The organism is Mycolicibacterium parafortuitum (genome assembly GCF_010725485.1).
Taxonomy (GTDB): domain Bacteria; phylum Actinomycetota; class Actinomycetes; order Mycobacteriales; family Mycobacteriaceae; genus Mycobacterium.
The window spans coordinates 5,260,762-5,491,447 of the sequence record NZ_AP022598.1; the positions used below are offsets into that span (position 1 = coordinate 5,260,762).

General features: G+C 68.7%; 213 protein-coding genes and 2 tRNA genes (2 of these 215 running past the window's edge). 76 read left to right on the plus strand and 139 right to left on the minus strand.

From position 1 onward, the window contains the following. From NTM_RS24875 to NTM_RS24905, 7 genes are all read right to left on the minus strand, one after another. Positions 1-28, minus strand: the start of a protein-coding gene (locus NTM_RS24875) for a cytochrome P450 (protein ID WP_163768768.1). 1,193 nt of this gene lie to the left of the window's left edge; the window shows 28 of its 1,221 coding nt (coding positions 1-28); it begins with the start codon at positions 26-28; the stop codon falls past the left edge of the window. Positions 29-69: 41 nt separating this feature from the next. Then, entirely contained in the window at positions 70-1,545 is a 1,476-nt protein-coding gene (locus NTM_RS24880; protein ID WP_163768769.1) for an aldehyde dehydrogenase family protein, read from the minus strand. Then, positions 1,538-2,554, minus strand: coding sequence for an SDR family oxidoreductase (locus NTM_RS24885; protein WP_179963991.1), 1,017 nt, complete (start codon positions 2,552-2,554; stop codon positions 1,538-1,540). Before NTM_RS24885 ends, NTM_RS24880 begins: the two co-directional genes overlap by 8 nt. Further along, the gene (locus NTM_RS24890; protein ID WP_232079831.1) at positions 2,551-3,678 is read right to left on the minus strand and encodes a spirocyclase AveC family protein; all 1,128 of its coding nucleotides are present in this window, start codon (positions 3,676-3,678) and stop codon (positions 2,551-2,553) included. Before NTM_RS24890 ends, NTM_RS24885 begins: the two co-directional genes overlap by 4 nt. 5 nt (positions 3,679-3,683) lie before the next feature. Beyond that, entirely contained in the window at positions 3,684-4,799 is a 1,116-nt protein-coding gene (locus tag NTM_RS24895; RefSeq protein ID WP_104864740.1) for an ABC transporter substrate-binding protein, read from the minus strand. Positions 4,800-4,891: 92 nt separating this feature from the next. Further along, the gene (locus NTM_RS24900) at positions 4,892-5,752 is read right to left on the minus strand and encodes a CbbQ/NirQ/NorQ/GpvN family protein (RefSeq protein WP_163768776.1); all 861 of its coding nucleotides are present in this window, start codon (positions 5,750-5,752) and stop codon (positions 4,892-4,894) included. Between the two features lie 62 nt (positions 5,753-5,814). Beyond that, positions 5,815-7,500: a nitric oxide reductase activation protein NorD gene (locus NTM_RS24905; protein WP_232079832.1), complete on the minus strand. Its 1,686-nt coding sequence runs from the start codon at positions 7,498-7,500 to the stop codon at positions 5,815-5,817. A gap of 145 nt (positions 7,501-7,645) precedes the next feature. Between NTM_RS24905 and NTM_RS24910 the strand changes: the two genes are divergently transcribed. Together NTM_RS24910 and NTM_RS24915 are read left to right on the plus strand one after the other, a co-directional pair. After that, positions 7,646-8,674, plus strand: a complete 1,029-nt coding sequence (locus tag NTM_RS24910; protein WP_163768778.1) for an SDR family NAD(P)-dependent oxidoreductase — start codon at positions 7,646-7,648, stop codon at positions 8,672-8,674. Between the two features lie 2 nt (positions 8,675-8,676). Next, positions 8,677-10,032: a TetR/AcrR family transcriptional regulator gene (locus NTM_RS24915; protein WP_163768780.1), complete on the plus strand. Its 1,356-nt coding sequence runs from the start codon at positions 8,677-8,679 to the stop codon at positions 10,030-10,032. Between the two features lie 5 nt (positions 10,033-10,037). Here the strand turns inward: NTM_RS24915 and NTM_RS24920 are convergent, their stop codons facing one another. From NTM_RS24920 to rplS, 4 genes are read right to left on the minus strand one after another with little or no spacing between them, the layout of a single operon-like run. Then, on the minus strand, positions 10,038-10,343 hold the full coding sequence (locus tag NTM_RS24920; RefSeq protein ID WP_011895015.1) for a DUF2469 domain-containing protein: 306 nt from the start codon (positions 10,341-10,343) through the stop codon (positions 10,038-10,040). Further along, positions 10,340-11,089 carry a ribonuclease HII gene (locus NTM_RS24925; RefSeq protein ID WP_104864737.1) on the minus strand — a complete coding sequence of 250 codons (750 nt, stop codon included), beginning with the start codon at positions 11,087-11,089 and terminating at the stop codon, positions 10,340-10,342. Before NTM_RS24925 ends, NTM_RS24920 begins: the two co-directional genes overlap by 4 nt. Positions 11,090-11,105: 16 nt before the next feature. Then, entirely contained in the window at positions 11,106-11,951 is an 846-nt protein-coding gene (lepB, locus tag NTM_RS24930; RefSeq protein WP_104864736.1) for a signal peptidase I, read from the minus strand. A 60-nt stretch (positions 11,952-12,011) separates the two neighbouring features. Beyond that, on the minus strand, positions 12,012-12,353 hold the full coding sequence (rplS, locus tag NTM_RS24935) for a 50S ribosomal protein L19 (RefSeq protein ID WP_003928624.1): 342 nt from the start codon (positions 12,351-12,353) through the stop codon (positions 12,012-12,014). A 352-nt stretch (positions 12,354-12,705) separates the two neighbouring features. Here rplS and NTM_RS24940 point away from each other — a divergent pair, with 352 nt between their 5' ends. Continuing rightward, positions 12,706-13,644, plus strand: a complete 939-nt coding sequence (locus tag NTM_RS24940; RefSeq protein WP_104864735.1) for a serine hydrolase — start codon at positions 12,706-12,708, stop codon at positions 13,642-13,644. Here the strand turns inward: NTM_RS24940 and trmD are convergent. The 5 genes from trmD to mgtE all read right to left on the minus strand — a co-directional run bounded on the left by trmD (position 13,641) and on the right by mgtE (position 17,168). Then, positions 13,641-14,357: a tRNA (guanosine(37)-N1)-methyltransferase TrmD gene (trmD, locus tag NTM_RS28680; RefSeq protein WP_104864734.1), complete on the minus strand. Its 717-nt coding sequence runs from the start codon at positions 14,355-14,357 to the stop codon at positions 13,641-13,643. The two genes, NTM_RS24940 and trmD, sit on opposite strands and share 4 nt — an antisense overlap. Before the next feature lie 3 nt (positions 14,358-14,360). Next, on the minus strand, positions 14,361-14,882 hold the full coding sequence (gene rimM / locus NTM_RS28685) for a ribosome maturation factor RimM (RefSeq protein WP_104864733.1): 522 nt from the start codon (positions 14,880-14,882) through the stop codon (positions 14,361-14,363). Between the two features lie 19 nt (positions 14,883-14,901). Continuing rightward, positions 14,902-15,144: an RNA-binding protein gene (locus NTM_RS24950; RefSeq protein WP_003928628.1), complete on the minus strand. Its 243-nt coding sequence runs from the start codon at positions 15,142-15,144 to the stop codon at positions 14,902-14,904. After that, the gene (rpsP, locus tag NTM_RS24955) at positions 15,141-15,629 is read right to left on the minus strand and encodes a 30S ribosomal protein S16 (RefSeq protein WP_104864732.1); all 489 of its coding nucleotides are present in this window, start codon (positions 15,627-15,629) and stop codon (positions 15,141-15,143) included. Before rpsP ends, NTM_RS24950 begins: the two co-directional genes overlap by 4 nt. Positions 15,630-15,809: 180 nt before the next feature. Then, on the minus strand, positions 15,810-17,168 hold the full coding sequence (gene mgtE, locus NTM_RS24960) for a magnesium transporter (RefSeq protein ID WP_104864731.1): 1,359 nt from the start codon (positions 17,166-17,168) through the stop codon (positions 15,810-15,812). Positions 17,169-17,270: 102 nt separating this feature from the next. On the opposite strand from mgtE, the gene NTM_RS24965 reads away from it, so the two are divergent. Further along, complete coding sequence (locus NTM_RS24965) at positions 17,271-17,762, plus strand: nuclear transport factor 2 family protein (protein ID WP_104864730.1); 492 nt, start codon at positions 17,271-17,273, stop codon at positions 17,760-17,762. On the opposite strand, the gene NTM_RS24970 is transcribed toward NTM_RS24965, so the two are convergent. After that, complete coding sequence (locus NTM_RS24970; RefSeq protein ID WP_104864729.1) at positions 17,763-18,188, minus strand: nuclear transport factor 2 family protein; 426 nt, start codon at positions 18,186-18,188, stop codon at positions 17,763-17,765. Positions 18,189-18,233: 45 nt separating this feature from the next. Between NTM_RS24970 and NTM_RS24975 the strand changes: the two genes are divergently transcribed. Next, positions 18,234-19,124, plus strand: coding sequence for a D-alanyl-D-alanine carboxypeptidase family protein (locus tag NTM_RS24975; RefSeq protein ID WP_104864728.1), 891 nt, complete (start codon positions 18,234-18,236; stop codon positions 19,122-19,124). A gap of 139 nt (positions 19,125-19,263) precedes the next feature. Beyond that, a complete protein-coding gene (locus tag NTM_RS24980; RefSeq protein WP_170312031.1) occupies positions 19,264-20,043 on the plus strand; it encodes a D-alanyl-D-alanine carboxypeptidase family protein in 780 nt (259 codons plus the stop codon). Positions 20,044-20,055: 12 nt separating this feature from the next. On the opposite strand, the gene NTM_RS24985 is transcribed toward NTM_RS24980, so the two are convergent. From NTM_RS24985 to ftsY, 6 genes are all read right to left on the minus strand, one after another. Next, positions 20,056-21,141, minus strand: coding sequence for a metal-dependent hydrolase family protein (locus tag NTM_RS24985; protein WP_104864726.1), 1,086 nt, complete (start codon positions 21,139-21,141; stop codon positions 20,056-20,058). A gap of 2 nt (positions 21,142-21,143) precedes the next feature. Continuing rightward, positions 21,144-22,724, minus strand: coding sequence for a signal recognition particle protein (gene ffh / locus NTM_RS24990; RefSeq protein WP_163768782.1), 1,581 nt, complete (start codon positions 22,722-22,724; stop codon positions 21,144-21,146). Positions 22,725-22,771: 47 nt separating this feature from the next. Further along, complete coding sequence (locus NTM_RS24995) at positions 22,772-25,258, minus strand: [protein-PII] uridylyltransferase (protein ID WP_163768784.1); 2,487 nt, start codon at positions 25,256-25,258, stop codon at positions 22,772-22,774. A gap of 81 nt (positions 25,259-25,339) precedes the next feature. Next, positions 25,340-25,678, minus strand: a complete 339-nt coding sequence (locus NTM_RS25000; protein ID WP_011779408.1) for a P-II family nitrogen regulator — start codon at positions 25,676-25,678, stop codon at positions 25,340-25,342. Between the two features lie 33 nt (positions 25,679-25,711). Next, positions 25,712-27,064, minus strand: coding sequence for an ammonium transporter (locus tag NTM_RS25005; RefSeq protein ID WP_163768787.1), 1,353 nt, complete (start codon positions 27,062-27,064; stop codon positions 25,712-25,714). Positions 27,065-27,250: 186 nt separating this feature from the next. After that, positions 27,251-28,681 (minus strand): signal recognition particle-docking protein FtsY, encoded by a 1,431-nt coding sequence (gene ftsY / locus NTM_RS25010; RefSeq protein ID WP_163768789.1) that lies wholly within the window; start codon positions 28,679-28,681, stop codon positions 27,251-27,253. A 28-nt stretch (positions 28,682-28,709) separates the two neighbouring features. On the opposite strand from ftsY, the gene fni reads away from it, so the two are divergent. Further along, entirely contained in the window at positions 28,710-29,738 is a 1,029-nt protein-coding gene (fni, locus tag NTM_RS25015) for a type 2 isopentenyl-diphosphate Delta-isomerase (RefSeq protein WP_163768791.1), read from the plus strand. Positions 29,739-29,743: 5 nt separating this feature from the next. On the opposite strand, the gene smc is transcribed toward fni, so the two are convergent. From smc to NTM_RS25065, 10 genes are all read right to left on the minus strand, one after another. Next, on the minus strand, positions 29,744-33,328 hold the full coding sequence (smc, locus tag NTM_RS25020; protein ID WP_163768793.1) for a chromosome segregation protein SMC: 3,585 nt from the start codon (positions 33,326-33,328) through the stop codon (positions 29,744-29,746). Positions 33,329-33,354: 26 nt separating this feature from the next. After that, entirely contained in the window at positions 33,355-33,636 is a 282-nt protein-coding gene (locus NTM_RS25025) for an acylphosphatase (RefSeq protein ID WP_179963992.1), read from the minus strand. Then, positions 33,623-34,039, minus strand: a complete 417-nt coding sequence (locus NTM_RS25030) for an OsmC family protein (protein ID WP_163768795.1) — start codon at positions 34,037-34,039, stop codon at positions 33,623-33,625. Before NTM_RS25030 ends, NTM_RS25025 begins: the two co-directional genes overlap by 14 nt. 100 nt (positions 34,040-34,139) lie before the next feature. After that, positions 34,140-34,994 (minus strand): bifunctional DNA-formamidopyrimidine glycosylase/DNA-(apurinic or apyrimidinic site) lyase, encoded by an 855-nt coding sequence (gene mutM, locus NTM_RS25035; protein WP_104864717.1) that lies wholly within the window; start codon positions 34,992-34,994, stop codon positions 34,140-34,142. Further along, the gene (gene rnc, locus NTM_RS25040; protein ID WP_104864716.1) at positions 34,987-35,691 is read right to left on the minus strand and encodes a ribonuclease III; all 705 of its coding nucleotides are present in this window, start codon (positions 35,689-35,691) and stop codon (positions 34,987-34,989) included. The genes mutM and rnc overlap by 8 nt, the downstream gene beginning before the upstream one ends. After that, positions 35,688-36,278 (minus strand): YceD family protein, encoded by a 591-nt coding sequence (locus tag NTM_RS25045; RefSeq protein WP_104864715.1) that lies wholly within the window; start codon positions 36,276-36,278, stop codon positions 35,688-35,690. The genes rnc and NTM_RS25045 overlap by 4 nt, the downstream gene beginning before the upstream one ends. Before the next feature lie 32 nt (positions 36,279-36,310). After that, a complete protein-coding gene (gene sepIVA, locus NTM_RS25050; RefSeq protein WP_104864714.1) occupies positions 36,311-37,048 on the minus strand; it encodes a cell division protein SepIVA in 738 nt (245 codons plus the stop codon). A 114-nt stretch (positions 37,049-37,162) separates the two neighbouring features. Next, positions 37,163-37,729 carry a hemerythrin domain-containing protein gene (locus NTM_RS25055; RefSeq protein ID WP_104864803.1) on the minus strand — a complete coding sequence of 189 codons (567 nt, stop codon included), beginning with the start codon at positions 37,727-37,729 and terminating at the stop codon, positions 37,163-37,165. Between the two features lie 88 nt (positions 37,730-37,817). Then, on the minus strand, positions 37,818-38,300 hold the full coding sequence (gene coaD, locus NTM_RS25060) for a pantetheine-phosphate adenylyltransferase (protein WP_104864713.1): 483 nt from the start codon (positions 38,298-38,300) through the stop codon (positions 37,818-37,820). A gap of 40 nt (positions 38,301-38,340) precedes the next feature. Further along, complete coding sequence (locus tag NTM_RS25065) at positions 38,341-39,708, minus strand: cytochrome P450 (RefSeq protein WP_232079833.1); 1,368 nt, start codon at positions 39,706-39,708, stop codon at positions 38,341-38,343. 126 nt (positions 39,709-39,834) lie between these two features. Between NTM_RS25065 and NTM_RS25070 the strand changes: the two genes are divergently transcribed. Next, the gene (locus NTM_RS25070) at positions 39,835-40,926 is read left to right on the plus strand and encodes a helix-turn-helix transcriptional regulator (protein WP_163768797.1); all 1,092 of its coding nucleotides are present in this window, start codon (positions 39,835-39,837) and stop codon (positions 40,924-40,926) included. Between the two features lie 41 nt (positions 40,927-40,967). Here the strand turns inward: NTM_RS25070 and rsmD are convergent, their stop codons facing one another. The 5 genes from rsmD to NTM_RS25095 form a co-directional block, all read right to left on the minus strand. Next, positions 40,968-41,537, minus strand: coding sequence for a 16S rRNA (guanine(966)-N(2))-methyltransferase RsmD (gene rsmD / locus NTM_RS25075; RefSeq protein WP_163769621.1), 570 nt, complete (start codon positions 41,535-41,537; stop codon positions 40,968-40,970). Next, on the minus strand, positions 41,534-44,983 hold the full coding sequence (locus NTM_RS25080) for a pyruvate carboxylase (RefSeq protein ID WP_163768800.1): 3,450 nt from the start codon (positions 44,981-44,983) through the stop codon (positions 41,534-41,536). The genes rsmD and NTM_RS25080 overlap by 4 nt, the downstream gene beginning before the upstream one ends. Before the next feature lie 79 nt (positions 44,984-45,062). Further along, positions 45,063-45,698, minus strand: a complete 636-nt coding sequence (locus tag NTM_RS25085) for a vitamin K epoxide reductase family protein (RefSeq protein WP_163768802.1) — start codon at positions 45,696-45,698, stop codon at positions 45,063-45,065. Beyond that, positions 45,695-46,471, minus strand: coding sequence for a DsbA family protein (locus tag NTM_RS25090; protein ID WP_104864709.1), 777 nt, complete (start codon positions 46,469-46,471; stop codon positions 45,695-45,697). The genes NTM_RS25085 and NTM_RS25090 overlap by 4 nt, the downstream gene beginning before the upstream one ends. A gap of 32 nt (positions 46,472-46,503) precedes the next feature. Next, complete coding sequence (locus tag NTM_RS25095; RefSeq protein WP_163768804.1) at positions 46,504-47,616, minus strand: alpha/beta hydrolase; 1,113 nt, start codon at positions 47,614-47,616, stop codon at positions 46,504-46,506. 124 nt (positions 47,617-47,740) lie between these two features. On the opposite strand from NTM_RS25095, the gene NTM_RS25100 reads away from it, so the two are divergent. The 5 genes from NTM_RS25100 to NTM_RS25120 all read left to right on the plus strand — a co-directional run bounded on the left by NTM_RS25100 (position 47,741) and on the right by NTM_RS25120 (position 52,385). Beyond that, positions 47,741-48,580 (plus strand): aldo/keto reductase, encoded by an 840-nt coding sequence (locus NTM_RS25100; protein WP_104864707.1) that lies wholly within the window; start codon positions 47,741-47,743, stop codon positions 48,578-48,580. An 8-nt stretch (positions 48,581-48,588) separates the two neighbouring features. Then, positions 48,589-49,128, plus strand: coding sequence for a hypothetical protein (locus NTM_RS25105; protein ID WP_163768806.1), 540 nt, complete (start codon positions 48,589-48,591; stop codon positions 49,126-49,128). A 150-nt stretch (positions 49,129-49,278) separates the two neighbouring features. Then, the gene (locus NTM_RS25110; RefSeq protein ID WP_163768807.1) at positions 49,279-50,706 is read left to right on the plus strand and encodes a PepSY-associated TM helix domain-containing protein; all 1,428 of its coding nucleotides are present in this window, start codon (positions 49,279-49,281) and stop codon (positions 50,704-50,706) included. Beyond that, on the plus strand, positions 50,699-51,199 hold the full coding sequence (locus NTM_RS25115; protein ID WP_163768809.1) for a copper chaperone PCu(A)C: 501 nt from the start codon (positions 50,699-50,701) through the stop codon (positions 51,197-51,199). The genes NTM_RS25110 and NTM_RS25115 overlap by 8 nt, the downstream gene beginning before the upstream one ends. Then, positions 51,192-52,385 carry a Dyp-type peroxidase gene (locus NTM_RS25120; protein WP_163768811.1) on the plus strand — a complete coding sequence of 398 codons (1,194 nt, stop codon included), beginning with the start codon at positions 51,192-51,194 and terminating at the stop codon, positions 52,383-52,385. The genes NTM_RS25115 and NTM_RS25120 overlap by 8 nt, the downstream gene beginning before the upstream one ends. A gap of 5 nt (positions 52,386-52,390) precedes the next feature. On the opposite strand, the gene NTM_RS25125 is transcribed toward NTM_RS25120, so the two are convergent. Genes NTM_RS25125 through NTM_RS25135 form a run of 3 tightly spaced genes read right to left on the minus strand, consistent with a single transcriptional unit; the run spans position 52,391 to position 57,028 of the window. Continuing rightward, positions 52,391-53,101 (minus strand): HNH endonuclease family protein, encoded by a 711-nt coding sequence (locus NTM_RS25125; protein WP_104864703.1) that lies wholly within the window; start codon positions 53,099-53,101, stop codon positions 52,391-52,393. Beyond that, positions 53,098-55,368, minus strand: coding sequence for an ATP-dependent DNA helicase RecG (gene recG, locus NTM_RS25130; protein WP_163768813.1), 2,271 nt, complete (start codon positions 55,366-55,368; stop codon positions 53,098-53,100). The genes NTM_RS25125 and recG overlap by 4 nt, the downstream gene beginning before the upstream one ends. 1 nt (position 55,369) lies before the next feature. Next, positions 55,370-57,028 (minus strand): fatty acid kinase ATP-binding subunit FakA, encoded by a 1,659-nt coding sequence (locus NTM_RS25135; RefSeq protein WP_163768815.1) that lies wholly within the window; start codon positions 57,026-57,028, stop codon positions 55,370-55,372. A gap of 247 nt (positions 57,029-57,275) precedes the next feature. Between NTM_RS25135 and rpmB the strand changes: the two genes are divergently transcribed. Then, complete coding sequence (gene rpmB / locus NTM_RS25140) at positions 57,276-57,470, plus strand: 50S ribosomal protein L28 (protein WP_104864700.1); 195 nt, start codon at positions 57,276-57,278, stop codon at positions 57,468-57,470. A 32-nt stretch (positions 57,471-57,502) separates the two neighbouring features. On the opposite strand, the gene NTM_RS25145 is transcribed toward rpmB, so the two are convergent. Then, complete coding sequence (locus tag NTM_RS25145; RefSeq protein ID WP_163768816.1) at positions 57,503-58,180, minus strand: uracil-DNA glycosylase; 678 nt, start codon at positions 58,178-58,180, stop codon at positions 57,503-57,505. A 25-nt stretch (positions 58,181-58,205) separates the two neighbouring features. Further along, the gene (locus NTM_RS25150; protein ID WP_163768818.1) at positions 58,206-59,165 is read right to left on the minus strand and encodes a thiamine-phosphate kinase; all 960 of its coding nucleotides are present in this window, start codon (positions 59,163-59,165) and stop codon (positions 58,206-58,208) included. 75 nt (positions 59,166-59,240) lie between these two features. On the opposite strand from NTM_RS25150, the gene NTM_RS25155 reads away from it, so the two are divergent. Beyond that, positions 59,241-59,483, plus strand: a complete 243-nt coding sequence (locus NTM_RS25155; RefSeq protein WP_104864697.1) for an Lrp/AsnC ligand binding domain-containing protein — start codon at positions 59,241-59,243, stop codon at positions 59,481-59,483. 10 nt (positions 59,484-59,493) lie between these two features. Then, entirely contained in the window at positions 59,494-60,102 is a 609-nt protein-coding gene (locus tag NTM_RS25160) for a DUF3515 domain-containing protein (protein ID WP_163768820.1), read from the plus strand. Here the strand turns inward: NTM_RS25160 and NTM_RS25165 are convergent. The 3 genes from NTM_RS25165 to NTM_RS25175 are packed head-to-tail and all read right to left on the minus strand — an operon-like array spanning position 60,099 to position 63,342. Next, on the minus strand, positions 60,099-61,202 hold the full coding sequence (locus NTM_RS25165; protein ID WP_104864695.1) for a D-alanine--D-alanine ligase family protein: 1,104 nt from the start codon (positions 61,200-61,202) through the stop codon (positions 60,099-60,101). The two genes, NTM_RS25160 and NTM_RS25165, sit on opposite strands and share 4 nt — an antisense overlap. A 12-nt stretch (positions 61,203-61,214) precedes the next feature. Next, the gene (locus NTM_RS25170) at positions 61,215-62,342 is read right to left on the minus strand and encodes a cystathionine gamma-lyase (protein WP_163768822.1); all 1,128 of its coding nucleotides are present in this window, start codon (positions 62,340-62,342) and stop codon (positions 61,215-61,217) included. Positions 62,343-62,346: 4 nt separating this feature from the next. Next, positions 62,347-63,342 carry an NAD(P)H-dependent glycerol-3-phosphate dehydrogenase gene (locus tag NTM_RS25175; protein ID WP_232079834.1) on the minus strand — a complete coding sequence of 332 codons (996 nt, stop codon included), beginning with the start codon at positions 63,340-63,342 and terminating at the stop codon, positions 62,347-62,349. A 53-nt stretch (positions 63,343-63,395) separates the two neighbouring features. On the opposite strand from NTM_RS25175, the gene cofC reads away from it, so the two are divergent. The 3 genes from cofC (at position 63,396) to mutT1 (ending at position 67,233) form a co-directional block, all read left to right on the plus strand. Beyond that, positions 63,396-64,040 carry a 2-phospho-L-lactate guanylyltransferase gene (gene cofC, locus NTM_RS25180; protein WP_163769622.1) on the plus strand — a complete coding sequence of 215 codons (645 nt, stop codon included), beginning with the start codon at positions 63,396-63,398 and terminating at the stop codon, positions 64,038-64,040. A gap of 76 nt (positions 64,041-64,116) precedes the next feature. Then, complete coding sequence (locus NTM_RS25185; RefSeq protein ID WP_104864693.1) at positions 64,117-66,294, plus strand: RNA degradosome polyphosphate kinase; 2,178 nt, start codon at positions 64,117-64,119, stop codon at positions 66,292-66,294. Positions 66,295-66,333: 39 nt separating this feature from the next. Continuing rightward, positions 66,334-67,233: an 8-oxo-(d)GTP phosphatase MutT1 gene (mutT1, locus tag NTM_RS25190; protein WP_163768823.1), complete on the plus strand. Its 900-nt coding sequence runs from the start codon at positions 66,334-66,336 to the stop codon at positions 67,231-67,233. Between the two features lie 136 nt (positions 67,234-67,369). Here the strand turns inward: mutT1 and NTM_RS25195 are convergent, their stop codons facing one another. The 3 genes from NTM_RS25195 to leuC all read right to left on the minus strand — a co-directional run bounded on the left by NTM_RS25195 (position 67,370) and on the right by leuC (position 70,289). Continuing rightward, a complete protein-coding gene (locus NTM_RS25195; RefSeq protein WP_083141535.1) occupies positions 67,370-68,029 on the minus strand; it encodes an HU family DNA-binding protein in 660 nt (219 codons plus the stop codon). 201 nt (positions 68,030-68,230) lie between these two features. Next, positions 68,231-68,824 carry a 3-isopropylmalate dehydratase small subunit gene (leuD, locus tag NTM_RS25200; protein ID WP_104864691.1) on the minus strand — a complete coding sequence of 198 codons (594 nt, stop codon included), beginning with the start codon at positions 68,822-68,824 and terminating at the stop codon, positions 68,231-68,233. Between the two features lie 19 nt (positions 68,825-68,843). Next, entirely contained in the window at positions 68,844-70,289 is a 1,446-nt protein-coding gene (gene leuC / locus NTM_RS25205; protein WP_104864690.1) for a 3-isopropylmalate dehydratase large subunit, read from the minus strand. Between the two features lie 38 nt (positions 70,290-70,327). On the opposite strand from leuC, the gene NTM_RS25210 reads away from it, so the two are divergent. Then, positions 70,328-71,029, plus strand: coding sequence for an IclR family transcriptional regulator (locus tag NTM_RS25210; protein WP_163768825.1), 702 nt, complete (start codon positions 70,328-70,330; stop codon positions 71,027-71,029). An 83-nt stretch (positions 71,030-71,112) separates the two neighbouring features. Here the strand turns inward: NTM_RS25210 and NTM_RS25215 are convergent. From NTM_RS25215 to NTM_RS25230, 4 genes are all read right to left on the minus strand, one after another. After that, positions 71,113-71,185 (minus strand) — tRNA-Glu (locus NTM_RS25215). Positions 71,186-71,247: 62 nt separating this feature from the next. Then, positions 71,248-71,322 (minus strand) — tRNA-Gln (locus NTM_RS25220). A 128-nt stretch (positions 71,323-71,450) separates the two neighbouring features. Further along, positions 71,451-72,926, minus strand: coding sequence for a glutamate--tRNA ligase (gene gltX, locus NTM_RS25225; RefSeq protein ID WP_163768827.1), 1,476 nt, complete (start codon positions 72,924-72,926; stop codon positions 71,451-71,453). Continuing rightward, positions 72,923-73,711, minus strand: coding sequence for a fumarylacetoacetate hydrolase family protein (locus NTM_RS25230; protein ID WP_104864687.1), 789 nt, complete (start codon positions 73,709-73,711; stop codon positions 72,923-72,925). The genes gltX and NTM_RS25230 overlap by 4 nt, the downstream gene beginning before the upstream one ends. A 141-nt stretch (positions 73,712-73,852) precedes the next feature. Between NTM_RS25230 and NTM_RS25235 the strand changes: the two genes are divergently transcribed. Beyond that, positions 73,853-75,052 (plus strand): MFS transporter, encoded by a 1,200-nt coding sequence (locus NTM_RS25235; RefSeq protein ID WP_163769623.1) that lies wholly within the window; start codon positions 73,853-73,855, stop codon positions 75,050-75,052. A 25-nt stretch (positions 75,053-75,077) separates the two neighbouring features. Here NTM_RS25235 and NTM_RS25240 read toward each other — a convergent pair whose 3' ends face one another. The 3 genes from NTM_RS25240 to serA are packed head-to-tail and all read right to left on the minus strand — an operon-like array spanning position 75,078 to position 78,261. Next, positions 75,078-75,629, minus strand: a complete 552-nt coding sequence (locus NTM_RS25240) for a hypothetical protein (RefSeq protein WP_232079835.1) — start codon at positions 75,627-75,629, stop codon at positions 75,078-75,080. Positions 75,630-75,667: 38 nt separating this feature from the next. Then, positions 75,668-76,678 (minus strand): 3-isopropylmalate dehydrogenase, encoded by a 1,011-nt coding sequence (locus NTM_RS25245; RefSeq protein WP_104864685.1) that lies wholly within the window; start codon positions 76,676-76,678, stop codon positions 75,668-75,670. Next, positions 76,675-78,261, minus strand: coding sequence for a phosphoglycerate dehydrogenase (serA, locus tag NTM_RS25250; RefSeq protein ID WP_104864684.1), 1,587 nt, complete (start codon positions 78,259-78,261; stop codon positions 76,675-76,677). Before serA ends, NTM_RS25245 begins: the two co-directional genes overlap by 4 nt. Positions 78,262-78,293: 32 nt before the next feature. Between serA and NTM_RS25255 the strand changes: the two genes are divergently transcribed. Together NTM_RS25255 and wrbA are read left to right on the plus strand one after the other, a co-directional pair. Beyond that, positions 78,294-79,724, plus strand: coding sequence for a phytoene desaturase family protein (locus NTM_RS25255; RefSeq protein ID WP_179963994.1), 1,431 nt, complete (start codon positions 78,294-78,296; stop codon positions 79,722-79,724). Positions 79,725-79,753: 29 nt separating this feature from the next. After that, on the plus strand, positions 79,754-80,350 hold the full coding sequence (gene wrbA / locus NTM_RS25260) for an NAD(P)H:quinone oxidoreductase (protein ID WP_104864682.1): 597 nt from the start codon (positions 79,754-79,756) through the stop codon (positions 80,348-80,350). Here the strand turns inward: wrbA and NTM_RS25265 are convergent. The 4 genes from NTM_RS25265 to NTM_RS25280 all read right to left on the minus strand — a co-directional run bounded on the left by NTM_RS25265 (position 80,347) and on the right by NTM_RS25280 (position 84,477). Beyond that, positions 80,347-80,973, minus strand: coding sequence for a DUF3159 domain-containing protein (locus NTM_RS25265; RefSeq protein ID WP_104864681.1), 627 nt, complete (start codon positions 80,971-80,973; stop codon positions 80,347-80,349). The two genes, wrbA and NTM_RS25265, sit on opposite strands and share 4 nt — an antisense overlap. A 92-nt stretch (positions 80,974-81,065) precedes the next feature. Next, positions 81,066-82,079, minus strand: a complete 1,014-nt coding sequence (ilvC, locus tag NTM_RS25270) for a ketol-acid reductoisomerase (protein WP_104864680.1) — start codon at positions 82,077-82,079, stop codon at positions 81,066-81,068. A gap of 38 nt (positions 82,080-82,117) precedes the next feature. Further along, positions 82,118-82,618: an acetolactate synthase small subunit gene (ilvN, locus tag NTM_RS25275; protein WP_104864679.1), complete on the minus strand. Its 501-nt coding sequence runs from the start codon at positions 82,616-82,618 to the stop codon at positions 82,118-82,120. Then, a complete protein-coding gene (locus NTM_RS25280; protein WP_163768829.1) occupies positions 82,615-84,477 on the minus strand; it encodes an acetolactate synthase large subunit in 1,863 nt (620 codons plus the stop codon). The genes ilvN and NTM_RS25280 overlap by 4 nt, the downstream gene beginning before the upstream one ends. A 275-nt stretch (positions 84,478-84,752) precedes the next feature. On the opposite strand from NTM_RS25280, the gene NTM_RS25285 reads away from it, so the two are divergent. Then, the gene (locus NTM_RS25285; RefSeq protein ID WP_179963995.1) at positions 84,753-85,148 is read left to right on the plus strand and encodes a PH domain-containing protein; all 396 of its coding nucleotides are present in this window, start codon (positions 84,753-84,755) and stop codon (positions 85,146-85,148) included. A 4-nt stretch (positions 85,149-85,152) separates the two neighbouring features. Here NTM_RS25285 and NTM_RS25290 read toward each other — a convergent pair whose 3' ends face one another. Continuing rightward, positions 85,153-86,043 carry a DoxX family protein gene (locus NTM_RS25290; RefSeq protein WP_104864677.1) on the minus strand — a complete coding sequence of 297 codons (891 nt, stop codon included), beginning with the start codon at positions 86,041-86,043 and terminating at the stop codon, positions 85,153-85,155. An 87-nt stretch (positions 86,044-86,130) separates the two neighbouring features. Between NTM_RS25290 and NTM_RS25295 the strand changes: the two genes are divergently transcribed. Further along, the gene (locus NTM_RS25295; RefSeq protein WP_179963996.1) at positions 86,131-87,252 is read left to right on the plus strand and encodes a PQQ-dependent sugar dehydrogenase; all 1,122 of its coding nucleotides are present in this window, start codon (positions 86,131-86,133) and stop codon (positions 87,250-87,252) included. A 5-nt stretch (positions 87,253-87,257) separates the two neighbouring features. On the opposite strand, the gene NTM_RS25300 is transcribed toward NTM_RS25295, so the two are convergent. The 5 genes from NTM_RS25300 to gatC form a co-directional block, all read right to left on the minus strand. Beyond that, positions 87,258-88,628, minus strand: a complete 1,371-nt coding sequence (locus NTM_RS25300; RefSeq protein WP_163768832.1) for a sensor histidine kinase — start codon at positions 88,626-88,628, stop codon at positions 87,258-87,260. Between the two features lie 17 nt (positions 88,629-88,645). Further along, positions 88,646-90,148 carry an Asp-tRNA(Asn)/Glu-tRNA(Gln) amidotransferase subunit GatB gene (gene gatB / locus NTM_RS25305; protein ID WP_163768834.1) on the minus strand — a complete coding sequence of 501 codons (1,503 nt, stop codon included), beginning with the start codon at positions 90,146-90,148 and terminating at the stop codon, positions 88,646-88,648. 116 nt (positions 90,149-90,264) lie between these two features. Then, positions 90,265-91,296 carry an ATP-dependent 6-phosphofructokinase gene (locus NTM_RS25310; RefSeq protein ID WP_104864674.1) on the minus strand — a complete coding sequence of 344 codons (1,032 nt, stop codon included), beginning with the start codon at positions 91,294-91,296 and terminating at the stop codon, positions 90,265-90,267. Between the two features lie 18 nt (positions 91,297-91,314). Then, positions 91,315-92,799: an Asp-tRNA(Asn)/Glu-tRNA(Gln) amidotransferase subunit GatA gene (gene gatA, locus NTM_RS25315; RefSeq protein ID WP_163768836.1), complete on the minus strand. Its 1,485-nt coding sequence runs from the start codon at positions 92,797-92,799 to the stop codon at positions 91,315-91,317. Further along, entirely contained in the window at positions 92,796-93,095 is a 300-nt protein-coding gene (gene gatC, locus NTM_RS25320) for an Asp-tRNA(Asn)/Glu-tRNA(Gln) amidotransferase subunit GatC (RefSeq protein ID WP_104864794.1), read from the minus strand. Before gatC ends, gatA begins: the two co-directional genes overlap by 4 nt. A 123-nt stretch (positions 93,096-93,218) precedes the next feature. On the opposite strand from gatC, the gene NTM_RS25325 reads away from it, so the two are divergent. After that, positions 93,219-93,887, plus strand: a complete 669-nt coding sequence (locus tag NTM_RS25325; protein WP_104864672.1) for an ACT domain-containing protein — start codon at positions 93,219-93,221, stop codon at positions 93,885-93,887. Here the strand turns inward: NTM_RS25325 and ligA are convergent. Next, on the minus strand, positions 93,884-96,007 hold the full coding sequence (gene ligA / locus NTM_RS25330; protein ID WP_163768838.1) for an NAD-dependent DNA ligase LigA: 2,124 nt from the start codon (positions 96,005-96,007) through the stop codon (positions 93,884-93,886). The genes NTM_RS25325 and ligA overlap by 4 nt on opposite strands. 82 nt (positions 96,008-96,089) lie before the next feature. Here ligA and NTM_RS25335 point away from each other — a divergent pair, with 82 nt between their 5' ends. Both NTM_RS25335 and NTM_RS25340 read left to right on the plus strand, forming a co-directional pair. Further along, positions 96,090-96,491 (plus strand): MmcQ/YjbR family DNA-binding protein, encoded by a 402-nt coding sequence (locus NTM_RS25335; protein WP_104864670.1) that lies wholly within the window; start codon positions 96,090-96,092, stop codon positions 96,489-96,491. A gap of 37 nt (positions 96,492-96,528) precedes the next feature. Beyond that, positions 96,529-98,157 carry a 4-coumarate--CoA ligase family protein gene (locus NTM_RS25340; RefSeq protein WP_163768839.1) on the plus strand — a complete coding sequence of 543 codons (1,629 nt, stop codon included), beginning with the start codon at positions 96,529-96,531 and terminating at the stop codon, positions 98,155-98,157. On the opposite strand, the gene NTM_RS25345 is transcribed toward NTM_RS25340, so the two are convergent. Together NTM_RS25345 and NTM_RS25350 are read right to left on the minus strand one after the other, a co-directional pair. Next, a complete protein-coding gene (locus NTM_RS25345; protein ID WP_232079836.1) occupies positions 98,154-99,902 on the minus strand; it encodes a sensor domain-containing diguanylate cyclase in 1,749 nt (582 codons plus the stop codon). The genes NTM_RS25340 and NTM_RS25345 overlap by 4 nt on opposite strands. Before the next feature lie 107 nt (positions 99,903-100,009). Further along, a complete protein-coding gene (locus NTM_RS25350) occupies positions 100,010-101,020 on the minus strand; it encodes a uroporphyrinogen decarboxylase/cobalamine-independent methonine synthase family protein (RefSeq protein ID WP_163768841.1) in 1,011 nt (336 codons plus the stop codon). A 35-nt stretch (positions 101,021-101,055) separates the two neighbouring features. Here NTM_RS25350 and NTM_RS25355 point away from each other — a divergent pair, with 35 nt between their 5' ends. Then, positions 101,056-101,694 carry a sensor domain-containing protein gene (locus NTM_RS25355; RefSeq protein WP_104864667.1) on the plus strand — a complete coding sequence of 213 codons (639 nt, stop codon included), beginning with the start codon at positions 101,056-101,058 and terminating at the stop codon, positions 101,692-101,694. Between the two features lies 1 nt (position 101,695). Here the strand turns inward: NTM_RS25355 and mnmA are convergent, their stop codons facing one another. The 6 genes from mnmA to NTM_RS25385 form a co-directional block, all read right to left on the minus strand. Further along, entirely contained in the window at positions 101,696-102,769 is a 1,074-nt protein-coding gene (mnmA, locus tag NTM_RS25360) for a tRNA 2-thiouridine(34) synthase MnmA (protein ID WP_104864666.1), read from the minus strand. Between the two features lie 2 nt (positions 102,770-102,771). After that, entirely contained in the window at positions 102,772-103,971 is a 1,200-nt protein-coding gene (locus tag NTM_RS25365; protein WP_435405110.1) for a cysteine desulfurase family protein, read from the minus strand. 52 nt (positions 103,972-104,023) lie between these two features. Next, positions 104,024-104,884: a lysophospholipid acyltransferase family protein gene (locus tag NTM_RS25370; RefSeq protein ID WP_163768845.1), complete on the minus strand. Its 861-nt coding sequence runs from the start codon at positions 104,882-104,884 to the stop codon at positions 104,024-104,026. Beyond that, entirely contained in the window at positions 104,881-105,717 is an 837-nt protein-coding gene (locus tag NTM_RS25375; protein WP_163768847.1) for a GNAT family N-acetyltransferase, read from the minus strand. The genes NTM_RS25370 and NTM_RS25375 overlap by 4 nt, the downstream gene beginning before the upstream one ends. Positions 105,718-105,876: 159 nt before the next feature. Next, entirely contained in the window at positions 105,877-106,833 is a 957-nt protein-coding gene (locus NTM_RS25380) for an electron transfer flavoprotein subunit alpha/FixB family protein (RefSeq protein WP_104864662.1), read from the minus strand. Positions 106,834-106,873: 40 nt separating this feature from the next. Further along, positions 106,874-107,665, minus strand: coding sequence for an electron transfer flavoprotein subunit beta/FixA family protein (locus tag NTM_RS25385; RefSeq protein WP_083141505.1), 792 nt, complete (start codon positions 107,663-107,665; stop codon positions 106,874-106,876). A 207-nt stretch (positions 107,666-107,872) separates the two neighbouring features. Here NTM_RS25385 and NTM_RS25390 point away from each other — a divergent pair, with 207 nt between their 5' ends. From NTM_RS25390 to NTM_RS25400, 3 genes are read left to right on the plus strand one after another with little or no spacing between them, the layout of a single operon-like run. Next, complete coding sequence (locus NTM_RS25390; protein ID WP_104864661.1) at positions 107,873-108,649, plus strand: class I SAM-dependent methyltransferase; 777 nt, start codon at positions 107,873-107,875, stop codon at positions 108,647-108,649. After that, positions 108,646-110,223 carry a 1,4-alpha-glucan branching protein domain-containing protein gene (locus NTM_RS25395; protein ID WP_163768848.1) on the plus strand — a complete coding sequence of 526 codons (1,578 nt, stop codon included), beginning with the start codon at positions 108,646-108,648 and terminating at the stop codon, positions 110,221-110,223. Before NTM_RS25390 ends, NTM_RS25395 begins: the two co-directional genes overlap by 4 nt. A gap of 2 nt (positions 110,224-110,225) precedes the next feature. Next, complete coding sequence (locus NTM_RS25400; protein WP_170312032.1) at positions 110,226-111,452, plus strand: glycosyltransferase family 4 protein; 1,227 nt, start codon at positions 110,226-110,228, stop codon at positions 111,450-111,452. 124 nt (positions 111,453-111,576) lie between these two features. Here NTM_RS25400 and NTM_RS25405 read toward each other — a convergent pair whose 3' ends face one another. After that, entirely contained in the window at positions 111,577-112,317 is a 741-nt protein-coding gene (locus NTM_RS25405) for an acyltransferase (protein ID WP_083141501.1), read from the minus strand. Positions 112,318-112,432: 115 nt separating this feature from the next. Between NTM_RS25405 and NTM_RS25410 the strand changes: the two genes are divergently transcribed. Further along, positions 112,433-113,722: a BamB-related PQQ repeat family beta-propellar protein gene (locus NTM_RS25410; RefSeq protein ID WP_163768852.1), complete on the plus strand. Its 1,290-nt coding sequence runs from the start codon at positions 112,433-112,435 to the stop codon at positions 113,720-113,722. Positions 113,723-113,842: 120 nt separating this feature from the next. Continuing rightward, a complete protein-coding gene (locus NTM_RS25415; RefSeq protein WP_104864658.1) occupies positions 113,843-115,390 on the plus strand; it encodes an alanine/glycine:cation symporter family protein in 1,548 nt (515 codons plus the stop codon). Here the strand turns inward: NTM_RS25415 and NTM_RS25420 are convergent. From NTM_RS25420 to NTM_RS25450, 8 genes are all read right to left on the minus strand, one after another. Then, positions 115,380-116,114: an esterase gene (locus NTM_RS25420; protein ID WP_104864657.1), complete on the minus strand. Its 735-nt coding sequence runs from the start codon at positions 116,112-116,114 to the stop codon at positions 115,380-115,382. The two genes, NTM_RS25415 and NTM_RS25420, sit on opposite strands and share 11 nt — an antisense overlap. A gap of 86 nt (positions 116,115-116,200) precedes the next feature. Then, entirely contained in the window at positions 116,201-117,406 is a 1,206-nt protein-coding gene (locus tag NTM_RS25425; RefSeq protein ID WP_435405135.1) for a class I SAM-dependent methyltransferase, read from the minus strand. Continuing rightward, positions 117,364-118,341, minus strand: a complete 978-nt coding sequence (locus NTM_RS25430) for a class I SAM-dependent methyltransferase (RefSeq protein ID WP_104864656.1) — start codon at positions 118,339-118,341, stop codon at positions 117,364-117,366. Before NTM_RS25430 ends, NTM_RS25425 begins: the two co-directional genes overlap by 43 nt. A 9-nt stretch (positions 118,342-118,350) precedes the next feature. Next, on the minus strand, positions 118,351-119,031 hold the full coding sequence (locus NTM_RS25435; RefSeq protein ID WP_232079837.1) for an enoyl-CoA hydratase: 681 nt from the start codon (positions 119,029-119,031) through the stop codon (positions 118,351-118,353). Then, on the minus strand, positions 119,028-119,879 hold the full coding sequence (locus tag NTM_RS28910; protein ID WP_232079838.1) for an NUDIX hydrolase: 852 nt from the start codon (positions 119,877-119,879) through the stop codon (positions 119,028-119,030). Before NTM_RS28910 ends, NTM_RS25435 begins: the two co-directional genes overlap by 4 nt. Further along, the gene (locus NTM_RS25440) at positions 119,876-120,751 is read right to left on the minus strand and encodes an ABC transporter ATP-binding protein (protein ID WP_163768856.1); all 876 of its coding nucleotides are present in this window, start codon (positions 120,749-120,751) and stop codon (positions 119,876-119,878) included. The genes NTM_RS28910 and NTM_RS25440 overlap by 4 nt, the downstream gene beginning before the upstream one ends. Further along, the gene (gene yczE, locus NTM_RS25445; RefSeq protein ID WP_435405136.1) at positions 120,723-121,361 is read right to left on the minus strand and encodes a membrane protein YczE; all 639 of its coding nucleotides are present in this window, start codon (positions 121,359-121,361) and stop codon (positions 120,723-120,725) included. The genes NTM_RS25440 and yczE overlap by 29 nt, the downstream gene beginning before the upstream one ends. A gap of 65 nt (positions 121,362-121,426) precedes the next feature. Beyond that, complete coding sequence (locus NTM_RS25450) at positions 121,427-121,588, minus strand: hypothetical protein (protein ID WP_161499479.1); 162 nt, start codon at positions 121,586-121,588, stop codon at positions 121,427-121,429. 54 nt (positions 121,589-121,642) lie between these two features. On the opposite strand from NTM_RS25450, the gene yczR reads away from it, so the two are divergent. Beyond that, entirely contained in the window at positions 121,643-123,085 is a 1,443-nt protein-coding gene (gene yczR / locus NTM_RS25455) for a MocR-like transcription factor YczR (protein ID WP_163768858.1), read from the plus strand. Positions 123,086-123,102: 17 nt separating this feature from the next. Here yczR and serB read toward each other — a convergent pair whose 3' ends face one another. Beyond that, a complete protein-coding gene (gene serB / locus NTM_RS25460; RefSeq protein ID WP_163769628.1) occupies positions 123,103-124,308 on the minus strand; it encodes a phosphoserine phosphatase SerB in 1,206 nt (401 codons plus the stop codon). Between the two features lie 146 nt (positions 124,309-124,454). Then, positions 124,455-126,200: an aa3-type cytochrome oxidase subunit I gene (gene ctaD / locus NTM_RS25465; RefSeq protein WP_163768860.1), complete on the minus strand. Its 1,746-nt coding sequence runs from the start codon at positions 126,198-126,200 to the stop codon at positions 124,455-124,457. Between the two features lie 205 nt (positions 126,201-126,405). Here ctaD and NTM_RS25470 point away from each other — a divergent pair, with 205 nt between their 5' ends. Both NTM_RS25470 and NTM_RS25475 read left to right on the plus strand, forming a co-directional pair. Continuing rightward, the gene (locus tag NTM_RS25470) at positions 126,406-127,557 is read left to right on the plus strand and encodes an iron-siderophore ABC transporter substrate-binding protein (protein ID WP_232079840.1); all 1,152 of its coding nucleotides are present in this window, start codon (positions 126,406-126,408) and stop codon (positions 127,555-127,557) included. A 173-nt stretch (positions 127,558-127,730) separates the two neighbouring features. Then, positions 127,731-128,777 (plus strand): NAD(P)-dependent alcohol dehydrogenase, encoded by a 1,047-nt coding sequence (locus NTM_RS25475; RefSeq protein WP_163768864.1) that lies wholly within the window; start codon positions 127,731-127,733, stop codon positions 128,775-128,777. Positions 128,778-128,780: 3 nt separating this feature from the next. Here NTM_RS25475 and NTM_RS25480 read toward each other — a convergent pair whose 3' ends face one another. Then, positions 128,781-129,119: a DUF3349 domain-containing protein gene (locus NTM_RS25480; protein ID WP_104863878.1), complete on the minus strand. Its 339-nt coding sequence runs from the start codon at positions 129,117-129,119 to the stop codon at positions 128,781-128,783. 216 nt (positions 129,120-129,335) lie between these two features. On the opposite strand from NTM_RS25480, the gene NTM_RS25485 reads away from it, so the two are divergent. Further along, entirely contained in the window at positions 129,336-130,925 is a 1,590-nt protein-coding gene (locus NTM_RS25485; RefSeq protein ID WP_163768866.1) for an APC family permease, read from the plus strand. Positions 130,926-131,023: 98 nt separating this feature from the next. Further along, positions 131,024-131,677, plus strand: a complete 654-nt coding sequence (locus tag NTM_RS25490; RefSeq protein WP_083141487.1) for a response regulator — start codon at positions 131,024-131,026, stop codon at positions 131,675-131,677. On the opposite strand, the gene NTM_RS25495 is transcribed toward NTM_RS25490, so the two are convergent. Further along, the gene (locus tag NTM_RS25495; RefSeq protein ID WP_104863876.1) at positions 131,655-132,026 is read right to left on the minus strand and encodes a response regulator; all 372 of its coding nucleotides are present in this window, start codon (positions 132,024-132,026) and stop codon (positions 131,655-131,657) included. The genes NTM_RS25490 and NTM_RS25495 overlap by 23 nt on opposite strands. A 72-nt stretch (positions 132,027-132,098) precedes the next feature. Between NTM_RS25495 and NTM_RS25500 the strand changes: the two genes are divergently transcribed. Then, positions 132,099-134,306 carry a PAS domain-containing protein gene (locus tag NTM_RS25500; protein WP_232079841.1) on the plus strand — a complete coding sequence of 736 codons (2,208 nt, stop codon included), beginning with the start codon at positions 132,099-132,101 and terminating at the stop codon, positions 134,304-134,306. Here the strand turns inward: NTM_RS25500 and ulaA are convergent. Next, positions 134,303-135,907 carry a PTS ascorbate transporter subunit IIC gene (ulaA, locus tag NTM_RS25505; protein WP_163768868.1) on the minus strand — a complete coding sequence of 535 codons (1,605 nt, stop codon included), beginning with the start codon at positions 135,905-135,907 and terminating at the stop codon, positions 134,303-134,305. The two genes, NTM_RS25500 and ulaA, sit on opposite strands and share 4 nt — an antisense overlap. A 7-nt stretch (positions 135,908-135,914) precedes the next feature. Next, positions 135,915-136,697 carry a PTS sugar transporter subunit IIAB gene (locus tag NTM_RS25510; protein WP_163768870.1) on the minus strand — a complete coding sequence of 261 codons (783 nt, stop codon included), beginning with the start codon at positions 136,695-136,697 and terminating at the stop codon, positions 135,915-135,917. A gap of 221 nt (positions 136,698-136,918) precedes the next feature. On the opposite strand from NTM_RS25510, the gene NTM_RS25515 reads away from it, so the two are divergent. Next, entirely contained in the window at positions 136,919-139,081 is a 2,163-nt protein-coding gene (locus tag NTM_RS25515) for a glycoside hydrolase family 3 C-terminal domain-containing protein (protein WP_232079974.1), read from the plus strand. 8 nt (positions 139,082-139,089) lie between these two features. On the opposite strand, the gene NTM_RS25520 is transcribed toward NTM_RS25515, so the two are convergent. The 4 genes from NTM_RS25520 to NTM_RS25535 form a co-directional block, all read right to left on the minus strand. Then, positions 139,090-139,566 carry a glucose-6-phosphate dehydrogenase gene (locus NTM_RS25520; protein ID WP_163768872.1) on the minus strand — a complete coding sequence of 159 codons (477 nt, stop codon included), beginning with the start codon at positions 139,564-139,566 and terminating at the stop codon, positions 139,090-139,092. Between the two features lie 107 nt (positions 139,567-139,673). Then, entirely contained in the window at positions 139,674-140,636 is a 963-nt protein-coding gene (gene nrdF, locus NTM_RS25525) for a class 1b ribonucleoside-diphosphate reductase subunit beta (protein WP_163768874.1), read from the minus strand. Positions 140,637-140,779: 143 nt separating this feature from the next. After that, positions 140,780-141,526, minus strand: a complete 747-nt coding sequence (locus NTM_RS28915) for an Atu4866 domain-containing protein (RefSeq protein ID WP_232079842.1) — start codon at positions 141,524-141,526, stop codon at positions 140,780-140,782. A gap of 62 nt (positions 141,527-141,588) precedes the next feature. After that, entirely contained in the window at positions 141,589-142,329 is a 741-nt protein-coding gene (locus NTM_RS25535; RefSeq protein ID WP_104863873.1) for a TetR/AcrR family transcriptional regulator, read from the minus strand. A gap of 153 nt (positions 142,330-142,482) precedes the next feature. Between NTM_RS25535 and NTM_RS25540 the strand changes: the two genes are divergently transcribed. Next, the gene (locus tag NTM_RS25540; protein ID WP_083141480.1) at positions 142,483-143,664 is read left to right on the plus strand and encodes a geranylgeranyl reductase family protein; all 1,182 of its coding nucleotides are present in this window, start codon (positions 142,483-142,485) and stop codon (positions 143,662-143,664) included. A 1-nt stretch (position 143,665) separates the two neighbouring features. Continuing rightward, complete coding sequence (locus tag NTM_RS25545) at positions 143,666-144,220, plus strand: hypothetical protein (RefSeq protein WP_104863872.1); 555 nt, start codon at positions 143,666-143,668, stop codon at positions 144,218-144,220. Here NTM_RS25545 and NTM_RS28645 read toward each other — a convergent pair. Continuing rightward, positions 144,192-144,341: an MFS transporter small subunit gene (locus tag NTM_RS28645; RefSeq protein ID WP_170311999.1), complete on the minus strand. Its 150-nt coding sequence runs from the start codon at positions 144,339-144,341 to the stop codon at positions 144,192-144,194. The genes NTM_RS25545 and NTM_RS28645 overlap by 29 nt on opposite strands. Beyond that, a complete protein-coding gene (locus NTM_RS25550; protein WP_163768876.1) occupies positions 144,338-145,708 on the minus strand; it encodes an OFA family MFS transporter in 1,371 nt (456 codons plus the stop codon). Before NTM_RS25550 ends, NTM_RS28645 begins: the two co-directional genes overlap by 4 nt. 77 nt (positions 145,709-145,785) lie before the next feature. Between NTM_RS25550 and NTM_RS25555 the strand changes: the two genes are divergently transcribed. After that, positions 145,786-146,202 carry a VOC family protein gene (locus NTM_RS25555; RefSeq protein ID WP_163768878.1) on the plus strand — a complete coding sequence of 139 codons (417 nt, stop codon included), beginning with the start codon at positions 145,786-145,788 and terminating at the stop codon, positions 146,200-146,202. Positions 146,203-146,205: 3 nt separating this feature from the next. Here the strand turns inward: NTM_RS25555 and NTM_RS25560 are convergent, their stop codons facing one another. Beyond that, complete coding sequence (locus NTM_RS25560; protein WP_163768880.1) at positions 146,206-146,910, minus strand: LysR substrate-binding domain-containing protein; 705 nt, start codon at positions 146,908-146,910, stop codon at positions 146,206-146,208. A gap of 28 nt (positions 146,911-146,938) precedes the next feature. Here NTM_RS25560 and NTM_RS25565 point away from each other — a divergent pair, with 28 nt between their 5' ends. After that, complete coding sequence (locus NTM_RS25565) at positions 146,939-147,325, plus strand: DUF5997 family protein (protein ID WP_163768883.1); 387 nt, start codon at positions 146,939-146,941, stop codon at positions 147,323-147,325. 25 nt (positions 147,326-147,350) lie between these two features. On the opposite strand, the gene NTM_RS25570 is transcribed toward NTM_RS25565, so the two are convergent. Next, complete coding sequence (locus NTM_RS25570; RefSeq protein ID WP_163768885.1) at positions 147,351-148,970, minus strand: flavin-containing monooxygenase; 1,620 nt, start codon at positions 148,968-148,970, stop codon at positions 147,351-147,353. Positions 148,971-148,990: 20 nt separating this feature from the next. Beyond that, the gene (locus NTM_RS25575) at positions 148,991-149,938 is read right to left on the minus strand and encodes an alpha/beta hydrolase (protein ID WP_163768887.1); all 948 of its coding nucleotides are present in this window, start codon (positions 149,936-149,938) and stop codon (positions 148,991-148,993) included. A gap of 190 nt (positions 149,939-150,128) precedes the next feature. Between NTM_RS25575 and NTM_RS25580 the strand changes: the two genes are divergently transcribed. Further along, positions 150,129-150,860, plus strand: a complete 732-nt coding sequence (locus NTM_RS25580; protein WP_163768889.1) for an SDR family NAD(P)-dependent oxidoreductase — start codon at positions 150,129-150,131, stop codon at positions 150,858-150,860. On the opposite strand, the gene NTM_RS25585 is transcribed toward NTM_RS25580, so the two are convergent. Continuing rightward, on the minus strand, positions 150,854-152,578 hold the full coding sequence (locus tag NTM_RS25585) for a sigma-54-dependent Fis family transcriptional regulator (RefSeq protein ID WP_163768892.1): 1,725 nt from the start codon (positions 152,576-152,578) through the stop codon (positions 150,854-150,856). The two genes, NTM_RS25580 and NTM_RS25585, sit on opposite strands and share 7 nt — an antisense overlap. A 177-nt stretch (positions 152,579-152,755) precedes the next feature. On the opposite strand from NTM_RS25585, the gene NTM_RS25590 reads away from it, so the two are divergent. The 3 genes from NTM_RS25590 to NTM_RS25600 are packed head-to-tail and all read left to right on the plus strand — an operon-like array spanning position 152,756 to position 156,470. Next, positions 152,756-154,249 carry an NAD-dependent succinate-semialdehyde dehydrogenase gene (locus tag NTM_RS25590; protein WP_179963998.1) on the plus strand — a complete coding sequence of 498 codons (1,494 nt, stop codon included), beginning with the start codon at positions 152,756-152,758 and terminating at the stop codon, positions 154,247-154,249. Then, the gene (locus NTM_RS25595; protein ID WP_104863857.1) at positions 154,246-155,517 is read left to right on the plus strand and encodes an iron-containing alcohol dehydrogenase; all 1,272 of its coding nucleotides are present in this window, start codon (positions 154,246-154,248) and stop codon (positions 155,515-155,517) included. Before NTM_RS25590 ends, NTM_RS25595 begins: the two co-directional genes overlap by 4 nt. After that, on the plus strand, positions 155,505-156,470 hold the full coding sequence (locus NTM_RS25600; protein ID WP_179963999.1) for a 3-hydroxyacyl-CoA dehydrogenase: 966 nt from the start codon (positions 155,505-155,507) through the stop codon (positions 156,468-156,470). Before NTM_RS25595 ends, NTM_RS25600 begins: the two co-directional genes overlap by 13 nt. 78 nt (positions 156,471-156,548) lie before the next feature. On the opposite strand, the gene nrdE is transcribed toward NTM_RS25600, so the two are convergent. The 4 genes from nrdE to NTM_RS25620 all read right to left on the minus strand — a co-directional run bounded on the left by nrdE (position 156,549) and on the right by NTM_RS25620 (position 160,563). Then, complete coding sequence (gene nrdE / locus NTM_RS25605; protein ID WP_163768898.1) at positions 156,549-158,717, minus strand: class 1b ribonucleoside-diphosphate reductase subunit alpha; 2,169 nt, start codon at positions 158,715-158,717, stop codon at positions 156,549-156,551. Next, on the minus strand, positions 158,684-159,130 hold the full coding sequence (gene nrdI, locus NTM_RS25610) for a class Ib ribonucleoside-diphosphate reductase assembly flavoprotein NrdI (protein ID WP_104863854.1): 447 nt from the start codon (positions 159,128-159,130) through the stop codon (positions 158,684-158,686). The genes nrdE and nrdI overlap by 34 nt, the downstream gene beginning before the upstream one ends. A 54-nt stretch (positions 159,131-159,184) precedes the next feature. Further along, complete coding sequence (gene nrdH, locus NTM_RS25615) at positions 159,185-159,439, minus strand: glutaredoxin-like protein NrdH (RefSeq protein WP_104863853.1); 255 nt, start codon at positions 159,437-159,439, stop codon at positions 159,185-159,187. A 572-nt stretch (positions 159,440-160,011) separates the two neighbouring features. Continuing rightward, on the minus strand, positions 160,012-160,563 hold the full coding sequence (locus NTM_RS25620) for an NAD(P)H-dependent oxidoreductase (RefSeq protein WP_163768900.1): 552 nt from the start codon (positions 160,561-160,563) through the stop codon (positions 160,012-160,014). A gap of 85 nt (positions 160,564-160,648) precedes the next feature. Between NTM_RS25620 and NTM_RS25625 the strand changes: the two genes are divergently transcribed. From NTM_RS25625 to NTM_RS25640, 4 genes are read left to right on the plus strand one after another with little or no spacing between them, the layout of a single operon-like run. Then, entirely contained in the window at positions 160,649-161,269 is a 621-nt protein-coding gene (locus NTM_RS25625) for a TetR/AcrR family transcriptional regulator (protein ID WP_163768902.1), read from the plus strand. Next, the gene (locus NTM_RS25630; RefSeq protein WP_163768904.1) at positions 161,266-162,339 is read left to right on the plus strand and encodes a DNA polymerase IV; all 1,074 of its coding nucleotides are present in this window, start codon (positions 161,266-161,268) and stop codon (positions 162,337-162,339) included. Before NTM_RS25625 ends, NTM_RS25630 begins: the two co-directional genes overlap by 4 nt. Before the next feature lie 51 nt (positions 162,340-162,390). Continuing rightward, the gene (locus tag NTM_RS25635) at positions 162,391-163,104 is read left to right on the plus strand and encodes a GAF domain-containing protein (RefSeq protein ID WP_163768905.1); all 714 of its coding nucleotides are present in this window, start codon (positions 162,391-162,393) and stop codon (positions 163,102-163,104) included. 4 nt (positions 163,105-163,108) lie between these two features. Further along, entirely contained in the window at positions 163,109-164,275 is a 1,167-nt protein-coding gene (locus tag NTM_RS25640) for an AAA family ATPase (RefSeq protein WP_163768907.1), read from the plus strand. A 3-nt stretch (positions 164,276-164,278) separates the two neighbouring features. On the opposite strand, the gene NTM_RS25645 is transcribed toward NTM_RS25640, so the two are convergent. Together NTM_RS25645 and NTM_RS25650 are read right to left on the minus strand one after the other, a co-directional pair. After that, positions 164,279-165,151: an SDR family oxidoreductase gene (locus NTM_RS25645; protein WP_104863846.1), complete on the minus strand. Its 873-nt coding sequence runs from the start codon at positions 165,149-165,151 to the stop codon at positions 164,279-164,281. Between the two features lie 33 nt (positions 165,152-165,184). Next, positions 165,185-165,805 (minus strand): TetR/AcrR family transcriptional regulator, encoded by a 621-nt coding sequence (locus tag NTM_RS25650; protein WP_179964000.1) that lies wholly within the window; start codon positions 165,803-165,805, stop codon positions 165,185-165,187. Positions 165,806-165,922: 117 nt separating this feature from the next. Here NTM_RS25650 and NTM_RS25655 point away from each other — a divergent pair, with 117 nt between their 5' ends. Next, the gene (locus NTM_RS25655) at positions 165,923-167,404 is read left to right on the plus strand and encodes a cytochrome P450 (RefSeq protein WP_104863844.1); all 1,482 of its coding nucleotides are present in this window, start codon (positions 165,923-165,925) and stop codon (positions 167,402-167,404) included. Positions 167,405-167,480: 76 nt separating this feature from the next. Here NTM_RS25655 and NTM_RS25660 read toward each other — a convergent pair whose 3' ends face one another. Then, positions 167,481-167,981, minus strand: a complete 501-nt coding sequence (locus tag NTM_RS25660; RefSeq protein WP_163768909.1) for a 2-isopropylmalate synthase — start codon at positions 167,979-167,981, stop codon at positions 167,481-167,483. A gap of 217 nt (positions 167,982-168,198) precedes the next feature. On the opposite strand from NTM_RS25660, the gene NTM_RS25665 reads away from it, so the two are divergent. After that, positions 168,199-168,957 (plus strand): sulfite exporter TauE/SafE family protein, encoded by a 759-nt coding sequence (locus tag NTM_RS25665; RefSeq protein ID WP_232079843.1) that lies wholly within the window; start codon positions 168,199-168,201, stop codon positions 168,955-168,957. Here NTM_RS25665 and NTM_RS25670 read toward each other — a convergent pair whose 3' ends face one another. From NTM_RS25670 to NTM_RS25680, 3 genes are all read right to left on the minus strand, one after another. Then, positions 168,958-170,010, minus strand: coding sequence for a phosphotransferase family protein (locus NTM_RS25670; RefSeq protein ID WP_163768911.1), 1,053 nt, complete (start codon positions 170,008-170,010; stop codon positions 168,958-168,960). 88 nt (positions 170,011-170,098) lie between these two features. Continuing rightward, entirely contained in the window at positions 170,099-171,835 is a 1,737-nt protein-coding gene (gene poxB / locus NTM_RS25675) for a ubiquinone-dependent pyruvate dehydrogenase (protein ID WP_163768913.1), read from the minus strand. A gap of 73 nt (positions 171,836-171,908) precedes the next feature. Beyond that, positions 171,909-172,679: an SDR family NAD(P)-dependent oxidoreductase gene (locus NTM_RS25680; protein WP_104863840.1), complete on the minus strand. Its 771-nt coding sequence runs from the start codon at positions 172,677-172,679 to the stop codon at positions 171,909-171,911. A gap of 116 nt (positions 172,680-172,795) precedes the next feature. On the opposite strand from NTM_RS25680, the gene NTM_RS25685 reads away from it, so the two are divergent. The 5 genes from NTM_RS25685 to NTM_RS25705 all read left to right on the plus strand — a co-directional run bounded on the left by NTM_RS25685 (position 172,796) and on the right by NTM_RS25705 (position 180,019). Then, complete coding sequence (locus NTM_RS25685) at positions 172,796-174,325, plus strand: molybdopterin-dependent oxidoreductase (protein WP_163768915.1); 1,530 nt, start codon at positions 172,796-172,798, stop codon at positions 174,323-174,325. Positions 174,326-174,443: 118 nt separating this feature from the next. Next, on the plus strand, positions 174,444-176,006 hold the full coding sequence (locus NTM_RS25690) for an ATP-dependent DNA ligase (protein ID WP_104863838.1): 1,563 nt from the start codon (positions 174,444-174,446) through the stop codon (positions 176,004-176,006). A 99-nt stretch (positions 176,007-176,105) separates the two neighbouring features. Then, entirely contained in the window at positions 176,106-178,412 is a 2,307-nt protein-coding gene (locus tag NTM_RS25695) for a carbon starvation CstA family protein (protein ID WP_163768917.1), read from the plus strand. Next, positions 178,412-178,549 (plus strand): CstA-like transporter-associated (seleno)protein, encoded by a 138-nt coding sequence (locus tag NTM_RS25700; RefSeq protein WP_318268588.1) that lies wholly within the window; start codon positions 178,412-178,414, stop codon positions 178,547-178,549. Before NTM_RS25695 ends, NTM_RS25700 begins: the two co-directional genes overlap by 1 nt. A 63-nt stretch (positions 178,550-178,612) precedes the next feature. Continuing rightward, on the plus strand, positions 178,613-180,019 hold the full coding sequence (locus NTM_RS25705; protein WP_163768919.1) for an MFS transporter: 1,407 nt from the start codon (positions 178,613-178,615) through the stop codon (positions 180,017-180,019). Between the two features lie 73 nt (positions 180,020-180,092). Here the strand turns inward: NTM_RS25705 and NTM_RS25710 are convergent, their stop codons facing one another. Next, positions 180,093-181,331, minus strand: a complete 1,239-nt coding sequence (locus tag NTM_RS25710) for a cytochrome P450 (protein WP_104863836.1) — start codon at positions 181,329-181,331, stop codon at positions 180,093-180,095. After that, a complete protein-coding gene (locus NTM_RS25715) occupies positions 181,328-182,365 on the minus strand; it encodes an LLM class F420-dependent oxidoreductase (RefSeq protein WP_179964002.1) in 1,038 nt (345 codons plus the stop codon). Before NTM_RS25715 ends, NTM_RS25710 begins: the two co-directional genes overlap by 4 nt. A gap of 78 nt (positions 182,366-182,443) precedes the next feature. Between NTM_RS25715 and NTM_RS25720 the strand changes: the two genes are divergently transcribed. Beyond that, positions 182,444-183,940: an acyl-CoA carboxylase subunit beta gene (locus NTM_RS25720; protein ID WP_163768921.1), complete on the plus strand. Its 1,497-nt coding sequence runs from the start codon at positions 182,444-182,446 to the stop codon at positions 183,938-183,940. Between the two features lie 55 nt (positions 183,941-183,995). Here NTM_RS25720 and NTM_RS25725 read toward each other — a convergent pair whose 3' ends face one another. The 5 genes from NTM_RS25725 to NTM_RS25745 are packed head-to-tail and all read right to left on the minus strand — an operon-like array spanning position 183,996 to position 189,226. Then, on the minus strand, positions 183,996-185,054 hold the full coding sequence (locus tag NTM_RS25725; protein WP_163768923.1) for a TIGR03857 family LLM class F420-dependent oxidoreductase: 1,059 nt from the start codon (positions 185,052-185,054) through the stop codon (positions 183,996-183,998). Beyond that, entirely contained in the window at positions 185,051-185,425 is a 375-nt protein-coding gene (locus tag NTM_RS25730) for a nuclear transport factor 2 family protein (RefSeq protein WP_163768925.1), read from the minus strand. Before NTM_RS25730 ends, NTM_RS25725 begins: the two co-directional genes overlap by 4 nt. Continuing rightward, a complete protein-coding gene (locus tag NTM_RS25735; protein WP_163768928.1) occupies positions 185,422-186,474 on the minus strand; it encodes a phosphotransferase in 1,053 nt (350 codons plus the stop codon). Before NTM_RS25735 ends, NTM_RS25730 begins: the two co-directional genes overlap by 4 nt. Beyond that, positions 186,471-187,601: an alpha/beta hydrolase family protein gene (locus NTM_RS25740; protein WP_104863831.1), complete on the minus strand. Its 1,131-nt coding sequence runs from the start codon at positions 187,599-187,601 to the stop codon at positions 186,471-186,473. The genes NTM_RS25735 and NTM_RS25740 overlap by 4 nt, the downstream gene beginning before the upstream one ends. Further along, positions 187,598-189,226 carry a flavin-containing monooxygenase gene (locus tag NTM_RS25745; RefSeq protein ID WP_163768930.1) on the minus strand — a complete coding sequence of 543 codons (1,629 nt, stop codon included), beginning with the start codon at positions 189,224-189,226 and terminating at the stop codon, positions 187,598-187,600. Before NTM_RS25745 ends, NTM_RS25740 begins: the two co-directional genes overlap by 4 nt. Positions 189,227-189,321: 95 nt before the next feature. Between NTM_RS25745 and NTM_RS25750 the strand changes: the two genes are divergently transcribed. Both NTM_RS25750 and NTM_RS25755 read left to right on the plus strand, forming a co-directional pair. Next, positions 189,322-190,371, plus strand: a complete 1,050-nt coding sequence (locus NTM_RS25750) for an aromatic ring-hydroxylating oxygenase subunit alpha (protein ID WP_163768932.1) — start codon at positions 189,322-189,324, stop codon at positions 190,369-190,371. Positions 190,372-190,431: 60 nt separating this feature from the next. Then, positions 190,432-192,084, plus strand: a complete 1,653-nt coding sequence (locus NTM_RS25755; RefSeq protein ID WP_163768935.1) for a medium-chain acyl-CoA ligase Mig — start codon at positions 190,432-190,434, stop codon at positions 192,082-192,084. On the opposite strand, the gene NTM_RS25760 is transcribed toward NTM_RS25755, so the two are convergent. From NTM_RS25760 to NTM_RS25770, 3 genes are read right to left on the minus strand one after another with little or no spacing between them, the layout of a single operon-like run. After that, positions 192,071-193,534, minus strand: a complete 1,464-nt coding sequence (locus NTM_RS25760) for a coniferyl aldehyde dehydrogenase (protein ID WP_163768937.1) — start codon at positions 193,532-193,534, stop codon at positions 192,071-192,073. The two genes, NTM_RS25755 and NTM_RS25760, sit on opposite strands and share 14 nt — an antisense overlap. Further along, positions 193,531-193,893 (minus strand): DUF2834 domain-containing protein, encoded by a 363-nt coding sequence (locus tag NTM_RS25765; RefSeq protein WP_104863826.1) that lies wholly within the window; start codon positions 193,891-193,893, stop codon positions 193,531-193,533. Before NTM_RS25765 ends, NTM_RS25760 begins: the two co-directional genes overlap by 4 nt. Then, the gene (locus NTM_RS25770; RefSeq protein WP_104863825.1) at positions 193,890-194,678 is read right to left on the minus strand and encodes a coniferyl-alcohol dehydrogenase; all 789 of its coding nucleotides are present in this window, start codon (positions 194,676-194,678) and stop codon (positions 193,890-193,892) included. The genes NTM_RS25765 and NTM_RS25770 overlap by 4 nt, the downstream gene beginning before the upstream one ends. Before the next feature lie 148 nt (positions 194,679-194,826). Between NTM_RS25770 and NTM_RS25775 the strand changes: the two genes are divergently transcribed. Continuing rightward, a complete protein-coding gene (locus NTM_RS25775) occupies positions 194,827-196,032 on the plus strand; it encodes a cytochrome P450 (RefSeq protein WP_163768939.1) in 1,206 nt (401 codons plus the stop codon). A gap of 57 nt (positions 196,033-196,089) precedes the next feature. Here the strand turns inward: NTM_RS25775 and NTM_RS25780 are convergent, their stop codons facing one another. Next, on the minus strand, positions 196,090-197,553 hold the full coding sequence (locus tag NTM_RS25780) for an aldehyde dehydrogenase family protein (protein WP_435405137.1): 1,464 nt from the start codon (positions 197,551-197,553) through the stop codon (positions 196,090-196,092). A 193-nt stretch (positions 197,554-197,746) separates the two neighbouring features. On the opposite strand from NTM_RS25780, the gene NTM_RS25785 reads away from it, so the two are divergent. Beyond that, positions 197,747-198,958: a CaiB/BaiF CoA transferase family protein gene (locus NTM_RS25785; protein ID WP_163769634.1), complete on the plus strand. Its 1,212-nt coding sequence runs from the start codon at positions 197,747-197,749 to the stop codon at positions 198,956-198,958. Positions 198,959-199,038: 80 nt separating this feature from the next. Here NTM_RS25785 and NTM_RS25790 read toward each other — a convergent pair whose 3' ends face one another. Then, positions 199,039-201,252 (minus strand): molybdopterin-containing oxidoreductase family protein, encoded by a 2,214-nt coding sequence (locus tag NTM_RS25790; protein ID WP_163768941.1) that lies wholly within the window; start codon positions 201,250-201,252, stop codon positions 199,039-199,041. 46 nt (positions 201,253-201,298) lie between these two features. Between NTM_RS25790 and NTM_RS25795 the strand changes: the two genes are divergently transcribed. Beyond that, on the plus strand, positions 201,299-201,673 hold the full coding sequence (locus NTM_RS25795) for an NYN domain-containing protein (protein WP_163768943.1): 375 nt from the start codon (positions 201,299-201,301) through the stop codon (positions 201,671-201,673). Here NTM_RS25795 and NTM_RS25800 read toward each other — a convergent pair whose 3' ends face one another. Continuing rightward, on the minus strand, positions 201,674-202,900 hold the full coding sequence (locus NTM_RS25800; RefSeq protein ID WP_104863820.1) for a cytochrome P450: 1,227 nt from the start codon (positions 202,898-202,900) through the stop codon (positions 201,674-201,676). 89 nt (positions 202,901-202,989) lie between these two features. On the opposite strand from NTM_RS25800, the gene NTM_RS25805 reads away from it, so the two are divergent. Both NTM_RS25805 and NTM_RS25810 read left to right on the plus strand, forming a co-directional pair. After that, entirely contained in the window at positions 202,990-203,799 is an 810-nt protein-coding gene (locus tag NTM_RS25805; protein WP_104863819.1) for a thioesterase family protein, read from the plus strand. 19 nt (positions 203,800-203,818) lie between these two features. Continuing rightward, complete coding sequence (locus tag NTM_RS25810) at positions 203,819-204,964, plus strand: thiolase family protein (RefSeq protein WP_163768945.1); 1,146 nt, start codon at positions 203,819-203,821, stop codon at positions 204,962-204,964. 58 nt (positions 204,965-205,022) lie between these two features. Here the strand turns inward: NTM_RS25810 and NTM_RS25815 are convergent, their stop codons facing one another. The 9 genes from NTM_RS25815 to NTM_RS25855 all read right to left on the minus strand — a co-directional run bounded on the left by NTM_RS25815 (position 205,023) and on the right by NTM_RS25855 (position 214,483). After that, on the minus strand, positions 205,023-206,192 hold the full coding sequence (locus NTM_RS25815) for an acyl-CoA dehydrogenase family protein (RefSeq protein ID WP_163768947.1): 1,170 nt from the start codon (positions 206,190-206,192) through the stop codon (positions 205,023-205,025). A gap of 3 nt (positions 206,193-206,195) precedes the next feature. Continuing rightward, the gene (locus NTM_RS25820; protein ID WP_104863816.1) at positions 206,196-207,233 is read right to left on the minus strand and encodes an acyl-CoA dehydrogenase family protein; all 1,038 of its coding nucleotides are present in this window, start codon (positions 207,231-207,233) and stop codon (positions 206,196-206,198) included. A 2-nt stretch (positions 207,234-207,235) separates the two neighbouring features. Beyond that, complete coding sequence (locus tag NTM_RS25825) at positions 207,236-208,006, minus strand: amidohydrolase family protein (RefSeq protein ID WP_232079975.1); 771 nt, start codon at positions 208,004-208,006, stop codon at positions 207,236-207,238. Between the two features lie 74 nt (positions 208,007-208,080). Next, the gene (locus tag NTM_RS25830) at positions 208,081-209,706 is read right to left on the minus strand and encodes an acyl-CoA synthetase (protein WP_104863814.1); all 1,626 of its coding nucleotides are present in this window, start codon (positions 209,704-209,706) and stop codon (positions 208,081-208,083) included. A gap of 5 nt (positions 209,707-209,711) precedes the next feature. Further along, the gene (locus tag NTM_RS25835; RefSeq protein WP_104863813.1) at positions 209,712-210,947 is read right to left on the minus strand and encodes an amidohydrolase family protein; all 1,236 of its coding nucleotides are present in this window, start codon (positions 210,945-210,947) and stop codon (positions 209,712-209,714) included. Next, positions 210,944-211,789 carry an enoyl-CoA hydratase gene (locus NTM_RS25840; protein WP_104863812.1) on the minus strand — a complete coding sequence of 282 codons (846 nt, stop codon included), beginning with the start codon at positions 211,787-211,789 and terminating at the stop codon, positions 210,944-210,946. Before NTM_RS25840 ends, NTM_RS25835 begins: the two co-directional genes overlap by 4 nt. Before the next feature lie 76 nt (positions 211,790-211,865). Continuing rightward, on the minus strand, positions 211,866-212,873 hold the full coding sequence (locus tag NTM_RS25845; RefSeq protein ID WP_104863811.1) for a dihydrodipicolinate synthase family protein: 1,008 nt from the start codon (positions 212,871-212,873) through the stop codon (positions 211,866-211,868). Positions 212,874-212,905: 32 nt separating this feature from the next. After that, a complete protein-coding gene (locus NTM_RS25850; RefSeq protein WP_104863810.1) occupies positions 212,906-213,703 on the minus strand; it encodes an SDR family NAD(P)-dependent oxidoreductase in 798 nt (265 codons plus the stop codon). A gap of 18 nt (positions 213,704-213,721) precedes the next feature. Then, positions 213,722-214,483: a crotonase/enoyl-CoA hydratase family protein gene (locus NTM_RS25855; protein ID WP_104863809.1), complete on the minus strand. Its 762-nt coding sequence runs from the start codon at positions 214,481-214,483 to the stop codon at positions 213,722-213,724. Positions 214,484-214,736: 253 nt separating this feature from the next. Between NTM_RS25855 and NTM_RS25860 the strand changes: the two genes are divergently transcribed. Further along, positions 214,737-215,474: a TetR/AcrR family transcriptional regulator gene (locus NTM_RS25860; protein ID WP_104863911.1), complete on the plus strand. Its 738-nt coding sequence runs from the start codon at positions 214,737-214,739 to the stop codon at positions 215,472-215,474. Between the two features lie 81 nt (positions 215,475-215,555). Here NTM_RS25860 and NTM_RS25865 read toward each other — a convergent pair whose 3' ends face one another. From NTM_RS25865 to NTM_RS25875, 3 genes are all read right to left on the minus strand, one after another. Continuing rightward, the gene (locus NTM_RS25865; protein ID WP_163768951.1) at positions 215,556-216,731 is read right to left on the minus strand and encodes a thiolase family protein; all 1,176 of its coding nucleotides are present in this window, start codon (positions 216,729-216,731) and stop codon (positions 215,556-215,558) included. A gap of 78 nt (positions 216,732-216,809) precedes the next feature. Further along, positions 216,810-217,697 carry an enoyl-CoA hydratase/isomerase family protein gene (locus NTM_RS25870; protein WP_163768953.1) on the minus strand — a complete coding sequence of 296 codons (888 nt, stop codon included), beginning with the start codon at positions 217,695-217,697 and terminating at the stop codon, positions 216,810-216,812. An 11-nt stretch (positions 217,698-217,708) separates the two neighbouring features. Next, on the minus strand, positions 217,709-218,434 hold the full coding sequence (locus NTM_RS25875) for a FadR/GntR family transcriptional regulator (protein WP_179964003.1): 726 nt from the start codon (positions 218,432-218,434) through the stop codon (positions 217,709-217,711). Positions 218,435-218,596: 162 nt separating this feature from the next. On the opposite strand from NTM_RS25875, the gene NTM_RS25880 reads away from it, so the two are divergent. From NTM_RS25880 to NTM_RS25910, 7 genes are all read left to right on the plus strand, one after another. Beyond that, positions 218,597-219,418, plus strand: a complete 822-nt coding sequence (locus NTM_RS25880; protein WP_163768955.1) for an enoyl-CoA hydratase/isomerase family protein — start codon at positions 218,597-218,599, stop codon at positions 219,416-219,418. 14 nt (positions 219,419-219,432) lie between these two features. Next, complete coding sequence (locus tag NTM_RS25885) at positions 219,433-220,245, plus strand: enoyl-CoA hydratase/isomerase family protein (protein WP_163768957.1); 813 nt, start codon at positions 219,433-219,435, stop codon at positions 220,243-220,245. An 8-nt stretch (positions 220,246-220,253) separates the two neighbouring features. Continuing rightward, entirely contained in the window at positions 220,254-221,036 is a 783-nt protein-coding gene (locus NTM_RS25890; RefSeq protein WP_163768959.1) for an enoyl-CoA hydratase/isomerase family protein, read from the plus strand. Next, positions 221,033-222,478: a class I adenylate-forming enzyme family protein gene (locus NTM_RS25895; protein WP_179964004.1), complete on the plus strand. Its 1,446-nt coding sequence runs from the start codon at positions 221,033-221,035 to the stop codon at positions 222,476-222,478. The genes NTM_RS25890 and NTM_RS25895 overlap by 4 nt, the downstream gene beginning before the upstream one ends. After that, positions 222,475-224,028, plus strand: coding sequence for a class I adenylate-forming enzyme family protein (locus NTM_RS25900; protein WP_163768962.1), 1,554 nt, complete (start codon positions 222,475-222,477; stop codon positions 224,026-224,028). Before NTM_RS25895 ends, NTM_RS25900 begins: the two co-directional genes overlap by 4 nt. Then, a complete protein-coding gene (locus NTM_RS25905) occupies positions 224,021-225,529 on the plus strand; it encodes a class I adenylate-forming enzyme family protein (RefSeq protein WP_163768964.1) in 1,509 nt (502 codons plus the stop codon). Before NTM_RS25900 ends, NTM_RS25905 begins: the two co-directional genes overlap by 8 nt. 516 nt (positions 225,530-226,045) lie before the next feature. Continuing rightward, positions 226,046-226,597 carry a DUF5994 family protein gene (locus NTM_RS25910; RefSeq protein WP_083141418.1) on the plus strand — a complete coding sequence of 184 codons (552 nt, stop codon included), beginning with the start codon at positions 226,046-226,048 and terminating at the stop codon, positions 226,595-226,597. Between the two features lie 33 nt (positions 226,598-226,630). On the opposite strand, the gene NTM_RS25915 is transcribed toward NTM_RS25910, so the two are convergent. From NTM_RS25915 to NTM_RS25930, 4 genes are all read right to left on the minus strand, one after another. Next, positions 226,631-227,815, minus strand: a complete 1,185-nt coding sequence (locus NTM_RS25915) for a CaiB/BaiF CoA transferase family protein (RefSeq protein WP_083141417.1) — start codon at positions 227,813-227,815, stop codon at positions 226,631-226,633. 79 nt (positions 227,816-227,894) lie between these two features. Continuing rightward, the gene (locus NTM_RS25920) at positions 227,895-228,563 is read right to left on the minus strand and encodes a GntR family transcriptional regulator (RefSeq protein WP_083141416.1); all 669 of its coding nucleotides are present in this window, start codon (positions 228,561-228,563) and stop codon (positions 227,895-227,897) included. Positions 228,564-228,567: 4 nt separating this feature from the next. Further along, positions 228,568-229,761: an acyl-CoA dehydrogenase family protein gene (locus NTM_RS25925; RefSeq protein ID WP_163768967.1), complete on the minus strand. Its 1,194-nt coding sequence runs from the start codon at positions 229,759-229,761 to the stop codon at positions 228,568-228,570. After that, on the minus strand, positions 229,758-230,686 hold the 3' portion of the coding sequence (locus NTM_RS25930; RefSeq protein WP_163768969.1) for an acetyl-CoA C-acetyltransferase. The gene runs 289 nt beyond the window's last position; 929 of the gene's 1,218 nt are visible here — the last part of the coding sequence; its start codon lies beyond the right edge, outside the window; it ends in the stop codon at positions 229,758-229,760. The genes NTM_RS25925 and NTM_RS25930 overlap by 4 nt, the downstream gene beginning before the upstream one ends.

Genomic DNA, 230,686 nt, shown 5'->3' on the forward strand with positions numbered 1-230,686 from the left:
CTTCCAGATCGTCGAACAATTGGGACACTTATACCTCCTGGCCTTCCGCCTGAACTCGCCCTGAGCCGATTACTGGGCCGGGTAGGCGACGGACTTGATCTCGGTGTACTGGCCGAAGCCGACGATTCCGTTCTGGCGGCCGACCCCGCTGTCTTTGTAGCCGCCGAACGGCGTGTCCGCGCCGTAGCCTGCGGTGCCGTTGAGACCGATGAATCCAGCCCTCAACCGGCGCGCGACGCTCAACGAGCGCTCCAGCGAGCCCGACATCACATTGCCCGCCAGGCCGTAGACGCTGTCGTTGGCGATCTGAACCGCGTCGTCCTCGTCGTCGTACGGGATCACCGCCAGCACGGGCCCGAAGATCTCCTCCTGCGCGATGGTCATCGAGTTGTCGACGTCGGTGAACAGCGTCGGGTCCACCCAGAAACCCTTGTCGAACCGGGCCGGCGCCTCGGTGCTGCCGACCAGCAGTGTCGCCCCCTCCTCGACACCCTTGTTGACGTAGCCGAGGATGCGGGCCTGCTGCTTGGCCGAGATGACCGGACCGCACAGGTTGCCGGGATCCTGCGGGTCACCCGCCTTGATGTTCTCGTAGATGCCCGTCAAGATCGCGACGCCCTCGTCATACCGCGAGCGTGGCAACAACATTCGCGTCGGCGCGGCACAACCCTGACCCGCGTGCATCAACGGTCCGATGCCGATCAGGCAGGCGGTGCTGAAGTCTGCGTCTTCCAACACGATCGTCGCTGACTTGCCGCCGAGCTCCAGGAAGAGCCGCTTCATCGTCGCGGCGCCCTTCTCCATGATCCGCTTACCGACGGCGGTCGAACCGGTGAACGAGATCATGTCGACCTTCGGCGACAGCGTGAGCTCCTCGCCGACGAGATGATCCGACGCGGTGACGATATTGACGACACCGGCCGGGATATCGGTCTGCTCGGCGATCAGCCGCCCGATCCTGGTGGCGTTGAACGGGGTATCCGGTGCAGGTTTGAGCACGACGGTGTTCCCCGCGGCCAGCGCCTGGCCGAGCTTGTTGATCGCGACCTCGAACGGGAAATTCCACGGCGTGATCGCGCCGACCACACCGACGGGTTCGTGCCACACCTTCCTGGTGGTGTTCACCCCGGTCACGGAGACCACCATGTCGCCGAGATCGGTTTCCCACGGGAAGGTCTCGATCAGCCGGGCCGGATACCGCAGCCCATCGGCCAGCGGGGCGTCGAGCTGCGGGCCGTGGGTGACCGCCCGCGGCGCGCCGACCTCGCGGATGAGTTCCTCGCGCAGTTCCTCCTTCTCGGCCTCCAGGGCGTCGTGGAGTTGCTCGAGACACCGCTTGCGCAGGCCGTGGTTCGTCGACCAGTCGGTCTCGTCGAACGCCCGCCGCGCGGCGTCGATCGCGCGGAGCATGTCGGCCCTTGACGCGTCGGCGACCTCACCGAGCACCTCCTCGGTCGCGGGATTGATGTTGACGAACGTGCCCGCCTCACCGTCGACGAGCTTTCCGTCGATCAGCATCCTCGACTCGTGGCCGCCCTCAGCCATTGGTCGCACCTTCCTGTCGCGCGGCACCGTTTTGCACGGCCCGCCGAGCGGCAAAGTCGGCCAGCCGTTTCATCGCGGGTTCTGGAATCACCTTGGCCGCCCGCACCATTGCGCGCTGCGCGGTCGTCAGCGGCCACGCCCCGCCCCGCATCGCGCCCTTGCGCGGGATTCCCATCACCAGCCGCGACATGTGGTGCATGCCGGCGGCGGGGAGAATTCTGTTGGCCGCCAACAACATCGCCGCGTCGGGTCCCACCGCACGCCTGCGGAAGGCCGCGTCGTCGTGCAGAGCCCTGAGCAGTCCGTCGGCGAACCGCTCCGGCGGCCGGGCCATCCGCATCGCCATCCGGCCACGAGCGTCCATCGTCTGGTGGATCCGGGCGTACGGCCCGGCGAAGTCGCGGTCGTCGGTGGTGCCCGCGTCGGTGATGATGTCGGTGTCATAGGTGCCGGTGACCAGGATCGTCACCCCGAGACCGAACGGCGAGATCTCGCCGGCCATCGACTCACCCCAGCGCTCCAGCGCGCCTTTGGCCGCCGAGTACGGCGCGATTGCCGGCTGCCCGCGCACACCGCCCGCGCTGGACACCAGCACGATCCGGCCCTCCCCGGCCTGCCGCATCGCCGGCAGCAACGCCTTGGTCAGCTGCACCGGGCCGAGCACGTGGGTGGCGAACATCCGCTCCCACAGTTCGGTGTCGGCCTCCTCGACGGCTCCAGCCGCCGAGATCCCGGCGTTGTGCACGATCGCGTACGGCGCCCCGATGGACTCTTCGATCGTCTTGGCGGCCGCAGCGATCGACGCGGCGTCGGTCAGGTCGAGGGTGACGCCGATCAGCCGGTCGTCGCCGTCGGCCGCGCCGGTCGCCTCACGCAGCAGCGGCATCCCGCGGTCGGGGGTGCGCATCGCGGCGACCACCCGCCAGCCCTCGCGATACAGGCGCACCGCCGACGCGAAGCCCAGCCCACGGGAGGCGCCGGTGATCAGGACCGTGCGATGCCCGGTCATTCGTTGCCCTCGGTCGCGCATTTCATGCTCTTGGACCCCCGTTCCACATCGGGTCGACCGTCGGGCAGCGCGTACTGCCACGTCGACCACTTGCCCACCGAATACGGCCCCTCCGCGCCGTTCTCCTCGAAATAGCCCTGCGGGTCGAAGACCTTCGCCTCGGGATAGGGCCACGGGCACGCGACGGCAGTGGCCAGCCCGCTGGCCTTGATCGCCCAGAACCAGGAGCCGTACGCGAAGTACGACACATTGATGATCGCGAACATCACCAGGAACGTGCCCAGCACCGGCTTCTTCGGGAACAGCCGTGCCCTCGCGGCAAGCTTCTCCGCCACCGATTTGCCGGTGTCGTCGCGGTAGACCAGGATCGCGGCCGGGATCATCACGAAGGTCACCGACAGCGATTCCCACAGCAGCGGGAATTGGAAGGTGGTGCCGGGGAACAGTGTTCCGAACGGGATGGCCTGTGAGTAGATGTACAGGCCGGTGCGGACCAGGCTGATCTCGAGAATCGCGTCGAAGATGAAGCCGATCACCAACACCAGCCCGCCGAGGCTGATCAGCGGGTGCCTGCTGGCGAAGGATTGCGGGCCGTGTTTGGCCTGGAGTTTGCGCAGGATCCATATCGCCGGGAAATACGGGCCGAAGTAGAACGTCACATAGCCGAACACGATGAACGGTTCCACGGTCGGCGACATCATGATCAGCGGCCAGTTCTCCGGCCAGTGCAACAGAATCGGGTTGTACACCGCGTACGGCGCCCAGTTCATGATCGGGTCCTGCCACACGATCAGCGTGGTCACCAGCATCATCAACAGCACCGGGCTGCCGGGGTTCTTGCGCCAGCCCCGAATGAACACGATGGTCAGCACCACGACCATCAGCAGCGCGCCCACCTGCGGGATGATCTGCCAGTGGTCGAACCCGGTCAGGAACTCCACCGGCCGGGGCCGTCCCTCGACGTTCGGGTTGGCCACCCGCGGGTCGACCTCGGTACGTCCGACCGCGGCGAACAATCCGAGGAAGCCGAGCCAGGCGAACAGCGAGATCCAGCGCCCCCAGTTGGGTCCCTTCCGTGGCGCGGACTCGGTGGTTCCCGTGTCGAGCTCGTCCTGGGTCGTCACCGCCCTTACGCCTCCCCGAACCGGTCGACCAGATGCGAGTTCACCCCGTCGGCGTCGAGCTTGCGGGCCACCAGATACCCGGCGCCCATCCATGCGCGACGGGTCCATTTGCCCAGGGAGACACGGGTTCCCGGCGCTCCCGATGCAGCCGGTAGCATCTTGACCCGCTCGAGGGCCTCCTTGACCCCGCGAGGACTGAGTGGATGGGCATCGGTGAACGCCCGCACCAGGGTCGCGGCGACGTCACGGTTCACGACGGTCACGCAGTACTCGGGCCGGCTGCCGTCGTAGGCCTCGGCGTACTGGTCCAGGAATGCCTGCCCGATCGGGTTCTGCTCGTCGTACTGGTCGACGCCGACCCACCCCATGAACGCGTTCCACATGATCGGGTTGACCCAGGCGTTCTGGAACGCTGTCGTGGTGAACCGAGGCGGATCCCAGCCCAGACTGTCCAGTGCGGGGTTGACGAACACGATGCCGAATCCGAAGCCCAGGTGGATGATCGCCTCGGCCTTGGCTTCGTGCAGCGTCTGTACGGCGGCGTCGGTGTCCTGCGCGGTCTGCGCGATCTCCACCTCGGCGACGATGCGAATTCCTTTGCGGCGACACGCGGTTCTCAGATTCTTCAGGTAGCTCTCGCCGATCAGGCTCTGTTCGACGAGCACACCGATCTCGGTGAGGCCACGCTTGGCGACCAGGTCGACCAGGAAAATCGGCTCGTCGGTCATCGACCCCTGCGGGAACGCGAACGTCCACTCACCCAGCCAGTCGTCGGTTCCGGTCACGCTGATCGCGGGCACCTTGAACCGCTCCTCGATCGCCTCGCGCAGCGGCACGCAGTTGTCGGTGATGTTCGGCCCGAACACCACCAGGCAGCCCTCGTCGACGAGTTCGCCGTAGGCGTCGATCACCGCCTTCACCGAACCCTTCGGCAGCCCTTCGACCTCGCGGTAGATCATCTGCACCGAGCGGTCCATCAGGCCCTGTTCGACCGCCTCGGCGAACACCAACTCGAATGTCCGGGTGAACGACGCGAACAACTCGTCGGGAAAACCGGGCGGGAGCTTGAAGTCCATCAGGTAGCCGACCTTGATGGGCTCCGCGGTGCTCTCGTAGGACATCTGGCCTCCTCGGCAGACGCGCATTCGGTCAGGGTCGGCGGACTGCCAAAACCTAATATTTGTTCAGACCCTAGCGGCGCCGTCCGGCAGCGTCAATCACCGCCGCCCGTCGCGGTATTGAGATAGACATCGATCATCTCGGCCAGGCCGCGGCCCACCGTCGCGTCGTCGGTCAGTGGCCCCGCGATCGCGGCGAGCGCCGCTTCGCCGAGGCTCAGTCCCTCGACGGTCAGCCGGCCGGCCGCGATCAGGACACGGGTGGAGGCCACCTCGCGCAGTCCTCCGGTCTCCAGCCTGCGGATGGCCTGGCCGAACCGCACCAGCGCAGCGGCGGTCTCGTGATCGACACCGGCCTCGTGGGCGATGATGGACTCCTCGATTTCCGGTGCGGGGAAACCGAACTCGATGGCCACCATGCGTTGGCGCGTGGAGTCCTTGAGATCCTTGAGCACGCTCTGGTAGCCCGGGTTGTAGGAGACCACCAGACCGAACCCCGGCGCGGCGTCCAGCGTGACGCCGAGCCGTTCGATCGGCAGCTGGCGGCGGTGGTCGGCCAGTGGATGCAGCACCACGGTGGTGTCCTGGCGGGCCTCGACGACCTCGTCGAGATAACAGATCGCACCCTCGCGCACGGCACGGGTCAGCGGGCCGTCCACCCACACGGTTTCGTCGCCGCTCAGCAGATAGCGCCCGACCAGGTCCGCGGTGGTCAGGTCATCGTGACACGCGACGGTGATCAGCGGCCTGCCGAGATCATGGGCCATCGCCTCGACGAAGCGGGTTTTGCCGCAGCCCGTCGGGCCCTTCAGCACGATCGACAGGCCCTGCCGGTAGGCGGCCCGGAACACGGCCTCCTCGTTGCCGACCGGCGTGTAGTACGGCCGGTTCCGCGCGTGTGTGGACGCCCCGTTCTGGTTGGCGGTCGCGGGTTCGTACGCTGTCTCGCTGCCCATTGTCTTCCTTCCCTCGTCCGCACCCTCATCCGCTTGGCTGCGGCGTACTGAATCCGTCGTCGTCACGCGATGCGACGCCGCACCTCGGCGGCGCGCAGCGCGGACCGGAAGATCGGACCGATCACCCCGGCGAGCTGGTCGGGGTGGCCGATCATCGCGTGCGCCGCGCTGCCGAAGACCGAGCGCAGCGATGCGGCGTCGGTGCTCGCGCCGACGGTCAGGCACACACAGCCCGTACCGCGCCTGCGCGCCTCGGTCAATGCCCGGCGCGCGTCGGCGGCGCCGTAGGCCCGCTCGTATCCGTGGTCGTAGGCCAGCCCGTCCGAGAGCACCACCAGCAGCCGCCTGGCGGTGCCACCGCGCGCCTCGAGTACCGCAGACCCGTGCCGGATAGCCGCCCCGAGACGTGAAAACGCCGCGGGTTCAAGGCTGTTCAGACGCCTGCTGACCGCGGCATCGAGATGCTCGTCAAATCGCTTGACCGGCACGACCGTGACGTCCTTGCGGCCCTGCGAGTAGTACGCATACAGCGCCACCCGGTCACCGAGGTCGTGCAGCGCGACGGCGAGATGGGCGACCACCTCGCGCTGCTGCTGGTGTACGGTGCGGCCCGCCGAGCCGGCCTCGGCGGTGGATCCGGAGATGTCGAGCAACAGCAGGACCGACAGGTCACGGCGGCGCCGCAGACTGTCGAGGTACACGGCTTCCTCGGGCGTCGACCCGGCCCTGACCTCCACCCGCGCCTCGACCGCCGCGTCGATGTCGATGTCGTCGCCCTGCGGCTGCCGGTGACGGCGATGCAGTCCCATCCCGAGCCGCGCGAGGGGTCTGCGCACCCCGATCACTGTGTCGATATCTTGGGCCGCAACGGGTTTCATCCGAGGCGATACCTCACGCACCGTGCACCAGCCCGGCCGGTACGCCCTGCGTCCGACATCCCATTCCGGATAGGTGAAGCCGGCGCCCTGGACGTCGGCGCCCGCTTCGGCCGGCGCCGAGGCCAACGAGGCCACCGCGTTCGCCCCGCGCCGCGCCGAGTTGACCCGGTGGGTCGGCGAATCGGCGCCGGGCGGACCATCGCCGCTGCCGGTCTTACGCGATGAGGACAGCATTTTCTTCAGCCACTTTCCGATGAACCCGCCGCCGCCGACCGGGCTGCTGAACAGGTCGGGATCATCGGTGTCGTCGACCTCGCCGTCGTCGAGTTCCTCGAGCGCGCCCTTGTCGTCGCGGTTGCGGGGCACGTGTCCGGCGCTCTCGTGATCGACCTGGCTGCCCGCGCGCCCTGCGGTCAGCACCTTCTTGGGCTGCAGCACGCCGAAAACCGCGGGCGGCTCGTCGACGGGGTCTTTACCCGATGCGATCGCCAGCGATCCGGCCGCCGAATCGCTGCGGCCCGCGATGCGGTGGTCGACGAGTCCGCCGAGGATGTCCGGCAGCAGATCCTCGTTGGCCACGAGTGCGCGGTGACCCTCGATCGCCAGATAGCGCGTCGCCGTCTTGGGCCGCCGCGTCAGCGCACCGAGTACGTCGGGGTCGAGGCTGCCCGCCGCGATCAGCGAGGCCTGCACCGCGACGGTGCGCAGCGTGTCCCGTGGCGCCGCGGACGGATCGACGAAGACCGTCTGACCGTCGGTCCACGGGGGTTGGCCGGGTGCGTCGGCGGCCACCGACAACGGTCGCCCGGCCAGCGCGGAGCCCAGCATCGTCAGACCGGGATACCGGTCGTGATCCGCCTCGTCGGCCACCCGCGCCTCCGCGTCCGCCTCGTCACCGTTGACCACATATTCGGCCGTTGACCAAATATTCGTTCCACCGTAAGGTTCGGGTCCATTGGAGTCAATCAGCGGTGACGCCCGCACGGGTGCCGCGGACGACGGTGGAGGCCCATAGATGATCGACTTCACCGGACAGGTCGCGGTGGTCACCGGCGCCGGGCGTGGGCTGGGACGGCTCTACGCTCTCGACCTGGCGAGGCGGGGCGCCGCGGTGGTGGTCAACGATCTCGGCGGCACCATGTACGGCGACGGTTCGGACACCGCCGTGGCCGATCAGGTGGTCGACGAGATCACCGAGGCCGGTGGCCGGGCCGTCGCGTCCTACGATTCGGTGGACAACCCTGATGGTGGCCAGGCGATCGTGGACTGTGCGGTCGGTGCTTTCGGCAGGCTCGACGTAGTCATCAGTAATGCCGGTATCTTCAATTCAGTTCCTTTCGAACAACTCTCGACCGACGCCTGGCGCCGGATGCTGGCTGTGCACCTCGACGGCGGGTTCTTCCTGAGCCGGCCGGCCTACACCGTGATGAGGGAGCAGGGGTACGGCCGGTTCGTGTTCATCTCCTCGTCCGCGGGCAACTTCGGCCAGCCGATGGAGGCCCACTACGCAGCCGCTAAAACCGGTTTGGTCGGCCTCTCCAACGTCATCGCCATCGAGGGCGCAGCGCACGGCATCGCATCCAATACGGTTTTGCCGACTGGTTTTTCGCGAATGGTCACCGAGACGGTCGGCGACGAGAGGTTTCTCGCCGAGTCCGGCTTCATGCGGGCGATCCGCCCCGAACTGGTCGTCCCGCTGGTGACCTTCCTGGCCAGCCACAGCTGCAGGTTCAGTCACCGCAACTACTCGGCCTGCGCGGGCCGGTACGCCCGGGTGTTTGTCGGACTCGGCGACGGATGGCTGGCCGACGACAGCGCCGATCCGACGGCCGAGGACATCGAAGCCAACCTGGATGCGGTGTCGTCGACAGAACAGTTCATCGTGCCTGACTCGATTGTCGACGAGGTGCTGCACGTGTGCGACCGGCGGGGCATCAGTGCCATGCCCGACAATGCCGACGTCGCGTTCCCCGAACCGGCGAAAATGACCGTGGACTCGGTAGGATCAGAGACCGTGCAGCAATCATCGGGCAGCGTCCGCTAGGCATGGCCGATGCCGACGCCGCAGGGCGTGACGCCAAGCGGGCGCGTTCCGCTCACAGGAAGCGGGGATCCGCTGCCCACCTGGCCGCGGTGTCCGATTCACCGGCTGCAGATGTGCCCCGGCGCACAGAGATCCTCAAGACGGCGAACACCGTCTTCGCCACCACCGGGCTGCGCAGTTCCGTGCAGCAGATCGCCGATGCCGCAGGCATTCTCGCCGGCAGCCTGTACCACCACTTCGATTCCAAAGAAGCCATTCTCATCGAGTTGATCCGGCTCTACCACGAAGATCTGGACCGGATCGGGGATCTCGCACTGGAGCGGATCGATGACGCCGATGCCCGGACCGTGACCGACCGGATCACCGAGTTGGGGTGTGCGATCGCCCGATGCGCGGTCGAACATCGTGCAGCGCTGCAGATGTCGTTCTATGAGGCGCCGAGCAACGATCCCGAGTTGATCGAACTGACCGCGCGCCGGCCGTCGAAGATCCAGGCCGCCATGCTGCAGACGTTGCGGGCAGGCCGCTGGAGCGGCGACATCCGCTCCGACGTCGACCTGCCCACCCTGGCCGACCGACTGTGCCAGAGCATGCTGCACGTCGGCCTCGATGTCATCCGGCATAACGCCCCCGTCGACCAGCTGGCCACCCTGAAGTGCCGGATCGCGTTGCAGGGGCTCGCCGCCGAACCGCCCACCGACGCGGACCTGGACCGATCGGCAGCGTTCGCGGTCGCCGAGAGGGTCATCGCGAGCTGGGACGACACCGAGGACGACATCGATCTCAAGGCCGCGCATGTGCGTGCGGTGGCCCGCTCCGAGTTCGGCCGTCGGGGCTACGAGATGACGACGATCCGTGATATCGCCTCGGCCGCGGGGCTGGGCACCGGCACCGTCTATCGGGTGATCGGTTCCAAGGACGAACTGCTGATGTCGATCATGCTCGAGTTCGGCCACAAGGTCGGCGGCGGGTGGACCGACATCGTCCGGTCGGAGTCGAGCACCTTGGAGAAACTCGACGCGCTGAGCTGGCTCAACATCAACGCGCTCGATCATTTCCCCGACGAGTTCCGCATCCAGCTGGCATGGTTGCGGCAGTCGCCGCCGGACTCGGCGAACCCCGCGTGGTCGTTCACCACCCGGATCCGTCAGATGAAAACGCTTCTTTCCGAGGGGATACGCAGCGGCGAGATCCACGTCGACGGCGCCCGGTTGAACGCCGGGACCGACATGCTGACCCGGTGCATCATCGGTGAGCAGTGGATACCGGAGAACATCCTGCAGCAGATCGGCGTGCGGAGCGCGCTGATCCTGGCGCGCGACACCGTGCTCCGCGGGGTCGCCGTCCGGGGGTCCTGACCCCGCTACTCGGGGAGCCGCAACTCGGGCTTCTCCACCTCTTCGATGTTGACGTCCTTGAACGTGATCACCCGCACCTGCTTGACGAACCGCGCCGGCCGGTACATGTCCCACACCCAGGCGTCGCCGAGACGCAGCTCGAAGTAGACCTCGCCGTCGGCGTTGCGCGGGATCATCTCCACGCTGTTGGCCAGGTAGAACCGCCGTTCGGTCTCCACCACATAGCTGAACTGACCGACGATGTCCTTGTACTCGCGGTACAGCGACAGCTCCATCTCGGTTTCATACTTTTCGAGATCTTCGGCACTCATCGGCTCAGCTGTCCTTCACGTAGTCCGCCGTCTCCCTGGACGTCATCGAATATTTTCCCGCACTCGAGTTCGGCATGCTCCCCGGGTTCCCCGTCGACGACCAAACGTCGCACATTGATGAAAGAGAACCGGTGTTGGGTCGACGGACCAAGGCGGTTCAGCGCCGCGGAATGCGCCCGGGTGCTGTAACCCTTGTGGTCGGCGAAGCCGTAGCCGGGATGGTCGTCGTCCATCGCGACCATCAGCCGGTCGCGGCTCACCTTGGCCAGCACGCTGGCGGCCGCGATGCAGGCCGCCGCCGCGTCACCCCCGATCACCGGCAGCGACGGCATCGGCAGGCCGGGCACCCGGAAGCCGTCGGAGAGCACATAGCCCGGCCGCACCGACAGGCCCGCCACCGCACGGCGCATGCCCTCGATGTTGGCGACGTGCACCCCGCGACGGTCGACCTCCTCCGACGGGATGAACACCACGTGATACGCCAGTGCATAGCGCCGGATCAGCGGGAACAGCCGCTCGCGCTCACTGGCGTTGAGCTTCTTGGAATCGTCGAGCGCGGACAGACTCTCCAATCGGTTCGGTCCGAGCACGCACGCCGCGACCACCAATGGTCCCGCGCACGCGCCGCGGCCGACCTCGTCGACACCGGCGACGGGTCCCAGACCGGCGCGGTACAGCGCCGATTCCAGGGTGCGCAGGCCCGACGATCTGCGGATGACCGTTCGCGGGGGCCAAGCAGCCGGCAAGTGTGCGCGCCTCCTGTCAGCTCTGCGGGTTCACCGAGTTCACACCGCCCCAGCGACCGGGCGGCCACGCGATGAACTGGGCCTTACCGATGACATTCTCCACCGGGATCGTCCCGGCCGTCGGGTCGCCGGTGCACAGCAGACCCTTCTGCACGTCGGCGGGTTCGTTGGTGCAGTGCGTGCGGGAATCCGCCGAATGGGTGCGGTTGTCACCCATCACCCACAGCCGGCCTTCCGGCACGGTGACGGGCCCGAACTCGTTGCCGAGGCACGGATACACGGCCGGGTCGGCCATCATCGTCTCGGGATCGAGGTAGGGCTCGTTGAGCGGTTTGCCGTCGACGGTCAGCCCGGTGTCGACACGGCACTGGACCGTCTGGCCGCCGGTGGCGATGATCCGTTTGACCAGATCGTTCTCGTCGGGCGGGACGAAGCCGACGACCGAGAGCGCGTCCTGGACCCAGCGGACCGCGGCATTGTCGGACCGGATCGACTTGTAGCCGATGCTCCAGTTCGGCGGGCCCTTGAACACGACGACATCACCGGGCTGCGGCGATCCCCAGCGGTAGGACAGCTTGTCGACCATGATCCGGTCGCCGACGCAACCGTTGCATCCGTGCAGCGTCGGCTCCATCGACTCCGACGGAATCAGGTAAGGCCGCGCGATGAACGTCAGCATCACGTAGTAGATCACCAACGCGATGGTGATGAGGATCGCGGCTTCGCGAAGCGCGCCCCGCTTCTTGCCGGCCTTCTTGTCGTCCGCGCGTTCGCCGGGGTCTTCGACGGTGGGATCGGCGGATTGATCGTCCGGAAGCTGGGGTTGGCCAGGGGCCCCTGCGGGCTCAGAGGGCGACGTCACGTGATCAGACTAGTCAGCGCGACGCCGCGCCTGTGCGACCACCAAGGGCCGGCGCCTGGGTCAGCGCTTCTCCTTGATCTTGGCCTTCTTGCCGCGCAGCTCGCGCAGGTAGTACAACTTCGCGCGACGCACGTCACCACGGGTGAGCACGTCGATGTGGTCGATGTTGGGCGAGTGCACGGGGAAGGTGCGCTCGACACCGACGCCGTAGCTCTCCTTGCGCACCGTGAAGGTCTCGCGGACGCCACCGCCTTGGCGACGGAGCACGACGCCCTTGAAGACCTGAATGCGCTCCTTGGAGCCCTCGATGACCTTGACGTGGACATTGACGGTGTCGCCGGGGCCGAAAGCCGGCACATCGTCGCGCAACGATGCCTGGTCGACGAAATCCAGCGTGTTCATCGGTGACACTTCCTTGCTGTTCGCGGCGTCGCACCCGCGTCCTGATGACGTGGCGGAGCCGATGTGTTATTCGGGCGTCTTAGGCTTGTCGTGCGCCTGATACCGGGGCATGCCACCCCAGCCGTGCACAGACAACTGCCCAATTGTGCCAGACGGAGTGCTGATCCCCGAAATCGGCGGATCGGGCCGTGGGACTGGTGGGGTTCGTGAGCAACGCGCCGGGTATTCAGGGGCTACCCTTGTCTGACCGGGCGGCGTGCTGCGCGTGCCTGGATTCGGGGACAGGTTCCTGCACGCCACCTTCATCACGCCACGTTCTTCACGGGCCCATACGACTTGGAGGATGCCAGCGATGCGACGGCCGGCACGGCTGTTCACCACCAAGGCGGCGATGTCTGCTCTGGTCGCCGTCGCGGCAGGCTGCGCCGCGACGGGCAGCAGCGCTCCCCCGGTCTCCGAAGGTCCGCATAGGGCGGTGGTCGCACCACTGGGAGCGACGGCCCCGGTTCCGGAGGTGCCGCCTGACGAGCCGCCGGCATCGTTCCTCGGCCTGTCCGATCGTGAGGCACTGGCGACCGCGCGCGCCGCTGATGCCGGAGCCGATATCACCACCGCCGTACTCGACCGCAACACCGGCGTGCTGGTTACCAACGGCAACGACCGCCCGTTCGCGATCGCGTCGGTGGTCAAGCTGTTCATCGCCGACGACCTGCTGCTGCAGGTGACCCAGGGGCGCACCACGCTGTCACCCGAGGATCGGGAGGCGCTCGACGTGATGCTGCGGGCCTCCGACGACAGCGCCGCCGAGGTGTTCTGGAACCGCGGCGGCGGCACCGACATCATCGACCGGGTGGTGCGGCGCTACGGGCTGACGTCGACCGGCAAACCCGGCAACGGCCGGTGGTTCAACACCACCAGCACGGCCGCCGATCTGGTCCGCTACTACGACATGCTGCTCTCGGGCGCAGGCGGGTTGCCGGCCGAGCAGGTCGACATCATCGTGTCCAACCTCGCCGCGTCGACCCCCACCGCACCGGACGGCATGGCGCCGGGAGGGGTGTACCCGCAGCGGTTCGGCATCCCCGAGGGCCTCTACGCCGAACCGGTGGCGGTCAAACAGGGCTGGATGTGCTGCGTCGGCGCCGACTGGATGCACGTGTCCACCGGCGTCGTCGGCACCGATCGCCGGTACGTGGTGGTGATCGCCTCGATGCAGGCCTCCGGTGACGACGCCGCCCGCCGGACCATCACCGACGCGGTGCGGACGATGTTCCCGGACGGGGCGATCTAGCCTTCCTCGGGCGAGGACCGGAGCTCATCGGGCAGCAGGTCCGGGCGGCGTTCCCGGGTGCGTTCGAGCCCCTGCTGACGCCGCCACGCGGCGATGCGCGCGTGGTCACCGGACCGCAGCACCTCGGGGACGTCGAGCCCCCGCCAGGTCGCCGGCCGCGTATAGCTCGGGCCTTCGAGCAGGCCGCCGACGTAAGCGGAATGTGAGTCGTCCTGGTGCGACTCCGGGTTGCCCAGCACGTCGGGAAGCAACCGCGCGACGGCCTCGATCATCACCACCGCGGCCGATTCGCCGCCCGGGAGCACGTAATCTCCGATGGAGACCTCCTCCACCCGCATCCGGGTGGCCGCGTCGTCGATCACCCGCTGATCGATGCCCTCGTAGCGCCCGCACGCGAACACCAGATGCTTCTCCTGTGTCCAGCGCTGGGCAACGCTCTGGGTGAACAAACGGCCCGCGGGCGTGGGTACTACGAGAAGCGTTTCCGGCGTACAGATCTCGTCGAGCGCGGGTCCCCACACCGGCGCCTTCATCACCATTCCCGGTCCCCCGCCGTAGGGCGCGTCGTCGACGGAGCGATGCACGTCGTGGGTCCACCGGCGCAGGTCGTGCACGGCGAACTCGATGATCCCCGCCTCGATGGCCTTGCCCGGCAACGACTGCCGCAGCGCATCGAGGAACGCGGGGAAGATCGTCACCACGTCTATGCGCATGTGTCAGCCCAGCTCGAGAAGACCCTCGGGCGGGTCGATGGTCACGAGCTGGTCCTGCAGCGACACCGAGACCACGATCGCCGATACGAACGGCACCAGGACCTCGGCGTTGTCCGCGTCCCGGACGGCGAGCAATTCGCCTGCGGCGGTGTGCAACACCTCGGCGATCGTGCCGACGTCATGCCCGGCGGTCGTGACGACCTTGAGCCCTTCGAGCTGATGGTCGTAGAACTCGTCGGGATCCTCGATCGGCGGCAGGCTGCCGGAGTCGACCAGGAAGAGAGTGCCGCGCAGCGCCTCGGCGGCATCGCGACTACCGACACCCTCCAGCCGCAGCAGCAGCCGATCACCGTGCGGGCGAACGGATTCCACGACGAAATTGCGTTCGGAGCCACCGCGCGGCGCACGCGCGCGCAGTGTTGCGCCGGGAACGAACCGTCCGCCGGGGTCGTCGGTACGAACCTCGACGGACAGTTCTCCGGTGACGCCGTGTGCTTTCGCGACTCGCCCGACGACGAGATCCATCAGGCCGGCCTCGGATCCGCTACTGGTCGGTGTCCACCACGTCGACGCGGATCCCTCGGCCGCCGATGCCGGCGACGAGGGTGCGCAGCGCGGTCGCGGTGCGGCCACCGCGCCCGATGACCTTGCCCAGGTCGTCGGGGTGAACGTGCACCTCGACGGTGCGGCCGCGGCGGTTGGTCACCATGTCGACGCGGACGTCGTCAGGATTGTCGACGATTCCGCGGACCAGGTGCTCCACGGCGTCGACGACGACCGAGCTCATTCGGCAGCGGGAGCGTCGGACTCGGCGGCGGCCTCGGCCGGAGCGTCGGAGGCCTGCTCGGCCGCAGCCTCGGCGGGGGCCTCTTCCTTCTTGGCCGGGGCCTTCTTCTTCTTGGGCGTGGTGGCCTCGGTCGAGGGGCCACCCTCGGCCTCGGCGAGCGCGGCGTTGAACAGATCCAGCTTGCTGGGCTTGGGCTCCTTGACCTTCAGGGTGCCCTCGGCACCCGGCAGGCCCTTGAACTTCTGCCAGTCGCCGGTGATCTTCAGCAGCTGCAGCACGGGTTCGGTGGGCTGGGCGCCGACGCCGAGCCAGTACTGCGCGCGCTCCGAGTCGATCTCGATGAGGCTGGGCTCTTCCTTCGGGTGGTACCGGCCGATGACCTCGATCGAGCGGCCGTCGCGGCGGGTGCGCGAATCGGCGACGGCGATGCGGTACTGCGGGTTGCGGATCTTCCCGAGGCGGGTGAGCTTGATCTTGACAGCCATGTTGAGCGTTCTCTCCTGTGATTGCCACGCTGCAATTCGGCGATCGCGGCGGGATGCCGGGACCCGGTTTTGCCTTACGTGTGTGACCGCGTCACGGCGCATCCGTCGAGTGATCGAGGAAGCCGTACGCGGACAGCCGCTTATTGTGCCAGAACTCGTTCTCCGGGCGGAAATCGCGGATCAGATGCCGAGGACGGCTTTGGCGATCATGAAGTAGATCAGCAAACCGGTGGCATCGACGAACGTGGAGATGAACGGGTTCGAGAACACCGCGGGATCGACGCGGATCGCCCGGGCGATCAACGGCATCGCCCCACCGACCGTGGCCGCCATCGTGCACAGGCTCACCAGGGTCAACCCGATCACGATCCCGATGGAGCGGTCGTACACCAGGCTCGTCACGACGAACGCCAGGCTGCCGAGCAGCAGACCCAGCGATAGCCCGACCCGGAGTTCGCGGAACAGCACCCTGCCCAGATCCCGGGGTCCCACGTCGCCGAGCGCCAGAGCGCGGGTGACGGTCGTCGCGGCCTGGTTGCCGGTGTTGCCACCGGTGCCGATCAGCAGCGGGACGAACAACGCCAAGGTCACCACCTCGGCCAGAGTCGCCTCGAAGACTTCGAGCACCTGCACCGTCAGCGTGGCGCCGATGGCGAGCACCAGCAGCCAGACGACGCGTGACCGGACGAGGTCGGCCACCGGCGCGGTCAGATAGGGCCGGCGGAGCGGTTCGGTGCCGCTGATGCGCGCCTGGTCCTCGGACTCGGCGGTTTCCAAGATCTGCAGTGCGTCGTCGACGGTGAGGATGCCGACCAGCCGTGTCTCGCTGTCGACGACCGGAAGCGCCAGCATCCTCAGATCGGCGCACCGCCGGGCAGCCTTCTCCGCGTCTTCGGTGGCGCGCGCCCAGTGCGGCGGGCGCATCACCTCGGCGACCGTCGTTCCCGGCTCGGCGGCAAGGAGCCGCCGCAGGCTGACCACCCCGATCAGCACGCGTCCGTCGTCGACCACCGGCAGCGTGTAGATGGTCTCGGCGTCGCCCAAGCCCGCGGTGACCCGGGTGAGCGCCTCGGCCGTCGTCATCGCCGGACGCACCGACACGAACTCCGGACTCATCCGACGTCCGATCGACCGCTGCGGATAGCCCAGCACCGCGGCGGTCAGCTCGCGTTCGTCAGCCGGCAGGCCACGCATCAGCCGGCCGGCCACCGTCGCGGGCAACTCGTCGAGGAGTTCGACCCGGTCGTCGGGATCCAGGTCGGCGAACAGCGCGGCGACGGCGTCGTCCTGCAGCGCGCCGACCAGGTCACCCTGCAGGCTGGGGGCGAGGATCTCGAAGACCTCCAGCGCCTGATCCTTGGGCAGGACGCGGTAGAGCACCGCCCGGTCCTGACGGTCGAGACGTTCCAGCACGTCGACGATCTGGATCGACGACAACGGCCGCAGCAAGGCGGTCACTGCCGGCAGGTCGAGGTTGTCGAGGGCCCGCAGGATCTCCTTGAGCTGGGCTTCGGAGGGCGGGGCGGTGATATCGGCCATGTTGAGGGATACGTCTACACCATCACGGTGAACTCTTGGTGCCGACGACGCACCCCTCCGCACAGGCTTTACAAAACCCGCCCTCAATGTCACTTTCTAGGCATGGACGACGCTGCCGTGCTGCTGGAGATCGAGGCGATCAAACAGCTCAAGGCGCGCTACTGCCGCCATCTCGACACCAAGGACTGGCAGTCGTGGCGGACGTTGTTCAGCGACGACTTCCGCAGCGACACCTCGCAGGCGGGCGGCAAGATCATCGTCGGCGCCGACGACTTCGTCTCCTTCACCCGGCGCAGCCTGCGCGACAACGCCACGGTGCATCAGGTGCACGCGCCGGAGATCACCCTGACGTCGGCGACCACCGCGGACGGGATCTGGGCGCTCGAGGACGTCGTGCGCCTGGCGCCCGGTGTGAACCTGCGCGGCTACGGGCACTACCGCGAGACCTACCAGAAGCTCGACGGACGCTGGCTGATCACCGAGTCCACGTTGACCCGGCTGCGCGAGGACATCTTCAACGTGGCGTTCTCGCTGTATCTGTCCGACCGGATCAAACGCGCCGCGGGCCGGTTGGCCCGGCGGGCGGTGCGGTAGTCAGACGAGCTTGTCGAACGCCTTCTCCTCGACCCGTTTGCTCATCCGCCAGCCCGCCTCGGTGCGGACGAACTCGTCGACGTACCAGATCCCGACGAAATAGATCTGCCCGGCATCGCCGCCCATCACCATCGGGTTGAAGCAGACCGCCCGTGAGGTCGCGGTGTTCCCGTCGGCGCCGATGCGCACGTCGACGTTGCCGAGCATGTGGTAGTACGCCGGGAAGTTCGGCAGCACCTCCTTCAGCCACGCCTTGACCTCAGGGAACGGGCCGTCGACGCCGCCGCTGACGCGGTAGTCGATGTAGGCGTCCGGCGTGAACACCGCATCGAGGTCGTCGAACCGCTTACCGTCGATCGCCGTCGAATAGTCGATCAGCAGTTGCTGGATCTCCAGCCGGTCGGAGATCTCTTCGAGGCTGAGCATGACATCGATTGAACACGATCAACCCCGCCGATAGGCTCACCCGACATGACACGGCTTCTCGCGTGCCTGGGCACCGCGCTGTGCCTGCTGGCCGGCGGTGCCCTCACCGGGCCGACGGCGACCGCCGTGCCGGTGCCGGGCGTGGTGCAACCCGCCGGCTCGGTGCCCGCGCCCGACGGGCCCGCGCAGGCGTGGATCGTCGCCGATATGGACACCGGCGCGGTGCTGGCGGCCCGTAACGAGCACGGGCGCTACGCGCCGGCGAGCACGATCAAGATCCTGCTCGCGATGGTGGTGCTCGACGAACTGCCGCTGGACGCGACGATCGTCGCGAACGACGCCGATACGTTGGTCGAGTGCAACTGCGCAGGCGTCTCGCCCGGCCTGACGTACAGCACCCGCCAGCTGCTGGAGGGGTTGCTGCTGGTGTCGGGCAACGACGCCGCCAACACCCTGGCCACCATGCTCGGCGGGCGCGATGTCGCGGTGGCGAAGATGAACGCCAAGGCCGCGGCGGTGGGCGCCCACAACACCCGGGCCGGCTCGCCGTCCGGGATCGACGGTCCGGGCATCGACATCTGGTCCACCCCACACGATCTCGCGGTGCTGTTCCGCGCGGCGATGGGCTACCCGGTGTTCGCGCAGATCACCGCGCAGCCCACCGCGGTGTTCCCGACCCGGGCCGGGGATCGGGTGCTGGTGAACCAGGACGAGATGCTGCACCGCTACCCCGGCGCGTTCGGCGGCAAGACCGGCTACACCGATCTGGCGCGCAAGACGTTCGTCGCCGGCGCCGAGCGGGGCGGCAGACATCTCGTGGTCGCGATGATGTACGGCCTGGTCACCGAAGGCGGCCCGACGTATTGGGATCAGGCGTCGGCGCTGCTGGACTGGGGGTTCGCGCTGGGACCCAACCCGGGGATCAGCCCGCTCTGAGTCGGTCAACACGCCGAATTCGCCCGAAGTCGATACCGGACGGAGACCTGGCCGAGTCCTGGCGCGACTAGCGTCGCCCCTCGTGCGAATACGACTCGCGGGGCTGGCGCTCGCCCTGAGTGCGCTGCTGCCCGCGTCGATGTCGGTCGCACCGGCGACGGCCCAGCCCGGACAGCCCGTGGAAGCCGCTGCCGCCCAACCGATTCCGGACGGACCGGCGAAGGCGTGGCTGGTCGCCGACCTGGACACCGGCCGGGTGCTCGCCAGCCGCGATCCGTACGGCACCTACGCCCCCGCCAGCACGATCAAGGTGCTGCTGGCGATGACGGTGCTCGACCACCTGCGACCGGACAACTTCGCCAGGGCCAACGAATCGCACACCCGGGTCGAATGTTCCTGCGTAGGGCTCAAACCCGGCCAGGCCTACACGACCACCGAACTGCTCTCCGCGATCCTGATGGTGTCGGGCAACGACGCGGCGAACATGCTGGGCGACATGCTCGGCGGGCAACAGATGGCCGTGGCGAAGATGAACCGTAAGGCCGCGCTCGTCGGCGCGCGCAGCACCAAGGCGTCCTCGCCGTCCGGGCTCGACGGGCCGGGCTGGGAATCGGTGACCACGCCGCACGACCTCGCGGTGATCATGCGGGCGGCGCTGAAGTATCCGCTGATCGCCCAGATCATGCGCTCACCGACCGCACCGTTTCCCGGTAAGACGCTGCACAACCAGAACGAGTTGTTGTCCCGCTACCCCGGGGACCTCGGTGGTAAGACGGGCTTCACCAACCTGGCTCGCAAGACCTACGTGGGGGCCGCCCAGCGCGGCAACCGTCGCCTCGTCGTGGTGCAGATGTACGGCACCGGCGATCTCTACGGGCAGGCGATCCGCTTGCTGGACTACGGATTCAGCCAGCCGTAGCGCGCCGGCCGATCAGTGGACGATGCCGCGCAGGATCACCACGGTCGGGTGAGCCAGCACCTCGGGGCCGGAGCGCGGATCGTCGGCGAAGCACACCAGATCCGCTGACGCGCCGTGCCGTAACGCCGGGCGCCGCAGCCACTCGCGGGCATCCCAGCACGCCGCGCCGAGCGCCTCGGTCGGCGTCATACCGATCCCCTTGAGCGCCTCGACCTCGTCGGCGATCCGGCCGTGCGCGACGGCGCTGCCCGCATCGGTGCCCGCGAAGATCGGCACACCGGCTTCGCGCGCCGCCCCGATGCGGGCCGGGCAGCTCTCGTACAGCGCGCGCATGTGCTTCTGGTAGGCCGGGAAGCGGTCGGCCCCGTCGGCGATTCCGGGAAAGTTCTCGATGTTGATCAGCGTCGGGACCAGCGCCGTTCCGTGTTCGACCATCAGGTCGATGGTGTCCTCGGTCAGCCCGGTGCCGTGCTCGATGCAGTCGATACCCGCCTTGATCAGACCGGGCAACGCGTCCTCGCTGAACACATGCGCGGTGACCCGGGCGCCGTTGGCGTGGGCGGCGTCGATTGCCGCCTCCAGCACGTCATCCGGCCACAGCGGCGCCAGGTCGCCGGAGTCGCGGTCGATCCAGTCCCCGACCAGCTTCACCCAGCCGTCGCCCCAGCGGGCCTGCTGGGCGACGGCGTCGGGCAACTGCCACGGGTCCTCGAGTTCGGCGGCGAAACCGCGCGAGTACCGCTTCGGACGGGCCAGATGGCGGCCCGCCCGGATGATCCGCGGCAGGTCGGCGCGGTCGTCGAAGCTGCGGGTGTCGGTCGGCGATCCGGCGTCGCGCAACAACAGCGCACCGGCATCCCGGTCTGTCTCGGCCTGCGCGGCCGCCTCGTCCAGCGGGATCTCTCCGTGCGCACCCAGACCCACGTGGCAGTGCGCGTCGACCAGGCCGGGCAGCACCCAGCCGCCATCGGTGTCCGCTCCGAACACCGTCTCGGCATCGGCGACCGGTTCGGCGGACAGCCGCCCGTCGACGATCCACCAGTCGACGGGTTCGCCGTCCGGCAGGCCACGACCGCGCACATGCAGACGCGCGCTCATCGCTAGTTCTTCGGGAACTTCAGCTTCGACAGGTCGATGTCGGCGAGGCCGGGCGGCAGCTCGTCAAGGCCCTTGGGCATGTTGGACAGATCGGGGAAGCCGGCGGGCATGCCGGGCATGCCGGGGCCGAACGGGCTGCGGGTCTTCGGCTGGGTCGGGCCTGCCCCTGATTTGCGCCCTTTCTTGCCGGCTTTCTGCTTGTTCTTCCCCTTGGCCGCCTTGCGGGAATTCTTCCGGCCGAACGGCATCCCCATCTGGCCGGCCATCTGCGACATCATCTTGCGGGCTTCGAAGAACCGGTCGACGAGCTGGTTGACCTCGGCGACCGTGACGCCCGAGCCGTTGGCGATGCGCAGCCGGCGCGACGCGTTGATGATCTTCGGATCAGCGCGTTCCTGCGGCGTCATGCCGCGGATGATCGCCTGCACGCGGTCGAGCTGACTGTCGTCGACGGCGGCCAGCGCGTCCTTCATCTGGCCGGCGCCGGGAAGCATGCCGAGCAGGTTGCCGATCGGACCCATCTTGCGGATCGCGAGCATCTGCTCGAGGAAGTCCTCGAGGGTGAGCTCTCCGCTGCCGATCTTGGCTGCGGTCGCCTCCGCCTGTTCGGCGTCGAAGACCTGCTCGGCCTGCTCGATGAGGGTGAGCACGTCGCCCATGCCGAGGATGCGGCTGGCCATCCGGTCGGGATGGAAGACGTCGAAGTCCTCCAGCTTCTCCCCCGCCGACGCGAACAGGATGGGCTGGCCGGTGACCTCGCGCACCGACAGCGCGGCGCCACCGCGGGCGTCGCCGTCGAGCTTGGTCAGCACGACACCGGTGAACCCGACGCCCTCGCGGAACGCGTCGGCGGTGGTGACGGCGTCCTGACCGATCATCGCGTCGAGGACGAACAGCACCTCGTCGGGGTTGACGGCGTCGCGGATCGCCGCGGCCTGCGCCATCAGCTCCTCGTCGATGCCGAGGCGGCCGGCGGTGTCGACGATCACCACGTCGTAGAGCTTGGCCTTGGCCTCCGCGAGACCTGCCGCGGCCACGGCGACCGGGTCGCCCGCGGTCATCTGCTCGATGGTCGCGCCGTCCGGCGAGACGCCCGGGTGCGGCGCGAAGACGTGCACGCCCGCCCGTTCGCCGACGATCTGGAGCTGGTTGACCGCGCCGGGGCGCTGCAGGTCACACGCGACCAGCAGCGGGGTGTGGCCCTGCGCCTTCAGCCATTTCGCGAGCTTGCCCGCCAGGGTCGTCTTACCGGATCCCTGCAGACCGGCGAGCATGATGACCGTCGGTGGGTTCCGCGCGAACGCGAGCTGGCGGGTCTCACCGCCGAGGATCGCGACGAGCTCCTCGTTGACGATCTTGACGACCTGCTGCGCCGGATTCAGCGCGGCCGATACCTCGGCGCCCTTGGCGCGATCCTTGATGCGCGAGATGAACGCGCGGACGACGGGCAGCGAGACGTCGGCCTCAAGCAGCGCCAGCCGGATCTCACGCGCGGTGGCATCGATGTCGGCGTCGGTCAGCCGACCCTTGCCCCGCAGGCCCGTCAGGGCACCGGTCAACCGATCGGACAGGGATTCAAACACGCGGCCCAGCCTATCGTGGGTCGGCGGGCACGTTCGGCCAGCGCCGGTCAGCTGGCCTCGTCGTGAACCTGCTTGGGCGCGGGCGGGGCAGGCAGCACCGCGAACAGTTCGCGTTCGAGCCTCTCACGGATACCGTCCTCCACACCCTCGTCATGGGCGGGCAGCACGATCCCGAACGCGTCGATCACCGAGGACCCCATCGTGGTGACCTTGGCCCAGGCGATGTCCACCCCGGCCCGTTCGAAGACCCGGGTCAGCACCGCCAGCAGTCCGGTCCGGTCGGTGGCCCGGATCTCGGCGACGAGCTGGCCGGAATTGGATCCCTCGTGCCACAGCACTCTCGGCGGCGCGGTCGGGGGGTTGATCGGGACGGCGGCCTTGATCTCACCGGCGCGGCCGAGCGCGTTGCTCTCGGCTTCCTTCTTCTCCAGCGCGGCCATCACGTCGAGTTCGCCGTCGATGGCCAGGATCAGCTGCTGGCGCAGCAGCTCGGCCGCGGGCGGTGACCCGAAGTGCGGCGCCACCACGAAACTGTTGATCGCCGAACCCTCATGGCCGTTGACCGACGCGGAGTACACCCGCAGCGAGTTCAGCGCCAGCACCCCGGCGGCCTTCGACAGCACGCCGCGGCGGTCCGGCGCGATCATCGTGACCTGGTAGATGTGTGCGGTGTCGGCCGGCGTCAGCTCGACGTGCACGCCCACCTCGCCCGCCAGCGCGATGAACCGGGCGTCGACGGGATCGGGATGCGGAAGCGGCTCACCGGCCATCACCAGCCGGCAGCGCCGCACCAGTTCGCCGATCAGCGAGGCCTTCCAGTCGCCCCACACCCCGGGCCCGGTGGCCAGCGAGTCGGCCTCGGCGAGCACGTGCAGCAGCTCGAGCACCACGAGATCACCGTCGAGCGCTTCGGCGACCGCGGCGATGGTGTCGGGATCCTGTAGATCGCGGCGGGTGGCGGTGTGCGGCAGCAACAGGTGGTGGCGCACCACCTGGGCAAGGATCTTGATGTCCGAAGGCCACAGGCCGAGCCGGCTGCCGATCTGGTGGGCCAGTTCGGCGCCGATGACGCTGTGGTCACCACCGCGGCCCTTGCCGATGTCGTGCACCAGAGCGCCGAGCAGAAGCAGGTCGGGACGTGACACCCGGGTGGTGAAAGCGCTTGCCCGGGAGACGGTCTCGACCAGGTGGCGGTCGACGGTCCAGATGTGCACGACGTCGCGGGGCGGCAGGTCACGCACCGCACCCCATTCCGGGAACAGCCTGCCCCACAGCCCGGTGCGGTCCAGCGCCTCGATGGTGCCGACCGCCGACGGCCCGGCCGCGAGCATCACCAGCAGATCCTTGAGCGCCTGCCGGGGCCACGGGGTGCGCAGTTCGGGGGCCGCCTCGACGAGCCGGCTGAGTGTGGATCCCGCGATCGGCAGCCCGGTGGTGGCCGACGCCGCGGCCACCCGCAGGATCAGCCCGGGGTCGCGTTCGGGGCGGGCGTCACGGGCCAGGATCACCTCGCCGTTGAACTCGATGACGCCTTCGTCGAGCGGGCGCCGCACCGGCCTGCGCAGCGCGGCCAGCCCTCGGCGCGGCAAAGCGTTTGCCGCCGTTCGGATTCCGGCGTCGACGTAGTAGCTGACGGTGCGCGCCGCATCGGACAGGGTGCGGGCGAGGTCGAAGCGGTCACCGATCCGCAGCGACGAACCGATCTCGTCGGCGTGCTGGGCCAGCAGCAGTTCCCGTCCACGGCCGGCCACCCGGTGCAGTTCGGTGCGGACGTTGAGCAGCGCAAGGTTCGCCTCGCCGAGCGTCTCGGTCGGCGAGGCCAGCGAGCGGCTGGGGTACACGTCGGCGAGCTGGGCGATCGCGAGCGCGTTGAGCAGCTGGACGTCGCGCAGTCCGCCCCTGCCGCACTTGAGATCCGGTTCGGCGCGGTGGGCGATCTGGCCGCTGCGCTCCCAGCGCGCCCTGGTGTGCTCGACGAGTTCGTCGAAGCGCGAGGCGATCCCGATGCGCCACTGCCTGCGCGCACCGCCGATCAGCAACGACGACAGGTCGGCGTCGCCTGCGATGTGCCTGGCCTCCAGCATGGCCAACCCGGCGGAGATGTCCTCGCCCGCCACCCGCAACGCCTCGGGCACCGTGCGCACACTGTGGTCGAGTCGAATGTTGGCGTCCCACAACGGATACCACAAAAGTTCGGCGACCTCGCCGACGACGTCGGCAGGCATGTTGTCGTGCAACAACATCAGATCGAGGTCGGAGTACGGCAGCAGCTCACCACGGCCGAGGCCGCCGGTCGCGACGATCGCGAAGCCGCTGGTCGCGGTGATCCCGATCTCGGTGGCCTTGGTGGTCAGCCAGAAGTCGTGCAGGTCGAGCAGGGCGTCACGTAACGCCGCGGAGTCGAGCTGGCGACCGCTGCCGGACAGCAGCTGTTCGGCGGCGGCCACGAGATCGGTTGCGGGGCGGGAAGACACCGCCGCCGGACGCTCCCAACGGGAAGCGCCGGCGGCGGGCTTCGATGTCGAATCCTTCATGAGTTGTCCTCCCGGCACTTGACGATCCAGTACTCACACGACGCAACCGCCGGGAGACGACCTCTCATTCCTCGATACGGATCAAAGGGCGTCTGCCCCACGTTCACCGGTGCGCACCCGGACCACGGTCTCGACCGGGCTCACCCAGACCTTGCCGTCACCGATCTTGCCGGTGCGAGCCGCCTGGACGATGACGTCCACCACCTTGTCGACGGCGGCATCGTCCACGACGACCTCGACACGCACCTTCGGCACGAAGTCGACCGAGTACTCCGCGCCGCGGTAGACCTCGGTGTGACCCTTCTGCCTGCCGTAGCCCTGGACCTCACTGACGGTCATTCCCAGGATGCCCGTCTGCTCCAGGCCGGTCTTGACATCTTCGAGCGTGAACGGCTTGACGATCGCGGTTATCAGCTTCATGTAGTTGATCCCTTCCGATGAAATTGTCGCCGGTCAGGCGAGCTCGTAAGCCGTTTCGGCGTGTTCGGTCTCATCGATGCCAGTGTCCTCGTCCTCCTTGGACACCCGCCAACCCAGCGGCTTGACGATGAAGGCGATGATGGCGGTCATGACTGCGGTGAACACTACGGCAACCACCGCGATGACGATCTGGACCACCAGCTGCTCGAAGCCACCGCCGTAGAACAGGCCGGTCTCCAGAGCCAGGAAGCCGATGCCCACGGTGCCCCACAGACCGGCGACCAAGTGCACGCCGACGACGTCGAGCGAATCGTCGTAACCGAACTTGTACTTCAGCGCGATGGCGAGCGCGGACAGCACACCCGCGACCGCACCGAGGATCAACGAGCCGATCGCACTGAGCGACCCACAGGCCGGGGTGATCGCGACCAGGCCGGCGACGATACCGGAGGCGGCACCGACGCTGGTGGCGTGACCGTCGCGGATGCGCTCCACCAGAAGCCAGCCGAGCATCGCGGCGGCCGTCGCGGCGGTGGTGTTGACCCAGACCGAACCGGCGAGCATGTCCGCGGCGCCCTCGGAGCCGACGTTGAAGCCGAACCAGCCGAACCACAGCAGCGCGGCACCCAGCATCACGAACGGGATGTTGTGCGGGCGGTACGGGGTCTTGCCGAAGCCGGCGCGCTTGCCGAGCAGGATCGCCAGCACCAGCGCGGCCATACCGGCGTTGATGTGGACCACGGTGCCACCGGCGAAGTCGATCGGCGACACGTTCGCCACACCCTCATCGTCGACACCGAAAATCTTTGCCGCGATTCCACTCTCGGAACCCGACAGCAGGCCGCCACCCCAAACCATGTGTGCCAGGGGGAAGTACACCAGCGTGACCCAGATGCCGCCGAAAACCAGCCAGGTGCCGAACTTCATGCGCTCGGCCACCGCACCGCTGATCAGCGCGACGGTGATGACCGCGAAGGTCAGCTGGAAGGCCACCCAGACGATGGCCGGCACCGTGCCGAACCCGCCGGAGACGAAGGTGTCGACCCCGTCGACCTCGCGAACCTCGGTCAGTTGACTGAGCCCGAACAGCGAGAACGGGTTGTCGAAGACTCCGAAGAAGTCGCTCTCACCGGTGTGACCGGAGGCGAACGACATCGAGTAACCCCAGAGCACGTAGATGACGCTGACGACACCCATCGTGCCGAACGACATCATCATCATGTTGAGGACGGACTTCTGACGGGACAAACCACCGTAGAAGAACGCCAGGCCCGGTGTCATGAGCAACACCAGCGCCGCCGACGTGAGCACCCACGCCGTATCCCCCGCGCTCAGGCCATCAGGCCCGAACGGCAGAAACGCTTCGTCTGGCAAGGCTAAAAGCACTTTGTGTGAACCTCCTTGGGATGGCGGCCGATCATGATCGGCCTCCCGAAGAGACTCTTTTGCGAGCGTTTCACCTGTGATTCTGTTGTGTTTCGCCGGTGTGAACGGACACGCGGATGTCGTTACGCTCGTGTTTCGCCGGCGCCGACCAGCAAAAACACCGTGCCGTTCACCGCAATTCGGGCCTCAGCCGAGCAGTGCGTCGACGAACGCGGCGGGCTCGAACGGGGCCAGATCGTCGGGGCCCTCACCGAGCCCGACCAACTTGACGGGCACCCCGAGTTCCTGTTGGACGCGGAACACGATGCCGCCCTTGGCCGTCCCGTCGAGCTTCGTCAGAACCACGCCGGTGATGTGGACCGCCTCGGCGAACACCCGGGCCTGCGGGAGGCTGTTCTGTCCGATCGTCGCGTCCAGCACCAGCAGCACCTCGTCGACCTCGGCGCGCTTACCCACCACGCGCTTGACCTTGCCGAGTTCGTCCATCAGGCCGGTCTTGGTGTGCAGCCGGCCCGCGGTGTCGATGACCACCACGTCGGCACCGTCGGCGATGCCCTTGTCGACCGCGTCGAACGCCACCGACGCGGGGTCGGCGCCCTCGGGTCCGCGCACCACCTGCGCGCCGACGCGCGACGCCCACGACTGCAACTGATCGGCCGCCGCCGCGCGGAAGGTGTCCGCCGCGCCGAGCACCACGCGCCGTCCGTCGGCGACGAGTACGCGGGCCAGCTTGCCGACGGTGGTCGTCTTGCCGGTGCCGTTGACGCCGACCACCAGCAGCACCGACGGTTTGTCGGCGTGCGGCAGCGCCCTGATCGAGCGGTCGAGGTCGGGGTGCAGCTCGGAGATCAGCACCTCGCGCAGCACGGCGCGGGCATCGGCTTCGGTGCGCACCCGGCTGCTGGCCATCTTCTCGCGCAGCGCCGCGATCACCGATTCGGTGACGACGGGGCCGAGGTCGGAGATCAGCAGTGTGTCCTCGACCTCCTCCCAGGAATCCTCGTCGAGGTCGCCACCGCCGATGAGGCCCAGCATGCTGCGCCCGAGGGTGTTCTGGGATTTGGCCAGCCGCCCGCGCAGCCGGTCCAGGCGCCCCTCGGTCGGCGCGATGGAATCGAGGTCGGGCGCCGCGGGTGCCTCGGCGACGGGTTCGGCGGCAGGTTCGGCCTCAGGGGCCGGTTCGGGTGCGGGCGCCTCGGTGACGGGTTCTGGCGCCGGTTCGGCCGGCGGGGCCGGGCGCTCGACGGGCGGCACCGGGGTGCGGTCCTCGACAGGGGGCTCGGGGAGCCTGACGTCGGCGATCGGACGTTTCGGCGCATCGCGCGGAATGGTGGCATCATCGCCGACGGCGGGTAAGCCGGTGGTGTCGATACGTTCGGGGGCCTTCGGCGGGGCCGGCGCCTTGGGCGGGACTTTGGGCGTGGTTTCCGCCGGAGCCGACTGCGAGAACGTGATACTTGACGAGGCGGTATAGCCGCCCGACCGATCGACGGGAGTGGCAGTGTCTGGAGCCGACAGCTTGATCTGGCGGCGGCGGTACCGCACCAGCCCGACGACAAGCGCGACTACCAGCAGAACGGCGATGACCGCGATCGCGATCCAGAGACCTTCACTCACCGTGCCATTGTCTCAGGGGACATAACCGGTGACGCCCGACCCCGCATCAGCGCTGCAGCACCGCAAGCGCCGCCACATCGACGTCTGCCTGACCGAACCCGTCGACTACCAGACGGTGACGACCGGGCTGGAGCGCTACCGACTGCCTTACAACGCGCTGACCCAGACCGACCTCGGCACCGTCGACCTCGGCACCGAGTTCTTCGGCACCCGACTACACGCACCGGTGCTGATCGGCGCGATGACCGGGGGCGCCGAACTGTCGGGAACCATCAACCGCAACCTCGCGGCGGCCGCGCAGCGGCTCGGCGTCGGGATGATGCTGGGGTCGCAGCGGGTGATGATCGACGACGCGGTCGCGGCGAAGAGCTTCGACGTGCGTGGGGTCGCGCCCGACATCCTGGTGATCGGCAACATCGGGCTGGCCCAGGTGCAGACGTCGATGCTGCCGGCGCTGGCGGCGGTGCTGGACCGCGTCGGCGCCAACGGGCTCGCCGTGCACACCAACCCGCTGCAGGAGGCGATGCAGCACAACGGTGACACCGATTTCTCGGGGTCGATGGCCCGGCTGCGCGAGGTGGCCGGATCGATCGGGTATCCGGTCATGCTCAAAGAGGTCGGCCACGGCATCGGTGCGGCCGCCGCCGCACAGCTCGTCGACTGCCCCGTCGCCGCCGTCGACGTCGCCGGTGCCGGCGGGACGTCGTGGGCGCGCATCGAACAGTTCGTCCGCTACGGCGAGGTGCGCTACCCGGCGCTCGCCGAGTGGGGCATCCCGACCGCGCAGGCGCTGACCGAGGTGCGCCGGGTGCTGCCCGGTGTGCCGCTGGTCGCCTCGGGCGGCATCCGCACCGGGATGGACGCCGCGAAGGCCCTCGCGATGGGCGCCGAGGTGGTCGCCGTCGCCCGGCCGCTGCTCGCTCCCGCCGTGGAATCCGTTCACGCGGTGGTGGATTGGCTGCAACGGTTCATCGACGAGCTGCTCGTATGCCTGCACGGGTCCGGAGCCGCCGACCTGGCCGCGTTGCGCGAGCGCGGTGTCACCGAGCTCGGCTGAGACTGTCAGGACGAGCTGGCGACCAGTTCCTGACCCCGCATCCGCTGCGAGATCACCGTGGTGATGCCGTCGCCCTGCATCGTGACGCCGTACAGCGCGTCGGCGACCTCCATCGTCGGCTTCTGGTGGGTGATCACGATCAGCTGGGAGCGTTCGCGAAGTTGCTCGAACAAGCTGATCAACCGGCGCAGGTTCACATCGTCGAGCGCCGCCTCGACCTCGTCCATCACGTAGAACGGGGACGGGCGGGCCCGGAAGATCGCGACCAGCATGGCCACCGCGGTCAGCGACTTCTCACCGCCCGAGAGCAGTGAGAGCCGTTTGATCTTCTTGCCCGGCGGCCGGGCTTCCACCTCGATGCCGGTGGTCAGCATGTCGGCGGGGTTGGTCAGCAGCAGCCGGCCCTCGCCGCCGGGGAACAACGTGGCGAACACCTGGGTGAACTCGCGCTCCACGTCCATGTATGCCTCGGTGAACACCTGCAGGATCCGGGTGTCGACGTCGGCGATCACGTCGAGCAGATCCTTGCGGGCGGCCTTGACGTCCTCGAGCTGGGTCGACAGGAAGTTGTAGCGCTCCTCCAGCGCGGCGAACTCTTCCAGCGCAAGCGGATTCACCCGGCCGAGTTCCTTGAGCTCCTTCTCCGCACGTTTGGCCCGGCGCTCCTGGGTGGGCCGGTCATACGGCATCGGCGCCGGTGCGGTGACCTGCTCGCCGCGCTCCTTGGCCTGCTCGTACTCGGCCATCTCCAGCTCCGACGGAGGCAGCGCGACGCCGGGACCGTACTCGGCGACCAGATCGTCGGCGGCCATGCCGAACTGCTCGAGCACCTGTTCTTCGAGCTGCTCGATACGAAGGGCCGCTTGCGCTTTGGCCACCTCGTCACGGTGCAGCGCGTCGGTCAGCGCGGCGATCCGCGTGGTGAGTTCGTTGACCTCTTCGCGTGCCGTCGTCAGCGCACCGGCGCGAACCTGCCGCTCGGCGGCGACTTCGTCACGCACCCGCGATGCGACCTCGACCGCCGCGGCGAGGCGCCGGGCGACCAGCCGGCCGGCGTCGGCGACCGCGTCGGCGACCGCGGCGGCGTGCACGCGCGCCTCCCGGGCGCGCAGCGCCCTGGCCCGTGCCTCGCGTTCGGCCACCGCGGCGCGGCGTAGCGAATCAGCGCGTCCGCGAACAGCATTGGCGCGTTCCTCGGCGGTGCGCACCGCCAGCCGGGCTTCCACCTCCGCGGCCCGCGCCGCCTCGGCGGCGGCGGTCGACTCCGAACGGTCGACGACCTCGGCGTCGAACATCGGCTCCTGCTGGGCCTGATGCAGCCGCTGTTCGAGTTCGGCGAGCTCGGCGACCGTGCGGTTGCGCGCGGCCTCCATCTCGTCGCGCTGCCGGATCAGTCGCTGCCATTCGTCGTCGGCGGCGCGCGCATCCTGGCCGAGCCGGCCGAGCTGCTCATAGATCGACGAGATCGCGGCATCGGATTCGTTGAGTGCGGCCAGCGCCTGTTCGGCGGCGTCCTGACGGGCGGACTGTTCGTCGAGTGCACCGGACAGCGCCGCGGACAGTTCGCCGACCTGACGTTCGGCGCGGGTGAGCTCGGCACGGGCCTTGTCGACCTCGGACTGGATCTCCAGCGTGCTGGGTTTACGATCGGACCCGCCGCTGACCCAGCCGGCGCCGACCAGGTCGCCGTCGGCGGTCACCGCACGCAGATGGGGTTGTGCGGCAACAAGATCCAGCGCGGCAGCGAGGTCGCCGACCACTGCGACGCCCGCGAGCATGGCTGTCACCGCACCCCGTACCGGAGCGGCGGGTTCGGCCAGGTCCACCGCCCACACCGCACCGGCGGGGAGCTGTCCGGCGACCGGCTCCTGGGCCGGCCAGTCGCCGAGCACCAGCGCCGCGCGGCCACCGTCGGATTCCTTGAGCGCGGCGACGGCGGCGCGGGCCGCGGTCGAGTCCTCGGCGGCCAGCGCGTCGGCGGCCGCCCCCAGCACCGCGGCGATCGCCGCCTCGTGGCCGGGCCGTACCTTCACCAGATTCGCGATGGAACCCAGAAGTCCTGCGCCACTGTGGTTCTGCTGCAGCCATGCGGCACCGTCGCGGCGGTCCAGGCCGACCGACAGGGCATCGATGCGGGCCTGCAGCGATGCAACCTGCCGCTCGGCGGCGCGCTCGGCGGCCTGCAGTTCGGCGACGCGCTCGTCGGCCAGCCGCAGTGCGGTCACGCTGCGGTCGTGCTGCTCGTCGAGGCCGACCTCACCGGCGTCGAGTTCGGCCACCCGGCCCTGCACGGTCTCGAACTCGGCCTGGGTCTGCTGCGCGCGGGCCGCGGCCTCGTCGATGCCCGCGGTCAGCCGGGCCAGGGTCTCGTCGGCGGACTCGACCCGGGTGCGCATCGTGTCGACCTGGCCGGACAACCGGGCCAGCCCCTCGCGCCGGTCGGCTTCGGCGCGGGCCGCGGCCATGTGCGCGCGTTCGGCCTCGGCGGCCACCTGCTCGCGTTCGGAGAGCTCGGCGCGGGCGGACTCCAGCCGCGCCTGGGATTCGGCGAGCTCTTCGAGCAGCTGCTGTTCCTGTTCTGCGACCGCGTCGGCCTGGGCTTCGAGCTCGTCGGGATCGGGTCCGGCAGAGAAATCCGGCTCGGCGTCGAGGTGCTGGGCGCGCTCGGTCGCGATGCGCACCGTCGCACCGACGCGTTCGGCCAGCGCCGACAGCCGGAACCAGCGCTGCTGGGCGGCGTCGGCACGCAGGCTGAGCTCCCCGACCGCGCGCTCGTGTTCGCCGAGTTCGGCGGCCCTGATCTCCAGCCGCTCGGTGAGCTCCTCGTGTTCCTTGCGCAGCGTCGTCTCGGCGTGGTTGGTGTTGTCGAACTCGGCCTTGCGGGTGACCAGGTCGTCGGCGGCCAGCCGCAGCCGGGCGTCGCGCAGGTCGGCCTGGATGGTCTGGGCGCGCCTGGCCATCTCCGCCTGGCGGCCCAGCGGTTTGAGCTGGCGGCGCAGCTCGGTGGTCAGGTCGGTCAGCCGGGCCAGATTGGCGGCCATCGAGTCGAGCTTGCGGACGGCCTTCTCTTTGCGCTTGCGGTGTTTGAGAACGCCCGCGGCCTCCTCGATGAACGCCCGCCGGTCCTCGGGCCGCGATTCCAGGATCTCCGACAGCTTGCCCTGGCCGACGATCACATGCATCTCACGGCCGATGCCGGAGTCGCTGAGCAGTTCCTGGACATCGGCCAAACGGCAACGGCTGCCGTTGATCTCGTACTCACCGGCACCGTCACGGAACATCCGGCGGGTGATCGACACCTCGGAGTACTCGATCGGCAGCGCGTTGTCGGAGTTGTCGATGGTCAGCGTCACCTCGGCGCGGCCCAGCGGGGCTCGCGAGGACGTCCCGGCGAAGATGACGTCCTCCATCTTGCCGCCGCGCAGGGTCTTGGCGCCCTGTTCGCCCATCACCCAGGTGAGCGCGTCGACGACGTTGGACTTCCCCGACCCGTTCGGGCCGACGACGCAGGTGATGCCCGGCTCGAAGCGCAGAGTCGTCGGCGAGGCGAAGGACTTGAAGCCCTTCAGCGTCAGACTCTTCAGATGCATGACGCGTTACCCTACCGCCGCGGGGGTCAGCGCTCGGTGAAGCCCGAGAGCGCGTCGGACGGTTCGGACCAGTCGGAGATCACCTTGTCGACGTGACCGGGCGTCTCACCGCCGGTGAGCAGCGCCAGAAGGCGTTCACAGGCCGCCCGCGGACCCTGCGCGACGACCTGCACCCGGCCGTCGGGTTTGTTGGCCGCATAGCCGGTCAGGCCCAGTTCCAGCGCCCGCGACCGGGTCCACCAGCGGAAACCGACGCCCTGGACGTAACCGTGCACCCAGGCGGTCAGGCGGATGTCAGTTTCCCCCAAGATCTTTCACCTCAAACGTCACTTTGGTTCCCTGCTTCAACGTGCGTCCCACTGTGCACACCTGGTCGATCGCCCGCTCGACGACGGTGAGCAGCCGGGCCTTCTCGTCGTCGGACAGCGCCGACAGGTCGGCCTCCAGCACCTCGTCGAGTAGCGGGTAGACCTCCTGCTCGCGGTCGGCAGCCCCGGACACCCGGATCGTGGCGTCATAGTCGTCGCCAAGGCGCCGGCGCATCGGCTGATCGCTGGCCATCCCGCTGCACGCGGCCAGCGCGATCTTGAGCAGCTCACCCGGCGTGAAGACGCCCTCGACGTCCTCCGAGCCCACCAGCACTTCGGCGCCGCGCGAGCTGCGCCCCGTATAGCGACGCACCCCGGTGCGCTCCACCCACAGTTCGGTCACGCCCTATTTCTACAGCGTTGCCGACGACGCCCTGCCGAACTGAGATTCCCGGTCGTGGTTTCGGCGCCGATCACAGCCAGGAATCCCAGTTCGGCGAGAACTAGGCGCGGGGGCGGGGTTGGCAGCGCGGGCAGTAGAAGGACGAGCGGTTCATGAACTTGTCGCGCCGCATGATCGCACCGCAGCGCCGGCACGGCTCACCCTCGCGGCCGTACGCGTCCAGCGAGCGGTCGAAGTACCCGGACTCGCCGTTGACGTTGACATAGAGCGAGTCGAACGACGTGCCACCCTGGCCGAGCGCGTCGGTCATCACCGCGGTCGCGGCGTCGAGCAGCTCGGCGAGCTTGGCCTTCGAGATCCCCGACGCGAGCCGGGCGCCGTTGATCTTCGCCCGCCACAGCGCCTCGTCGGCGTAGATGTTGCCGATCCCCGACACCACGGTCTGGTCCAGCAACTGCCGTTTGATCTCGGAATGCTTGCGGCGCAACACCTTCACCACGGCGTCGCGGTCGAACAACGGGTCCAGCGGGTCGCGGGCGATATGCGCGACGGGCGCGGGCACATCGGTGCCGTCCACCGTCACCAGATCGGCGATCATCCAGCCACCGAACGTGCGCTGGTCGACGAAGCTCACCGTGGTGCCGTCGTCGAGCAACGCCGCGATGCGCAGATGGTTCTCGTTGGGCACCGGTCCGAGCAGCATCTGCCCGCTCATGCCGAGGTGAACCACCAAGGCCTCAGCGGTCTCGCCGCCGAGCGTGAGCCACAGATACTTCCCCCGCCGCCCGGTCCCGGTGATCGTCATGTCGAGCAGTCGGGCCGTCAGATCAGCCGGGCCGGCCTCGTGCCGGCGTACCGCACGCGGGTGGTGCACCCGGACCGCGGTGATGGTCCTGCCGACGACATGGGCGGCCAGGCCCCGGCGGACGACCTCGACCTCGGGGAGCTCAGGCATCCGGATGCGCGGACTTCAGCGCGTTCCACGCGGCCGAGGCGGCCTTGAGCTCGGCTTCCTTCTTGGTGCGGCCGACGCCCGTGCCGTAGACCTTCTCCCCGACCACCACGACGGCGGTGAACTCCTTGTCGTGATCGGGTCCGGTCGAGGTGACCTGATAGGACGGCGCGCCCAGGCCGAGGGACGCGGTCAGTTCCTGCAGGCTGCTCTTCCAGTCCAGCCCGGCCCCGAGTGTCGGCGCGGTGTCCAGCAGACCACTGAACAGACGCAGGATGACTTCGCGCGCCGCGGCCCCGCCGTGTTCGAGATAGATTGCGCCGAGCAGGGATTCGACACCGTCGGCGAGGATGCTGGACTTGTCCGCGCCGCCGGAGTTCTCCTCGCCTTTGCCCAATAACAGATAGGCGCCGAGCCCGTCTGGGGACAGGTTCCGGCCGACGTCGGCCAGCGCCTGGGTGTTGACGATGCTCGCACGCAGCTTGGCCAGATCGCCCTCGGAGCGGTCGGGATGGCGATGATAGAGCTCTTCGGTGATCGTCAGACCGAGTACCGAATCGCCGAGGAACTCCAGCCGCTCGTTGGTCGGCACTCCGCCGTTCTCGTAGGAGTAACTGCGATGGGTCAGCGCGATGGTGAGCAGGTCCTCGGACAGGTCGATCCCCAGCGCTTTGAGCAGGGGCGCCCGGTCCGTCGTCACTTGTCGTCCTCGCCGCCGTCGCGGAAATCGGCCAGTTTGGCCCAGCGCGGGTCGATCTTCTCGTGATGGTGCCCGGGCTCGGCGTCCTCCAGGGCGATCCCGCAGTCGGGGCACAACCCCTGGCAATCCGGGCCGCACACCGGTGAGAACGGCAGCACCAGCCCGATCGCGTCGATCACCGTCTGCTCCAGGTCGACGGTCTCGGCACCACCGTCACGGCCGACGCGGGGAACCTCGTCGGCCTCGGTGGTCTCGTCGGTGGCGCTGTCCGGGTAGGCGAACAGCTCGGTCAGATCGATCTCGACCTCACCGGAGATCGGTTTGAGGCAGCGTGCGCACTCCCCCGACGTGGGGGCCGATACCGTCCCGGTGACGAGCACGCCTTCGGACACCGATTCCAGCCGCAGGTCCATCGTCAACGGTGCGCCCTCTTCGACGGCGATGAGTTCGACGCCGATCCGCAGAGGGCTCGGCACGGTGGTGTCCACGGTGATCATCGAGCCGGGACGCCGGCCGAGCCGAGAGATGTCGATCACGAGCGGCGACCGTGACGACCGGTGCGCCGCCGCGCTAACGTGCGTCGCCATGTCCGTATCGTACGGTCAGCTCCGCGAGGGGTTTACCGCGCGGCGTAGTCGTGGGTCCCGGCCGAGGTCCGCAGCTGGTGACGGCCCCGCCCGACCGACCGCAGCGTGCCGTTGAGGAAGTCCTCGAACTCGGCGAGCTTGCTGTCGACGTAGATGTCGCATTCACCGCGCAACCGGTCGGCCTCGGCGTGCGCCGAGTCGATCATGCGGGTGGCCTCGGCCGTCGCAGTCGCGACGACCTCGGTCTGCGACACCAGGCGCTGCTGTTCCTTGATGCCCTCCTGGACGGCCTTCTCGTAGGCGAGGTTGCCGCTCTCGATCAACCGGTCGGCCTCGGACTTGGCGCGTCCGGTGCTGGCCTCGTACTCCCGCTTCGCCGTCGCGGCGATGCGCGCGGCCTCCTCGCGGGCCTCACCGACCATCCGCTCGCTGTGCTGGCGCGCCTCGGCGACCATGCGGTCGGCCTGGGCCTTCGCATCGGCGAGCAGCCGGTCGGCCTCGGACCTGGCGTGGTTGACCATCGAGTCGGCCTCGGCGTTGGCCGTCGACACGGTCGATTCGGCGTGGTCCTTGGCCTCGCGCAGCAGCGTGTCGCGCGCGTCCAGCACGTCCTGGGCGTCGTCGAGCTCGCCCGGGATCGCGTCCTTGATGTCGTCGATCAATTCCAGAACGTCGCCGCGCGGCACCACGCATCCGGCCGTCATCGGCACGCCGCGCGCTTCTTCGACGATCGCACCCAACTCATCGAGAGCTTCGAACACTCGGTACACGGCGACACCCTCCAGGCGTAGTTGTTAGTGACCAGTGTGCCTGGTGTTACGCCTGTGACTGGTGTTTCGTCGACGGTGTGTCGCGTCGAAAATCGTCGAATGCGGTGCGCGGGGTCAGCGCAGGGCGGCGCCGATCGCGTCGCGGGCGCGGTCCAACATGGACGCGAACGGGCCGACGGCGAAGTTCAGCGTCGCCGACTCGACACCGGGATGCGGTCTCGTGGGGGCGATCGCCTCGGCCGCCTGCACCGCGCCGGCCATCCGTTTGAGATCCGCGGCGTCGACCTCACGGGCCAGCTTGGTGAACTCCTCGATCTCCTCGTGCTCGGCGTGGGCCAGCACGACGTCGCGGAACTTGCTCAACTCGGTGATGAACTCGTCGGAGGCGATGTCGAGATCCTCCAGCGCGGCCAGCTGTTCCTTGGCGGTGTGCTCCTCGTGCAGCAGCGCGTCGGCGATGTCGCCGCCCTCGTCGACCTCGCGCCGGATGCGGGGATGTACCACCATCTCCTCGGCGGTCTCGTGCACGGCGAGCAGCTGACGCAGTTCGGTGAACGCCTTCTCCCGCGCCTTCGGATCGGTCGCGTAGAGCACGTCGTCGAACATGTCCTTGATCAGGTTGTGCTGATCCTTGAGGAACGAGACGACGTCGTCGGTGGACTGGACAAAGGTTTTCGGCACGGTCGGCACCTCCGGGTAGGGAGTCGTGGACGGGCGGCGCGAAGGGGCTGTGCGCCGGTCGTCCCCCGGATACCCCGGCGGGTCCTGCTCAACCGCGTTCGGCCAGCTTGTCCTTCAGCCGCGCGTTGACCACCGGTGGCAGAAGCGCCGTCACGTCGCCGCCGAGCATCGCGACCTCCTTGGCCAACGATGACGACACGAACGAGTACTGCGGGGTGGTCGCGACGAAGAACGTGTCGACGCCGGCGACGTGCTTGTTCATCTGCGCCATCTGCAGCTCGTACTCGAAGTCGGTGCCGGTCCGCAACCCCTTGACGATCGCGGTCAGGTCGCGCTCCTTGACGAAGTCGACGATCAGGCCCCGGCCCGATTCCACGCGCAGGTTGGACAGGTGGGTGGTCGACTCCTCGATCAGCGCGATCCGCTCGTCGAGGGTGAACATGCCCTTCTTGTTCGGGTTGACCATCACCGCGACGACGACCTCGTCGAACTGGGCGGCCGCCCGTTCGAAGACGTCGATGTGACCGAGGGTCACCGGATCGAAGGATCCCGGGCACACGGCTCCGCTCATGAGAGCTGACCGTAGCAGGGCCGGTCGCGGCCCAGGGGGATCAGCGGTGCCGCACCCGTGCGGTGATCGGGGCCGCCGCGACCGCGGTGAACGGCACTTGGACCGGGAACTCGGCTGTCGTGGAGACGATTTCGACCTTCCTGACGATGGTCGCCAGCGCCAGGGTGGCCTCGAGCATCGCGAAGTGGTCTCCGATGCACGACCGCGGGCCCGCGCCGAACGGCAGATACTGCCAGCGATCCGGGCGCTCGCCTCCGGTGAAGCGGTCCGGATCGAAGGTCAGCGGATCGGCCCACAACCGCGGATCGCGGTGCAGCGCATAGATGCCGACGACGAGCATGCTGCCGGCCTCCACGAGATGACCGCCGACATCGATGTCGCACACCGCTTCCCGGCTGGTGGCGGGCGCCGGCGGGCACAACCTCAACGCCTCGTGCAGCACCGCCACCGTGTAGCCGAGCGCGGGCACGTCCGCCGGCCCGAGACTTTCACGCTCCCCCACCGCGACGACCTCGGCCAGCACCCTGTCCTGCAGGTCGGGGCGACGGCCCAGCTGCCACAGCGCATAGGCCAGCGTCGTCGCCGTGGTGTCGTGCCCGGCGATCAGGAACGCGATCAGATCGTCGGCGATCTCGCGATCGGTCAGCGGCGCCCCGGTCTGCGGGTCGACGGCTGCCATCATCGCGCGCACCAGCGGCGCGTCTCGCCCGGCATCGGCCCGGCAGGCACGCACGATGCCGTCGGCGATGCTGTGGAGTTCGGCGGCCGCCGCACCGGCCCGGCGCCGCGCAGGCGTCGGGAACCACCGCGGCGCCTTGACCGGGGACCCGGTGCGATCCGCGATGTGCGACAACGCGATGTGCATCGGCGCACCGATCGACGACACCTGCTCGGTGAGGTCGATGCCGAGCACAGCCCGCCCGAGGGCACACAGTGTGAGACGGCGGCTCTGGGTGTCGAGGTCGATCTCTGCGCCGTCGGCCCAGCTGTCGGCGACCGACTGCGCGGCGGCGGCCATGTGCCCGGAGAACTCCTCCACCCGCCTCTTCGTGAACACCGGCTGCAGTGCGCGGCGCCTCGGCGTCCAGTCATCGTGTTGGAGGTCGAAGAGGTTGCGCCCCATGAGGTGTCGCATCTCCGCGTGTACGACGGTCTTGTCCACCAACGTGCCGTGCCGGCACAGCACGTCATGCACGGCCCCTGGCGAAGTCGCCACGACCACCGGTGGCATCAGCCAGCGCGGCGCCAGTTGCAGGCGCGTCACCGGACCGCCGGCATCGCGCAGCGTCTCACATCCGGTGTGGAACTGGCGCAGAGCACGGATCTGCTCTCGCCGGGGCAGCGGGTTAAGCGGCGCGGGTGGGAGGGAGCTCACCTCCGGCATCGCCCCCGTACGCAGGGTGGTCATGGCCTCTACCCAACCCCCGGAACGGCCCCCGATCCTCATCCGTTCGGCTGAGATCGCGCTTTCGGCACCCAAGCGGCCGAGACGTTTTAGAGTCGAGTCACTATCAGCAGTCCCGGGGGTTCTGCGATGGGCACGATCGAGGACTTCTCCCGCATGGTGTCGCGGGTGTACGGCGCAGCCACCGCACCCGACGCCTGGGGTGAGGCGATGGCCGACATCCGAAAGGTGTTCGGCAGTCTCACCGCGGCGCTGATCGAGATCGACGGCGGCACCCGTGCTGTCAAGAGCGCCAATCTGTCCGGTGACGCGGCCTCCGAGTACGTGGGCTACTACCGAAAGATCGACTACGTCCTGGCCGCCGTGGAGCACAGCCCGGTCGGTCTGGTTCGCGGTGGCCGTGAGCTCATCGCGCTGCAGCCTCGCTCGGAGTTCGACGCCGACTGGATGCGCCCGCACCGGCTCAACGACGGGTTGTTCGTCCGGCTCTGCGGGGCGGACCGCACGACGAGCTTCCTCGTCGCCGGGGATTGCGCAGCCGAGGAATTCGACTCGCCCGACCGCGCGAGGCTGCTCACCAACCTGATCCCGCACCTGCAACAGGCGCTGCGCACCGAGCGATCCCTGCGTGCGCACTCCGTCAGCCACGAAACCCTGCACATGATGATCGACTGCGTCGAGCACGGCATCGTCACCCTCGACGCGAATTCGGCGGTGATGCAGATGAATCGCGCCGCGGCGGCGATGTTGAGCGCGCGCGACGGACTGGAGATGTGCGCCGGCGCCGTCGTCGCCACCGACGCGGCCACCGGCAGACGGTTGACAAGGGCGCTCGCCCAGGCCCTCGGCCTGACGGCCGCTGCCGCCCCCGGCGGCACATCGCTGCTGTGCCCCCGGCCGTCGGGTCGCCGCCCCTATGTGGTGCACATCGTGCCGTGCGCCTGTGACGACGACAGGGCGCCGTGCGCACTGATGGTGATCCTCGACCCCGAACGTGTCCCGGAACCGCCGATGTCGGTGCTGTGCCGGCTGTTCGGGCTCACCCGCGCCGAGGCACTGGTGGCCGCCCGGGTTCTGCGCGGCGAAGGGGTGCGCGCGATCGCCGACGAGATGGCGTTGTCGGTGTCGACGGTGAAGACCCATCTGCAGCACGTCTTCGACAAGACCGGCACGCACCGGCAGGCCGAACTGGTGCGGTTGTTGCTGTCGGTCAGTCGCTGACCCCGCCGTCTTCGGTCAGTCGCTGACCCCGCCGTCTTCGGTCAGTCGCTGACCGAAGCCATCTCCAGCCGGGTGTCCCCGTACCGGCGCGGCTTCCACGCCGCCCAGGTGTCCGGCCACGCGATCTCGGGGGCGGACGCGGGGCGTTCCACCACCGCGACGGTGCCCGCCGTGGTCCAACCCGCGGCGCCCAGCGTGTCGATCAACTCGGCGATCTGGGCCGAATCGACCTCGTAGGGCGGGTCGGCGAGCACCAGGTCCACCGGCCGCGACGCACCCCCGGCCAGCACCGTGGCGACGCTGCCGCGACGCACCGTGGCACCGCGCGCACCCAATTCCGCGACGTTGCGTTCGATCGTCGCGACCGCACGTGGATCGGATTCGACGAACAGCACCGACCGGGCGCCGCGGGACAGCGCCTCGAGGCCGAGCGCACCGGAGCCGGCGAACAGGTCGACGACGCTGATGCCGGTGAAGTCGATACGGGCGGCCAACAGGTTGAACAGTGCCTCGCGCACCCGATCGGTGGTCGGGCGGGTGCCGCGGCCGGACTTCTGCTGGGGCACGGTGATCCGGCGGCCCCCGAAGGAGCCCGCGACAATCCGGGTCAGGACGACTCCCCGGACGTGTCGCCGGAGACGGCGGCGCCGCCCGAACCGATCACCACCAGTAGGTCTCCACCCTCGACCTGGGCGGTGGCGCTGACCGCGACACGGCCGACGGTGCCGGCCTTCGGCGCGGTGATCGCCGCCTCCATCTTCATCGCCTCGATCGTCGCGATGGCCTGCCCGGATTCGACCTTGTCGCCCTCGGCGACGTTGACGGTGACCACGCCCGCGAACGGTGCGGCGACGTGGTCGGGGTTGGTGCGATCGGCCTTCTCGGCGGCGGGGACATCGCTGGCCACGCTGCGGTCCCGGACCACCACCGGGCGAAGCTGGCCGTTGAGGATGCACATCACGGTACGCATCCCGCGTTCGTCGGCGTCGGAGATCGCCTCCAGCCCGATCAGCAACTCGACTCCGCGTTCGAGGGTGACCCGGTGTTCGTCGCCGTGCCGCAACCCGTAGAAGAACTGGTTGGCCGACAGGCTCGAGGTGTCCCCGTACTGCTCTCGATGCGCCTCGAATTCCTTTGTGGGACCCGGGAAAAGGAGCCGATTCAGCGTCGCCTGCCGTTTCGGGCCCGGTTCGGCGAGTGCCTCGGCGTCCTCGGCGGACACGTCGGCCTGCCGCTTGGCCGGTGCGCGGCCGGCGAGCGCCTTGGACCGCAACGGTTCCGGCCAGCCGCCGGGCGGGTCGCCGAGTTCTCCGCGCAGGAACCCGATCACCGAATCGGGGATGTCGAATCGCTCGGGGTCGGCCGCGAATTCGTCGGCGGACACGCCGGCACCGACCAGCGCCAGCGCGAGGTCACCGACCACCTTCGACGACGGCGTGACCTTGACCAACCTGCCCAGGATCCGGTCGGCGGCCGCGTAGCTGGCCTCGATCTGCTCGAAGCGGTCCCCGAGCCCCAGCGCGATCGCCTGCTGGCGAAGATTCGACAGCTGGCCGCCCGGAATCTCGTGGTGGTACACCCGTCCCGTCGGCGTGGTCGGGCCCGCCGCCGCAACATCGAAGGGGGCGTAGACCTTTCGCAGCGCCTCCCAGTACGGCTCCAGGTCGCAGACCGCCCCGAGGGACAGCCCGGTGTCGAATTCGGTGTGCGCGGTCGCGGCGACGATCGAACTCAGCGCGGGCTGGCTGGTGGTGCCGGCCAGCGGTGCGGAGGCTCCGTCGACCGCACTGGCGCCGGCCTGCCAGGCCGTCAGGTAGGTCGCGAGCTGCCCGCCGGGGGTGTCGTGGGTGTGCACGTGCACCGGCAGGTCGAAACGGCTGCGCAGCGCCCCGACGAGGGTGGCCGCCGCCTGCGGGCGCAGCAGGCCCGCCATGTCCTTGATGCCGAGCACGTGCGCACCGGCCTCGACGATCTGCTCGGCCAGCTTCAGGTAGTAGTCGAGCGTGTAGAGGTTCTCCGCCGGGTCCGACAGGTCCCCGGTGTAGGACATCGCGACTTCGGCGACGGCCGTACCGGTTTCCCGCACCGCGTCGATGGCGGGGCGCATCGAGTCGACGTTGTTGAGCGCGTCGAAGATCCGGTAGATGTCGATCCCGGTGGCCGTCGCCTCCTGCACGAACGCATGGGTCACCGACTCCGGGTACGGCGTGTAGCCGACGGTGTTGCGACCGCGCAGCAGCATCTGCAGGCAGATGTTGGGCACCGCCTCGCGCAGCGCGGCCAGCCGCTCCCACGGATCCTCCTTGAGGAACCGCAGCGCGACGTCATACGTTGCGCCGCCCCAACATTCGATGGACAGCAGCTGCGGGGTCATCCGGGCGACGTACGGCGCGACCATCAACATCCCGGACGTCCTGATCCGGGTCGCCAGCAGCGACTGATGCGCGTCGCGGAAGGTGGTGTCGGTCACGCCGACCGACTTCGACTCCCGCATCCACCGGGCGAACGCCTCCGGCCCGACCTCGGAGAGCAGATGCTTGCTCCCGCGCGGCGGCATCGTGTTGAGGTCGATCTGGGGCAGCTTGTCCTGCGGATACACCGTCGACGGGCGCGGGCCGTGCGGCTGATTCACGGTGACGTCGGCGAGGTAGTTCAGGATCTTGGTGCCGCGGTCGGCGGGGGTGTGCGAGGTGAGCAGGTGGGGCCGCTGGTCGATGAACGACGTGGTCACCTTCCCGGCCCGGAAATCGGGGTCATCGATGACGGCCTGCAGGAACGGGATGTTCGTCGTGACCCCGCGGACACGGAACTCGGCCAGCGCCCGGTGCGCCCGGGCCGCCGCCGTGGCGAAATCGCGGCCGCGGCAGGTCAGTTTGACCAGCATCGAGTCGAAATGCGCGCCGATCTCGCCGCCGAGCACGGCACCGCCGTCGAGCCGGATCCCGGCGCCGCCGGGCGAGCGGTAGGCGGTGATCCGCCCGGTGTCGGGGCGGAAGCCGTTGGCGGGATCCTCGGTGGTGATGCGGCACTGCAACGCGAATCCTCGTGGCGCCGTCAACATGTCCTGGCTCAGTCCCAGATCGGCCAGCGTCTCCCCGGACGCGATGCGCAGCTGGCTGGCCACCAGGTCGACGTCGGTGATCTCCTCGGTGACCGTGTGCTCGACCTGGATGCGCGGGTTGCACTCGATGAACACGTGGTGGCCGCGCTCGTCGAGCAGGAACTCCACCGTGCCCGCGCAGGTGTAGTCGATCTCGCGGGCGAACGCGACCGCGTCGGCGCAGATCCGCTGCCGCAGATCCTCGGAGAGGTTCGGGGCCGGGGCGAGCTCGATGACCTTCTGGTGCCGTCTCTGCACGCTGCAGTCACGCTCGAACAGGTGCATCACGTTGCCGGTGGAGTCGGCGAGGATCTGCACCTCGATGTGGCGCGGGTTCAGGACGGCCTGCTCGAGGTAGACGGTCGGGTCGCCGAAGGCCGACTCGGCCTCGCGGCTGGCCGCTTCCACGGACTCGGCCAGCCCGTCGCGCTCCTCCACCCGCCGCATCCCGCGCCCGCCGCCGCCGGAGACGGCCTTGACGAACAGCGGGAACTCCATGTCACGCGCGGCTTCGACGAGTTCGTCGACCGACGCCGACGGTGCGGAGGACGCCAGCACGGGCAGGCCCGCCGAACGGGCCGCCGCGATCGCGCGCGCCTTGTTGCCGGTCAGCTCGAGGACGTGGGCGCTGGGCCCGACGAACGTGATGCCCGCCGACGCGCACGCGGCCGCCAGCTCGGGGTTCTCCGACAGGAAGCCGTACCCGGGATACACCGCGTCGGCACCGGCCTCCAGCGCGACCCGCATGATCTCGTCGACCGACAGGTAGGCGCGCACAGGATGACCGACGTCGCCGATCTGGTACGACTCGTCGGCCTTGAGACGGTGCAGCGAGTTGCGGTCCTCGTACGGGTAGACCGCCACCGTCGCGATGTCCATCTCGTAGGCCGCGCGGAACGCGCGGATCGCGATCTCACCGCGGTTGGCGACAAGGACTTTGGTTATCCGACCGGCCACGGTTCACCTTAACCTTGCTGGTCTTTCTCACACCGCCGGACTCAACGCTGTGATTGCGCGTGCCGCCAGGCGGTGTTGATCACAGAAGTGTCGACCAGTAGTTCCAGAACCGTTCGAGGATCAGCAACACCACCGCGGTGAACCACAGCGTCACCAGCGACCAGCGCCAGGTGTGCAGGGTGCGCAGCACCGCGCTGCCGCTGCGCTGCGGGGCCGCCACGATCGAGGTCGTGACCACCAACAGCGGTATCGTCACGGCCCACACCACCATGCAGTACGGGCACAGCGCGCCGATGCGGTACAGGCTCTGGAAGATCAGCCAGTGCACGAACACCGCGCCGAGCAGTGTCCCGGCCGCCAGGCCGGCCCAGTACCACCGCGGCAGGTTCACCCGGGCCAGGGCCAGCACGCCGGTCACCACCACGACGGTGAACGCGACGATGCCGATCAGCGGGTTCGGGAACCCGAACAGCGACGCCTGCGGGGTGATCATCACCGAGCCGCAGGACAGCACCGGGTTGATGCTGCAGGACGGCACGTAGTCCGGGTTGATCAGCAGTTCGATCTTCTCGATCGTCAGCGTCAACGCGGCGGCGAGCCCGGCGATCCCGGCGATGAGCACCCACAGCGCACTGCTGCGGGCGACCGCGGCCTCCGTCGGCTCACCGTCCGACGGACCGGTGTGCTGGATCGAGTCGGCCGCGGTGGCGGTCATGATGCGGGCGCGGGTTGGGGCGCGGGTGCGGGCGGCGCGGCCTCGAGGCCGGGCACGTCGCCGACGATCTCCTTGATCTTGGCGACCAGCGCGTCCGGTGTGGAGTACTGGTAGTCCTCACCGTTGATCCGCACCGACGGGGTGGACTGGATGCCCGTGGCCTTGGCCAATCCGCCGACCATGTCGACGTAGGTGCCCTTGTTGATGCACTCGGAGACCTGGTCGCCGGCCACGCCGGACTGGCGGGCGATCTCGATCAGCCGGGCGTTGTCCGGGTAGGCCGAGCCGGTCTCGCTGGGCTGCTGTGCGTACAGCGCCGCGTGGAATCGGCGGAACGCGTCGACGGAGGAATCGGCCACGCAGTACGCCGCGCCGCCGGCGCGGGCCGGGTAGTTCTGGTTCTGCGGGCGGTCCAGGATGCCGACCATGTAGTAGTCGGCGGCGATGGCGCCCGAGTCGATCATCTTGGAGATGGTGGGGCCGAACTGTTGCTCGAACGCGCCGCAGTGCGGGCACAGGAAGTCCTCGTACATGCTCAGGACCGCCTTGGGCTCGTCGGTGCCCTCTTTCTTGATCACACTGGCCGCCTCGACCCGGATCCCGCGGGACTCCCCGGCGGTGGGCTTGTCGTCAGCCGAGGCCACGATGTAGAGCACCAACGCGACCGCGAACAGCACGACGACCGCGGTCAGACCGATCTGGATGAGCAGGTTGCGCTTACGGTCCGCTGCTTTCAGGTCGTAACGCGCGTTCTTCTTGGGTTTGGTGGCCACGGGTGACACATTACCGGCGCGGCCGGGACGGCTTAGCCGGTGCGGGTCAGATGCGCGCGGATCGCGGAGATGAAGTCGGCGGTGGCGGTCGCGCTGTCCCCGCCGAGCGGGAAGAAGTTCGCGAAACCGTGCACGACGCTGCCGTACTCGCGGTAGTCGACGGGAGTGCCCGCCGCGCGCAGGGCCTCGGCATAGAGCCGGCCTTCGTCGCGCAGCGGGTCGAAGCCCGCCGTGACCACCAGCGCCGGCGCCAGCCCGGACAGATCGGGGGCGCGCAACGGCGATACCCGCGGGTCGGTCGCCTCGACGCCGCTGTCGTCGAGGAACTGCGACATGAACCAGTCCATATCGCGCGCGGTCAGGAAGAAGCCGTCGGCGAACAGCGTCTGCGACCGGGTCTCGATGCCGACCTCGGTGGCCGGGTAGAGCAGCACCTGCAGCGCCGGTTGCGGCACGCCCTCGTCGCGGGCGCGCTGCGTCAGCACCGCCGACAGGTTGCCGCCCGCGCTGTCCCCGCCCACCGCGATGCGGTCCGGGTCGGCGCCGAGCTCGGCGGCGTGTTCCCGCGCCCACAGGTAGGCGGCGTAGGCGTCCTGCGCACCGGCGGGAGCCTTGTGTTCGGGGGCCAGCCGGTAGTCCACGGACAGCACGTGGATGCGCGCGGACCGGCAGATCTCGCGGCACAGGTCGTCGTGGCTGTCGATGCTGCCGATCACGTGACCGCCGCCGTGGAAGAACACGAGCAGCGCGGCGTCCTCGGCGTCGGTGCGGTAGTGCCGGGCGTTGATCGGCCCGTCCGCACCGGCGACGGTGAGGTTGGTCACCGACGCGACCGGGATGTGTTTTTTGAAACCGGCCGCCAGCACGTCCAGCTGGGCGCGGGCGACGACGGGGTCGTCGTCGGCGACGAGCCCGTCGAGGCCGAACATCTGCTGGCCGGTCAGCATCAGCTGCAGCGTGGTGTCGAGGGTGTTGCCGTCGACAGTGGTCGTACGACCGCCCAGCATCAGGCGTTTCACCCGGTCAGGGATGCGCGGTAGCGCGCGCAGCGTGACCCCCGAGATCGTGGTGAGCGCTCGCTCGGCCGCCCGGCCGCCGCGCCGTCGCGACGTTCTGGAGGCGGGACTCGCAGTCACCTGGGTCATCGGGAACTCCTGTCGGTGGTCGGCGTGCCGGGTGGCGTATCGGCCGGGGGTGGGTGCAACCTGTAATCGAAAGAGCCAACGGATATGGTCTTCGCCAGCATTCCACTTCAGAAAAGAAGGTGACATGACGTCGGCGGCAGCTATCCCCACCGTCACACTCAACGACGACAACACCATGCCGGTCATCGGCCTCGGTGTGGGTGAGTTGTCTGAGACAGAAACCGAACAGGCCGTCTCCGCGGCGCTGGAGACCGGTTATCGGCTGATCGACACCGCGTCGGCGTACGGCAACGAGGCCGCGGTCGGGCGCGCCGTCGCCGCATCGGGTATCCCCCGCGACGAACTGTTCATCACCACCAAGCTGGCGCCCGAAGACCTGGGTTTCCAGTCCGCCCAGGACGCGATCCGGGTCAGCCTGGAGCGGCTGGGGCTGGACTACGTGGACCTGTTCCTGATCCACTGGCCCGCCGGCGAGCAGGGCAAGTACGTCGACAGCTGGGGCGGGATGATGAAGCTCAAGGAGATCGGCCTCGCCCGCTCGATCGGTGTGGCCAACTTCCACGAGCACCACCTCGACGACCTGATCGGGCTGTCGTTCTTCACCCCCGCGGTGAACCAGATCGAGTTGCACCCGCTGCTGAACCAGGCCGCGCTGCGAGCCGTCAATGCCGAACACGGCATCGCCACCGAGGCCTACGGCCCGCTCGGCGTCGGCAACCTGCTCAGCCACCCCGCGGTCACCCCGATCGCCGAAGCGCACGGCAGGACGCCCGCGCAGGTGCTGATCCGGTGGAGCCTGCAGCTGGGCAACATCGTCATCCCGCGGTCGTCGTCGCCGGAACGCATCGCGTCGAACTTCGACGTGTTCGGCTTCGAACTGACCGACGCGGAGATGGCGACGCTCAACGGGCTCGACGACGGCACCCGGTTCCGTCCGGACCCCGAGACCTACACCGGCGCCTGACCCGATCCATGCCCACGCCGCCGAAGACCCGCGCACGGTGGGTGCGCGGCACCCTGGTCGGGGTGTCTTCGGCGGTCACCACCCTGGGTGCGCACGCCGCGGCGGGAGGCATGCTCCCGCAGGGCAGCGCGCTGGTGCTGGCCCTGCTGCTGTGCGCGACGGTCGGTGCGGTGTCATGCCGGCCCCGCACCGACGGACACGTGGCGCGCTGGGCCGCGCCCACCGCGGCGCTGTTCGCCGCCCAATACCTCGGCCACCTGGCGCTTTCGGTCACGGGCCATCACCATGCGTCCGTCGACCTGACCCCCGGCGCAGCGATGCTGGCTGCCCATCTCGGCGCCGCGGTGCTGCTCGGGGCCGCAATCGCGGCCGTGGAGTACCTGTACGCGGTCTGCGCGTCGGTGCTGTGCTGGCTGCGCCTGTTCGCACTGCGCGGGGGCCGGCCCACCGTACGGGTACGCCGCCACGTCACGAAAGTCGTTGTCGCCCGGCCCGTTCTGACCACCGGGCTCGGTATGCGGGCTCCCCCGGCGCCTGCCGCCGTCTGACGGACCTACCCGTCACCACACTCTCACCGGACCACGACGTGCCGTCGTGGCCGTCGTGCCTGCGCCGCCGCGCCCTCGCGCGCTGACGGCATCCCCTGTCGGCCTGTGTCGCCGACCCCGTCTTTCTCGTCCCCAAAGGCTCATTCCCCCATGACCATTCCCGATGACATCCATCAAACCCACGCTGCCGCAGTACCTGCGCGGCACGCGCCACCCCCACCGCACCATCGGCGGGCGCTGCTGGTGCGCCTGCACTTCTACGCCGGCATCCTGATCGGGCCGTTCCTCGCGGTCGCCGCGGTCACCGGAGCGCTGTACGCGGCGGCGCCGACGATCGAGCGAGTGGTGTACCGCGACCTGCTGTCGGTGCCACCCGCACCCGCGGCGCTGCCTCTGCAGGAGCAGGTGGCCGCGGCCCGGGCGGCGTTCCCGCAGCTGACGATGACCGGTCTGCGGCCCCCCGCCGAGCCCGCGGACTCCACCCGTGTCTATTTCGCCGACCCCGCCCTCGGTGACGACCTGCTGCGCGCGGTGTTCGTCGATCCGTACACCGGCCGGGTGCTCGGCGACGAGCAGACCTGGCTGGGATACCTGCCGGTGAGCACCTGGCTCGACGGGTTGCACCGCCATCTCAACCTCGGTGAGCCGGGCCGCCTCTACAGCGAACTCGCGGCGTCGTGGCTGTGGGTGGTGGCGCTGGGCGGGCTGTGGTTGTGGCTGATCAGGTCCGCCCGAGACCACCGCGACGGACGCATGCACCGCGTGGTGATGCCGGATCGCACTGCCCGCGGCCGCTCCAGGACGCTGAGTTGGCACGGCGCGACCGGGGTCTGGCTGCTGGCCGGGTTGCTGTTCCTGTCGGCGACCGGGATCACCTGGTCGACCTACGCCGGCGCACATGTCAGCGACCTCAGAGCCGCCATGAATTGGCAGCGGCCACAACTGGATACCGTGATCGCCGGAGCCGGTGGGCACGCCGGACACGGTGGCCCGGTGACGCAGCCGGGCGTCGATGCGGCGTCGGTCGACTACTCGGGCGTGCTGGCTGCAGCCGCCGATGCCGGGGTACGCAGTCCGGTCGAGCTCACCCTGCCCGCCGCCCACGGCGAGGCCGTCACCGTCACCGAGATCGACAGGCCGTACCGGTGGACCACCAACGCCGCGGCAGTGGATCCCGGCGATCTCGGCGTCACCTCGGTGGTCGACTACCGCCGTGATTACTCGACGATGGCCAAGCTCGCCGACTGGGGCATCCGTGCGCACATGGGCTTCCTGTTCGGCTGGCTGAACCAGGCGTTGCTGCTCGCCGTCGCGGTCGGACTCCTCACGGTGATCGTGCGCGGCTATCGGATGTGGTGGCAGCGCAGGCCCACTCGTGGATCCGACTGGGCGGTGGGCAGAGCACCGCTGCGCGGCGGATTCGGGCGTCTGTCCGTCCCTGCGCGGGCCGGGATCGTCGCCGCGGCCGTCGCGGTCGGATGGTTCCTGCCGCTGCTGGGAGTGTCGCTGGTGGCGTTCCTCGTCGTCGATCTCACGCTGGCCGCGGCCAAGCGGAGGAAGGAGAACAATGATGCGTGACAACAGGATCACAGCCCTGATCGTGGCAGCCGCGGTGATGCTCACCGGGTGCGCCGCGGGCGGCGACGGCGGATCCCCGACCCCGGCGGCCGTGACCGTCGAGGATCCGTGGGCAGCCGCGGCCGATACCGGCATGACGGCGATGTTCGGCAGGCTGACGAATGGCGGAGATCGGGATGCGGTCGTGATCGGCGGGGATTCACCTGCCGCAGGCCGGGTCGAGGTCCACGAGGTGGCCGCCGGTCCGGACGGAGTTGCGACGATGCGTCCCAAACTCGGCGGCATCACGATCCCGGCCGGCGGTTCGCACGAGTTGTCCCCCGGCGGCGATCATCTGATGCTGATGGATCTGACGGCGCCGCTTCGACCCGGCGACGACGTGTCCGTCACGGTGATCTTCGCCGACGGCACGCGGCTTCCGGTCACCGCTCAGGTACGGGACTTCGTCGGCGCCGACGAAGAGTACGCGCCCGGCGGGCACGGCCATGGCTGACGACCGCTGGACGGTCAACCGGCGGCGCCTCTTCACCGGAGGCGCCGCCGTGGCGGCCGCATCCGTGCTCACCCAGTGCGGCTCCGCGCAATCCGCTTCGCCGGCAACGGAGTTCGGGGCAGACACGGTGCCGTTCCACGGCGCGAACCAGGCGGGTGTCGCGACGGCTCCCCAGGCGCACGCGCTGTTCGTCGCACTGGACCTGGTGCCGGACGAGGCCCGGTCGGCCCGGGACACGCTGGCGGCGGTCCTGAAGTTGTGGAGCACCGACGCGGCGAGGCTGACGCGCGGCGAGCCGGCGCTGGCCGACACCGAACCCGAACTCGCCCACCGGCCGGCGCGTCTGACCGTGACCGTCGGGATCGGGCCCAGTGGATTCGACCGGATCGGGCTGCGGCATCGGTGCCCGGTCGACGAACTGCCCGGGTTCCGCACCGACCGGTTGGAGCCGCGCTGGTGCGGTGGCGACATCCTGCTGCAGATCTGCGCCGACGACCCGATGGTCGTCGCGCACGCCGCACGGGTGCTGCTCAAGAACGTCCGCGCGATGACGGCGGTGCGGTGGCGGCAGACCGGATTCCGGACCGCACGGGGCGCCGCTGCCGACGGTGCGACGATGCGCAACCTGATGGGTCAGGTCGACGGCACCGTGAACCTGCGCGAACCCGGGCAGTTCGAGCGTCACGTCTGGGATGACGGGTCGGTGCACCCGTGGTTCGCCGGGGGCACCGTGCTCGTGCTTCGGCGGATCCGAGCGGAACTCGACGCGTGGGACGAACTCGACCGCGACAGCAAGGAACTGACCGTCGGACGGCGCCTGGACAACGGCGCGCCGTTGACCGGCCGCGACGAGTTCGACGAACCGGACCTCGACGCATCGGAGAACGGCATCCCGGTCATTCCGCCGAATTCCCATGTGGCGCTGGCCCGGCACCGCGACGAGGGCGAGCAGTTCCTGCGGCGCGCGTACAACTACGACGATCCACCCGAGCACGGCACGACCGACTCAGGGTTGATCTTCGCCGTCTACCAGCGCGACCCCGCACGCCAGTTCGTGCCCGTGCAACGGCGACTGGCGCAAGCCGACGCGCTCAACCCGTGGATCACCACCATCGGGTCGGCGGTGTTCGCGATCCTGCCCGGGGTGTCCGAGGGCCGATACCTCGGGCAGTCGCTTCTCGAATAGCCGGCTCAGCCGGGTGGGCACGTCTCAGCGGCCTGGCGAAGCACGGGCGCCGACGGCGCGTCGACCGGCAGGCCGTAACCGCGGAGCACCTCGATGAACTGCATCGCGTACTGGCAATGGAACGCCCCGTTCGGCGGCATCCACAACGCCGGGGGCTTGTCTCCCTTGTCCTGGTTCGCCCCGCCCGCGACGGCGAGCAGGTTGGCCGGATCGTTGGCGAACCGCACCCGCATCTCCTGAGTCCAGTTGCGGGCGCCCAGATCCCACGCCAGCGCCAACGGCACGATGTGGTCGATCTGGACCGAGGCGCCGACCTGCGCACCACGGGTGAATGCCACTGCGGCGTTGGTGTACGGGTCGAGCAGCACACCGGTCGCCACCGCGACCGGACATCGCGAGATCGCGACATAGGTCTTGTCGATCAGGTCCCGGTCGAGGATGTCGTTGCGGGTGTCGCAGCCGTTGCGCCCGCCCGGGGCGGTGGTGTCATCGGTCCACGCATCCCCGAACGCGTCCCGCCGGTAGTCGCCCGCGCGGATCCGCGCGGGCACCTCTGCGATGCCCGCCAGCACGTCGGCCCCGGGAACGACGGTGGGCACGTCGGCGTCGGCCACGTACTGCGCGGACCGCTGGGCGGAGTGCTCGACGGTCTGGTAGGCGACGATGACCGCGAGCAGCGCCGCGAGCGCCAGCCACAGGGTGTGCTTGCGGCTCACGACATGTCCAGGAACTGCACTTTGTCGCCTTCGGTGAACGGCGCCGACAGCGCCGCCATCCCGGAGTCCAGCGGATCGGATTCGTAGACCGTCTCGCACAGTTCCCGCGCGGCCAGGATGACCTCGAGATGCCGGGCCAGCGACAGGAACTTCAGGGTGATCGGGCGCCCGGACTGGTACAGCCCCAACACGTCTCCCTCGCTGCGCTCCCGCAGGTCCAGATCGGCGAGCTCGAAGCCGTCCTGGGTGCCGGCGACCGCCGTCAACCGCTGCCCCGCCTTCGACTCCTCGGGCAGCCTGGTGACCAGCAGGCACAGGCTGGGGTGCTCTCCACGGCCGATCCGGCCGCGCAGCTGGTGCAACTGGCTGATCCCGAAGCGGTCGGCGTCCATCACCACCATCACGGTCGCGTTCGGCACGTCGACGCCGACCTCGATCACCGTGGTGCACACCAGCACGTCGATCTGCCCGGCGCGGAACGCGCTCATCACGGCGTCCTTCTCGTCGCCGGAGAGCCGGCCGTGCATCAGCCCGAGCCGCAGATCCTTCAGCGGGCCGCGCTGCAGTCCGGCGAGGAGCTCCACCACCGTGACCGGTGGCGGCAGCCGGTCGTCGTCATCGCTGTCGCGCCCTTTCGCGGCGGACTTCTTGGCTTTGGCCTTGCCCGACTTCTCGTCCTCGTCGTCCTCGTCGATGCGCGACGCGACGATATAGGCCTGCCGCCCGGCCGCGACCTCCTCGTTGATGCGTTCCCACGCCCTGGCCAACCAGGTCGGCTTCTGGGTCTGGAAGATCGTGCTCGTCTTGATGGGCTGGCGCCCGCGCGGAAGTTCGCGCAGCGTCGAGGTCTCCAGGTCTCCGTAGGCGGTCAGCGCCAGCGTCCTCGGGATCGGGGTCGCCGTCATCACCAGCAGATGCGGCGTGATGCCCTCCGGGGCCTTGGCCCGCAACCGGTCTCGCTGCTCGACGCCGAACCGGTGCTGCTCGTCGACGACCACCATGCCGAGGTTGTCGAATTCGACGGCGTCCTGCAGCAGCGCATGCGTGCCGATCACGATGCCGGCCGCCCCTGAGGTGATCTCCCGGCGGGCATCACGCTTCTGCGCCGCCGACATCGATCCGGTCAGCAACGCCACCCGGGTCGCGTTCTCGGCCCCGCCGAGCTCACCGGCGCCCGCGAGCGCACCGAGCATCGCCCGCATCGACGAAGCATGCTGCACCGCAAGCACTTCGGTCGGTGCGAGCAGCGCGCACTGATAGCCCGCGTCGATCATCTGCAGCATCGCCAGCAGCGACACGACGGTCTTGCCCGAGCCGACCTCACCCTGCAGCATCCGGTTCATCGGCCGGGTGGCGCCGAGCTCCTCGGAGATCACCGCGAGGACCTCGCGCTGCCCCGCGGTCAGTTCGAACGGCAGCTGGGCCGTCATCTGGGTGACCAGCCCGCCGTCGCGGCGGGCGGCGGGCGGCCCCGACGCCGCGAGCTCACTGTGTCTGCGGCTCACCAGCCCCCACTGCAGACCGACCGCCTCGTCGAACGTCAACCGCTCGATCGCGCGGTTGCGTTCGGCTTCGTCGGCGCTGAGGTGGACCGCCCTGAGCGCCTGGTCCTCGGACATCAGATCGTGTTCGCGCACAAACCATTCGGGCAGCGTCTCGGGAACCGGATCGAGCACCGCGAGGGCCTGCCGGATGCAGGCGTAGATGTCCCAGGTCTGCACCTTCGAGTTCGCCGGGTAGATCGGGAAGAAGTCTTTCTCGAACTCGGCGAGCAGGTCGTCGCCGGTGGCGTCGGTGGTGGATGCGATCGACGTCAGCGATTTCGTGCCGAACGTCTTACCGGACGGCGAATCGAGCACCATGAACGCCGGATGCGTCAGCTGCATCGTGCCGCGGAAGTATCCGACCTCTCCCGACAACATCACCTTGGTGCCTTCGACGAGGGTCTTCTTCAGATACTTCGGGTTGAAGAACGTCGCGGTGACCTTCGGCCGCCGGTCGCGCAGCGTGACCACGAGGTACTCGCGGGACCGCTGATTCTTGGCCCACTTGAGCTCGGCTTTGGCGATCACATCGACGAACGTGACGTGTTCACCCTCGTCGAGGTCGAGTTCCTCGCCCTCACCGCGGACCGTCATCGCATCGCTGTACTTGCGCGGGAAGTACCGCAGCAGGTCACCTACGGTGCGCAGGCCGAACTGCTCCTCCAAGGGGTCGGCGGCCTTCTTGCCGAGCACGTAGTCCAGACGGTCGTCGATCGTGGCCATCTCATTCCACCCCGATGAGCAGCGCGTCGCCGCGGTGTCCGGTGTGGAACGTGACCAGTTCGGCGCCGAGGTGCTTGTGATGCACATGGTCGGCCAGCCTCGCGGCGACGTCTTCGCCGGCGGCCTCCCCGGTCAGCACGGTGACCAGTTCCCCACCGGCGGCGAGCAGCAGATCGATCAGGCCGGCCGCGGCGGTGACGACGTCGCCGCCGACGATCACCACCTCGTCGCCTGCGATGGCCAGGCCGTCGCCGGGTTTACAGGCGCCTGCCCAGGTCAGCGCCTCCTCGGCGGCGATCCGCACCGAGCCGAAGCGGGCCGCAGCCGCCGCCCGGGCCATGGTGTAGCCGTCGTCGACGAGACGGCGCTGCGCGTCGTGTACCGCGAGCGCGGCGAGGCCCTGCACCATCGAGCCGGTGGGCACCGGCACCATGTCGATGCCCCAGTCGGAGGCCACCGCGCACCCGGCGACGATCTCCTCGGCCGCGACGTAGCCGTTGGGCAACACCATCACCTGCCCGGCACCGGTCTTGACCAGCGCGTGCAGCAGCTGTTGGGCGCTGATCGGCACGTCGGGTTCGGGGCGCAGCACCTCGGCGCCCTCTCCGACGAACAGGTCCTCGGCGCCGTCACCGTCGACCACGGCCAGCACGGCCCGTTCGCGGCTCCAGCTGCGTGGCCCGTGCCGGTCGGAGTCACCGGTGAGCGACGTGATCTGAATCTGGCTCAGGGTGCCTACCGCCAGGCCGGCCTCGACCGCGGCGCCGGCGTCATCGGCATGCACATGCACCGAGTAGTGGCCGCCGTCGCCGGAGCCGCTCTGGCCGAAGCCCGACGCGGCGATCGCGATCGAGTCACCGAGCTCGTCGAGCCGTGCGCGCAGAGTCTCGATGTGCTCGGCGGCGCAGTCGCTGAGCAGATACATCACCTCGAAGCGCGGCGGCGGCGGTTGCTCCGGCCCGCTCCGCGCCGGCACCCCCGGTTTCGGGGCGGGCGTGTACACCGGGCGGTGGGTGCTGTGGCCGGTGATCGTCAGGGTCAGCGCATCCAACAGCACCAGCAGACCGCGCCCGCCCGCGTCGACGACACCGGCGTCGGCCAGCACCTCGAGTTCGGTGACGGTGCGGTCCAGGGCGGTCGCGGCGGCCTGGGTGCTCGCGTCGACGGCCCCGGCCAGGTCGGCTCCGGCTGCCACGGCGTCCTCGGCCGCGGCGGCCGCATCGTGCAGCACCGACACGATCGTGCCCGGCACCGGCTCGCCCATCGACGCGACCACCAGGGTGACGGCGTGCCGCAGTGCGGTGCTGAACAGCGCCGGGCCGATGTCTCCCGGCGCGCCACCCTGTTCGTCGGCGGCCGCGGCGGTGACCTCCGCGAACGCGCGCAGGATCTGCGACAGGATCACCCCGGAGTTGCCGCGCGCCCCGCGCAGGGCGCCCGCGGCCAGCGCGGCGGCGACCGCGGTGACGTCGTCCCCGGTCACGGCGTCGGCCTGGGCCCACGCCGCGCGCATCGTGAACAGCATGTTCGTCCCGGTGTCGGCATCGGCCACCGGGAACACGTTGAGCTGGTTGATCTCGTCGGTGTGGCTGATCAGCGCCGCCACCGCGTCATGGGCCCAGCGGCGCAGGGTGGACGCATCCAGCTGTCCAGCCGACATCTCACCTCCACACGCCGCCGCCGTCGGCGTCAGCCTAGCCACTGCCGCCGACAGTGCCGAAGACCGTACGGCGAGGTTGTGGACACCCCGGCCACCGCGTTCGGGCGGTTTTGGCGATCGATGCCGCGGCCGGTATTCTGATCAGGTTGTCGGGTCGGTCCGCGTCACCTGCCGAGTAAGTAGGGTGGCCGAACGGGCCCAGACCCCGACCAAAGACCTTCAAGTACCGATTCGAGGAGTTTCAACTATGGCTGCCGTGTGCGAGATCTGCGGGAAAGGCCCCGGCTTCGGAAAGTCGGTGTCGCACTCCCATCGCCGGACCAGCCGTCGGTGGAACCCGAACATCCAGTCGGTGCGCGCCGTGTCCGGCCCCGGTGGCAACAAGCACCGCGTCAACGTGTGCACGTCGTGCCTGAAGGCCGGCAAGGTCTCGCGCGGCTAGTTCGCGGCCAGACCAGCACCACTTCACTTCCGCTACGGCAGGCGCCAGTCGACAGGCTCGGCGCCTGCCGTCGTCAGCAGGTCATTGGCCCGGCTGAACGGCCGGGAGCCGAAGAAGCCCCGCGACGCCGATAGCGGCGACGGATGGGGCGATTCGATCGTCGCCGTGTCCCCGAGCATCGGCTTCAGCGTCGACGCGTCGCGGCCCCACAGCACGGCCACCATCGGCGTGCCGCGCGCCACCAGTGCCCGGATCGCGCATTCGGTGACCGCTTCCCAACCCTTTCCGCGGTGTGACGCCGGCGTACCCGGCCGCACCGTCAGCACCCGGTTCAGCAGCATCACGCCCTGCTCGCACCACGGCGTGAGGTCCCCGGTGGACGGCTTCGGGTAACCGAGGTCCTCGCAGTACTCCTTGAAGATGTTGTCCAGGCTGCGCGGCAGCGGCCGCACCTCGGGGGCCACCGAGAAGCTCAGCCCGACCGCGTGTCCCGGTGTCGGGTACGGATCCTGCCCCACGATCAGCACCCTGACCTTCTGCAGCGGGAAACCGAAGGCCCGCAGGATGTTCGGGCCCGCAGGCAGATACGTGTGCCCCGCTGCCAGTTCTTCGCGCAGGAACTCCCCCATCTGCGTCACCTGGGACTCGACCGGCGCGAGGGCGCGAGCCCACCCCGGCTCCACCAACTCGTTGAGAGGACGTGCTGTCACGAGAGGCCAACTTAGCCCAGCCGGTTCAATACGACTGCCAGCCCGGGTCTCCGCGCCAGTGCGCGCCGTCGACGGTGACCCGCGCCGCACCGTCGGCCGCGACGGTGCCGATGACGCGCCAGCCCGGCGGCACAGGGCCGGGGAACGTGGCCACGAGGGCATGGTCCTCACCGCCGCCGAACACGCACTGGCCTGCATCGACGCCGGCCGCGGCGGCCGCGTCGGCGACCGCGGCGACGTCCGCGCCCAGTGCCTCGGCGGCCAGGTCGATGTGCACGCCGGAGGCCGTCGCGATGTGACCGAGATCGGCAAGCAGCCCGTCCGAGACATCGGTCATCGCGCTCGCCCCGGCCCGCGCCGCAGCGGCGCCCTGCCCGTATGGCGGCTCGGGCACCAGATGTCCGCGCCTGATCTCGTCGAATCCACCGATACCTTTGCGCCACAACGCATATCCCGCGGCAGAGCGACCCAGCACCCCGGCGACGGCAACGGTGTCCCCGCGCCGCGCGCCGCCACGCCGCACCGGCTCGCGGCCACCGAGATCACCGAGCGCGGCCACCGAGATCACCCATTGCGGTGCCGCGACCATGTCACCGCCGACGATGCCCGCACCCATCAGGCCGGCCTCGTGCCACATGCCGTCGGCCAACTCGACCGCGCCCGCGACAGCGCTGTCGGCCGGGGCGCCGAACCCGACCACGAAGGCCGTCGACCGCGCACCCATCGCCTCGATGTCGGCGGCGTTCTGTGCGATCGCTTTTCGGCCGATGTCGTACGGCGACGACCAGTCCAGCCGGAAGTGCCGCTTCTCGACCAGCATGTCGGTGCACACCACGGTCCTTCCGTCGGCGGCAGCCACCACGGCGGCGTCGTCACCGGGTCCGACGCTGACGCCCGCCGGTTGCCTTCGGCCGGCGACCAGCCGGTCGATGACGGCGAACTCCCCCAGCTCCGACAGTGTCGCGCCGGCGTCATCGGCCGCCATGTCAGTTCCTTTCACCTGCGGTACGTTTGGTCCCTGCGGCGTGGAGTCTATGCAGCCAGATGGAGGGGTTACGGCGTGGTGGAGGCTTTCGTTCTGATCCAGACCGAGGTCGGCCGCGCCGAGGTGATCGCCAAGCAGCTCGCCGGGCTGTCCGGTGTGCTGTCCGCCGAGTACGTCACCGGACCCTATGACGTCGTGGTTCGCGCCGAAGCGCCGTCGCTGGAGGAACTTCGTTCCACGGTGGTGCCCAGCGTGCAACAGGTCGCCGGTATCACCCGGACGCTGACCTGCCCGATCGCCCGGGAAGCCGCGTCCTAGAGTCTGGCGTGTGGACGACAGCCAGACCGGAGACGGACCGCCGCGCGCCGCACTGATCGCCGCGCTCGTGGTCGCCGTCGTCGCGGTGCTCGCGGTGCTGGTCGTCGCGGCGGTGTCTCAGCGCACACCGGCACAGCAGGCCGTCGCGATCACCGGAGTGCCTGCGCCGCAGGCCGAAAGCCCGGACTGCCGGGCGCTGGTGAAGGCGTTGCCCGAGCAACTGGGCGACTACGGACGCGCGCCGCTCGTCGACCCGGCGCCGGCCGGGACCGCCGCATGGCGCACCGACGGCGGCGAGGCGGTGATCCTGCGGTGCGGGCTGGACCGGCCCGCGGAGTTCGTCACCGGAGCGCCGCTGCAGGTGGTGGACGCGGTCTCGTGGTTCCGGGTGGGCGAAGCAGGGGTGGGAAATGACCGGGTGGGCGAAGCAGGGGTGGGAAATGACCGGGTGGGCGATGTCACGGAGCCTGATCGCAGCACGTGGTTCGCGGTGGACCGGCCCGTCTACGTCGCGCTGACGTTGCCCCCTGGCGCGGGTCCGGCGCCGATCCAGGCGTTGTCGAAGGCGATCGCGGACACCCTGGAGCCCCGCCGTCCGGAGCCGGCGCCGATCGGTTAGCGCAGACCGGTGCCGCGGGCGACGGCGGTCTCGACCATCGTCGCCAGCAGCGTCGGGTAGTCGACCCCGGTGGCCGCCCACATCTGCGGATACATCGAGATCGTGGTGAACCCGGGCATCGTGTTGATCTCGTTGATCACCGGCCCGTTCTCGGTCAGGAAGAAGTCGACGCGGGCGAGCCCCTGGCAATCGATCGCGGTGAACGCGCGGATGGCCAGTGCCCGGATCTCGTCGGCGACGGCATCGTCGACCTTGGCCGGCACGTCGAGTTCGGCGGCATCGTCGAGGTATTTCGTCTCGAAGTCGTAGAAGCCGTCCTCGCGCCCGCGCACCCCGGCGACCCGGATCTCGCCGACGGTGCTGGCTTCGAGGTGCCCGTCCGGGAATTCCAGCACGCCGCATTCGAGTTCCCGGCCGGGGATCGCGGCTTCGACGATCACCTTCGGGTCGTGGCGGCGGGCCAGCTCGACCGCGGCGGGCAGCTGATCCCAGCTGGTGACGCGGCTGACGCCGATCGACGAGCCGCCGCGCGACGGTTTGACGAACACCGGCAGCCCGAGGCGCTCGCGGTCCTCCAGCGCCACCGTGGTGTCGCGGGCCCGCAGCACGACGTGATCGCCGACGGGCAGGCCCGCGGCGGTCAACAGCTTCTTGGTGAACTCCTTGTCCATGCCCGCCGCGCTGGCCAGCACGCCGGCCCCGACGTACGGGATGCCCGCGAGTTCCAGAAGTCCCTGGATGGTGCCGTCCTCCCCGTAGGGGCCGTGCAGCACCGGGAAGACGACATCGACGGCCGCGAGGATGTCGCCGGCGGCCTCGCCGAGCGACAGCAGCTGGCCGCGGCGTGCGGGGTCGGCGGTCAGGGCGAGTTCGGTGCCCGACTCGCCTGTCACGCCGGGCAGCCTGCCGTCGGTGATCGCCAGCGTCTCCGGCCTGCCGTCGGTGAGCACCCAGGACCCGCCCGGGGTGATGCCGACCGCGGTCACCTCGAAGCGTTCCGGGTCGAGGTTGCGCAGGATGCTGCCTGCGGAAACACACGAGATCGCGTGTTCGGAGCTACGTCCGCCGTAGATCACGGCGACGCGGATGCGGGGACTCACAAGCTGGAGACGTTACCGGCTCGGCGTTGTTGCGCCCGGTCCGAGTGCCCGCTGCAGGTCCTTGATGAGGTCGTCGGTGTCCTCGATGCCCAGCGAGATCCGCGCGAAGCCGTCGGCCACCCGGTCACCCCAGCGCGCGCGCCGATCCACCGAGGTGTGGATCCCGCCGAAGCTCGTCGAGGCCACCAGCAGCTCGCTGCGCGCGACGAGGTCGTGGACCGCGTCGGCGTCGGCCAGTTCCACCGATACGATGCCGCCGAAGCGGCGCATCTGCTTGGCGGCGACCCCGTGGGAGGGATCGTCGGCGAGGCCGGGATAGCGCACCGACCGCACGGCGGGATGGTCGCGCATCATCAACGCCACCGCCGCGGCGTTCTGGCACTGCCGCTCGAATCGCAGCCCCGCGCTACCGAGGCTGCGCAGCACCAGCCACGCTTCGAACGCGCCGAGGATCGGGCCCGTGTGCAGACGTTCCCGTTCCACCCGCGCCATCAGCTCGGGGTGGCTGCCGGCGACATAACCGGCGAGGACGTCACTGTGCCCGGACAGCGCCTTGGTGGCGCTGGCCACCACCAGGTCGGCGCCGAGGGACAGCGGCTGCTGCCCCAGCGGGGTGGCGGTGGTGTTGTCGACGACGAGGACGGTGCCGCGCGCCCGGCAATCCATCGCCAGCCGGTGCAGATCCACCACGTCGAGTTCCGGATTCGACGGTGTCTCGGCCAGTACCACGTCCGCGCGCGCGGCGGCTTCGATCATCTCGGCGCACCGCGCCTCGACCACCGTCACCCCGCGCGGCGCGAGGAACTCCTCGGCGTACGCGCGCACCTGGTAGTAGCCGTCGGCGGGCACCACCAGTGTGCGGCCGGGTTCGGCGAGCACCCGCAGCACCGCTGTCAGTGCCGCCATCCCGGAGCCGAAACACAGTGCGGTAGCGGACCCTTCCAGAGCGGCGAGCGCCGATTCGAGCCTGCGCCACGTCGGATTCGACTTGCGGCCGTAGCTGTCCAGCGCGTCGCCCTCGTCGGCGGACAGGTGGTAGGTGGCGGCCGGAACCGGCGGGGCGACCACCGGCTCGCCCGGAATCTCCTCGGAGGCAACGGCTTTGACGCTGCGGGTGGAGTCGCCGTAGGTGCCGGACACGGAGCTACTCGGGCTTGGTGGTGCGGCCGAGCAGCAGCACGACCGCCTCGTCGACGGACAGGCCCTTGTGACACACCCGGTGCACCGCCTCGGTCAGCGGCATCTCGACGTCGTAGCTCGACGCGAGCGCGAGCACCGACTGACACGACGTCACCCCTTCGGCGACGTGACCGCCGGTGGCGTCGAGCGCAGCCTCCATGGTGCCCCCTTTGCCCAGACGTTCCCCGAACGAGCGATTCCGCGACTGCGGCGACGTGCACGTCGCGACGAGGTCGCCGATGCCGGCCAGACCCGCGAGGGTGGTGGGCTTGGCGCCCAAGGCGATTCCGAGACGCATGATCTCGGCCAGGCCGCGGGTGATGATCGCCGCGGCGGTGTTCTCCCCCAGCCCGACCCCGGCTGCCATACCGCAGGCCAGCGCGATGACGTTCTTGCACGCACCACCGATCTCGGCGCCGATGAGATCGGAGTTGGTGTAGGGCCGGAAGTATTTGGTGGACAGCGCGCGCTGCAGCGCCACCGCCCGGCCGGAGTCGGTGCAGGCGACCACGGTGGCCGCGGGTTGCTCGTCGCCGATCTCACTGGCCAGGTTCGGTCCGGTGATCGCCGCGATGCGTCCCTGGTCGGCGCCGGTGACCTGGGCGATGACCTGGCTCATGCGCATCAGCGTGTCCAGTTCGATGCCTTTGGCCAGGCTCACCAACGTGCTGTCGGGACCTAGATGTCCTTTCCACCGCTCCAGATTGGTACGCAGAGTCTGCGACGGCACCGCGAGCAACACGGTGCAGGCACCGGCGAGTGCCTCGGCGGCGTCACTGGTGGCGCGGATCGACTCGGGCAGCGGGGCCTCGAGGTAGTTCTCGTTGCGGTGGGTGCGATTGATCGTGTCGGCCAGTTCCGGCCTGCGCGCCCACAGCGTGACGTTGTTCCCGGCGTCTGCCAATACCTTCGCCAGTGCCGTTCCCCATGCCCCGGCCCCCATCACCGCCGCGTCAACCACGGCTTCAGACTAGCCGGGAATAATCGACTGGCAGGATGGCGCTCGTGAGCGGCATGAGGAACAGCGCTCCGGACGCCGACATCGGACTGGTGATCGCGGTCAAGCGGCTCACCGCCGCCAAGACACGGCTGGCTCCGGTGCTTTCGGCGACCGCCCGCGAGAACGTCGTGCTGGCGATGCTCGTCGACACGATCCGCGCCGCGATGGCGGTGCCCGCGCTGCGGTCGGTGCTCATCGTCACCCCCGACGACGCCGCGGCGTCGGCCGCCCGCGGCCTCGGCGCCGAGGTGCTCGCCGATCCGACGCCGCCCGGACATCACGACCCGCTCAACAACGCGTTGACCGCCGCCGAGGCGGTCAGCCGCAGGGAGAACACCAATGTCGTTGTGCTGCAGGGTGATCTCCCGGCGCTCAAGACCGAGGAGTTCGCCGCGGCCCTGGCGGCCGCTCGCGCGCACCCGCGCAGCTTCGTCACCGATCGGCACGGCACCGGCACTGCGGCGCTGTTCGGGTTCGGCGCCCCGCTGCGGCCGCACTTCGGGACCGATTCCGCCCGACGCCACCGCGACTCCGGGGCGGTTGAGTTGACCGGCGACTGGCCCGGGTTGCGGTCCGACATCGACACCCCCGACGACCTCGCCGCGGCACACCGGCTCGGCATCGGCCCGGCGACCCTGCGGGCCATCTCGGCGACGTGAGAAGGACGTCGGCATTTCGCCCGACGTTGGTCGCCACGGTGGCATGACGGCCCGCCGATAGGGAATCATCGGGACCATGACCGAAGCGCAGGCCCGCACCGACCAACAGGACTCCTCGGCGGCGTCGGTGCTGCCTGCGGTCGCGGGCCCGGATTCGGCGCCGGAAGCGCCACCGGCGACCACCGCGCCCACCGTCGAGAACCCACTGCCCGACAACCGTTACCTCAACCGCGAGCTGAGCTGGCTGGATTTCAACGCGCGCGTGCTGGCCCTGGCCGCCGATCCGTCGCTGCCGCTGCTGGAACGCCTGAAATTCCTTGCCATCTTCGCGTCGAACCTCGACGAGTTCTACATGGTGCGCGTGGCCGGGCTGAAGCGTCGCGACGAGATGGGTCTGTCGGTGCGTTCCGCCGACGGCCTGTCGCCGCGTGAGCAGCTGCGCCGGATCAGCGAACGTACTCAGCAGATTGCCAGCAGGCACGCACACGTGTTCCTTTCTGCGGTCCGCCCCGCGCTCGCCGACGAGGGCATCGTGATCGTGACGTGGGCCGAACTCGACGATGCCGAGCGGCTGAAGCTCTCGACCTACTTCCACGAGCAGGTCTTCCCGGTGCTCACCCCGCTGGCCGTCGACCCGGCCCACCCGTTCCCGTTCGTCAGCGGGCTGAGCCTGAACCTCGCGATCACCGTCAAGCATCCCGACGGCGGTCAGCACTTCGCGCGAATCAAGGTGCCCGACAACGTCGACCGGTTCGTGGAACTGGCCCCGCGCGAAGACCTGCCCGGCGTGGTGCGTTTCCTGCCGATGGAGGAGCTGATCGCGGCGTTCCTGCCGGTGCTGTTCCCGGGCCTGGAGATCGTGGAACACCACGCGTTCCGGATCACCCGCAACGCCGACTTCGAAGTCGAGGAGGACCGCGACGAGGATCTGCTGCAGGCACTGGAGCGGGAGTTGGCCCGCCGGCGTTTCGGATCGCCGGTGCGGCTGGAGGTCTCCGACGACATGACCGAGAGCATGCTGGAGCTGCTGCTGCGTGAGCTCGACGTCGCTCCCGGTGATGTGGTCGAAGTGCCGGGACTGCTGGATCTCTCGTCGCTGTGGCAGGTCTACGGGGTGGACCGGCCCGCACTCAAGGATCCGCCGTTCGTACCCGCGACCCCATCGGCGTTCGGTGAGCGCGAGACCCCGAAGAGCATCTTCGCCGCACTGCGCGACGGCGACGTGCTGGTGCACCACCCGTACGACTCGTTCTCCACGACGGTGCAGCGCTTCATCGAGCAGGCGGCCGCCGACCCCAACGTGCTGGCCATCAAGCAGACGCTGTACCGCACCTCCGGTGACTCGCCGATCGTCAACGCGCTGATTGATGCCGCCGAGGCCGGCAAGCAGGTGGTGGCACTGGTCGAGATCAAGGCGAGGTTCGACGAACAGGCCAACATCAAATGGGCCCGAGCCCTCGAACAAGCCGGTGTGCACGTGGTTTACGGGCTCATCGGATTGAAGACACATTGCAAGACGTGTCTTGTGGTGCGCCGCGAGGGTTCGACGATCCGGCGCTACTGCCACATCGGCACCGGCAACTACAACCCGAAGACCGCCCGCCTCTACGAGGACATCGGGCTGCTGACGGCCGCCCCCGACATCGGCGCCGACCTGACCGACCTGTTCAACTCGCTGACCGGCTACTCCCGCAAGGAGTCCTACCGCAATCTGCTGGTCGCGCCGTACGGAGTGCGCAAGGGCATCATCGAGCGGATCGAACGCGAGATCGCCGCCACCCTCGACGGCGCGGAGGGCCGGATCCGGTTGAAGGCCAATGCTTTGGTCGACGAGCAGGTGATCGACGCGCTGTACCGCGCATCCCAGGCTGGGGTGAACGTGGAGGTGGTCGTGCGCGGCATCTGCGCGCTGAAGCCGGGTGTGCCCGGCTTCAGTGAGAACATCGTGGTCCGGTCGATCCTCGGCCGGTTCCTGGAACACTCGCGGATCATCCATTTCCGAGCCATCGACGAGTACTGGATCGGCAGCGCGGACATGATGCACCGCAACCTCGACCGCCGCGTCGAAGTGATGGCGCAGGTTAAGGATCCGCGGCTGACCGGACAGTTGAACGACATCTTCGAATCCGCGGCCGATCCCCGGACCCGGTGCTGGCAGCTCAACAACGACGGCCACTGGACCGCCCTACCCCAGGAGGGGCACTCCGTGCTGGATCACCAGATCACCCTCATGCAGCGCCATCGGCACCCGTGACGGCGTGCGATACCGGCTTTGTGAGACACAGGAGTTGAGGTGACGAAGTCCCCTATCCTGGCCGCCGGCGCCGTGCTGTGGCGCCCGCAGGACGGCACAGGCGCCCCGGAGATCGCGGTGATCCACCGCCCCCGCTACGACGACTGGTCTCTGCCGAAGGGAAAGGTGGATGCGGGCGAGACCGAACCGGTCACCGCGGTCCGTGAAATCGAGGAGGAGACGGGCTTTCGGGCCCAGCTCGGCCGGCGGTTGCCCAGTGTCTCGTATCCGACCGAACAGGGCCCGAAGAAGGTGCGGTACTGGGCGGCCCGGGTGGTCGGCGGTGACTTTGCCGCCAACGACGAAGTCGACGAACTGAAGTGGCTGCCGCCCGATCAGGCGATGGCGCAGCTTGGCTACCCCCACGACCGCAAGGTGCTGCGCCGGTTCCTCAAGCTTCCCGCGGACACCCAGACGGTCCTGATCGTGCGGCACGCCGTCGCGGGTAACAAGAAGCGCTACCGGGGTGATGACCGAAAGCGCCCGCTGGACATGCGCGGCCGCGCACAGGCCGAGTCACTGGTGGCTCAACTGCTGGCGTTCGGCGCGGGGGAACTGTTCGCCGCCGACCGCGTGCGATGCCATCAGACGCTGGAACCGTTGGCCGAGGAACTCGCAGCGGCGATCACCACCGAGCCGGCACTGACCGAAGAGGCGTATGCCGAAGACCACAAGGCCGCGCGCCGGCGTGTGCTCGAGATCGCCGCGAGCGCCCGCACCCCGGTGATCTGCACCCAGGGCAAGGTGATCCCCGATCTGATCGCCTGGTGGTGCGAACGCGACGGTGTGCGGCCCGACAAGTCGCGCAACCGCAAGGGAAGCACCTGGGTGCTGTCGCTGGCCGACGGGCGGCTGGTCGCCGCCGATCACATGGCCAGTGCGCTGCCGCCGCAGAAGTGACTCCCGAATAGCCGACCCCGCAATTGAATTCAAAACGAATTCAGAACAGCCGCAGGACCGCCTGGTATCCGGTGGGGACCACGCACGAAATACGCCGCGGATCCCGAGGGATCCGCGGCGTACTCGCGTGAACTGACTACTTGCGTCCGCGCTTGGCCGGAGCCTTCTTCGCGGGTGCCTTCTTGGCGGGCGCTGCCTTCTTGGCGGCGGCCTTGGCGGGCGCTGCCTTCTTGGCCGGAGCCTTCTTGGCGGGCGCTGCCTTCTTGGCGGCGGTGGCCTTCTTGGCCGGCGCTGCCTTCTTGGCCGGTGCCGCCTTCTTGGCGGCGGTCTTGGTCGCGGCCTTCTTGGCCGGCGCCGCCTTCTTGGCCGGCGCTGCCTTCTTGGCGGCGGTCGCCTTCTTGGCGGGAGCCGCCTTCTTCGCCGCGGCCTTCTTGGCCGGGGCCTTCTTGGCAGCCTTACGAGCCGTGCTCGCAGCCGTCACGCCACGCTTGACCGCCGGCCCCTCGGCCGGAAGCTTCTGCGCGCCAGACACAACGGCCTTGAACTGAGCGCCGGGACGGAACGCCGGGACGGAGGTGGGCTTGACCTTCACCGTCTCGCCAGTGCGGGGATTGCGCGCCACGCGGGCGGCACGGCGGCGCTGCTCGAAAACACCGAAGCCGGTGATCGTGACGCTCTCACCCTTGTGCACCGCGCGAACGATGGTGTCAACGACATTCTCCACCGCCGCAGTCGCTTGCCGACGATCCGAGCCCAATTTCTCCGTGAGTACGTCGATGAGCTCTGCTTTGTTCATGCAAAACCTCCGAAACCAGTGGTCCTCCTTGGACCGACTAGTGCACACGGTAAACCCATTTGCTCCTGATTTCCAAGAGCCACGCGCAATTTCAGGCCAGCTCAGCGAACTTTTTTCAATCCGGTTGGCCCACTTGCCGTCCTGCGCCGGTGCGTGAAAAGGGGGTTACCGGGGCGGGATTTCGGTGATTTCGACCGCCTTTCAGGCGGGCAATGTGCGCGGTTTCCAGGCCGGGCGACGCTCTTCGAAAGCCTTGATTTCATCCTGTTTGCGCAGCGTAAGGCCTATATCGTCGAGTCCTTCGAGAAGCCGCCAGGCGGTGTAGTCGTCAATGTTGAACGGCACCATGATGGTTCCGGCGACGATCGACCGATCTTGAAGATTTACAGTGATTTCCGTCCCGGGATGCTGCTCGATGGCCTTCCACAACAATTCGACGTCGTCCTGCGCCACTTGCGCCGCGAGCAGACCCGCCTTGCCCGCATTCCCGCGGAAGATATCGGCGAAACGCGACGAGATGACTACCCGGAATCCGAAGTCCATCAGCGCCCAGACCGCATGCTCGCGCGAGGATCCGGTGCCGAAATCGGGTCCGGCGACCAACACTGAGCCTTTGTCGAACGGCGGCTGATTGAGCACGAACGACGGATCGTTGCGCCAGGCGGCGAAGAGCCCGTCCTCGAATCCGGTTCGGGTCACCCTTTTCAGGTACACCGCCGGGATGATCTGGTCGGTGTCGACGTTCGAGCGGCGCAGCGGGACGCCGATCCCGGTGTGGGTCGTAAAGGCTTCCATCACAAGTCTCCTGTCGGGTTTAGTGAGCGGCCACGGGGGCCAGATCGGCGGGTGAGGACAGCGTCCCCCGCACGGCCGTCGCGGCGGCGACCGCCGGCGAGACCAGGTGCGTGCGACCGCCCTTGCCCTGCCTGCCCTCGAAGTTGCGGTTCGACGTCGAGGCGCACCGCTCCCCCGGCGCCAACTGATCTGGATTCATTCCAAGGCACATCGAGCATCCCGCCTGTCGCCATTCAGCGCCCGCGGCGGTGAAGATCTCACCGAGGCCTTCGGATTCGGCCTGTGCGCGCACGCGCATCGAACCCGGCACGATCAGCATCCGGACGTTGTCGGCCACCTTGCGGCCCCGCAGCACCTCGGCGACGACCCGCAGATCCTCGATCCTGCCGTTGGTGCACGAGCCGACGAACACGGCGTCGACCGGAATCTCCCGCATCGGGGTGCCCGGCCGAAGGTCCATGTACGTCAACGCCTTTTCGACGGCCTGGCGCTCCCCCTCGTCGAAGACCATCTCCGGGTCCGGAACGGAGTCCGACAGCGGCACACCCTGGCCGGGGTTGGTTCCCCAGGTGACGAACGGGCTCAGCGTCGCCGCGTCGATGTAGACCTCGGCGTCGAACGTCGCGCCCTCGTCGGTGCGCAGTTGCTTCCACGCCTCGACGGCGGCGTCCCAGTCGGCGCCCTTCGGCGCATGCGGGCGGCCGCGCAGGAACTCGAACGTGGTCTCGTCCGGCGCGATCATGCCGGCGCGCGCCCCGGCCTCGATGCTCATGTTGCAGATCGTCATCCGGCCCTCCATCGACAGCGATTCGATGGCACTGCCCCGGTATTCGATGACGTAGCCCTGGCCGCCACCGGTACCGATCTTCGCGATCACCGCCAGGATGATGTCCTTGGCGCTGACACCGGGCGGCAGCTCGCCGTCGACGTTGACCGCCATCGTCTTGAACGGTCGCAGCGGCAGCGTCTGGGTGGCCATCACGTGCTCCACCTCAGAGGTGCCGATGCCCATCGCCAGCGCGCCGAACGCACCGTGGGTGGAGGTGTGGCTGTCGCCGCACACCACCGTCATACCGGGCTGGGTCAGTCCCAGCTGCGGTCCGATGATGTGCACGATGCCCTGCTCGGCGTCCCCCATCGGGTGCAACCGGATGCCGAATTCCTCACAGTTGCGCCGCAACGTCTCCACCTGTGTCCGCGAGACGGGATCGGCGATCGGCTTGTCGATGTCGACGGTCGGGACGTTGTGGTCCTCGGTCGCGATCGTCAGATCGGGCCTGCGCACCGGGCGCCCGGCCAGGCGCAGCCCGTCGAACGCCTGCGGACTGGTCACCTCGTGGACGAGGTGCAAGTCGATGTAGATGAGGTCGGGCTCGCGCGCCGCGCCCTCTCCGGTCCCGGCAACGACCACGTGATCGCTCCAGACCTTCTCGGCGAGCGTGCGGGGCTGATTCGCAACGGCCATCTTGACTGTCTCACATTCTGGAAAGCTAGTATCTCCTTGTGAGACAGAATAGCGGCATCGGCGTTCTGGACAAAGCGATCACCGTGTTGCACGCGGTGGCCGAGACCCCGTGTGGGCTGGCCGATCTCTGCGAGCGCACCGGGCTGCCGCGCGCGACCGCGCACCGTCTGGCGGTGGGCCTGGAGGTGCACCGGATGCTGGCCCGCGACGGCGACGGGCAGTGGCTGCTCGGCCCCGCGCTCACCGAACTGGCCGGTCAGGTCAACGACCCGCTGCTCGCCGCGGGTGCGGTGGTGCTGCCGCGGCTGCGCGAACTGACCGGCGAGAGCGTCCAGCTCTACCGCCGCGAGGGCACCAGCCGGATCTGCGTGGCAGCCCTGGAACCCCCAGCCGGACTGCGGGATACCGTGCCCATCGGCACTCGTCTGCCGATGACCGCCGGATCCGGGGCCAAGGTGCTGCTGGCCTTCGCCGACGCGAGCACCCAGCAGGCGGTGCTGCCCGCGGCGAAGTTCACCGACCGCACGCTGGCCGAGGTACGCAAGCGCGGATGGGCGCAGAGCGCCGCCGAACGCGAACCTGGGGTGGCCAGCGTGTCGGCTCCGGTGCGCGACGGGCGCGGTGCGGTGATCGCCGCGGTGTCGGTGTCCGGTCCGATCGACCGGATGGGCCGGCGTCCCGGCGCGCGCTGGGCAGCCGATCTCGTCGCCGCCGCCGACGCGTTGACCCGGCGCCTCTGACAAGACGCCCGGGGCGCGGCGGCCCCGACAGGATGCCGATGAAAAAACTCCGGGCCTCGACGAGGCCCGGAGTTTTCGATATGTACCCCCGATGGGATTCGAACCCACGCTACCGCCGTGAGAGGGCGGCGTCCTAGGCCGCTAGACGACGGGGGCTAGAACTGCTTTCCGGTTGGTCAGCATAGCTCAGTTGAGATTGCTGACCTAATCGGCCGCGTTGGCTGGGGTACCAGGACTCGAACCTAGAATGGCTGAACCAGAATCAGCTGTGTTGCCAATTACACCATACCCCATTAGCTGCCTGTAACCGCAGGTCACAGACCGCTTTTCGACCCTTCGCGCCTCAGTCGCATCTCTGCGGGCCGCTGCGCGATATCTCGTGGGCCGACGAGCAGACTACCAAAGATTTCGGAGTGGTTTTTCACGCCTCCGGTCCGGCGGCGGTTGCGGCGTGGTCGCGACCGGCGCGCAGCCGCTCCAGGCTGCGTTCACGGCCGAGAAGTTCGAGGGACTCGAACAGCGGCGGGCTGACCGAGGAGCCGGTGGCCGCGACCCGGACCGGACCGAACGCCTTGCGGGGTTTGAGCTCGAGGCGCTCGATCAGCGCCACCTTCAGCGCCTCCTCGATGTCGGCGGTCCGCCACTGCGTGACGCCTTCAAGGGCCTCCAGAGCCGCTGTGAGCACCGGAACGGCCGCGGCCTTGAGTTCCTTGCCCGCGGACTTCTCATCGAGCGTGAACGACGACTCGTCGAGGAACTTCAACAGGTCCCATGCGTCGCCGAGCACCACGATGCGGGTCTGCACCAGCGCGGCCGCCTCGGCGAAGCGCGCATCGTCCAGGCCGGTGTGGTGGCCGTGCGCATCGAAGTACGCGGCGAGCCGGCGCGCGAACTCCGCGGGCTCGAGCAGCCGGATGTGCTCGGCGTTGAGTGCGTCGGCCTTCTTCTGGTCGAACCGGGCCGGGTTGGAGTTGACGTCGGCCACGTCGAACGCGGCGACCATCTCGTCGAGGCTGAAGATGTCCCGGTCGTCGGCGATCGACCAGCCCAGCAGGGCAAGGTAGTTCAGCAGACCCTCGGGGATGAAGCCGCGGTCGCGATGCAGGAACAGGTTGGACTGCGGATCGCGCTTGGACAGCTTCTTGTTGCCCTCGCCGAGCACCGGCGGCAGGTGCGCGAACGCCGGTGTCATATCCGTCACACCGATGCGGATCAGCGCGGCGTAGAGGGCCAGCTGACGGGGCGTGGACGGCAGCAGGTCCTCACCGCGCAGCACATGTGTGATCTTCATCAACGCGTCGTCGACCGGATTGACCAACGTGTACAACGGATCTCCGCTACCGCGGGTCAGCGCGAAATCGGGCACCGATCCGGCCGGGAACGTCGTCTCGCCACGGACCAGGTCGACCCAGGTCAGGTCGGTGTCGGGCATGCGCAGCCGCACCACCGGCTTGCGGCCCTCGGCCAGAAACGCCGCGCGCTGCTCCTCGGTCAGCTCGCGGTCGTAGTTGTCATAGCCCAGCTTCGGGTTGCGCCCGGCGGCGAGATGGCGCGCCTCGACCTCCTCGGCGGTCGAGAAGGCCTCGTAGGCCTCACCGGCGTCCAGCAGGCGGTGGATCACGTCCAGGTAGATGTCCCGGCGCTCGGACTGGCGGTACGGCGCGTAGGGTCCGCCGACCTCGGGGCCCTCGTCCCAGTCCATGCCGAGCCAGCGCAGCGCGTCCAGCAGCGCCAGGTAGCTCTCCTCGCTGTCGCGCTGGGAGTCGGTGTCCTCGATGCGGAACACGAAATCGCCGCCGGTGTGGCGGGCGTAGGCCCAGTTGAACAGCGCCGTCCGGATCAACCCGACGTGCGGCGTGCCCGTCGGCGACGGACAGAACCTGACCCGAACTTTCACGACTTACCCTTCCGCACAACAGGATTCGATAATGTCCCGATGCCTTCGACGGTGATGCTGACGTTGTCCCCGTGCTCCAGTGGGCCCACCCCCTCCGGGGTGCCGGTCAAGATCAGATCGCCGGGCAGCAGCGTCATCACCGACGAGATCCACTCGATGATCGCCCCGATGTCGTGGATCATCAACGACGTTCGGCTGCGCTGTTTGACCTCGCCGTTGACCTCCGTGCGGATCTCCAGATCCGACGGGTCCACGTCGGTGACGATCCACGGGCCGACCGGACAGAAGGTGTCGTGCCCCTTGGCCCGCATCCACTGTCCGTCCTTCTTCTGCTGATCGCGGGCGGACACGTCGTTGGCGATGGTGTAGCCGAGGATGTTCTCGGCGGCACGCGATGCGGGAACGTCCTTGCAGGGCCTGCCGATCACGGCGGCGAGTTCACCCTCGAAGTGCACCGGGTTGGCGTCGGCGGGCAGCTGGATCGGCGTGTACGGGCCGATGATCGCGGTGTTGGGCTTGAGGAAGATGATCGGATCCTCGAACGTGCCGCCACCCATCTCCTCGATGTGGGCGAGATAGTTCTTCCCCATGCACACAACCTTGCTGGCCAGGATCGGCGCGAGCAGACGGACGTCGGCGAGCGGCCACTGCCTGCCGGTGAACGTCGGGGTGCCGAACGGGTGCTCGGCGATCTCGCGCGCGACCGCTGCCGCCGGGTCGTCGGGCGGGCCCTCGATGGAGACGAAGGCAACCCCGTCGGGACTGGCGATTCGACCGAGACGCATGCCCTCAGCCTAGTGCCCGCCCCATCGGCGCCGGTCACCGCCGCTGCAGCTTCCCGGGTGTCTTAGATAATGAGATAGTTGTTCGGCATTTTGGGATGCCTGTGGAAGCATGGCGGCGTGGGCACCCGGTCGATAACCCCGATGCGACGCTGGTCGATGCTGGTGATCGGCCTCGGGGCGACGCTGTGCGCCAACGTGTTCATCAACGGCGTGGCCTTCCTGATCCCGACGCTGCACGACGAGCGCGGTCTGGATCTCGCGTCCGCGGCCCTGATGTCGTCGCTGCCCAGCCTCGGCATGGTGGTGACGCTGATCGCATGGGGTTATGTGGTGGATCGGTTCGGCGAGCGGGTGGTGCTCACGCTGGGATCGGCCCTGACGGCCGCCGCGGCGTTCGCGGCGGCGTCGGTGGACTCGCTGATGGTCACCGGCGTCTTCCTGTTTCTCGGTGGGATGGCGGCGGCGAGCAGCAACACCGCCAGCGGCCGGCTGGTGGTCGGGTGGTTCGACGCCGAGCAGCGGGGGCTGGTGATGGGCATCCGCCAGACCGCCCAGCCGCTCGGGGTCGGAGTCGGCGCGTTGGTGATCCCGCGTCTGGCCGAATCCCACGGTGCGGCAGCGGCGTTGCTGTTCCCCGCGATCGTGTGCGCGGTCGCCGCGTTGGTGTGCCTGGTCGCGGTGATCGATCCGCCGCGTCCGCCCCGCGCCGAAGCCGACAGCGCCGCGCTGGCCAATCCGTACCGCGGTTCGGCGATGCTGTGGCGCATCCACCTGACGTCGGTGCTGCTGGTCGTCCCCCAGGTGGTGGTGTGGACGTTCACGCTGGTCTGGTTGATCAGCGAGCGCCACTGGTCACCCGAGTCGGCCGGAATCCTCGTGATGATCGCCCAGATCGGTGGTGCCGCAGGCCGCATCGCTGCGGGCCGCTGGTCGGACGCGTACGTCAAACGCTCCGGAGAGGTGATCGCGGCGCGGCTGCGCCCGATCCGGATGATCGCGGCGTCCGCCGCCGCGGCGATGGCACTGCTCGCCGTCACCGACTGGCTGGATTCCCCGCTGAGCATCGCGGTGATGCTCGCCGCATCGGTGATCACGGTGTCGGACAACGGTTTGGCCTTCACGCTGATCGCCGAGTACGCGGGACCCTTCTGGAGCGGCCGGGCGCTGGGTACCCAGAACACCAGCCAGCTGTTCGCCCAGGGTGTCGCCCCACCGCTGTTCGGCGGGCTCATCGCTGCCGTCGGCTATCCGGTCGCGTTCGCGGTGTGCGCGCTGTTCCCGCTGCTGGCGATCCCGGCGGTGCCGAAGGCCGCAGATCCTGGGCCCCGGGTAGATCGCTAGGCCCCAGCCCGGCCGGCGAATGGCACTACGCGCGTGCCCGTCTGGCGAACCGCGGCAACACGATCAGCGCGGCGGCCAGGAAGCACAGCGCGCCGACGAACGTGCCGAAGTTGGCGAGCCACTCGTCGGCCGTCACCCCGTCGGGGCGGACGAACGCGGCCAGCGCAGAGATGCCGAACGCGACACAGCCGGCCAGGTTGATCGCCCCGGCACACCAATCCCGCGAGCGCAGATCCGGCATACCCACCGCGAGCATCCCCAGCACGCCGCTGATCAGGAACAGCGCCGAGCCGGTCGCGTCGGGAGTCCACACGTAGTCACGCTGCTCGGTCACCGCGTGGGCCCACACCGCCGCGCCGGTGCTGAGGTTGAACAGCAGAGTGCCCGCGAACTGAGTCGTTGCGGCCGCCCGGTCGAACCACCGGGTCCGGTCGCTGAGCACCAGCTGAATCCACGCCGCGGTCGTGAAGAACCACGAGCCGGCGAAGCACAGTGAGTCCGCCGTCGCCGCGCCGGCCCAGCCGGGAAAGCCCGGGGCGGTGGCCAGCGCGAACAACGTCGAGCCGATCGCGAACAACCAACACTGCCGTGTCAGTGACGCGAAACCGGAAATGGCTACAGCTTCCCGAGAATCCGCTCGCCGACCTCGGTGGTCGACAGCTTCTCGTCGCCGCGGGTGGCCAGATGCTCGGCGACCGCCCGGTCGACGCGCGCCGCGGCGTCGATCTCGGCCATGTGCGCCAGCAGCAGCGACACCGACATGATCGCGGCGGTCGGGTCGGCGATGCCCTGGCCGGCGATGTCGGGCGCACTGCCGTGGACCGGTTCGAACATCGACGGATTCGTCAGCGTCGCATCGATGTTGCCGCTGGCGGCCAGGCCGATACCGCCGCACACCGCGGCGGCCAGGTCGGTGATGATGTCGCCGAACAGGTTGTCGGTCACGATGACGTCGAACCGGCCGGGATCGGTGACCATGTGGATCGTCGCGGCGTCGACGTGCTGGTAGGCGACCTCGACGTCCGGGTATTCGGCGGCGACGGCCTGCACGGTGCGCCACCACAGCGAGCCGGCGTTGGTCAGCACATTGTTCTTGTGCACCAACGTCAGATGCTTGCGCCGCTGCTGGGCCCGCTTGAACGCGTCCTGGACCACCCGGCGCACACCGAAGGCGGTGTTGACGCTGACCTCGGTGGCGATCTCGTGTGGCGTACCGACGCGGATCGCGCCGCCGTTGCCGGTGTACGGGCCCTCGGTGCCCTCGCGCACGACGACGAAATCGATCTCCGGGTCACCGGCCAGCGGGCTCTGCACACCCGGGTAGAGCCGACCGGGACGCAGGTTGATGTGGTGGTCGAGTTCGAACCGGATGCGCAGCAGCAGTCCGCGTTCGAGGACACCGCTGGGCATCGACGGATCGCCGATCGCGCCGAGCAGGATCGCGTCATGGCCCTTCAGCTCGTCGAGCACCGAGTCCGGCAGCACCTCGCCGGTGCGGTGGTAGAGCCGTGCCCCGAGGTCGTATTCGGTCGTCTCGACACCGGGCAGGACGGCGTCGAGCACCTTGAGCGCCTCGCCGATGACTTCCGGTCCGATGCCGTCGCCGGCGATAACCGCGAGTTTCATGTCAGGTCCACCACTTCCAGGGTCACAGCGTTGACGTCACGTCCGATGTTGGCGAGCACGTCGGCGGGGACCTCGCGGTCGAGCCGGAGCATGATCGTCGCCCCGTCGCCGTCGGCGTCCTGGCTGAGCTGGGCGGCCAGGATGTTGACGCTCGCGGCCCCCAGCAGCGTGCCGATCTTGCCGAGCGCGCCGGGCTGGTCGTCGTAGTTGATGATCAGGTTCACGCCCTCGGCCCGCAGATCCAGGTTGCGGCCGTTGATCTGGACGATCTTCTCCACCAGCTGCGGACCCGCCAGCGCACCGGCGACGTTGACCGTCGACCCGTCGGCCGCCACCGCGCGCACGTCGACGACGCTGCGGTGCGTCGGGCTCTCCGGTTCGGTGTCGATGGTGGCCTCAACGCCCCGCTCGGCGGCCAGCGCCGGGGCGTTGACGAACGTGACCTGGTCTTCGATGACGGCGGAGAACAGGCCTCGCAGCGCCGAGAGACGCAGCACCTCGACCTCTTCGGCGGCCAGTTCACCGCGCACCTGCACGCACAGATTGGTGGGCAGTTCGGCCGACAGCACGCCGACCAGAAGGCCGAGCTTGCGCACCAGGTCCAGCCACGGGGCGACCTCTTCGCCGACGGTTCCGCCGCCGACGTTGACCGCGTCCGGGACGAACTCGCCGGCCAGCGCGAGCTTCACGCTCGCGGCGACATCGGTGCCCGCCCGGTCCTGCGCCTCGGCGGTCGAGGCGCCCAGGTGCGGCGTCACCACGACCTGAGGCAACTCGAACAGCGGGCTGTCGGTGCACGGTTCGGTGGAGAACACGTCGAGGCCGGCACCGCGGACGTGACCGCTGGTGATCGCGTCGGCCAGCGCCTGCTCGTCGATCAGCCCGCCGCGCGCGGCGTTGACGATGATGACGCCCGGCTTGGTCTTCGCCAGCGCTTCCCCGTTGATCAGCCCGGCGGTCTCCTTGGTCTTGGGCAGGTGCACCGAGATGAAGTCCGCGCGGGACAGCAGTTCGTCGAGGGTCAGCAGCTCGATACCCAGCTGCGCGGCCCGCGCCTGCGACACGTACGGGTCGTAGGCGGTGATGTGCGCGCCGAACGCGGCCAGCCGCTGCGCGACCAGCTGCCCGATGCGGCCCAGCCCGACCACACCCACGGTCTTGCCGAAGATCTCGGTGCCCGAGAACGACGACCGCTTCCAGGTGTGCTCGCGCAGCGTGGCGTCGGCGGCCGGGATCTGGCGCGCCGCGGCCAGCATCAGCGCGAGCGCGTGCTCGGCGGCGCTGTGGATGTTCGACGTCGGCGCGTTGACCACGAGGACGCCGCGTGCGGTGGCGGCGTCGACGTCGACGTTGTCGAGCCCGACGCCGGCACGGGCGACGATCTTCAGTTTCGGCGCCGCAGCCAGCACCTCGGCGTCGACCGTGGTGGCCGAGCGTACGAGCAGCGCGTCGGCGTCGGCGACGGCGGCCAGCAACTTCTCGCGGTCCGGGCCGTCCACCCAGCGGACCTCGACCTGGTCGCCCAGGGCCTCCACGGTGGATTGGGCCAGCTTGTCGGCGATCAGTACAACAGGAAGACTCACGAGGCCTCAGCCTAATGGGCTGTAATGGCCAGGTGGAATTGACCGTCGTCGGGAGTGGCCCCAACGGGTTGGCCGCAGCCGTGATCTGCGCCCGAGCAGGAGTTTCGGTGCGCGTCGTCGAAGCGCAGGACACCGCGGGCGGCGGCGCGCGCACGCTGGCGGACCCGGAGTTCGCCGATGTGAGCCACGACATCTGCTCGGCGGTGCACCCGCTGGCACTGGCCTCGCCGTTCTTCGCGGCGTTCGATCTGCCCGCCCGCGGGGTGCGGCTGGCGGTGCCCGAGGTGTCGTATGCCAACCCGCTGCCGGACCGCCCCGCCGCGCTGGGCTACCACGACATCGACCGCACCTGCGCCGAGCTGGAAAACGGGGCGTCGTGGCGACGGCTGCTGGGCCCGCTGTCTGCGGGCAGTGAAGGGGTGGTCGGGCTGCTGCTCGGCGACAAGCGCTCGATCCCGCCCAGCCTGCCCGCCGCGCTGCGCGTCGCCCCACGGCTGCTGGCCCAGGGCAGCCCGGCGTGGAACACGTTGGCCGGCGAGGACGCCCGGGCGTTGTTCACCGGCGTTGCCGCACACACGATTTCGCAGATGCCGTCGTTGGTGGCGGCAGGCGCGGGGCTGATGCTGGCGACGCTGGCCCACTCGGTCGGCTGGCCGATCCCGGTCGGCGGGTCGCAGGCGATCCCGGACGCGCTGATCGCCGATCTGCGCGCCCACGGCGGTGAACTCGTGCTCGGCGAGGAGGTCACCGGTCCCCCGTCGGGCGTCGTGCTCTACGACACCGCACCGACGGCGTTGCTGCGCATCTACGGCAATCGGCTGCCGCCGCGCTACGCGCGCACGCTGCGCCGCTACCGCTACGGTCCTGGCGTCGCGAAGGTCGACTTTGTGCTCTCGGGCGAGATCCCCTGGCGCGACAAGCGTCTGGCCGACGCCCCGACGCTGCACATGGGTGGCGATCGGGCCACGATGGCGCTCGCGGAGAAACAGATCGCGCGCGGCAGGCACGCCGAATGGCCGATGGTGCTGGCCTCGCTGCCCCACCTCGCCGACCCGGCCCGCATCGACGCGCAGGGCCGCCGCCCGCTGTGGACGTATGCGCACGTACCCGCCGGGTCGACCGTCGACATGGCCGAGACGATCACCGCGCTGTTCGAACGGTTCGCACCCGGTTTCCGCGACCTCGTCGTCGGCGTGCGCAGCGTGCCCGCGGCGCGGTTGGCCGACCACAACGCCAACCTGGTCGGCGGGGACATCGGCGTCGGCGGCAACAACATGTTCAGCGCACTGACGGGCCCGGCGCTGCAGTGGAATCCGTGGGCCACCCCGATCCCGGGCGCGTATCTGTGTTCGTCGGCGACCCCGCCCGGCGGCGGTGTGCACGGTATGGCCGGCTACTACGCGGCGCGCACGGTGCTGCGACGCGAGTTCGGGATCAAGGAGTTGCCGCCGCTTTCCCCGTGACCCACCGCCGCGGCGGTTAAGGTGCCTCCATGACGAAGCTGGCGGTCATCTACTACTCGGCGACCGGGCACGGGACCCAGATGGCCCGCCGCATCGCCGCGACAGGCGAAGCCGCCGGCGCCGAGGTCCGGCTGCGCCACATCGCCGAGACCCGTGACCCCGAATCGTTCGCCAAGAACCCGGCGTGGACAGCGAATTACGAAGCGACGAAAGACCTTCCGGCCGCCACCGGCGACGACATCGTATGGGCGGACGCGGTGATCTTCGGCTCCCCCACCCGCTTCGGGAACATGGCCTCGCAATTCCGCACCTTCATCGACTCGCTCGGCGGGCTGTGGGCCAAAGGCCGGCTGGCCGACAAGGTCTACGCCGGCTTCACGTCGTCGCAGACCGCGCACGGCGGACAGGAGAGCACGCTGTTGACGCTGTACGTGACCCTCATGCACTTCGGCGGCATCATCGTGGCGCCCGGATACACCGACGGCGTCAAGTTCGCGGACGGAAACCCGTACGGCGTCAGCCACATCACCGGTCCGAACAACCAGAACGACCTCGACGACGCGACGCTCGACGCCCTCGACCACCTCGCGCGCCGTGTGGTGGGCGTGGCCGGCCGGCTCCGTTAGACCGGCCCGCCGCCCTTGGGCAGCGCGCGCATCGCGCTGCGGATCGCGAGGTAGATCAGCGTCGAGGTGACCAGGAAGACGGGCCACCCCATCGCGATCCGCGCGAGGGCGAGCATGCCCTCCTGGTCGGTGTCGTACAGGTGGAACTGCACGGCGAACCGCGTCGCGGACACCGCCGCCATCATCAGCGTCACCAGATCGAACGCCCGGCGCACCCGCGGTGTGCGGCGCCAGGTGTCGTCGCGGCCGGTCATCCACGCCCAGATGACACCGATCAACGGACGCCGGGCCAGCACCGAGGCGGTGAACACCACCGTGAGCGCCAGATACATCCAGATGCCGGGCAGATAGAAGTCCTTGGCCTGACCGGTGACCAGTGCCAGACCCGCCCCGGCGGCGACACCGACGAAGCCGAACAGCGCGGGCCGAGTCGATTCCCGTCGCACCAGCTGCACGGTCAGCACCAGCGCGCCGGCCGCCATCGCCGCGATCAGCGCGGGCATCAGACCCGCGATCGCGTTCAGTGCCGCGAACGTCGTCACCGGCAAAGCGGTGTACACCAGCCCCCGGATGCCGCCTGCCCGCGCGAGCAGCGCGGAGGCCGGGGTGGAACTGCCCGTCATGCTCGCCGAGGGTACCCAAACGCCGAACTGGGGTTCCCGGTCGTGATCGCTGCGCGATCCACGACCGGGAACCCCAGTTCGGCGAAAAAGAGTTAGGCCGTTTCGGTGATCGGCCGGTCCACCCAGCTCATCAGATCGCGCAGCTTCTTGCCGGTGACCTCGATCGGGTGCTCGGCGTTCTGCTTGCGCAGGGCTTCGAGTTCCTTGTTGCCGCCCTCGACGTTGGCGACCAGGCGCTTGACGAACGTGCCGTCCTGGATGTCCTTGAGGATGTCCTGCATCCGCTTCTTGGTGTCGGCGTCGATGACGCGCGGACCGGACAGGTAGCCGCCGAACTCGGCGGTGTCGGACACCGAGTAGTTCATCCGGGCGATGCCACCCTCGTACATCAGGTCGACGATGAGCTTGAGCTCGTGCAGGACCTCGAAGTAGGCCATCTCGGGGGCGTAGCCCGCCTCGACCATGACCTCGAAACCGGTCTTGACGAGTTCCTCGGTGCCGCCGCACAACACGGCCTGCTCACCGAACAGGTCGGTCTCGGTCTCTTCCTTGAACGTGGTCTTGATGACGCCGGCGCGCGCACCGCCGATCGCGGCGGCGTAGGACAGCGCCAGCGCCTGGCCCTCACCCTTGGGGTCCTGGTCGATGGCGATCAGGCAGGGCACACCCTTGCCGTCGACGAACTGGCGACGCACCAGGTGGCCGGGGCCCTTCGGGGCGACCATGCCGATGGTGACGTTGGCGGGCGGCTTGATCAGACCGAAGTGGATGTTGAGACCGTGACCGAAGAACAGCGCGTTGCCGTCTTCGAGGTTGGGCTCGATGTCGTTGGTGAAGATCTCGGCCTGCGCGGTATCGGGCGCCAGCAGCATGATCACGTCGGCCCACTTGGCGACCTCGGCCGGGGTGTCGACCTCGAGGCCCTGCTCGGTGACCTTCTCGCGGGACTTCGAGCCCTCCTTGAGACCGACCTTGACCTGTACGCCGGAGTCGCGCAGGCTCAGCGAGTGGGCGTGGCCCTGGCTGCCATAGCCGATGACGGCGACCTTGCGACCCTGGATGATCGACAGGTCCGCGTCGGCGTCGTAGAACATCTCAACTGCCATTGTCGTGAATCTTCTTTCTATTCTTTGCTTTTGGATAACTACTTGGTACTGATACCGCGCGGCCCGCGGGACAGCGACACCACACCGGACTGGACGATCTCCCGGACCCCGTAGGGCTCGAGCACCCGCAGCAGCGCCTCGATCTTCTCAGGCGTGCCGGTAGCCTCGACAGTCAGTGACTCGGTGGAGACGTCGACGACCTTGGCGCGGAAAAGATTGACCGCCTCGATGACCTGGCCGCGGGTGTTGGCATCCGTGCGGACCTTGATCAGCGCGAGCTCACGGGAGACGGAGTGCTCCTCGTCCTGCTCGACGATCTTGATCACGTTGATCAGCTTGTTGAGCTGCTTGGTGATCTGCTCCAGCGGAGATTCCTCGACGTCGACCACGATGGTCATCCGCGAGAGATCCTTGTGTTCGGTGGCGCCGACGGCCAGCGACTGGATGTTGTAGCCGCGCCGCGAGAACAGCGACGCGACGCGGGCCAGGACGCCGGGCTTGTCCTCGACCAGCACCGACAACGTATGCGTGGTGGTCATGCGTGTCCCTCTTCGTTGTCGAACAGCGGACGGATCCCGCGTGCCGCCTGAATCTCATCATTGCTGGTGCCTGCGGCGACCATCGGCCACACCTGGGCGTCGGCGCCGACGACGAACTCGACCACCACCGGCCGGTCGTTGATCGCCCGGGCCTGGGCGATCACGTCGGCGACGTCTTCTTCACGCTCACAACGCAATCCGACGCAACCCAGCGCCTCGGCCAGCTTCACGAAATCCGGGATGCGGCGGGTGTGGGTGGCGAGATCGGTCTGGCTGTACCGCTCTTCGTAGAACAGCGTCTGCCACTGGCGCACCATGCCGAGGTTGCCGTTGTTGATCAGCGCGACCTTGATCGGCACGCCTTCGATCGCACAGGTCGCCAGCTCCTGATTGGTCATCTGGAAGCAGCCGTCACCGTCGATCGCCCACACCTCGGCCTCCGGGCGGCCCATCTTGGCGCCCATCGCGGCCGGAACCGCGAAGCCCATGGTGCCCAGACCGCCGGAGTTGATCCACGTCTTCGGGTTCTCGTAGGAGATGAACTGCGCCGCCCACATCTGGTGCTGACCCACACCTGCCACGTAGACCGCATCCGCCCCGGCAGTCTTGCCGAGGGTCTCGATGACGAATTCCGGGGACAGGCTGCCGTCGCTCTGCGGTCCGTAGCTCAGCGGGTACGTCGACTGGATCCCGCGCAGCGACTCCCACCACGCGTCGAGATCGACCGCACCGGAGCCGTCCCGGCGCAGCACCTCGATCAGATCGGTGATCACGTTCTTGACGTCACCGACGATCGGCACGTCCGCATGCCGGTTCTTGCCGATCTCGGCCGGGTCGATGTCGGCGTGGATGACCTTGGCCTCGGGGGCGAACGAATCCAGCTTCCCGGTGACCCGGTCGTCGAAGCGGGTGCCCAGGGCAATCAGCAGGTCGCTGCGCTGCAGCGCCGCCACCGCCGCCACGGTGCCGTGCATGCCGGGCATGCCCAGGTTCTGCGGGTGGCTGTCGGGGAACGCACCGCGGGCCATCAGCGTGGTGACCACCGGGATACCGGTCAGCTCGGCCAGGTCGAGCAGCTGCTCGGAGGCCTCGCCGCGGATCACGCCGCCGCCGACGTAGAGCACCGGCTTGCGCGCCTCGGCGATCAGCTTGGCCGCCTCACGGATCTGGCGGCTGTGCGGCTTGGTGTTCGGCTTGTATCCGGGCAGCTCGAACTGCGGCGGCCACGCGAACGTGCACTCGCCCTGCAGCACGTCCTTGGGGATGTCGACCAGCACCGGCCCCGGCCGTCCGCTGGCGGCGATGTGGAATGCCTCGGCGATGATGCGCGGGATGTCGTCACCCTTGCGCACCAGGAAGTTGTGCTTGGTGACCGGCATCGTGATGCCGGAGATGTCGGCTTCCTGGAACGCGTCTGTGCCGATCAGGGCGCGCCCGACCTGCCCGGTGATCGCGACCATCGGAATCGAGTCCATGTAGGCGTCGGCCAGCGGCGTGACCAGGTTGGTCGCACCCGGACCCGAGGTCGCCATGCAGACGCCGACCCGGCCGGTGGCGTGCGCGTAGCCGCTGGCGGCGTGGCCGCCGCCCTGCTCGTGACGCACCAGCACGTGGCGCAGCTTCTGCGAATCGAACAGTGGGTCGTACACCGGAAGCACCGCCCCGCCCGGGATGCCGAAGATGACGTCGACGCCGAGCTCCTCGAGCGAGCGGACAACCGCCTGCGCTCCGGTGAGTTGTTGCGGGGCAATGATATTCGGTTGCGCCTGGGTCGTCGCGGAGTTGTGCTTCGCGGCGGCCGCTGTCCCGTTCGTCGGGGTCTCCGACGACTCGGGCGGTCGCTTGGTGGGTGCGCTCACGGTGTCCTCTGGTCTTTCTCGCTCGGCTGATCTTCTCAAATCGGTGTTCTGGCAACAAAAAACCCCCGTCAGCCGGCGGCTGTACGAGGGTGCGCGTTGATGCGGTTGTGCTATGCCCGAATCAGGGCCAGCGCGGCATCAACGCGCGAGCCAATTACTACGAGCAGGGTCTGCATAGCACACGACGGTAGCCGCCGGACTGGTCAAAGGTCAAATCTGGCCGTATGACCGCTCGCGCCCGGAGCCCGCAGACCCGGCGATGCGATGATGGCGGCATGCGAACCCCGTCCGCGCCGAAGTCCTCCCAGGTCGTCATCAGGATCTCGCCGATGGCCCACGTGGCGATCGGCTTCATGTTCATCGGGCTGATGGCGGTGGTGTTCGCCGGGCCGGCGTGGTTCGTCGTGCTGTTCCTCATCCCGGTGGCGCTGTCGTATGTGGTGATGCGCTACCGGACGACCGCCGACTACGAGAAGGTCGTCGCGCGGACGCTGTTCGGGAGCCACACCGTGCGCTGGGAGGACATCGACGGGCTGCGATTCGGGCGGCGGGCGTGGGCGGTCGCGCGTCTGCACGACGGCTCCGAGGTGCCGCTGCCCGCGGTGACGTTCGCGACGCTGCCGCAGCTGACCGCCGCCAGCGGCGGACGGGTGCCCAACCCGTACGAGTAGCGCGCTATCCCAGCGGGTTGGTGCCGTTGAGCAGAACCCAGATCGCCACGCCGGCGCCCGCGCCGAGGATCAGCGCGGCAGCCGAACCGACGAACGGCCGCCTGGCCCAGCCGCGGCCGGCGTCGAGGCCGTACTTGCCCGGGCCCACCAGCACGATCGCGGCGACTGCGACGAGCAGCACGATCTGGTATTCGTGGCCGTCGGTCAGGAACGACGACAGCCTGGCTTCGTTGTGGGCGAGCGTGGCCTCGGCCAGCGTCGCGGTGACCAGGTAGCCGAGCGCGCCTGCCGCCGCGATCGGGGTGAACAGCCCGAGCACCAGCAGGATGCCCGCGGCGATCTGCCCGCCCGCCGCGACGTAGGTCAGGATGTCGGCATTGCGGAACCCGACGTCGGTCAGCTGGTCACGGAAACCGTCGAGGCCCGGGCCACCCCACCAGCCGAACACCTTCTGCAGACCATGACCGATGAGCAGGACGCCGACCGCGACACGCAGCAGCAGCAGGCCGAGGTCCTGGGTGCCCCTGCGGTGTTCGACGTTGCGCTCGGGGTCCACACCGATCTCGGTGGGCGCCGCCGCCGGCGTGCCGTAGGCGCCCGGAGCCAGGCCGGTGCTCGGCTGCACATACGGCAACGGCTCCGGATCGTTGAGCAACGCGAACGGTTGCTGTTGGTCGGCCGGTTTCGCCGAGTCGTAGCGCGGGATCGCGGTGGTCTCGAAGTCGCCGCTGTAATTGGCCGACGGGAGATCGTCTTCGGGGTCCACCAGGCTCGCCGAGGCTGGCCGCCCAGCCGAGTCGTCGGGCCGCTGCCAAGGATCTTGGGGACTCGTCACGACAGCCAGGGTAAGTGCAAGTCCTTTGGACGCCGGGAATTCGTCCGGCGCGTTGAGCACGGGTTTTCCCGAAGCGGCGCAGGTCGGGAGCGGTCGTCCCCGGGGAGCCGTGGCGAGTACCTCCGCGGCATCCGTAATCTGGCCTGCATGAGCGAGCGTGTGTCCTCCGGTGCTTTGGTCGCGCTGTTGTGCGCGACGGTGCTCGCCGGCGCGGGCTGCGCCCGGTTCGATTCCGCTCAGTCGCAGCCGTTCACCACCGAACCGCAGCTGGCGCCCGGACCGAAGACCACGCCCCCACCTCCGCCGCCGTTGCCCGCCAAACCGTTCCCGAAGGAATGCCCCGCCCCCGGGGTGATGCAGGGCTGCCTGGGCAGCACCAGCGGGCTGATCATGCTGCCCGACAGCCAGTCGGCGCTGGTCGCCGAACGGCTCACCGGCGTGATCAAGAGGGTCGCGGTGCGCGCCGAGCCGATCGAGAAGATGTCGATCCCGGTCGATCCCAGCGGCGACGGCGGACTGATGGACATCGTGCTGTCCCCCACCTACGCCCAGGACCGGTTGATGTACGCCTACATCAGCACCCCGACGGACAACCGGGTGGTGCGGGTGGCCGAGGGCGATCCGCCCAAGCCGATCCTGACCGGCATCCCGAAGGGTGCGACCGGCAACACCGGATCGCTGATCTTCACCAGCCCGACCACGCTGGTGGTGCAGACCGGGGACGCCGGCGACCCGGCGCAGGCCTCCGACCCGGGGTCACTGGCCGGCAAGCTGCTGCGCATCGAGCAGCCGACGACGGTCAACCAGGCGCCGCTGACCACGGCGCTGTCGGGGCTGGGTCCCGGTGGCGGGATGTGCATCGACCCGTCCGACGAGTCGCTGTACGTCACCGACCGCACCCCCACCGCCGACCGGTTGCAGCGGATCACCAAGGATTCCCAGGTGTCGACGGTGTGGACGTGGCCGGACCGGCCCGGGGTCGCCGGATGCGCCGCGCTCGACGGCACCGTGTTGGTGAATCTGGTGAACACCAAGCAGACGGTCGCGGTGCGGATGGCGCCCGAGACCGGCGCGGTGACCGGTGACCCGGAGGTGGTCCGTCAGGACAATCACGGCCACGCGTGGGCGCTGCAGACGTCCCCGGACGGCAACGTGTGGGGCGCGACGGTCAACAAGACCACCGGCGATGCGATGAACCTCGACGACGTCGTCTTCCCGCTGTTCCCGAACGGCGGCGGATTCCCGCGCAGCAACAACGACCTCACGTAGCGGCGTCAGCCCGGTCCCGGCCCCGGTCCGGGCAGCCGCAGCATCAGGCGGGTCCCGCCCTGCGGGCTGACCTCCAATGAGGCCGTCCCGCCGTGGATCTCGGCCTGCTGGGCGACCAGCGCCAGGCCGAGGCCTGATCCCGAGCGGGACGCGGTGGTGCCGCGGTGGAACCGCTCGAACACCTCGGTGCGCTCCTCCTCGGGCACCCCGGAGCCGTTGTCGTCGACCGCTATCTCGACGCCGTTCTGCGAACTGACCACGCTGAGCCGGATCTGGGTCGCGCCACCGTGTTTGACGGCGTTGGCGATCGCGTTGTCGATGACCAGCCGCAGCCCGGCGGGCATGCCGAGCATCAGCACCGTCGTCGACGACGCCAGCGACACGTCGATACCGGGATAGTGGTGCATCGCGTCGTGGGCGGCCCGGTCGAGCAGTTCGGCGACGTCGACGGACACGAAGTCGTCGACAGTGGTCAGCTCGCCCTGGGCGAGCCGCTCCAGTGCGGTCAGCGTCGCCTCGATCCGGGACTGCGTGCGGATCACGTCGTCGAGAACCTCCTGGCGCTGCTCGGCGGCCAGATCCAGTGTCGAGAGCACTTCGAGGTTGGTGCGCATCGCCGTGAGCGGGGTGCGCAGCTCGTGCGACGCGACGGCGGCGAAGTCGCGCGCCGATTCCAGTGCGGCGCGGGTTCGTTGCTGTTCGTCACCGATACGCGCGAGCATGCCCTCCACCGCCTCGGAGATCTCGACGGCTTCCCACACACCGCGCACTTGGACCTCGTCGGGGGCGGATTGGGCATTGATGGCGCGCGCCTGTTGGGCGAGCAGCCGGAACGGGTTGACCATGATCAGCGAGATCACCCAGCCGACCAGCATCGTGGTCAGGATCACCCCGGAGCAGATCCAGAACACCCGCCAGTGCAGCGAGTCGATCCGCGCCTGGGTCTCGGCCATCGGTGCGCCGAGCGCGATCGACGCGTTGCCGGTCTTGATGGTGCGGATCCGGTACTCGACACCGTCGATGGTCGCGTCGGAGTAGCCGTTCGGCAGATCGGGCAGCACGATGTCGGCCGGGATGGACACGGTGCTACCCGCCCAGCGGGCGGTCCGCACGAGGCCGCCCTCGGTGGGTTCGGGGCCCACCCCCTCTTGCGCGCTGCGCAGCAGGGTGTTCACATCGCCGAGGCTCGACAGCGAATCCAGCCGCCGGTCGAGCTGGTCGTACTGGTCGTTGGTGACGCCCACCCACACCCACACACCGAGGGTCAGCACCAGGATCGTGACCCCGAGCTGCGAGAGGATGACGATGGAGCGCAGCGACAGCCAGCGCAGTGGGTGGTCGAGGACGCGGAAAACCACGTCCTGTATTCGCGTCATCGCGTCGACTGTAAGGGCTAGCTACACGCGGCCATGACAAGTTCGCGCACCCGCGCGGCGTCGGCCTGACCCTTCGTCGCCTTCATCACGGCGCCGACGATCGCACCGGCGGCCTGCACCTTGCCGCCACGGATCTTCTCGACGATATCGGGATGAGCCTCAAGAGCTTCATTGATGGCGGCCTGGATCAGCGAGTCGTCACGCACGACCACCAGCCCGCGGTCGTTCATCACCTGCTCGGGTTCGCCCTCACCGGCCAGCACGCCCTCGACGACCTGGCGGGCCAGCTTGTTGGACAGCTTGCCGTCGTCGACGAGCTTGATCACCGCGGCCACCTGCGCCGGCGTGATCGGCAGCGCGTCGAGTTCGACCTCGGATTCGTTGGCCTTCTGCACCAGGAAGTTGCCCCACCAGGCGCGGGCGGCGTCGCTGGAGACGCCGTGCTCGACGGTCGCGGCGATCAGATCCAGCGCACCGATGTTCACCAGATCGCGCATCACCTCGTCGGCGATGCCCCACTCCTGCTGGATTCGCTTGCGCGACAGCCACGGATACTCGGGAATGGTGGTCCGCAGCCGCTCGACGAGTTCCGCGCTGGGCGCCACCGGCTCCAGATCGGGCTCCGGGAAGTATCGGTAGTCCTGCGCGGTCTCCTTGCTGCGCCCCGGCGAGGTGAAGCCGTCCTCGTGGAAGTGGCGGGTCTCCTGGGTCACCGTGCCACCGGATTTCAGCACCGCGGCCTGGCGGCGCATCTCGTAGCGCACCGCGACCTCGACGCTCTTGAGCGAGTTCACGTTCTTGGTCTCGGTGCGGGTGCCGAATTCGGCCGCGCCGATCGGCTTCAGGGAGACGTTGGAGTCACACCGCATCGATCCCTGGTCCATCCGGACGTCGGAAACCCCGAGCGCGCGCAACAGGTCTCGCAGCGCGGTCACATAGGCGCGGGCGATCTCGGGGGCACGCGCACCCGCACCCTCGATCGGCTTGGTGACGATCTCGATCAGCGGCACCCCGGAGCGGTTGTAGTCGGCCAGCGAGGTGGTGGCCCCGGCGATACGGCCGGTGTCGCTGCCGATGTGGGTCAGCTTGCCGGTGTCTTCCTCCATATGGGCGCGCTCGATCTCGATGCGCCACGTGGTGCCGTCGTCGAGCGGCACGTCGAGGTGACCGTTGATCGCGATCGGTTCGTCGTACTGGGAGATCTGGTAGTTCTTCGGCTGGTCGGGATAGAAGTAGTTCTTCCGCGCGAAGCGGCCCCACGGCGCGATGTCGCAGTTGAGTGCCAGGCCGATGCGGATCGCGGATTCGACGGCCGACTCGTTGAGCACCGGAAGGGAGCCGGGCAGACCGAGGCACACCGGGCACACCAGAGTGTTGGGTTCGGCCCCGAACCGGTTGGCGCAGCCGCAGAACATCTTGGTGGCGGTGTTCAGCTCGACGTGCACCTCCATGCCCATGACGGGCTCGTAGGCGGCGATGACCTCGTCGTAATCGAGCAGATCGGCAGTCGTGACGGACATGGGAACGATCCTAGTGGGTCGCCTTTTCCCGCCGAGCAGACGCAAACTCGCACGACACGCGGGGGACACGCCGGAGTTTGTGTCTGCTCGCGAGAGAACCGCCAGCGGAGGAACCGTCAGCCGAAGAATTCGGCGGCGTCGTCGTAGCGGCTCTGCGGGACGAGCTTGAGCTGGCGGACCGCATCGGCCAGTGCGACCCGGCCGATGTCCTGGCCACGCAGCGACACCATCATCCCGTACTCGCCGGCGTGCGCGGCATCGGCGGCGTTGACCCCGAACCGGGTGGCCAGCACCCGGTCGAACGCGGTCGGGATGCCACCGCGCTGCACGTGGCCGAGCACCGTGACGCGGACGTCCTTGTTGATCCGCTTCTCCACCTCCAGCGCCAACTGCTGGGCGACGCCGGTGAAGCGCTCGTGGCCGAACTCGTCGACACCGCCCTGCTTGAGCTGCATCGAGCCCTCGGCGGGCTTGGCCCCCTCGGCGACCACACAGATGAAGTGTGAATCTCCGCGCACGAAGCGCTCTTTGACCAGCCGGCAGACCTCCTCGACGTCGAAGGGCTGTTCGGGGATCAGCGTCATGTGCGCCCCGGAGGCCAGGCCGGCGTTCAGCGCGATCCAGCCGGCGTGGCGGCCCATCACCTCCACCAGCATCACGCGCTGATGCGATTCGGCGGTGCTGTGCAGCCGGTCGATCGCCTCGGTCGCCACGGTCAGCGCGGTGTCGTGGCCGAAAGTGACGTCAGTGCAGTCGATGTCGTTGTCGATGGTCTTAGGCACACCGACGACGGGCACGTTCTCCTCGGACAGCCAGTGGGCGGCCGTCAGCGTGCCCTCGCCTCCGATCGGGATGAGCACGTCGATGCCGTTGTCTTCGAGGGTCTGCTTGATCTGGTCCAGACCGGCACGCAGCTTGTCCGGATTGACGCGCGCTGTGCCCAGCACGGTCCCGCCCTTGGCGAGCAGCCGGTCGTTGCGGTCGTCGTTGCGCAACTGGATGCGACGGTTCTCCAGCAGACCGCGCCAACCGTCCAGGAAGCCCACCACCGACGAGCCGTACCGGACGTCACAGGTCCGGACCACCGCCCGGATCACCGCATTCAGGCCAGGACAGTCGCCACCTCCGGTCAGCACTCCGATACGCATGCGACCCATCCTCCCCTGTCAGAGCGCAGTTGGCAGCGAACCCCGCGCGGCCTCGTAGGCCGCACCGACCCGATACAGCCGGTCATCGGCCAGTGCGGGCGCCATGATCTGCAGCCCGACCGGCAGGTTGTCGTCGGCGGACAGCCCCGACGGCACGGACATCCCGCAGTGCCCGGCCAGGTTCAGCGGCAGCGTGCACAGGTCGAACAGATACATCGCCAGCGGGTCGTCGACCTTCTCGCCGAGCCGGAACGCCGTTGACGGCGTCGTCGGCGTGACCAGCACGTCGACCTTCTGGTAGGCCTCGTCGAGATCGCGGGCGATCAGCGTGCGCACCTTCTGTGCCTGGTTGTAATAGGCGTCGTAATAGCCGGCCGACAGCGCGTAGGTGCCGATCATGATGCGGCGCTTGACCTCGGGGCCGAAGCCCGCGGCGCGGGTGATCGCCATGACCTCCTCGGCGCTGTGCGTGCCGTCGTCGCCGGCGCGCAGCCCGTAACGCATGCCGTCGAACTTCGCCAGGTTCGACGACACCTCCGACGGCAGGATCAGGTAGTAGGCGGGCAACGAGTAGTCGAAGTGCGGGCAATCGACCTCGCTGACCTCGGCGCCGAGCGCGGTGAGCTGCTCGACGGCCGCGTTGAACGACGCCAGCACACCCGGCTGGTAGCCCTCGCCGCTGCGCAGTTGCTTGACCACCCCGATCCGCACACCCTTGAGGTCACCGGCGGCGCCGGCGCGGGCCGCAGCGACGACGTCGGGCACGGGTGCGTCGACCGAGGTCGAATCGCGCGGATCGTGTCCGGCGATGACCTGGTGTAGCAGCGCGGTGTCGAGCACGGTGCGCGCGCACGGACCGCCCTGGTCCAGCGACGACGCGCACGCGACCAATCCGTAGCGCGACACCGTTCCGTACGTCGGTTTCACCCCGACGGTCGCGGTGAGCGCGGCCGGCTGGCGGATGGAGCCACCGGTGTCGGTGCCGATGGCCAGCGGCGCCTGGAACGCCGCCAGCGCGGCGGCACTGCCACCGCCCGAACCGCCCGGCACCCGCTCGACGTCCCACGGGTTGCGCGTCGGGCCGTAGGCCGAGTTCTCCGTCGAGCTGCCCATCGCGAACTCGTCCATGTTGGTCTTGCCCAGGATCGGGATGCCCGCGGCGCGCAGCTTCGCGGTGACGGTCGCGTCGTACGGCGACGTCCACCCCTCCAGGATCTTCGAGCCGCACGTGGTCGGCATGTCGGTGGTGGTGAACACGTCCTTCAGCGCGAGCGGGACCCCGGCGAGCGGTGAGGCCGGACGCTCCCCCGCCGCGACGGCCTTGTCGACCGCCGCCGCGGCGGCCAGCGCCTCATCGGCGCCGACGTGCAGGAACGCGTGATAGTCACCGTCGGTCGCGGCGATCTGGTCGAGGAACGCCTGCGTCACCTCGGTGGAAGACACCTCTTTGGCCGCGATCTTGGTCGCGAGGGTGTCGGCGTCGAGTCTGATCAGCTCGCTCATTCGGCTTCTCCCAGAATCCTCGGCACCGCGAAACGGCCGTCTTCGGCCTGGGGTGCGGCGGCCAACGCCTCGTCCTGGGTCAGGCTCGGCAGCTGCTCGTCGGGGCGGAACACGTTGACGTCCGTCAACGGGTTGTCGGTGGCCTCGACGCCGGTGACGTCGACCGCCTGGATCTTGCCGACGTGGTTGAGGATGGCGTCGAGCTGACCGGCGAAGCTGTCCAGCTCGCTGTCGGTCAGGGCCAGGCGCGCGAGGCGCGCGAGGTGCGCAACCTCGTCTCGGGAGATCTGTGACACGACCACGAAGCCTAGTCCAGCCGCTCATGCGTCCCTCCCGGCGGAACTGCTTCGGCGGCCCGCCGCCCTGCCCTCGGGGCGGCCCGCCGCCCAAGTCGCCCGGGGCCGCCACTCCGTGACAAGGTGTTGGCCGTGCCTTCGTATCTACTCCGAGTCCAACTCGAGGACCGCCCGGGCAGCCTCGGCTCCCTGGCCGTGGCCCTGGGTTCGGTAGGCGCCGACATCCTGTCCCTCGACGTGGTGGAACGTTCCGTGGGCTACGCGATCGACGACCTCGTGGTCGAGCTGCCGCCCGGGGCGATGCCCGACATGCTGATCACCGCCGCCGAGGCGCTCAAAGGGGTCTACGTCGACAGCATCCGCCCGCACACCGGGCTGCTGGAGGCCCACCGCGAGCTGGAGTTGATCGACCACGTCGCCGCTGCCGACGGAAAGCTCAAGCGCCTGCAGGTGCTCGTCGACGAGGCCCCCAAGGTGTTGCGGGTCGGGTGGTCCACGGTGGTGGAACTGACCGATTCGGGCCCGCGGCGGGTGGTGGGCAGCTCCGGCGCACCGGAGACCCAGGCCACCGTGACGCCGTGGCTGCCGCTGGCACGCGCCGAGGCGCTCGACGCGACCGCCGACTGGGTGCCGCAGGTATGGCGCGATATGGACACCACGCTGGCCGCGGCGCCGCTCGACGGCCCGACGACCGCGGTGGTGCTGGGACGACCCGGCGGACCCGCGTTTCGGCCCAGCGAGGTGGCCCGCCTCGGCTATCTGGCCGGGATCGTCGCGACGATCATCGGTTAATCCTCCGGCACGACCGGACCGTCGTCGAGGAGCCTGCGGAACCCGTCCTCGTCGAGCACCGGCACCCCGAGTTCGATGGCCTTGTCGTATTTCGATCCCGGAGCGTCCCCGGCCACCACGTAGGCGGTCTTCTTCGACACCGAACTCGCCGCCTTGCCGCCCCTGGCGATGATGGCCTCCTTGGCCTGATCCCTGCTGAACCCCGTCAGCGATCCGGTCACCACGATCGACAGGCCCTCCAGCGTGCGCTCGATGCTGGTGTCGCGTTCGTCGACCATCCGCACCCCGGCCTCGCGCCACTTGTCGACGATGGCGCGATGCCAGTCGACGGTGAACCAGTCGATCACCGCGGCCGCGATCGTCGGGCCGACACCCTCGGTGTTGGCGAGCTGTTCCTCCGATGCCGCCTCGATCGCGTCCAGGCTGCCGAACTCGGTGGCCAGCGCCCGCGCCGCGGTCGGCCCGACATGGCGGATCGACAGCGCGACCAGCACCCGCCACAGCGGTTGCGCCTTGGCCTTGCCGAGGTTGGCCAGCAACCGTTTGCCGTTGGCCGACAGCTCGCCCTTCTGCGTGGTGAACAGATCGGTGCGGAGCAGATCCTCGGCGGTGAGGGTGAACAGGTCCCCCTCGTCGGCGATCACACCGGCCTGCAGCAGCGCGGTGGCCGCTTCGTAGCCGAGGCCCTCGATGTCGAACGCGCCGCGGCCCGCGACGTGAAACACCCGCTCCCGCAACTGCGCTGGGCAACTCCGCGAGTTCGGGCAGCGGATGTCGGCGTCGCCCTCCTTGGCCGGGGCCAGCTCGGTGCCGCATTCCGGGCAGTGGGTCGGGAACACGAACTCGCGCTCGGTGCCGTCGCGCAGATCCACGACCGGGCCGAGTACCTCGGGAATCACGTCGCCGGCCTTGCGGATCACCACGGTGTCGCCGATCAGCACGCCCTTGCGTTTGACCTCCGAGCCGTTGTGCAACGTGGCCAGCCCCACGGTGGAACCGGCGACCTTCACCGGCTCCATGTAGGCGAACGGGGTCACCCGGCCGGTGCGCCCGACGTTGACGCGGATGTCGAGCAGCTTGGTCTGGGCCTCCTCCGGCGGATACTTGTACGCGACCGCCCAGCGCGGCGCCCGCGAGGTGGCGCCGAGGCGGCGCTGCAACGACACATCGTCGACTTTGACGACCAGACCGTCGATTTCGTGTTCGACGTCGTGGCGGTGCTCACCCCAGTACGCGATGCGTTCGGTGACCGCGTCGAGGCCTTTGACCTGCGCGGTGTGGTCGGACACCGGCAGGCCCCACGCCTTGAGCGCGCGGTAGGCGTCGTGCAGCGTCTTGAACGGGAACCCTCCGGGTGCCTCGATGTGGCCCAGCCCGTGGCAGATCATCCGCAGCCGGCGGCGCGCGGTGACCGCGGGGTTCTTCTGGCGCAGCGACCCGGCCGCGCTGTTGCGGGGGTTCGCGAACGGCGCCTTGCCCTCGGCCACCAGCCCGGCGTTGAGGTCCTCGAAGTCGGCGACCCGGAAGAACACCTCACCGCGCACCTCGAGCACCGTCGGCACCGGGAACTCGTCTGTGCCGGTGAGCCTTTCGGGGATGTCCTCGATCGTGCGCGCGTTCAGCGTGACGTCTTCGCCGGTGCGCCCGTCGCCACGGGTCGCCGCGCGCTCCAGCCGCCCGTCCCGGTACACCAGCGCCAGCGCGACCCCGTCGATCTTCAGCTCGCACAGGTACTGCGCGTCCTGACCGATCTCGCTGCTGATCCGCGCCGCCCACGCCGCCAGCTCCTCGGGATCGAACACGTTGTCCAGGCTGAGCATGCGCTCGAGATGCTCGGCGGGGGTGAAGTCGGTCGCGAAGCCGGCGCCGCCGACCAGTTGGGTCGGCGAATCGGGCGTGCGCAGCTCCGGATACTCGTCCTCGAGTGCCTGCAGCGCGCGCAGCATCTCGTCGAACTCGGCGTCGGTGATGGTCGGGGAATCACGGACGTAGTAGCGGAACTGGTGTTCGCGAACCTCGTCGGCAAGCTCCTGCCACCGACGGCGGATGTCGGCGTCGAGAGCATCGTCGGCCTGCTCGGCCAGCACCGACTCGGGATCCGGGGTCGCCTCGGGACTCACCCTGGAAGGCTATCGAAGGGCACCGACAGCGTCGGCCGCGGTTCGCCGGACCCGGTCGGGACGGCTGCGTAGGCTGCTGTCCATGCCGCATCCGATCATGTTTCGCGACGACGACATGGGGCTGGCAGAAGTGCGGAAGATCGCCCTGGGATTCCCGACGGCGTTCGAGAAGATCTCGTGGGGCAGACCGTGCTTCTGCGCGCCGAAGATGTTCGCGATCTTCGGGGGCAGCGTCAAGGGTGAGGGCAAGGGCGAGTACACCCAGTACCCGCACTCGGTCCTGGTGAAGGTCGACGAGAGCGACCGCAGGGCCCTTGAGCAGGATCGCCGGTTCTTCTTCCCGGCCTACCTCGGCCCGTTCGGCTGGCTGGGCCTCGACCTGACCGCGGCGAAGGTGGACTGGACGGAGGTCACCGAACTTCTCGACGCGTCCTTCCGCATGGTGGCAGCCAAGAAACTGATCAAGCAACTCGACCAACGTTGACCCCGCCCCCCCGCCCCGTGATTCGATCGGAGACACCATGAGCTTCTCTAGCCCCTTCCCCGAAGTCGACATCCCCACCGCCAGCGTCTACGACTACCTGTTCGCCGGCCTGTCCGACTCGGACGATCCCCACCTGGACCGGGTGGCGCTGGTCGACGCGAAGTCGGGTCGCGAGACGACCTATCGGGAGATGGTCGCCCGCATCGACGCGTTCGCCGGGGCGCTGGCCGCCCGCGGCGTCGGTGTCGGCGACGTCGTCGGATTGCTGGCGCCGAACAGTTCGGCGTTCGCGGTGGCCTTCCACGGGATCCTGCGCGCCGGCGCGACGGCCACCACCATCAACGCGCTGTTCACCGCCAAGGACATCGCCAAACAGCTCACCGATTCCAAGGCCAAGACGCTCATCACGGTGTCGCCGTTGCTGGCGCAGGCCAAGGAGGCCGCCGTGCTGGCGGGTCTGTCCGACGAGGATCTGATCGTGCTCGACGGGCCAGGCCGCGACGGTTCCGGCGGCGGCGCCGGCCATCCCAACGCCGCCGACATCCATGCGTCGGGAACGGCTGCGCCACAAGTGCATTTCGCCCCGTCGTCGCATCTGGCGGCGCTGCCGTACAGCTCCGGGACGACCGGCAACCCGAAGGGTGTGATGCTCACCCACCGCAACCTCGTCGCCAACGTCGCGCAGATCCGGCCGCTGCACGGCATGGTCGCCGACGATGTGGTGCTCGCCGTGCTGCCGTTCTTCCACATCTACGGGATGACGGTGCTGCTCAACGCCGCGGTGCACGCGCGGGCGAAGCTGGTGATCATGCCGAGTTTCGATCTCGGCGAGTTCCTCGGCAACATCGCCGAACACAAGTGCACGATCGCGTTCATCGCCCCGCCGGTCGCAGTGGCACTGGCGAAGCACCCGCTGGTCGACGACCACGATCTGTCCTCGCTGAAGGTCGTGATGTCCGGAGCGGCGCCGCTGGACGCCGACCTCGGGCACGCCGTCGCGAAACGCCTGGACTGCAAGGTGGTTCAGGGATACGGCATGAGTGAGCTCAGCCCGGTCAGCCACATCACCCCGTTCGACGGCGGCCGGGTCAACATGCACGAGGACGCTCCGCTGAGTTCGGTCGGCTGGACGGTCTCCAACGCCGCGTCCAAGCTCGTCGACCCGGAAACCCGCCGCGAGATCCAGGTCCCGGACGAGGGGGTCAGCGACACCGGCGAGTTGTGGTTCAAGGGACCGAACGTGATGGCCGGATACCTGAACAACGAGGCCGCGACGAAGGAGACGATCGACGAGGACGGCTGGTTGCACACCGGTGACCTGGCGCGGGTCGATGCCCGCGGGCTGGTCTACATCGTCGACCGGCTCAAGGAACTGATCAAGTACAAGGGCTATCAGGTGCCGCCCGCCGAACTGGAGGCCGTGCTGCTGTCGCATCCCGACATCGCCGATGCCGCCGTGGTGGGCGCGCCAGACGCCGACGGTGAAGAGGTGCCGAAGGCCTTCGTGGTGACGCAGGCCGGCGCGCAGCTGACCGAGTCCGAGGTGATGGAGTTCGTGGCCGGACACGTCGCCCCGTACAAGAAGGTCCGCCAGGTGGCGTTCATCGACGCGATCCCGAAGTCGGCCTCCGGCAAGATTCTTCGCAAGGATCTGCGGACCCCCTAGCGGCGCGCGAGCTGATCCCTGCCGCGGCTCTTGGCTTCGTACAGCGCCTTGTCGGCGCGCACCACCGTCTCGGTGAGGGTGTCTCCTGGTCTGTGGCCGGTGTACCCGATCGAACAGGTCTGCCCGAACGGCACGCAGGCCCGGATCCGGTTGAGCATCGTCTGTGCCCGCTGCGGGTCGGTGCCCGGCAACGCCAGGATGAATTCCTCACCGCCCCACCGGGCGAAGATGTCCTGCTGGCGAATCGACGCGCCCGCGGCCCCGGCGAACTGCTGCAGCAGCAGATCCCCGGCGGTGTGGCCCCGGGTGTCGTTGTAACCCTTGAAGTTGTCGAGGTCGATCACCGCGACCGTCAGCGGTGAGGCCTCGGAGACGCTCGCCAGCAGCGGGGTCACCTGGGCGTCCCAGGCGCTGCGGTTGAGCACCCCGGTCAGCGGGTCGGTCGACGCCGAGTGTTTCAGCGCCGCATGCGCGGCCACCGCCTCCGACACGTCGCGCACCTCGAGCTGGACGCTGCGCTCCCCCGAGTGCTTGACCACCGTCGCGTTGAACTCGACCAGAAGCTCGGTGCCGTCATGCCTGCGTAGTACGCCGCGCTGCGAGCGCACGATGCCGGTGGTGGACAGCGTCTCGTCGAGGAGGGCCTGCGTCACGGAGCGGATGCGCTCGGGCACGAAATCCATCGCCGAGACCAGCGCGACGTCCTCGGCCGACGCCACCCCGAGCAGCGCGACCCCGGCGGGGTTGACGTAGGCGATCCTGCCCTCGGTGTCGACGACGACGACCGGATCCTGGGACTGCTCGACCAGCGCGCGCCACCGTTCCTCGGCCGCGGCGTGCGCAGCGCGGGCGGCGGCGAGCTCGGTCACATCGGTCGACACGCCGCCGACACCGCTGACCTCACCGGCCTCGTCGGTGAGCGGGAACTTCGTGGAGCGATAGATGTGCACCGAGCCGTCCGGGTGGACCACCTCTTCGCTGAACACCTGCCGTTCGCGGGTGGTCATGATCTGCCGGTCGTTGCGTCGGTAGTGCTCGGCGATGTCCTTTTCGAAGAAGTCGAAATCGGTGCCGCCGATCAGCGAGCGGCCCGCGTTGGTGACGTCCTGCAGCGCACGGTTGGCCATCACGAAGCGGCCGTCGACATCCTTGGCGAAGACCAGCACATCGGGGTGGTCGAGCACGCCGCTGAGCATGCGCTGCTGTTGACGGGCCAGTTCGGAGTCGGGTTCGTTTGCGCGGCTTCGCAACTCCAGCAGAGCCAGCACCTGCCGGGCCAGGGTGCGAAGGTACCGGCGCTGCGCGTCGGTCAGGGCCCGCGGGCGGCGATCCAGCACACAGACCGCCCCGATCCGGTGCCCGTCGGCGGTGACGATCGGCATGGCCGCGCCGAACCGCAGATGCGGTGCACCGGTGACCATCGGATGGCCGGCGAACCGGGCGTCGGCGTGGGTGTCGGCGATCTCGACCAGCGCACCGTCCTCGACGGCGATGCCGCAGAACGACATCTCCCGCGCGACGTCGGACAGGCCCACCCCGTGACCGGATTTGATCCACACCCGGTCGGCGTCGACGAACCCGATCAACGCCATCGGGGCGTCGCACACCGCCGCCGCGAGCTCGGTCAGACCGTCGAAGGACTCTTCCGGCTCGGTGTCGAGGATCTCGAGCGAGCCGAGCACCCGAAGGCGCGCGGTCTCGTCGTGGCCGGGCGATGACCCTCGATTCGAGAGCTTCCCCGACACTGCATCAACCCCGTGACTCTTGCGTACTCGCACCCCCGCGCCGGCACCGCCGGCATCCTTCGCGACTGACACTAGCCCACGTTCAGGACCGCCTCAGCGCTAAAACTTCAAACGCCGTCCGGATCCTCGGCCAGACCGTCGGCGGCGCGCTGCGCCAGTTCGACCGCTCTGCGGGCCCATTCGCCGGTTGCTGCGGCCAGCCCACACGCGGGGCTGACCCCGATCCGCTCCCGCAGCACGGTCCTGGCGAACCCCAGGCGGTCGGTGACGCCGGCGACCGCCGCGGCGATCTGTTCGGCCGACGTGCGCGCTGCGGGCGCGGAGGTGGGGACCGCGCCGATCACCACGGTCCGGCCCGAGTCGACGAACTCGCCGATCCCGTCCAGGTCGGCGGCGGACAGCGTGTTCAGATCCACCGAAACGGCGCTGATCACGCTGCGCTGCAAGAGTTTCCATGGAAGATCCGGGGCGCAGCTGTGCACGGCGACGTCACCGCCGACCGTCGCTGCGCACTCGTCGAGCAGCACCGTGACCAGCGACTCGTCGACCGGGTGGACCGGGTTCAGGCTGCTCACCCCGGTCAGCCTGCCGGCCAGCGCGGCGGGCAGCGTCGGCTCGTCGAACTGGACCACCACCGGGCTCTCCAGCCGGCGCGCCAGATTTCTGCGGTGCTCGGCCACCCCTTCGGCCAGCGACGCGCTCAGATCGCGGACCGCTCCGGCGTCGGTGATGGCCCGGTGCCCACCGCCCAGCTCCAGGTGCGCGGCCAAGGTGATCGGTCCGGGCGCCTGCAGCTTCAGCGCCCGTTCGCTGCCGCGCAAGCCGGCCTTCTCCCACGCCTCCTCCAGCGCGTCGAGATCCTCGTCGAGGAAACTGACGGCCCGCCGGGTGGCCGAGGTCCGCCCAGAGGCGACGCGGTATCCGCGCGGCACCGTGTCCATCGTGATGTCGACCAGCAGCGCGGCGGCGCGGCCGATCAGGTCGGCGCCGACACCGCGGGCGGGCAACTCGACCAGATGCGGCAGATGGTGCAACTCACCGACGACGATCTCGGCGGCCTCCCTGGCAGCGGTGCCGGGCCAGGATCCGATGCCGGTCGCCGTCGCGAAAACACTCACTCGCCCGACGATATGCGACGGGTTAGGGTTCGGGTATGACGGGCCGCGCGTGCGCCTCGCTGATGTGCGCCACCGCGATACTGGCCGCCGGGTGCGCGCAGAGCGTTTCCGGCGTCGCGGTCCGTGCGGTACCGGCGATCGACGAGGACTCCCGCTCACCGGTCGACGTCGACTCGGTGTTGCTCGACCGCGCGCAGATGCAGGCCGTCACCGGAGCCGGTGCGGACCTGACGATGATCCCGGGAACCGACACCAAAGCTCCGGTGGATATCGAGTTCCTGATGGAAACCGTTGTACCGCAATGCCAGTGGGTTTACGCCGAGACCCGGCTGTTCGGCGACGAGATCGAGGAGTTCCACAAGAACACCTATCAGCACCCGCCCCGCGGGGGCCTGATCTCGCAGGCGGCCGCCGGATACCGCGACGCTGCCGCCGCGCAGCGGGCCTTCGATTCGGTGGTCGAGCAGATCGCGCGGTGCGGTGACACCGGCGCCGGTGCGGCGATGGTCGGTGAGGTGTCGGCGACCCCGGAGTCGATCCAGACCAGGCCCGGCGCCTGCGGCCGCGACTACCGGGTGAAGTCCGCGGTGCTCGTCGAGGTCACGTTCTGCGCGTTCCCCGATTCGGTGCCCGACATCGTGATGACCAACATCATGGCCAACATCTCGGGCTGAGTCAGCGTGCGGCGCGGATCGTCGCGCTGGCCAGCACCTCGTCGCCGTCGGGGTCGGGACGGTAGAGCACCAGTGTCTGGCCGGGCGCCACCCCGCGCAGCGGGCTGCGCAGCGTCACGTGCAGGGTCTCGCCGCGCAGTTCGGCGACCGCGTCGGCGATGCCGCCGTGGGCACGGACCTGGACCACGCCCTCGACCGGTCCGTGCGGCGCGACACCGGCGGTGAACACCGGCGCATCGCCCTCCAGGGTGCCGACCTCGAGATCGTCGACGGTGCCGACCTGGACGGTGCCGGTCTGCGCGTCGATCCCGGTCACATAGCGCGGGCGCCCGTCAGGACCGGGACCGGGGATGCCCAGGCCCTTGCGCTGCCCGATCGTGAAGCCGTGCACGCCGTCGTGTTCGGCGAGCACCGTGCCCGCCGAGTCCACCACGCTGCCGCGGCGCACCCCGATCCGGGCGCCGAGAAAGGCCTGGGTGTCGCCGGACGGGATGAAGCAGATGTCGTGACTGTCGGCCTTGTCGGCCACCGCCAGGCCGCGGCGCGCGGCCTCCTCACGGATCTGGGACTTCGGGGTGTCGCCGATCGGGAACAGGGCGTGGCGCAACTGTTCGGCGGTCAGCACCGCGAGCACGTAGGACTGGTCCTTGTCGTGGTCGACGGCGCGGCGCAGCCTGCCGTTCTCCAGGCGGGCGTAGTGACCGGTGGCCAGCGCGTCGAAGCCGAGCGCGAGCGCACGAGATGCCAACGCGGAGAACTTGATGCGCTCGTTGCAGCGCACACACGGGTTGGGCGTCTCGCCGCGTGCGTAGGCCTCGACGAAGTCGTCGATCACGTCCTCTTTGAAACGGTCGGCGAAATCCCAGACGTAGAACGGGATTCCGAGCACGTCGGCGACCCGGCGGGCATCTCCGGCGTCCTCCTTGGAGCAGCAGCCGCGAGACCCCGTGCGCAGCGTCCCCGGCGCCGAGGACAGCGCCAGATGCACGCCGACGACGTCGTGTCCGGCGTCGACCATCCTGGCGGCGGCCACCGAGGAGTCCACGCCACCGCTCATCGCGACCAGTACCCGCATCGTCAGTGCCGTCCCGAACTGGCCAGTGCCGCCTGCCGGGCCCGTTCCACCGCCGCGGGCAGCACGTCGAGCGCCGCGTCGATGTCGGCGTCGGTGCTGGTGTGGCCCAGCGACAGCCGCAGCGAGCCCCGCGCGTTCGCCGGGTCGGCGCCCATCGCGGTCAGCACGTGCGAGGGCTGCGCCACCCCCGCGGTACACGCTGACCCGGTGGAGCACTCGATTCCCTTGGCATCCAACAACATCAGCAGGGAATCGCCCTCACACCCGCGAAAGGTGAAGTGTGCGTTGCCGGGAAGCCGGCCCGCGCCGGGCGCCCCGTTGACGTCGACATCGTCGATCCTGTCGAGGACACCGTCGACCAGCCGGTCGCGCAGGTCCCGCACCCGGGTGGTCACCGCATCCATGGTCTCGACGGCGGCGCGCGCGGCGGCGGTCATCCCGACGACCCCGGCGACGTCCTGCGTACCGGAACGCACGTCGCGCTCCTGGCCGCCGCCGTGCAACAGCGGGACACAGGCCGCGTCACGGCGGAGCAGCAGCGCGCCGACACCGGTGGGCCCGCCGAACTTGTGCGCCGTGACGCTCATCGCCGCCAGCCCGCTGGCGGTGAAGTCGATCGGCAGCTGACCGATGGCCTGCACCGCGTCGCTGTGCATGGGGATTCCGAATTCGGCTGCGACAGCGACGAGTTCGGCGATCGGCTGAATCGTTCCGACCTCGTTGTTGGCCCACATCACCGAGACCAGCGCGACGTCGTCGGCCGAGGTGAGCGCGGCGCGCAGATCCGCGGGGCGCACGGTGCCGTGCCGATCGACCGGCAGCCAGGTCACTTCGGCGTCCTCGTGCTCGACCAGCCATTCCACCGCATCGAGGACGGCGTGGTGCTCGATGGGCGTGGTGATGATCCGGCGCCGAGTCGGCGCGGCATCGTGGCGGGCCCAGTACATGCCCTTGACGGCGAGGTTGTCGCTCTCGGTGCCGCCCGCGGTGAAGATCACCTCGGACGGTCGGGCGCCGAGCAGCTGCGCGAGTTCTTCGCGCGACTCCTCCAGGCGCCTCCGGGCGGCCCGGCCGGAGCCGTGCAGTGAGGCCGCGTTGCCGACGGTGGCCAGCACGGCCGTCATCGCCTCGATGGCGGCAGGGCGCATCGGGGTGGTGGCGGCGTGGTCGAGGTAGACCGGCCTGGCAGAGGGCCCGGACACAGACATAACCGTTCCAGGATAGCCGCCGCCGGCCCGGTGCCCCGTATCGCGCTCAGGCGGACAGCGCCGAGGCCGCGTCACAGCCGGCCGGCCTGGCCTGCCGCCGCGGCGCCGGGTGGCCGAGCACCGCGGCTTCACACCGGGCGGCCAGGTCCCTGCGGTCGCGGCCCGGCAGCTGCAGCGACTCGACCTGCAGGTCGCACACCGTGCGGCGGGCGGTGATCACCCGCGCGATCGACGCCGGCAGGCTGTCGTCACCGACGAACGCCGGCACCGTGGACGGGCGGCCGTCGCGGTGGCGGTAACTGAGCCGCACCGGCTGCACCGGCCGGCCCGCGTCGACGGCAGCCTGGAACATCGCCGGACGAAAGCGACCGTGGCTCAGCCCGCACCAGGTGGTGGCCTCGGGGAACGCGACCACGGTGTGGCCGGCGGCCAGGCGGGCGCTGACGGCCGCTACCACGTCGGGGAGTCGACGCAGCCGGTCGCGGTCGATCGGGATGATCCTCATCATCCGCACCACCGGGCCGAGTGCGGGCAGCCGCAGCAGGTCGGCCCGCGCGACGAACGACCCCGGCAGCACCGCGCCGAGCGCGAAGACGTCCAGCCAGGACACATGCCCACTGACGACCAGCACCCCCGGAAGGTTGCGGATCGGCCCGCCCGAGACCCGCATCCGCACGCCGAGGCTGCGCAGCATCAACCGGCAATAGCCGCGCTGCAGCCGTACCCGTCCGGGCAACGGCAACGCGAGCAGCCATACCCCACCCAGCAGCGTCATCGCCGCGGTGACGCGCAGCGCGGTCCGCAGCGCGACCACCCACCGGTGGCCCGGTTCGTCGGCGCCGGAGCGCACACAGCCCGGGCCGCACGGTGCGGCCTGCACCCACGCGTGCCGGGCGGCGAGGGTCACGACCGGGCCTCGACCGCAGCAGCGGCGCCTGCCGACCGCAGCCTGCGCAGGTACCGGACGTCGGCGCGGCGTTTGTCGAGCAGCGCCGGGAAGTCGCCGACCCCGAACTGCGGATCGTGGGCGGGTTCGCCGCACACCTGCGCCCCCAGCCTCAGATAGCCACGCAGAAGCGGCGGCAGCGTCACCCGTGCCGGGGCAGCGATGTCGTCGAGCCGACGACCGTCGACCACCACCGGGCGATACGGGTGCACGGTGTACTCGGGCGGCGCGGCATGCCGGCGCAACACGGCGTCGCGGACACCGCGCAGCCGGCTGCCGGCCGGGGTCTGGCCGGTGGGATCGGCGACGGGAACCGAGACACAGCCTGCGACATGGTCGTAGCCGCTGCGGTCCAGATAGGCCAGGATGCCGGCCCACATCAGCAGCACGACCGCGCCGTGCCGATGCCCGTCACGTACCACCGCGCGGCCCATCTCGACCAGCGACGGCCGCAGCGGGTCCAGCGCCGAGACGTCGAATTCCGTTGCGGTGTAGAGGCCACCGGCGGCGATCGCGGCCGGTGGGGGCAGCATGCGGTAGCAGCCGACGAACTCTCCGGTGCCGTCGTCGCGAACCAGAAGGTGGTCGCAGTAGTCGTCGAAGCGGTCGGCGTCGCGCCCGTCGGGACCAGCGTCGCGCAGGGTGAATCCCGGCTCGGCGCTGAACACGTCGTGGCGCAGCCGCTGGGCGGCCTCGATGGAGCCCGGGTCGGTGCACAGCAGCAGGCTGTAGCGCGGCGCCGGGCCGGAGGGCAGGAACGTCTCGCCGGGGATGAGTACGGATGCGGTGCTCATGGCCGTCACGGTGGTGCAGCCGTCCGGCGGCCCGGCAAGCGGCGCGTGACGTGTTCGTGAGCGTCAGATGACGGTTCGGGACGCGAGCCGGTTCGACCCGGCACGCACGAGGCCCCCACCTCGATGTGAGATGGGGGCCTCGGTTGCCTTCGCTGCGGACTATCCCTTGCGGGCCTTGACCGCCTCGGTCAGCTGCGGGGTGACCTTGAACAGGTCGCCGACGATGCCGAGATCGGCGATCTCGAAGATCGGCGCCTCTTCGTCCTTGTTGACCGCGATGATCGTCTTCGACGTCTGCATACCGGCCCGGTGCTGGATCGCGCCGGAGATGCCCAGGGCGATGTACAGCTGCGGGGACACGGTCTTGCCGGTCTGACCGACCTGGAACTGGCCCGGGTAGTAGCCGGAGTCGACCGCGGCGCGGGACGCGCCGACGGCGGCGCCCAGCGAATCGGCGAGTTCCTCGACGATGCCGAAGTTCTCGGCGCTGCCGACACCGCGGCCGCCGGCCACGACGACGCTCGCCTCGGTGAGCTCCGGACGATCGCCGGCCACGGCGGGCTCCCGCGACGTGATCTTGGTGGCGTTCTCCGCGGGTGCGGGCACCTCGACGTTGACGACCTCACCGGCGCCGTCCGACGGCGCCGCCTCGATCGCACCGGGACGCACGGTGATCACCGGGGTGTCGCCGACGGCCTCGGCCTCGACGGTGTAGGCACCGCCGAAGATCGAGTGGACGGCCTTTCCGCCGTCCTTGACGTCGACGACGTCGCTGAGGATGCCTGCGCCGATGCGGGCGGCGAGACGTCCCGCAATCTCCTTGCCGTCGGCGCTGGCGGCCAACAGCACGGCCGCGGGCGACGCCGACTCGGCCAGCGAGGCCAGCACGTCCACGTACGGGGTGATCAGGTAGTTCTCTGCGTCGTCGGATTCGGCGACGTAGATCTTGGCGGCGCCGGCCGACTTCAGACCGTCCACCAGGGGTTCGGCGGTGCCGGGCTTGCCCACCACGACGGCGGAGGGCTCACCCAGCGCGCGGGCCGCGGTGATCAGTTCGGCGGTGACCTTCTTCAGCGCACCTTCGGCGTGCTCGGCGAGCACGAGTACTTCAGCCATGGGTTTCGTATGCCTCTATGTCCGTTGATGAATGGAAGTTCTAGATAATCTTCTGACCGACCAGGTACTCGGCGATCTTCGTGCCGCCGTCGCCTTCGTCGGTGACCTTCTCGCCTGCGGTCTTCGGCGGCTTCGGGGTCGAGGACAGCACCTTGGAACCGGCGTTGGCGACGCCGACCTCGTCTGCCTCGACGCCGATCTCGGCCAGCGTCAGGGTGGTCACTTCCTTCTTCTTCGCGGCCATGATGCCCTTGAAGGACGGGAAGCGCGGCTCGTTGATCTTCTCGTTGACGCTGACCACGGCGGGCAGCGACGCCTCGAGGGTGAACACGCCGTCGTCGGTCTCGCGCTCGGCGGTGACCTTGCCGTTCTCCACGGACAGCTTGCGCACATGGGTCAGCTGCGGCAGGCCCAGGTACTCGGCGATGATCGCCGGCACGGCGCCGCCGGTGCCGTCGGTGGCCTCGTTACCGGCGATGACCAGCTCGGTGCCCTCGATGGTGCCCAGCGCGCGGGCCAGCGCCCAGCCCGTCTGCACCATGTCGGAGCCGTGCAGGCCGTCGTCGAGCAGGTGCACGGCCTTGTCGGCGCCCATGGACAGGGCCTTGCGGATGGCCTCGGTGGCGCGCTCGGGACCGGCGGTCAGGACGGTGACGGTGCTGTCGCCGCCTTCCCGTTCCTTGATGAGCAGCGCTTCTTCGACGGCGCGCTCGTTGATCTCGTCGAGTACGGCGTCGGCGGCCTCCCGGTCGAGCGTCCAGTCACCCTCGGACAGCTTGCGCTCGGACCACGTGTCAGGGACCTGTTTGATCAGGACCACGATGTTCGTCATGACTCTGGTTCGTCCTCCTCGATGAGGCCGTTGGCCGGCCTGCAATACCACGATTGATGCAATCAACCCCATGTTACCCACGGGTAACTTCAGGCGCTACGCAGGAACACCATAGCTGGTCGAAGTTTGCGATCTGTCGGCGCGGCGACCACAACGACGATGCGAAGAGTTCGCCTACGGTCGGTTACGGGTTAGCCTGCCTTTCTGATGAGCGCATCTGTGACCGACGGCGACCCGGGACTACCTCTCACCGGCGAACGAACCATCCCCGGCCTCGCCGAGGAGAATTACTGGTTCCGCCGCCACGAGGTGGTGTACCGACGACTGGTCGAGCGCTGCCGCGACCGCGACGTGCTGGAGGCCGGCAGCGGTGAGGGTTACGGCGCCGATCTGATCGCCGACGTGGCACGCACCGTGATCGGCCTGGACTACGACGAGAGCGCGGTCGCGCACGTGCGGGCCCGGTATCCGCGCGTCGATATGCGTCACGGCAACCTGGCCGAGCTCCCGCTACCGGACGGCGCGGTCGACGTCGTGGTCAACTTCCAGGTGATCGAGCATCTGTGGGATCAGGGCCAGTTCGTCACCGAGTGCGCCCGGGTGCTGCGTCCCGGCGGCACGCTGCTGATGTCGACCCCGAACCGCATCACCTTCTCCCCCGGGCGCGACACCCCGGTCAATCCGTTCCACACCCGCGAGCTCAACGCCGCGGAGCTGACCGAGCTGCTGGAGGCCGCGGGGTTCCGGATGGAGGCCATGCTCGGGGTGTACCACGGCCCCGCGCTCGCCGAGCTCGACGCGCGCCACGGCGGTTCGATCATCGACGCGCAGATCGCGCGCGCCCTGGCCGACGCCCCGTGGTCGGCCGAACTGCTCGCCGACGTGGAGTCGGTGACCATCGACCACTTCGACCTGGCCCCCGGGTCCGAGACCCGACCCATCGATGACAGCCTGGATCTGGTCGCGATCGCGGTGCGGCCGTGACCGATTCGACGACGGAGCCCGTCCCCGGGCTTTTCACGCTGGTCCTGCACACCCATCTGCCTTGGCTGGCCCATCACGGCCGCTGGCCGGTCGGTGAGGAGTGGCTCTACCAATCGTGGTCGGCGGCGTACCTGCCGCTGGTGCGGGTGCTGCGCACACTGGCCGCCGAGAACCGCCGACACCTGGTGACCCTCGGCGTCACACCGGTGGTCGCCGCCCAGCTCGACGACCCGTACTGCCTGCAGGGCATGCACCACTGGCTGGCGAACTGGCAGCTGCGGGCCTTGGAGGCGGCGTCCACCCGCACCGCGGAGCCGGGCGCCTCACCCGCGTCCGAACCGGACGCCCTGCGCCGCTTCGGAGCCCGCGAGTACGCCGAGGCCGAACGCGAGCTCGACGAGTTCGACACGCTGTGGCGCCACGGCGGCAGCCCGGTGTTCCGTGAGCTGCTCGACGGCGAGGTCATCGAGCTGCTGGGCGGCCCGCTGGCGCATCCGTTCCAGCCGTTGCTGAACCCTCGACTGCGGGAGTTCGCGTTGCGCGAGGGACTCGCCGACGCCGGGGCGCGGTTCGCCCACTCGCCCACCGGGATCTGGGCACCCGAATGCGCGTACGCCCCCGGCATGGAGTCCGGATATGCCGCCGCGGGTGTCAGCCACTTCATGGTCGACGGGCCGTCCCTGCGCGGCGACACCTCGCTGGGCCGCCCGGTCGGCGACTCCGATGTGGTCGCGTTCGGCCGGGATCTTCAGGTCAGCTACCGCGTATGGTCGCCGAAGTCCGGCTATCCGGGTCACGCGGCGTACCGCGACTTCCACACCTACGACCACGCCACCGGCCTCAAGCCCGCGCGGGTTACCGGTCGCAGCGTGCCCTCGGATGCCAAGGCGCCGTACGACTTCGACCGCGCATCGGCCGCCGTCGACGTCCATGTCGCCGATTTCGTCGAGACGGTGCGCGACCGGTTGACGGCCGAGAGTGCCCGCATCGGGCGTCCCGCGCACGTGGTCGCCGCGTTCGACACCGAGCTGTTCGGCCACTGGTGGTACGAGGGTCCGCTGTGGCTGGAGCGGGTGCTGCGGGCGCTGCCCGCCGCCGGGGTGCGGGTCGGCACGCTCGCGGATGCGATCACCGCGGGCTACGTCGGCGCACCGGTCGAATTGCCGCCCAGCAGTTGGGGTTCCGGCAAGGACTGGCAGGTCTGGTCCGGCGAGAAGGTTGCCGACCTGGTGCAGCTCAACAACGAGGTCGTCGACACCGCATTGAGCACCGTCGACAAGGCGCTCGTCCACCGGTCGTCGCTGGATGCGCCGACGCCAAGGGATTTCGTCGCCGACCAGATCCTGCGCGAGACCCTGTTGACGGTGTCCAGCGACTGGCCGTTCATGGTCAGCAAGGACTCCGCGGCCGATTACGCGCGCTACCGCGCGCACCTGCACGCGCATGCGACGCGGGAGATCTCGGCGGCGCTGGCGGCGGGGCGCCGCGATCAGGCCCAGCGGCTCGCCGAGGGCTGGAACCGCGCCGACGGGCTGTTTGGCGCGCTCGACGCACGGAGGCTGCCCAGCCCATGAAGATGAAGATCCTGCTGGTCTCGTGGGAGTACCCGCCGGTGGTGATCGGCGGCCTCGGACGCCACGTGCACCACCTGGCCACCGAGCTGGTCAATGCCGGCCACGAGGTTGTCGTGCTCAGCCGCCGCCCGACGGGCACCGACCCGCAGAGCCACCCGACGACCGACGAGGTCTGCGAGGGCGTGCGGGTGATCGCGGCCGCCGAGGACCCGCACGAGTTCGCCTTCGGCACCGACATGATGGCCTGGGTGCTGGCGATGGGACACGCGATGATCCGCGCCGGCTTCGCGCTCGGTGACTGGCGTCCCGACATCGTGCACGCCCACGACTGGCTGGTCGCCCACCCGGCGGTGGCGCTGGCCCAGTTCTTCGACGTGCCATTGGTTTCGACGATCCACGCGACGGAGGCCGGCAGGCACTCCGGCTGGGTGTCCGGTCCGGTGAGCCGTCAGGTCCACGCGCTGGAGTCCTGGCTGGTGCGCGACTCGGACTCGTTGATCACCTGCTCGGCGTCGATGAGCGACGAAATCACCACGCTGTTCGGCCCGGAACTGGCGGACATCTCGGTGATCCCGAACGGCATCGACACCGACGGCTGGCCGTTCGCGCCGCGGCGGCCCCACCCCGGGCCCGCCGAGCTGCTGTATTTCGGCCGCCTGGAGTACGAGAAGGGCGTGCACGACGCGATCGCGGCACTGCCCAAGGTGCGCCGCACCCACCCCGGCACCACGCTGACCATCGCCGGCGACGGCACCCAGCTGGATTTCCTCACCGAGCAGGCCCGTAAGCACAAAGTGGTCAAGGCGACCAATTTCGTTGGCCGCGTGGATCATCAGGAGCTGCTGCGTCTCCTCCATCAGGCCGACGTCGCCGTACTGCCGTCGCACTACGAACCGTTCGGCATCGTCGCTCTCGAAGCCGCCGCAGCAGGCACACCACTGGTCACCTCGACGGCCGGTGGGCTCGGCGAAGCGGTGATCGACGGTGTGACGGGGATGTCCTATCCGCCGGGTGACGTCCCCGCGCTGGCCGCCGCGATCCGCGCGGTGCTCGATTCGCCGGAGGCCGCACAGGACCGCGCGGCCGCGGCACGGGCCCGGCTGACCTCTGATTTCGCGTGGCACACCGTGGCCGCAGAGACCGAGCAGGTGTATCTGGCGGCCAAGCGGGCGGTGCGCCGGCCGCAGTCGAGGCGCCCGATCGTGGAGCGCCCTCTGCCGGGCCGATGAGCGCTTGCGCGAAGAGGAAACGACCGCCGATGAGCGCTTGCGCGAAGAGGAAACGACCGCCGATGAGCGCTTGCGCGAAGAGGAAACAGCGGCGAGCGCTTGATCTTCGCGCCGTCGACAGCGGTTACTTCTGAGCGGCCTTCTTACGCTCGATGTCGGCGAGCGCGGCGGCCAGTTCGGCCCGCTCGGCCGCCGAGGTCTCCCAGGACAGCTTGCGGTTCTTGACCACCTTGGCCGGGGCGCCGACGGCGATCGAGAAGTCCGGGATGTCACCGCGCACCACGGCGTGAGAGCCGAGCACGCAGCCGCGCCCGATGGTGGTGTTGCGCAGCACGCTGACCTTGACCCCGACCCAGGTGTCGGGTCCGATACGGACCGGGCCCTTGACGATGCCCTGGTCCTTGATGGGCAGTTCGATGCTGTCCATCTTGTGGTCGAAGTCGCAGATGTAGCACCAGTCGGCCATCAGCACCGAGTCGCCGAGTTCGATGTCCAAATAGGTGTTGATGACGTTGTCGCGGCCGAGCACCACCTTGTCGCCGATGCGCAGTGACCCCTCGTGGCAGCGGATGGTGTTCTTGTCGCCGATGTGCACCCAGCGCCCGATCTCCATCTGCGCCAGCTCCGGGGTCGACTGGATCTCGACATCCTTGCCGAGGAACACCATGCCCCTGGTGATGATGTGCGGGTTGGTCAGCTTGAACTTCAGCAGCCGCCAGTACCGCACCAGGTACCACGGGGTGTAGGCACGGTTGGCGATCACCCATCTCAGCGATGCCGCGGTGAGGAACTTGGCCTGACGTGGATCCCGCAAGCGCGACCCCCGCCAGCGTTTGTGCAGCGGTGCACCCCACATCGTCGTCATGGCCGAAGAGCCTACGCGCCCGGCCGGGACATCCCGGGCCCCGGCTTCCGGCCTCGGCCGGACCCACCGGTTACCCTCACGGGGGCTCGACGTCGACGTGCTGAGAAGGGATCCCGTGCTCCGGCGAATCATCGTGGTGGCTTGGACGGCATTGCTCGCCGTCGTGCTCGCCGGCTGCGGCAACACCGATTCCTGGGTGCTGGCCCGCGCGGCGACCGGCTGGTCGGCGCAGTACCACGACGCCGCCAACAGCAGCTTCTCCCCCGTCGAAGGGGCTGAGGCGCTGCAGCTGGACTGGGGCCGCTCGGTGAAGGGCAGCCTGGCAGCGCAGGTGGCGCTCGGCTCGGGCAACTATCTGGCCGTCAACGGCCAGACCGAGGGCGGCTGCTCGCTGATGGTCTGGGAGGTCGACAACCGCGGCAGGCAGCGCTGGTGCACCCGGCTGGTGCAGGGCGGCGGCATCGCGAGCCCGTTGTTCGACGGCTTCGACAACCTCTACATCGGCCAGCCCGGGCTGTTGCAGTCGTTCCCCCCGACCCAGTGGGTGCGGTGGCGCCGACCGGTCATCGGCCTGCCGTTGACCGCGCGGATGGTGGCGCCGGGCCAGCTCCTGTCCGTGACGCATCTGGGCCAGGTGCTGGTCTTCGACGCGCACCGGGGCACTGTGTCCGGCACCTCCCTCGACCTGGTCGACGGAGTGGATCCGCGGGATTCCGAGCGCGGTCTGGCCGACTGCCGGCTGGCCCGCCCGGAGTGCCCGGTGGCGGCGGCGCCGGCGTTCTCCGAAGCCACCGGCATGATCGTGATGTCGTTGTGGGAACCCGGCGCCGAGAAGCCGGTGTTGGTCGGTCTGCGCTACCAGCAGGGCCAGACCCCTCTGTTGACCCGCGAGTGGACCAGCGACGCAGTCGGTGGTGGCCCGCTGGCCAGCCCCGTGATGTCGGCCGACGGGTCGACGGTGTACGTCAACGGCCGCGACGAACGCCTGTGGGCCATCGACGCCGCCGACGGCAGCGAGAAGTGGTCGGTGCCGCTGGACTATCTGGCCCAGACCCCACCGTCGGTGACACCCGACGGGCTGATCATCGCCGGTGGCGGGCCTGGTTCCCGGCTGACCGCGATCCGCGACACCGCGTCCGGCGGCGAGGAGGTGTGGACCCGCGAGGACACCACCCCGCTGACGACGTCCAGCCTGGCCGGCCTCGGCTACACGGTGATACCGGACGGTGAGGGCGAGTCTGCGGGTCTGGCCCTGCGGATCTTCACCCTCGGTGACGGCAACCCCGTCAATACCTACCGGCTTCCCAACGCCAGCGGCTGGCCGGTGGGCGTCTCGGTCGGGCACGACCGGCGCGTCGTCGTGGCCACCTCCGACGGACAGGTCTACGGGTTCGACCCGGCGTGACCGTTTGATGCCCGGGTAACTAACGACCAATTCACCTGAGGGCAACACGTTCCGGCGCCGTTCCTGCGAGCATGGGGACGCGGGGATCGCCGGAAAAATCGACGAAGAGGGGTCGTTTAAGTGTCAGAATTCCTGGACACCGTCAACAGCTACGTATGGAGCAACGCGCTCGTCTATCTGTGTCTGGCCACCGGAATCTACTTCTCCATCCGCAGCAGACTGGTCCAAGTCAGACAGATCCCCGAGATGATCCGTCTGATGATGCGGGGCGAGAAGTCCCCGTCGGGGGTGTCCAGCTTCCAGGCGCTGACCATGTCGCTGGCCGGACGCGTGGGCACCGGCAACATCGCCGGCGTCGCGACCGCCATCGCGTTCGGCGGTCCGGGGGCGCTGTTCTGGATGTGGATGATGGCGTTCCTCGGCGCCTCCACGTCGTTCGTGGAGTGCACGCTGGGCCAGATCTACAAGACGCGTGACCGACTCACCGGCGAGTACCGCGGCGGACCGGCCTACTACTTCAGCAAGGCGTTCGAGCACACCGCGGCGCGGCCGTTCTTCAAGCTGTACGGCCTGCTGTTCGCCGCCGTGACGATCCTGGCGTGCGGTCTGCTGCTGCCGAGCGTGCAATCGAACTCGATGGCCTCGGCGATGAACTCGGCATGGGGCTTCTCGAAGTGGTGGGTCGCCGTCGGCACCGTGATCGTGCTCGGCTTCGTGATCATCGGCGGAGTGAAGCGCATCGCGGCGTTCGCGTCGATCGTGGTGCCGTTCATGGCCGTCGTCTACATCGTGCTCGCGCTGATCATCGTCGTGGTCAACATCGACGCGCTGCCCGGGGTGATCCAGCTGGTCTTCTCCAGCGCGTTCGGTCTGGACTCCACGTTCGGCGCGATCCTCGGTTCCGCGGTGATGTGGGGCGTCAAGCGAGGCGTCTACTCCAATGAGGCGGGTCAGGGCACCGGACCGCACGCGGCCGCGGCCGCCGAGGTGTCACACCCCGCCAAGCAGGGCCTTGTGCAGGCGTTCGCGGTGTATGTCGACACGCTGTTCATCTGCTCGGCCACCGGCTTCCTGATCCTGTCGACCGGCGCCTACCGGGTGTTCGAGGGTGAGAGCGAGTCGGGGGCGGTGCTGTCGGACGGCGGACTGCTCGCGACCACCGTCGAGGTCGGTCCCGCCTACGCTCAGGCGGGCTTCGACAGCCTCTGGAACGGCGCCGGATCGACGTTCATCGCGGTGTCGCTGGCATTCTTCTGCTTCACCACGATCGTCGCGTACTACTACATGGCCGAGACAAACCTGCGGTTCATGCTCGGACGCTTCGCCACCATCGATGTCCGATTCCTGCCCGGAACGATCGGCGCGACCATGACCATGCTGCTGCAGGCACTGATCCTGGTGTCGGTCGTGATGGGGTGTGTCTCGACCGCGACCGAGGCGTGGGTGCTCGGCGACATCGGTGTCGGGCTGATGGCCTGGCTGAACATCATCGGGATCCTGATCCTGCAGAAACCCGCCTACAAGGCGCTGTGGGACTACGAGAAACAGAAGAAGGCCGGCCTGGACCCGGTGTTCGATCCGGTGGCGCTCGGGATCAAGAACGCGAAGTTCTGGGAGAACTACGACCCGAAGGCCTCCCACGAACTGCAGCCGTCGGCTACGGGGTGACGCGCGGCGGCTCCAGCGCCAGCGTCGACGCGATCGCCTGGCGCGGGACCGTCGCCTGCAGCGCGCCTCCGGCTCCGGGCATGATCTCACCCTGACCGAAGTAGAAGATCACCGCGTCGTCGGTGATGGCGAACTCGGTGTACTTGGCCGGGTCGAGCCCGTCGGACGGTGAGATCGGCGCGTCGACGCCGAGCTGGCGCGAGATCTCCGACTGCACGATCGGGAAGATCTCCGTCAGCGGCTCGGTGCCGGGCTTGAACAGCGTGTCGAATGTGATCGGCGCGCTCTTGGTGACGTCCCAGTTGAAGGATTTGAACCAGGTCTGCGGGTGCGCGCCGCCGACGTTCTCGTACATCTCGAAGACGACGCTGCGGGTGCCGGCGTCGTCGGGGCCGGTGCGGTAGCCGGTGCCGCGGCCGTCGAGCACGTAGGGCAGGTTCCAGGAGCCCGGCATTCCCGAGACGTTGATGAAGCCGTCCCGGGTCTGGGTCAGGTAGTCGGTCAGCGCCTGCTGGTCCGGATAGTCGGCGGGGAAGGTGTAATCCAGCCGATAGGTCGGGTTCTCGACGTGCACGCGACACATGTCGTCGGCGTCGACGGTGCCCCCGAGCTCACCGCACGCCGATACGGTGGCGGCGGCCGTCGGCTGGGCGACGGCCGCCGGGGCGACCATCAGGTTCGCCGAGACGGCGGCAGCCGTCAGGGCAGCAGCGAGAATGCGCATCGTCGACGTCCTCAGGAATCAGGGGCTACGTAGGAAAGTTCGGCGTCGGTGTCGATGCCGTTACCGCCCCAGGGTACGGGATGAATTCAACGTGACGGACGACATAGGAATGCCGTTGCCCGGCTTGCCGCTCCGGCGCCGAGCCGGGTGATGACCATGGTCAGTGCGGTGGCGCCACGCGGCCGCAGCCGGGTGCGCAGCGCGTCGGGGTCGACGTCGACGCCGCGCACGAGGATCTCCAGCGCCCCGACGTCGCGCGCCGAAAGTTCCTGGCGCAGGACGCGTTCGCTGAACGGCACCTGATCGAGCACCTCGAAACCGCGCACCCCGTCGGGCACTGCGTCCCCGGACAGGTAGGCGATGTCGGGATCGAGCTGCCACAGGCCGTGCCTGGCGGCGTAGTGGCGCACCAGCCCGGCGCGCACGACCGCGCCGTCGGGGTCGACGATCCATCGGCCGGCCGGCGCGACCGCGCACTCCTGCGGGTCGGCGTCGGTGAGTTGCTCACCGGTGTCGAGCACGGTCGCGCGCCGGTGCACTCCCCCGCCGGCCAGCCCCGGCGACCACAGGCAGGCCTCCCTGACGCTGCCGCCGGCCGAGGTCACCTCGATCTCGCCGGTGAATCCGAGCTGTGCCAGGACGGCGAAATCGATTCCAGGAGCACATTTCACGGCGTACTCGCGATCACTGAGCGCATCGAGGAGGGCGTCGAGCGGCGGAGCGTAGGAGCGGGGGTCGAACCGGCGCCGCGCACCGGTGCGGCGGGCCGGATCCACGACGACGACGGCGTCTCTTGTGATGGGCCGCAATGCATCCGCCCGCAACAGTGCGACGTCCGGCCCGAGGTTGTACCGGGCCATCGCGACGCGCACCGGGTCGATGTCGCTTCCGAGCACGATCGCCGCATGGTCACGCAGTACCGCCAATTCGCTGCCGATCGAGCAGGTCGCGTCGTGCACTGTGGCACCGGCGAGTCGCCGGGCGCGATGCTCGGCGACGGGGGCGGCGGTGGCCTGCTGCAGCGCCTCGTCGGTGAACAACCACCGCGGGGCGTCGGCGAACTTCGCGGCCGCCTTGCGGCGCAGCCGCACCGTCTCCACGAGCACCGCGGTGCGATTCCCGAAATCCTTTCTCGCCGAGGCGATATCGGACACCAGGGAAGTGTCTGTCAGGGCATACCGCGCGACCTCGGCCAACGCCAGACATCCGGCGTCGCTGCGCAGGTACCGCACATCGTCGAGGCCGAACGCTACGACGGCTTGACCCCCGTGATCATCACGTTGTAGAACCAGCCCTTCGGCACGACCCGGCGCCAGACGTTGGCGTCGACCCAGGACAGGGTGGTCCAGCTGTTGAACGCGAATTTCGCCCAGCCCCAACCCAATCGGCCCGGCGGCACGGCGGCCTCGAACGTGCGGACCGGCCAGCCGAGCATCGCGGCGGTGAATTCCTCGCTGGCGGTGCGCACTTCGACGGCACCGGCATTGGTCGCCATCCGCTCCAGATCGGCGGGGTCGAACGTGTGCAGGTCGACGACGGCCTCCAGCGCCGCGGCGCGCGAGGACTCGTCGAGCTCCTCCTGCGGGCGGCGCCACCCGGCCAGCATCGGCAGCTTCGTCACGTTGGTCGCGATGTGCCAGGTCAGCGTCGACAGCTCGCGGGCGTAGCGGTTGCCGACAGTCGTCGGCTCGCCGGCGAACACGAAGCGCCCGCCCGGCTTGAGCACCCGCACGACCTCGCGCAGCGACAGCTCCACGTCGGGGATGTGGTGCAGCACCGCATGCCCGACCACCAGATCGAACGTGTTGTCCTCGTACGGGATGCCCTCGGCGTCGGCGACCCGGCCGTCGATGTCGAGTCCGAGCGACTGGCCGTTGCGGGTGGCGACCTTGACCATGCCGGGCGACAGATCGGTGACCGACCCGCGCCGGGCGACGCCGGCCTGGATCAGATTGAGCAGGAAGAACCCGGTGCCGCAGCCGAGCTCGAGGGCACGGTCGTAGGGCAGCTCGCGCTGCACGTCCTCGGGGACCGCGGCGTCGAAACGGCCGCGGGCGTAGTCCACGCAGCGCTGGTCGTAGGAGATCGACCACTTCTCGTCGTAGGTCTCGGCCTCCCAGTCGTGATAGAGCACCTGGGCGAGCTTGGTGTCGTGCATCGCGGCTTCGACCTGCTCCTTGGTCGCGCGAGGTTGCGGCGCGGGATCGGTGACATCTGAAGTCGTCATCAGGGCAGCCTAACGCCCGTCCCGTGGCCCGGAGAACGATGCCTTCGCCGCGGCCAGCACGTCGGCCGGATAGTCGGTGAAACGGCTCGCCCAGGTGTGCGCCGCGTCGTAGACGGTGTCGGGGGCCACCATCTCGTCGATCAGGCCGACGTCGTGGGCTTCTCTGGCGTCCACGAACCGCCCGCTGAACACCAGATCCTTGGCCTTGCTGGAGCCGATCGCGTCGGCCAGCCGCGCGGCGCCGTCGCCGGCGGGCGCCAGCCCGGCCAGGATCTCGGTGGCGCCGAACTTCACGTTGTCGCCGCTGACCCGCCAGTCACACGCCAGCGCCAGCGTGAGGCCGGCCCCCAGCGCGTACCCGGTGATCGCCGCGACGGTCGGCTTGGGCAGCGCGGCCACCGCGGCGACGGCCCGCGCGCACACCGCGTCGGCGGCTTCGGCTTCGGCGCGGTTCAGCGTCTGCAGCTCGGGCAGGTCCTCCCCGGCGGAGAAGATCTCGTGGCCGCCGAACACGATGACCGCGGACACGTCGTCGCGTTCGGCCAGCTCGGCGACGGCCTCGGTGATCTCCCGGTACACCTGCCGGGTCAGCGCGTTGCGGGGCGGCCGTGACAGCAGCAGGGTCGCGATGCGGCCGTGCCCGGGTTCGGCGGCTTCCTCAGGAATGATGACGGCGACGAATTCCCTCACGCCAGCGGTGCCCCGTCGGTGTAGCCCTGGGGTGAGCGTCGGTTGCGGGCGGCGTTGTAGCGGTCGCTGTCGAAGAACTCGATCTCCCAGTTGCCGCCCCGCTTCGCCGACAGGGACGGCTCGACCGCGACGATCTTGCGTTCCACGGCGAGCACCTCGGCCACGGTGCGGCCGTTGAGCGCGTCGAGCTGCGTCCATGTGGGCGGCAGCAGGAAACTGCGCCCCTCGGCGAAGTCGTCGAGGGCGGCCTGCGGGGTCACCCACCCGGCTTTGTCGGTCTCGGTGTTGTCACCGTCGGCACGTTGCCCCTTCGGAAGCGCCCCGACGAAGAAGTAGGTGTCGTAGCGGCGGGTGCGCTCCTCCTTCGGGGTCACCCAGTTGGCCCACGGCCGCAACAGATCCGCGCGCAGCACCAGGTTCTCCGAACGCAGGAATTCGCCGAAGGACAAGGACTTGTTCTCCAGCGCGGCCCGCTGCTCGCGGTACACCGAGGCGTCGTCGACCAGCAGGTCCGGATCGTCGGCGGCGCCGGCGAACAGCACACCGGACTCCTCGAACGTCTCCCGCGCCGCCGCACAGACCAGCGCCTCGGCGAGTTCGGGATCCACCCCGAGCCGCTCGGCCCACCACTGCCGGTCGGGTCCGTGCCAGGCCACGTCGGCGTTGCGGTCGCGGTCGTCGACCCCGCCGCCGGGGAACACCATCACGCCGGCGACGAAGTCCATCGCCGAATGCCTGCGCATCAGGAAGATCTTGATGCCCTCGGGGGTGTCGCGCACCAGCATCACCGTCGCCGCGGGCCGCGGCACCAGCGGATCCGGCGCGCTCTCGGTCTTCAGTTCGCTCATTGCCGCCTCCTGTGCGCCGCACGGCTACGGACCCGCCGCGCGAAATAGCGTCCGTCGATCACGTCCAGCGCGATCGACTGCCCGAACGCGGTGGACAGGTTCTCCGCCGTCAGCACGTCGCCGAGCAGACCGGAGGCGACCACCGCACCCTCGGACAGGATCAGGCAGTGCGAGAACCCCGGCGGGATCTCCTCGACGTGATGAGTGACCAGCACCAGGGCCGGCGCGTCGGGGTCGGCGGCCAGATCGCTCATCCGCGCGACGAGTTCCTCGCGCCCGCCGAGGTCGAGTCCGGCCGCCGGCTCGTCGAGCAGCAGCAGTTCCGGGTCGGTCATCAGGGCACGCGCGATCAGCACCCGCTTGCGCTCGCCCTCGCTCAGCGTGCCGTAGGTGCGCTCGGCGAGATGCTCGGCGCCGACGCTCTCCAGCATGTCGACGGCCCGCTCGTAGTCGACGTCGTCGTAGGTCTCCCGCCACCGTCCCAGGACCGAGTAACCGGCGGACACCACGAGATCGCGCACGGTCTCGTCGTCGGGGATGCGCTGGGCCAGCGCGGCACTGCTGAGCCCCACCCGGGACCGCAGCTCGGACATGTCGACCCGGCCCAGCCGCTCGCCGAGCACGTACGCCGTGCCCGACGACGGGTGCTCCATCGCCGCGGCCATGCGCAGCAGCGATGTCTTGCCCGCACCGTTGGGGCCGATCACCACCCACCGCTCGTCGAGCTCGACAGCCCAGGTCACCGGCCCGACCAGGACCCGGCCGTTGCGGCGCAGGGTGACTTCGGCGAAGTCGATCAGTAGGTCAGGATCTGCTGCGTCTACTTCCTCGACAGGCACCCGCTCATCGTAGACAGCCCGTGTCGGCCTCATCCGCCGGTGACACCGATCCCGCCGGCAGCGCGGCCGGCGCGCCCGTGTCACGCTGCGCGGTGTCCACCGGAGCCCAACCGCTCGCGGCCAGCAGCCGCCGCGGCGTCAGGCGCACGAACAGCTGCACCAGCGGTCCGATGCCGAACGCGTAGACCACGGTGCCGACGCCCACCGTGCCGCCGAGCAGCCAGCCCGCGGTCAGCACGGTGACCTCGATCGTGGTGCGAACCAGACGAACCGAGCGTCCGGTGCGGACCACCAGCCCGGTCATCAGACCGTCACGCGGTCCCGGGCCCATCCCGGCGCCGATGTAGAGCACGGTGCTGAACGCGTTGAGCACCACCGCCGAGGTCATCAGCGCGATCCGGATCGGCAGGCTCGCCGGCGCCGGGAGAATCCAGAGTGCGGCGTCGACCGTCACCGCGATGACGATGACGTTGGCGACGGTGCCGATGCCGGGCCGGTTGCGCAGCGGGATCCAGGCGAGCAGGACGGCGACGCCGACCACCGCCGACGCCGCCCCGATACTCATGCCGGTGCGCAGCGCCAGTCCCTGGTGGAACACGTCCCACGGGTCCAGTCCCAGCCCGGCGCGGACCATCATGGCCATCGAGACGCCGTAGCCGCACAGTCCGGTCAGCAGCGCGGCGCCGCGCAGGGTGCCCGCGCCGAGCCTCACGAGTGATCCGGGAAGTGCATCCGGATGGCGTCGAGTTCACTGCGGATCCGGCGGGCATCGGAATCGCGTTCGTCGATGGCACTGCCCATCGACGGTAGGTAGTAGAGATCGGCCAGCCGCCGGCCCAGTCGAGATATCCAGTGCGTCATAGTGGCCATGATCCGATCGAAGTGGCTTGCCTATCAATAGCCAGTTGGGCAATACTGGCCGCAATGACTGAGGCACTGGCAACCAGATCGCTCGATGTGGACTTATTGGCCCGCGAGTTGGGGAACTGGCGGACCTCCAGTCGCAGCGGACCCGCCTACCACGGGCTCGCCGACGCGATCCGGCTGCTGATCGTCGACGGCCGGGTGCCCGTCGGGGCGCGACTGCCCAGCGAGCGGGCGCTTGCTGACGCCCTGCGGGTCTCCCGAACCACCGTGACCGCCGCGTACACCCAGCTGCGCGACGATGGTTATCTGCATGCGCGCCGCGGCGCGCGGAGTACCACGGCACTGCCGCTGGCCCCGACCCCGGTCGCCCCGCCGGTCGTCGTGGCCGCGAATCTGGCCGCGGCGACCCTGGCCGCCCCGGCATCGGTGGCCGCCCGCGCGTTCTCCGAGGCCGCCGAGCAGGTGACCCCGTATCTTCACGACATCGGCATCGACCTCACCGGGGTTCCGCCGCTGCGCGTCGCGATCGCCGAGAAGTACTGCGCGCAAGGGCTTCTGACCGATCCGGACGAGATCATGGTGACGACCGGGGCGCTGCACGCGATCGGGCTCATCCTGGCCACCTACACCCAGCCCGACGACCGGGTGCTCGTCGAGCAACCCACCTACCACGGGGCGCTGGCCGCAATGGCCAACCGTGGAGTGCGCCCCGTTCCGGTCGCGATGACGCCGGACGGGTGGGAACTGGACGCCGTCGAGGCCGCGATCCGCCAACTGGCCCCCAAACTGGCCTACCTGATCCCGGACAACCAGAACCCGACCGGGCTGACCATGCCCGTCGCGGACCGCAACCGGCTCGCCCACATCATCGCCGAGACCCGCACCCGCACGATCGTCGACGAGACGATCACCGACATGTGGCTCGATGAGCAGGTGCCCGCCCCGCTGGCGTCGGCCATGACCGCCCGCCGCGATCTGGTGATGACGGTCGGATCGATGTCGAAGTCGTTCTGGGGCGGACTGCGGATCGGCTGGATCAGGGCCGAGCGGGCGACGCTGGCGACGATCGCAGCGATGCGGCCCGCCATCGACATGGGCACTCCGATCCTCGAACAGCTCGCGGCCGCACGGCTTCTGGCCGCTGCGACCGATGTGCTCCCGGACCGGCGGGAGATCCTGAGGTCGCGGCGGGCACTGCTGCTGAGACTGCTCGCCGAACATCTGCCGGACTGGCAGCCGATGCCCGGCAAGGGTGGGATGTCGGTGTGGGTGCGGCTGCCCGCACCGATGAGTTCGGCACTGTCGGCGGCGGCGTCGCGGATGGGGCTGGAGATCCCGCCCGGACCGAGGTTCGGGGTGGACGGCACGCTGGAGCGGTTCATCCGGGTGCCGTTCACGCTGCCCGACGATCAACTCGTCGAGGCGATCGAATTGCTGGCGCGGGCGTGGCGCAGCGTCACGGGGCTGACGGCGCCGGAGCCCGCGACGGTCGTCGTGTAGGTCAGCCGGGGTGTAGATCAGTCGGGGATGTCGACGCGGCGCACCACGCCGTCGAGCGCGTCGGCCGCCTCGATCTCGCCGCGGGTGATCCCGAGCAGGAACAGCACCGTGTCGAGGTAGGGGTGGCTCAGCGACGCGTCGGCGACCTCGCGCAGTGCCGGCTTGGCGTTGAACGCCACCCCGAGCCCGGCCGCCGAGAGCATGTCGATGTCGTTGGCGCCGTCGCCGACCGCGACGGTCTGTTGCAGCGGCACCCCGACCTGGGCGGCGAAATCGCGCAGCGCCTTGGCTTTCGCGGGGCGGTCGATGACGGGCCCGATCACCCTGCCGGTGAGTTTCCCGTCGACGATCTCGAGATGGTTGGCCGCGACGTAGTCCAGCATGAGTTCCTCGGCCAGCGGCTGGATCACCTGCCGGAATCCGCCCGACACCACACCGCAGTAGTAGCCGAGACGTCGCAGCGTGCGGATGGTGGTGCGCGCACCCGGGGTCAGCTCCAGCTTGGCGGCGACTTCGTCGACGACCTCGGCGGGCAGGCCTTCCAGGGTGGCGACGCGCCGGTGCAGGGATTCGGCGAAGTCGAGTTCGCCGCGCATCGCGGCTTCGGTGACCTCGGCGACGGCGGCCTCGGCGCCGGCGTGCGCGGCCAGCATCTCGATGACCTCGCCCTGGATCAGCGTGGAGTCGACGTCGAACACGATGAGCCGTTTGGCGCGCCGGGCGAGGCTGTAGTCCTCGACGGCGATGTCCACGCCCTCCTCGACGGCGACCCGGGCGAGCACGGCCTGCAGTTCGCCGTATACGCCCGAGGGCACCGAGACACGCAGTTCGAGCCCGGTGACCGGATAGTCGGACACACCGCGGATGAAGTCGATGTTCACGCCGAGGGCCGCCGCTTCGCGGGCCACGACGCCGAACGCCTCGGCGGTGATGGGGCGTCCCAGCACGACGATGGTGTGCGTGGACGGGACCCGCATCACCGGCAGTCCGTCGCTGCCCTCGATGGTGACTTCGAGGCCGACACCGTGGATGGCGGCCTCGACCTCGGACCGGAACTGCGGCCCGGAGGCCACCTCCGGTGCCGCCGCGACCAGCACCCCGAGGGTGAGCCGATTGCGGACGACGACCTGTTCGACGTTGAGCAGCTCGACCCGGTGTCGGGACAGCACCTCGAACAGGGCCGAGGTGACGCCGGGCTGATCGCGTCCGGTGACGGTGATCAAGACCGACGAGCGCTCGCGCGAGGAGCCGAGGGATTCCGACGAGCGCTCGCGCGAGGAGCCGAGGGATTCCGACGAGCGCTCGCGCGAGGAGCCGGACGGTTCAGTCACGGCGAGCGCTCACTCCCGGGTGTCGCGGGCTGTCACCGTCAGGTGCGGACGTCGGCTTCATCGAGACGGGTCACGTCGCCGTCCTCGGGGCCGTGGGCCCGGCCGACGTGGGCTTCGCGACGCATCCGCTCGATCATGTGCGGGTAGTGCAGCTCGAAGGCCGGTCGCTCGGAACGGATCCGGGGCAGCTCGGTGAAATTGTGGCGCGGCGGCGGGCAGCTGGTGGCCCACTCCAGGGAGTTGCCGTAGCCCCACGGGTCATCGACGGTGACGACCTCGCCGTAGCGCCAGCTCTTGAAGACGTTCCACAGGAACGGCAGCGTCGACAGGCCGAGGATGAACGCGCCGATCGTGGACACGATGTTCAGCGTGGTGAACCCGTCGGAGGGCAGGTAGTCGGCGTAGCGGCGCGGCATGCCCTCGTCACCGAGCCAGTGCTGCACCAGGAACGTGGTGTGGAAGCCGATGAACGTGAGCCAGAAGTGCAGCTTGCCGAGACGCTCGTCGAGCAGGCGTCCGGTCATCTTCGGGAACCAGAAGTAGATGCCGGCGTAGGTCGCGAACACGATGGTGCCGAACAGCACGTAGTGGAAGTGCGCGATCACGAAATAGCTGTCGGTGACATGGAAGTCCAGCGGCGGGCTGGCCAGCAGCACGCCGGACAGGCCACCGAGCAGGAACGTGATGATGAAGCCGACCGAGAACAACATCGGCGTCTCGAACGTCAACTGGCCCTTCCACATCGTGCCGATCCAGTTGAAGAACTTGATGCCGGTCGGGACGGCGATCAGGAACGTCATGAAACTGAAGAAGGGAAGGAGCACGGCTCCCGTCGCGTACATGTGGTGCGCCCACACGGCCACCGACAGTGCCGCGATACCCAGCGTGGCGTAGATCAGCGTGGTGTAGCCGAAGATCGGCTTGCGGCTGAACACCGGGAAGATCTCGGACACGATGCCGAAGAACGGCAGCGCGATGATGTACACCTCGGGGTGGCCGAAGAACCAGAACAGGTGCTGCCACAGCAGGACGCCGCCGTTGGCGGGGTCGTAGACGTGGGCACCGAGATGGCGGTCGGCGGCGAGGCCGAACAGCGCGGCGGTCAGGATCGGGAAGGCCAGCAGCACCAGGATCGAGGTCACCAGGATGTTCCAGGTGAAGATCGGCATCCGGAACATGGTCATACCGGGCGCACGCATGCACACCACGGTGGTGATCATGTTCACGCCGCCGAGGATGGTGCCAAGACCACCGACGGCCAGACCCATGATCCACAGGTCGGCACCCGCACCAGGCGAGTGGATGGCGTCGGTCAGCGGCGAGTAGGCGGTCCAGCCGAAGTCCGCGGCACCGCCGGGGGTGATGAAGCCCGCGGTGGCGATCAGCGCGCCGAACAGGAACAGCCAGAACGAGAACGCGTTCAACCGCGGGAAGGCGACGTCAGGGGCGCCGATCTGCAGCGGCAGCACCAGGTTCGCGAAACCGAACACGATGGGCGTCGCGTAGAACAGCAGCATCACCGTGCCGTGCATGGTGAACAGCTGGTTGAACTGCTCGTTCGACAGGAACTGCAGGCCGGGGACGGCCAGCTCGGTACGCATGAACAGCGCCATCAGCCCGCCGATGAGGAAGAAGGCGAAGCAGACGACGCAGTACATGATGCCGATCAGCTTGTGATCGGTGGTGGTGATCAGTTTGTAGAGCAGGTTGCCCTTGGGTCCGATCCGCGCCGGATAAGGGCGCCTGGCCTCAAGTTCACCGATTGGGGGCGCTTCGGCTACCAACTGGTCCTCCAACCTTCCATGTCGCTGACCGGTTTCCCGGTTCGAACCGCCCGATGAGCGACGGATCGGTATGAATCCTAGCTGCCCCGCACCGGTGCGGGCGGGGTGGTCCTACAAACGGTCGTATTTGACGGCCGATCGTCACAGTTTCGCTACGAGGATATGCCCTGACCTGGCGCGACACGACGGGTGTTACCGTCTTCGCGTGCTGTTCACCGGAGCGCGGGCGCGCCGTTGGGTGCCCCGGACGACGGGGCTGGCCGCTGTCGGCACCGCCGTGGTCGTGTTCTCGCTCAGCGGGTGCGGATCGGGTGCCGAATCGGCGCCCGGGCAGGACCCGGCCGCCGCGGTCCAGACCAGTACGACCCGAATCGCGAGCGCCGGGGTGCTGGGCAACGACCGCAGGCCCGACGAGTCGTGTGCCGCGGAGCCGGCCCGGCTGGACGTCGGCCCGCCGGACCGCGAGGTCCGCAACGCGACCGGCCACGGTGTCACTCCCCCGATCCCCGAGACGACGCTGGTGCGCGCCGATCCGCAGCGCATCGTCGCCCTCTCGGGCGACCAGCTCGACGCGTTGTGTGCGCTGGGTCTGCAGTCCCGCATCGTCGGCGCGGCCCTGGCGGACGGAGCCGACGCCCCGCCGTCCTATCTCGGCGCCGTCATCCACGACGTTCCCGGCGTGGGCAGCCGGACCTCCCCCGATATGAACGCGATCCGCGACGCGCAACCGGATCTGATCCTCGCCTCGGCATCGCTGTCCGGGCAGCACCACGAGGCGCTGGCGGAGATCGCGCCGACGGTGTTCACCGGGGCGCCGGGAGCGGGATGGAAGGACAACCTGCGCGCCGTCGGCGCCGCCACCGGCCGCACCGAGGCGGCCAACGCGGTCCTCGAGGACTTCGACCGGGCCGCGGCCAAGACCGGCGCGGACAACGACGCGACGCACTACCAGGCGTCGGTCGTGCAGTTCACCGATACGACGATGAAGGTGTTCGGAGTCGACAACTTCGCGGGCAGCGTCCTCGCCGACGTCGGCGTGGACCGTCCCGCATCCCAGCGGTTCAGGGACAAGCCGTACGTCGAGATCGGCATCACCGACGAGGACCTCGGCGATTCGCCGGACTTCTCGATGGCCGACGGCGACCTCGTGTACGTGATGTTCGCCACCCCGGCGGCCCGCGACCGGGCGCCCGAGGTGCTCGACAGCGACGCTTGGAAGAGGCTGTCGGCCACCCGCGACGATCGGGTGTTCGCGGTCAACAACGAGGTGTGGGCGGGCAGCGACGGCGCCGGCGGCGTCGTGGCCGCGCGCGGCATCCTCGCCGATCTGCGGTGGGTCAACTCCCCCATCAACTGAGAACCGGCGCAGCCGATTGGGCGCAACCTCACAGGTGGCCCCGGGACTATCCGACCGGGCTCGGCGTTGGACTGACAGAGTCGTCGGTCAGACGACGTCGCGCTGTGGCGCCCTCCGGGTATCCGGATCAGCGCGCCTACCGCACCCAGTAGATGACCAAGAAGAGGTATTCGATGAAAACTGTTTCCGCTTACGCAGCCACCTCCGCGACCGAGCCGCTGACCAAGACGACGATCACCCGCCGCGACGTGCGTCCGCACGATGTCGCATTCGACATCCACTTCGCCGGCATCTGCCACTCCGACATCCACACGGTGCGCGGCGAATGGGGTGAGCCGGCCTACCCCGTGGTGCCGGGCCACGAGATCGCCGGCATCGTCACCGAAGTCGGATCCGAGGTGACGAAGTTCAAAGTCGGCGACCGCGTCGGGGTGGGCTGCTTCGTCGATTCGTGTCGCGAGTGCGAGTCCTGCCGGGCCGGTGAGGAGCAGTACTGCACCGGAGGCGGCATGGTGGGCACCTACAACGCGGTCGGCCGCGACGGCGAACCCACCCAGGGCGGCTACAGCGGTGCGATCGTCGTCGACGAGAGCTACGTGCTGCGCATCCCCGACTCGGTCGGACTGGACGAGGCGGCGCCGCTGCTGTGCGCCGGCATCACCACGTATTCGCCTCTGCGCCATTGGAACGCCGGTCCGGGCAAGACGGTCGCGGTGATCGGTCTGGGCGGCCTGGGCCACCTCGCGGTCAAGCTGGCCGCGGCGATGGGCGCCGAGGTGACCGTGCTGAGCCAGTCGCTGAAGAAGATGGAAGACGGAATTCGTTTGGGCGCCAGCGATTATCGCGCCACCAGTGACCGCGCCACGTTCAAGGAACTGCGCGGCCGCTTCGATCTGATCATCAACACGGTGTCGGCGAACCTGAACCTGGCCGACTACCTGAACCTGCTCAAGCGCGACGGCACCCTGGTCGAACTCGGCATGCCCGAGCACCCGATGCAGGTGCCCGCCGGCTCGCTGATCTTCGGGCGGCGCAGCATCGCGGGATCGCTGATCGGCGGTATCGCCGAGACCCAGGAGATGCTCGATTTCTGTGCCGAGCACGATGTGCGCCCCGAAATCGAGGTCATCACACCGGATTACATCAACGAGGCCTACGAGCGCACCGTCGCCAGCGACGTGCGCTACCGGTTCGTCATCGATACCGCGTCGCTGCGGTAGCCGCTAACCGGCGCCGGCCGCTCCCGGGTCGTCCACCCCGGCGAGCGGCCAGCCCGCCGCGGCCAGTATCGCCGCGACCCGCGCCACGTTCTCGGGTCCGGCGTCATGGTGGGTGACGTCTTGGATGAATTCCTCGATCTCGTCGACGGCGATCGGCTGTCCGGCCGCCGCGGGCGTCCCGGGCTCGGTCAGGTGTCGCACCACTTCCCTGATCTGGTCTTCGGTGAGCGGCGTCGCGCGCAACAGCGCCAGCAGCGGAACACGATCCGGGCCGGGCACCCCGCCCGGGTAGCCCGCACGCAGCCAGTCCAGGATCGATTGCAGCTTCGACGTCACGTTCACCCCGTCAGTGTGCCTCGCGCCCGGGGTCGCGCGGCCGCCGGGACGCCGCGCTGGACGCCCGGGCGTCGTCGCGTTCACCAGCCGCCGAGTCTGGGAGGTTGCTGGAGGTTGCGTTAAGAGTGGATGACCCCGGTTGTCGGCACGGGGGTCGGGTGCGACGCTCGTTTCGTCCTGCGCAGTGCGTCGCGGACTGAGATCCGAAGCAGGAGACCCGAGATGGCAACTGAATCCGCAGCAGTTCACCCCGCTCCCGAAGCCCCGCCCGGCCTGAAGAAGGGTGCGATCGGGATGGTCGCGGTCATCTTCATGGCGGTCGCCAACGCCGCGCCGATCACCGCGATGACGGGAAACACCCCGATCGCGGTCGGCTACGGCAACGGCCTCGGCGCACCCGCGGGTTTCCTGTTCGCCACCATCATCCTGACGCTGTTCGCGCTGGGTTACGTCGCGATGGCACGGCACATCACGACCACGGGCGCGTTCTACGGCTTCATCTCCCACGGCCTCGGGCAGATCTGGGGCATGGCCAGTGGCTTGCTGGCCACGTTCGCCTACGTGGTGTTCGAAGGTTCGTTGATCGGCGGATGCGCCTACTTCGCCAACGACGCGGTCAATTCGATTCTGGGGGTGGACATTCCGTGGCTGGTCTTCGCGGTGGTGGCCATCGTGATCATCGCCGCGCTGTGCTACTTCCACATCAGTTTCACCGCGGCGATCCTCGGGGTGACACTGGTCGCCGAAGTGCTGATCCTGTTCGGGTTGGCGTTCACCGTGATCGCCAACGGCGGTGGGCCCGACGGCTTCATGCTCGATCAGACCGTGCTGCTCAACAACGCGTTCGAGAGCCTGCCCGCGGGGGCATTCGGCACCGCGGCCGCGGCGGGATCGATGGCGATCGGGCTGTTCTTCGCGTTCTGGTCGTGGGTCGGCTTCGAGACGACGGCCGTCTACGGCGAAGAGTCACGCAACCCGAAGCAAATCATCCCGCGCGCGACGCTGATCGCGGTGATCGGACTGGGCCTGTTCTACACGTTCATCTCGGCGATGGTGCTGGCGGGCAACGGCGCGAAGGCCTCGGTCGAGGCGTCGATCAGTGCATCACCGCTCGACCTGTTCTTCGGGCTGGTGGAGAAGAACCTCGGCGGGGTCCTTCTCGACGTCTACAAGATCCTGCTCGTCATCGGCTCCTTCGCATGCGCGCTGGCCTTCCACAACGCCGCGTCGCGCTACCTGTTCGCGCTCGGCCGGGAGATCCCGTCACCCAAGGCCCGCAACACCATCGGCGCCGCGCATCCCAAGCACGGGTCGCCCTATATCGCCTCGACGCTGCAGAGCGCCATCACGCTGGTGATCGTGTTGCTGTTCGCCGGGTTCACCGCGGTGCAGGTGCCCGACGCCGACGGTGTCGGTGTCGACACCCCCGCGTTGGTGCCCTACGTGAACATCTACGGCTTGCTCGCGCTGATCGGCACCGCGGCGATCCTGCTCGTGCAGGCCATCTGTTCGGCAGCGGTCATCTCGTACTTCTGGGCGCGGAAAGTGCACCGCGGCAACGTGATCACCACGCTGATCTGTCCGCTGATCGGCGGGCTGGCGATGCTCTACGTGGTGTGGCTGCTGTGGGACAACCGGGCGTTCGCGGCGGGCCTGGCGGCCAACTCACAGGTGTTCAAGGTGGGCCCCTATCTGATCCTGGCGGTGTTCCTCGTCGGCCTGGTCTATGCCCTGTGGCTGCGCACCGCACGGCCCCAGACCTACGCGGAGATCGGCCGCACCGTGATCGAGGACAGCCACGAACGCCGCTGACGCCAGACACCGACGGCAACCGGAGCCCGTCTCGCCCGCGGCACCAATCGGCGTCTTGGCCCGCGCAGATCGGGTTCCCGGTGCAAGAATGTGACGCTATGTGCGCGCTGAGGGTGGTCGTCGCCGACGACGACGTGCTGCTGCGCGAAGGGCTGGCCAGCCTGCTGGAGCGCTCCGGTTTCGAGATTGCCGGCCAGGCCGGTGACGGGGACGCGCTGCTGCAGTTGGTCCGCGACGAACAGCCCGATCTCGCGCTGGTCGACATCCGCATGCCGCCGACACACACCAGCGAGGGGCTCGACGCGGCCAAGGTGATCCGGGAGGAGTCACCGAAAGTCGGCATCGTGGTGCTGTCGGCCCACGTCGACGTCGACCACGCGATGGAGCTGCTGGCCGGCGGTCACGCGATCGGCTATCTGCTCAAGACCCGTGTCACCGACGTGGCCGATTTCGTCGACACGCTGCAGCGCATCGCCAACGGCGCCTCGGTCGTCGATCCCGCCCTGGTCGCCGAACTCGTCTCGGCGCGCAAGCGCGACGACCCGCTGGGGACGCTGAGCACCCGCGAGCGCGAGGTGCTGACGTTGATGGCCGAGGGACTGTCCAATGCCGGGATCGGGCGGCGCCTGTGGGTCACCGAGGGCACCGTGGAAAAGCATGTGCGCAGCATCCTGACGAAACTCAACCTGCCGGAGACCGGCGACGATCACCGCCGGGTGCGCGCGGTCATCATGTATTTGGAGACGCGTTAGTCCGCGCGGCGAGCAGATCCCGGACCGCGCCGGGAGACAGCGCGAACTTCGACAGGAAGCCGAGGGCGGGACTGGCGGCGATCAGGTCGGCGAAGTCCTGCTCGTCATGGGTCGAGGTCAGGATCACCGGGATACCGCCGAGCCGCTCGGCGACGTCGAATCCGCTCTCGGCGCCGAGGTCGACGTCGACGAGTGCGACGTCGGGATGCAGTTCCTCGGCCCGGCGCATCGCCTCGGTGCCGTCGCAGGCGATGCCGACCACCTCGATTCCCCCGCGCTCCAGCATGGAGCGGGCGGCGTCGCGGAAAGCGGCACTGTCGTCGACGATCAGGCAGCGCGGACCAGTCATGTCTCCAGCTTGGCAGCAGCGGCCGTGGTCGTCATTCCTGTTAGCGGGAAAGTTCCGGTCTACCATCGGCCAGTGACCTGGCAATCGGTGCCCACCCGCTTCCTGGAGCAAGTGGTGCGGTCCCCGGCCCGGCCTCTGGGCCAGGGCATTGTCGTGGCGGTCGGCTTCCTGACCGCCGAGGTGCTGGCCGTCTACGCGCTGAAACAGATCGCCCCGGAGAACGCGTTCGGTGCGCTGCTGTTGCTGGGTGTGCTCGTGGTCTCGGCCGGCTGGGGTTTCGGCCTGTCGATCGCGACCTCGCTGGCCAGCGCCGCGGTGTATGCGTATCTGCATCTGGAGGGCCGCGACAGCCTGGCGCCTGCGCTGGCGATCTTCCTGACGCTGGCCTTCCTGACCAATGCGCTTGTCGGTCAGGCGCGGCTGCGCGCCGCCGAGGCGGAGCAGCGGCGCCGGGAGGCCGACCTCTCGGCCGATCTGGCGCGAGTGATGCTGCGCGCGCCTGCATTGGCGTCGGCCCTCGACGACGGCGGTGACAGGCTCGCCGGTGTGCTGGGGGTGCCGTACGCGACGCTGTCGGTCGGCGAGGCCGCTCCCGGCCCGGAGCAGATGGCCATCGCGCTGAAATACGGCACCGAACACACCGGCACGCTGCTGGTCCCCAAGGACGTGCCGGTGGCCACGGTCCTGCGGATCCATCGGATCGTGCCCGCGCTCCAGGCGCTGCTGGCCGCGGCATGTGACCGGGAGGCGATGACGGCCGAGTTGGAAGTCAGCCGCCGCGAACTGGAGCGCTTCTTCGCCGTCGCGACCGACCTGCTGTTCATCGGCAGCACCGCCGACGGTGCGTCGCGCCTCACCCGGGTCAACCCGGCGTTCGAACGGGCACTGGGCTATTCGGCGGCCGAGCTGATCGCCCGTCCGCTCCTGGAGTTCATCCACCCCGACGACCGGGTCCTCACCCGCGCGGCGTTGGCGGCGGTCCCCGACGGGGACGGCGCCGCGCAGTTCGAGAACCGTTGTTTGCGGCGCGACGGGGGGGTGCGCTGGTTGGAGTGGAACATCGTCGTCGACGGTGATGTGCTGCTCGGCGGCGCGCGCGACGTCACCGAACGCAGGCAGGAACAGGACCGGCTGCGGGTGGCGCGCACCCAGCAGGCGGCGCTGCGCCGGGTCGCGACCCTCGTCGCGCGCGGGGGCGCGCTATCCGACGTCTACACCGTCGCCGTCGCCGAACTGGCGCACAGCCTCGGAGTCGACCATGTGACGTTGATCGGCTTCGAGGCCGAAAAGACCGGGGTGGTGCTGGCGGCGCTGAATGTCGGGGACCAACCTGGTTGGGCGATCGGCGAGCGATTCACCCTCGACGACGACAGCGTCTGCGAGCAGGTTCAGCGCACCGGCGCGCCGGCCCGGGTCGAGGACTACAGCACCACCGCGGGGGAGATAACGCTGCGACTGCGCACCCTCGGTGTCTGCGAGGGCGCGGGTGCCCCGCTGATCGTGGACGGCCGGGTGCGCGGCGCACTGGTGGTGGGTTCTCATGTCCGGCAAGGGATTCCCGAAAGCGCCGAAGCGCACATCGGCGATTTCGCCGACCTCGTCTCGACCGCCATCGCGAACGCCGAGACGCGGGCAGAGCTGACCGCCTCCCGGGCGCGTATCGTCGCCGCCGCCGACGAGGCCCGACGCGGCTTCGAACGCGACCTGCACGACGGCGCCCAGCAGCGCATCGTGTCGTTGAGTCTGCAGCTGCGGGCCGCCGAAGCCGCGGCCGACGCGGATGAGGATCTGCGCGCCCAGCTCTCCGCCGCGGTCGACGGTCTGGCCGGGCTGCATTCGGATCTGCAGGAGCTCTCGCGCGGTCTGCACCCCGCGGTGTTGTCCCGGGGCGGCCTGAAACCGGCGATGCGCAATCTCGCGCGCCGCTCGACAGTGCCTGTCGAGTTGGACGTCGCGGTGGAGCAGCGCCTGCCCGAACCGGTCGAGGTCGCCGCGTATTACGTTGTCGCAGAGGCGTTGACCAACGTGGCGAAGCACTCCGACGCCGGGTCGGTCACGGTGCGGGTCGGAGTCGACGACGCCGGCGACCACGGCCGGGTCCTGCACCTGTCGGTGACCGACGACGGCAACGGCGGAGCGTCCGCGGACGGCGGTTCCGGGCTGGTGGGTCTGCGTGACCGGGTCGAGGCGTTGTCGGGGTCGCTGACCGTGACCAGCCACCCGGGTGACGGCACCAGCATCCGAGCGACTATTCCGGTCCCCGACGCAGCAGCGACCTAGCCGGCAGGCGCTCGGCCGCGGCCGCTGTCCTCCGACGCCGCGACCGGACGCGGGGGTGGCGGGGGCGCGCCGGCCGGCGGCGGGATCTTCGGGTAGCTGCGCCCGGTGACGGTTCCGGTGTCGGCCGCCGACCCTCCGCCGACGCCCGCCGGCAGTGGACGTCCCGGTGACGGATCCCAGCCGGTGTCCACCAGCCGGCGTTGCACCAGGATCGCCAGCGCGAGCAGGATGATGCCGATCATCAACATCGTCACCGTGCCCCATACCGTGCCGAGTTTGGCGGCATTGCCCAGAAGTATTCCGTACCAACCGAAGTCGGCGTCGCCGAAAGTGGTGTTCTCGGATCCGAAGGATCCCAGGACCCGTACCAGCAGCGCGGGCAGGAAGGTGATCAACAGGCCGTTGACGAAGCCGCCGGCGATGGCGCCGCGGCGACCGCCCGTGGCATTGCCGTACACCCCCGCCGCGCCGCCGGTGAAGAAGTGCGGCACCAGGCCCGGGAGCACCAGCACCCACCCGAACGCCGGTCCGAGCCACACCGACAGCACCGCGAGCCCGAGCAGACCGGCGACGAAGCTGGAGACGAACCCGATCAGCACGGCGTTCTGCGCGTAGGGGAAGACGATCGGCGCGTCCAGCGCGGGCACGGCACCGGGCACCACCCGCTCGGCGATGCCCTGGAAGGCCGGCACCAGCTCGCCGAGGATGGTGCGGACGCCGAACAGGATCACCGCGACGGCGACACCGAAGCTCAGCCCCTCGGTGACGCCTTTCATCAGATAGTTGCCGACGTCGACAGCCGCACCGGCTCCGGTGTCGTCGGCGAACGCCGCGAACGCGGTCTCCTGCCCGGCCGTGTTCAGGTAGATCAGCGAGACCACCAGATACATCAGCACCATCGACAGCGCGGTCGCGACCATCGAATCCCTGAGGAAGCGCAACGTTTCGGGGAGCTTGAGGTCTTCGGTGGAGCGGCTCTTGGAACCCCCGACCAGCCGACCGGTGATACCGGAGGCGATGTATCCCACGGTGCCGAAGTGGCCGATGGCGATGCTGTCGTCGCCGGTGATCCGTTTGGTCCAGGGCTGTGACAACGCGGGCAGTGACACCATCACCACCCCCAGCAGGAATCCGCCGAGCAGGATCACCACGGGCGTCTCGAGGCCGGCGGTGGCCAGCACGATGGTCAGCAGGGTGGCCATGAACAATGTGTGATGACCGGTGAGGAACACATAGTGCAGCGGGGTGAAGCGGGCCAGCAAAAGGCTCACGGCGAAGCCGAGGATCATCAGCCACGCGACCTGTGCCCCGTACTGTTCCTGCGCGATTCCGACGATGGCCTCGTTGGTCGGCACCACCCCTTGCGTGCCCGCGGCGCCCTGGATCATCACGCCGAGGGGATCCAGTGAGGCGACCACCAGGGTGGCGCCGGCGCTGACCAACAGGAATCCCAGCGTGGCCTTCAGCGCCCCACCGATCACCTGACCGGCGGATTTACGCAGTGCGACCAGACCGACCGCGGTGATGATGCCGATCAGATAGGCCGGGACCGCGAGTATCTCGTTGACCAGGAATTCGGCGATGCCGACCAGCCAGTTCATCGCACTCCTAGACGTCGTAGGAATCGCGCAGGGCGTCGTCCACTTCGGCGGTGGAGGTGAAGTTGTCGATCACCTTGACCGGTACGCCGACGTCGCCGAGCGTCCGCGCGATCTCGCCGGAGGTCAGGATCAGGTCGGCGCTCTTGGCCTTCCCCTTGGCCGAGATGGTGTCGGTGGCCTCGACGGTGATGAACGGCGCCCATCCCCAGGTCTGCAGCACCTGTTCCAGGGTGTTCTTCAAGAACAGGCTGGTACCCAGGCCGTTTCCGCACACGGTCAGGATCAGGTTGTTTGTTTTGGCCGGTGTCTGCGCCGCGCCGGCGGGGGTCTGCGCCACGGTTGACGTCGCGCCGAGCAGGGTCATCACCTCGGCCGGCGTGGTGGCCGCGTCCAGCGCAGCTCGCCGCGCCGGATCGCCGAGCACCTTCGCCAACTGTGCCATCGCCGCGGTATGCGCCCCGGCGTCGACCGCGGCCAGCGCGACCACCAACGTCACCGGATCGTTGGTCTTGTGGCCGAATTCGACGGGATCCGCCAGCCGCACCCAGGACATACCTGTGCGATGAACCGCAGCGGAGGATCGCGCGTGCGCGAATGCGAAGCCCGGCGCCACGACGATGTAGGGCCCGTTGGATTCGACGTTGGCGATCATCGACTCGGTGTAGGCGGGATCGGCGATACCCGACTGCTCCAGCGGCCGGCCGGCCACCTTGATGGCGTCCTGCCACGTGTCGGCGGGCGCGTCGAGGACGACGCGCTCTTCGGAGAGCAACTCGGCCAACTCCGCCATGACCTCCACAGTAACCACACCGCACGCTGTCCGGCGGCTATTCAGCGGCCCCGCCCGCCCGCGGGCGGTGGATCCGGGTAAAGGTTTACGCGCCATGGACTTTGGGGATCGGCGCGATGCAGTTTGACGCGGACGGCGAGCCCGTCGCGGTACGGTCGGGTATGAGCAGGCCCGCCTCCCCCTCAGCCGGACGGCACGCAGTGGAGGTGGCCGCCCCCGAGATGCCGTTGGCGGTCAAGGCGGGGTTGGGCAGCGGCCAGTCGTTCTGGCGGACCAAGGCGGGGGCCGGATTGCCGGCCGCGACGCTCACCGACGGACCGCACGGTGTGCGGGCGCAAGCAGATCCGGCAGACCACGCCGGGTTTGCCGAAAGCGTTCCGGCGACATGTTTTCCACCTGCCGCGGCGATGGCGCAGACCTGGGACAGCGCCCTGGTCGAGCGGGTGGCAGCCGCGATCGGCGACGAAGCCGGGGCGCTGGGCGTCGACGTCGTGCTCGGTCCGGGCGTCAACATCAAGCGCGATCCCCGCTGCGGCCGCAACTTCGAATACTTCTCCGAGGATCCACTGCTGAGCGGCGTCCTGGGTTCCGCCTGGGTGCGGGGGGTGCAGTCGCGCGGCGTCGGCGCCTCGGTCAAGCACTTCGCGGCCAACAACACCGAGACCGACCGCATGCGTTCGGATTCGCGTGTGGAGCCGCGCGCGCTTCGGGAGATCTATCTCAGGAGCTTCGAGCGGGTCGTCACCGAGGCGCAGCCGTGGACGGTGATGTGCTCCTACAACAAGATCAACGGCGTCTACGCATCCGAGAACCGGTGGCTGCTCAGCGATGTCCTTCGGGGCGAATGGGGCTTTGCCGGCGCGGTGATCAGCGACTGGGGCGCGGTCGGCGATCGGGTTGCCGCGGTGCGGGCGGGTCTGGACCTGTCGATGCCGGGCGGCGACCCGACCCAGGACGACGATGTCGTCGCGGCCGTGGAGTCCGGGGCACTCGATCCGGCCGATCTCGACGACTCGGCGCGCAGGGTTCTCGAGCTGCTCGCGCGCGCCGCCGACGCCCAACCGGGTGCCACCGTCGACCTCGACGCCCACCACATACTGGCCCGCGTGGCTGCCTCCCGCGCCGTCACTCTGCTCAAGAACGACCTCGGTGTGCTGCCGTTGCGCCGAGACGCGCGGCTGGCCGTCATCGGGACACTGGCCGTGTGTCCGCGCTACCAGGGAGGTGGGAGTTCTCGTGTCAACGCGGCGCGACTGGACATCCCGCTCGACGAGATCCGCGCGCGCAGCACCGGCGAGGTCGTCTTCACACCAGGCTACGACGACGATTCACCACTCGACGACGCGTTGGTCGCCGCGGCCGTCGCGGACGTCGCGGTGGTGTTCCTCGGTCTTCCCGACGGCGAGGACGCCGAGGGAGCCGACCGCACCCATATCGATCTGCCCGCGGACCAACTGGACGTGCTGCGCGCCGTCACCGCGGTGCAGCCGCGCACCGTGGCCGTCCTGTTTCACGGCGGAGTGGTGCGCCTGGAAGAGGTGGACCGGTTGGCCGCAGCCGTCGTCGACGGTGCGCTGCTGGGCCAGGGAGTCGGCGCCGCCATCGCCGATGTGCTCTTCGGCGTGGTCAACCCGTCGGGTCGGCTCGCCGAGACGGTCCCGCTGCGGCTCGCAGACGCACCGTCGTTCCTGAACTTTCCCGGCGAGCACTGCCGCGTGCTCTACGGCGAAGGCGTCTTCGTCGGGTACCGCGGCTACGACGCCCGCGCGGTCGAGGTCACCTACCCCTTCGGACACGGCTTGTCCTACACCACCTTCTGTTACGACGAGGCGCAGGTGCACCTCGACGGCGACACCGTGGTCGTCGAGGTGATGGTGACCAACACCGGCGCGCGCGACGGCCGCGAGGTGGTCCAGCTCTACGCCGCCAAGCACGGTTCGGTGATCTCGCGGGCGCCGCGGGAGTTGCGCGGATTCGCCGTGGTCGACATCCCCGCAGGCGGCACGCGCTGCGCGGTCATCCGTGTCGCCCGGCGCGAGTTCGCCTACTGGGACGACCGCGTGGACGACTGGGTGGTCGAAGGTGGCGCGTACACGTTGAGCGTCGGCGCGTCGAGTCGAGATATCCGCGTTACCACGGTCGTCCGCCTTGACGGCGACCTGCCCGTCCTCGAGGTCACCGCGATGTCGACGATCGCCGAGGCCCTGGCGCACCCCGACGTCGGGCCCCGGCTGATGACGATGCTCCAGCAGTACGCGCCGGCCGGGGTCGAGGACGGTCCGGCCGGCACCGATGCGCTGCGGATGATCGCGTCGATCCCGCTCGGCCGGCTGCGGCTCTTCGGTGTGAGCCCCGACCTGCTTGCCGACCTGCTGCGGCCCTGATCGGTCTGTTATCCGGTCGCCACCGGCAGGTCCACCCTCAGCGATGCGTGCTCGTCGAGGATGTGGCGCAGCGTGGCGTCCATCGGACGCGCGGCGGCGAGGTCACGACCGAACCGGCTGTCCACCACGGCCACCGCCGCGTCGCGCAGCTCGGTCCTGTCCATCTCGTCGACGAGAGAGTCGAACAGTGCCGGCGGTGTGGCCAGGTAGTACAGCGCCCGGTGCGGGCTGTTGAGCTCCGCCGCGTAGAGGAGTCCCTGCTGGGTGATGACGAACAGCTCCGCACCGAACCGGGCGTCACCGGCTTCGGACCGGCCCCAGGCCTCGGCGGCGCGGTGACTCTGTTCCAACGGGTCCTGGACCGCGTCGGTCAGCGAGAAGATCCGCTCGACGTGCCGCCCACCCAGCCACGGGGACAAGTCGATCGGCGGCTGGAAATAGCGTCGGAAGACCTCGCCGAAGAAGTCGTACAGATGCTCGCTCATCGCGGCTCCTCAACTCGACATCGCCTTCGAGTGTGCGCCGCGAAACACCGCCACGCCAGAACCGCCGCACAGACGTCACAGAACGGCGCCCAGACGGGACGGGACCTCTAGAAGTCCCAGTCCTCGTCTTCGGTCACGACGGCCTTGCCGATCACGTACGACGAGCCCGAGCCGGAGAAGAAGTCGTGGTTCTCGTCGGCGTTCGGGCTCAGCGCTGACAGGATCGCCGGGTTCACATCGGTCTCGTCGCGCGGGAACAGCGCCTCGTAGCCGAGGTTCATCAGCGCCTTGTTGGCGTTGTAGCGCAGGAACTTCTTGACGTCCTCGGTCAGCCCGACCTCGTCGTAGAGGTCCTGGGTGTACTCGACCTCGTTGTCGTAGAGCTCGAAGAGCAGCTCGTAGGTGTAGTCCTTGAGTTCCTGGCGGGTCGCCTCGTCGGCCAGCGCCAGCCCCTTCTGGAACTTGTAGCCGATGTAGTAGCCGTGCACGGCCTCGTCGCGGATGATCAGCCGGATCATGTCGGCGGTGTTGGTCAGCTTGGCCCGGCTGCTCCAGTACATCGGCAGGTAGAAGCCCGAGTAGAACAGGAAGCTCTCCAGCAGGGTCGAGGCCACCTTGCGCTTCAGCGGTTCGTCACCCTTGTAGTACTGCATGACGATCTCGGCCTTGCGCTGCAGGTTGGGGTTCTCCTCCGACCAGCGGAACGCGTCGTCGATCTCCGACGTCGAGCACAGCGTCGAGAAGATGTTGGAGTAGCTGCGCGCGTGCACCGACTCCATGAAGGCGATGTTGGTGTACACCGCCTCCTCGTGCGGGGTGAGCGCGTCGGGGATCAAGCTGACCGCGCCGACGGTGCCCTGGATGGTGTCGAGCAGCGTCAGGCCGGTGAAGACCCGCATCGTCAGCTGCTTCTCGTGGTCGGTCAGTGTGTTCCAGGACGGGATGTCGTTGGACACCGGGACCTTCTCGGGCAGCCAGAAGTTGCCGGTGAGGCGGTCCCACACCTCGGCGTCCTTGTCGTCCTGCAGACGGTTCCAGTTGATGGCCGAGACACGGTCGATCAGTTTCATGCCATCGCTCACGAGAACCCCATTTCACCTGGCTGTTTCTGCTGTCGCCCGGGAAACTCCCGCGGCGAGGTCAACACTACAACTGGTGTGCGACATCCCCGCGCTATACGAGATGTTGTGTCTGGCGTGTCGCGGCCGTTTCCTCAGGACTCGCGGCGAAAGACCATTCCGCCGTGGTGCAGTTCGTCGTCGGAGACGAACGTCCCGTCGGCGGTGAACCCGCTGTCGTCCCAGTAGTCGATGCGGGTCCCGCGCACCTCGTAGCGGCCGGTGTAGGCGCCGACACGCCCACCTCTGGCCTCGTCGTAGCGACCGTCGGGCCGCAACTCCTGGCGGATGTGGCCGTCCGGGGTCACCCACATTCCCACGTACGGGTGTGCCGGGGTCACCCTTTGCAGCAATTCGTCGAGCGCGACGAAATCCAGATACGCGCTGACCCGGGACACGCGTTCGTCGCGCAGGGTCATCACCCAGACGTACTCGTTGACGTACGGCGCCCCGTCGCGCGCGGTGGCGACACCCCGCCACCGCGCGACCACGGTGTCACCGTCGGCGACCAGTTCGTGCACCTCGGCGCGGATCGGGCCGTCGAGCCGCGACACGATGGGGCCGGCGCCGTCGCGCAGGAATTCGGCCCTGTTGGTGTAGGTCCTGGGCGCCTCGGCGCGCACCACGGTCCACTGCACGTCCTCGGCGAGAATCGCGTAGAAGCTGTCCTGCCCGCTCACACCGCGGGCGAATGCGTCACGGACCAGTTCGGTGTTTCGCCGTTCCTGCTCGCGTCCCGGTGAGCCGCCGGCGGTGCCGCTCACCGCGCAGCCCACCATCGTGGCGGCGACCAGTACGGCGACGACGACTGTTGCGGTGCGGCGCAAGGATTTCGGTGTCATGAACCCGACGCTAGGAGCGCGCGGCGGCACCTGGCAGGACCCAGCACTCCTAGGACCGGGCGTCAGGCGACCTGTTCGCGGCGCTTGACGCCTTCGTGCAGCGGCACGTCCGGGTCGATCTTGATACCCAGCACCTCGCAGGTGCCGTTGATGGAGCCGACCATGATCGTCGTCAGGTAGTCGATGAACTTCTCCGACGGCAACCGCCGCGGGCTGTCCTGTTCGGAACCCAGCCACCAGTCGGTGGCCGAGGCGGCGGTGCCGAAGGTGGCGAAGCCGGCCAGCTCGAACGCGGCGTAGTCGAGTTCCATCTCTTTGAGCTCGTTGTTGAACATGTCGGCGATGGCCAGCGTGATGTCGCGGCCCTCGTTGAGCGCCCGCATCGCCGACTCGCCCTGCTCGGCGAACCGCCCCTGCATCAGAAACCGCACCACGTTGGGGTGTTCGTCGACCAGCCGCACGTACTGCTGCACCGCGCGGAAGATCACGGTGCGAGCCGGGTCGGTGGCGATGTCGATCGACGGGAAGATCGCCGCCCACAGCATGTCTCGCATGCGGGTGCCGATGGCCTGGAACAGGTCGGCCTTGTCGGTGAAGTGCCGGTAGATCTTGGGTTTGGCGGTTCCGGCCTCCTCGGCGATCTCGCGCAGAGACACCTCGGGGCCGAGGCGGTCGATGACCCGGAACGCGGCGTCGACGATCTCGGCGCGCACCTTCTTGCGGTGCTCGCGCCAACGCTCACTGCGGGCGTCCACTTTGACACCCGGTTCGCCGCTCGCGCGCGCTCTGGACCCTCGTCGCACCCGCTCACTGTACCCGCTGGGGCGGCGCTGACCTGCTCAGACCGCATCGTGGAGGCCGCGCGTGGCCAGAATGTGGGCAAAATCGCTCGGCGCGCGCGTTCAGCGGATTTGGGTACTATCTCCTGCGACAGCGCGGCTCAACGAGAGAGATTTATGACGCAGCGATACGACGTGGTCATCGCAGGTGGCGGTCCTTCCGGGTCCGCCGCCGCATGGCAGGCCGCACAGACCGGCGCCAAAGTGGTGGTGCTGGACAAGGCTCAGTTTCCCCGCGCCAAACCCTGCGGTGACGGTCTGACCGCGCGGGCGGTCAGCTACCTGCAGAAGATGGGCCTGGCCGACGAGGTCGCCACCTACCACCGGGTCAATCGGGTCACGGTGTTCAGCCCGAGCCGCTGGGAGCTGTCGTTCCCCAAGCGCCCCGGCATGCCTGACCACGGCCACACGGTCAGCCGTGAACACCTCGACACGACGCTGCTCAAGCACGCCGAATCCGTCGGTGCGGAGATCCGCCAGGGCGCCGAGGTGGCCGGCCCCGAACTCGACGCCAGCGGCCGTGTCATCGGGGTGGTGCTCAAGAGCGGCGAGAAGGTGTACGGCGACGCGGTGATCGCGGCCGACGGCGCTTACTCCCCGATCAAGCGCGCGCTCAAGATCGACTCCGATTACAACGGCTATTCGGCGATCGCGATCCGCTCCGAGATGCCGGCCAACCGCCCGGACACCGACTCGCTGGACATCTATCTCAAGCTGATCTTCGAGGGCGACCAGCTGCCCGGCTACGGCTGGGTGTTCCCGATGGGCAACGGGATCTTCAACATCGGGCTCGGCTACGTCAACAGCTACAAGAACTGGCAGTCGATCAACGCGACGCAGTTCCTCGGCGAATTCCTGCGCTCGCTGCCGAGCGAGTGGGAGCTGCCGCCCATCGAGGAACTCAAGAAGAACAAGAGCGTGCGCGCGTGGCGGCTGCCGATGGGCTTCACGGCGTGGCCGCCGTGGCGGCCCGGCGTGCTGTTCACCGGTGACTCGCTGGGCGCGGGCAAGCCGGCCTCGGGTGCGGGCATCTCCAAGGCGCTCGAATCCGGTTTGGCCGCAGGCGAATGCGCGGTGGCAGCGTTGACCAACGGTGGACCGGACGACTTCACCAACTACGCGCAGCGGATGGAAGCGGCGTGGGGCCGGGAGTACCGGCGGGGTCGGCTCATGCACAAGCTGATCGGGCAGCCGAAGCTGGCCGACGCCGGGGTGCGGCTGATCGACAACGCGGCGTTCCGCGATCGGATGCTCAAGGCGCTGTACAAGAAGGCCCAGGGCCCGCAGCACACGTTCTGACGTGTCCGCCGCCGCGCGCCTTGCCGAACTCGGCGTGGTGCCGATCGAGCCCGGCCTGACCGACGACGAGATCGACTGTGTCGAACGCGATTTCGGTGTCGAGTTCGCTGACGATCACCGTGCGTTCCTTCAGGCTGGGCAACCGGTCGGCCCGTCGTGGCCGAATTGGCGTGGCGAGGGCCGTCGCAGTCTGGCCAAACGACTGCAGCTGCCCGCCGACGGTGTGTTGTTCGCGGTGGAATGGCGGCAGTTCTGGGGTGCGGACTGGGGGCCGCGTCCGGCGCGGATGAAGGACGCGTTGCGCACCGCGCGGTACCGGCTGGACCGTGTGCCGCAACTGATCCCGGTCCACAGCCACCACTACCTGCCCGCCGGGCGGGGCTCGTCGGGTCACCCGGTGCTGTCGGTGGTCTCCACCGACGTCGCGGTGCGCGGTGCGGACCTGTCCGACTTCGTCGAGGTCGAGTTCGGCTCCGGGCAACCCCGCGTCACCGATGCCGTCGCGACCGTGGCGTTCTGGTCGGAGCTCACGCCCCGAACAGCCGGCCCGCCTTGATCAGCAGCTCGTAGAGGCCGTAGCCGAAGGGTACGGCGACCCACACCCACGCCAGCACGATGTAGATCTTCGGCACCGTCGGGGTGTACTCGTGCAGTTCGTCGGCGGACTGGTCGGTCATCGGACCGCCCCCTCTCTGTCGGTGGCACCCGCCTTGTCGGGTTCATGCCACTTGGCGTCGACCGGCCGGATCAGTTCGTTGGCGACGAACGCGATCACCAGCAGCGCGATCATGATCGAGAACGACAGCGTGTAGAGCTCGGGCCCCTCCTTGCCCGCCTCCGCCTGCCGGTCTGCGACGAAGTTGACGATGATCGGACCGAGCACCCCGGCCGCCGACCACGCGGTGAGCAGCCTGCCGTGGATCGCGCCGACCTGGAAGGTGCCGAACAGGTCGCGCAGGTAGGCCGGCACCGTCGCGAAGCCGGCACCGTAGAACGACAGGATCAGGATCGTCGCGATCAGGAAGACGAGCTTGTTGGAGTTCTCCATCAGCGTGATCGTCAGGTACAGCAGCGCGCCGGCCCCGAGGTAGAGCCGGTAGGCGTTCTTACGGCCGATCTTGTCCGACAGGCTCGACCAGCCGATGCGCCCGAGCATGTTGCCCAGCGACAGCATCGCGACGTATCCGGCCGCCGCGGCGGCCAGCCCGGCTGCGGCCGTACCGGCGGCCGGGAAGTAGTCCTGGTAGATCGGCGACGCCTTCTCCAGGATGCCGATGCCGGCAGTCACGTTGAAGCACAACACGATCCACAGCAGCCAGAACTGCGGGGTCTTGATCGCGTTGCCGGCTGAGACCTGTCCCCCGGTGACGATCGAGTCGGCCTGCACCGGTGGCGGTGTCCAGTTCGACGGTTTCCAGTCCGGTCGCGGCACCCGGATCAGCAGCCAGCCCAGCGACATGAACACCGCGTAGACGGCGCCGTGCACCACGAAGGTCTTCGCGATGCCCGCGGTGTCGGTGCCGAACATGTCGAGCATCGCCGTCGACCACGGTGACGCGATCAGCGCGCCACCACCGAACCCCATGATGGCCAGGCCGGTTGCCATCCCGGGCCGGTCCGGGAACCACTTGATCAGCGTCGACACCGGCGAGATGTAGCCGATCCCCCAGCCGATCCCGCCGAGCAGTCCGTAGCCGAGCAGCACCAGCCAGAACTGGCCGATCAGCAGACCCGCCGAGCCGACCAGCCAGCCCCCGCAGAAGCAGCAGGTCGCGGCGAACATCGCCGCGCGTGGGCCCGCGCGTTCGACCCAGGTGCCGAACAGCGCCGCCGACAGCCCCAGCACGACGATGCCGACGGTGAACGGCAACGCGCTCAACGTGCCGGAGATCCCGAGGGATTCCTGCAGCGGGAGCTTGAACACGCTCCACGAATAGGCCGCGCCGACCGACAGGTGGATCGACAACGCGGCCGGCGGGACCAGCCAACGACTCCATCCAGGCGAGGCGACGATGCGTTCTCTGCTGAAAAACGGCGCGGTCATGAAACGGGGCATACCCACTTCACCGGCGAGTGTGACGTGGATCTCCAGATGTCGGGGCCCGGAGCTACCGTGACCGCATGGAGCAGCGCATCAGCCTCATCACCCTCGGCGTCGACGACCTCACCCGGGCCCGCCGCTTCTACGAGCAGGGCCTGGGCTGGGCGCCCAAGGACGCCCCCGAGGGCGTCGTGTTCTACCAACTCCCCGGTATCGCGCTGGCCCTGTTCGGCCGTGACGATCTCGCCGAGGACGCCCGCCATCCGGTCGACGGCCGCTTCAGCGGGATCACGATCGCGATCAACCAGCGCACCGAAGCCGACGTCGACGCGGTGCTGTCCCAGGCCGAGGCGGCGGGCGCGACGATCCTCAAACCCGCCGAGAAGGTGTTCTGGGGCGGCTACTCGGGCTACTTCGCCGACCCCGACGGGCACGTCTGGGAGGTGGCACTGAACCCGCAGTGGACGATCAACGACGACGGGACGCTGACCATCTGAAGGTCAGCGGCGCTTGGGACGGCCCGGTTTGCGCGCGGTCTTGCCCGCGGCGGCGCGGGCGGCCTGTTTGGCGAGCGTTTTCTCCCGCGCGGTGCGTTTCGGCGCGGGCTCGCTCTGGCCGCGCGACGAGCCCGGTTTGCGGCCGCGGACTATCCCGACGAACTCCTCGACCGGCGGCTGCTGCGGCCCCTCGGGGAAGGCGAGCGCCACGGGGCAGGTGGGCGCATCCACGATCGGGCGGTAGGTGAGGTCCTTGCGGTGATGCAGCCGCGCCAGGGACTGTGGAACGACCAGCACACCGACCCCTGCTGCGACGAGTTCGATTGCGGCGGCGGTGTTCTCGGGGCGATGCTCGACGGGGACACCGGGGGCGTCGGGCCAGGCGACAACGTCGTCGGCCGGGATCAGCACGGGCTGACCCTCGAGGTCGGCGGCGCGGAGCTCATCGGCGGCGCTCAGCAGGTGACCGGTCGGCACCACGGCCACGGTGGTCTCGTCGTAGAGCGGGATGACGGCCAACCCGCTCGTATCGGCGGGCAGCCGAATCAGCGCGATGTCGACGTCGCCGTCACGCACCGCGGCGGTGGCATCGGCCGCGGCGACAGGGATCAGCGTCAGCTCGGCGTCGCGGTGGCGCTGCTCCCAGATGCGGGCCCACTTCGCGGGTGTTCCGCCGGGGACGTACCCGAGGGTCAGCGAGGGCGTCACGGCCTCAGGCTACCGATAAGCTCGGGCCATGAGCAGGCCGAACGCGCAGTCCATGAAACCCGCCACCGCGGCGAAGAAGCTGGACGTGTACCTACCGGCGACGCCTGAGGAATTTCAGCAGAACCCGATCACCCGCGCCGAGTTGGCCGCGCTGCAGGCGGACCCGCCGCAGTGGCTCAAGGACCTGCGCAAGAACGGGCCGCATCCGAAAAACCTGGTGGCAGCCAAGCTCGGCATCTCGATCGCCGCGCTCGGGCGCCACGATGTCGACAACGCGCTCACCACCGAACAGATCGAGCAACTGCTCGAGGAGAAGCCGGAGTGGCTGGTCGCCGAGCGCGAGAGCTATCAGGATGTGCTGCGCGAGCAGCGCCGCCTCAAAGCGGTCCGGGCCGAGCAGGCGCGCGAAACCTGACCAGGGTCGCAGGCCCATCCCCCAGCTAGAGTTGGGCGGGCACCCGGGTTGCGAGCATCGAGGCGTAGCCCGACTCCTCAAGTTCGCGGCAGTAGTGCTGGTACACCTGTCCGCCGCCCATGTACACCTGGAACTCCTCGCGCTTTCCCGGCACATTCTCGCCGAGGAACCACGCCTTGGCCTTCTTGCCCTCGGTGTACATCACGGTCGCCTTGCCGGTGCGCTCGGTTTCCTCGGCCCACCATTCCTCGGACTCCGGCGTTGCCTCGAACGCCTGCACGTCGTTCTCCTGCGCCCACTGTAGAGCCCGCTGCAGCCACTGGGCCCCCAGTTGGATCGGCACCACGAGATTGGAGTACGGAGTCTGCGGTCCGAGTGACATGAAGAAATTCGGGAAACCGTGCACGCTGATACCCAGATTGGACCGCAGGCCGTCGCGGGCCCAGCGCTCGCGCAGGCTGATGCCCTCGCGGCCGATGATGTCGATGTTGGTCAATGTGCCTGTCATCGCGTCGAATCCGGTGGCGAAGATCAGAACGTCGAGTTCGTACTCTGTATCCCCCACCCGTACCCCGGCCGGAGTGATCGCGCCGATCGGCGTTGTCGCAGTGTCGACCAACTGCACATGGTCGAGGTTGAAGGCGTCGTAGTACCCGTGCCCGGTCGGGACACGTTTCCCGTTGAACGAATAGGTTTTCGGGCACAGCAGTTCAGCAGTGTCCGGATCCTTCACGATCTCGCGGATCTTGGACCGGATGAACTCCGACGCCAGTTCGCTGGCCTGGTGGTTGGTCGCCAGATCGGTGAAGCACTCATTGGCGAAGTGAAATCCTCCTTCGTTCCACTTGCTTTCGAAGATCACGCGCCGCTGCTCTTCTGACACTTCGAGTGCGCTGTACCGGGCGGGTTCCATGGCCACTCCGAACGGGTGGGCGGCGGCCTTGGCGTAGATGTCGTCGTAGTTGTCGCGCAACCACTGCATGTCCTCGGGTGTGACGGGGTCGTTGGTGGTTTCGACGATGAAGTTGGGAGTGCGCTGGAAGACGACGAATTCGGCGACCTGCGGGGCGATCTCGGGGACGATCTGGATACCGGAGGCGCCCAGCCCGATCAGGCCGACTCGCTTGCCGGCCAGGTCCACACCCTCGCGCGGCCAGTGAGCGGTGTGGTACTTCTGGCCTGCGAAGGAGTCGATGCCCGGGATGTCGGGGTAGATCGCCTGGGACAGCACGCCCATCCCGCTGATCAGGTACTTGGCAACCAGCGGTTCACCGTCGTCGGTCTGCACGGTCCAGGTGTTGGTCCCCTCGTCATAGCGGGCGGACTGCACTCGGGTGTTGAGCCGGATGTCCCGGCGCAGGTCGAGGTGGTCGGCCACGAAGTTCAGGTAGGCCAGCACCTCGGCCCCTGCCGGATAGCGCTGAGTCCACGTCCACTCGTCGCGTACCTCCTTCGAGAACGAGAAGGAGTAGTAGCTGTACTCACTGTCGGTGCGCACGCCGGGATAGCGGTTGGCCAGCCAGGTGCCTCCCACACCGTCCTGGGCGTCGAGAACGACGGTGTCGAGGCCGATTTCACGGAGATGATGCAGGATCGCCAGACCGGAGAAACCGGCTCCGATGACGATGGCGTCATGAGTGCTCATGCGGGTGGTCCTTTCTTCGGTCAGGCGGACGCGGAAGTCGCGGTGCGGCGGTGGGCGTCGGCGTTGCGGCGGCCCCGGTACCAGGCGGCCATGGTGGCGATGGCTTCGTCGGCGGCAGGCCACCGTCCGGCTTGCAGCGGAAAGACGTGCTGCTGCCCGGCCGCGACATCGAAGGTGACGTCGACGCCGGCCTCAGCCGCCAACGTGTGCAGGCGGGCGGCGTCGGCGTAGAGCGATTCCACGTCGGCCGCAGTGATGTAGAGCGGAGGGAACCCGGAGAAGTCTGCGTAGAGCGGGTTCACCAGCGGATCACGAGGGCTCGCTCCACCCGACAGATAGCGGTCGATGTTGCCCTGCAGGCCTTCCCGGGTGATCAGGAAGTCGGTGTCGTTGTTGGTCTCGATGGTTTCGCCGCTGTTCTCCATGTCCAGCCACGGTGAGATGGTCAGCACCAGCCCGGGACCCGCGGTGCCGCGCCGCCGCATCCGCAGCGCGGTGGCGATCGCGATGTTGGCCCCGGCGCTGTCGCCGACGAAGGCGATGTCCGCCGAGTCGATGCCGGACTCGACCAGCGCGTCGAACACGGCGGTGGTGTCGTCCAGTTGGGCAGGGTACGGATGCTCCGGCGCCCGCCGGAAGTCGGCGACGAATCCGGTTGCCCCACAGGCGCTCGCAACGTGGCCGGCCAGCTTGCGGTGGCTGGCCGACGAACCCAGCGCGAACCCGCCGCCGTGCAGGAACACCAGCACCTGGCCCGGATCGGCAGCCAAAGGAGTGACCAGGATTCCCGGTACTCCGCCGAATTCGGTCGACTTGTAGGTGACGTCCTCAGGCTCTGCAGTCACCCGTTGCCAGTCTTCGAACACCCATCGCATCATGCGCAGCGACATCTCGGGGTTTGCGACGAACTCCTCAGACCACTCGGCGTACGCGATGCCCAGAGGATCCGTCAGGTGAGGCGTGCTCATGGCTTCTCCTGAATTCTGTTGACCGCGGCTGTGATCCGCCGCACTGCCCCAGTGTGTGAACCGGCCGCCGCCCGTTCTGCGAGGTGTCGCAGATTGACACACCGCTGTCTCACCGTGACGCAGCGCACGGCAGCGGAGTCGCCCGAAGGTTGTCTGGCAGTGGCTCGACGACACCGACAGGAGAGCATCCATGAACCGTCTGACCGACAAGGTCGCCCTCGTCACCGGCTCCTGCCGCGGCATCGGCCATGCCATCGCCGAGGCATTCGTCCGGGAGGGGGCCATCACCGTCGCCACCGGCCGCGCCAAGACCGACGAGTCGTTCGGCCCGCGGTCGCCTGGTATCCACTACCGCCAACTCGACGTCGCACGGGAGGACGACTGGGCGACGGTGATCGCCGACGTCGTCGACCGCTTCGGCCGGATCGACGTGCTGGCCAACAACGCCGGCATCATCGCCTACCAGTCACTTCATGAGCTCACCGTCTCCGAGTGGGAGCGGGTCGTCGCGACCAATCAGACCGGCACCTGGCTGGGCATGCGGGCGGTCATCCCCCACATGGTCGGTCAGCGCAGCGGTTCGATCATCAACGTGTCGTCGATCTGGGGCAACGCCGCGGTCGCCGGCGCCCACGCCTACCACGCCACCAAGGGCGCGGTGCGCAACATGTCCAAGAGCGCGGCGATCAGCTATGCCAAGGACAACGTCCGGGTCAACTCGGTACACCCCGGTTTCATCAAGACCCCGCTCACCGATGCCCAAGAGGTCGAGATCAACGACTTCGTCGTGTCGCAGACCCCGATGGGACGCGCGGGTCTGCCGGAGGAGATCGCGAGCGGGGTCGTCTTTCTCGCCTCAGATGAGGCGAGCTTCGTCACCGGCTCCGAACTGGTGATCGACGGCGGCTACCTGGCTCAGTGAGCGCGACCGGACAGGTGGTAGGTCTTCAGCTTCCGGTGAATGGTCGCACGCGAAACACCGAGCAGTTCAGCGGCTTTCGAGCGGTTGCCACCGGCTTCCTGCAGCGCGCGCCGGATGGCCTCCATCTCGGTGCGTTCGATCATCGACCACGATCGGTGCGCGCGCAGGCCCTGGGGCAGATTGTCCGGGCCGACGGCTCCCCGGACACCTTCGGCGATCATCTGGGATACCACGGCACGCAGCTCGGCGAGGTTGCCGGCCCACCCGGCAGCCTCCAGCGCCCTGCGGGCGTCATCGGACAGGGTCAGCCGCAGCCCAGGCGAACGTTGCGCCACGAACGCGTTCCACAGTGCACCGAGATCGCCGGTGCGTTCCCGCAGCGGAGGCACCCACACCATCGCCACCCCGAGCCGGACGGCGTACGCTTCGGCCGCCGCAGGGCTGTCGGCGGTCACGGTCAGCGACACCGACGCGGCGCTGCTGTCGATCAGGGTGCGCAGGGCGTCGAGTGCCCGCGCGTCGAGGTGCTCGACGGCACGGATGACGACTCGCGGGGCGGTGGCCATGGTGCCTGCCAGATCCTGGAGCCAGGCCTGCTCGCCGACGATCTGCCGCTGCGCGGTGTGCACAACGGCGACGTCGTCGTGAGCGACGCCCAGTCGGTGCGGGCGGCCCAGTGCCAGAGACGTTTTCCCGGTGCCTGACTCGCCGGCGATCAGGATCGCGCTCCGTGCGGAAATGTGCCTGCTGACCTGATGCGCGGCATGCAGCCACGCTTTGGTCTGGCCCACGAGTGAATCGGCTGTCGGCCCGACGCGACGGGCCGACGACACCCTCGGCGCGGGGCGCAGCGCCGCAATCACACCCGCCGAGCCGTCGAGTACCCGCACGTCGACCGTGGTGGCGCCGACGGAAAGCTCGGCGGTCATCCGGGTGTCGTGACGCAGGCCCGCGCACAGATGCCCGATCAGGTCGACGTCGGACTGGGTGAGTTCACCGGCACGCCTGCTGCGCATCGTCAGCCCGTCCGGCCCGAAGGCCACCACCGGGCCGTCGTGCCGGTCAGAGGTGTCCAGAAACGCCGCGAGCATCGCCCGCGCGCCGGGCTGCGCGACATCGAGCACATGCTGCTGGAGTTGAGCGGCAAGCGAATTCGTCAGCGGCAACAGGAGTCCGCTGCGTTCGTCGATGCGCGTGGACATGGTCACGGCCGCCAGGAGTTTGCCGGTGATCGGATGCCACACCGGGGCGCCGGTGCACAGGGCGTCCTGGTAGACGTCGGCGAAGTGTTCGGCGCCCTGGATGAGCACACTCTTACCGGAGGCCAGGGCGGTACCGACGCCGTTGGTGCCGACGACGTCCTCGGCGAGCACTGCTCCGCGCACCGTGCCCAGCCGGTCGAGTTGATTCATCGCCGCCGAGTCCTGCGACCAGCGCTGCACGATGCGGCCCTGCGCGTCGGCGAGCAACAACCCCATGCCCGAGCCTGCGAGGTCCTCGGCCGCGCGGGCCATCGGGGCCTGGAACATCTCCAGCAGATGGTTGTCCAACAGTTCTTCGTCGACGCGGGGCACGTCGCGGACATTGCCTGGCGCGCCGAGTGCACTGGTCGAGCGAAGCCACGATTGCAGCAGCTCCGGCGGTACCGCCTGATCGGCCGAGGTCAGAAGCTGTGCACGGAGGTCCTGGATCCGCGGTCCGCTGCGTGGTTCCGGCACATCCAACTCCTTGCATCTCGCCACCGGCATGGACTCCCGAAAGCGATCTAGGTCACACACCCTACCGTAATCGGGCCACACCACCGATCGTGCGCCAGTGCGTCACCGGCACCGGGCACTGTCTCAAAAAGATGCACTCTTCTCTGGTCTCGGCGTCTGCGCCCTAGCGTGCAAACCATGACCACGACCCTTGCCTGCGCCGCCGAGACCACCGTGCACGGCCGACGCGTGCGCACCGGACTGTTCATCGACGGACAGTGGCGTGATGCCGAAAAGACCTTCGCCGTACTCGATCCGGCGACCGGCGCCGAGGTGGCCCAGGTCTCCGACGGGTCGGCCGCGGACGCCCTCGCCGCGCTCGACGCCGCAGACCGCGTCCGGTCCGCGTGGCGGCATGTCGCACCCCGCGACCGCGCCGCACTGTTCACGCGTGCACACCGGTTGCTGCTGTCGCGAGCCGACGAGTTCGCCGATGTGATGACCGCAGAGAGCGGCAAACCGCTGACCGAGTCGCGCGCGGAGTTCGCGCTCTCGGCGGAATTCTTCCTCTGGTACACCGAGCAGATCGCGCATCTGCACGGCACCTACGCCCCGTCGTCGCACGGCGGCTATCGGGTGATCACCACCCATCAGCCGGTCGGCCCGGCGCTTCTGATCACGCCGTGGAACTTCCCGATGCTGATGATCGCGCGCAAGGCCGGTGCCGCGCTGGCGGCCGGATGTCCCGTGATCGTCAAGAGCGCCAAAGAGACTCCGCTGACCTGCGCGCTGTTCGTCGAGACCCTGCAGGAGGCCGGCTTTCCCGACGGCGTCGTCAACCTGGTGCACACCACCGACTCAGCCGCGATGTCGGCGACGCTGATGACCGACGACCGGCTCCGCAAGGTCAGCTTCACCGGCTCCACCGGGGTCGGCGCCACCCTGTTGCAACAGGCCGCGCCCGGCATCATCAATGCCTCGATGGAACTCGGCGGGGACGGACCGTTCATCGTGCTCGACGACGCCGACGTCGAACTCGCCGCCGCGCAGGCCGTGCTCTGCAAGTTCCGCAACGCCGGGCAGGCGTGCGTCGCGGCCAACCGGATCATCGTGCACAGAGCCGTCGCGGAGGCGTTCACGGCCCGGTTCGTGGAGCTGACCGAACAGTTGAGGGTCGGAAACGGCTTCGACGCGGGCGTCGACGTGGGGCCGATCATCTCCGCGCGTCAACGTGATTCGGTGGTCGAGCTCGTCGAGATCCTGAACCAGGCCGGGGCCGAACTGCTGACCGGCGGCTCGGCGCTGCCAGGAGACGGGTACTTCTTCTCCCCCACGGTCTTCCGCGTCAAAGGCCGGCCGGAACAACTGTGCAGCCGCGAATTGTTCGCACCGGTCGCGACGATCTACGAGGTGGGCTCGACGGCCGAGGCCGTCGAGTTCGCCAACGACACCCGTTACGGGTTGGCGGCGTACGTGTTCACCAAGGACCTGTCGCGGGCCGTCGCGGTCGGTGAGCGACTGGACTTCGGCATGGTCGGCATCAACCGGGGCATCATGGCCGACCCGGCTGCGGCGTTCGGCGGCATCAAGGCGTCCGGTCTGGGCCGCGAGGGCGGGCATGACGCCATCTACGACTACCTCGAACCGAAGTATCTCGCGCTCACCGTCGACGAGGAGGAAGGCCTGTCATGACCACCGTTCTCCCGGCGCCCGAAGCGGTCCGCAGCATCAACGAGATCGGGATCGGGTTGCTGCGCCAACCCTCGATGGTGCTCTTCGGTCCCGGTCAGCGTCGTCAGATTCCGCGCGTGGTGGCGGGCGTCGCGCGCCGGGTCCTGATGGTCACCGACGCCCGTATGAGCGCGTCGCCGGAGTTTGCGCAGATCACCGAAACGCTGGCCGAACAGGGCATCTCGGTGCTCGTCTACGACGGCACCGAACCCGACCTGCCGCGTCGCAACGTGGTCGACATCGCACAGCGGTTCTCCGATTCCGCCGTCGAGGCGGTCGTCGGCATCGGCGGGGGGTCGTGCATGGACCTGGCCAAGGTGGCCTCGGTGGTGCTCACCCACGGCGGCGATGTCCGTGACTACTACGGACAGTTCTTGGTGCCCGGCCCGGGAATTCCGGTCGTGACCGTACCCACCACCGGCGGCACAGGTGCCGAAGTCACCTGTATCTCAGTGATTTTCGATGAGGATCAGGGCATGAAGGTGGGGGTGGCCAGCCCGCATCTGGAGGCGTACGCCGCCATCATCGATCCCGAGTTGACGTTGACCTGCCCGCCCGGATTGACCGCCGCGTCCGGCGCCGACGCGCTGTCACATCTCATCGAGTCCTTCACCGGGCGCGCCAAGAATCCGGACACCGGACAGTTGGCGACCACACTGTACGCCGGTAAGAACGTGCTGGCCGACGTCTATGCCCGCACCGGGCTCGCGCTGTTGAACCGGTCCCTGCCCGCCGTCGCCGCCGACCCGGCCGATCTGCCGGCCCGCTCCGACACCCTGTTCGGCGCATACTGCGCCGGGATGGCGATCAACACCGCAGGCACCGCAGGGGCGCATGCGATCCAGTCGCCGATCGGCGCGCTCACCCACACCCCGCACGGCTTCGGTATCAGCGCCCTACTGCCGTACGTGATGCGTTACAACCTGCCTGCCCGGCTGCCGGAGTTCGCCGAGATCGGCCGCATCCTCGGCGTGGCCCGCGAGACGGACACCGAGGAGCGCCAGGCGCAGTCGGCGATCTCCCGGATCGAAGACATTCTGCAGACCCTCGGCGCCCCAATTGATCTCCGCACGCTCGGACTGCAGCCCGGCGACTTCGAGTACGTCGCCAAACAGGCGATGCTGGCCACGCGGCTGACCGCCAACAATCCCCGGGAACTCACCGTCGACTCGGTGCAGGCGATCCTGCGGCGCGGCTACGACGACGATCGCAGTTGGTGGCAACTGTGACTCATCCACCGGTGACGATTCTGGGTGCCGGTTCGATCGGGGTCTCCTTCGCGATCCTGTTCGCCACCAACGCGTTCGACGTCACGGTGTACGACCCGGCGCCCGACGCGCTTCCCCGGGCAGCCGCGGACCTACGAGCGCGGCTGGACCAATTGGCGGCCTGCGGCGTTCTCGACGACGACTGCGGCGCGGTCTGTGCATCTGTCCGCTTCACCACCGATCTGGCCGCAGCCCTTGCCGATGCCGGGTTCGTCCAGGAATGCGCACCGGAGGACAGGGAACTCAAACGGGACCTACTGCAGCGCGCCGCGGCGCTCACCGGTGCCGACGTGCCGTTGATCAGTTCCAGTAGCGCGATCGTGCCCAGCGAGATCGCGCACGGCATGACGCCCGACGCGGCAGAGCGCACCCTCGTAGGGCATCCCGGCAATCCGCCTTACCTGCTGCCGGTGGTGGAGGTGGTGCCGTCTCCGTCGACACGCGCCGAGATCGTGAGCACCGCGGTCACGACGTACCGGTCGGCCGGAATGCGCCCGGTTCTGGTGCGCCGCGAGGTCGAGGGCTTCTTGTTCAACCGCCTGCAGGGCGCATTGCTGCGGGAGGCTTACTGCCTGGTCCGCGACGGCGTCGCCACGGTCGACGACATCGACGAGGTGGTGCGCAGCGGACTGGGCCTGCGATGGAGTGTCATCGGACCGTTCGAGACGGCGGATCTGAACACCCGCGGCGGCATCGAATCACACGCGGCGAAGATGGGTCCGGCGTATGAACGCATGGGAGCCGAACGGGGTCAACATGATCCGTGGACTCCAGAGCTGGTCGCGGAGGTCACCGCGCAACGGCGCATGCTGCTGGATCTCGACGATTGGGACGAACGGGTGCGGTGGCGCGACCGTCGGCTGATCGAAGTACACGCCCGCCTCGGGGCCGACCGATGCCCGAGCGAGAGCTGACACCGGGGCCGAGTGTGGGGGTTGTGCACGCTGAATCATCGATTCGCGTGCACAACCCCCACACTCGTCAGTCTGCGCTTACAGCATGCAGCTGACGCAGCCCTCGACCTCGGTGCCCTCCAGAGCCATCTGGCGCAGCCGGATGTAGTACAGCGTCTTGATGCCCTTGCGCCACGCGTAGATCTGCGCCTTGTTCACGTCGCGGGTGGTCGCGGTGTCCTTGAAGAACAGCGTCAGGCTCAGACCCTGATCGACGTGCTGGGTGGCCGCGGCGTAGGTGTCGATGACCTTCTCGTAGCCGATCTCGTACGCGTCCTGGTAGTACTCCAGGTTCTCGTTGGTCATGTACGGCGCCGGGTAGTAGACGCGCCCGATCTTGCCTTCCTTGCGGATCTCGACCTTGCTGGCGATCGGGTGGATCGAGCTGGTCGAGTGGTTGATGTAGGAGATCGAGCCCGTCGGCGGCACCGCCTGCAGGTTCTGGTTGTAGATGCCGTGCTTCTGCACCGACTCCTTCAGCCGCTTCCAGTCCTCCTGGGTCGGGATCCGGATGTCGGCATCGGCGAAGAGCTGGCGCACCTTGTCGGTCTTGGGCTCCCACACCTGCTCGGTGTACTTGTCGAAGAACTCACCCGAGGCGTACTTCGACTTCTCGAACCCGCCGAACGCCCTACCGCGTTCGATCGCAATGCGATTCGATGCCCGCAGCGCGTGGTAGAGCACACAGTAGAAGTAGATGTTGGTGAAGTCGACGCCCTCTTCGGAGCCGTAGAAGATCCGCTCCCGGGCGAGGTAGCCGTGCAGGTTCATCTGGCCGAGGCCGATCGCGTGCGAATCGTTGTTGCCCTGCTCGATGGACGGCACCGACCAGATGTGGGTCTGATCGCTCACCGCGGTCAGTGCCCGGATCGCGACCTCGATGGTCTGCGCGAAGTCCGGTGAGTCCATCGCCTTGGCGATGTTCAGCGAGCCGAGGTTGCAGGAGATGTCCTTGCCGACCTTCTTGTAGGACAGGTCCTCGTTGAACTCCGACGGCGTGGAGACCTGCAGGATCTCCGAGCACAGGTTCGAGTGGGTGATCTTGCCGTGCACCGGGTTGGCCCGGTTCACCGTGTCCTCGTACATGATGTACGGGTAGCCCGACTCGAACTGCAGCTCGGCCAGCGTCTGGAAGAACTCGCGCGCCTTGATCTTCGTCTTGCGGATCCGGGCGTCGTCGACCATCTCGTAGTACTTCTCGGTGACCGAGATGTCGGCGAACGGCACGCCGTACACGCGCTCGACGTCGTACGGCGAGAACAGGTACATGTCCTCGTTCTTCTTCGCCAGCTCGAAGGTGATGTCCGGGATGACCACGCCGAGGCTCAGCGTCTTGATGCGGATCTTCTCGTCGGCGTTCTCACGCTTGGTGTCGAGGAACCGGTAGATGTCGGGATGGTGCGCGTGCAGGTACACCGCACCGGCACCCTGGCGGGCACCGAGCTGGTTGGCGTAGGAGAACGAGTCCTCCAGCAGCTTCATGATCGGGATGACGCCCGAGCTCTGGTTCTCGATGTTCTTGATCGGCGCGCCGTGCTCACGAATGTTGGTCAGCAGCAACGCGACTCCGCCACCACGCTTGGACAGCTGCAGCGCCGAGTTGATGGACCGGCCGATGGACTCCATGTTGTCCTCGATGCGCAGCAGGAAGCAGCTGACCGGCTCGCCGCGCTGCTTCTTGCCCGAGTTGAGGAAGGTCGGGGTGGCCGGCTGGAACCGGCCGTCCATGATCTCGTCGACCAGCTGCTCGGCGAGCGTGGTGTCACCGGCGGCCAGCGTCAGCGCGACCATCACGACGCGGTCCTCGAAGCGCTCCAGATAGCGCTTCCCGTCGAAAGTCTTGAGCGTGTAGGAGGTGTAGTACTTGAACGCGCCGACGAACGTCGGGAACCGGAACTTCTTCGCATAGGCGCGATCCAGCAGTTCCTTGACGAAGTTGCGCGAGTACTGGTCGAGCACCTCGCGCTCGTAGTAGTTCTTCTCGATCAGGTAGTCGAGCTTCTCGTCCTGGCTGTGGAAGAAGACCGTGTTCTGGTTGACGTGCTGCAGGAAGTACTCCCGCGCCGCCTGCACGTCCTTCTCGAACTGAATCTTGCCGTCTGCGTCGTACAGATTCAGCATCGCGTTCAGGGCGTGGTAATCCATCTCCCCCGGAAGCGCGTGCGCGCCGGAGGTTACAGGTTCTGCAGCTGTGACGGTTGGGGGCACGACTGGTCCTTCCAGAAATCTTGTAATCCTGCTCGGACGGCGAAGACGTCGTCCGTTGTTCCCATGAGTTCGAACCTGTAGAGGAACGGGACGCCGCACTTGCGCGACACCACCACCCCCGCGTAGCCGAACTCGGCGCCGAAGTTGGTGTTGCCCGCGGCGATGACGCCGCGGATCAACGCTCGGTTGTGTTCATCGTTGAGGAAGGCGATCACCTGCTTGGGGACGTAGCCCCCGCGATCGGGATCGGGACCGTTGGCGTGCCCGCCGCCGTACGTCGGAAGGACGAGCACGTAGGGCTCGTCCACCCGGATCCGGTCCTTCAGCGGGATCCGGACGGCGGGCAGTTCCAGCTTCTGGACGAATCGGTGCGTGTTCTCCGAGACGCTGGAGAAGTAGACGATATTGCCCACGGTTACTCCTCCCACGAATCGTTGTTGTTCAGCGGTGACCGGAAGGCCGGCGGCCTACGCGGTGGCGGTGACCGCGCCGGCCAGCGCCTTGATGCGGTCGGGACGGAATCCCGACCAGTGCTCGGTGCCGACCACGACGACCGGGGCCTGCAGGTAACCGAGCGCCATCACGTAGTCGCGGGCCTCGTCGTCGACGCTGATGTCGACGACGTCGTAGGCGACGCCCGCCTTGTCGAGAGCCTTGTAGGTGGCGTTGCACTGCACGCAGGCCGGCTTGGTGTACACGGTGACGGTTGCGGGCTGAGTCATCTGCGGTACGGCTCCTAATCGAGAAGACGGGGTGGCTGGCAACTGCTGAGATGGTTCTGGTCGCTATGTATCAGCGCCCCGGAAGGCACCGAAATTCCAGGCTGTCCGAGCGCGCGGCCGGTGGGTGGTGACACCGACTTCGCCGGAAGTTCTGGTCCCTACAGATCCCTAGATCTTGGGGGTCTGTTGGTGTTCGAAACACTACACCTAGTGTCCGACATTCAGAAGAGATACAAGATGTTCTGAATAACATTTCTGAAATTCCCAGGTCGTAACCGTTTCGCACCTCCTGACACCGGCGTGTCGCGTTTCACACGGCGTGTCGTCGCCCAGGCCGCCGGCACCGCCTCACGTCTACCAGGGACCACTGACAACACCGCGTCACCGGCGCGCCGCACTCCCCCGACCCAGCAAACAGAAAAACGCCCCGCCACCGCCGCCAGCAAACCCACCAGTGGGGCTCATCCGGCAGCGCCGCGGGGCGCTTCCTCAGTTTTCACAACGGCCACGTCCGTGTCAGCAGGCACACCGGCGGCGGACGGAGCCAAGCCCGGCGGTCCGGGCAATTCGGCTCAGCCGATCTCGGCGACCAGCTTGCCGATGACGTCACGCAGCCGCGCGGTCACCTCGGCGTTCTCGCGCGGATGCTTGCCGTCCAGCGACGCGCCCGGAATCGACAGCTCCAGACCGTCCACGATCCGGGGACCGGCGATACCGAGCGTCTTACGCGTCTCGTCGTGGGCCCACACACCGCCGTACTGCCCCAGCGCGACGCCGATCACCGCGGCGGGCTTGTCCTTCAGCGCGCTGTTTCCGTAGGGCCGCGACAGCCAGTCGATGGCGTTCTTGAGCACTCCCGGGACCGAGCCGTTGTACTCCGGCGTGACGACCAGCGCCGCTCCGGCGGCCGCGGCGGCCTCCCGCAGCGCGACGACGGGCTCGGGGGCGTCCTCGGTGTCGAGGTCCTCGTTGTAGAACGGCAGGTCCCCGAGGCGGTCGAACCGTTCCAAGACGACGCCCTCGGGCGCCACTTCCGCGGCGAGCTCGGCGAGCAGGCGGTTCACCGACGCCGCGCGCAGGCTTCCGACGAGCACAAGGACCTTGCTGGTGGCGGTCTCGGACATCGTTCTCCTTCACAGTTGTTCCAACGGTGCCGCACTGTCTAACCGGACTATAGTCCGCTCTATTCCGCCGGGTTAAAGTTGCCTGGTGAGCGCAGTCGAGGGACGCAACGAGCTGCCGGTGCTGCCGGTCGCCGATGCCGCCTCGGCACCCGAGCGCGGCGATGCCGCGCGCAACAGGGCGCTGCTTCTCGACGCGGCACGACGCCTGATCGACGAACACGGCGCGGATTGCGTGACCACCGACGACATCGCGGCCGCGGCGGGCGTCGGCAAGGGCACGCTGTTCCGTCGGTTCGGCAGCCGCGCCGGTCTGATGGTCGTACTCCTCGACGAGGACGAGAAAGCGTTCCAGGAGGCCGTCCTGTTCGGGCCTCCCCCGCTCGGCCCGGACGCACCGCCGCTGGAGCGCCTGCTCGCCTACGGCCGGGAGCGGCTCAAGTTCGTCCAGATCCATTACGAGCTGCTGTCCAACGCGGTCCGCGACCCGCAGATGCGCTACAACGCACCGATGAGCCTGCACCTCCGCCACGTCCGGCTGTTGCTCGAATCGGCGGGCACCACCGGAGATCTCGACGCCCAGGCGACAGCGCTGACCGCGCTGCTCGACGCCGACCACGTCCATCACCAACTGGCCGATCTTGGTTTGTCCGAGCAGCACATCGGCGACGCGTGGGAGACGGTGGCGCGCAAGCTCTGCGGCACATGACCGAGTCCGGCGTGGCCCAGGAACGGGACTGGATCCTGCACGTCGACATGGATCAGTTCCTCGCCTCGGTGGAGCTGCAACGCCGCCCCGACCTGGTCGGTCTGCCCGTCATCGTCGGCGGTGGCGGCGACCCCACCGAAGCCCGCAAGGTGGTCACCTGCGCCTCCTATGAGGCCCGCGCCTTCGGGGTGCACGCCGGGATGCCGTTGCGCGCCGCGGCGCGCCGCTGCCCCGACGCGACGTTCCTGCCGTCGGACCCCGAGGCCTACGACGCGGCATCCGAGCGGGTGATGGGACTTCTCCGCGACCTCGGACATCCCGTGGAGGTGTGGGGCTGGGACGAGGCGTACGTCGGTGCGCGCGTGGCCGATCCGATCGCGCTGGCCCGGCGGATCCAGGACGTGGTCTCCTCCGAGACGGGGATGTCGTGCTCGGTCGGGATCAGCGACAACAAGCAGCGCGCCAAGGTCGCCACCGGTTTCGGCAAGCCGGCCGGCATCCACATGCTCACCGACGACAACTGGATGGCCACGATGGGCGACCGTCCTGTCGAGGCGCTCTGGGGCGTCGGCCCCAAGACCGCGAAAAAGCTTGCGACGATGGACATCACCACCGTCGCGGATCTCGCGCGCACCGATCCGGCCGCGCTCACCGCCGCGTTCGGACCGTCGACCGGACTGTGGATCCTGTTGCTGGCCAAAGGCGGCGGGGACAGCACGGTCAGCGCCGAACCCTGGGTCCCGCGATCCCGCAGCCATGTCGTCACGTTCACCCATGATCTGACCGATCGCGCCGAGATGGACGCCGCGGTGACCGACCTCGCCGAGCGGACCCTGGCCGAGGTTGTCGCACAACAACGCACCGTCACCCACGTCGCGGTCACCGTACGCACGGCCACGTTCTACACGCGCACCAAGATCCGCAAACTGGGCGAACCGACCACCGACGCCGACCCGGTGATCGCCACCGCACTCGACCTGCTCGGGCGGTTCGACCTGGACCGCCCGATCCGGTTGCTTGGGGTCCGGCTGGAGCTCGCGATGCCGGCTCCGGCCGCACCTGCGCGCTGACCGCGGGCCGGAACGTCCTCACTCGTCGGGCAGCCAGGTTACGGTGGCCTCATGGCGTGGGTTCCCGGGTTCGACGAGCGACTCGACGCCGCGCTGCACGACGAGGCGGCGCGCGCCGGTGAGCCGGTCGACATGTTCGTCGCCAGGGCCGTGGCCGCCCGCATCGCCGTCGAGATGGCCCGCCGCAGCGACCCGGCCCTCGCCGAGATCCTGGACCGGATCCGGTCGATGGACCTGGCCCCTCCCAAGCCGGGTATGCGCCCCGAGACCGGCGCCGTGATCGCCGACCCCGAACGCCTGCAGGCGCTCCACGAGACCGGGCTGCTCAACGCCCGCAGCGGCTCGCTCCTGGACCGCGTGGTCGAGATGGCAGTCGGGGCGCTGGCCGTCCCGTCCGCGGCGGTCTCACTCGTCGATCAGGACACGATGTACGTGCCGAGCGCGATCGGGCTGCCCCACGAGATCGCCGCCCTGCGCCAGATCCCTTTGCAGCGTTCGATTTCCAGGCCGATCGTCACCACCGGTGCGGCGGTGATCACCGAGGACGCCCGGACCCATCCGGCGTTGATGAACCATCCGATGGTGCTCGACGGGTACGTGGTCGGGTTCGCCGCGATGCCGATCACCAACCCCGACGGCCACACCATCGGCGCACTGGCGGTGTGGGACTCCAAACCCAGACCCTGGACCCGCGGCCACCTTCAGATCCTCGAGGACTTCACCGCGGTCATCTGCGGCCGGATCTTCGACACCTCCACCGACTGACCGCATGCTCGATACCGTCGCCATCCGCGGGTACCGCTCGCTGCGTGAACTGGTCCTGCCGCTGCGCAGGCTGACCGTCGTCACGGGGGCGAACGGGACCGGAAAGTCGTCGCTGTACCGCGCGCTGCGGCTGCTCGCCGACTGTGGCCGCGGCGAGGTGATCGCGTCGTTCGCCCGCGAGGGCGGGGTCGCGTCGGCGATGTGGGCGGGACCCGAGAATCTCGGCGGCGCCCGGCGCACCGGCACGGCGCAGGGCGGCCCGCGGACAAGGTCGGTGTCCATCGAAATGGGTTATGCCTCAGATGATTTCGGCTATCTGATCGATCTCGGCCTGCCACAGGCCCAGCAGTCGGCGTTCGGCCGGGATCCGGAGGTCAAGCGCGAGCTCGTCTTCGCCGGGCCGGTGGCCCGCCCCACCACGACGCTGGTGCGCCGGGTGCGCGGGATGGTCGAGGTCGTCGCGGAATCCGGGCACGGCTTCGACGAGCTGGCCCGCAACATGCCTGCTCACCGCAGCGTCCTCGCCGACTGGGCAGGCGCCGCACCGGAATTGGTGATGGTGCGGGAACGGCTGCGCAACTGGCGTTTCTACGACGGGTTCCGGGCCGACGCGACGGCGCCGGCCCGGCTGCCGCAGGTGGGCACCAGGACGCCGGTGCTTGCCGACGACGGCGCCGACCTGGCCGCGGCGATCCAGACGATCCTGGAGACCGGCGCCGAGGACCTACCGCGCGCCGTGGCGGACGCGTTCGACGGCGCCGGCGTCTCGGTGGCCGTCACCGACGGCCTTTTCGATCTGCAGCTGCACCAGCAGGGTATGTTGCGCCCGCTGCGCAGCGCCGAGATCTCCGACGGCACACTGCGTTTCCTGCTCTGGGCGGCGGCGCTGCTGAGCCCGCAGCCGCCGTCGCTGATGGTGCTCAACGAACCTGAGACCTCGTTGCACCCGGACCTGGTCGCGCCGCTGGCCTCGTTGATCGCCGAGGCTGCGACCCGGACCCAGGTCGTCGTGGTGACCCATTCCCCGATCCTGCGGGAACGTCTCGGCGCGCAGCCACTGGGCTCCGACGCCGACGCGTGGGAGATCGAGCTCTACAAGGACTGGGGTGAGACGAAAGTGGTGGGCCAGGACCTCTCGACCATGCCGCCGTGGGACTGGGGTCGGCGCTGACCCTCAGCGCCGCTTGGGTTTCGGCCGCAGGGCACGGCTGAAGATCGGGTTGACCTGCTTCATCGCGGCCGCGTAGGGCAGCCACATCGTGCGCTTGAACAGGTACAGCGCCCGGATGTCGGGCGAGGTGTAGATCAGGTAGCGGTTCTTGGCCACCCCGGCCAGGATCTTGTCGGCGGCGACCTCCGGGGACACCGCGTGCCCGGCGAACCGCGACGTCCACTTCTGCACCCGCGGGTCGTCGCGATCGACGCCGGCGATGCGGACCGTATCGACCAGTGGGGTGCGCACCGCACCGGGCACCACCACCGACACGCCGATCCGGTAGCGCGCGAGGTCGAATCGCAGCACCTCCGACAGCCCCCGCAGCCCGTACTTGCTGGCGCTGTAGGCGGCGTGCCAGGGCAGCGCCACGATGCCCGCGGCCGAGGACACGTTGACCAGATGACCGCCGCGGCGCGCCTTCATCATCGGCGGAACGAAGCTCTCGATGACGTGGATCGGGCCCTTGAGATTGATGTCGATCAGCGACATCCAGTCCTGGTGCGACAGCGTGTCCACGGTCCCCCAGGCCGAGATGCCGGCGATGTTCATCACGATGTCCATCGGCGGGTGCCCGGCATGGATGTGTTCGGCGAACGCGGCCACCGCGTCGTGGTCGGAGATGTCGAGCGCGCGGTGTTCGGCCACCACCCCGCCGAGAGCGCGGGCGTCGGCGACAGTCTGTTCCAGCCCGTCGGCGTCACGGTCGGTGAGGTACAGCGCGGCACCCTGGGCGGCGAGCTTCAGCGCGGTGGCACGCCCGATACCGCTGGCGGCCCCGGTCAGCAGACACCGCTTGCCCGCGAACACGTCAGAACCGTTGCGCTGCGCCATGTGACGCGACACTACCGGCGCAGACGGGCCGATCTAGTCGCCGCCCCACAGGCTGCTCTGCCACAGCCGTTCCAGCACCTCCAGCGAGCGGGCCGGGTCCTGGCCGCGGCCGACGAACGCGCTGTCGAGGGCCAGCGTCGACGACGTCACCGCGATCATCATCCGCACCAGGGCGGGCAGGTCCTCGGAGATCGGACGGGCGCCGGAGTCCTGCTCGACGAGCCCGACGATCTTGTCGACCACTCCGTCCTGGAAGTCGTCCATGATCTCGCGGATCTGCGCGTCGGTGTTCCGCGCGAGACTGCAGGCGGCCATGATCGGGTCGTTGGACGCGAACACCGTCTTGGCGTAGCCGACCATGCGCGAGGAGAACTCGGCCGGGGACTCGGTGGCCTCGCGCGGCGCGAAGTCGTGGGTGAGCTTGTCCAGTTCGGCCATCGCATCGGCGATGATCACCGCCAGCACCGCGTACTTCGAGTCGAAGTAGAAGTAAAAGCCGGACCTCGCGACACCGGCACGCTCGCTGATCGTGCTCACCGACAGTTCGGCGAACGGGCGCTCGTGCAACAGCTCGCGCACCGCGGCGACGATCGCATCCCGCTGCCGGTCGCCTCGACTACGACGGAGGTCGGTGGGGGCGGGTTCGGCCGTCATGGCAGTAAACCTTGGCATTGCGCCACCTCAAGCACAAACTTGACATGCGTCAAGACTGTGATCAGGATATCGGTTGAGTGACATCTACCACAACCCTTCACCCCCAGGAGTGCTCAGATGCCGACGATCAGCACCGCCGATTACTTGCTTGACCAGGCCAAAAGGCGGCTGAAGCCGACACCGGTGACCCTGCCGGGAATGGGAGCGATCGAAAAGCGCCTGCTCAAGCACAACTTCGACGAGATCATCCTGGCCGAGCCACCGGCCGGCAGCGGACTCAAGGCGGTCCGGGGCGACAACGGACTGCCGATCATCGCGCACATGATCGAGATGTTCCGGGGCGGGCCGGACTTCATCCTGCACCAGTACCGCAAGTACGGACCCGTCTACTACTCCGGCTCGCAGGTGCTGCCGGCGGTCGGCGCGCTCGGCCCCGACGCCACCCAGGCGGTGTTCACCAATCGCAACAAAGACTTCTCCCAGCGCGCCTGGGATCCGGTGATCGGCCCGTTCTTCGAGGGCGGCCTGATGCTGCGCGACTTCGACGACCACATGTATCACCGCCGGATCATGCAGGAGGCGTTCACCCGCACCCGGCTCACCGGCTACGTCGAGCACATCGACTCGGTGGCCTCGAAGGTGATCGCCAACGACTGGGTCGCCAACGATCCGCGGTTCCTGTTCCACCCCCGGGTCAAGGAACTGACCCTCGACATCGCGTCGGTGGTCTTCATGGGCCACAAGGCCGGCACCGACAAGGAGCTGGTGACCACCGTCAACGAGGCGTTCACCACCACCACCCGGGCCGGCAACGCGATCGTGCGCAAGCCGGTGCCGCCTCTGACCTGGTGGCGCGGCATCCAGGCCCGCAAGACGCTGGAGGACTACTTCTACGCCCGCATCGCCGAGAAGCGGCGGTCGGAGAGCACCGACATGTTCAGCGTGCTGTGCCATGCGCAGGACGAGGACGGCGGCAGCTTCACCGACCAGGACGTCGTGAGCCACATGATCTTCCTGATGATGGCCGCCCACGACACGTCGACCTCGACGATGACCACGATGGCCTACCACCTGGCCGCCAACCCGGAGTGGCAGGAGCGCTGCCGCGACGAGTCCGCGCGGATCGGCGACGGCCCGCTCGACATCGAGGCGCTGGAGAAGCTCGAGACCTACGACCTGGTGATCAACGAGGCGCTGCGGATGATGACCCCGCTGCCGTTCAACTTCCGCCAGGCCGTGCGCGACACCGACCTGCTGGGCTTCTTCATCCCGGCGGGCACCGCGATCATGACGTGGCCCGCGCTGAACCACCGGCTTCCCGAGCTGTGGACGGACCCGGAGAAGTTCGACCCGGATCGCTTCTCCGAGCCGCGCAGCGAGCACAAGAAGCACCGTTACGCGTTCGCACCGTTCGGCGGCGGCGCCCACAAGTGCATCGGCATGGTGTTCGGCCAGCTGGAGATCAAGACGGTGATGCACCGCCTGCTGCGTAAGTACCGCCTCGAGCTGCCGCATCCGGGCTACAAGCCGTGGTACGACCACGGCGGTATGTCGGTACCGGTCGACGGCATGCCGATCGTGTTGCGCCCGCTGCACTGACGCTTCTCACCGCCGGGATCGTGCTCCAGCACACCGCTGGCTCGCGGTCCCGGCGGTCTTTTGTTCCGGTGGGTTCTTATCCGGCCAGCAACCGGTTCGCGCACGCGATGACGGCGTGCAGCGCCGAGTCGATCGGATCGTCGGACCAGCCCATCGCCCAGCGGTCGCTGCCGTCGCCGCGGCTGCCCCGGATGAACGTCGCGGTGTGCTCGCCCGCGGGCAGCTGGTGGAACGCGGTCATCTCCACGCCGATCCCGCGTTCGTAGAGCATCTCGGTCAGCGCCGCCACCGGGCCGCACGCCGACGCGCGGGCGGTGCCGATCCGGTCCCCGAGCGCCAGCGTGGCCTGATAGGTGCGCGCCTGCGGGCCGAGCTTCGCGGCGGGCCGGTCACCGTCGGTGCAGGCCCACTGCCGCAGCCGCAGCGGACCGGTCGAGGCCGAATACTCGGCGAGGAACTCGTCGAAGGACTTGCTCTCGGCCGTTGCGCGCAGCGCGCGCGGCATCCGGCCGTCGACGTAGGTGGCGAACGACGACACGTTCGTGGACTGGGCGGGAGTGCCGATTGGGGAGTTCATGTGCCGGACCTTCTCGATGGAGAGGAAGTGACCGACGAAATAGCAACCGACCCACAGCGAGGGGTCGGTCAGGATCAGACCCCGCTGCGGGTTGCTACTACGAGTCGCATCGGCACGTGAGCGATGCTAGACCTGCCCGCTCGGGATGCGCAAACACTTATCCCCGCGCGCCGATGCCCGGCGCGCCGCCCATCGCCGGTGCGGGCAGACTGTCCGGGTGTCCTGGTCGCATACGGTGCTGCTGTTCGCGGCCGGAATCCTCGGCGGCCTGACCGGAAGCATCGCCGGGCTCGCGTCGGTGGCGACCTATCCGGCGCTGCTGCTCACCGGCCTGCCGCCGGTCACCGCCAACGTCACCAACACCGCGGCGCTGGTGTTCACCGGGGTCGGCTCGGTGTGGGGGTCGCGACCCGAGCTCAAGGGTCAGGGCCGGCTGCTGCTGCGCACCGTGCCGTTCGCCGCCGCCGGTGGTGTCGCGGGCGCCGCACTGCTGCTGACCACCCCGGCGGAGGGCTTCGAACGGGCGGTGCCGGTGCTGCTGGGGTTCGCGGCGATGGCGATCCTGTTGCCGGTGCGGCCGCCTCGGGACGGCTCCGACGGCGGCCCGCGCGTCACCACCCGGGTGTTGCAGGGCGGTGCGGTCCTCGCGATCTGTATCTACGGCGGGTACTTCGGCGCCGCCGCGGGAGTCCTGCTGCTGGCGTTGTTCCTGCGGATGGGCCACGAGACGCTGGCACACGCCAACGCGATCAAGAATGTGGTCCTCGGCATCTCCAACGGTGTTGCCGCGCTGGTCTTCGCGGTGCTGGCCCCGGTGCAGTGGACGGCGGCGGTGACGCTCGGTCTGGGTTGCCTGGTGGGTGGCCGGCTCGGACCGGTGGTGGTACGGCACGCGCCGGACCGGCCGCTGCGGATCGCGATCGGGATCGCCGGCATCGCGCTGGCGGTCAAGCTCGGTTTCGACGCCTACCGCTGATCACACGAACGGGTTGTCGCCCTTGGTCACCCGGGTTCCCAACGCCACGAGATTCTCCGCGGACGCGTGCAGCCGCTCCCCCGCCTCGGCGCTGGCCTGCCCGGCCAGATAGCGCGACCAGGTGCCCTCGATGACGATCCCGAGCTTGAAGCAGGCCATCGCGACGTACCAGTCCAGGTGCTCGGTGCGGCGGCCGTCGGCGGCGCGGTAGGCCTCGATCAGCTCGGCACGGGTGGCGAGTCCGCCGAGCCCCGCGAGTGCGGATCCGGCGTCGATCGGGTTCGGGCCGTCGGGCCAGCAGACCAGCATCCATCCGAGGTCGAGCAGCGGGTCGCCGACGGTGCACATCTCCCAGTCGATGAACGCGGCCAGTTCGGGAACCTCGCGACGCAGCAGCACATTGTTGAGGTGGCAGTCGCCGTGCATGATCCCGGGCTCGTCGTCCGGCGGCCGGTGCGCGTCCAGCCAGTCGGCCAACGCGCGCACCGACGGGAACGACTCGGGTGCGTAGTTGTCGTGGCGGTAGCTCTCCAGCAGCTTCATGAACTGCGGAACCTGGCGCGCCAGAAACGATCCCGGCCGTTTGATGGCCGCCAGCGGGCTGCCCTCCCACGGCACCCGGCCGAGCCGCGCCAGGCTGGCGGCGTACGACAGCCCCACCTGGTGGCGCATTCCCGCATCGCGCACATAGGACTCGGCGGTGTCGGTGCCGGGATTGAACCCGTCGACGGCCTGCATCAGGTAGAACACGACGCCGAGCACGTCGAGGTCCTCGCAGCCGGCGATCAGTTCGGGGTGGGGCACGTCGGTGCCCTTGAGTGTCTGCAGCACCGCGATCTCGCGGCGCATGGTGTTGTCACTGGTAGGGCGCGGATGTTCGGGCGGGCGGCGCAGCACCACCGCACGCCCGTCGAGCAGCAGGCGCACGACGATGTTCTGCGAACCGCCGGTCAACGGCTCGACGTCGGTGACCGTGGACCCGATCCGTGTCGCCCGCACCCAGGTCTGCAGCGCGTCGATCTCGGCGTCGGTCAGGGGCACGTCGACAGGCATGCCGTCATCGTGTCAGGTTCTGACCTCGGATGGCCGGAGAACCCAGGGTTGCAACGTCATCCACGAGCCGTCATCCACAGCCGCCGGCTCAGTCCAGGATGCGCCGCGCGACGTTGGTGGTCACCAGGTCGAGCAGTTCGTCCGAACGCCCGGCGAGGATCGTTCTGATCGCGTACAGCGAGAAACCCCTGGCCTGTTCGGCCGTGATCGCCGGCGGGATGGACAGCTCCTGGCGGGCGGTCACGACGTCCACGACGGCCGGTCCGTCGACGGCGAACGCGTCGGCGAGCGCCGCCTGGAGCTCATCGGGTCGTTCGACCCGGCGCCCGAAGATCCCCAACGCATGGGCGACGTCGGCGAAGTTCGGGTTGGCCAGGTCGGTGCCGAAGTTGACGATTCCGGCGGCCTTCATCTCGAGCTCGACGAAGTTCAGCGACGAGTTGTTGAACACCACGATCTTCACCGGCAGCCGATTCTGGACGAGCGTGATCAGCTCCCCGAACAGCATCGTCAGCCCGCCGTCACCGGCCAGCGCGACGACCTGGCGCCGCGGGTATGCGGTCTGGGCGCCGATCGCGTGGGGCAGCGCGTTGGCCATCGTGCCGTGGTTGAACGACCCGATGAGCCGGCGCCGCCCGTTCATCGACAGGTAGCGCGCCGCCCACACCACCGGCGACCCGACGTCGACGGTGAACACCGCATCGTCGGCTGCCAGCGTATTGACCAGTCCCGCAACGTATTCCGGCCGGATCGGGGTGCGGTCGCGATCGTTGACCGCGAGGTCGTCGAGGGTCTTGCGGGTTCTGCGGTAATGCCGCAGCGCGCGATCCAGATGGGCGCTGTCACTCTTGGGCCGCAGCAGCGGCTGCAACGCGGCCAGGGTGTCGGCGACGGTGCCGACCAGACCGAGGTCGATCGGCGTGCGCCGGCCCAGGTTTCGTCCGCGGATGTCGACCTGGATGACGTTGGCGTGGTCGGGATAGAACTGCTGATACGGGAAGTCGGTGCCGAGCATCAACAGCGTGTCGGCCTCTTTGATGGCTTTGTAGCCGGACGCGAAACCGAGCAGCCCGGTCATCCCGACGTCATACGGGTTGTCGTACTCGATGAATTCCTTGCCTCGCAACGCATGCACGACAGGCGCCTTCAAGGTGGCGGCGAGCGTGACGAGCGCGTCGTGCGCGCCTTCCACACCCGCACCGCCGAGGACCGTGACCGCGTGCGCATCGTTGAGGATCGCCGCGGCCGCACGCAGCGATGCGTCGTCGGGGCGGGACTGCGAACGCGTCGCGACGACGGGCTTGGTCTGCCAGGGCGTCGGATCGGCCTTCGCCGAGAAGATCTCGCCGGGGATCACCACGACGGCGACACCGCGCTCCTCGACGGCGGCGCGCATCGCCATGTGCAGGATGCGCGGCAGCATCTCCGGGGTGCTGACCAGTTCGACGTAGACGCTGCACTCGCGGAACAGATCCTGCGGGTGCGTCTCCTGGAAGTATCCGGAGCCGATCTCGGTGCGTGGGATGTGCGCGGCGATCGCCAGCACCGGCACCCGGCTGCGCTGGGCGTCGAACAGCCCGTTGATCAGGTGCAGGTTTCCCGGCCCGCAACTGCCCGCGCACACTGCGAGCTCTCCGGTCAGCGCGGCATCGGCCGCGGCGGCGAACGCCGCGGTCTCCTCGTGGCGGACGTGTTCCCACGAGATCGCGCCGGAGCGGCGGAGCGCATCGGTGAACCCGTTGAGACTGTCACCCGGTAGTCCGTAGACCCGCCGCACCCCGCTGGCTCGAAGGGTCGCGATGACGTGGTCTGCGACGGTGGCCATGCCTATCACCGTAATGGCGAATCGGGCGCGTCAGGCGACTCTCATCGTCACTTAACGCGCCCGATTCGGTGAATCACTTCGGGGCGAAGCGCTGCCCGGCGTCCAGGCGCAGACACTGCCCGTTGAGCATCGGGTTCTCCACGATCGCGACGGCGAGCTTCGCGTACTCCTCCGGCTTGCCAAGACGCTTCGGGAAAGCCGCATCCTTGGTCAGCACACTGACGTATTCGTCGGGAATGCCCTCGGTCAGGCCGGTCGCGAACAGGCTCGGCGCGATCGCGAGTGCGCGGATGCCCAGACTGCCGAGGTCACGCGCCATGGTCAGGCACATGCCGGCGATGGCGGCCTTGGACGCGGTGTAGGCGACCTGACCGATCTGGCCCTCGAACGCCGCGATCGACGCGGTGTTGATGATCACGCCACGCTCCTCGGCCTCGTCGTCGACCGGGTCGTTCTTGCTCATCTGCCAAGCGGCCAGCCGACTGATGTTGAAGGTGCCGATCAGGTTCAGGTCGATGCTCTTGCGGAACGACTCCAGGCTGTGCGGCCCGTCCTTCTTCACCGTGCGCTCGGCGATACCGCCACCCGCGGTGGTGACCGCGATGTGCAGGTTGCCGCCCAGCGCCTCGACCGCGCTGCCGAGCACCGACTCGGTGCCGTCGAAATCGGTGATGTCGACCTCGTGGAAGGAGCCACCGATCTGATCGGCCACCTCCTTGCCCTTGGACTGCGGACGGTCCAGGATCGCGACACTCGCGCCGCGCTTGGCCAGCGCCTCCGCGGTCGCCCGGCCGAAGCCCGATGCCCCGCCGACGACGATGGCCTTCTTGCCCTCGATCTCCATCTGCCTCCCTTTCCCAACTTTCCAATTAGCGATCGATGTGTAAAGCCCACATGCAACCTAGCCGATGACATCGTTCGGTAAGGATTTCGGGCTCCGCGCGGCGGTAACTTGGCTCTATGACCCCACTCGGTACCAAGGCCCTGGGTGGCGTCGCCGCCGCCGCCGTGGCCGTCGGGGTCGCACAACTCGTCGGCGCCGCGTTCGGCCCCGAGGCCGACGTGCGCACCGCCGTCGGATCGGCCGTCATCGACAACACCCCGGGCCCGGTCAAGGAATGGGCCATCGCGACGTTCGGCACCGCCGACAAGCTCTTCCTGACCGTGATGGTGCTACTGGCGATCGCCGCGATCGCCGCGCTGGCCGGCATCGCGGAGTCCCGGCGCAGGCCGATCGGCAGCACCATCGTCGTGGTGGCCGGCGGGGTCGGCGCCGCGGCGGTGCTGTCCCGCGCCGGCGCCGGGCCGGCCGATGTCATCCCGACGGTGATCGGTGCGGCGTGCGGGGTCGCGGCGCTACGGCTGCTGACCTCGCGCCGGCTCGACGGCGAGGCGCCCGAACGCGGCACCGATCCGGACCGGCGGCGCTCACTGGTGACCCTCGGACTGCTCGGCGCGGGTGTGGCCGGCGGGGTCCTCGGCGTGGTGATCAGCCGGCTGACCTCCTCGGTGGCCGGCGACCGCGACGCCTACGCGCTGCCCCGCATCGCCGAACCGGCCCCGCCGATCCCGCCGACGGTGCAACCGGACGGGGTGGCGCTGCCGTCGTTCGTGACGAGCAACGCCGACTTCTACCGCATCGACACCGCGCTGACGGTCCCCCAACTGAGCCGCGCCGACTGGCGGTTGCGTATCCACGGCATGGTGGACCGCGAGGTCACGCTCACCTATTCCGATCTCGACCGCTTCGAGGTCGTCGAGCAGGCGGTCACGCTGACGTGTGTCTCCAATCCTGTTGGCGGTGAGTTGATCTCGAATGCGGTGTGGACCGGCTACCGGGTCGCCGACATTCTCGCCGAGGCCGGCGTGCAGACCGACGCCGACATGGTGCTGTCCCGGTCGGTGGACGGGTGGACGGCGGGAACCCCGGTCGAGGCGCTCACCGCCGGTGATGCGCTGTTGGCGATCGGTATGAACGGCGAGCCGCTCCCGGTCGAGCACGGCTACCCGGCCCGGCTCGTGGTGCCCGGGTTGTACGGCTACGTCTCGGCGACCAAGTGGGTCACCGGGTTGGAGCTGACCCGCTTCGACCGCGCCGAGGCGTACTGGACACGGCTGGGCTGGTCGCCACGCGGCCCGATCAAGACCGAATCGCGGATCGACGTCCCGCGCAGCGGACAGGACGTCGCCGTCGGCCCGGTGACGTTCGGCGGCGTCGCGTGGGCCCAGCGCCGCGGGATCCGCGACGTCGAGGTGCAGATCGAGGGCCCGGGCGGGAAGACCGGTTGGCAGCGCGCGACGCTCGGGCAGAGCTACTCGAACGACACCTGGCGGCTGTGGAGTTTCCCGTGGGAGGCCACCGAGACCGGCATGCACACCATCACCGTGCGCGCCACCGACAACAGCGGCTACACCCAGACCCCCGACCGCGCCGACCCCGTCCCCGACGGGGCGACCGGCTGGCATTCGGTCACCTTCGCGGTGAGATGACCCGCCGAAACTGCATTCCAGCAGGTCTCTACTCGAGTTTTCACTGCCGGAACGCAATTTCGGCGGGATCGACAGGTCGCCGGGTTTGAGAGGTCGCCGGAGTTGAGAGGATTCTTACGTGTTGCTCGTCGACGTCGCCGACGCCTCCCGGGAGGTGGCGGCCACCTCTGCCCGGTCGGCCAAGATCGCGCGGCTGGCCGACCTGCTGCGCGGCGCAGGCCCCGAGGACGTCCCGACGGTGGTGTCCTGGCTGTCGGGCGTGCTGACCCAGCGCCAGATCGGGGTCGGCTGGGCGTCGCTACGCACCGTCCCCGCGCCGGCCGCACAGCCCACCCTGGCAGTCGACGACGTCCAGCGGCGCTTCGACGAGATCAAGGCGACCACCGGCAAAGGGTCACAGGCCCGCCGCGCCGAGCTGCTCGCCGAACTGTTCTCGGCGGCCACCGACGGCGAACAGACGTTCCTGCGCCGGCTGCTCACCGGCGAGCTGCGCCAGGGCGCTCTGATCGGCGTGATGGCCGACGCGGTCGCCAGGGCCACCGAGGTTCCCGTCGCCGCGGTGCGCCGGGCCGCGATGCTCGGCGGCGAACTTCCCGCGGTGGCCGCAGCGGCGCTGCGCGGCGGCGAGGCGGCGCTGGCGGAGTTCACTCTGCGGGTCGGCACCCCGGTCGGACCGATGCTCGCCCAGACCGCCACCGGCGTGGGTGATGCGCTCGACCGCCTCGGCGGCACCGCGATGTTCGAGGCCAAGCTCGACGGCGCCCGCGTGCAGATCCACCGGCGCGGCGACGAGGTGTCGGTCTACACCCGCAGCCTCGACGATGTCACCGCGCGGCTGCCCGAGGTCGTCGACGCGACGCTGGCGCTGCCGGTCACCGACCTGATCGCCGACGCCGAAGCCATCGCGCTGCGCCCCGACGGCCGTCCGCACCGGTTCCAGATCACCGCGTCCCGGTTCGGCCGCCGCGGCGGCGCGACCGGTCCGGCCACGCACATGCTGTCGGTGTTCTTCTTCGACGTGTTGCACCTCGACGGTGACGACCTGCTGGATTTGCCGGCCCACCAGCGCATCGCCAGGCTGGAGGCGATCACGCCGGACACCCAGCGGGTGGACCGACTCGTCACCTCCGACCCGGCGGCCGCGCAGACGTTCGTGGAGCGCACGCTGGCCGCCGGCCACGAGGGGGTGATGGCGAAATCGCCGGACGCGCCGTACGAGGCGGGCCGCCGCGGCGCGGGCTGGCTCAAGATCAAACCGGTGCACACCCTCGACCTGGTGGTGCTGGCCGTGGAGTGGGGGTCGGGCCGGCGCACCGGCAAGCTGTCGAACATCCATCTCGGCGCCCGCGACCCCGCGACCGGCGGCTTCGTGATGCTCGGCAAGACGTTCAAGGGGATGACCGACGAGATGCTGGCCTGGCAGACGCAGCGGTTCCTCGAGCTGGCCGACCCAGCGGCTCAGGCCGCGACATCAGACCGAAGCCCGACCGACCAGTACGTGGTGACGGTGCGCCCCGAACAGGTCGTCGAGATCGCGTTCGACGGGCTGCAGACCTCGACCCGGTATCCGGGCGGAATGGCGTTGCGCTTCGCGCGGGTGCTGCGCTACCGCGACGACAAGAGCGCCGCCGAGGCCGACACCATCGACACGGTCCGCGAGCTCTACACCAGCGCCGACTGAATCGATCCCCGGATTTCCCACACCCGCCGTTTGCGCGGTGGAAGTATCGGCTAGAGGCATGTGATTCAGGGCACACAGTCGAGCCGACGAGGGAGAACCGTGGCCACACCCACCGCCGCGTCATCGGACCGAATCGAAGAGACGGTCGGCGACATCACCTACATCCGCACCGACAAGGATCTGCCGCCGGTCGCGATCGTCGACAGATCACCGATCACCGTCAAACACCGGATCATCTTCGGGGTCGTCGCCGTGCTCGGCGCCGTCGCGTGGGCGATCATCGCGTTCTTCCGAGGGGAGACCGTCAACGCGGTGTGGTTCGTGATCGCCGCGATCTGCACCTACGTGCTCGGCTTCCGGTTCTACGCCCGGCTGATCGAGATGAAGATCGTCCGGCCTCGCGACGACAACGCCACGCCCGCAGAGGTTTTCGAGAACGGCACCGATTATCTGCCCACCGATCGCAGGGTGCTCTACGGCCACCACTTCGCCGCGATCGCCGGTGCGGGCCCGCTCGTCGGACCGGTGCTGGCCACCCAGATGGGCTATCTGCCCGGCGCGATCTGGATCATCATCGGCGCCGTCGTCGCCGGCTGCGTGCAGGACTACCTGGTGCTGGCCATCTCGGTGCGGCGCCGGGGCCGCTCGCTGGGGCAGATGGCGCGCGACGAACTCGGCGCGGTCGGCGGCATCGCCGCGATCGTCGGCGTGCTGGTGATCATGGTGATCCTGCTCGCGGTGCTGGCGTTGGTGGTCGTCAACGCACTCGGCGAGAGCCCGTGGGGCGTGTTCTCGATCGCGATGACGATCCCCATCGCGATCTTCATGGGTCTGTACCTGCGATTCCTGCGGCCCGGCCGGGTGTCGGAGGTGTCGCTGATCGGGGTGGCGCTGCTGCTGCTGGCCGTCGTGGCCGGCGGCTGGGTCGCCGAGACCTCCTGGGGCACCGAGTGGTTCACCCTCTCGAAGGTCACGTTGTCGTGGTGCATCATCATCTACGGTCTGGCCGCATCGGTGCTGCCGGTGTGGCTGCTGTTGGCGCCGCGCGACTATCTGTCGACGTTCATGAAGGTCGGCACGATCGCGCTGCTGGCCGTCGGCATCCTGATTGCCCGCCCGGTGATGGAAGCCCCCGCGATCTCGCAGTTCGCCACCAGCGGCACCGGGCCGGTGTTCGCCGGCTCGCTGTTCCCGTTCCTGTTCATCACCATCGCCTGCGGCGCGCTGTCGGGGTTCCACGCGCTGATCTCCTCGGGCACCACCCCGAAGCTGCTGGAGAAGGAAAGCCAGATGCGGCTCATCGGCTACGGCGGCATGCTGACCGAGTCGTTCGTCGCGATCATGGCGCTGATCACCGCCGCGATCCTGAACCAGCACCTGTACTTCGTGATGAACGCCCCGGCCGCGTCGACGGGCACCACCGCCCAAAGCGCAGCCGACTACGTCAACGGCCTCGGGCTGTCCGGGGCGCCGATCACCGCGCAGGAGATCGACGACGCCGCCCGCGGTGTCGGCGAGAACTCCATCGTGTCGCGGACTGGCGGCGCCCCGACACTGGCGTTCGGGATGTCGGAGGTGCTGCACAAGGTCTTCGGCGGTGAAAGCCTCAAGGCGTTCTGGTACCACTTCGCGATCATGTTCGAGGCGCTGTTCATCCTCACGACGGTCGACGCCGGCACCCGCGTCGCGCGCTTCATGCTCTCCGACGGCCTGGCCAACCTGGGCGGTCCGCTCAAGAAGCTGCGCAACCCGAGTTGGCGTGTCGGCGCGTGGATCTGCAGCGTGATCGTCGTCGCGGCGTGGGGGTCGATCCTGCTGATGGGCGTCACCGATCCGCTCGGCGGCATCAACACGCTGTTCCCGCTGTTCGGCATCGCCAACCAACTGCTCGCCGCGATCGCGCTGACCGTGGTCACCGTCGTCGTGATCAAACGCGGACTGCTGAAATGGGCGTGGATACCCGGGATTCCACTGCTGTGGGACCTCACGGTCACGATGACGGCGTCCTGGCAGAAGATCTTCTCCGGCGATCCCAAGGTCGGCTACTGGACCCAGCACTTCCAGTACCGCAACGCCCGCGACGCCGGCCAGACCAGCTTCGGCGCGGCCAAGGACGCCGGACAGCTCGACGCGGTCATCCGCAACACGTTCATCCAGGGCACGCTGTCGATCGTGTTCGCGGTACTGGTGATCATCGTGTTCGCCGCGGGCGTGGTGGTCGCGGTGCGCGTCCTGCGCGGACAGGGCAGCCCGTTGTCCGAGGACGACCCGGTGCCGTCACGGATCTTCGCGCCGTCGGGGATGTTGATGACCTCAGCCGAGAAGGAGGTGCAGAAACAATGGGACGCGCGACCGAAAACACCCGCCGGGTCCTCGGCCACATCGGCTGGTACTGGAAATCCCTGATGGGCGACAACCACTATCAGCGCTATCTGGAACACCACGCCCGGGTGCACGACGGCGGGACCCCGATGACGGAGCGTGAGTACTGGCGGCACCGCCACGCCCAGGCCGATGCCGCGCCGGGGGTTCGCTGCTGCTGACCCGACACGCGTACTGAGCACTTCTCCGTGTACAACCGGCGCGACAAGATCGGCGCTGGCATGATGACCCCTGCCGAAAAAGGGGGTTCAGCCGTGAGCAACGCGGTCACAGCGCACGATGTCGTCGACGGGGTTCCGCGCCGACGGATCGTCATCGCGTCGATGGTCGGGACGACGATCGAGTTCTACGACTTCTACATCTACGCGACCGCGGCGGTGTCGGTGTTCCCGCACCTGTTCTTCCCGAAGGGCGACTCCACCACCGCGCTGCTGGCCTCGCTGGCGACGTTCGGCCTCGCGTTCGTGGCGCGCCCGCTGGGCTCGATCCTGTTCGGGCACTTCGGCGATCGCGCGGGCCGCAAGACCACGCTGGTGGCCTCACTGCTGCTGATGGGGATCGCGACGTTCGCGATCGGGCTGCTGCCGACGTACTCGCAGGTCGGCATCATCGCCCCCGCACTGCTCGCGCTGATGCGGTTCTGCCAGGGCCTGGCGCTCGGCGGGGAGTGGAGCGGTGCGGCGCTGCTGGCCACCGAGACCGCCGCCCCGGGCAAGCGCGGCTGGGCCGCGATGTGGCCGCAGCTCGGCGCACCGTTCGGGTTCCTGCTGGCCAACGGCCTGTTCATCACGCTGATCCTGATCCTCGGCCACAGCAACGTCAGCCCCGAACTGGACGGCGCGTTCCTCACCTGGGGCTGGCGGGTGCCGTTCCTGCTGAGCGCGGTGATGGTCATCATCGGCCTGTACGTGCGGCTGCGCATCCTGGAGACCCCGGTGTTCACCCGCGCCGTCGAGCGCGGCGAGAAGGTCAAAACGCCGCTGGCCGAGGTGTTCCGGACCAGCTGGCGACAGCTGATCATCGGCACGTTCGTGATGCTGGCGACCTACACGCTGTTCTACATCGTGACCACGTGGGTGCTGAGCTTCGGCACCGGCAAGAAGCCACCGGAGGGCACCGGGCTCGGGTTCCCGTACGTCGACTTCCTGCAGATGCAGTTGATCGCGGTGCTGTTCTTCGCCGCGGCGTTGCCGCTGTCGGGTTATCTGGCCGACCGGGTCGGCAGGCGGCGGCTGCTGTTGTTCGTCACGGCCGGGATCATGGCCTACGGCGCGCTGTTCGCGCCGATGCTGGGTTCGGCCGACACCTCGTTCGGCACCATGCTGGTGTTCCTGATCATCGGCATGACGCTGATGGGCTTCACGTTCGCGCCGATGAGCGCGGTGCTCCCCGAGATGTTCCCGACGAATGTGCGCTACACCGGATCCGGCATCGCCTACAACGCGTCGAGCATCCTCGGTGCCGCCGTGGCCCCGTTCATCGCGACGTGGCTCGCCACGTCCTACGGCGTCTCGTGGGTCGGCCTGTACCTGTTCATCGCGGCGTCGTTGACGTTCGTCGCGATCCTGGTGATGAGGGAGACCAGGGACGCCTCGCTCGACAGCGTGGACCGCGTCGAACTCACTCCGTAGCCACCCGCGCCGAAATTGCGTTCCAGCAGGCTCTCACTCGAACTTTCGCTGTTGGAATGCAGTTTCGGCGAGGTCAGCGCGTCAGCTGGTAGCGGATCGGCAGGTGCTTGAGCCCGCCGACGAAGATCGTCGCGATGTGCTCGGGCTTTCCGGCCAGCTCGACCGATGTCAGGCGTGGCAGCAGCTCGGAGAAGAAACTGTTGATCTCCATGCGCGCCAGCGCCGCGCCGAGGCAGAAGTGCACGCCGTAGCCGAACGCGACATGCTTGTTCGGGTCGCGGCCGACGTCGAAGGTGAACGGATCGGCGAAGATCTCCTCGTCGCGGTTTCCCGACGGGTAGGACAGCAGCACCGACTCCCCCGCCGCGATCGGGACACCGCGAACCTCGGTGTCGCGCTGGGCGGTTCGCATGAACTCCTTGACCGGGGTGACCCAGCGGATCATCTCCTCGACCGCCAGCGGCAGCAGCTCGGGATTCCGCTGCAGCCGGGCCAGCTGGTCCGGGTTCTCGATCAGTGCCTGCAGGCCACCGGAGATCGTCGCGCTGGTGGTGTCGTGGCCCGCGGTGGCGACGATCAGGTAGTAGGACACGGTGTCGATGTCGGACAGCGGTTCACCGTCGATGCGGGCGTTCGCGATCGCCGACGCCAGGTCCTCGGTCGGGTTCGCGCGCCGGGCCGCGGTGAGCTCGTTGAAGTAGGTGAACATGTCGAACAGCGCGAGCCCGCGCTCCTCCATGGTCGTACCGCGCTGCAATTCGGCATCGTCGCTGCCGAACAGCTCCTGGGTGTAGGTCAGCATCCGCCCGAAGTCGGATTCCGGGATGCCGAGCAGGGACATGATCACGTACAGCGGGAAGTTCACCGCGACCTCCTGGACGAAGTCGCATTCACCGCCGCGGTCGTACATCTGGTCGACGAAGGTCTTGGCCAGTTCGTCGACGCGAACCTTCAACGCGCGCATGGCTTTCGGCCGGAACCAGTCGGCGCCGATGGCGCGGACCTTGCGGTGCTGCGGGTCGTCCATGTGGATCAGCGTGCTGACCCCCATGCTGGCGTGCTGGGCGTCACCCTCGGCGGTGGTCAGCACCGGCCGCGGCGAGTTGGTGAACACCTCGTTGTCCCGCTCGATCGCCATGATGTCGGCGTGCTTGGTGATCGCCCAGAACGGGTTGTAGCCCTCGACGTCGACCCACGAGACGGGCGCGTTCGCTCGCAGGTGGGCCATCGCCGCGTGCAGGCGCTTCTCGTCGGCGTAGGCCGTCGGGTCGGCGAAGACCCTGCCGGCCTCGTCGGCAACTCGAACGCTCATGACGTCTCCTCAGCTTGCAGTTCCGAGACGATGCCGACGACCGTCGACTCGTCGATGGACGGCGGAAAACCCACCAGCACACGGTCGATCAGACCGTCGCAGCGGGCGCGGATCCCGTGCACCACCTCGTCGACGGGTGCCACGACGGCGAACTCGGCGAGCATCGTGTCGTCGATGAGCGTGCCCATCGTGTCCCACTCGCCTTCGCGCGAGAGTCGGTGCAGTTCGGTCTGCAGCTCCCCCCAGCCGTGCAGTTCCAGCACCCCACGGTAGGCGGGGGTCGACGCGTAGAACGCGATCTGCTTGCGGGTGGCCACCGCGTTGGCTGCGAGTTCGTCCTCGTCGCGGCCGGTGACCACGAACAACGGGCTGGACACCACCACGTCGCCGCGCACGCGGCCGGCGCGCGCAATGCCGCGTTCCAGCGTCGGGATCGTCACCTCCCGGACATAGCGCTGCGTCGAGAAGGCATGCGCGAGCAGGCCGTCGGCGACCTCACCGCACATCTCGGTCATCCGGTCGCCGACCGCGGCGACGAACACCTTGGGGTCGCCGTGGGCGTGCTGCTGCGGCACGAACATCGGGGTCATCAACGTGTGCGTGTAGAACTCGCCCTCGAAGTCCAGTCTCGTGCCGTCACGCCAGCACGCCCAGATCGCGTGCAGCGCCTGCACGAACTCGCGCATCCGGGCCACCGGACTGCTCCACGGCATGCTGAACCGCTTCTCGACATGCGGCTTGATCTGCGACCCGAGCCCGAGCAGCAGCCGGCCCTGCGAATAGTCCTGCAGGTCCCAGCCGATCTGCGCGACGGTCATCGGATTGCGCGCGAACGCGACCGCGATGCTGGTGCCCAGTTCGATGCGCTCGGTGTGCTCGGCGGCCAGGGTCAGCGGCAGGAACGGATCGTGGTTGATCTCGGCCGTCCAGCAGCCGTCGTAGCCGCGCCGTTCCAGGGTTCTCGCGGCGGCGGGAACGTGGGAAAGTTGGCTCACCACGGCAGCGTCCACCTTGAGGCCACCTCCCGCACCCATGCTGGATGAAGCTACAGTAAGCAATTCAGTAAGGTCAACGTTGCGAGCGTCGCGTCGCTACAGAACAGGAGACCGCGGATGGCCAAGGCCGAGGACTGGGCGCAAACCCTCGACGAGTTGACGCGCCGCCGTGACCGTTCCCGCGCGATGGGTGGCGACGAACGGGTGGCCAAGCACCACGGCAAGGGCAAGCTCGACGCGCGCGGGCGCATCGAGCATCTCCTCGACAAGGGCTCGTTCCGCGAGTTCGGCACGCTGGTCGGCGGTGACATCGCCGCCGACGGGATCGTCACCGGTTCGGGCCTGATCGACGGCCGCCCGGTGATGGTCGGCGCCGAGGACTTCACCACGCTCGCGGGCAGCATCGGCCCGGGCGGCAACGCGAAGCGCTACCGGCTGGCCGAACTCGCGCTGCGCGACCGGATCCCGCTGGTGATGCTGCTCGAAGGCGCCGGGTTCCGGCCCAGCGGTGAGCATTACGGCCGCACCCCGACCGATCTGCTGGCCCAGGCGCAGTGCTCGGGCAAGGTCCCGACCGTCAGCGGCCTGTTCGGGCCGTCGGCCGGGCACGGCGCGCTGGTCGCCCCGGTCTGCGACTGGACGATCATGACCAACCAGGGGGCGATCTTCACTGCCGGTCCACCGGTGGTCAAAGAGTCCACCGGCGAGGAGATCTCGAAGGAGGACCTCGGCGGCCCGTCGGTCGCGCTGGCCAGCGGCGTGATCCACAACCTCGGCGCCGACGACGCCGCGGTGCTCGACGACATCCGCCGCTACCTGTCCTACTTCCCGTCCAGTGCGTGGTCGTATCCGGTCCCGGCGCCCGCCGATGAGGCGGCGGGCCGGCGGGCCACCCCGGAACTGCTCGACATCGTGCCGCGCGGCAACCGTCAGGTCTACGACATCCGCAAGGTGCTCGACGTCGTGTTCGACGACACCGACTGGTTCGAGGTCCAGCCCAAGTTCGGCCCGGCGATGATCACCGCGCTGGCGCATCTGGGCGGGCACCCCGTCGCGGTGGTGGCCAACCAGCCCAAGGTGCTCGCCGGGTCCATCGATGCCGACGCCGCCGACAAGGCCGCGCATTTCATCACGGTCGCCGACGCGTTCCATCTGCCGATCGTGTTCCTCGCCGACAACCCGGGGATGCTGCCCGGCAGCCGCTCCGAGAAGACCGGTGTACTACGCAGCGGGGCAAGGATGTTCGCCGCGCAGACGGCCGCGACGACGATCAAGCTGCACGTGACGCTGCGCAAGGCGTACGGCTTCGGGTCGATGGTGATGTCGCTGCTCGGCTTCGACAACCAGAGCGCGACGTTCGCCTATCCGGGCGCGACGATGGGCGCGATGAGCGCGGCGGCGCTGAGCAAGGCGTCACACGCGACCGAGGACCTCGAGGCCAAGCTGCGCCAGGCCGAGGTGGACGCATCGTTCCGCTCTGCCGGCCATCTCGGCTTCGACGACCTGATCCACCCCGAGGAGACCCGCGACGTGCTGATCGACGCGCTGGAGCGGGGGCTCTACAGCCGCCAGGCGGCCGCGCAGCCGGTCGCCCGCACCGTCATCACACCCTGATCTTCGGCGAATTCGGCGCGCTTTGCGACGCACAAGGTCGCAAAGCGCGCCGGATTCACGAGGCGGAGGCGCGGTAGGCGGCGACGATCGGTTCCAGTTCGTCGGGGGTGGCGCCGTGCATGATCACCGCATCGGCACCGTAGTCGAACTCGTTGCGCACCCGGTCGGCGCACTGCTGCGCCGAGCCGGTCGCCGAGGGCTCCAGCCACTCGTCGGGGATCAACGTCGCGATGTGCTCGATCTGCTCGGCGGTCGCCTTGTGGTCGATGCCGCCGGGCACGGACTGCACCACCGGGTCATCGCGGAACCGTTGCAGCACAGCGGGATCCCAGCCGTTGGTGTTGATCAGCAGGTCACCGTAACCTTGCAGGTAGGTGGCCAGCCGGGCGACGGTCTTCTTCAGCCGCAGCTCCTCGGGCAGGTGATCGCCGACGGTCGCAAAGCACGACCACACCCGCACCGACGCCGGGTCCCGGCCGGCCTTCTCCGCCGCGTCCTTGACGGTCTTGACGGCGCGCGCCAGCGTCTCCGGAGTGAAGTAGGTGTGCAGGATGACGTCGTCGAACTCGCGGCCGCCGAGCGCCAGCGTCTGCGGACCGAACGCGACGATCGCGAGCCTGATGTCCTCGCGGAACTCGGGATCGAGGAACAGTATCTGGTATTTGCCGAGCGGGCCGTCGTGGTTGAAGATCATCTCGCCGTGCCAGAGCTTGCGCATCACCTGCGCGAAGTCCTCCATCTGCGCGGTGGTCACCGCCGGGATCCCGAACGCGTTGTAGATCGCGCCGATCCCCCGGCCGATGCCGAGGGTGAAGCGTCCGCCCGACAGGCGGTGCATCGTGGTCGCCCAGGAACCGGTGATCAGCGGATGGCGGGTGTTGTGGTTGGTGGCCGCGGTCGCGATCTGCATCCGGCTGGTGACGGCCAGCGCGGCGCCGGTCAGCGACGACGCCTCCTTGACGTTCCAGCGTTCGGAGATGAAACCGGTGCCGAAGCCGAGCTCCTCGCCGCGGCGCGCCTCGTCCATCAGCGTGGCGGGCCCTTCCCCCCCGGCCCCGGCCAGCAGGTAGTAACCCAACTCGTCCAGTGTGTTCGTCGCATCGCTGCGCGTCATGCCCAGATCCCTTGTTTGTAGCCGCAATTCCAGACCTCGGTGATCCTGCCATCGACGACCCGGAAAATCTCCATGCTGCTGATCGTGGTCTCCGTGCCGTCCTTGAGCCGCATCGGGGACTGGTACACGATCGCGACATGCTCACCGTCGTCGCCGGCGACCACCAGGTTCAGGTCGAAGCGGATGGACTCGAACATCGCCCAGTGGTCGACGACCCGGGCCACCGCCTGCTGGTGGGTCAGCGTCGTGGACTCCCCCACGTCGTGGCGGATCACGGTGTCACCGAGCAGTTGGTCGGCGAGGGCGAAGTCGCGCTCGTTCCAGACCACCAGGTTGTACTGCTCGACCACCTCGCGGGCGGAGCGGGTCATGCGAACACCTCCATCGCGTCGATGTCATCGGCGGCGGCGATCGCGCGCGACGTCAGCTCCAGGCACAACGCCCGGGACCGCTCCGGTAGCGCGTCCCACCCGACCAGGGTGATCACCGGAAGCACCATCAGGTATGCGACCGCGAAGCGGTAATGCCGCCACGCGTCGTCGAAACGGTAGGGCACGCCGAGCAATCCGAGGTACTCGCGCACCAGGGCCTCGTCGCGACCGCGGCGCACCCCGGTCGGCAACCCCTGGCTGACGAGATAGGCGATGTCGGCAGCTCCGCTGCCCACCGACGCGAACTGGAAGTCGACGATCTTGAGCCGGTCGCCGGCGAAGAACATGTTGTCCGCGCGGATGTCGCCGTGCAGCAGCATCGAGTGCTCCACAAGGGCCGCCAGGGCCTGCGGAGCCAGTTCGGCGAACCGGTCGGCGAACCGCGCGACCCGCCGCGGCACCGACGCGCCCGACTCGTCGCGGTAGATCTGCCAGCCCGGCGCGAACGCGGGCACCAGCAGGTCACGCACGATCGGCGTCGCCAGGCTCGGAAAGTGCTGCAGTACAGTGCAGTTGGCCGGGTCGACGGACCAGGTGTGCAGCCCTGCCAGGTGCCCGACGGCCATCCGCGTCTGCTCGATCGACAGCCCGGCGAGGTGGTCGGCATTGTCCCAATCCCTCAGGTCTTCGAGCAACAGCACGAAGTCGGCCGTGTCCTCGGCGATCCGCGCGGCGTGGACGTGCGGGGTGTCCAGCGGGGCACGGCCGGCCACCTCACGGTAGAACGCCAGCTCGCGCCGGTATCCGCCGAGCAGTTCCATGGCCCCGCGCGCCTCGGATTCGGCGGGCAGCTTGGCGATCATCGTCTCGGGCACGCCGTCACCGCTCAGGTGCAGCCGGTACAGCAGCGACGAGAACCCCGAGTCGGCGGCGATCCGTTCGGCCCGCACCCCTGACACGCAGAGGCCGGCAGGCAGCCAGGGGTCGGCGCGCAGCGCCGCGGTCAGCCAGTCCGGCGTCAGTTCGTCGACACTGCCGGGCACCGTCACCGTCCGCCTCCCGAATCCGTCTGGAGCGCAGCGACTCCGCGGAGGAACTCCGAGGAGGCCGCGTGCACGCCGGGTGCGACCAGATGCCCGACGTGGCTGCCCTGGTGCCAGTACAGCTGCCCACCCCAACGCTCGTGCAGTGCGAGCGCGGGTCCGCGCATCGCCATCTGATCGTGCCAGGCGCCGACGATCAGCCGTCGCGGCGGGGGCGGCGACGGCTCGAGGGACTGGTAGTCGACGGCCGACGACAACCGTGCGACGACGTCGGAGCTCAGCAGTGCGACGGTGTCGTCGACCGCGGCTCCCCACCGACCGAGATGCGCGGCGATCATCGCGTTCAGCCCGAAGATCGGCGTGTACACCGCGACCGCGTCGACCGGCTCGAGGTGGGAGACCAGCCCGGCCACCGGGCTTCCCATCGAGACTCCGGCGACGGCGAGCGCGGTGGCCTGCGGACGCAGCCAGCGCACCAGCGCCCGCACCTCGGAGACCACCCGCAGCATGCCCGCGACGTTGGCCAGCGGATCCATGTTCGGATACTCCGGCCACGCGTTCGCGCGCACCCCGCACCCGGGCTGCACCGGCAGGGCGACGTTGAAGCCGAGTTCCTGGTGGATCCACCGTGCGCGCGAGACCAGCAGATCGAAGGGCTGCCCCTGACCCGCACCATGCACCCACACCAACCACGGTCTGCGTTCGGAGTCGGTGCGGCACACGTGCACGACCGCTGTCGCTTTGCCGCCGAACCCCTCCGCGGCCAGCGTGTCCGGCAGGTGCGGATCATGGTCGAACGTGAGCTGCTCGTAGTGGTGCCGGCCGAACCTGCGCCGGCGCAGCGACCCGATGTCGACGGGATCGGGTTCGGCGTTGGCGCCGGCCATACCGAGGGCACTCAGCTCCTCTGCGGCCGCCACGCACGAGGCCACCGAGCGTTCCAGTTTCGGCGGCGGTGCGGTCAACGTCATCCCGGTCAGCGCCAGTTCGTCGAGTGCCACCTCGCCGAGTTGCCGGATTCCCGCCATCGACAACGGGTTCCACGAGCCGGAGGCGACAACCGCACCGTGCGCGCGGGGCAGTATCCCGGCGAGGTCGGCGCCGATCCGCACGAGACGCTCGGAGGTCCTCACGCGAGTGTGAACCCCGCGTAGCCCTGCGCGGCGATCTCCTCGCACTGCCTGCGGTATTCGGGGATACCTGCCGTGTAGCCCATGTACCGGCGCTTCTTACCCGGCACGTTGCCGCCGTTGTACCAGGAGTTGCACGACGGATGCACCAGCACGGTGGGTTCTACGATCGCGGCAGCCTGATCCATCCAGTTCTGCTGCGCGTCGGGCTGCGCTTCGATCGTCCGGTGACCGTGCGTGCGCAGATACGAGATGCACGCGCCGATCCACTCCACGTTCTGCTCCATCGCAGCGACGAAATTCGCTGCTGCCGAGGGGCTTCCGGGACCCTGGATGGTGAACAGGTTCGGGAAGCCGGCGACCGCCATCCCGAGATAGCTCAGCGGACCCTCCGTCGCCCAGAAGTCGCCCAGCGACGCGCCACCGCGGCCGCGGACGTCGATGCGGCTCAGCGCTCCGGTCATCGCGTCGAAGCCGGTCGCATACACGATCACGTCGAGTTCGTGGACGCCGCTGCCGGTCTTGATGCCGGTGGGCAACACCGACACGATCGGGTCGGCGCGCAGGTCGACCAGCGTCACATTGTCGCGGTTGTAGGTCTGGTAGTAGCCCTGGTCGATGATCGGCCGCTTGCACGCGAACGGATGGCTCGGGGTCAACGCCTTCGCGGTGGCCGGATCGGTGACGATGCGGGCGACCGCTTCGCCGTAGAGTTCGGCGGCCATCCGGTTGGCCTCGATGTCGAAGAAGAGATCGCCCCAATCCAGCGCGCCCATGATGCCGCGCTCCTCCACGGCGCGGATCCGGTCCTGTTTCGATGCGGACTTCAGCGGCGGCTTGGCCAGCATCTCCAGCAGCACCGAGAACGCGCTGAGCCGGGCGGCGCCCACCGGGTGTTCGCGCTGGGCGGCCCGGATCTGCGGGTACTGCGCCTTGAGGTCGTCGAGTTCACCCGGGGCGAAGGGACGCACCGTCCACGGCAGCGTGTAGGCCGCGGAGCGCTGGAAGACGGTGAGGTGGCCGGCCTCCTCGGCCACCACCGGGATCAGCTGCACCCCGGTGGATCCGGTGCCGACCACGCCGACACGTCGGCCGCGCAGGTCCACACCGGCCTCGGGCCAGCGGCTGGTGAACAGCGACGAACCGGCGAAGGTGTCCATGCCCGGGATGGTCGGTTCCAGTGGGACGGAAAGGATGCCGGTGGCCGCGATCAGATACGGCGCAGCATAGGTCTGCCCCGGCGCAGTGGCGACCACCCATTCGGTGGCGTCCTCGTCAAACCGCATCGCGGTGACGTCGGTGTGGAATGCGATGTCGCGGCGCAGATCGAGCCGGTCGGCGACGAAGTTCAGATACGCCTCGATCTCGGGCTGGGTCGGCATGGTCTCCGTCCACACCCACTCCTGCTGGATCTCGTCGGAGAAGCTGTAGGAGTACTCGATGCTCTCGATGTCGCACCGCGCGCCCGGATACCGGTTGAACAGCCATGTGCCGCCGACGTTGTGTGCACGCTCGAGCACCCGGACACGCAGGCCGAGTCCACGCAGATGGTGCAGCGCGTAGAGACCGGAGAAACCGGCGCCGACGACGATCGTGTCGTAACGCGCAGGGCCTGGTTCGATCGTCACTGTTCCTCCGGGCTCGACATACTGTCGCTGTTACAGTAACGATGTCCGCAGATGCGTGTGAGTAGATCCGGCCGATCGGTGCGAGGAGTCGCGACATGAAAGTCCCGTTCACCTGGAAGGTCACCGGATGGTTCATGATCGGCTGGTCCGCCGAGTACCAGGTCGGCGACGTCAAGGCGCTCCGGTACTTCGGTGAGGATCTGGCCGCCTATCGCGACGAATCCGGCGAACTGCATGTGCTGGAGGCGCACTGCAAGCACCTCGGCGCCCACATCGGGCACGGCGGCACGGTGGTCGGCGACTGCATCGAGTGCCCGTTCCACGGCTGGCGCTGGGGCCCGCACGGCCACAACACCTACATCCCGTACCAGCCCGACCGGCCCAACAAGGGTCTGAGACTGCGGTCCTATCCCGTCCGGGAGCAGTACGGCTGCATCTTCATCTGGTACCAGCCCAACGGTGACCCGCCGCGGTGGGAGATGCCGGACATCTTCTTGAAGTTCCCGCAGTTCGAGACCGACCCCGCCGCGTACTACCGCCCGTACCCGGAGTTCTCCAGGCGCGCCGACGGCATCCCCGTGCACCCGCAGATCGTCGCCGAGAACGGTCCGGACAGTTCACATTTCCGGTATGTGCACAAGGCGACGGTCACCCCGGTGTGTCTGCACTGGGAGCACGTCGACGAGGAGTGGCGGTTCCTGACCGGCTGGCCCGACGTGCGCAGCGACGATCCGGACACGATGGCGCTGAAGATCCACAGCCACTACAGCGGCCTCGGGTTCGCGATGAGCGTGTTCGAGGGCTCGTCGAACCACCGCCTGATCTTCGCGTGCACCCCGGTCGACGACGAGGTGTCGGACATGTTCTATTCGATCTGGTGGCCCAAGGTGGCGGGCGAGACATCCGACGTCCCCCCGCCGGAGGTCCGCGAGAAGGTCGAGCGGCAGTTCCTCAAGACCGTGTGGGAGGACGTCGACATCTGGGAGCACCAGAAGTACATCGAGAACCCGCCGCTGGCCAAGATCGACGCGAAACCCTATATGGCGATGCGCAAGTGGGCTCAGCAGTTCTACGAGGTGCCGCCGGTCGGCGATCCCGTGGCCACCCGGGGAGGATTCCGCTCGGCCGGCTCGCGACACCCATGACCATACAACTTTGCGGTATCTGTCTACCTGGTGTGGATGCGGCAGTCTAGAGTCCATCGCATGACCGAGCCGACTCAGTTCACCGTCCCGGCCGCCGCCGATGCCATCGCCGCAGTGATCGGCGATCGGGAGTTCATCGTCCAGGGATCGCGCCGTTTCACCTACTCGCAGATCATCGAGCGCTCGAATCGGCTGGCGACGTTCCTGCACGCCCAGGGCCTCGGCTGCCATGTCGAGCGCGGCGCGCTGGCCGGCCATGAGGCCGGGCAGGACCTGCTCGGCATCTACGCCCACAACGGTCCCGAGTACGTCGAAGGCATGCTGGGCGCCTGGCGGGCCCGCGTCGCGCCGTTCAACGTGAACTACCGCTACGTCAAGAGCGAGCTGCAGTACCTGTTGTCGGACTCCGGCGCGACCGCGCTGCTCTACCACGCCGCGTTTGCACCCCGGCTGGCCGAGGTGCTGCCCGACCTTCCCGCGCTGAAGGTGCTGATCCAGATCGCCGACGACTCGGGCAACGAACTGCTGCCCGGCGCAGTCGATTACGAGTCCATCGTGGCCGACGGGCCCGCCGACCCGCCGCCGGTGCAACCGTCGCCCGACGATCTGTACGTGCTCTACACCGGCGGGACCACCGGAATGCCCAAGGGCGTGCTGTGGCGCCAGCACGACATCTTCATGACCTCGTTCGGCGGCCGCAGCCTCTACACCGGTGAGCTCGTCTCGACCCTCGACGACATCGCCACGCGCTGCGCTGACTCCCCCGGCTCGACGCTGATGGTGCTGCCGCCGCTGATGCACGGCGCCGCCCAGTGGGCGGTCTTCACCGCGATGAACACCGGTCAGACCGTCGTGTTCTCGGCAGTCACCGATCATCTGGACGTCGACGACGTCGTCGCCACGATCGAGCGGGAGAAGGTACTGGCCGTCACCGTGGTCGGCGATGCGATGGCCCGGCCGCTGGCCGACGCGTTCGAGCGCACCAGCGCCGATCTGTCCTCGCTGGCGGTGGTCGCCAACGGCGGCGCCCAGCTGACCCCGACGGCCAAACAGCGCCTGATCGACGTCAAGGCGAACCTGATGGTGGTCGACGGCGTCGGCTCGTCGGAGACCGGTGCGCAGATGACGCACATGTCGGCGCCGGGCGCGGTGTCGACCGGGAAGTTCACCGCGGGCCCCGACACCTTCGTCGCCGCAGAGGATCTCGGCTCGATCCTGAGCCCCGGTCACGACGGCATCGGCTGGCTCGCGCAGCGCGGGTACGTGCCGCTCGGCTACAAGGGGGACGCGACGAAGACCGCCGCGACGTTCCCCGTCATCGACGGTGTGCGCTACTCGATCCCGGGTGACCGCGCCCGCCATCTCGCCGACGGCGCCGTCGAACTGCTGGGCCGCGACTCGGTCACGATCAACTCCGGCGGCGAGAAGATCTTCGCCGAGGAGGTCGAGTCGGCGATCGCATCGCATCCGGCCGTGGCCGACGTGGTGGTCGCCGGACGGCCCAGCGAGCGCTGGGGCCAGGAGGTGGTCGCCGTCGTCGCGCTGGCCTCCGGCGCGCAGGCGAGCGCCGACGACCTCATCGAGCACGCCTCGACGGTGATCGCGCGCTACAAGCTGCCGAAAGCGGTGGTGTTCCGGCCGGTCATCGAGCGCAGCCCGGCGGGCAAGGCCGACTACCGGTGGGCCCGCGAACAGGCGGTCAGCGGTTCCTGAGCCGTTTATGGGTCCGCCGACGCGCCCTGCGTAGCGCCAGCACGGTGGTCAACCTCATCGACGGCGTGAACGGCGGCGCGGCCCGCCCGGTGATGGTGAACGGCAGGTCGCTGCCCACCACCGTGCGGTAGTGGCTGAACGCGTCGAATCCCGCCTTGCCGTGGTAGGCACCCATCCCGCTGCGGCCCACCCCGCCGAACGGGGCCGCCGACGGGATCATCTGCGCGGCGAAGTCGTTGCGCGCGACGCCGCCGCTGCGGGTGCGGGCGACGAACGACCGGAAATCGGCGGTGTCGGGCCCGAACCAGTAGGCCACCAGCGGGGCGGGCCGCGCGTTGACGTAGTCGACCACCTCGGCCAGCCGTTCGTAGGTGCGGATCGTCAGCACCGGCCCGAACGTCTCCTCGTCGGCCAGGCGCATGCTGTCGTCCACGTCGCGCACCAGGGTCGGGGCGATCTTGCGGGTGTCCCGGTCGGGCAGCGTCTCCCCCGGCGGCGAAACCGTCTCGACCCGTGCGCCTTTGGCGTGCGCGTCCTCGACCAGCCCGACGACACGGTCGAAGTTGGCCTCGTTCACCGACGAGCAGTAGTCGTCGTTGGCGACGATGGCCGGGAACATCGCCCGCCAGGCGTCGCGGACGGTGGCGACGAACAGTTCGGCGTGTTTGGCCGGCACGAACACGTAGTCCGGGCATACGCACACCTGACCGCCGTTGATCATGCGGCCCTGAGCGATTCGCGTCGCAGCGCGGCGGATATCGGCGTCGGGAGCGACCACCACCGGGTTCTTGCCGCCGAGTTCCAGGGTCACCGGCACCAGGTTGGTCGCCGCGGCCTGTCCGACCAGCGCACCGACCGTCGGCGAACCGGTGAAGAACAGGTGGTCGAACGGAAGCGCCGCGAATGCGGCGCCGACCTGTGCGTCACCGGTCATCACGGTCAGTTCGGCCGGATCGAAGTACCTCGGCGCGAGTTCGGCCATCAGGGCGGCGGTGCGCGGGGTGACCTCCGACATCTTGATCATCACGCGGTTACCCGCGGCGAACGCCGCCGCGGCGGGCAGGATCACCAGGTTCAGCGGGAAATTCCAGGGTCCGATGATGCCGACGACCCCCAGCGGGCACGGGTGCACCTCGGCGCGCAGGCCGAGCCGGCCGGCCGGGCGCATCAGCCTGGCCGGCTTCATCCATTGCCGGACATGGGATCTGGTGTGCTCGATCACCGAGATCATGCCCATGATCTCGGTGAACAGGGTCGCGGCCCGCGGCCTGGTGCCGAAGTCCTCGGCCATCGCGTCGACGAACGCGTCCGCGTTGTCGAGAACAAGCGCCAGCAGTCGGTCGATGCGGTTGCGCCGCAACGCCACATCGGGTGGCCCGTCGGCCAGGAACGACGCCCGTTGGCAGTCCAGCAGCTCCGACATCGGTTGCGCGGTCACCGTCTGTGTCATGTCTGCACCTTGTGCGCCGAACGGTGACGGGCCAGCGCGATCTGCCGGACGATCAGGAAGATCGGGAAGCCCACACTCACGGCGACGACCATACTGATCACGAAATACAGCCAGACCCGGGAGATTCCGAGCCGGCGCGCCTCGACCGCCATGAACACGAAGACCGCGGCGCCGGCGAGCACCACGTCGTTGGTCAGTGAGGCAGCAGCATGGTTGGCGTATCCCGCGCGGATGAAGTCGAGCAGGCTCTCCCCCTGCCCGCTCGTGAGGAACGCGACGTTGTGCCACCACGTCGCGACCAGCGCGACGACGGCGATCACCGCGTAGACCGCGCACAGAGCCCTGTCGCCTCGGGTCATACCTGGACGCTCTCCGGCATCGGATAGACCAGCGCCGCGGTGAAGCCCGCGTCGACCTGGATGTCCTGACCGTTGATCCACCGCGCCTCCGGTGAGGTCAGGAAGCCGATCGCCGGAGTCATGTCGTCGACGGTGCCGTGCCGCCCGATGGTCGCGCGCACGCCGTCGAGCATCTCCTTGCCCATCGCCTTCTCGAAGTCACCGAGAATCGGGGTCTCGGTGGGGCCGGGGCTGACGGTGTTGACCCGCACCCCGTGCTCGCGCCACGCGAGGCCGGACAGGCGCTTGGCGTACAGCACCAAAGCCTGCTTGGAGAAGTAGTAGGCCATCGCGGGCTCCTGCGCGGCGAGCCAACGCAGCACGGACGCGGCGTCTTTGGCGTCGAGGAGTCCGGCCAGCAGTGCAGTGTTGTTCTCCCAGCCGAGCGCCGCCGTCGACGCGACCGCCACCATCGCGCCGCCCCGGTTCATCCGCGGCAGCATGCCGTCGAGCATCAACCGGGCGCCCAGGTAGTTCACTGTCAGCACGTCGGCAGCGTCGGCGGTACCGGGAATGCCGGCGACATGCGCGAGCACATCCCAGCCGGTGCCGATCTGTGCGAGTGTCGCGTCGATCTGCCCGGTATCGCGCAGATCGCAGACGAGCCATTCCGCCACGGGAAGGCTACGGGGCCTGGCGTCGACGGCCAGCACATGATCGCCGCGGGCCTGAAACCACTGCGCCGTCGCGGCGCCGATTCCCGACCCGGCTCCGACCACCACGACGCGGCGCGCTTCTGCAGACATCGTTGAGCCCTCCTGCCGATCCGCGGTCACAGCGGCCGCCACAGATTCTAGTGACTTCTACTGTAGTTCTTACTGTTTTGCCGCCAATAGACTCTTTCCGGCCGGAACGCCGCTGTACAGCCGCTACTGTAACCGTTACAGTAGCGGAATGGAGACTCCGGTTCAGGATGTCGCGGAGGACGAGCCGATCGATCTGCGCGACCCCTATCCGATGTTCGCCCGCCGGCGCGGCGAGGGCGGCGTTTTCCGGGGTTCGGTGATGGACTGGTCGAAGACCCCTGACTCACTCAAACCCGAGAACCTCTATGCCGCAGTGTCGTTCGACGCGGTCAACCGGATCTTCCGGGACGGTAAGACGTTCAACTCGAAGATCTACGACTCCACCATCGGGCTGTTCATCGGGCCGACAATCCTCGCGATGGAGGGCAAACCGCACTGGGAGCACCGCAACCTCGTCTCCGCGGCGTTCAAGTCGCGGTCGCTGGCGCGCTGGGAACCTGAGATCGTGCGCCCGGTCGTCAACGGCCTGATCGACGAGTTCCTCGACAAGGGTGAAGCGGACCTGGTGCGCGACTTCACCTTCGAGTTCCCCACCCGAGTCATCTCCCGGCTGCTCGGGCTGCCGGAGGAGGATCTGCCGTGGTTCCGCCAGCGCGCGGTCGAGCTGATCAGCTACACGGTCAAGTACGAGCGCGCGTTCGAGGCGTCGGCGACGTTGAAGGACTATTTCCTGACGCAGATCGACAAGCGCCGCTCCGCACCGACCGAGGACATCATCGGCGACCTGGTGTCGGCCGAGATCGACGGCGAGCGACTGTCCGACGAGGCCATCTACTCGTTCCTGCGGCTGCTGTTGCCCGCAGGCCTGGAGACCACCTACCGGTCGTCGGGCAACCTGCTGTACCTGCTGCTGACCCACCGTGACCAGTTCGACGCCGTCTGCGCCGACCACGAATTGATCGCGCCTGCAATCGAGGAGGGGCTGCGCTACGAGACGCCGCTGACCACCGTGCAGCGGTTCGCGACCGAGGACACCGAGATCGACGGCGTCGAGATCCCGGCCGGTTCGGTGATCGACGTGTGCATCGGTTCCGCCAACCGGGACGGCACGCGTTGGGAGCGCTCGGAGGAGTTCGACATCTTCCGGAAGCGGCTGCCGCACATCTCGTTCGCCGCCGGGGAACACACCTGCATGGGGCTGCACCTGGCCCGGATGGAGACGCGGGTGGCAGTGGAGACGCTGCTGAACCGGCTCACCGACATCGAGTTGCTCGCCGACGGCGATCCGCACATCCACGGTCAGCCCTTCCGGTCCCCGACGACGATCCCGGTGCGCTTCGCCCCCGCGAAATAGCATTCCGGGTTGTGCTCGGGCCCCCGATCGCAACCCGGAATGATATTTCGCGGGGTCTCAGCTCTGCCGTCGCTCGCGGCGCGCGATGGTCTTGGTCTCCAGGTACTGCGCGAACCCCTCGATACCACACTGACGTCCGATACCGCTGCTCTTGTAGCCGCCGAACGGCGCGTCGGCGCCGTAGAACATGCCGCCGTTCACGCCGAACGCGCCGGTGCGGATCCGCCGCGCAATCGCCATGCCACGCTCGGCCGAGCGCGACATCACCGCGCCGGCGAGACCGAACGCGCTGTCATTGGCCAGCCGCACCGCGTCGTCGTCATCGTCGAACGGCAGCAGTACCAGCACGGGGCCGAACACCTCCTGCTGTGCGATCGCGGCGCTGTTGTCGACACCGGTGATCACGGTGGGGGCGACGTAGTGCCCGCCGGCCAGATGCTCCGGCAGCCCGGCCACCTCTCCCCCGCCCGCGACGATCTCGGCACCGTCGCTGCGGGCACCGTCGATCGCGGTGAGCACCCGCTCCTTCTGCGCGGCACTGATGAGCGGCCCGACCAGCGTGCCCGGCGTCACCGGATCCCCCACCGGCACAAACTGATACGCGGTGGCGATCTCGGCGACGGCTTGGTCGTAGAGCGACCGGTGGACCAACATCCTGCTGGTCGCCGCGCACGCCTGGCCGGCGTGCACGCACACCCCGACCGCGGTGGGCACGATGACGGCGGGGTTCGCGTCGTCGAGCACGATCGCAGCCGACTTCCCGCCGAGCTCGAGGAACATCCGCTTCATCGACTCCGCGCCGTGGCGCATCAACAACTTCCCGACGGCCGTCGACCCGGTGAACGACACCAAGTCCACCCGCGGGTCGGTTCCGAGCAGGCCGGCGACGTCGTTGGACGGCGTCGTCACCACGTTCACCACACCGGCGGGGATGTCGGTCTTCTCGGCGATCAGGCGGCCCAACCGGGTCGCGTTCCACGGTGTGTGCGGGTCGGGCTTGAGGACGACGGTGTTGCCGGCCGCCAGCGCAGGCCCGAGCTTGTTGAGGATGACCTCGATCGGGAAGTTGGACGGCGTCACCGCCGCGACCACCCCGACGGCCTCCTTGACCACTGTGCGGACGTTCCGGTCCCCGAACAACCCGCCGCCGTCGAGGACGCGCTCCCACTCGAAGTCGTCGATCAGCCCCGCCGGATAGCGCAGCGATTCCGCCAGCGGCCAATCCAGCTGGGCCGACTCGGTGGTCATCACCGGGCAGCCGACCTCGGCGACGAGTTCGGTTCGCAGGTCGTCCTTTTCGCTTTCGATGGCGGCCTGCAGCTGCCGCAGGCAGCGCTTACGCAACTCCCTGTTCGTCGACCAGTCGGTGCTGTCGAAGGCACGGCGGGCCGCGGCGATCGCCCGGTCCATGTCGTGGCCGTCCGCGGCGGCCGTAACCCCCAGCAGCGCACCGGTCGCCGGGCTGTGGTTGTCGAACGTGGCTCCGGACGCGGCGCCGACGAGTTCGCCGTCGATCAGCATGCGGCGCTCGGCGCGGCGCGCCGCGCGCTCGCCCCACTGCACGCTCGTGTCGGCACGTTCCGCGGCGATGGAGCTCACCTGACACCTCCGGTGGCAGTTACTCGGATGATCAACGGTAAACATTACAGTATTGACGCTCCGCTACACTCCCCCGAAAGAGCCTCCAGAAGGGATAACCGACTTGATCAAGGTGATGGAGGGCGTGCGAGTCCTCGAGGTCGCGCAGTTCACCTTCGTGCCCGCGGCGGGCGCGATCCTGGCCGACTGGGGCGCCGACGTCATCAAGGTCGAGCATCCGGTGCGGGGCGACACCCAGCGCGGGTTCATCAACATGGGCGGATTCCAGCTCGACCCGAACCGTCATCCGCTGATCGAACACCCCAACCGAGGCAAGCGCAGCGTCGGCATCGACGTGTCAACCCCTGAGGGTCAGGAGGTGCTCTACGAGATCGCCAAGACCGCCGACGTGTTCCTGACCAACTACATGCCGCAGGCGCGGCAGAAGAACAAGTTCGACATCGAGCACATCCGCGCGGTGAACCCGAACATCATCTACGCCCGCGGCAGCGCGTACGGCGACAAGGGACCCGAGCGCCTCGTCGGCGGGTTCGACGGCACCGCGTTCTGGACCCGCAGCGGCGTCGGCCACGCACTGACCCCGGAAGAGCTCGGTGGCGCTCTCCCCCAAGGTATTCCGGCGTTCGGCGACTCGATCGGCGGCATGAACATCGCGGGCGGTATCTCCGCGGCGCTGTTCCACCGCGAGCGTACCGGCGAGGCGGTCGAGCTCGACGTGTCGCTGCTGAGCACCGCGTGGTGGGCGGCGGGCGCCAGCGTCACGCAGGGCATGGAGACCGGCGAGACGATGCGCTCGCTGATGCCCGGCACCACCACGTCGGTCAACCCGTTCATGGCGAACTACCTGACCTCCGACGGCGGCACCATCAACCTGTGCATCGTCAGTCCGACCGGCTACATCCGCGACACCTGGGAGCACCTCGGCCTGCCCGAGCTCGCCGACGATCCGCGCTTCTCCGAGGTGATGCCGCTGATCCAGAACGCCGAAGAAGGTGTGCGGCTGATCGCCGAGGCCATCGCCGCCAAACCTTTCGAGTACTGGCGCCAGCACCTCAAGACCATGAGGGGCCAATGGGCGCCGTTCCAGAGCCTGGTCGAGCTGGCCACCGACGAGCAGGCGCTGGCCAACGACATGGTCGTCGAGGTCGAGGCCGCCGACGGCGGCAAGCCGTTCAAGGTGGTGCGCGGGCCGGTGCAGTTCAACCACGAGCCGCTGGAGACCACCCGCGCGCCGCAGGCCTCCGAACACACTGAGATCGTGCTGATGGAGCTCGGCCTGGAGTGGGACCGGATCGAGGAGCTCAAGGACAAGGGCGCCATCGCCTGACCCCCTTTTCCGCCGAAATGGCATTCCGGCAGCAGAAGTTCGAGTGGACCTCTGCTGGAATGCAATTTCGGCGGCCGTCCCTAGACGGGTTCGACGCGCACCGGCACCCCCGTCAGCCAGGCCATACCTGCCAGCGATTCGACGTCGTCGGGGTCGCTTGAGGTCAGCCGGTTGACGTTGGCGCCGCCGGCCTGGTTGGCCAGCCGCCATCCGCCGGTTCCCTTGTGCCCCCAGCCGTGCGGTACCGCGATCACCCCCGGCATGATGTCCTTGGTCAGCGTCACCGGCACCGTGATGCTGCCGTGGGGCGAGCTGACGCACACCTCGCTGCCGTCGGCGATCTGCAACTCGGCCGCATCGTCGGCGTTCATCAACCCGTGGTGTCCGCGGTGTCCGCGCATCAGCAGCGCAGAATTGTGCATCCAGGAGTTCTCCGAACGAGGTTCGCGCATCCCGATCATCCGCAGCGGATACGAGTCCGGCGCCTCAGCGCGCAGCAGCGAAGTGATCTCGTCCGCGATATCGCTGTGCTGCAACCGGATCCGGCCCCCCAGATAGGCGATCGCGGACTTCAGCGTGCCGACCGCCAGATGCGGCGACAGCACCTTCCCGTGCGGGAGGTCGCGGGCGAGTCGGCGGTGACTCAGGCCGCCGCGACGCAGCCCGAACCAGTCCCCGCCAGCACCGGTGCGGATGACCATGTCGGCGAACATCCGCGGTGTGAACGCAACCCCGAAGCGGCGCATCGCTTTTCCGGCCGCCGTCAAACCGGAGAACACCCGCGACTGCCCCGCCATCCGGGTGATCAGCTCGCCGATGATCTCCCATTCCTGACGTGCCTGTCCGACGGGCGCGATCACCGCGTCGGTGACCTGGCGGAACGGGGTGGCCTGGAACTGCTGGAAGACCAACGCGAAATCGTCGCGCTCGTACATCGTCGTCACCGGCAGCACGTAGTCGCAATGCGCGGTCGTCTCGGTCAGGTAGAAGTCGAGCCCCACCGCCAGGTCGGTGGAATCGAGCGCCTCCTCCAGTTCGTCACCGTTGGGCACCGACAGGACCGGGTTGCCCGCGCTGACGAACATCGCCCGGATCTGACGCTGCCCCGGTGTGGTCATCTCCTTGGCCATCAGCGCGGCCGGTTCGGAGCCGATGATCGCGCGGAAGCCGCCGATGCGTGACCGGGTGCGCTCATAGGTGCGCCGCAGCGCCGCGCCCATCCCGATGTTCACCAGCCGTTGCGCGGGCATCCCCATCCCGACGATGACCGAACCGCCCGGTGTGTCCAGGTTTCCGGCGACCAGGTTAACGACGTCGATCAGATACGACGTCAGGGTCCCGTAGCGCCCGACGCAGGTGCCGAGGCGGCCGTAGACCGCCGCGCGCGGCGTCGTGGCCAGATCGCGGGCCAGCGCCCGCGCCGTGTCCGGGTCCACGCCGGTGTAGGACTGGGTCACCTCCGGGGGGAACGGCGCGACCTGGGTACGCAGCCAGCCCGCTCCGTCGGCGACTGCGTCGATCTCGCGGGTGTGCGCAAGGCCTTCGTCGAACATCACCTGCAACAGCGACAGCAGCAACAGCGCATCGGTGTCGGGGACGATGCCGCACCACTCGAACTGCGCGGCGGTCTCGGTCTTGCGCGGATCGATCACGACCACCCGGCCGCCGCGCTTGACGATGTCGTGCATACGGTCCTTGATGCGCGGCGCGGTCAGGAAACTGCCGTGTGACACCACGGGATTGGCGCCCATCATCACCAGCAGGTCGGTGCGGGTCAGGTCCGGGATCGGCACCGACGTCGGCGTGCCGTAGAGCAGCTGGCTGGCCATCAACCGGCAGTTGGTGTCCTGCGAGGACGCGGTGAAGAAATGCGTGCCGGGCCCGATGCCCTTGATGAACGCCATGATCGCCATCACGTGGGCGTAGCTGAACGCTCCCGGGTTGCCCATGTACCAGCCGACCGCGCCGGGGCCGTGTGTGCGCACCACCCGCGCGAGCCGGTCGGCGATGTCGCTCATCGCGTCGTCCCAGCTGACGGGTTCGAACCCGTCGGCGGTGCGCCGCAGCGGTGTGGTGACGCGGTCGGGGTCGTTGACCACCTCGCTGAACGCGATGCCCTTCTGGCATGCGAACCCGGCGGACAGCGGATGGTCCTTGTCCGGACGCAGCGCGACCAGCCTGCCGTCCTCGACGGTGGCGATCATGCCGCAGAGCGGTTCGCAGATACGGCAGAACGTCACCTTGTGTTCGACCCGAGCGTGTTCGATCCCAGTGTGTTCGATACGAGTCACCATGGCGGGGCCGCCTTTCTCATGGCACTAGTTCGCTAGTCTGCGGCGCGTGCGCTGGATTGTCGATGGGATGAACGTGATCGGCTGCCGGCCCGACGGCTGGTGGCGGGACCGGCATGCCGCGATGACGATGCTGGTGCGCGGCCTGGAGCGCTGGGCGATGGCCGAGGAAGCCGACGTCACCGTCGTTTTCGAACGCCCGCCGGCCCCGCCGATCACCTCGGCGGTGATCACCGTCGCCCACGCTGCCGCGCCGGCGCCGAATTCCGCGGACGACGAGATCGTCAGGCTGATCGCCTCCGACCCGCATCCCGAGCAGATCGTGGTCGCGACCTCGGATCGCGCGCTCGCCGAGCGTGCCCGCTCGGCACACGCGACGGTGTGCGCAGCCGAGCGGCTGCGGGAGCTGATCGACCCACGCTGATCACGTCAGGATCCGCACCGGGACATGGGACCAGCCGGCGACGTTCTGCATGCTGACCTTCTGGCAGCCGTCCCAGTGGACCTCGTAGCGCGGCATCACGTCCAGTAACCGCTCCAGCGCGATCTTGGCCTCCATCCGCGCCAACGCGGCGCCGAGGCAACTGTGGATGCCGTACCCGAACGCCAGGTTCTGCGCCTCGGTCCGGTCCCTGGTGATGTCGAAGACGTCCGGGGCGGTCCACGCGTCGGGGTCCCGGTTGGCCGAGGCGCCCAGCAGGAACACCGGCGCCCCCGCCGGAATCGTGACGCCGTGCAACGTCACGTCGGTGTTGGAGCGGCGGACGTTGTACTGCACCGGGGCGTCGTAGCGAAGCAACTCCTCGATCGCGACGGGAACCATGCCGCGATCGTCGAGCAGCTGTTGCCACTGTTCGGGATGGCGGGCGAACGTGACCGCGGCGCTGCCGATCAGCTTGGTCACCGTCTCGGCGCCGGCCCCGCCGAGCAACGTGGCGAACCCGGCGATCTCGGCGTCGTCCAGCGTGCTCGTCGACCCGTCGTCGCGGTCCACCTCGGCGGCGATCAGCGCGCTGATCATGTCGTCGCGGGGATCGGCGCGACGCTGTTTGATCAGCTCGTAGTACATCAGCCAGATCTCGGTCATCGCCTGCATACCGGATTCCGACATCTCGATCTGCCCGGGTTCACGGTGCAGCGACTCGTCGATCCAGAGCCGCACCTGCTGGCGGAATTCGGCCGGCACGCCGAGCATCTTGGTGATCACGTCGACCGGGAAGTACACCGAAAAGTCCTGAACCACATCAAACTCGGTGCCGCCGCCGAGTGCGTCGGCCAGGAAGCCATCGATGGTCTCGGTGATCATCGCCTGCAACGCGCCGATCGCGCGCGGGGTGAACACCTTGTTGACCAGGCTGCGCATCACCCGGTGCTCGGGCGGGTCGATCGAGATGATCATCTTGGCCGGCACCGGTTTACCGCGCCGCACCATCGCAAGGTCGACACCGTAGGCCGATGAATAGGTCGCGAAATCCTTGAGCCCGGCGGCGACATCGGCATGCCTGCTCAGCGCATAGAACTCATAGTCGGAGTTGTAGTACACCGGCGCCTCGGCGCGCAGCCGGGGATAGAACGCGTGCGGGTCGGCGTAGAAGTCCGCCGAGAACGGATCGAAGTGCACCTCGGCGACCGACTGCCCCGCGACATCCATTCTCACTCCTGTAAGGCATCCGGTTGTGCTTTCGATAAGAGTCACCATATCCTGCTGATGGCCACCCGCGGCACAAGACAGGACGGGACGTGACGGACTCCTACTACGAACTCGTCGACGCCGGCGATCCCCGTGGGGAGAGGTTCGCGCCGTCGGACCACGTCATCAGCACCTGGGGCGCGTCGATGCAGAACGCCGCACCCGTCTCGGCGCTGCTGGTCCGCGCGATCGAGCGCTGCGCCCCGCGCGAGGACACCCGCATCAGCCGGGTCGTGGTCGACCTTCTCGGACCGGTACCGATGACCGACCAGCTGTGGGTGCGCGCCCGCGTGGACCGGCCCGGGCGGCAGATCGAGCTGCTCGGCGCCGAGATGACCGCACCAGGACCGGACGGGACGCCCCGGATCGTCGCGACCGCGTCGGCGTGGCGGTTCCAGCGAGTCCACACCGCGGCCCTGCCCGACACCCCGGTGGAGCCGCTGCGGCCCGTCACCGAGGGCACCCGCCGGATGCCCGACGACGGCGCCGAGCGCACCTACATCCAGAGCCTGGACTGGCTGTGGCTCAACGACATCCTGCACAGCGTGCAGGCCGAGTGCTGGGCCACCCCGCTGGTCGACCTGGTCGTCGGCGAGCAGATGACGCCCGCACAGCGGTTGTTCGCGGTCGCCGATATCGCCAACGGGATGGGCAGCCGGCTCGATCCGGCCGACTTCACATTCCTCAACACCGATCTGGCCGTGCACATCCAGCGGCTGCCCGAGGGCGACTGGATCGGGGTCCGCTCGGAAAGCCACTACGGCGCCGACGGTGTCGGGGTGTCGCGTGGGACGTTGTTCGACGAGGACGGACCGGTGGCCGCGATCCAGCAGGCTCAGCTGGTCCGTCCGCGCCGGTGACCGTGGAAAGGGACTGAACATGCACGATGTGGCGATCATCGGGGTGGGGATCCACCCGTTCGGGCGCTTCGAGGGCAAGACCGCGATGCAGATGGGCGTCGACGCGATCATTGCCGCGGTCGCCGATGCCGGGGTGTCGTGGAACGACATCCAGTTCGGCGTCGGCGGCAGCTGGACGGTCGCCAACCCGGACGCGATCGTCGGCATGGTCGGGCTGTCCGGGATCCCGTTCACCAACGTGTTCAACGCGTGCGCGACGGCGGCCAGCGCCACCAAGGCGTGTGCGGACGGAATCCGGTTGGGCGACTACGACATCGGTATCGCCGTCGGCCTGGACAAGCATCCGCGCGGTGCGTTCACCGAGGACCCCGGCCTGGTCGGGATGCCGAGCTGGTACGCCGAGAACGGGCAGTACCTGACCACCCAGTTCTTCGGCATGAAGGCCAACCGCTATCTGTACAACCACGGTATCGACCACCGCACGCTGGCCAAGGTCGTCAACAAGAACCTGCGCAACGGGGCGCTGAACCCGAACGCGTTCCGTCGCAAGCCGATGGACGAGGACGCGATCATGAACTCGCCGATGCTCAACTACCCGTTGACGCAGTACATGTTCTGCTCCCCCGACGAGGGCGCGGCCGCGGTGGTGATGTGCCGGGCCGACATCGCGCACCGGTACACGAACAAGCCGGTGTACGTCCGCGCCGTCGAGGTCCGCACCCGCCGCTACGGTGCCTACGAGGTGAACACGACGTTCGCCCCGGTCGACGAGGACGTCGCGCCGACGGTGTACGCGTCACGGGCGGCGTTCGAGAAGGCCGGTATCGACCCCTCGGACGTCGACGTGATCCAGTTGCAGGACACCGACGCCGGCGCCGAGATCATCCACATGGCCGAGGCCGGATTCTGCGCCGACGGCGAGCAGGAGAAGCTGATCGCCGACGGCGCGACCGAGATCGGCGGGTCGATGCCGGTCAACACCGACGGTGGCCTGTTGGCCAACGGGGAACCGATCGGCGCGTCCGGGCTGCGCCAGCTGCACGAGATCGTGCTGCAGCTGCGCGGTCAGGCCGGCGACCGGCAGATCCCCGGCGAGCCGAAGGTGGGCTTCGCCCAGCTCTACGGCGCCCCCGGCACCGCGGGCGCGACGATCGTCACCACCTGATCACTCCCGAATTCGGCGCGCTTTGCGACGTCTGACGTCGCAAAGCGCGCCCGATTCGCTAGTATTTCGGCTTGCCGAGGCCCAGCACGTACTGGGCGATCATGTTGCGGAACACCTCGAGGGTGCCGCCGTAGATGCCGACCAGCGGCGCGAACCGGTAGACGTATTCCGCTGCCCCGTCGTCGGCGGCTCCGTCGGTGCCGACCGGCAGCGCCGAGGCCGTCCCCAGGATGTCCATCAGGTCGGGCGAGATGTCGCGCATGGTCTGGGCGAGCGCGACGCGGCCGAAGATGCTCGGCGCCGACAGCGAGGCCTCCAGCCGGGCGACGCTGCGGCCCAACCGGTACGCGACGGCACCGTCGTCGATCAGCCTGCGGCCGTTGGGATCCGGGACGGTCGATTTGTCGGCGGCCGTGTCGACGGCCTTGGCCATGAACATCGCCTGGTGCATCATGATCGATACGTCGGCCAGTCCGTCGTCGGCGGCTTCGACGTCGCCGTGCTCGGCGTTGAGCGGTTCGCGCACCACCGTCCAGCCGCCGTTGACCTCGCCGAGCCGGTAGCGGTCGTCGATGCGGACGTCGCTGTAGTAGACGATGTTGGTGCGGTCGCCGTCGACGGTGCGGATGCCCTGGATCTCGATGCCCGGGGTGTCGAGCGGAACCAGGAACATGGTCAGGCTCTTGTGTTTCGGCGCGCTCGGATCGGTGTTGGTGATCAAGAAGACGTACTGGCAGTTGTGCGCGCCGGTGGTGAACATCTTGGAGCCATTGATCACCCATTGGTCGCCGTCTCGTACCGCGCGGGTCTTGCAGGTCGCGACGTCGGAGCCGCCCTCGGGTTCGGTGTAGCCGAGGCACAACCGGACATGCCCGCTGTAGACCCGCGGCAACACTTCGGCCTTCAGCTCCGGTGAGCCGAACTTCTCCACCGACTTGGTGATCATCGCGGTGGTGCCCGAGGTCACCCACGGCACGTGGGAGCGACGCTTCTCCAGCTCCCAGATCCTCCGCTCCACCCGCGAGAACGGGCGTTCGGTCTGTGGATTCCAGTCCCGGTCCAGATAGCCCGCCGCGCCGAGCGCAAGGTGCACGCCCTCGTCGAAGTTGTCGCCGGTCTCGCGGTCGCGCCGGATCACGTCCTCGGTGACGATCTCGCTCAGGAACGTCCGGACCTCGTCCTGGAACTTCTGCTCCTCGTCGGACAGTTCGACCCGTGAGAAATCCATTGTCTAGCTCCGCCCTTCGCGGTCGGCAACGATCCCGGCGATGTAGGTGGCCGTCACTCCGGGATCTCCGCCGGCGATCGCCCACCCGCGGGCGCGGACCAGGTACGCGGTGGCGGCGGCCTCCGCAGACACCCCGAGGCCGCCCTGGATGTGGACGGCCATGGTCGCGGCCTTGGCCGCCTCCTCGGCCATGAACACGAACGCCGAGGGCGCGAGCTCGCGGCGCTCGTCGGGTTCGTTGTCGGCGAACCATGCCGCGCGCCGGGCCAGGTTGCGGCCGCCCTGCACGACGATCGCGATGTTGGCCAGCGGATGCGAGATAGCCTGCAGCGTCGAGATCGGCACGCCGAGGGTGTAGCGGGTTTTCGAGAACTCGGCCGCGATCGTCATGGTCTCCTCGACCAGCCCGACCAGCGCCGCAGCGGTCAACAGCCGCCATTCATCGAGCGCCCGTTGATATTCCACGATCGCCGTGGGGCCCTCGGCCAGCACGGTGCGGTTGTCTGCGGCACCCGGATCCACCCACGCCATCGGCAGCTTGCCGATGTTGTCGACGCGGGCCGGTCGTGACGCGAAGCTCAGCGCCACGATCTGGTCGCCGTCGCGTACCAGCAACTGGTCGGCGATCGACCCTGCCGGAATCAGCCGCACGCCGGTGCTGTCGAGTGCCGGGTCCAGCGCGACCAGCTGCTTGCCGTTCACGATGTCGGGGTCGACGGAGCCGAGGCGGGCCAACAGCCGCGCGGCCACCACGTGGTCGATCCACGGGACCGGCGCCAGCGAGCGCCCGATCTCCTCGGCGACCAGGGTCAGGTCGACCAGCGTGGCCCCGTCGCCACCGACCGATTCGGGCAGTGCCATCGTCGTCGCGCCCATGGCGCACAGACGTTCCCACAGATGCTTGTCGAACCCGGACTCCTCGGCAGCGCGCACCGTCTCGATGGTGCAGCGGGTCGAGAAGAAATCCTTGTACGCGGCTTGGAGCGCCTGGTGATCCTCGGACAGGCTGTAGTCCAGCCTGCGCAGTTCGTACCGGTCCACGGTCAGATCTCCTGTTCGTCCGTGCCGAAGAAGAAGTCGTTGGCGTTGTAGTAGAGGTAGTTGTCGAGGACGTCGGGCGGCAGGTCGAGCGCGAGCGCCTCGGGGACGACGCGGCTCTGCCGCAGCACGGGCCAGTCGGAGGCGAAGATCACCTTGTTCTTGCCGCGGGTACGCATGAAGTGGAGCAGGCTGTCCGGCAGGCGCTTCGGCGACCACGCCGAGGTCATGATGCGCAGGTTCGCGTACTTGATCAGCAACCGGATCGCTACGTCCCACCAGGGGTCTGCGCCGTGGATCATGCACAGCTTCAACTCGGGGAAGCGCACGCACACCCGGTCGAGGTGGATCGGGTTCTGTACCTCACCGGGGATCGGCGGGCCTGGCAGGCCGGTGTTGACGCACAGCGGCAGGCCGAGTTCGGCGCATTTGGTGTAGAGCGGGTAGTACACCGCGTCGCTCGGCGGGTACATCCCGTCGCCCCAGAAGCTCGGTCCGACAGCGGCATACACGACCGGCAGGTCAGCGACGACCGCACTCAGCTCACGCAGGGACGGCATCGGGCGCAGCAGGTTGACCCCGCCGATGGCCAGCGCGAATTTGTCCGGCCGCTCCTCGACGAATTTGCGGGCGGTCACCGACGGTTTGACGAGATTGTCCATCAGGATGGCCTTCTCGACGCCGTGCTCGGCCATCTCGTCGAGCAGCTCCGGCAGCTCGACCTGGTCGTACAGCGACTTCGGGCCCTTGAAGTAGTCGTCGCGGACCTTGAGCATGAACTCGGGCTGCTTGGCCGTCTCACCGAAGTGCACGTTTACCAGCGCATCAATGACACGGTTCGCTCTCTGGGTCACGGCTGGCCCGCCAGCGTGTCCTGCTGCGCCACCTGGCTTCTCGCCCATCGATAGTCGGCCTTTCCGTTACCCAACCGGCGCACCCGCTCGACGAAGAGGAACTCCTTGGGCGCCTTGTAGCGGGCCAGCGCCGCGTGGCAGGCCTGCCGCAGCGCCTCGGGGTCGACGTCGCTGTCCGGTTGCCTCTGGATCAGCGCGACGATCTCCTGGCCCCAGCGTTCGCTGTCGCGGCCGATCACCAGCGCGTCGGCCACACCGGGGTGGGCGCGCAGCACTTCCTCGACCTCTTCGACGAACACCTTCTCCCCGCCGGTGTTGATCACCAGCGAGTCGCGGCCGTACAGCCGGATGGTGCCGTCGGCCTCCAGCGACGCCCGGTCCCCGGAGATCACCACCCGCCGGCCGTCGACCACCGGGAACGTACGCGCGGTCGCGTCGGCATCGTCGAAGTAACCCAACGGAATCCGGCCCTCGCGCGCGACCCAGCCGATCTCGTCCTCGCCGGGTTCAAGGAACCGGGTGCGGTCTTCGGACAGCAGCACCACCCCGTCGCGCCGTTCGAAGGTGTCCTTGCGGTCGTCACGCAGGCTGCGGCCGAACGCCATGTTCCCGGTCTCCGAGGAGCCGTAGCCGTTGATCAGCGTGATGTGCGGGAGCAGCTCCAACAGCGCGTCCTGGTGGCGCTGGTTGGTCGCCGCACCACCGGTGCCGATCGCGAACAGCGACGACAGATCGTAGGGGCGGCTGCGCAGTTCGGCGATCAACGGCCGGGCGTAGGCATCACCGACCATCGTCATCAGGCCGACCTTCTCGCGTTCGGCGGTCTTCAGCACCGTGGCGGCATCGAGTGTCGGCTTGTCGTACAGGATCACGGTCTGGCCGTTGAGCAGCGCAGCGAACGCGGTCCACATTCCTGCGGCGTGCATCAGCGGCGACACCGCGAACCACGGCGGCCCGGCGTGCGCCACCTTGGCGTGGATCTCGTCGGCGGAGTCGTGGTCTGCGCCGTTCATCGACACCACATAGGTATCGGACTGACGCCACATCACACCTTTGGGCCGGCCGGTGGTGCCGCCGGTGCAGATCATCATCACGTCGTCGGGCGACGGTGCGATGGGCTGATCGACGTCGCCGGTGGCCAGTGCGTCGTCGAGGCTGATCGCCCCGGTCAGCTCCGGTGCATCGCTGCCGTCGTCGATCGAGATCACCACGTCAACCCCGGCGCGGGGCAGTACGTCGGCGAACTTCGCGCCGAGCGAGCGGTGCACGATCACCGCGCGCGGGCGCAGGTACGCGAGCAGTTCGTCGACCTCGCGCGGCGTGTAGTTGAAGTTCACGTTCACCGGCACCGCACGCGCCTTCAGCGCACCGATCACCATGTCCGGGTACAGGTCGTTGTGCATGATCAGCGCGACCCGGTCCTGCCCGCACTGCCACCCCTCGAGGCAGTCACGCTCCTGATGGGCCCCGATTCCGTTGGCGCTCAGGAAGTTTGCCAGCCGGCGGGTGCGGTCGGCGGTCTCGGCGTACGTGCTACGCCGCTGTCCGCAGACCGTCATCAGCCGGTCCGGTATCGCCTCGGCGATGGCGTCGACGACACCGCCGATGGTCCATTCCCCCATTTCGGTCAGGCCGCCCCAGAGGCACCGACGAGGGTGAGGGCGTTGTCGCGCATGACCATCCGGGTGTCCTCGTAGCTGAACTCCGGGAACTGCGGGATGTCGGCGGTGAACGACGTCGGATCGGCCAGCCCCTCACCGTGCGGCCAGTCAGAGCCGAACAGGATCTTGTCCACACCGATGGTCTCGGCGAGCAGCTTCACGTCGTCCTCGTAGTACGGCGCGATCCACACGTTGGTGCGCAGCTGCTCGACCGGATCCACCTTGTAGTGGTAGGGCGCGTTGTTGGCGGACTTCTTCAGCCGCTTGATCAGCCGGTACACGAAATAGGACCCGTTCTCGATGCTGGCGACCTTGAGATTCGGGTGTCGGGTGAAGACCTGGTGCACGATCATCGACGCGATGGTGTCGTGGATGGCGCGGTCGTCCATGATCACCATGTCGAGCGGATCGCGCTTGCCGAAACCCTTGAACACCGCGCTGCCGCCCCACAGCGCGGGAATCGCCATATAGCCCGAGTCGGACAGATGGAACACCACCGGGACACCGGCCTCGGCCAACCGCGCCCACACCGGGTCGTGCACCGGGTCACCCAGGGATCGGGGCCGGACCTCGCCGGGCACCGGGGCGGGCCGCACGCACACGATCTTGGCGCCCCTGCTCAGGACGAACTCGACCTCCTCGACGGCCTTCTCGACATCGGCCAGCGAGATGATCGGCGCGGCCAGGATCCGCCCGTCGGGACGGTTGAATCCCCAGTCCTCGTCGAGCCACAGGTTGAACGCGTGCACCGAGGCCATCGTCGCCGGGACGTCGTGTTTGAGGCCCTCCTCCACGCCGCAGGCGAACGTCGGCAGCATGAACACCGTCTCCAGGTTCTGCTTGTCGAGGATCGTCACCCGGGCGTCGCGATTCTGGTATTCGGGATGGTCGGCCAGCCGGTCGACCTTCATCAGCGAGGCGGGGTCCACCCCCTCGGGGATCTCCCCGCGGAACAGCAGATCCAGGCAGCCGGGCTCGATGATCGGGTCGAACGTCGGGTTCGGGATGAAGTGGTTGATCACCCCGCCGAACACCGCGTAGGTGCGCTTGCCGTCGGTGAGCATCTGCACGCCGCGGCTGCGGAACTCCTTGGGCAGGTGCCGGGTGAACGCGTCGATCGGCTCGTAGTAGTGGTTGTCGACGTCGATCGCGCGGTAGTCCAGGCGCTGGGGCGCGATGCGCTCCTCGTGCTGGATCGTCATGGCGTCTCCTCCTGAGTGCTCAATGGCGGAAAGCTGGGCGGGCGCTTTTCGAAGAAGGCGGTGATGCCCTCGATGAAATCGGGCCGCAGCATCGACTCGTGCATCAGTGTCTCCGCCTCGGCGCTGGCCTCGGGCACGTTTCGCAAAGCATCCCGGTAGATCTGTTGTTTGATCACCGCCAGCGAGCTCGGTGCGCAGTTGCGGGCCATGTCCTCGGCGTAGGCCAGGGTGTGCGCCATCAGCTCGTCGGGGGCGACGACGTCGTTGACCAGGCCGAGCGTCTTGGCCTCCTCGGCGTAGAACGTGCGCCCCGACAGCAGAAGATCGTGCGCGGCACCCCAACCGACGATGCGCGGCAGGATCCAGGAGATGCCGTACTCGGCGATCAGGCCGCGGCGGGCGAACGCGGTGGTGAACTTGGCACCGGCGGCGGCGAACCGGACGTCGCACATCAGCGCGTGCGTCAGCCCGATGCCGGCACAAGCCCCGTTGACCGCGGCGATCAACGGCTTACGCAGCTGGGTCAGGAAGTGCGGATGACGTTCGCCGACGAGCTCGGTCACGTCGGTGTCACCGGAGTCCGAGGCTCCGCTGATCGAGTCGAGATCGCCCATATCCGCCCCGGCGCAGAACGCGCGGCCGTTGCCGGTCAACACGATCACGCGGACGTCCGGGTCGGCCTCGGCGCGGTCGATCGACCTGTAGAAGGCCTGAGCCAGACCGCCGCCCCACGCGTTCATCCGGTCGGGCCGGTTGAGCGTCACCACCGCGACGCCGCTGTCGCGCACGTCGAACAGGACCGGCTCGGCAGAGCGATCGACGGTGTGGTCGACAGCGCTCACCGGCGAACCTCCTCACCTTCATGGATGCCCATACTGTACACCTATCGGTAGCGTCTTTCGCAATGCCGCGGAGCCGCTATCCGCCGATCAGCCCGAGGTTGGTGTAGGCGGCGCGAATCTGCTTCTGCGCCAACTCAGGAAGCTCCGCCTGCGGTGGTCGCGAGTGTGGATGGGAACCGATCGGCAGACCCAGTACCGACGCCGCGAACTTGAACGCGCCGCCCCAGTGCGTGAAGTAGTCCACACGGCCGGGATAGCAGGTGAACCAGGACCCCATGTCGAGGTCGAACTGATCCAGGCCGGACTCGCGCGCGTAGTCCATCGCCGCGATCAAATCCCCTGCCACGATCAGGTCCCAGTACTCGGAATAGATTGGCCGCTGCGGGGTTTCGAACAGGTAGCCCGCGGTGCCGAGCTGGGCCGCGCACACGATACCCTCGCGCAGCCAGCCCGCGCGGTAGACGGTCTTGTCGCATTCCCACAGCACCAGCTCCGGTGCGAGCTGGTGCAGCATGCGACTGGCGGCCGGCCGGAACGCACCCTCCTTGGTCGCGCACACCGCCGGGATCTCTTCGTAGATGCGGGCGCCCTCCGCCGGGCTCAGCACGTATCCCGAGGACGGCGAGTTGAACATGCCGAGGGCGATGTCGGTGCGTTCGGCGATGTAGCGGAAGAACCGCAGTACGCCTTCGCCCCCGTGCGTCTCCATCATCGGCGTCTGGATGTAGACGATGTCGGCGCCCGCCTGTTGCGCGTGCCGGGTGAGTTCGAGGCAGTCCTTCGCCGATGTCGCGCCCGTGCAGGCCTGGATCACGACGTCTGGGTTGACCGCGCGGCCTTCCTCGATCGCGATCTCCAGCAGTCGTTTTCGCTCGTCGAGGGTCAGCGCCCAGAACTCCGCGATGCCGCTGGTGCACCACAGCAGCGGGTGGCCCAGATCGCCGACGCAGTAGCGCACCAGCGTCCGGTAGGCGTCCCAGTCGATGTCGTCACCGTCGGCCCCGGTGAACGGTGTGTAGAGCGAATCGCCGATACCGCGCAGGGCGACACGCGCCCAGTCCCGGGCTTCCGCAGCTGTCGCCATTCCGCTCCCCTTCTCGTGGGTCAGGTGAAGGCTTAAGTGAAATCCGAACCGCCGTCGACGTTGATGTTGGCGCCGGTCATATAGGAGTTGCGCCGCGACGCCAGGAACGCGACGACGGGGCCGATCTCGGTGGGCAACCCGGCACGCGGCAGGTGCGCGGGATGGCCGAAGTGCTCGTCGATCGCGGCCATCAGCGCATACGGGTCACTGCCGTCGACACCGACCGAATCCGCCCACCCGACAAGGGCTTCCGAGGCGATGCTGCCGGGTGACACGACGTTGACCATGATCTCGTCGTCGGCAAGCAGCAACGAGAGGTTCTTCGAGATGCTGGTGACCATCGCCTTGGCCGCGGTGTAGGCGGGCAGGATCACGCTCTGGCGTTGGGTGGAGTGCGCGGAGAAGTTCACGATGCGGGCCCATTCCGCGGCGCGCAGCAGCGGCAGTGCGGCGCGCACGCAGTGCACCATCCCCATCGCACCGTCGTCGACGGCCCGGCGCCAGTCGGCGTCGCTGAGCTCGTCGAAGGTGCCGCGCACGGTCGGGCCGACCGCGTTGACGAGGATGTTGAGCTGCCCGCCCCAGCGCTGTGCGATCTCGGCGAACGCCTGCTGCACGGCGGCGTCGTCGGCGCAGTCGGCGACCAGACCCACTGCGTCCGGGCTGCCGCGGCCGCGCAGCTGCGCGGCCGCGTCCTCGAGCACCTCCTGGGTCCGGCCGATGACCGCCACCCTCGCGCCGTCGTCGGCGAAGCAGTGCGCGGCCGCCAGCCCCATCCCGCGGCCACCGCCGACCACGACCGCGGTGGCGTCACGCAGACCCAGGTCCATCGCGTCCGATTCCCCGGGTCAGGACCCCGTCCAGTTCGGCTTGCGCTTCTCGGCGAACGCCGTCGCGCCCTCCATCGCGTCCTTCGACGAGAACACCGGAAACGCGATCTCGCCCTGCTTCTTCCACATCTCGGCCTCGGTCCAGTCCGCCGACTTCGCGATGATCTCCTTCGTGGCCGCGACCGCCAGCGGGCCGTTGGCGGTGATGCGCTCGGCCAGTGCCAGCGCACCGTCGAGCGCGCCGCCCGGTTCGGTCAGCACGTTGACGAAACCCCACGCCGAGGCTTCCTCGGCGGTGAAGCTGTCGCCGGTCAACGCGAGCTCAAGGGCCTTCTGGTACGGGATCTTCTTCTGCAGCCGCAGTAGGCCGCCGCCGGCGGCGACCAGGCCGCGCTTGACCTCGGGGATGCCGAACTTCGCGTCCTTGGCGGCCACGATCAGGTCGGTGGCCAGCACGATCTCGGTGCCACCCGCCAGCGCGTACCCCTCGACCGCGGCGATCAGCGGCTTGCGGGGCGGGCGTTCGGTGAACCCGATGCCGCGACCCTCGATGGCCGGGACCTCACCGGCCATGAACGCCTTGAGGTCCATCCCGGCACAGAAGTTGCCACCCGCGCCGGTGATGATTCCCACCGACAAATCCGGGGTGTCGTCGAGTTGATCCATCGCGTCGGCCAGCCCCTGGGCCACCGCGAGGTTGAAGGCGTTGCGCGCCTCGGGACGGTTGATGGTGATGATCAGCACCCGGTCTCGGCGCTCTACCAGAACCTCGTCAGACACTTGTCGCCCTTGACCTTTCGTGTGGGATATCGCCGAGCAGTGCTGGAAAAGCTTACTATAGGACTTACAGTAAAACGATGAAACAACCGTGACGACGGCCCACCGCAACCCAGGCGGTAAGGTCGCGCTCACGGCGATACTCCGACACCGCTGCAAAGACGCAGTTCAGAGTATGCGCCGTCGATACATTCAGGACCACGAATCCGTCTCGGCGGGCAGCGTGGACACCGTCGAGATGATGGAGGTGCCTCCAGTGGCAAAGCAGGCGACCGCGGAGAAGCGTCAGCGCCGGGAACGCGGTTCCATCAACCCCGATGACATCATCAAGGGCGCGTTCGAACTCGCCGAACAGGTCGGCATCGACAACCTGAGCATGCCGCTGCTGGGCAAGCATCTCGGCGTCGGCGTCACGAGCATCTACTGGTACTTCCGCAAGAAGGACGATCTGCTCAACGCGATGACCGACCGGGCCTTGCGCCAGTACGCGTTCGCGACCCCGTACGTGGAGGCCGAGGACTGGCGCGAGACGCTGGCCAACCACGCGCGCACGATGCGGAATACGTTCAACGGCAATCCGATCCTGTGCGACCTGATCCTGATCCGATCCGCGCTGAGCCCTCGTGCGGCCAAGGTCGGCGTCAAGGAGGTCGAGAAGGCGATCAGCAGCCTCGTCGAGGCAGGGCTGTCCCCCGAGGACGCGTTCGACACCTACTCGGCGATGTCGGTGCACGTCCGCGGATCAGTGGTGCTGCAGCGATTGCGCGAGAAGAACCTCGCCGGTGAGGACGGCCACGGCGATATCGACGACACGATGGCGTTCGACCCCGAGACCGCCCCGCTGCTGGCGGCGGTGACGCAGCAGGGCCATCACCTGAGCGCGTCCGACGACCGCAACTTCGAGTTCGGGCTGGACTGCATCCTGGAGAACGCCGCCCGGCTGATCGAACAGAACAAGAAGTCCGGCCGCAAGACCACCGCGCGCAAACGCTAGACCCCCGCTCCGCCGAAATTGCATTCCAGCAGCAGAAGTTCGAGTAGGTCACTGCTGGAACGCAATTTCGGCGAGATGGTTCTAGACCTCGATGACGACGCCGCCGCCCTGACCGCCACCCGCGCACATCGCGGCGACACCGATGCCGCCGCCACGACGCTGCAGTTCGTAGATCAGGGTGGTGATCATCCGGGCGCCGGACGCCGCGATCGGATGACCGAGGCTGCAGCCACTGCCGGAGAAGTTGACCAGTTCCTCATCGATGCCGTACTCACGCACCGCGGCGATCGGCACCGACGCGAACGCCTCGTTGATCTCCCAGAGCGTCACATCGGACGGCTTGAGGCCGGCCTTGTCCAGCACCCGGCCGATGACCTTGACACCACCGAGACCGGTGTCGCGCGGGGCGACGCCGACCGCACCCCAGGCGCGGACCTTGGCCATCACCGTGAGGTTGTTCGCCGCGGCGTAGTCGGCCTCCACCAGGGCCACACCGGCTGCGGCGTCATTGGTGCCGCTGCTGTTGCCCGCGGTGATCGAGAAGCCCTCGATCTCCGGGTGCAACACCTTCAGGCCGGCGAGCTTCTCGACGGTGGTGTCGCGGCGCGGGTGCTCGTCGACGCTGAAGTCGATCACCGAACCGTCGAACTGCTCGACCTTCAGCGGCACGATCTCGTCGAGGAACTTGCCCGCATCCTGGGCGGCCACGGCGCGCTGGTGGGAGCGGGCGGCCCAGGCGTCCATGTCCTCGCGGGTGATGCCGGCGGCCTGCGCGGTATTCCAGCCGACGGTGATGGACATGTCCTTGGTCGGGGCGTCCGGCGTCTCGACGTGGGTGGGCGGCATCCAGCGTTCCTCGAACTTCAGCTCGGGACCGGGGATGCGCCAGTTGGTCAGCGGCGTCATCGACAGCGACTGCACGCCGCCCGCGATCAGCACGCGCTCCATGCCGGAGCCGATCTGCGCCGCGGCGTTGCCGATCGCGGTCAGGCTGCCCGCGCAGTGCCGGTTCACCGACTGTCCGGGAACATGCTGCAGGCCCGCGGCATCGGCGGCATAGCGCGCGAGATCGCCGCCGCCGTAATGGGATTCGGCGAAAATGATGTCGTCGATGTCGGCAGGGTCGACGCCGGAGCGGCGGACGACCTCGGGCAGCACCGTGGTGATCAGCGTCTCGGGCGGGGTGTTGACCAGTGTGCCCTTGAACGAGCGGCCGATGGCCGTCCTGGCAGCACCGACGATGACGGGTGTAGGCATGCTCTCGACCTCGGTTTCTCGACAGACGAACGTTACAAAACTAACAGATAATGTAGCGCCGACCGCAAGTGACCCGAGTCACTCCGGCTCCGGCACGAAGAAATGCTCGTCACGCAGCCGGAACGCCTCCTTGGTGCCGTGCTGGGCGCGGGTCTTCACGAAGTTGAACTCGCCGTCGGCGAACTGCAGGTTCGTGCCGTACGCATGGAACAGATAGCTCGCCACCTCCTCGCCCTGGTACGCCTGGCTCTGCTCGACGAGCCGGAACGCCTCCTTGGCGATCACCACGCCGTCGGCGGGCATCTTGGCCGCCTTCTCGGCCCAATACCGGGCGCGCGCGGTGACCTTCCCCGGCTCGCAGGTCTCGGTGAACACGCCGAGGTGCTCGACCTCGCCGGCCCTGATGATGTCCCCGGTGAGCAGCAGCCGGCGGGCCTGCACCGGACCGAGCCGGTGGAAGAACATGTGCAGGCTGCCCAGCGCGGGGCCCAGGAACCGGGTGGCGGGCATCCCGATGCGGGTGTCGCGGGCGATCACCGAGATGTCGGTCATCAGCGCCATCTCGAAACCGCCGCCGAGCGCGTACCCGCTGATCTCGCCGACGGTGACCTTCGGGAAGCCCATCAGGTTGTGATAGAAGCCGAACGACTTGCGGTCCACGGTGAGCCGGCGCCGCTGACTGGGACGGGATTTCGCGGGTCTCTTCTCGTCGCCCTTACCCTCACCGCCATACCAGCCGTAGGCGTTGTTCATGTCCGCCCCGGTGCTGAACACGCCGTCGGCGCCGCGCAGCAACACCACGGTGATGTCGTCATCCTCGGCGACCTCGTCGAGGTAGCGGCCCATCAGGTTGCGCATCGACGCGTCATAGGAGTTGCGCTGCTTGGGGTTGTTCAGCGTGATGGTGGCAATGCGCTTGTCGCGGTCGACCTCGAACAACACGCGGTCGTCGGCGGTGGTGGTCATGGGTGAGCCTTTCAGGTCGAGATCAGTTTGGCGTCAATGGTTTTGTCCGACCCGGCGGCGAGTGTGTTGCGGCGAGCGGCGGCCAAGTGATCCTGGGCAAGTCGCACGGCCTTGGCCGAGTTCCCGTCGGCGATCGCCTCGAGCAGTCGGTGGTGGTCACGCAGGGCCGCGCGCATCGTCGTAGGCCTCATCGGGTCCTCGGGGTGGAATTCGTCGCTCCAGACCGCGGATTCGTGCGCCGACCAGATCACCTCGAGCGAACCGATCAGCAGGATCATCGGCTCGTTGCCGCAGCGGGAGACGATGGCCTCGTGGAACCGGCGGGCGTTCGGGACGTACCGCGACGGGGTGTCGAACTGCTCGGCCTGCGCGTCGATCGCCTCCCGCAGGTACGGAAGTACCTCGGTTGCGCGGTCCTCGCGGGCCGCGCACATGCCCGCGCAGATCGGCTCCAGATGCAGCAGTGCCTCGCTGACGTCTCCCGGGGTCGCCGCGCGCGTCTGCAGCACCATGCCGATCATCTGCGCGGTGCGTTCGGCCGACGGCAGATGCACCACCGCGCCTCCGACGTTGCCGCGCCGCACCGAGATCAGGCCGTCGGACTCCAGGATGTGGATCGCCTCGCGCACCGCGGGTGGGCTGACGCCGAACTCGGCGAACAGCGCCTCCTGCGACGGTAGTACGTCGCCCTCTTTGAGTCGCCCGGTCAGGATGTCCTCGCGCAGCCGAGACGCCACGAGGTCGGCGACCCGGGGCTGGCGTATACGCGGTGGCGGCGATTGAGACGACACGTGTTCCGTCGACGGCCTTTCCTTGCTAACTTGTACAGGATAGTAATCGTAGTACCAACTGTATGGCTATCTGTATAGCCCTCTGCCGGCCCGGGAGGACGGTGTCCTGTGCGCGATGACGCGGACGCAGGCGCGGTGCGGCTGACCACAGACGACTCCGTGCTGCGCATCACGCTGGACCGTCCTGGTCGGCGTAATTCATTGAGCCACAGCATGATCGATGAGCTTGTCGCTACGCTGACCCGGGCCGCCTCCGACGACTCGCTGCGCGCGGTGCTGCTCACCGGCGCTGGTCGCGACTTCTGCTCGGGCGCCGACTGGGTCGCCACCAACAGTGCCGCCGGCAACAGCGGAGACCGCAAGCCACGTCCCGGCAATCTGATCCGCCGCGTGCCGCATCAGGCCAACCGGCTCGTCGAACTGATCACCACCATCCACGTTCCGGTGGTGTGCGCCGTGCAGGGCTGGGCGGTCGGGTTGGGCTGCAACCTCGCACTGGCCGCGGACTTCACCGTCGCGGCCTCGGACGCGAACCTGTGGGAACCGTTCATCGACCGCGGCTTCAGCCCCGACTCGGGCGCGACCTGGCTGCTGCCGCGACTCGCCGGGGTGGCCCGGGCCAAACGGATGCTGCTGCTCGGGGAAAAGGTCAGCGGCACCGAGGCCGCCGACTGGGGGCTGATCCACCAGGCCGTCGCGGCCGACGAGATCACCGCCGCGGCCGACGATCTCGCGCGCAGGCTGGCCGCGGGACCGACCGTGGCGATCGGGCTGGCCAAGCAGGCCGTGAACTTCGGGCTGACCGCCACGCTGCCGCAGTCGATGGCCCACGAGCTCGCCGATCTGGAACTGGCCTGCCGCACCGCTGATTTCAAGGAAGGCCTGGCGGCGTTCCGCGCCCGCCGGGCACCGGACTTCCACGGCAGATAGACGAAAGAAGGCACGTGAGTTCCCACCGTTACGACACCATCGGCTATGACGTCGACGGCCACACGGCGACGATCACGCTGAATCGGCCGGACGCGCTCAACGCGCTGTCCCCGCACATGATCAACGAGCTGCGGGCCGCCTACGACGAGGCCGAGAACGACGACGACATCTGGCTGATGATCGTCACCGGCACCGGCCGGGCGTTCTGCACGGGGGCCGACGTCAAGGAGATTCCCGACGACGGCAAGGTGATCTACGAACGCCCCTACCTGTCCACCTACGACCAGTGGGAGGCGCCCCAGGAGGGCACTCCCCCGTTCCGGCGGATGGCCAAACCCGTGCTCGCGGCGATCAACGGCATCTGCTGCGGCGCCGGGCTGGACTGGGTGACCACCGGGGACATCGTGATCGCCTCCGACAAGGCGACGTTCTTCGACCCCCACGTCAGCATCGGGCTGGTCGCCGCGCGCGAGATGGTGCGGCTGGCCCGGGTGCTGCCCCGCACGGTGGCGCTGCGGATGGCATTGACCGGCAAACACGAACGGATGAGCGCCGAGCGCGCCTACGAACTCGGCATGGTCACCGAAGTGGTTCCCCACGACACACTGCTGGAACGCGCCCACCAGATCGCCGACATCGTGAACTCCAATGCGCCGCTGGCGGTCCGCGGCACCCGGCTGGCCATCCACAAGACACTCGATCTGCCACTGCTGGAAGGCGAGATCCTGGCCGAGACATTTCGCGAGCGCGTGGTGCGCACCGAGGACGCGCAGGAGGGCCCGCGGGCGTTCGTCGAGAAGCGCAAGCCGAACTGGCAGTGCCGCTGAGGATGTCGATGACCGCAACCGAAACCATCCTGCTCGATCTCGACCACGACGTCCGGGTCGCGACCATCACGCTGAACCGCCCGGAGTCACTGAACTCGTTCAATCGCACAATGTGCCATGAAATGCGCGACGCCTGGCACACCATCAAGGACGACGAGGGCATCAACGCCGTCGTGCTGCGGGCCGCCGGCGAACGGGCCTTCTCGGCCGGACTGGACGTGAAATCCCGCTACGGCCAGCCCGACATCGTGTGGAACCACGAGGATCCCGGTGAGCTGCTGAGCCCGAAGTGGCAGAAGATGTGGAAGCCGGTGGTGTGCGCGGTCCAGGGCATGTGCACCGCGGGTGCGCTGTACTTCGTCAACGAGTCCGACGTCGTGATCTGCTCCGAAGGGGCGACGTTCTTCGACTCCCACGTCAGCGCCGGTCTGGTCAGCGCGCTCGAACCCATCGGCCTGATGCGCCGGGTCGGCCTCGGCGACACACTGCGGATGGCGTTGATGGGCAACGACGAACGCGTCGGTGCCCAGACCGCGCTGCGCATCGGCCTGGTCACCGAGGTCGTCCCCGAGAGCGCGCTGTGGGACCGCGCCCACGAGATCGCCGTGACGATCGCGAAGAAGCCGCCGACCGCCACCCAGGGCACGGTCAAGGCGATCTGGGAATCCCTCGACAAGCCCTACCGCGCCGCGATGGACCAGGGGCTGATCTACACCCGGCTGGGCAACCCCATCGCGACCGACGAACTCGCCGAACGCCCCGTGCCGAAGACGGCGCCGAGGATCCGATGATGCACCCGCTGTCGCGGCGGATCACCGACGTGCTGGCACTGGAGACGTCGGCGCGGGCGATCCAGTTCGACGGACAGTGGAGCAGCTGGGGGCAGGTCGGCACGCTGGCGCACCGGATCCGCGACCAGGTCGGCACCGCCTCCGCGGGAATGATGTTGCGCAACACACCGACCCACGTCGCCGCACTGCTCGGTGTGCTGGCCGGCGGCGGCACCGTGGTGGTGATCAACCCGTCCCGCGGCGACGACCGCACCCGCGCCGACATCGCGGCGCTCGGGGTACCGATCCTGATCGGAGCGACCGACGATCTGGCGGCGCTGGCGCCGCAGACCTCGGCGACCACGGTGGCACTCGGCGGCCTCGACGACGCGCCGCACGTCAACGCCGGCACCGCCGCCGCGCGCGAGGACCGGTCCGGTGTCGCGGTGCGGATGCTCACCAGCGGCACCACCGGCCCACCCAAGCGGGTCGACCTGAGCTACGAGATGCTGGCCCGCAGCGTGATGGGCCGCGACCCCGCCTCGTCGCCGCCACCCACCGAGCTCCGGCGCGGCGTGGCCATCGTGAACTCCCCGCTGGTGCACGTCGGTGGCGTGTTCCGAATCCTGTTGTGCCTGGCCGAGGCCCGCCCGTTCGTGCTGCTGCCGAAGTTCGATCTCGGGCGGTGGTCCGACGCAGTGCGCGAGCACCGGCCGAGCGCGGTGTCCCTGGTGCCCGCGGCACTGCGCATGGTGCTGCACTCCGACCTGACCCGCGAAGACCTGACCGGCATCAAGGTGGTCACGTCCGGCACCGCGCCGCTGTCCGCCGATGACGCCGACGCGTTCACCGAGAAGTTCGGCATCCCGGTGCTCACCTCATACGCGGCCACCGAATTCGGCGGCGGTGTGGCGAGCTGGACGCTGGCCGACCACCAGCAGTTCTGGCACCAGAAGCGCGGCAGCGTCGGACGGGCCAACCCCGGAGCCCGGCTGCGGGTGGTCGACGACCACCGCGAACCCGTTCCACCCGGCCAGGCCGGCCTGCTGGAGGTGATCCCCGCCCAACTCGCCGAAACCGGCCAATGGATGCAGACCACCGACCTCGCACGCATCGACGAGGACGGGTTTCTGTGGATCCTCGGACGCGCCGATCAGGCGATCATCCGCGGCGGGTTCAAGGTGATGCCCGACGACGTGAAGTCGGCGCTGGAATCTCATGCCGCCGTGGCCGGCGCGGCCGTGGTCGGGGTGCCGGATCCGCGCCTCGGCGAGACCCCGGCGGCGCTGGTCGAACTGCGCCCCGGCGATTCCGCGACGCCGCAGGAGCTGATGGACTACCTGCAGACCCGGCTGGCGCGGTATGAGGTCCCGACCGCACTGGTGCTCACCGACGCGATCCCCCGCACCCCGTCGGGCAAGCCTGACCTCACCGCCGTGCGGTCACACTTCGCGCAACGATGAGCACCGCGCCGGTCACCGTCGCCGACGTGCTGCGCGCGCAACGCCGGTACGCCGACAAGCCGCTGCTGATCTGTGACGACGAGCGGCTCACCTACGCCGACGCGGATTCCCGGTCCGCGGCGCTGGCCGCACACCTGGTCACCCTCGGGGTCGGCAAGGGCAGCCACGTCGGGTTGCTGTATCCGAACGGGGCGCAGTTCGTCGTCGCAGCGCTCGCCGCGGCCCGCATCGGCGCGGTGGTCGTACCGTTCTCGACGTTCAGCACCGCCGCGGAGCTACGCAGACAGTTGGTCGACAGCGACGTCGGCGTGCTGCTCGCGGCCCGCACCTACCGCACCCACGACTATGTCGCGGCCCTCGGCGACGCGGTCGGTGCACCGGTGCCGGACGGACCGCTGTGGTCCACCGAGGTTCCGGTGTTGCGCCGCATCGTGTTCGACCTTGTGGTCGATCCCGCACCCGGAGCCGGAGACGTGAAAGCCCTGGAAGACGACGTCGACGGATCCGACGTCCTCGCGATCATCTACACCTCGGGCTCGACCAGCGACCCGAAGGGTGTCGTGCATACGCACGCGTCGTTGTTGGCACACCAGCGCAACCTCAACGAGATCCGTGGGCTCACCGAGGACGACAGGCTGTTCTGCAATTCGCCGTTCTTCTGGATCGGCGGGTTCGCGTTCGGGTTGCTGGCCACCCTCGTCGCCGGCGCGACGCTGATCTGCTCGAACGCGACCGACGCCGGACAGACCCTCGACCTGCTCGAAGCCGAGAAACCCACGGTCACCAACGGATTCGTCGCCGGCATCGCGCACCTGACCCGCCACCCGAGCTTCACCACCCGTGACCTGTCCTCGATGCGCCGCGGCAACCTGTACCCGATCATGGCCCCCGACGCGCGGCCCGACGACCCGGAGCTGCGGCACAACATGCTCGGCATGACGGAGGCGGGCAGCGTCGTGCTGCTGTCCGGCGACGAATCCGATCAGCCCGAATCCCGCCGCGGCTCCTACGGATTTCTGGCGCCCGGCTTCGACGCTCGGATCGTCGACCCGGATACCGGGCGCGACACCGTTGGCGCTGTCGGCGAACTGCTGCTGCGCGGACCACATCTGCTGCAGGGCTACTACGGCCGACCCCGCGAGGATTGCTTCGACGCCGACGGCTGGTTCCACACCGGCGACCTCGTGCGCCGCGACGACGACGAGGTCTTCTACTTCGTCGGCCGGGCCGGTTCGATGATCAAGACCGCGGGCGCCAACGTCGCACCCGCCGAGGTCGAGAAGGCGCTCACCGCGGCACTGGCGGTCGTCGACCCGAACGTGGCGGTGCACGTCGTCGGCCTGCCCGATCCCGAACGCGGGCAGATCGTCGCCGCCGTCATCGCGACCGACAGCGTGATCGACCAGACCGCCGTCACGGCGGCGCTGCGGGACACGCTGTCGTCCTACAAGATTCCCCGGCGCGTGCTGACGGTGCGCCCCACCGACGTGCCGACCATGTCCAGTGGCAAGCTCGACCTTCCCGCGCTGCGCAGGCTGTTCGATGACTGACACGATCGACGCGCTGCTGCGCGCGCAGGCCGCGGCCCACCACGCCAAGGATGCGGTGATCGACCCCGGCGGCCGTATCAGTTACCGCGAACTCGACTCGGCCACAGCAGAACTCGGTGCCGCCCTCATCGCGGTCGGCATCGGCAAGGGCACCAGGGTCGGACTGCTGATGCCCAACGGTGTGCGGTGGGCGCGCACCGCACTGGCGTTGATGCGCATCGGCGCGGTGCTCGTCCCGCTGAGCACGCTGCTGACCCCGCGCGAGCTCGATGCGCAGCTGCGTACCGCGTCGGTGCAGTACCTGATCGCGGTCGAAGAGTTCCGCGGGCACCGCTACCTCGACCGCTTGTCCGCGGATCTTCCCGCGCTGCGTGCGGTGTGGACACCCGACCAGACAAACGCGCTCCCGCCCGGCCCGGCAGCGGTGGCGGACGCGATGGCCCGCGGCGTCAGACCTGCCGACCCGATGGCCATCCTGTTCACCTCGGGAAGCAGCGGCCCGCCCAAGGGTGTCCGGCATTCGCACGGCAACGCGATCGGTGCCGTCCGTGCCGGCCTGGCCGAGCGCTGCATCGACGCCCAGACCCGCCTGTACCTGCCGATGCCGTTGTTCTGGGTCGGCGGGTTCGGCGGCGGGCTGCTCTCGGCGCTGGTGGCCGGCGCGACCCTGATCACCGAGGCTGTCCCCCAACCCGCGTCGACGCTGCGGCTGCTGGCCGACGAGCGGGTGACGCTGTTCCGGGGCTGGCCCGACCAGGCGGTGGCGCTGGCCCGACACCTGCCCGGCTCCGGCGTACAGCTCGAGCTGCGCCCCGGCAGCCTGGAAGCCCTGCTCCCCCGCGATCTGCGGTCCACCCCCGGCGCCCGGGCGAACCTGTTCGGGATGACCGAGTCGTTCGGCCCGTACTGCGGCTACCGCGCCGACACCGATATGCCCGCCACCGCATGGGGAAGCTGCGGCCGACCGTTCGACGGGGTGCAGGTGCGCATCACCGACCCTGACACCGGCACCGCGCTGCCTGCGGACTCGATCGGGATGATCGAGATCCGCGGCCGCACCGTCATGCAGGGCATCTGCGGGCGCGCTCGCGAGGACGTCTTCACCGCCGACGGCTACTACCGCACAGGTGATCTCGGCCGTTTGGACGCCGACGGGTTCCTGTTCTCGCACGGCCGCGCCGACGACATGTTCAAGGTGCGCGGCGCGACCGTCTACCCGTCGGAGGTCGAGGAGGCGCTGCGAAGCCTCGACGGGGTGCGCGCGGCGTTTGTGACGAATCTGCCCGGCCCCGAAGGTGATCGCGTCGCGGCCGCGGTGGTGTGCGATGCGTCGATCACCGCCGACCGGCTGCACCGGGCCGCCCGCGAGGTGCTCAGCAGCTTCAAGGTGCCTTCGGGGTGGGTGCTCGTCGAGGACGAGGACAAGATCCCGCGCGGTCCGACGGGTAAGGTGGACGCGGTCCGGCTGCGGGAACTTCTCGAGTGCGGTTGCGGCGGCTAGTACTGATACGCGCCGCGAAAACCGCTGCGGCGCATCAGCTGAACCTCCTCGTGAGCTGTGTTGACAGACCTGCGGAACGGGCGTGTACTGGACTTCGAAGATCACGAGGTCACACAATGATTGTCCATGACGCCAGTGCCGATGTTGATGCCTCGGCTCGTGCGAGCGCGAGGCCGTGATGGGTCCCGCCGCCGCGATCCGGAACCTGCTCAGGGCAGGAGAACCTGCGGCCAGCCGTGCCGCCAGCGGCCGGTGGGCCATCGACAGGATTCGCCGCCGAAACCGATTCGCGGACTGCTCCCGCGACACCAGGCTCGCACACCAACAGCGGTGTGATCACCCGGACAGGGGCGGCCCGACGACCGATCCCTGAGGCCTACCTCGGATTCGCCGAACGCATGGGCACACATCCGCGTACAGTGGTGACTATCAGCGGTTTTTCGTACACGCGACCATATTGCGCATGTCATTGCTGATTCCAGGATTGGGGCCTAGCGGCCGGGACGGGAGCGTCGCATGACGCCACAGATGACACGCAAGAACGATCAGAACACGACCGTCCCTGCACGCACACCGCGGCTACGGTTGAAGAGCAAGGCACCACGAACCGGATACGTCGACGGCGCCTGGTGGCCGCGCACCGAGGATCTCACCACGGAGCTGCCTGACCTCTTGGCGGTGCTGTCGGTACGCCTGGGCCGCATCGACCGAGTGTTGTACCACCTGGGCGCCTGGGCGAACGCCCCCCGGAAATTCACGACCGGCGGCCGGGCAGTACGCCTGGATGGATACCGGCTTCAGCCGCTCAACTCGATCACAGTTCTCGGCCTCGACGGCAATCACGCCCGCCTCACCCTGCTGGTGATCCCGCCACGCACCGATCCCGACGACGCCCACACCACGATGATGGCGGCGGCCGAGGCGGAGAACGCCGCCACCCTCGACGGGCTGCTCATGATGAGCCCACGAGAACGCGACCGACGAACCCAGGCGACCGTGGCCGAAGACCGCTGGGAGTCCGAAGGCGGAACGACGACTTTCCCGAGACCGACGCCGATCTCCTGCTGAAACAAGCCGAGGCGCTGCGGGCGCAGGCGCCACTCACACCACCGCGCGCTCACGCAGACCGTCGATCTGTTCTGCGGTGTATCCGACCTCACCGAGGATCTCGTCGGTGTGCTCTCCGAGCAGCGGGGCGCGCCGGCGGATCTCCCCCGGAGTCGCCGACAGCCGGAACGGGGTCTCGATCAGCGGCACCTCCTTCGGGGTGCCGGGAAACGGTACCCGCTTGAGATAGCCCATAGCCCGCACATGCGGGTCGTCGAGCGCTTCCTGTGTCGAATGCATGGGCGCGGCAGGCAGTTTCGCCGCCTCCAACAGCCCGAGTACCTCTGCCTTGGTCTTGTCGGCGCACCACCGCGCCATGATGGCGTTCAGCTCGTCGCCGTGCTGCCAGCGCAGATCGTCGTCGGCGAACCGCGGATCGTCGAACAACTCCGGCCGTCCGACTAACCTGCACCACCGCTTGAACATCGACGGCCCGGCGATCTGCAGCAGCACCCAGCCGTCGTCGGCGGTCCGGTACAGGTCACACGGCGCCACCGAGGTGCCCTGATTGGCCATCCGTGGCTTGTCGGTGCCCAGCAGGTCACGCTCGATCAGGAATGCGTTGGACAGCATCATCGCGGTCGGCAGCAGCGCACCCTCGACGTGCTGGCCCTCCCCGGTCCGGTCGCGGTGGTAGAGCGCCATCATCACCCCGATCGTCAACGTCAGCGCGGTGCCGAAGTCCGCGTACGGGACCACGGTGCGGATCGGCTGCTCCGGCAGACCCTGCCGGTACACCGCACCGGACATCACCTGCCCGGCACCGTCGAACCCGATCCGGTCACTGTACGGTCCGCCCTCGCCGTACGCGGTCGCGCTGGCCAGGATGATGTCGGGTCTGATCGCCCGCAGCGTGTCGTAATCCAGTCCGCTGGCCCGCATTCCGGCAGCGGGCATGTTCGCGACGACGATGTCGGCACCGGCCACCAGCTTGCGGGTGACCTCCTGCCCCTCGGCGGTGGTGGTGTCCAGCGTCAGCGAGCGCTTGTTGCGGTTGCACTGCAGGAACGTGCCGCCCTCACCGGTATCGGCGATCGACTGCACCCAGCGGTCCTCGCCGCCTTCGCGTTTCTCGACCCGGATCACGTCGGCACCCATGTCCGCCAGCAGCGCCGAGCACCACGGGGCGGCGATGAACCGGCCGTAGTCGAGTACGCGGATCCCGTCGAGAACCCCCATGCCTACCTCCCCTTGGGCGAGCAGACACAAACTCGCACGATTCAGCGCGAAAAGGTGCGAGTTTGTGTCTGCTCGCGAGTCATCCGATCACGCCTCGGCGGGTCAGGTGGTCGATCAGCGGACCGGCGGCGGCGCACAGGTGTTCCGACATCGCGTCCCTGGCCGCCGCACCGTCGCGCTTGCGCAGCGCGTCCAGGAGCTGCCGGTGGTCGCGCATCGAGTGTGCGGGCCACCCCTCGACGGTCGGGTACACGGATTCCAGCGCGAACCGGGTGATCTGGCCCATCAGCTGGGCCAGCTTCGGCGAGCCGGCCGCGAGGTTGACCCCGCGGTGGAACGCGTGGTTGAGCCGCACCGCGGCCTCGTGATCGACGGCGTGATACGCCGATTCGAGTTCGTCCTGGATCCGTTCGAGTTCGGCGAGCTGTTCGTCGGTGATCAGCTCGGCCGCCCGGCTGGCCAGCACCCCGCCGATGTGGGCCTGCACGTCGGAGACGTCGGCGATGTCACGCTCGGTGATCGGCAGCACCACGAACCCCCGCCGCGGCTGCTGGGCCAGCAGTCCCTCGGCACGCAGCCCGAACAGCGCCTCGCGCACCGGGGTCACGCTGATGCCGAGTTCGGCGGCCAGTTGCTCGAGCCGGATGTAGCGGCCCGGCGGGTAGGTGCCCTCGAAGATCCGCCGCCGCACGAACCGGGCGACGTCCTCGGCGAGCTGCGGCCTGGCCGCGAAGTCGGGAATGCTCAACGCCCTAGACCCGGTAGTCCGCCAGCAATCGCTTGCTGATGATGTTCTTCTGGATCTCGCTGGTGCCCTCGCCGATCAGCAGGAAGGGCGCGTCACGCATCAGCCGTTCCACCTCGTACTCCTTCGAGTACCCGTACCCGCCGTGGATGCGGAAGCTCTGCTGGGTCACCTCCGCGCACACCTCGCTGGCGAAGTACTTCGCCATCCCCGCGGCGACGTCGTTGCGCTCACCGGAGTCCTTGAGCCGGGCCGCGTTGACCATCATCAGGTGGGCGGCCTCGACCTTGGTCGCCATCTCCGCGAGCTGGAACGCGATGGCCTGATGGTCGGCGATCGGCTTGCCGAAGGTGCTGCGCTGCTGGGCATATCGCACCGCGAGCTCGAACGCCCGGATCCCGACGCCGCAGGCCCGTGCCGACACGTTGACGCGGCCGACCTCGACGCCGTCCATCATCTGGAAGAAGCCCTGCCCGGGCGCCTCACCGAGGATGTCGGTGGCCTTGGCCCGGTATCCGTCGAAGATCAGCTCGGTGGTGTCGATGCCCTTGTAGCCGAGCTTGTCGAGCTTGCCCGGGATGGTCAGACCCGGAACGACTTCGCCGAAGCCCGTGGGCTTTTCGACCAGGAATGCGGTCAGGTTGCGGTGCGGTTTGTCGGCCCCCTCGTCGGTGCGCACCAGCGTCGCCACCAGCGTCGAGCTGCCACCGTTGGTCAGCCACATCTTCTGGCCGTCGATGGTGTAGGTGCCGTCGCCGTTGTCGCGGGCGCGGGTGCGGATCGCCGCGACGTCGGAACCGAGTTCGGGCTCCGACATCGAGAACGCTCCGCGGGTCTCCCCGGTTGCCATCCGCGGGAGATAGTGACTCTTCTGCGCGTCGGTGCCGTGCTGGCGGATCATGTACGCGACGATGAAGTGGGTGTTGATCACCCCCGACACGCTCATCCAGCCGCGGGCCAGTTCCTCGACACACAGCGCGTAGGTGAGCAGCGACTCCCCCAGCCCGCCGTACTCCTCCGGGATCATCAGCCCGAACAGGCCCATCTCCCGCATCGCGTCGACGATCGCCTGCGGATAGGTGTCGGAGTGCTCCAGCTCCTGGGCGGTCGGGATGACCTCCTTGTCGACGAATTGCCGTACCGTGGCCACGATCTCGGTCTGGAACTCGGTCAGGCCCAGGGTCTGCGCAAGTTTGGTCATGACGCCACCTTCTCGAATACCGCGGCCAGGCCCTGGCCGCCGCCGATGCACATCGTCTCCAGTCCGTACCGGCCGTCGCGGCGCACCAACTCGCGCGCCAGCGTGGCGAGCATCCGTCCGCCGGTCGCCCCGACCGGGTGCCCGAGCGAGATGCCCGAGCCGTGCACGTTGGTCCGCTCCAGGTCGGCCTCGGTGAACTTCCACTCCCGCAGACATGCGAGCGCCTGCGCGGCGAACGCCTCGTTGAGCTCGATCAGGTCGATGTCGGTCAAGGCCAGTCCGGCTTTGGCCAGCGCGGCCTCGGTGGCCGGGACCGGGCCGATGCCCATGATCTTCGGCGCCACACCGGCCACTGCCCACGACACGATCCGCACCAGCGGGCGCAGGCCGAGTTCGGCGGCTTTCTCCGGGATGGTGACCAGACACATCGACGCGGCGTCGTTCTGGCCGCTGGAGTTTCCCGCCGTCACCGTCGCATCCGGATCAGACTTGCCGAGAACAGGTTTGAGCTTCGCCAGGGTCTCCAGCGAGGTGTCGGCGCGGGGGTGCTCGTCGGTGTCGATCACCTGCTCACCGGAGCGACTGCTCACCGTCACCGGGATGATCGTCTCGGCCAGTGAGCCGTCCTGCTGCGCCTTCACCGCGCGGGTGTGTGAGCGCACCGCGAGTTCGTCCTGCTCCTGCCGGGAGATCCCGTAGTCGCGGCGCAGGTTCTCGGCGGTCTCCAGCATGCCGCCGGGCACTGGGTAGTTCTTGCCGCCTGCGGTGGTGCGGCCGCGGGCCAGCGCGTCGTGCACGGTGATGCCGGTCCTGGCGCCACCCCAACGCATGTCCGTGGAGTGGAACACCACGTTGCTCATCGACTCGGCACCGCCGGCGACGACGAGATCGTTGTTGCCGCTTGCCACTTGCATCGCGGCCTGGA

Excerpts from the sequence above, each read along its gene's own strand:
- leuD (WP_104864691.1), bottom strand. The coding sequence starts at position 68,824 with ATGGAAGCCTTTACGACCCACACCGGGATCGGCGTCCCGCTGCGCCGC.
- NTM_RS25850 (WP_104863810.1), bottom strand. The coding sequence starts at position 213,703 with ATGGACCTGGGTCTGCGTGACGCCACCGCGGTCGTGGTCGGCGGTGGC.
- NTM_RS24940 (WP_104864735.1), top strand. The coding sequence starts at position 12,706 with ATGCGACGGCCGGCACGGCTGTTCACCACCAAGGCGGCGATGTCTGCT.
- NTM_RS25355 (WP_104864667.1), top strand. The coding sequence starts at position 101,056 with ATGACGGGCCGCGCGTGCGCCTCGCTGATGTGCGCCACCGCGATACTG.
- NTM_RS25430 (WP_104864656.1), bottom strand. The coding sequence starts at position 118,341 with ATGACGACTTCAGATGTCACCGATCCCGCGCCGCAACCTCGCGCGACC.
- NTM_RS25235 (WP_163769623.1), top strand. The coding sequence starts at position 73,853 with ATGCGACGCTGGTCGATGCTGGTGATCGGCCTCGGGGCGACGCTGTGC.
- NTM_RS24895 (WP_104864740.1), bottom strand. The coding sequence starts at position 4,799 with ATGTCCTACGAGAGCACCGCGGAGCCCATCAAGGTCGGCTACCTGATG.
- NTM_RS25815 (WP_163768947.1), bottom strand. The coding sequence starts at position 206,192 with ATGGATTTCTCACGGGTCGAACTGTCCGACGAGGAGCAGAAGTTCCAG.
- NTM_RS25785 (WP_163769634.1), top strand. The coding sequence starts at position 197,747 with ATGGAGGGCGTGCGAGTCCTCGAGGTCGCGCAGTTCACCTTCGTGCCC.
- NTM_RS25770 (WP_104863825.1), bottom strand. The coding sequence starts at position 194,678 with ATGTCTGCAGAAGCGCGCCGCGTCGTGGTGGTCGGAGCCGGGTCGGGA.
- NTM_RS25655 (WP_104863844.1), top strand. The coding sequence starts at position 165,923 with ATGCCGACGATCAGCACCGCCGATTACTTGCTTGACCAGGCCAAAAGG.
- NTM_RS25310 (WP_104864674.1), bottom strand. The coding sequence starts at position 91,296 with ATGCGTATCGGAGTGCTGACCGGAGGTGGCGACTGTCCTGGCCTGAAT.
- NTM_RS25640 (WP_163768907.1), top strand. The coding sequence starts at position 163,109 with ATGCTCGATACCGTCGCCATCCGCGGGTACCGCTCGCTGCGTGAACTG.
- leuC (WP_104864690.1), bottom strand. The coding sequence starts at position 70,289 with ATGGCCGTTGCGAATCAGCCCCGCACGCTCGCCGAGAAGGTCTGGAGC.
- NTM_RS25000 (WP_011779408.1), bottom strand. The coding sequence starts at position 25,678 with ATGAAGCTGATAACCGCGATCGTCAAGCCGTTCACGCTCGAAGATGTC.
- NTM_RS25475 (WP_163768864.1), top strand. The coding sequence starts at position 127,731 with ATGAAAACTGTTTCCGCTTACGCAGCCACCTCCGCGACCGAGCCGCTG.
- rplS (WP_003928624.1), bottom strand. The coding sequence starts at position 12,353 with ATGAACACGCTGGATTTCGTCGACCAGGCATCGTTGCGCGACGATGTG.
- NTM_RS25680 (WP_104863840.1), bottom strand. The coding sequence starts at position 172,679 with ATGGAGATCGAGGGCAAGAAGGCCATCGTCGTCGGCGGGGCATCGGGC.
- NTM_RS25780 (WP_435405137.1), bottom strand. The coding sequence starts at position 197,553 with ATGCTGATCGACGGCGAACTCGTCGGCGCCGCGTCCGGAGCCACGTTC.
- mnmA (WP_104864666.1), bottom strand. The coding sequence starts at position 102,769 with ATGCGGGTACTGGTCGCGATGAGCGGTGGCGTGGACTCCTCGGTGGCC.
- NTM_RS25565 (WP_163768883.1), top strand. The coding sequence starts at position 146,939 with ATGAGCAGGCCGAACGCGCAGTCCATGAAACCCGCCACCGCGGCGAAG.
- NTM_RS25720 (WP_163768921.1), top strand. The coding sequence starts at position 182,444 with ATGGCCAAGGCCGAGGACTGGGCGCAAACCCTCGACGAGTTGACGCGC.
- cofC (WP_163769622.1), top strand. The coding sequence starts at position 63,396 with ATGAGGAACAGCGCTCCGGACGCCGACATCGGACTGGTGATCGCGGTC.
- NTM_RS25300 (WP_163768832.1), bottom strand. The coding sequence starts at position 88,628 with ATGACGCGAATACAGGACGTGGTTTTCCGCGTCCTCGACCACCCACTG.
- NTM_RS25400 (WP_170312032.1), top strand. The coding sequence starts at position 110,226 with ATGAAGATCCTGCTGGTCTCGTGGGAGTACCCGCCGGTGGTGATCGGC.
- yczE (WP_435405136.1), bottom strand. The coding sequence starts at position 121,361 with ATGGCCATGATGGTCCGCGCCGGGCTGGGACTGGACCCGTGGGACGTG.
- NTM_RS25110 (WP_163768807.1), top strand. The coding sequence starts at position 49,279 with ATGACCATTCCCGATGACATCCATCAAACCCACGCTGCCGCAGTACCT.
- NTM_RS25910 (WP_083141418.1), top strand. The coding sequence starts at position 226,046 with ATGACGCCACAGATGACACGCAAGAACGATCAGAACACGACCGTCCCT.
- NTM_RS25905 (WP_163768964.1), top strand. The coding sequence starts at position 224,021 with ATGACTGACACGATCGACGCGCTGCTGCGCGCGCAGGCCGCGGCCCAC.
- NTM_RS24970 (WP_104864729.1), bottom strand. The coding sequence starts at position 18,188 with ATGCTCAGCCTCGAAGAGATCTCCGACCGGCTGGAGATCCAGCAACTG.
- smc (WP_163768793.1), bottom strand. The coding sequence starts at position 33,328 with ATGCATCTGAAGAGTCTGACGCTGAAGGGCTTCAAGTCCTTCGCCTCG.
- NTM_RS25635 (WP_163768905.1), top strand. The coding sequence starts at position 162,391 with ATGGCGTGGGTTCCCGGGTTCGACGAGCGACTCGACGCCGCGCTGCAC.
- NTM_RS24885 (WP_179963991.1), bottom strand. The coding sequence starts at position 2,554 with ATGACCGGGCATCGCACGGTCCTGATCACCGGCGCCTCCCGTGGGCTG.
- NTM_RS25550 (WP_163768876.1), bottom strand. The coding sequence starts at position 145,708 with ATGACCGCGCCGTTTTTCAGCAGAGAACGCATCGTCGCCTCGCCTGGA.
- NTM_RS25385 (WP_083141505.1), bottom strand. The coding sequence starts at position 107,665 with ATGACGAACATCGTGGTCCTGATCAAACAGGTCCCTGACACGTGGTCC.
- NTM_RS25540 (WP_083141480.1), top strand. The coding sequence starts at position 142,483 with ATGACGCAGCGATACGACGTGGTCATCGCAGGTGGCGGTCCTTCCGGG.
- NTM_RS25705 (WP_163768919.1), top strand. The coding sequence starts at position 178,613 with ATGACCCCTGCCGAAAAAGGGGGTTCAGCCGTGAGCAACGCGGTCACA.
- ulaA (WP_163768868.1), bottom strand. The coding sequence starts at position 135,907 with ATGAACTGGCTGGTCGGCATCGCCGAATTCCTGGTCAACGAGATACTC.
- NTM_RS25085 (WP_163768802.1), bottom strand. The coding sequence starts at position 45,698 with ATGACCGCCACCGCGGCCGACTCGATCCAGCACACCGGTCCGTCGGAC.
- NTM_RS25440 (WP_163768856.1), bottom strand. The coding sequence starts at position 120,751 with ATGAGGCCGACACGGGCTGTCTACGATGAGCGGGTGCCTGTCGAGGAA.
- NTM_RS25390 (WP_104864661.1), top strand. The coding sequence starts at position 107,873 with ATGAGCGCATCTGTGACCGACGGCGACCCGGGACTACCTCTCACCGGC.
- NTM_RS25570 (WP_163768885.1), bottom strand. The coding sequence starts at position 148,970 with ATGAGCACTCATGACGCCATCGTCATCGGAGCCGGTTTCTCCGGTCTG.
- recG (WP_163768813.1), bottom strand. The coding sequence starts at position 55,368 with ATGGCCACGATCGACGACCGTCTGGACTACGTGCTCGGCAAGAAGGCC.
- NTM_RS25120 (WP_163768811.1), top strand. The coding sequence starts at position 51,192 with ATGGCTGACGACCGCTGGACGGTCAACCGGCGGCGCCTCTTCACCGGA.
- NTM_RS25870 (WP_163768953.1), bottom strand. The coding sequence starts at position 217,697 with ATGACCACCACCGCCGACGACCGCGTGTTGTTCGAGGTCGACCGCGAC.
- NTM_RS25555 (WP_163768878.1), top strand. The coding sequence starts at position 145,786 with ATGGAGCAGCGCATCAGCCTCATCACCCTCGGCGTCGACGACCTCACC.
- NTM_RS25830 (WP_104863814.1), bottom strand. The coding sequence starts at position 209,706 with ATGGGGGAATGGACCATCGGCGGTGTCGTCGACGCCATCGCCGAGGCG.
- NTM_RS25645 (WP_104863846.1), bottom strand. The coding sequence starts at position 165,151 with ATGGCGCAGCGCAACGGTTCTGACGTGTTCGCGGGCAAGCGGTGTCTG.
- mgtE (WP_104864731.1), bottom strand. The coding sequence starts at position 17,168 with ATGGCCGATATCACCGCCCCGCCCTCCGAAGCCCAGCTCAAGGAGATC.
- NTM_RS25895 (WP_179964004.1), top strand. The coding sequence starts at position 221,033 with ATGATGCACCCGCTGTCGCGGCGGATCACCGACGTGCTGGCACTGGAG.
- nrdF (WP_163768874.1), bottom strand. The coding sequence starts at position 140,636 with ATGAAACTGATCGACCGTGTCTCGGCCATCAACTGGAACCGTCTGCAG.
- NTM_RS25065 (WP_232079833.1), bottom strand. The coding sequence starts at position 39,708 with ATGACCACCCTGCGTACGGGGGCGATGCCGGAGGTGAGCTCCCTCCCA.
- NTM_RS25580 (WP_163768889.1), top strand. The coding sequence starts at position 150,129 with ATGAACCGTCTGACCGACAAGGTCGCCCTCGTCACCGGCTCCTGCCGC.
- NTM_RS28910 (WP_232079838.1), bottom strand. The coding sequence starts at position 119,879 with ATGAGCGAACTGAAGACCGAGAGCGCGCCGGATCCGCTGGTGCCGCGG.
- NTM_RS25150 (WP_163768818.1), bottom strand. The coding sequence starts at position 59,165 with ATGGCGGCCGATGACGCCGGCGCGACACTGTCGGAGCTGGGGGAGTTC.
- NTM_RS25515 (WP_232079974.1), top strand. The coding sequence starts at position 136,919 with ATGCCGTTGGCGGTCAAGGCGGGGTTGGGCAGCGGCCAGTCGTTCTGG.
- NTM_RS25245 (WP_104864685.1), bottom strand. The coding sequence starts at position 76,678 with ATGAAACTCGCGGTTATCGCCGGCGACGGCATCGGACCGGAAGTCATC.
- NTM_RS25510 (WP_163768870.1), bottom strand. The coding sequence starts at position 136,697 with ATGGCGGAGTTGGCCGAGTTGCTCTCCGAAGAGCGCGTCGTCCTCGAC.
- NTM_RS25100 (WP_104864707.1), top strand. The coding sequence starts at position 47,741 with ATGACGTCGGCGGCAGCTATCCCCACCGTCACACTCAACGACGACAAC.
- ilvN (WP_104864679.1), bottom strand. The coding sequence starts at position 82,618 with ATGACCACCACGCATACGTTGTCGGTGCTGGTCGAGGACAAGCCCGGC.
- NTM_RS25230 (WP_104864687.1), bottom strand. The coding sequence starts at position 73,711 with ATGCGTCTCGGTCGAATCGCCAGTCCCGACGGGGTTGCCTTCGTCTCC.
- NTM_RS25865 (WP_163768951.1), bottom strand. The coding sequence starts at position 216,731 with ATGCCTACACCCGTCATCGTCGGTGCTGCCAGGACGGCCATCGGCCGC.
- NTM_RS24900 (WP_163768776.1), bottom strand. The coding sequence starts at position 5,752 with ATGGGCAGCGAGACAGCGTACGAACCCGCGACCGCCAACCAGAACGGG.
- NTM_RS24910 (WP_163768778.1), top strand. The coding sequence starts at position 7,646 with ATGATCGACTTCACCGGACAGGTCGCGGTGGTCACCGGCGCCGGGCGT.
- rimM (WP_104864733.1), bottom strand. The coding sequence starts at position 14,882 with ATGGATCTCGTCGTCGGGCGAGTCGCGAAAGCACACGGCGTCACCGGA.
- NTM_RS25575 (WP_163768887.1), bottom strand. The coding sequence starts at position 149,938 with ATGAGCACGCCTCACCTGACGGATCCTCTGGGCATCGCGTACGCCGAG.
- NTM_RS25925 (WP_163768967.1), bottom strand. The coding sequence starts at position 229,761 with ATGACCAAACTTGCGCAGACCCTGGGCCTGACCGAGTTCCAGACCGAG.
- NTM_RS24975 (WP_104864728.1), top strand. The coding sequence starts at position 18,234 with ATGACACGGCTTCTCGCGTGCCTGGGCACCGCGCTGTGCCTGCTGGCC.
- NTM_RS28915 (WP_232079842.1), bottom strand. The coding sequence starts at position 141,526 with ATGACACCGAAATCCTTGCGCCGCACCGCAACAGTCGTCGTCGCCGTA.
- NTM_RS24965 (WP_104864730.1), top strand. The coding sequence starts at position 17,271 with ATGGACGACGCTGCCGTGCTGCTGGAGATCGAGGCGATCAAACAGCTC.
- NTM_RS25380 (WP_104864662.1), bottom strand. The coding sequence starts at position 106,833 with ATGGCTGAAGTACTCGTGCTCGCCGAGCACGCCGAAGGTGCGCTGAAG.
- NTM_RS25195 (WP_083141535.1), bottom strand. The coding sequence starts at position 68,029 with ATGAACAAAGCAGAGCTCATCGACGTACTCACGGAGAAATTGGGCTCG.
- NTM_RS25685 (WP_163768915.1), top strand. The coding sequence starts at position 172,796 with ATGACCCCACTCGGTACCAAGGCCCTGGGTGGCGTCGCCGCCGCCGCC.
- NTM_RS25335 (WP_104864670.1), top strand. The coding sequence starts at position 96,090 with ATGCCGCATCCGATCATGTTTCGCGACGACGACATGGGGCTGGCAGAA.
- NTM_RS25450 (WP_161499479.1), bottom strand. The coding sequence starts at position 121,588 with ATGGCCACTATGACGCACTGGATATCTCGACTGGGCCGGCGGCTGGCC.
- NTM_RS25490 (WP_083141487.1), top strand. The coding sequence starts at position 131,024 with ATGTGCGCGCTGAGGGTGGTCGTCGCCGACGACGACGTGCTGCTGCGC.
- poxB (WP_163768913.1), bottom strand. The coding sequence starts at position 171,835 with ATGGCCACCGTCGCAGACCACGTCATCGCGACCCTTCGAGCCAGCGGG.
- NTM_RS25520 (WP_163768872.1), bottom strand. The coding sequence starts at position 139,566 with ATGAGCGAGCATCTGTACGACTTCTTCGGCGAGGTCTTCCGACGCTAT.
- NTM_RS25375 (WP_163768847.1), bottom strand. The coding sequence starts at position 105,717 with ATGAGCACCGCATCCGTACTCATCCCCGGCGAGACGTTCCTGCCCTCC.
- NTM_RS24950 (WP_003928628.1), bottom strand. The coding sequence starts at position 15,144 with ATGAGCTCGGTCGTCGTCGACGCCGTGGAGCACCTGGTCCGCGGAATC.
- gatB (WP_163768834.1), bottom strand. The coding sequence starts at position 90,148 with ATGTCCGTCACGACTGCCGATCTGCTCGATTACGACGAGGTCATCGCC.
- NTM_RS25775 (WP_163768939.1), top strand. The coding sequence starts at position 194,827 with ATGGAGACTCCGGTTCAGGATGTCGCGGAGGACGAGCCGATCGATCTG.
- NTM_RS25115 (WP_163768809.1), top strand. The coding sequence starts at position 50,699 with ATGCGTGACAACAGGATCACAGCCCTGATCGTGGCAGCCGCGGTGATG.
- NTM_RS25670 (WP_163768911.1), bottom strand. The coding sequence starts at position 170,010 with ATGCCTGTCGACGTGCCCCTGACCGACGCCGAGATCGACGCGCTGCAG.
- ilvC (WP_104864680.1), bottom strand. The coding sequence starts at position 82,079 with ATGGCAGTTGAGATGTTCTACGACGCCGACGCGGACCTGTCGATCATC.
- NTM_RS25900 (WP_163768962.1), top strand. The coding sequence starts at position 222,475 with ATGAGCACCGCGCCGGTCACCGTCGCCGACGTGCTGCGCGCGCAACGC.
- NTM_RS25710 (WP_104863836.1), bottom strand. The coding sequence starts at position 181,331 with ATGAGCGTTCGAGTTGCCGACGAGGCCGGCAGGGTCTTCGCCGACCCG.
- rpsP (WP_104864732.1), bottom strand. The coding sequence starts at position 15,629 with ATGGCTGTCAAGATCAAGCTCACCCGCCTCGGGAAGATCCGCAACCCG.
- trmD (WP_104864734.1), bottom strand. The coding sequence starts at position 14,357 with ATGCGCATAGACGTGGTGACGATCTTCCCCGCGTTCCTCGATGCGCTG.
- NTM_RS25800 (WP_104863820.1), bottom strand. The coding sequence starts at position 202,900 with ATGGATGTCGCGGGGCAGTCGGTCGCCGAGGTGCACTTCGATCCGTTC.
- NTM_RS25295 (WP_179963996.1), top strand. The coding sequence starts at position 86,131 with ATGAGCGAGCGTGTGTCCTCCGGTGCTTTGGTCGCGCTGTTGTGCGCG.
- NTM_RS25760 (WP_163768937.1), bottom strand. The coding sequence starts at position 193,534 with ATGACACAGACGGTGACCGCGCAACCGATGTCGGAGCTGCTGGACTGC.
- NTM_RS25750 (WP_163768932.1), top strand. The coding sequence starts at position 189,322 with ATGAAAGTCCCGTTCACCTGGAAGGTCACCGGATGGTTCATGATCGGC.
- NTM_RS25810 (WP_163768945.1), top strand. The coding sequence starts at position 203,819 with ATGCACGATGTGGCGATCATCGGGGTGGGGATCCACCCGTTCGGGCGC.
- NTM_RS25765 (WP_104863826.1), bottom strand. The coding sequence starts at position 193,893 with ATGACCCGAGGCGACAGGGCTCTGTGCGCGGTCTACGCGGTGATCGCC.
- NTM_RS25495 (WP_104863876.1), bottom strand. The coding sequence starts at position 132,026 with ATGACTGGTCCGCGCTGCCTGATCGTCGACGACAGTGCCGCTTTCCGC.
- NTM_RS25835 (WP_104863813.1), bottom strand. The coding sequence starts at position 210,947 with ATGACGATCCAGCACGAGGAGCGCATCGCGCCCCAGCGCCTGGACTAC.
- NTM_RS25070 (WP_163768797.1), top strand. The coding sequence starts at position 39,835 with ATGGGCACGATCGAGGACTTCTCCCGCATGGTGTCGCGGGTGTACGGC.
- NTM_RS25730 (WP_163768925.1), bottom strand. The coding sequence starts at position 185,425 with ATGACCCGCTCCGCCCGCGAGGTGGTCGAGCAGTACAACCTGGTGGTC.
- NTM_RS25185 (WP_104864693.1), top strand. The coding sequence starts at position 64,117 with ATGACCGAAGCGCAGGCCCGCACCGACCAACAGGACTCCTCGGCGGCG.
- rpmB (WP_104864700.1), top strand. The coding sequence starts at position 57,276 with ATGGCTGCCGTGTGCGAGATCTGCGGGAAAGGCCCCGGCTTCGGAAAG.
- NTM_RS25915 (WP_083141417.1), bottom strand. The coding sequence starts at position 227,815 with ATGGGGGTTCTCGACGGGATCCGCGTACTCGACTACGGCCGGTTCATC.
- NTM_RS25045 (WP_104864715.1), bottom strand. The coding sequence starts at position 36,278 with ATGGCGACGCACGTTAGCGCGGCGGCGCACCGGTCGTCACGGTCGCCG.
- NTM_RS25420 (WP_104864657.1), bottom strand. The coding sequence starts at position 116,114 with ATGCGCATTCTCGCTGCTGCCCTGACGGCTGCCGCCGTCTCGGCGAAC.
- NTM_RS25790 (WP_163768941.1), bottom strand. The coding sequence starts at position 201,252 with ATGGTGACTCGTATCGAACACACTGGGATCGAACACGCTCGGGTCGAA.
- NTM_RS25595 (WP_104863857.1), top strand. The coding sequence starts at position 154,246 with ATGACCACCGTTCTCCCGGCGCCCGAAGCGGTCCGCAGCATCAACGAG.
- NTM_RS25135 (WP_163768815.1), bottom strand. The coding sequence starts at position 57,028 with ATGTCGGCTGGACAGCTGGATGCGTCCACCCTGCGCCGCTGGGCCCAT.
- yczR (WP_163768858.1), top strand. The coding sequence starts at position 121,643 with ATGACTGAGGCACTGGCAACCAGATCGCTCGATGTGGACTTATTGGCC.
- NTM_RS24980 (WP_170312031.1), top strand. The coding sequence starts at position 19,264 with ATGTCGGTCGCACCGGCGACGGCCCAGCCCGGACAGCCCGTGGAAGCC.
- NTM_RS28645 (WP_170311999.1), bottom strand. The coding sequence starts at position 144,341 with ATGACCGACCAGTCCGCCGACGAACTGCACGAGTACACCCCGACGGTG.
- NTM_RS24880 (WP_163768769.1), bottom strand. The coding sequence starts at position 1,545 with ATGGCTGAGGGCGGCCACGAGTCGAGGATGCTGATCGACGGAAAGCTC.
- NTM_RS25825 (WP_232079975.1), bottom strand. The coding sequence starts at position 208,006 with ATGCTCAAGGTCCGCGACGACTACTTCAAGGGCCCGAAGTCGCTGTAC.
- NTM_RS25630 (WP_163768904.1), top strand. The coding sequence starts at position 161,266 with ATGACCGAGTCCGGCGTGGCCCAGGAACGGGACTGGATCCTGCACGTC.
- NTM_RS25265 (WP_104864681.1), bottom strand. The coding sequence starts at position 80,973 with ATGACGGGCAGTTCCACCCCGGCCTCCGCGCTGCTCGCGCGGGCAGGC.
- NTM_RS24995 (WP_163768784.1), bottom strand. The coding sequence starts at position 25,258 with ATGAAGGATTCGACATCGAAGCCCGCCGCCGGCGCTTCCCGTTGGGAG.
- wrbA (WP_104864682.1), top strand. The coding sequence starts at position 79,754 with ATGACGAAGCTGGCGGTCATCTACTACTCGGCGACCGGGCACGGGACC.
- coaD (WP_104864713.1), bottom strand. The coding sequence starts at position 38,300 with ATGAGCGGAGCCGTGTGCCCGGGATCCTTCGATCCGGTGACCCTCGGT.
- NTM_RS25285 (WP_179963995.1), top strand. The coding sequence starts at position 84,753 with ATGCGAACCCCGTCCGCGCCGAAGTCCTCCCAGGTCGTCATCAGGATC.
- NTM_RS25340 (WP_163768839.1), top strand. The coding sequence starts at position 96,529 with ATGAGCTTCTCTAGCCCCTTCCCCGAAGTCGACATCCCCACCGCCAGC.
- NTM_RS25700 (WP_318268588.1), top strand. The coding sequence starts at position 178,412 with ATGGGCGACAACCACTATCAGCGCTATCTGGAACACCACGCCCGGGTG.
- NTM_RS25105 (WP_163768806.1), top strand. The coding sequence starts at position 48,589 with ATGCCCACGCCGCCGAAGACCCGCGCACGGTGGGTGCGCGGCACCCTG.
- NTM_RS25890 (WP_163768959.1), top strand. The coding sequence starts at position 220,254 with ATGACCGCAACCGAAACCATCCTGCTCGATCTCGACCACGACGTCCGG.
- NTM_RS25485 (WP_163768866.1), top strand. The coding sequence starts at position 129,336 with ATGGCAACTGAATCCGCAGCAGTTCACCCCGCTCCCGAAGCCCCGCCC.
- mutM (WP_104864717.1), bottom strand. The coding sequence starts at position 34,994 with ATGCCTGAGCTCCCCGAGGTCGAGGTCGTCCGCCGGGGCCTGGCCGCC.
- NTM_RS24915 (WP_163768780.1), top strand. The coding sequence starts at position 8,677 with ATGGCCGATGCCGACGCCGCAGGGCGTGACGCCAAGCGGGCGCGTTCC.
- NTM_RS25650 (WP_179964000.1), bottom strand. The coding sequence starts at position 165,805 with ATGACGGCCGAACCCGCCCCCACCGACCTCCGTCGTAGTCGAGGCGAC.
- NTM_RS24920 (WP_011895015.1), bottom strand. The coding sequence starts at position 10,343 with ATGAGTGCCGAAGATCTCGAAAAGTATGAAACCGAGATGGAGCTGTCG.
- NTM_RS25095 (WP_163768804.1), bottom strand. The coding sequence starts at position 47,616 with ATGACCCAGGTGACTGCGAGTCCCGCCTCCAGAACGTCGCGACGGCGC.
- NTM_RS25660 (WP_163768909.1), bottom strand. The coding sequence starts at position 167,981 with ATGAACTCCCCAATCGGCACTCCCGCCCAGTCCACGAACGTGTCGTCG.
- NTM_RS25590 (WP_179963998.1), top strand. The coding sequence starts at position 152,756 with ATGACCACGACCCTTGCCTGCGCCGCCGAGACCACCGTGCACGGCCGA.
- NTM_RS25715 (WP_179964002.1), bottom strand. The coding sequence starts at position 182,365 with ATGGGTGCGGGAGGTGGCCTCAAGGTGGACGCTGCCGTGGTGAGCCAA.
- nrdH (WP_104863853.1), bottom strand. The coding sequence starts at position 159,439 with ATGACTCAGCCCGCAACCGTCACCGTGTACACCAAGCCGGCCTGCGTG.
- gatA (WP_163768836.1), bottom strand. The coding sequence starts at position 92,799 with ATGAGCGAGCTGATCAGACTCGACGCCGACACCCTCGCGACCAAGATC.
- NTM_RS24985 (WP_104864726.1), bottom strand. The coding sequence starts at position 21,141 with ATGAGCGCGCGTCTGCATGTGCGCGGTCGTGGCCTGCCGGACGGCGAA.
- NTM_RS25845 (WP_104863811.1), bottom strand. The coding sequence starts at position 212,873 with ATGGCGACAGCTGCGGAAGCCCGGGACTGGGCGCGTGTCGCCCTGCGC.
- NTM_RS25620 (WP_163768900.1), bottom strand. The coding sequence starts at position 160,563 with ATGTCCGAGACCGCCACCAGCAAGGTCCTTGTGCTCGTCGGAAGCCTG.
- NTM_RS25755 (WP_163768935.1), top strand. The coding sequence starts at position 190,432 with ATGACCGAGCCGACTCAGTTCACCGTCCCGGCCGCCGCCGATGCCATC.
- NTM_RS25405 (WP_083141501.1), bottom strand. The coding sequence starts at position 112,317 with ATGACGACGATGTGGGGTGCACCGCTGCACAAACGCTGGCGGGGGTCG.
- NTM_RS25725 (WP_163768923.1), bottom strand. The coding sequence starts at position 185,054 with ATGACGCGCAGCGATGCGACGAACACACTGGACGAGTTGGGTTACTAC.